This is a genomic window from Pseudomonas sp. 1121_17 (assembly GCF_052850745.1).
Genome location: NZ_VXCX01000001.1, coordinates 113,963 through 344,648, shown reverse-complemented (window position 1 = coordinate 344,648; position 230,686 = coordinate 113,963). Strand labels below are relative to the sequence as shown.

At 61.7% G+C, this 230,686-nt stretch carries 198 protein-coding genes, 16 tRNA genes and 3 pseudogenes (2 of these 217 cut by a window edge); 71 read left to right on the top strand and 146 right to left on the bottom strand.

Annotated features, from left to right (window positions below; all coding sequences use genetic code 11):
• Together FW789_RS01615 and ppsA are read right to left on the bottom strand one after the other, a co-directional pair.
• A protein-coding gene (locus FW789_RS01615) for an alpha/beta fold hydrolase (protein WP_186699631.1) crosses the window boundary here: on the bottom strand, positions 1–541 show its 5' portion. Its footprint begins 479 nt before the window's first position; the window shows 541 of its 1,020 coding nt (coding positions 1–541); it begins with the start codon at positions 539–541; the stop codon falls past the left edge of the window.
• Positions 542–637: 96 nt separating this feature from the next.
• Positions 638–3,013 carry a phosphoenolpyruvate synthase gene (gene ppsA / locus FW789_RS01610; protein WP_446430801.1) on the bottom strand — a complete coding sequence of 792 codons (2,376 nt, stop codon included), beginning with the start codon at positions 3,011–3,013 and terminating at the stop codon, positions 638–640.
• 176 nt (positions 3,014–3,189) lie between these two features.
• On the opposite strand from ppsA, the gene ppsR reads away from it, so the two are divergent.
• Complete coding sequence (gene ppsR, locus FW789_RS01605; RefSeq protein WP_103438071.1) at positions 3,190–4,008, top strand: posphoenolpyruvate synthetase regulatory kinase/phosphorylase PpsR; 819 nt, start codon at positions 3,190–3,192, stop codon at positions 4,006–4,008.
• A gap of 226 nt (positions 4,009–4,234) precedes the next feature.
• On the opposite strand, the gene FW789_RS01600 is transcribed toward ppsR, so the two are convergent.
• A complete protein-coding gene (locus tag FW789_RS01600; protein WP_446430800.1) occupies positions 4,235–9,100 on the bottom strand; it encodes an NAD-glutamate dehydrogenase in 4,866 nt (1,621 codons plus the stop codon).
• A 326-nt stretch (positions 9,101–9,426) separates the two neighbouring features.
• Here FW789_RS01600 and FW789_RS01595 point away from each other — a divergent pair, with 326 nt between their 5' ends.
• From FW789_RS01595 to FW789_RS01535, 13 genes are all read left to right on the top strand, one after another.
• Positions 9,427–9,780 carry a hypothetical protein gene (locus tag FW789_RS01595; RefSeq protein ID WP_101321337.1) on the top strand — a complete coding sequence of 118 codons (354 nt, stop codon included), beginning with the start codon at positions 9,427–9,429 and terminating at the stop codon, positions 9,778–9,780.
• Between the two features lie 82 nt (positions 9,781–9,862).
• Positions 9,863–10,573 carry a FadR/GntR family transcriptional regulator gene (locus FW789_RS01590; RefSeq protein WP_103438073.1) on the top strand — a complete coding sequence of 237 codons (711 nt, stop codon included), beginning with the start codon at positions 9,863–9,865 and terminating at the stop codon, positions 10,571–10,573.
• 100 nt (positions 10,574–10,673) lie between these two features.
• Complete coding sequence (lhgO, locus tag FW789_RS01585; protein ID WP_411562796.1) at positions 10,674–11,867, top strand: L-2-hydroxyglutarate oxidase; 1,194 nt, start codon at positions 10,674–10,676, stop codon at positions 11,865–11,867.
• A gap of 38 nt (positions 11,868–11,905) precedes the next feature.
• Positions 11,906–13,234, top strand: a complete 1,329-nt coding sequence (locus FW789_RS01580; protein ID WP_101321344.1) for an MFS transporter — start codon at positions 11,906–11,908, stop codon at positions 13,232–13,234.
• 196 nt (positions 13,235–13,430) lie between these two features.
• Positions 13,431–14,390, top strand: a complete 960-nt coding sequence (locus FW789_RS01575) for an AAA family ATPase (protein ID WP_101321346.1) — start codon at positions 13,431–13,433, stop codon at positions 14,388–14,390.
• Positions 14,391–14,394: 4 nt separating this feature from the next.
• Entirely contained in the window at positions 14,395–15,339 is a 945-nt protein-coding gene (locus FW789_RS01570) for a DUF58 domain-containing protein (protein ID WP_103438075.1), read from the top strand.
• Complete coding sequence (locus tag FW789_RS01565) at positions 15,336–15,830, top strand: DUF4381 domain-containing protein (RefSeq protein WP_103438076.1); 495 nt, start codon at positions 15,336–15,338, stop codon at positions 15,828–15,830. Before FW789_RS01570 ends, FW789_RS01565 begins: the two co-directional genes overlap by 4 nt.
• Positions 15,823–16,899 (top strand): vWA domain-containing protein, encoded by a 1,077-nt coding sequence (locus FW789_RS01560; protein WP_103438077.1) that lies wholly within the window; start codon positions 15,823–15,825, stop codon positions 16,897–16,899. The genes FW789_RS01565 and FW789_RS01560 overlap by 8 nt, the downstream gene beginning before the upstream one ends.
• Positions 16,896–18,620 (top strand): VWA domain-containing protein, encoded by a 1,725-nt coding sequence (locus FW789_RS01555; RefSeq protein WP_446430799.1) that lies wholly within the window; start codon positions 16,896–16,898, stop codon positions 18,618–18,620. Before FW789_RS01560 ends, FW789_RS01555 begins: the two co-directional genes overlap by 4 nt.
• Complete coding sequence (locus tag FW789_RS01550) at positions 18,617–20,248, top strand: BatD family protein (protein WP_207072970.1); 1,632 nt, start codon at positions 18,617–18,619, stop codon at positions 20,246–20,248. The genes FW789_RS01555 and FW789_RS01550 overlap by 4 nt, the downstream gene beginning before the upstream one ends.
• A gap of 77 nt (positions 20,249–20,325) precedes the next feature.
• Positions 20,326–21,564 carry an exonuclease SbcCD subunit D C-terminal domain-containing protein gene (locus FW789_RS01545; protein ID WP_411562793.1) on the top strand — a complete coding sequence of 413 codons (1,239 nt, stop codon included), beginning with the start codon at positions 20,326–20,328 and terminating at the stop codon, positions 21,562–21,564.
• Positions 21,561–25,205 carry an AAA family ATPase gene (locus FW789_RS01540; protein ID WP_103438081.1) on the top strand — a complete coding sequence of 1,215 codons (3,645 nt, stop codon included), beginning with the start codon at positions 21,561–21,563 and terminating at the stop codon, positions 25,203–25,205. The genes FW789_RS01545 and FW789_RS01540 overlap by 4 nt, the downstream gene beginning before the upstream one ends.
• Positions 25,202–25,795, top strand: coding sequence for a glutathione S-transferase (locus FW789_RS01535; protein ID WP_103438082.1), 594 nt, complete (start codon positions 25,202–25,204; stop codon positions 25,793–25,795). Before FW789_RS01540 ends, FW789_RS01535 begins: the two co-directional genes overlap by 4 nt.
• 1 nt (position 25,796) lies before the next feature.
• Here the strand turns inward: FW789_RS01535 and FW789_RS01530 are convergent, their stop codons facing one another.
• From FW789_RS01530 to FW789_RS01485, 10 genes are all read right to left on the bottom strand, one after another.
• Positions 25,797–26,933, bottom strand: coding sequence for a lactonase family protein (locus FW789_RS01530; protein WP_446431046.1), 1,137 nt, complete (start codon positions 26,931–26,933; stop codon positions 25,797–25,799).
• Complete coding sequence (locus FW789_RS01525; RefSeq protein ID WP_186700157.1) at positions 26,899–27,219, bottom strand: DUF5629 family protein; 321 nt, start codon at positions 27,217–27,219, stop codon at positions 26,899–26,901. Before FW789_RS01525 ends, FW789_RS01530 begins: the two co-directional genes overlap by 35 nt.
• An 86-nt stretch (positions 27,220–27,305) precedes the next feature.
• The gene (locus FW789_RS01520) at positions 27,306–29,681 is read right to left on the bottom strand and encodes an efflux RND transporter permease subunit (RefSeq protein WP_103438825.1); all 2,376 of its coding nucleotides are present in this window, start codon (positions 29,679–29,681) and stop codon (positions 27,306–27,308) included.
• A gap of 20 nt (positions 29,682–29,701) precedes the next feature.
• Positions 29,702–30,712 (bottom strand): WD40/YVTN/BNR-like repeat-containing protein, encoded by a 1,011-nt coding sequence (locus FW789_RS01515; RefSeq protein ID WP_103438085.1) that lies wholly within the window; start codon positions 30,710–30,712, stop codon positions 29,702–29,704.
• Positions 30,713–30,952: 240 nt separating this feature from the next.
• Positions 30,953–33,610: an aminopeptidase N gene (gene pepN, locus FW789_RS01510; protein ID WP_446430798.1), complete on the bottom strand. Its 2,658-nt coding sequence runs from the start codon at positions 33,608–33,610 to the stop codon at positions 30,953–30,955.
• Positions 33,611–33,622: 12 nt separating this feature from the next.
• Positions 33,623–34,453, bottom strand: coding sequence for a DUF2797 domain-containing protein (locus FW789_RS01505; RefSeq protein ID WP_103438087.1), 831 nt, complete (start codon positions 34,451–34,453; stop codon positions 33,623–33,625).
• Complete coding sequence (locus tag FW789_RS01500) at positions 34,450–34,710, bottom strand: YeaC family protein (protein ID WP_101321377.1); 261 nt, start codon at positions 34,708–34,710, stop codon at positions 34,450–34,452. Before FW789_RS01500 ends, FW789_RS01505 begins: the two co-directional genes overlap by 4 nt.
• Positions 34,711–34,723: 13 nt before the next feature.
• On the bottom strand, positions 34,724–35,596 hold the full coding sequence (locus FW789_RS01495) for a rhomboid family intramembrane serine protease (protein ID WP_103438088.1): 873 nt from the start codon (positions 35,594–35,596) through the stop codon (positions 34,724–34,726).
• Positions 35,593–36,564: a metallophosphoesterase gene (locus FW789_RS01490; protein WP_103438089.1), complete on the bottom strand. Its 972-nt coding sequence runs from the start codon at positions 36,562–36,564 to the stop codon at positions 35,593–35,595. Before FW789_RS01490 ends, FW789_RS01495 begins: the two co-directional genes overlap by 4 nt.
• Positions 36,564–37,454 carry an NAD(+) kinase gene (locus FW789_RS01485; protein ID WP_101321383.1) on the bottom strand — a complete coding sequence of 297 codons (891 nt, stop codon included), beginning with the start codon at positions 37,452–37,454 and terminating at the stop codon, positions 36,564–36,566. Before FW789_RS01485 ends, FW789_RS01490 begins: the two co-directional genes overlap by 1 nt.
• 56 nt (positions 37,455–37,510) lie before the next feature.
• Here FW789_RS01485 and FW789_RS01480 point away from each other — a divergent pair, with 56 nt between their 5' ends.
• Both FW789_RS01480 and FW789_RS01475 read left to right on the top strand, forming a co-directional pair.
• Positions 37,511–38,500: a DUF1853 family protein gene (locus FW789_RS01480; RefSeq protein ID WP_340611972.1), complete on the top strand. Its 990-nt coding sequence runs from the start codon at positions 37,511–37,513 to the stop codon at positions 38,498–38,500.
• A gap of 147 nt (positions 38,501–38,647) precedes the next feature.
• On the top strand, positions 38,648–39,193 hold the full coding sequence (locus tag FW789_RS01475) for a cytochrome b (RefSeq protein WP_103438091.1): 546 nt from the start codon (positions 38,648–38,650) through the stop codon (positions 39,191–39,193).
• Here FW789_RS01475 and FW789_RS01470 read toward each other — a convergent pair.
• A complete protein-coding gene (locus tag FW789_RS01470; RefSeq protein WP_446430797.1) occupies positions 39,184–40,083 on the bottom strand; it encodes a 1-aminocyclopropane-1-carboxylate deaminase/D-cysteine desulfhydrase in 900 nt (299 codons plus the stop codon). The genes FW789_RS01475 and FW789_RS01470 overlap by 10 nt on opposite strands.
• Before the next feature lie 54 nt (positions 40,084–40,137).
• Positions 40,138–42,165: an oxidoreductase gene (locus FW789_RS01465; protein ID WP_103438093.1), complete on the bottom strand. Its 2,028-nt coding sequence runs from the start codon at positions 42,163–42,165 to the stop codon at positions 40,138–40,140.
• A 191-nt stretch (positions 42,166–42,356) separates the two neighbouring features.
• On the opposite strand from FW789_RS01465, the gene FW789_RS01460 reads away from it, so the two are divergent.
• Positions 42,357–43,490: a nitrilase-related carbon-nitrogen hydrolase gene (locus tag FW789_RS01460; protein ID WP_446430796.1), complete on the top strand. Its 1,134-nt coding sequence runs from the start codon at positions 42,357–42,359 to the stop codon at positions 43,488–43,490.
• 4 nt (positions 43,491–43,494) lie between these two features.
• The gene (locus FW789_RS01455; protein ID WP_103438094.1) at positions 43,495–44,535 is read left to right on the top strand and encodes an AraC family transcriptional regulator; all 1,041 of its coding nucleotides are present in this window, start codon (positions 43,495–43,497) and stop codon (positions 44,533–44,535) included.
• 252 nt (positions 44,536–44,787) lie between these two features.
• Here FW789_RS01455 and FW789_RS01450 read toward each other — a convergent pair whose 3' ends face one another.
• The 20 genes from FW789_RS01450 to leuC form a co-directional block, all read right to left on the bottom strand.
• Positions 44,788–45,639 carry a DUF2242 domain-containing protein gene (locus FW789_RS01450; protein ID WP_103438827.1) on the bottom strand — a complete coding sequence of 284 codons (852 nt, stop codon included), beginning with the start codon at positions 45,637–45,639 and terminating at the stop codon, positions 44,788–44,790.
• Between the two features lie 190 nt (positions 45,640–45,829).
• A tRNA-Asp gene (locus FW789_RS01445) sits at positions 45,830–45,906 on the bottom strand.
• A 141-nt stretch (positions 45,907–46,047) separates the two neighbouring features.
• Positions 46,048–46,124: transfer RNA gene (locus FW789_RS01440), tRNA-Asp, on the bottom strand.
• A 97-nt stretch (positions 46,125–46,221) separates the two neighbouring features.
• Positions 46,222–46,298 (bottom strand) — tRNA-Asp (locus FW789_RS01435).
• A gap of 78 nt (positions 46,299–46,376) precedes the next feature.
• Positions 46,377–46,452, bottom strand: a tRNA-Val gene (locus FW789_RS01430).
• A 137-nt stretch (positions 46,453–46,589) separates the two neighbouring features.
• Positions 46,590–47,363: an SDR family oxidoreductase gene (locus FW789_RS01425; protein ID WP_340613199.1), complete on the bottom strand. Its 774-nt coding sequence runs from the start codon at positions 47,361–47,363 to the stop codon at positions 46,590–46,592.
• Positions 47,360–48,571, bottom strand: coding sequence for an O-succinylhomoserine sulfhydrylase (locus FW789_RS01420; RefSeq protein ID WP_446430795.1), 1,212 nt, complete (start codon positions 48,569–48,571; stop codon positions 47,360–47,362). Before FW789_RS01420 ends, FW789_RS01425 begins: the two co-directional genes overlap by 4 nt.
• A 14-nt stretch (positions 48,572–48,585) precedes the next feature.
• Positions 48,586–50,091 carry an amidophosphoribosyltransferase gene (gene purF / locus FW789_RS01415; RefSeq protein ID WP_101321405.1) on the bottom strand — a complete coding sequence of 502 codons (1,506 nt, stop codon included), beginning with the start codon at positions 50,089–50,091 and terminating at the stop codon, positions 48,586–48,588.
• A 42-nt stretch (positions 50,092–50,133) separates the two neighbouring features.
• Entirely contained in the window at positions 50,134–50,688 is a 555-nt protein-coding gene (locus FW789_RS01410) for a CvpA family protein (protein ID WP_101321407.1), read from the bottom strand.
• Positions 50,689–50,808: 120 nt separating this feature from the next.
• The gene (locus FW789_RS01405; RefSeq protein WP_103438097.1) at positions 50,809–51,459 is read right to left on the bottom strand and encodes an SPOR domain-containing protein; all 651 of its coding nucleotides are present in this window, start codon (positions 51,457–51,459) and stop codon (positions 50,809–50,811) included.
• Positions 51,443–52,750 carry a bifunctional tetrahydrofolate synthase/dihydrofolate synthase gene (folC, locus tag FW789_RS01400; protein WP_446430794.1) on the bottom strand — a complete coding sequence of 436 codons (1,308 nt, stop codon included), beginning with the start codon at positions 52,748–52,750 and terminating at the stop codon, positions 51,443–51,445. The genes FW789_RS01405 and folC overlap by 17 nt, the downstream gene beginning before the upstream one ends.
• Positions 52,750–53,649 (bottom strand): acetyl-CoA carboxylase, carboxyltransferase subunit beta, encoded by a 900-nt coding sequence (accD, locus tag FW789_RS01395; RefSeq protein WP_103438099.1) that lies wholly within the window; start codon positions 53,647–53,649, stop codon positions 52,750–52,752. The genes folC and accD overlap by 1 nt, the downstream gene beginning before the upstream one ends.
• Positions 53,650–53,887: 238 nt before the next feature.
• Positions 53,888–54,508 carry a phosphoribosylanthranilate isomerase gene (locus FW789_RS01390; RefSeq protein WP_103438100.1) on the bottom strand — a complete coding sequence of 207 codons (621 nt, stop codon included), beginning with the start codon at positions 54,506–54,508 and terminating at the stop codon, positions 53,888–53,890.
• A gap of 59 nt (positions 54,509–54,567) precedes the next feature.
• A complete protein-coding gene (gene truA / locus FW789_RS01385; protein ID WP_411564505.1) occupies positions 54,568–55,422 on the bottom strand; it encodes a tRNA pseudouridine(38-40) synthase TruA in 855 nt (284 codons plus the stop codon).
• Positions 55,423–55,541: 119 nt separating this feature from the next.
• On the bottom strand, positions 55,542–58,286 hold the full coding sequence (locus FW789_RS01380; protein WP_446430793.1) for a FimV/HubP family polar landmark protein: 2,745 nt from the start codon (positions 58,284–58,286) through the stop codon (positions 55,542–55,544).
• Positions 58,287–58,357: 71 nt separating this feature from the next.
• Positions 58,358–59,362: an aspartate-semialdehyde dehydrogenase gene (locus FW789_RS01375; RefSeq protein ID WP_411564503.1), complete on the bottom strand. Its 1,005-nt coding sequence runs from the start codon at positions 59,360–59,362 to the stop codon at positions 58,358–58,360.
• 139 nt (positions 59,363–59,501) lie between these two features.
• Positions 59,502–60,614 (bottom strand): aspartate-semialdehyde dehydrogenase, encoded by a 1,113-nt coding sequence (gene asd / locus FW789_RS01370; protein ID WP_446430792.1) that lies wholly within the window; start codon positions 60,612–60,614, stop codon positions 59,502–59,504.
• A 64-nt stretch (positions 60,615–60,678) separates the two neighbouring features.
• Complete coding sequence (gene leuB / locus FW789_RS01365) at positions 60,679–61,761, bottom strand: 3-isopropylmalate dehydrogenase (protein WP_150572950.1); 1,083 nt, start codon at positions 61,759–61,761, stop codon at positions 60,679–60,681.
• Positions 61,762–61,839: 78 nt separating this feature from the next.
• The gene (gene leuD, locus FW789_RS01360) at positions 61,840–62,484 is read right to left on the bottom strand and encodes a 3-isopropylmalate dehydratase small subunit (RefSeq protein WP_103438106.1); all 645 of its coding nucleotides are present in this window, start codon (positions 62,482–62,484) and stop codon (positions 61,840–61,842) included.
• Positions 62,481–63,914, bottom strand: coding sequence for a 3-isopropylmalate dehydratase large subunit (gene leuC, locus FW789_RS01355; RefSeq protein ID WP_103438107.1), 1,434 nt, complete (start codon positions 63,912–63,914; stop codon positions 62,481–62,483). Before leuC ends, leuD begins: the two co-directional genes overlap by 4 nt.
• A 130-nt stretch (positions 63,915–64,044) precedes the next feature.
• Between leuC and FW789_RS01350 the strand changes: the two genes are divergently transcribed.
• Entirely contained in the window at positions 64,045–64,923 is an 879-nt protein-coding gene (locus FW789_RS01350) for a LysR family transcriptional regulator (protein WP_103438108.1), read from the top strand.
• Between the two features lie 61 nt (positions 64,924–64,984).
• Positions 64,985–68,281 carry a PAS domain S-box protein gene (locus FW789_RS01345; RefSeq protein ID WP_446430791.1) on the top strand — a complete coding sequence of 1,099 codons (3,297 nt, stop codon included), beginning with the start codon at positions 64,985–64,987 and terminating at the stop codon, positions 68,279–68,281.
• A gap of 49 nt (positions 68,282–68,330) precedes the next feature.
• On the opposite strand, the gene FW789_RS01340 is transcribed toward FW789_RS01345, so the two are convergent.
• The 13 genes from FW789_RS01340 to uvrB all read right to left on the bottom strand — a co-directional run bounded on the left by FW789_RS01340 (position 68,331) and on the right by uvrB (position 76,595).
• Positions 68,331–68,774 (bottom strand): Hsp20 family protein, encoded by a 444-nt coding sequence (locus tag FW789_RS01340; protein WP_101321435.1) that lies wholly within the window; start codon positions 68,772–68,774, stop codon positions 68,331–68,333.
• A 127-nt stretch (positions 68,775–68,901) separates the two neighbouring features.
• Positions 68,902–69,876 carry a tRNA dihydrouridine synthase gene (locus tag FW789_RS01335; protein ID WP_101321437.1) on the bottom strand — a complete coding sequence of 325 codons (975 nt, stop codon included), beginning with the start codon at positions 69,874–69,876 and terminating at the stop codon, positions 68,902–68,904.
• A 49-nt stretch (positions 69,877–69,925) separates the two neighbouring features.
• Positions 69,926–70,360: an acyl-CoA thioesterase gene (locus tag FW789_RS01330; RefSeq protein ID WP_186700129.1), complete on the bottom strand. Its 435-nt coding sequence runs from the start codon at positions 70,358–70,360 to the stop codon at positions 69,926–69,928.
• Between the two features lie 43 nt (positions 70,361–70,403).
• Positions 70,404–71,237 carry an alpha/beta hydrolase gene (locus FW789_RS01325; protein ID WP_103438828.1) on the bottom strand — a complete coding sequence of 278 codons (834 nt, stop codon included), beginning with the start codon at positions 71,235–71,237 and terminating at the stop codon, positions 70,404–70,406.
• A gap of 22 nt (positions 71,238–71,259) precedes the next feature.
• Positions 71,260–71,799: a TetR/AcrR family transcriptional regulator gene (locus tag FW789_RS01320; RefSeq protein WP_446430790.1), complete on the bottom strand. Its 540-nt coding sequence runs from the start codon at positions 71,797–71,799 to the stop codon at positions 71,260–71,262.
• 171 nt (positions 71,800–71,970) lie between these two features.
• Positions 71,971–72,046, bottom strand: a tRNA-Glu gene (locus tag FW789_RS01315).
• Between the two features lie 45 nt (positions 72,047–72,091).
• Positions 72,092–72,167 (bottom strand) — tRNA-Ala (locus FW789_RS01310).
• Positions 72,168–72,231: 64 nt separating this feature from the next.
• A tRNA-Glu gene (locus tag FW789_RS01305) sits at positions 72,232–72,307 on the bottom strand.
• Positions 72,308–72,349: 42 nt separating this feature from the next.
• Positions 72,350–72,425 (bottom strand) — tRNA-Ala (locus tag FW789_RS01300).
• Between the two features lie 53 nt (positions 72,426–72,478).
• A tRNA-Glu gene (locus FW789_RS01295) sits at positions 72,479–72,554 on the bottom strand.
• Between the two features lie 76 nt (positions 72,555–72,630).
• Positions 72,631–72,706: transfer RNA gene (locus tag FW789_RS01290), tRNA-Ala, on the bottom strand.
• A 245-nt stretch (positions 72,707–72,951) separates the two neighbouring features.
• A complete protein-coding gene (gltX, locus tag FW789_RS01285) occupies positions 72,952–74,433 on the bottom strand; it encodes a glutamate--tRNA ligase (protein ID WP_103438112.1) in 1,482 nt (493 codons plus the stop codon).
• Positions 74,434–74,579: 146 nt separating this feature from the next.
• Positions 74,580–76,595 carry an excinuclease ABC subunit UvrB gene (gene uvrB, locus FW789_RS01280; protein ID WP_103438113.1) on the bottom strand — a complete coding sequence of 672 codons (2,016 nt, stop codon included), beginning with the start codon at positions 76,593–76,595 and terminating at the stop codon, positions 74,580–74,582.
• A gap of 279 nt (positions 76,596–76,874) precedes the next feature.
• On the opposite strand from uvrB, the gene FW789_RS01275 reads away from it, so the two are divergent.
• Complete coding sequence (locus FW789_RS01275; protein WP_207074247.1) at positions 76,875–78,071, top strand: aromatic amino acid transaminase; 1,197 nt, start codon at positions 76,875–76,877, stop codon at positions 78,069–78,071.
• Positions 78,072–78,107: 36 nt separating this feature from the next.
• On the opposite strand, the gene FW789_RS01270 is transcribed toward FW789_RS01275, so the two are convergent.
• The 16 genes from FW789_RS01270 to FW789_RS01195 all read right to left on the bottom strand — a co-directional run bounded on the left by FW789_RS01270 (position 78,108) and on the right by FW789_RS01195 (position 91,350).
• Positions 78,108–78,668 (bottom strand): DUF1285 domain-containing protein, encoded by a 561-nt coding sequence (locus tag FW789_RS01270; protein ID WP_103438115.1) that lies wholly within the window; start codon positions 78,666–78,668, stop codon positions 78,108–78,110.
• Between the two features lie 12 nt (positions 78,669–78,680).
• Positions 78,681–79,286, bottom strand: coding sequence for a DUF4823 domain-containing protein (locus tag FW789_RS01265; RefSeq protein WP_101321464.1), 606 nt, complete (start codon positions 79,284–79,286; stop codon positions 78,681–78,683).
• Between the two features lie 66 nt (positions 79,287–79,352).
• On the bottom strand, positions 79,353–80,321 hold the full coding sequence (locus FW789_RS01260) for a GTP 3',8-cyclase MoaA (RefSeq protein ID WP_103438116.1): 969 nt from the start codon (positions 80,319–80,321) through the stop codon (positions 79,353–79,355).
• Between the two features lie 108 nt (positions 80,322–80,429).
• Positions 80,430–81,065, bottom strand: coding sequence for a TetR/AcrR family transcriptional regulator (locus FW789_RS01255; RefSeq protein WP_101321468.1), 636 nt, complete (start codon positions 81,063–81,065; stop codon positions 80,430–80,432).
• 405 nt (positions 81,066–81,470) lie between these two features.
• On the bottom strand, positions 81,471–82,253 hold the full coding sequence (locus tag FW789_RS01250) for a TatD family hydrolase (protein ID WP_446430789.1): 783 nt from the start codon (positions 82,251–82,253) through the stop codon (positions 81,471–81,473).
• Positions 82,254–82,284: 31 nt separating this feature from the next.
• Positions 82,285–83,271 (bottom strand): DNA polymerase III subunit delta', encoded by a 987-nt coding sequence (locus tag FW789_RS01245; RefSeq protein WP_103438118.1) that lies wholly within the window; start codon positions 83,269–83,271, stop codon positions 82,285–82,287.
• Positions 83,264–83,896, bottom strand: a complete 633-nt coding sequence (gene tmk, locus FW789_RS01240) for a dTMP kinase (protein ID WP_446430788.1) — start codon at positions 83,894–83,896, stop codon at positions 83,264–83,266. Before tmk ends, FW789_RS01245 begins: the two co-directional genes overlap by 8 nt.
• A gap of 9 nt (positions 83,897–83,905) precedes the next feature.
• Positions 83,906–85,099, bottom strand: coding sequence for an endolytic transglycosylase MltG (mltG, locus tag FW789_RS01235; RefSeq protein WP_411562773.1), 1,194 nt, complete (start codon positions 85,097–85,099; stop codon positions 83,906–83,908).
• A 3-nt stretch (positions 85,100–85,102) separates the two neighbouring features.
• Complete coding sequence (gene pabC / locus FW789_RS01230) at positions 85,103–85,924, bottom strand: aminodeoxychorismate lyase (protein WP_207074243.1); 822 nt, start codon at positions 85,922–85,924, stop codon at positions 85,103–85,105.
• Positions 85,924–87,168, bottom strand: coding sequence for a beta-ketoacyl-ACP synthase II (gene fabF, locus FW789_RS01225; protein ID WP_103438122.1), 1,245 nt, complete (start codon positions 87,166–87,168; stop codon positions 85,924–85,926). The genes pabC and fabF overlap by 1 nt, the downstream gene beginning before the upstream one ends.
• Before the next feature lie 169 nt (positions 87,169–87,337).
• Positions 87,338–87,574: an acyl carrier protein gene (acpP, locus tag FW789_RS01220; protein ID WP_004371293.1), complete on the bottom strand. Its 237-nt coding sequence runs from the start codon at positions 87,572–87,574 to the stop codon at positions 87,338–87,340.
• A gap of 215 nt (positions 87,575–87,789) precedes the next feature.
• Complete coding sequence (gene fabG, locus FW789_RS01215; protein ID WP_103438123.1) at positions 87,790–88,530, bottom strand: 3-oxoacyl-ACP reductase FabG; 741 nt, start codon at positions 88,528–88,530, stop codon at positions 87,790–87,792.
• Positions 88,531–88,546: 16 nt separating this feature from the next.
• Positions 88,547–89,485 (bottom strand): ACP S-malonyltransferase, encoded by a 939-nt coding sequence (fabD, locus tag FW789_RS01210; protein ID WP_103438124.1) that lies wholly within the window; start codon positions 89,483–89,485, stop codon positions 88,547–88,549.
• A gap of 127 nt (positions 89,486–89,612) precedes the next feature.
• Positions 89,613–90,623, bottom strand: coding sequence for a phosphate acyltransferase PlsX (gene plsX / locus FW789_RS01205; protein ID WP_446430787.1), 1,011 nt, complete (start codon positions 90,621–90,623; stop codon positions 89,613–89,615).
• A gap of 3 nt (positions 90,624–90,626) precedes the next feature.
• Positions 90,627–90,809: a 50S ribosomal protein L32 gene (gene rpmF, locus FW789_RS01200; RefSeq protein WP_016485486.1), complete on the bottom strand. Its 183-nt coding sequence runs from the start codon at positions 90,807–90,809 to the stop codon at positions 90,627–90,629.
• Between the two features lie 13 nt (positions 90,810–90,822).
• Positions 90,823–91,350: a YceD family protein gene (locus FW789_RS01195; protein WP_446430786.1), complete on the bottom strand. Its 528-nt coding sequence runs from the start codon at positions 91,348–91,350 to the stop codon at positions 90,823–90,825.
• A gap of 94 nt (positions 91,351–91,444) precedes the next feature.
• On the opposite strand from FW789_RS01195, the gene FW789_RS01190 reads away from it, so the two are divergent.
• Positions 91,445–92,023: a Maf family protein gene (locus FW789_RS01190; RefSeq protein WP_103438126.1), complete on the top strand. Its 579-nt coding sequence runs from the start codon at positions 91,445–91,447 to the stop codon at positions 92,021–92,023.
• Between the two features lie 38 nt (positions 92,024–92,061).
• On the opposite strand, the gene sppA is transcribed toward FW789_RS01190, so the two are convergent.
• The 3 genes from sppA to rluC are packed head-to-tail and all read right to left on the bottom strand — an operon-like array spanning position 92,062 to position 94,697.
• A complete protein-coding gene (sppA, locus tag FW789_RS01185) occupies positions 92,062–93,051 on the bottom strand; it encodes a signal peptide peptidase SppA (protein WP_103438127.1) in 990 nt (329 codons plus the stop codon).
• 6 nt (positions 93,052–93,057) lie between these two features.
• Positions 93,058–93,735: an HAD family hydrolase gene (locus FW789_RS01180; protein ID WP_103438128.1), complete on the bottom strand. Its 678-nt coding sequence runs from the start codon at positions 93,733–93,735 to the stop codon at positions 93,058–93,060.
• Positions 93,732–94,697, bottom strand: a complete 966-nt coding sequence (gene rluC / locus FW789_RS01175; RefSeq protein WP_101321498.1) for a 23S rRNA pseudouridine(955/2504/2580) synthase RluC — start codon at positions 94,695–94,697, stop codon at positions 93,732–93,734. Before rluC ends, FW789_RS01180 begins: the two co-directional genes overlap by 4 nt.
• Positions 94,698–95,480: 783 nt before the next feature.
• Here rluC and rne point away from each other — a divergent pair.
• Positions 95,481–98,717, top strand: coding sequence for a ribonuclease E (gene rne, locus FW789_RS01170; RefSeq protein WP_446430785.1), 3,237 nt, complete (start codon positions 95,481–95,483; stop codon positions 98,715–98,717).
• A 99-nt stretch (positions 98,718–98,816) separates the two neighbouring features.
• Here the strand turns inward: rne and murB are convergent, their stop codons facing one another.
• The 8 genes from murB to FW789_RS01130 form a co-directional block, all read right to left on the bottom strand.
• Complete coding sequence (gene murB / locus FW789_RS01165; protein ID WP_186700109.1) at positions 98,817–99,836, bottom strand: UDP-N-acetylmuramate dehydrogenase; 1,020 nt, start codon at positions 99,834–99,836, stop codon at positions 98,817–98,819.
• Positions 99,833–100,297 (bottom strand): low molecular weight protein-tyrosine-phosphatase, encoded by a 465-nt coding sequence (locus tag FW789_RS01160; protein ID WP_103438132.1) that lies wholly within the window; start codon positions 100,295–100,297, stop codon positions 99,833–99,835. The genes murB and FW789_RS01160 overlap by 4 nt, the downstream gene beginning before the upstream one ends.
• Positions 100,297–101,061: a 3-deoxy-manno-octulosonate cytidylyltransferase gene (gene kdsB, locus FW789_RS01155; protein ID WP_103438133.1), complete on the bottom strand. Its 765-nt coding sequence runs from the start codon at positions 101,059–101,061 to the stop codon at positions 100,297–100,299. The genes FW789_RS01160 and kdsB overlap by 1 nt, the downstream gene beginning before the upstream one ends.
• Positions 101,058–101,243, bottom strand: a complete 186-nt coding sequence (locus FW789_RS01150; protein ID WP_028633616.1) for a Trm112 family protein — start codon at positions 101,241–101,243, stop codon at positions 101,058–101,060. Before FW789_RS01150 ends, kdsB begins: the two co-directional genes overlap by 4 nt.
• 42 nt (positions 101,244–101,285) lie before the next feature.
• Positions 101,286–102,293, bottom strand: a complete 1,008-nt coding sequence (gene lpxK, locus FW789_RS01145) for a tetraacyldisaccharide 4'-kinase (protein ID WP_446430784.1) — start codon at positions 102,291–102,293, stop codon at positions 101,286–101,288.
• Positions 102,293–102,727 (bottom strand): ExbD/TolR family protein, encoded by a 435-nt coding sequence (locus FW789_RS01140; RefSeq protein ID WP_060481531.1) that lies wholly within the window; start codon positions 102,725–102,727, stop codon positions 102,293–102,295. The genes lpxK and FW789_RS01140 overlap by 1 nt, the downstream gene beginning before the upstream one ends.
• Positions 102,724–103,359 carry a MotA/TolQ/ExbB proton channel family protein gene (locus tag FW789_RS01135; protein ID WP_060481604.1) on the bottom strand — a complete coding sequence of 212 codons (636 nt, stop codon included), beginning with the start codon at positions 103,357–103,359 and terminating at the stop codon, positions 102,724–102,726. Before FW789_RS01135 ends, FW789_RS01140 begins: the two co-directional genes overlap by 4 nt.
• A 90-nt stretch (positions 103,360–103,449) precedes the next feature.
• Positions 103,450–105,660, bottom strand: a complete 2,211-nt coding sequence (locus FW789_RS01130; protein ID WP_446430783.1) for a DNA internalization-related competence protein ComEC/Rec2 — start codon at positions 105,658–105,660, stop codon at positions 103,450–103,452.
• A 142-nt stretch (positions 105,661–105,802) separates the two neighbouring features.
• Here FW789_RS01130 and FW789_RS01125 point away from each other — a divergent pair, with 142 nt between their 5' ends.
• Positions 105,803–106,429 (top strand): DUF2062 domain-containing protein, encoded by a 627-nt coding sequence (locus FW789_RS01125; RefSeq protein ID WP_446430782.1) that lies wholly within the window; start codon positions 105,803–105,805, stop codon positions 106,427–106,429.
• Here the strand turns inward: FW789_RS01125 and FW789_RS01120 are convergent.
• From FW789_RS01120 to FW789_RS01110, 3 genes are all read right to left on the bottom strand, one after another.
• Positions 106,313–107,092, bottom strand: a complete 780-nt coding sequence (locus FW789_RS01120) for an ABC transporter permease (protein ID WP_101321513.1) — start codon at positions 107,090–107,092, stop codon at positions 106,313–106,315. The two genes, FW789_RS01125 and FW789_RS01120, sit on opposite strands and share 117 nt — an antisense overlap.
• On the bottom strand, positions 107,089–108,021 hold the full coding sequence (locus FW789_RS01115) for an ABC transporter ATP-binding protein (protein ID WP_060481534.1): 933 nt from the start codon (positions 108,019–108,021) through the stop codon (positions 107,089–107,091). Before FW789_RS01115 ends, FW789_RS01120 begins: the two co-directional genes overlap by 4 nt.
• A 144-nt stretch (positions 108,022–108,165) precedes the next feature.
• Positions 108,166–108,789: a glutathione S-transferase gene (locus FW789_RS01110; protein WP_103438137.1), complete on the bottom strand. Its 624-nt coding sequence runs from the start codon at positions 108,787–108,789 to the stop codon at positions 108,166–108,168.
• A gap of 222 nt (positions 108,790–109,011) precedes the next feature.
• On the opposite strand from FW789_RS01110, the gene FW789_RS01105 reads away from it, so the two are divergent.
• Both FW789_RS01105 and FW789_RS01100 read left to right on the top strand, forming a co-directional pair.
• A complete protein-coding gene (locus tag FW789_RS01105) occupies positions 109,012–111,459 on the top strand; it encodes an acyl-CoA dehydrogenase (RefSeq protein ID WP_446430781.1) in 2,448 nt (815 codons plus the stop codon).
• 108 nt (positions 111,460–111,567) lie between these two features.
• Positions 111,568–111,981 carry a PA2817 family protein gene (locus FW789_RS01100; protein ID WP_103438139.1) on the top strand — a complete coding sequence of 138 codons (414 nt, stop codon included), beginning with the start codon at positions 111,568–111,570 and terminating at the stop codon, positions 111,979–111,981.
• A gap of 262 nt (positions 111,982–112,243) precedes the next feature.
• Here FW789_RS01100 and FW789_RS01095 read toward each other — a convergent pair.
• The 5 genes from FW789_RS01095 to FW789_RS01075 all read right to left on the bottom strand — a co-directional run bounded on the left by FW789_RS01095 (position 112,244) and on the right by FW789_RS01075 (position 112,795).
• A tRNA-Gly gene (locus FW789_RS01095) sits at positions 112,244–112,319 on the bottom strand.
• A gap of 84 nt (positions 112,320–112,403) precedes the next feature.
• A tRNA-Gly gene (locus FW789_RS01090) sits at positions 112,404–112,479 on the bottom strand.
• Positions 112,480–112,482: 3 nt separating this feature from the next.
• Positions 112,483–112,558, bottom strand: a tRNA-Glu gene (locus tag FW789_RS01085).
• An 83-nt stretch (positions 112,559–112,641) separates the two neighbouring features.
• Positions 112,642–112,717, bottom strand: a tRNA-Gly gene (locus tag FW789_RS01080).
• A gap of 2 nt (positions 112,718–112,719) precedes the next feature.
• Positions 112,720–112,795: transfer RNA gene (locus FW789_RS01075), tRNA-Glu, on the bottom strand.
• Positions 112,796–113,164: 369 nt separating this feature from the next.
• Here FW789_RS01075 and FW789_RS01070 point away from each other — a divergent pair.
• Positions 113,165–113,932: a hypothetical protein gene (locus tag FW789_RS01070; RefSeq protein WP_103438140.1), complete on the top strand. Its 768-nt coding sequence runs from the start codon at positions 113,165–113,167 to the stop codon at positions 113,930–113,932.
• A 60-nt stretch (positions 113,933–113,992) separates the two neighbouring features.
• On the opposite strand, the gene FW789_RS01065 is transcribed toward FW789_RS01070, so the two are convergent.
• Together FW789_RS01065 and FW789_RS01060 are read right to left on the bottom strand one after the other, a co-directional pair.
• The gene (locus tag FW789_RS01065; protein ID WP_103438141.1) at positions 113,993–114,475 is read right to left on the bottom strand and encodes a GAF domain-containing protein; all 483 of its coding nucleotides are present in this window, start codon (positions 114,473–114,475) and stop codon (positions 113,993–113,995) included.
• Between the two features lies 1 nt (position 114,476).
• Positions 114,477–115,364: an ATP-binding protein gene (locus FW789_RS01060; RefSeq protein ID WP_103438142.1), complete on the bottom strand. Its 888-nt coding sequence runs from the start codon at positions 115,362–115,364 to the stop codon at positions 114,477–114,479.
• Between the two features lie 77 nt (positions 115,365–115,441).
• On the opposite strand from FW789_RS01060, the pseudogene FW789_RS01055 reads away from it, so the two are divergent.
• Positions 115,442–117,798 (top strand): annotated as a pseudogene (locus tag FW789_RS01055) (response regulator).
• Here the strand turns inward: FW789_RS01055 and FW789_RS01050 are convergent.
• Together FW789_RS01050 and msrB are read right to left on the bottom strand one after the other, a co-directional pair.
• Positions 117,788–118,276, bottom strand: a complete 489-nt coding sequence (locus FW789_RS01050) for a glutathione peroxidase (RefSeq protein WP_103438144.1) — start codon at positions 118,274–118,276, stop codon at positions 117,788–117,790. The pseudogene FW789_RS01055 and the gene FW789_RS01050 overlap by 11 nt on opposite strands.
• A 13-nt stretch (positions 118,277–118,289) precedes the next feature.
• Entirely contained in the window at positions 118,290–118,685 is a 396-nt protein-coding gene (msrB, locus tag FW789_RS01045) for a peptide-methionine (R)-S-oxide reductase MsrB (protein ID WP_101321551.1), read from the bottom strand.
• Positions 118,686–118,854: 169 nt separating this feature from the next.
• Between msrB and FW789_RS01040 the strand changes: the two genes are divergently transcribed.
• Together FW789_RS01040 and htpX are read left to right on the top strand one after the other, a co-directional pair.
• Positions 118,855–120,066: a pyridoxal phosphate-dependent aminotransferase gene (locus tag FW789_RS01040; protein ID WP_101321553.1), complete on the top strand. Its 1,212-nt coding sequence runs from the start codon at positions 118,855–118,857 to the stop codon at positions 120,064–120,066.
• 218 nt (positions 120,067–120,284) lie between these two features.
• Positions 120,285–121,172 carry a protease HtpX gene (htpX, locus tag FW789_RS01035; RefSeq protein ID WP_101321555.1) on the top strand — a complete coding sequence of 296 codons (888 nt, stop codon included), beginning with the start codon at positions 120,285–120,287 and terminating at the stop codon, positions 121,170–121,172.
• A 57-nt stretch (positions 121,173–121,229) separates the two neighbouring features.
• On the opposite strand, the gene FW789_RS01030 is transcribed toward htpX, so the two are convergent.
• Positions 121,230–121,880 (bottom strand): thiopurine S-methyltransferase, encoded by a 651-nt coding sequence (locus FW789_RS01030; protein ID WP_446430780.1) that lies wholly within the window; start codon positions 121,878–121,880, stop codon positions 121,230–121,232.
• A gap of 102 nt (positions 121,881–121,982) precedes the next feature.
• Here FW789_RS01030 and FW789_RS01025 point away from each other — a divergent pair, with 102 nt between their 5' ends.
• The gene (locus tag FW789_RS01025) at positions 121,983–122,750 is read left to right on the top strand and encodes a DODA-type extradiol aromatic ring-opening family dioxygenase (RefSeq protein ID WP_186700082.1); all 768 of its coding nucleotides are present in this window, start codon (positions 121,983–121,985) and stop codon (positions 122,748–122,750) included.
• Positions 122,751–122,816: 66 nt separating this feature from the next.
• On the opposite strand, the pseudogene FW789_RS01020 reads toward FW789_RS01025, so the two are convergent.
• Positions 122,817–124,545: pseudogene (locus FW789_RS01020) on the bottom strand (DEAD/DEAH box helicase).
• A gap of 337 nt (positions 124,546–124,882) precedes the next feature.
• Positions 124,883–125,638 (bottom strand): spermidine synthase, encoded by a 756-nt coding sequence (locus FW789_RS01015; protein WP_101321561.1) that lies wholly within the window; start codon positions 125,636–125,638, stop codon positions 124,883–124,885.
• Positions 125,639–125,758: 120 nt separating this feature from the next.
• Here FW789_RS01015 and FW789_RS01010 point away from each other — a divergent pair, with 120 nt between their 5' ends.
• Positions 125,759–127,105 (top strand): class II 3-deoxy-7-phosphoheptulonate synthase, encoded by a 1,347-nt coding sequence (locus FW789_RS01010; RefSeq protein WP_101321563.1) that lies wholly within the window; start codon positions 125,759–125,761, stop codon positions 127,103–127,105.
• A gap of 45 nt (positions 127,106–127,150) precedes the next feature.
• On the opposite strand, the gene FW789_RS01005 is transcribed toward FW789_RS01010, so the two are convergent.
• A complete protein-coding gene (locus FW789_RS01005) occupies positions 127,151–127,900 on the bottom strand; it encodes a sulfite exporter TauE/SafE family protein (protein ID WP_103438148.1) in 750 nt (249 codons plus the stop codon).
• A gap of 112 nt (positions 127,901–128,012) precedes the next feature.
• On the opposite strand from FW789_RS01005, the gene FW789_RS01000 reads away from it, so the two are divergent.
• The 3 genes from FW789_RS01000 to FW789_RS00990 all read left to right on the top strand — a co-directional run bounded on the left by FW789_RS01000 (position 128,013) and on the right by FW789_RS00990 (position 130,036).
• On the top strand, positions 128,013–128,966 hold the full coding sequence (locus tag FW789_RS01000) for a LysR substrate-binding domain-containing protein (protein WP_446430779.1): 954 nt from the start codon (positions 128,013–128,015) through the stop codon (positions 128,964–128,966).
• A gap of 57 nt (positions 128,967–129,023) precedes the next feature.
• On the top strand, positions 129,024–129,479 hold the full coding sequence (locus FW789_RS00995; RefSeq protein WP_103438150.1) for a MarR family winged helix-turn-helix transcriptional regulator: 456 nt from the start codon (positions 129,024–129,026) through the stop codon (positions 129,477–129,479).
• A gap of 128 nt (positions 129,480–129,607) precedes the next feature.
• Positions 129,608–130,036, top strand: coding sequence for an organic hydroperoxide resistance protein (locus FW789_RS00990; protein WP_446430778.1), 429 nt, complete (start codon positions 129,608–129,610; stop codon positions 130,034–130,036).
• 62 nt (positions 130,037–130,098) lie between these two features.
• On the opposite strand, the gene efp is transcribed toward FW789_RS00990, so the two are convergent.
• Both efp and earP read right to left on the bottom strand, forming a co-directional pair.
• Positions 130,099–130,668: an elongation factor P gene (gene efp / locus FW789_RS00985; protein WP_103438152.1), complete on the bottom strand. Its 570-nt coding sequence runs from the start codon at positions 130,666–130,668 to the stop codon at positions 130,099–130,101.
• A gap of 48 nt (positions 130,669–130,716) precedes the next feature.
• On the bottom strand, positions 130,717–131,850 hold the full coding sequence (gene earP, locus FW789_RS00980) for an elongation factor P maturation arginine rhamnosyltransferase EarP (RefSeq protein ID WP_446430777.1): 1,134 nt from the start codon (positions 131,848–131,850) through the stop codon (positions 130,717–130,719).
• 130 nt (positions 131,851–131,980) lie between these two features.
• Here earP and FW789_RS00975 point away from each other — a divergent pair, with 130 nt between their 5' ends.
• On the top strand, positions 131,981–132,367 hold the full coding sequence (locus FW789_RS00975; RefSeq protein ID WP_103438154.1) for a hypothetical protein: 387 nt from the start codon (positions 131,981–131,983) through the stop codon (positions 132,365–132,367).
• Entirely contained in the window at positions 132,367–132,852 is a 486-nt protein-coding gene (locus tag FW789_RS00970) for a GreA/GreB family elongation factor (RefSeq protein ID WP_431606915.1), read from the top strand. The genes FW789_RS00975 and FW789_RS00970 overlap by 1 nt, the downstream gene beginning before the upstream one ends.
• Here the strand turns inward: FW789_RS00970 and FW789_RS00965 are convergent.
• Positions 132,849–133,787 carry a LysR family transcriptional regulator gene (locus tag FW789_RS00965; protein ID WP_446430776.1) on the bottom strand — a complete coding sequence of 313 codons (939 nt, stop codon included), beginning with the start codon at positions 133,785–133,787 and terminating at the stop codon, positions 132,849–132,851. The genes FW789_RS00970 and FW789_RS00965 overlap by 4 nt on opposite strands.
• A gap of 120 nt (positions 133,788–133,907) precedes the next feature.
• Between FW789_RS00965 and FW789_RS00960 the strand changes: the two genes are divergently transcribed.
• The 3 genes from FW789_RS00960 (at position 133,908) to FW789_RS00950 (ending at position 138,320) form a co-directional block, all read left to right on the top strand.
• Positions 133,908–134,657: a 3-oxoacyl-ACP reductase family protein gene (locus tag FW789_RS00960; RefSeq protein WP_186700068.1), complete on the top strand. Its 750-nt coding sequence runs from the start codon at positions 133,908–133,910 to the stop codon at positions 134,655–134,657.
• 134 nt (positions 134,658–134,791) lie between these two features.
• Complete coding sequence (locus FW789_RS00955; RefSeq protein ID WP_446430775.1) at positions 134,792–135,994, top strand: MFS transporter; 1,203 nt, start codon at positions 134,792–134,794, stop codon at positions 135,992–135,994.
• Between the two features lie 193 nt (positions 135,995–136,187).
• A complete protein-coding gene (locus tag FW789_RS00950) occupies positions 136,188–138,320 on the top strand; it encodes a TonB-dependent siderophore receptor (protein WP_446430774.1) in 2,133 nt (710 codons plus the stop codon).
• A gap of 183 nt (positions 138,321–138,503) precedes the next feature.
• On the opposite strand, the gene FW789_RS00945 is transcribed toward FW789_RS00950, so the two are convergent.
• Positions 138,504–138,593, bottom strand: a tRNA-Ser gene (locus FW789_RS00945).
• 288 nt (positions 138,594–138,881) lie between these two features.
• Here FW789_RS00945 and FW789_RS00940 point away from each other — a divergent pair.
• Both FW789_RS00940 and FW789_RS00935 read left to right on the top strand, forming a co-directional pair.
• Positions 138,882–139,571, top strand: coding sequence for a crotonase/enoyl-CoA hydratase family protein (locus FW789_RS00940; RefSeq protein ID WP_186700062.1), 690 nt, complete (start codon positions 138,882–138,884; stop codon positions 139,569–139,571).
• 75 nt (positions 139,572–139,646) lie between these two features.
• A complete protein-coding gene (locus FW789_RS00935; RefSeq protein WP_103438160.1) occupies positions 139,647–140,618 on the top strand; it encodes a magnesium and cobalt transport protein CorA in 972 nt (323 codons plus the stop codon).
• Positions 140,619–140,660: 42 nt separating this feature from the next.
• On the opposite strand, the gene FW789_RS00930 is transcribed toward FW789_RS00935, so the two are convergent.
• Complete coding sequence (locus FW789_RS00930) at positions 140,661–141,398, bottom strand: amidotransferase (protein WP_103438161.1); 738 nt, start codon at positions 141,396–141,398, stop codon at positions 140,661–140,663.
• A gap of 527 nt (positions 141,399–141,925) precedes the next feature.
• Here FW789_RS00930 and FW789_RS00925 point away from each other — a divergent pair.
• Complete coding sequence (locus FW789_RS00925; RefSeq protein ID WP_340613085.1) at positions 141,926–142,726, top strand: c-type cytochrome; 801 nt, start codon at positions 141,926–141,928, stop codon at positions 142,724–142,726.
• Between the two features lie 48 nt (positions 142,727–142,774).
• On the opposite strand, the gene FW789_RS00920 is transcribed toward FW789_RS00925, so the two are convergent.
• From FW789_RS00920 to FW789_RS00905, 4 genes are all read right to left on the bottom strand, one after another.
• A complete protein-coding gene (locus FW789_RS00920) occupies positions 142,775–143,107 on the bottom strand; it encodes a ribonuclease E inhibitor RraB (protein ID WP_101321585.1) in 333 nt (110 codons plus the stop codon).
• 193 nt (positions 143,108–143,300) lie between these two features.
• Positions 143,301–143,537: a hypothetical protein gene (locus FW789_RS00915; RefSeq protein ID WP_186700058.1), complete on the bottom strand. Its 237-nt coding sequence runs from the start codon at positions 143,535–143,537 to the stop codon at positions 143,301–143,303.
• A 147-nt stretch (positions 143,538–143,684) separates the two neighbouring features.
• Positions 143,685–145,760 carry an LTA synthase family protein gene (locus FW789_RS00910; RefSeq protein ID WP_186700056.1) on the bottom strand — a complete coding sequence of 692 codons (2,076 nt, stop codon included), beginning with the start codon at positions 145,758–145,760 and terminating at the stop codon, positions 143,685–143,687.
• Positions 145,761–145,950: 190 nt separating this feature from the next.
• Positions 145,951–146,142 (bottom strand): PLDc N-terminal domain-containing protein, encoded by a 192-nt coding sequence (locus FW789_RS00905; RefSeq protein ID WP_103438165.1) that lies wholly within the window; start codon positions 146,140–146,142, stop codon positions 145,951–145,953.
• A 124-nt stretch (positions 146,143–146,266) separates the two neighbouring features.
• On the opposite strand from FW789_RS00905, the gene FW789_RS00900 reads away from it, so the two are divergent.
• Positions 146,267–147,217: a ZIP family metal transporter gene (locus tag FW789_RS00900; protein WP_186700054.1), complete on the top strand. Its 951-nt coding sequence runs from the start codon at positions 146,267–146,269 to the stop codon at positions 147,215–147,217.
• A 21-nt stretch (positions 147,218–147,238) separates the two neighbouring features.
• On the opposite strand, the gene FW789_RS00895 is transcribed toward FW789_RS00900, so the two are convergent.
• Both FW789_RS00895 and FW789_RS00890 read right to left on the bottom strand, forming a co-directional pair.
• Positions 147,239–147,769 carry a hypothetical protein gene (locus FW789_RS00895; protein WP_446430773.1) on the bottom strand — a complete coding sequence of 177 codons (531 nt, stop codon included), beginning with the start codon at positions 147,767–147,769 and terminating at the stop codon, positions 147,239–147,241.
• Positions 147,770–147,828: 59 nt separating this feature from the next.
• Positions 147,829–148,350, bottom strand: a complete 522-nt coding sequence (locus tag FW789_RS00890; protein WP_101321591.1) for an ankyrin repeat domain-containing protein — start codon at positions 148,348–148,350, stop codon at positions 147,829–147,831.
• 270 nt (positions 148,351–148,620) lie between these two features.
• On the opposite strand from FW789_RS00890, the gene FW789_RS00885 reads away from it, so the two are divergent.
• Positions 148,621–148,893, top strand: a complete 273-nt coding sequence (locus tag FW789_RS00885; RefSeq protein WP_103438169.1) for a DUF3509 domain-containing protein — start codon at positions 148,621–148,623, stop codon at positions 148,891–148,893.
• A gap of 103 nt (positions 148,894–148,996) precedes the next feature.
• Here FW789_RS00885 and FW789_RS00880 read toward each other — a convergent pair whose 3' ends face one another.
• The 3 genes from FW789_RS00880 to aroC form a co-directional block, all read right to left on the bottom strand.
• Positions 148,997–149,533 (bottom strand): oxidase, encoded by a 537-nt coding sequence (locus FW789_RS00880; RefSeq protein ID WP_186700050.1) that lies wholly within the window; start codon positions 149,531–149,533, stop codon positions 148,997–148,999.
• Positions 149,533–150,687, bottom strand: coding sequence for an MFS transporter (locus tag FW789_RS00875; protein WP_101321594.1), 1,155 nt, complete (start codon positions 150,685–150,687; stop codon positions 149,533–149,535). Before FW789_RS00875 ends, FW789_RS00880 begins: the two co-directional genes overlap by 1 nt.
• A 63-nt stretch (positions 150,688–150,750) precedes the next feature.
• Positions 150,751–151,842, bottom strand: a complete 1,092-nt coding sequence (gene aroC / locus FW789_RS00870) for a chorismate synthase (protein ID WP_103438171.1) — start codon at positions 151,840–151,842, stop codon at positions 150,751–150,753.
• A gap of 157 nt (positions 151,843–151,999) precedes the next feature.
• Here aroC and FW789_RS00865 point away from each other — a divergent pair, with 157 nt between their 5' ends.
• Complete coding sequence (locus tag FW789_RS00865) at positions 152,000–152,959, top strand: alpha/beta hydrolase (RefSeq protein ID WP_446430772.1); 960 nt, start codon at positions 152,000–152,002, stop codon at positions 152,957–152,959.
• A 90-nt stretch (positions 152,960–153,049) separates the two neighbouring features.
• Positions 153,050–153,835: a hypothetical protein gene (locus tag FW789_RS00860; protein WP_186700044.1), complete on the top strand. Its 786-nt coding sequence runs from the start codon at positions 153,050–153,052 to the stop codon at positions 153,833–153,835.
• Positions 153,836–153,883: 48 nt separating this feature from the next.
• Here the strand turns inward: FW789_RS00860 and prmB are convergent, their stop codons facing one another.
• A complete protein-coding gene (gene prmB, locus FW789_RS00855) occupies positions 153,884–154,792 on the bottom strand; it encodes a 50S ribosomal protein L3 N(5)-glutamine methyltransferase (RefSeq protein ID WP_101321598.1) in 909 nt (302 codons plus the stop codon).
• A gap of 179 nt (positions 154,793–154,971) precedes the next feature.
• Between prmB and FW789_RS00850 the strand changes: the two genes are divergently transcribed.
• From FW789_RS00850 to FW789_RS00830, 5 genes are all read left to right on the top strand, one after another.
• Positions 154,972–155,562, top strand: coding sequence for a cysteine hydrolase family protein (locus FW789_RS00850; protein WP_101321599.1), 591 nt, complete (start codon positions 154,972–154,974; stop codon positions 155,560–155,562).
• 82 nt (positions 155,563–155,644) lie between these two features.
• Positions 155,645–155,965 (top strand): hypothetical protein, encoded by a 321-nt coding sequence (locus FW789_RS00845; protein ID WP_103438175.1) that lies wholly within the window; start codon positions 155,645–155,647, stop codon positions 155,963–155,965.
• Positions 155,966–156,049: 84 nt separating this feature from the next.
• Complete coding sequence (locus tag FW789_RS00840; protein ID WP_101321601.1) at positions 156,050–156,610, top strand: Smr/MutS family protein; 561 nt, start codon at positions 156,050–156,052, stop codon at positions 156,608–156,610.
• Positions 156,611–156,680: 70 nt separating this feature from the next.
• Positions 156,681–157,226: a GTP cyclohydrolase I FolE gene (folE, locus tag FW789_RS00835; RefSeq protein WP_101321602.1), complete on the top strand. Its 546-nt coding sequence runs from the start codon at positions 156,681–156,683 to the stop codon at positions 157,224–157,226.
• Positions 157,227–157,287: 61 nt separating this feature from the next.
• The gene (locus FW789_RS00830) at positions 157,288–157,659 is read left to right on the top strand and encodes a glutaredoxin family protein (protein ID WP_103438176.1); all 372 of its coding nucleotides are present in this window, start codon (positions 157,288–157,290) and stop codon (positions 157,657–157,659) included.
• 39 nt (positions 157,660–157,698) lie between these two features.
• Here FW789_RS00830 and FW789_RS00825 read toward each other — a convergent pair whose 3' ends face one another.
• Positions 157,699–158,301 carry a glutathione S-transferase family protein gene (locus tag FW789_RS00825; RefSeq protein ID WP_207073721.1) on the bottom strand — a complete coding sequence of 201 codons (603 nt, stop codon included), beginning with the start codon at positions 158,299–158,301 and terminating at the stop codon, positions 157,699–157,701.
• A 142-nt stretch (positions 158,302–158,443) separates the two neighbouring features.
• Between FW789_RS00825 and FW789_RS00820 the strand changes: the two genes are divergently transcribed.
• Positions 158,444–159,634 carry a benzoate/H(+) symporter BenE family transporter gene (locus tag FW789_RS00820; RefSeq protein ID WP_446430771.1) on the top strand — a complete coding sequence of 397 codons (1,191 nt, stop codon included), beginning with the start codon at positions 158,444–158,446 and terminating at the stop codon, positions 159,632–159,634.
• Between the two features lie 6 nt (positions 159,635–159,640).
• Here FW789_RS00820 and FW789_RS00815 read toward each other — a convergent pair whose 3' ends face one another.
• The 3 genes and pseudogenes from FW789_RS00815 to FW789_RS00805 form a co-directional block, all read right to left on the bottom strand.
• Positions 159,641–160,504, bottom strand: coding sequence for a methyl-accepting chemotaxis protein (locus tag FW789_RS00815; protein ID WP_375140281.1), 864 nt, complete (start codon positions 160,502–160,504; stop codon positions 159,641–159,643).
• A pseudogene (locus FW789_RS00810) lies at positions 160,502–160,726 on the bottom strand (HAMP domain-containing protein); the annotation flags it as partial. The pseudogene FW789_RS00810 and the gene FW789_RS00815, both read right to left, overlap by 3 nt.
• Positions 160,727–161,663: 937 nt before the next feature.
• Positions 161,664–163,088: an aminotransferase-like domain-containing protein gene (locus FW789_RS00805; RefSeq protein ID WP_446430770.1), complete on the bottom strand. Its 1,425-nt coding sequence runs from the start codon at positions 163,086–163,088 to the stop codon at positions 161,664–161,666.
• A 124-nt stretch (positions 163,089–163,212) separates the two neighbouring features.
• On the opposite strand from FW789_RS00805, the gene FW789_RS00800 reads away from it, so the two are divergent.
• From FW789_RS00800 to FW789_RS00785, 4 genes are all read left to right on the top strand, one after another.
• Positions 163,213–164,406 carry an MFS transporter gene (locus FW789_RS00800; RefSeq protein WP_207073717.1) on the top strand — a complete coding sequence of 398 codons (1,194 nt, stop codon included), beginning with the start codon at positions 163,213–163,215 and terminating at the stop codon, positions 164,404–164,406.
• A gap of 49 nt (positions 164,407–164,455) precedes the next feature.
• The gene (locus FW789_RS00795; protein ID WP_207073716.1) at positions 164,456–165,304 is read left to right on the top strand and encodes a lipopolysaccharide kinase InaA family protein; all 849 of its coding nucleotides are present in this window, start codon (positions 164,456–164,458) and stop codon (positions 165,302–165,304) included.
• Positions 165,305–165,338: 34 nt separating this feature from the next.
• On the top strand, positions 165,339–166,202 hold the full coding sequence (locus FW789_RS00790; protein ID WP_207073715.1) for a lipopolysaccharide kinase InaA family protein: 864 nt from the start codon (positions 165,339–165,341) through the stop codon (positions 166,200–166,202).
• Positions 166,203–166,342: 140 nt separating this feature from the next.
• Positions 166,343–167,344: an NADP-dependent oxidoreductase gene (locus FW789_RS00785; protein ID WP_446430769.1), complete on the top strand. Its 1,002-nt coding sequence runs from the start codon at positions 166,343–166,345 to the stop codon at positions 167,342–167,344.
• 40 nt (positions 167,345–167,384) lie between these two features.
• Here the strand turns inward: FW789_RS00785 and FW789_RS00780 are convergent, their stop codons facing one another.
• Together FW789_RS00780 and pyrF are read right to left on the bottom strand one after the other, a co-directional pair.
• The gene (locus tag FW789_RS00780) at positions 167,385–168,146 is read right to left on the bottom strand and encodes a lipopolysaccharide biosynthesis protein (RefSeq protein WP_446431045.1); all 762 of its coding nucleotides are present in this window, start codon (positions 168,144–168,146) and stop codon (positions 167,385–167,387) included.
• Positions 168,147–168,369: 223 nt separating this feature from the next.
• Positions 168,370–169,071 (bottom strand): orotidine-5'-phosphate decarboxylase, encoded by a 702-nt coding sequence (gene pyrF / locus FW789_RS00775; RefSeq protein WP_103438183.1) that lies wholly within the window; start codon positions 169,069–169,071, stop codon positions 168,370–168,372.
• Positions 169,072–169,250: 179 nt separating this feature from the next.
• Here pyrF and FW789_RS00770 point away from each other — a divergent pair, with 179 nt between their 5' ends.
• On the top strand, positions 169,251–169,418 hold the full coding sequence (locus FW789_RS00770; protein WP_411562748.1) for a DUF2897 family protein: 168 nt from the start codon (positions 169,251–169,253) through the stop codon (positions 169,416–169,418).
• A gap of 53 nt (positions 169,419–169,471) precedes the next feature.
• On the opposite strand, the gene FW789_RS00765 is transcribed toward FW789_RS00770, so the two are convergent.
• A complete protein-coding gene (locus FW789_RS00765; RefSeq protein WP_411562746.1) occupies positions 169,472–169,807 on the bottom strand; it encodes a ComEA family DNA-binding protein in 336 nt (111 codons plus the stop codon).
• Positions 169,808–170,410: 603 nt separating this feature from the next.
• On the opposite strand from FW789_RS00765, the gene wecB (FW789_RS00760) reads away from it, so the two are divergent.
• From wecB (FW789_RS00760) to FW789_RS00700, 13 genes are all read left to right on the top strand, one after another.
• Entirely contained in the window at positions 170,411–171,553 is a 1,143-nt protein-coding gene (gene wecB / locus FW789_RS00760; protein WP_411562745.1) for a non-hydrolyzing UDP-N-acetylglucosamine 2-epimerase, read from the top strand.
• Positions 171,550–172,812, top strand: coding sequence for a UDP-N-acetyl-D-mannosamine dehydrogenase (gene wecC / locus FW789_RS00755; RefSeq protein WP_446430768.1), 1,263 nt, complete (start codon positions 171,550–171,552; stop codon positions 172,810–172,812). Before wecB (FW789_RS00760) ends, wecC begins: the two co-directional genes overlap by 4 nt.
• A gap of 13 nt (positions 172,813–172,825) precedes the next feature.
• Positions 172,826–178,303, top strand: a complete 5,478-nt coding sequence (locus FW789_RS00750; RefSeq protein WP_446430767.1) for a glycosyltransferase family protein — start codon at positions 172,826–172,828, stop codon at positions 178,301–178,303.
• 94 nt (positions 178,304–178,397) lie between these two features.
• Positions 178,398–182,078: a DUF6270 domain-containing protein gene (locus FW789_RS00745; protein ID WP_446430766.1), complete on the top strand. Its 3,681-nt coding sequence runs from the start codon at positions 178,398–178,400 to the stop codon at positions 182,076–182,078.
• The gene (locus FW789_RS00740; RefSeq protein WP_101321618.1) at positions 182,075–183,697 is read left to right on the top strand and encodes an aldolase catalytic domain-containing protein; all 1,623 of its coding nucleotides are present in this window, start codon (positions 182,075–182,077) and stop codon (positions 183,695–183,697) included. The genes FW789_RS00745 and FW789_RS00740 overlap by 4 nt, the downstream gene beginning before the upstream one ends.
• Entirely contained in the window at positions 183,694–184,380 is a 687-nt protein-coding gene (locus tag FW789_RS00735) for an acylneuraminate cytidylyltransferase family protein (RefSeq protein ID WP_446430765.1), read from the top strand. The genes FW789_RS00740 and FW789_RS00735 overlap by 4 nt, the downstream gene beginning before the upstream one ends.
• Positions 184,377–185,042, top strand: coding sequence for an HAD family hydrolase (locus tag FW789_RS00730; RefSeq protein ID WP_446430764.1), 666 nt, complete (start codon positions 184,377–184,379; stop codon positions 185,040–185,042). The genes FW789_RS00735 and FW789_RS00730 overlap by 4 nt, the downstream gene beginning before the upstream one ends.
• Before the next feature lie 10 nt (positions 185,043–185,052).
• Positions 185,053–185,481 (top strand): hypothetical protein, encoded by a 429-nt coding sequence (locus tag FW789_RS00725; protein ID WP_446430763.1) that lies wholly within the window; start codon positions 185,053–185,055, stop codon positions 185,479–185,481.
• A gap of 44 nt (positions 185,482–185,525) precedes the next feature.
• Entirely contained in the window at positions 185,526–187,262 is a 1,737-nt protein-coding gene (locus tag FW789_RS00720) for a hypothetical protein (RefSeq protein WP_446430762.1), read from the top strand.
• 7 nt (positions 187,263–187,269) lie between these two features.
• Entirely contained in the window at positions 187,270–188,592 is a 1,323-nt protein-coding gene (locus FW789_RS00715; protein ID WP_446430761.1) for a glycosyltransferase family 4 protein, read from the top strand.
• Complete coding sequence (locus tag FW789_RS00710) at positions 188,592–189,782, top strand: glycosyltransferase family 4 protein (protein WP_446430760.1); 1,191 nt, start codon at positions 188,592–188,594, stop codon at positions 189,780–189,782. Before FW789_RS00715 ends, FW789_RS00710 begins: the two co-directional genes overlap by 1 nt.
• A 208-nt stretch (positions 189,783–189,990) precedes the next feature.
• Positions 189,991–190,728: a metallophosphoesterase gene (locus FW789_RS00705; protein ID WP_446430759.1), complete on the top strand. Its 738-nt coding sequence runs from the start codon at positions 189,991–189,993 to the stop codon at positions 190,726–190,728.
• A gap of 49 nt (positions 190,729–190,777) precedes the next feature.
• Positions 190,778–191,818, top strand: coding sequence for an acyltransferase family protein (locus FW789_RS00700; RefSeq protein ID WP_446430758.1), 1,041 nt, complete (start codon positions 190,778–190,780; stop codon positions 191,816–191,818).
• A gap of 169 nt (positions 191,819–191,987) precedes the next feature.
• Here the strand turns inward: FW789_RS00700 and FW789_RS00695 are convergent, their stop codons facing one another.
• The 33 genes from FW789_RS00695 to mtnA form a co-directional block, all read right to left on the bottom strand.
• On the bottom strand, positions 191,988–193,982 hold the full coding sequence (locus FW789_RS00695) for a polysaccharide biosynthesis protein (RefSeq protein ID WP_446430757.1): 1,995 nt from the start codon (positions 193,980–193,982) through the stop codon (positions 191,988–191,990).
• A gap of 70 nt (positions 193,983–194,052) precedes the next feature.
• Positions 194,053–195,078, bottom strand: coding sequence for an MraY family glycosyltransferase (locus FW789_RS00690; protein WP_446430756.1), 1,026 nt, complete (start codon positions 195,076–195,078; stop codon positions 194,053–194,055).
• A complete protein-coding gene (locus FW789_RS00685) occupies positions 195,075–196,040 on the bottom strand; it encodes a UDP-glucose 4-epimerase family protein (RefSeq protein ID WP_446430755.1) in 966 nt (321 codons plus the stop codon). The genes FW789_RS00690 and FW789_RS00685 overlap by 4 nt, the downstream gene beginning before the upstream one ends.
• Positions 196,040–197,290 carry a glycosyltransferase family 4 protein gene (locus FW789_RS00680; RefSeq protein ID WP_446430754.1) on the bottom strand — a complete coding sequence of 417 codons (1,251 nt, stop codon included), beginning with the start codon at positions 197,288–197,290 and terminating at the stop codon, positions 196,040–196,042. The genes FW789_RS00685 and FW789_RS00680 overlap by 1 nt, the downstream gene beginning before the upstream one ends.
• Positions 197,291–197,303: 13 nt before the next feature.
• Entirely contained in the window at positions 197,304–198,434 is a 1,131-nt protein-coding gene (gene wecB, locus FW789_RS00675) for a non-hydrolyzing UDP-N-acetylglucosamine 2-epimerase (protein ID WP_446430753.1), read from the bottom strand.
• Between the two features lie 35 nt (positions 198,435–198,469).
• Positions 198,470–199,570 (bottom strand): UDP-2-acetamido-2,6-beta-L-arabino-hexul-4-ose reductase, encoded by a 1,101-nt coding sequence (gene wbjC, locus FW789_RS00670; RefSeq protein WP_446430752.1) that lies wholly within the window; start codon positions 199,568–199,570, stop codon positions 198,470–198,472.
• 2 nt (positions 199,571–199,572) lie between these two features.
• The gene (locus FW789_RS00665; RefSeq protein ID WP_446430751.1) at positions 199,573–200,607 is read right to left on the bottom strand and encodes a polysaccharide biosynthesis protein; all 1,035 of its coding nucleotides are present in this window, start codon (positions 200,605–200,607) and stop codon (positions 199,573–199,575) included.
• 34 nt (positions 200,608–200,641) lie between these two features.
• Entirely contained in the window at positions 200,642–201,424 is a 783-nt protein-coding gene (locus FW789_RS00660; RefSeq protein WP_446430750.1) for an AglZ/HisF2 family acetamidino modification protein, read from the bottom strand.
• Between the two features lies 1 nt (position 201,425).
• The gene (gene hisH, locus FW789_RS00655; protein WP_446430749.1) at positions 201,426–202,040 is read right to left on the bottom strand and encodes an imidazole glycerol phosphate synthase subunit HisH; all 615 of its coding nucleotides are present in this window, start codon (positions 202,038–202,040) and stop codon (positions 201,426–201,428) included.
• Complete coding sequence (locus FW789_RS00650; RefSeq protein WP_446430748.1) at positions 202,037–203,170, bottom strand: N-acetyl sugar amidotransferase; 1,134 nt, start codon at positions 203,168–203,170, stop codon at positions 202,037–202,039. Before FW789_RS00650 ends, hisH begins: the two co-directional genes overlap by 4 nt.
• A gap of 23 nt (positions 203,171–203,193) precedes the next feature.
• Complete coding sequence (locus tag FW789_RS00645) at positions 203,194–204,474, bottom strand: hypothetical protein (RefSeq protein WP_446430747.1); 1,281 nt, start codon at positions 204,472–204,474, stop codon at positions 203,194–203,196.
• Positions 204,475–204,526: 52 nt separating this feature from the next.
• Positions 204,527–205,753 (bottom strand): lipopolysaccharide biosynthesis protein, encoded by a 1,227-nt coding sequence (locus tag FW789_RS00640; RefSeq protein WP_446430746.1) that lies wholly within the window; start codon positions 205,751–205,753, stop codon positions 204,527–204,529.
• Complete coding sequence (locus FW789_RS00635) at positions 205,750–207,054, bottom strand: hypothetical protein (protein ID WP_446430745.1); 1,305 nt, start codon at positions 207,052–207,054, stop codon at positions 205,750–205,752. Before FW789_RS00635 ends, FW789_RS00640 begins: the two co-directional genes overlap by 4 nt.
• A 79-nt stretch (positions 207,055–207,133) precedes the next feature.
• On the bottom strand, positions 207,134–207,892 hold the full coding sequence (locus tag FW789_RS00630; RefSeq protein ID WP_446430744.1) for an oxidoreductase: 759 nt from the start codon (positions 207,890–207,892) through the stop codon (positions 207,134–207,136).
• On the bottom strand, positions 207,879–208,583 hold the full coding sequence (locus FW789_RS00625; protein WP_446430743.1) for an acylneuraminate cytidylyltransferase family protein: 705 nt from the start codon (positions 208,581–208,583) through the stop codon (positions 207,879–207,881). Before FW789_RS00625 ends, FW789_RS00630 begins: the two co-directional genes overlap by 14 nt.
• A complete protein-coding gene (locus tag FW789_RS00620) occupies positions 208,584–209,594 on the bottom strand; it encodes a Gfo/Idh/MocA family protein (RefSeq protein ID WP_446430742.1) in 1,011 nt (336 codons plus the stop codon).
• Entirely contained in the window at positions 209,591–210,637 is a 1,047-nt protein-coding gene (locus FW789_RS00615; RefSeq protein WP_446430741.1) for a nucleotidyltransferase family protein, read from the bottom strand. Before FW789_RS00615 ends, FW789_RS00620 begins: the two co-directional genes overlap by 4 nt.
• Positions 210,638–210,659: 22 nt before the next feature.
• Positions 210,660–211,304, bottom strand: coding sequence for an acetyltransferase (locus tag FW789_RS00610; protein ID WP_446430740.1), 645 nt, complete (start codon positions 211,302–211,304; stop codon positions 210,660–210,662).
• Between the two features lie 20 nt (positions 211,305–211,324).
• Positions 211,325–212,410: an N-acetylneuraminate synthase gene (gene neuB / locus FW789_RS00605; protein ID WP_446430739.1), complete on the bottom strand. Its 1,086-nt coding sequence runs from the start codon at positions 212,408–212,410 to the stop codon at positions 211,325–211,327.
• A gap of 3 nt (positions 212,411–212,413) precedes the next feature.
• The gene (gene neuC / locus FW789_RS00600; RefSeq protein ID WP_446430738.1) at positions 212,414–213,568 is read right to left on the bottom strand and encodes a UDP-N-acetylglucosamine 2-epimerase; all 1,155 of its coding nucleotides are present in this window, start codon (positions 213,566–213,568) and stop codon (positions 212,414–212,416) included.
• Entirely contained in the window at positions 213,565–214,644 is a 1,080-nt protein-coding gene (locus FW789_RS00595) for a LegC family aminotransferase (RefSeq protein ID WP_446430737.1), read from the bottom strand. The genes neuC and FW789_RS00595 overlap by 4 nt, the downstream gene beginning before the upstream one ends.
• 81 nt (positions 214,645–214,725) lie before the next feature.
• Positions 214,726–215,706, bottom strand: coding sequence for an NAD-dependent 4,6-dehydratase LegB (locus FW789_RS00590; protein ID WP_446430736.1), 981 nt, complete (start codon positions 215,704–215,706; stop codon positions 214,726–214,728).
• Positions 215,707–216,070: 364 nt separating this feature from the next.
• Positions 216,071–217,147 carry an LPS O-antigen chain length determinant protein WzzB gene (locus FW789_RS00585; RefSeq protein WP_446430735.1) on the bottom strand — a complete coding sequence of 359 codons (1,077 nt, stop codon included), beginning with the start codon at positions 217,145–217,147 and terminating at the stop codon, positions 216,071–216,073.
• A 213-nt stretch (positions 217,148–217,360) separates the two neighbouring features.
• Positions 217,361–218,791 (bottom strand): MBL fold metallo-hydrolase RNA specificity domain-containing protein, encoded by a 1,431-nt coding sequence (locus FW789_RS00580; RefSeq protein ID WP_446430734.1) that lies wholly within the window; start codon positions 218,789–218,791, stop codon positions 217,361–217,363.
• A gap of 104 nt (positions 218,792–218,895) precedes the next feature.
• Positions 218,896–219,159, bottom strand: a complete 264-nt coding sequence (locus FW789_RS00575; RefSeq protein ID WP_150571398.1) for a LapA family protein — start codon at positions 219,157–219,159, stop codon at positions 218,896–218,898.
• Positions 219,160–219,181: 22 nt separating this feature from the next.
• Positions 219,182–219,481, bottom strand: a complete 300-nt coding sequence (gene ihfB, locus FW789_RS00570) for an integration host factor subunit beta (RefSeq protein ID WP_101321649.1) — start codon at positions 219,479–219,481, stop codon at positions 219,182–219,184.
• A gap of 399 nt (positions 219,482–219,880) precedes the next feature.
• Positions 219,881–221,560, bottom strand: coding sequence for a 30S ribosomal protein S1 (gene rpsA, locus FW789_RS00565; protein ID WP_101321650.1), 1,680 nt, complete (start codon positions 221,558–221,560; stop codon positions 219,881–219,883).
• A gap of 123 nt (positions 221,561–221,683) precedes the next feature.
• Positions 221,684–222,370 carry a (d)CMP kinase gene (gene cmk, locus FW789_RS00560; protein WP_101321651.1) on the bottom strand — a complete coding sequence of 229 codons (687 nt, stop codon included), beginning with the start codon at positions 222,368–222,370 and terminating at the stop codon, positions 221,684–221,686.
• The gene (locus FW789_RS00555) at positions 222,367–224,607 is read right to left on the bottom strand and encodes a bifunctional prephenate dehydrogenase/3-phosphoshikimate 1-carboxyvinyltransferase (protein ID WP_446430733.1); all 2,241 of its coding nucleotides are present in this window, start codon (positions 224,605–224,607) and stop codon (positions 222,367–222,369) included. Before FW789_RS00555 ends, cmk begins: the two co-directional genes overlap by 4 nt.
• A gap of 77 nt (positions 224,608–224,684) precedes the next feature.
• Positions 224,685–225,779, bottom strand: a complete 1,095-nt coding sequence (gene pheA / locus FW789_RS00550; protein WP_101321653.1) for a prephenate dehydratase — start codon at positions 225,777–225,779, stop codon at positions 224,685–224,687.
• Complete coding sequence (gene serC / locus FW789_RS00545) at positions 225,779–226,864, bottom strand: 3-phosphoserine/phosphohydroxythreonine transaminase (RefSeq protein ID WP_207073681.1); 1,086 nt, start codon at positions 226,862–226,864, stop codon at positions 225,779–225,781. Before serC ends, pheA begins: the two co-directional genes overlap by 1 nt.
• Positions 226,865–226,934: 70 nt before the next feature.
• The gene (gyrA, locus tag FW789_RS00540; protein ID WP_207073680.1) at positions 226,935–229,709 is read right to left on the bottom strand and encodes a DNA gyrase subunit A; all 2,775 of its coding nucleotides are present in this window, start codon (positions 229,707–229,709) and stop codon (positions 226,935–226,937) included.
• A 281-nt stretch (positions 229,710–229,990) separates the two neighbouring features.
• Positions 229,991–230,686 carry the 3' portion of an S-methyl-5-thioribose-1-phosphate isomerase gene (mtnA, locus tag FW789_RS00535; protein WP_103438212.1) on the bottom strand. Its footprint extends 381 nt past the window's final position, so only the last 696 of its 1,077 coding nucleotides appear in the window; its start codon lies beyond the right edge, outside the window; its stop codon occupies positions 229,991–229,993.

Below are 230,686 nucleotides of genomic sequence, written 5' to 3'. Positions count from 1 at the left end.
GCACCTTCAACGGCCAGTACACGCGGCTGATCTGGGTGCCAAACAGGGCCACGCTGGCCACCTGTTCAGATGGCAGGTAAGCGCCACCCAGCGCTGCCGTAAGCGTGGTCCCGCCCAGCGAATGGCCGATCCAGTGCGCAGCCCGGCCGGCTTGTTCGTGGACAAATGCAGCAATCACTGGCAAATCGTAGCGCGCGTAGTCGGCTACGCGGTTTTGCCGCCACTGGCGATTACGCGGTGACAGGCCATGACCGCGCATCTCCGGGATCCACACATCAAAACCGGCCCGCGCCAGAAACGCGCCCAAGCCGATGCCTTTGGGCGAAAACCAGAACCGTCGATTGGAGAAGCTACCGTGCAGCAGAATCACCGGTATGCCATGAACGCCGCCGTGATCGGCAAGGCCAAGACGCGTGACCGCCAGCTCGACGCTGGGGTCGGGGCTGTTGCCAGCCTTGATCCGGTACACGTCTTCACTGAGGTCACCGCGGCGTTCGGCACTTTGCAAGGCCACGGGGAAGAGAGCGCTACTGCTTTGCATAGAATACTTGTATGAAAAAGGGCGGGAACCATCGCTGGAACTCGCCCCGAAGAATACGCGCGCAGGCACGTTGGACGTGCCTGCGCAGTGGTTGGATCAGGCCGGGGCTTGACCTTCGGCCAGGAAGAACCAGGTCTCGAGTACCGAATCCGGGTTCAACGACACGCTCTCGATACCCTGTTCCATCAGCCACTTGGCCAGGTCTGGGTGGTCGGAAGGGCCCTGACCACAGATGCCGATGTACTTGCCGGCCTTGTTACAGGCCTGGATGGCGTTGGCCAGCAGCTTTTTCACCGCAGGATTACGCTCATCGAACAGGTGCGCGATGATACCCGAATCGCGATCCAGGCCCAGGGTAAGCTGAGTCAGGTCGTTGGAGCCGATCGAGAAGCCGTCGAAGTACTCGAGGAACTCTTCAGCCAGAATCGCGTTGGACGGCAGCTCGCACATCATGATCACACGCAGGCCGTTGTCACCACGAGCCAGGCCGTTTTCGGCAAGCAGGTCGACAACCTGGCTGGCCTCACCCAGGGTACGCACGAACGGCACCATGATCTCGACGTTGGTCAGGCCCATCTCGTTGCGCACGCGCTTGAGCGCACGGCACTCGAGCTCGAAGCAGTCACGGAACGACTCGCTGATGTAGCGCGAAGCACCGCGGAAGCCCAGCATCGGGTTTTCTTCTTCCGGCTCGTACAGCTTGCCGCCGATCAGGTTGGCGTATTCGTTGGACTTGAAGTCCGACAGACGCACGATGACCTTTTTCGGGTAGAACGCCGCAGCCAGGGTGCTGATGCCTTCGACCAGTTTCTCGACATAGAAGCCGACCGGATCGGAATAACCGGCGATACGCTTGTCGACACTGTCCTTGAGCTCAGGTGGCAACCCGGCGTAGTTGAGCAGCGCCTTGGGGTGCACACCGATCATGCGGTTGATGATGAACTCCAGACGCGCCAGGCCGACACCGGCGTTGGGCAACTGGGCAAAATCAAAGGCGCGATCCGGGTTGCCGACGTTCATCATGATTTTGAACGGCAGGTCGGGCATGGCATCGACCGAATTCTGCTTGATGTCGAAGCCCAGCTCACCTTCGAAGATGAAGCCGGTATCGCCCTCAGCGCAGGACACGGTCACGCCCTGGCCGTCCTTGAGCAGCTGGGTGGCGTTGCCACAACCGACTACGGCCGGAATGCCCAGCTCACGAGCGATGATCGCCGCGTGGCAGGTACGCCCGCCACGGTTGGTGACGATGGCGCTGGCGCGTTTCATGACCGGTTCCCAATCCGGGTCGGTCATGTCCGAGACCAGCACGTCGCCCGGCTGGACGCGGTCCATTTCCGACACGTCGTTGATGATCCGCACCTTACCGGCGCCGATGCGCTGGCCAATGGCGCGGCCTTCGGCCAGTACCGTGCCCTTCTCTTTGAGCAGGTAGCGTTCCATGACATTGGCGCTGGCGCGGCTTTTTACCGTTTCTGGGCGGGCCTGAACGATGTACAGCTTGCCGTCGTCACCGTCCTTGGCCCACTCGATGTCCATCGGCCGCTGGTAATGCTGCTCGATGATCATGGCCTGCTTGGCCAGCTCGTTGACTTCGTCATCGCTCAGGCAGAAGCGCGCACGTTCGGCACGGTCGACTTCGACGGTCTTGACCGAACGACCGGCCTTGGCTTCGTCGCCGTAGATCATCTTCAGCGCCTTGCTGCCCAGGTTGCGGCGCAAGATCGCCGGGCGGCCGGCTTGCAGGGTGTGCTTGTGGACATAGAATTCGTCAGGGTTGACCGCGCCCTGAACCACGGTTTCGCCCAGGCCGTAGGCGCCGGTAATGAACACCACGTCGCGGAAGCCCGATTCGGTGTCGAGGGTGAACATCACCCCGGCAGTGCCGGTTTCGGAACGGACCATGCGCTGCACGCCAGCCGACAGGGCGACCAGTTTGTGGTCAAAGCCCTGGTGCACGCGGTAGGAAATGGCGCGATCGTTGAACAGCGAAGCGAATACTTCCTTGGCCGCGCGGATCACGTTTTCGACGCCACGGATATTGAGGAAGGTCTCTTGCTGGCCAGCAAAGGAGGCGTCTGGCAGGTCTTCGGCGGTGGCCGAAGAGCGCACGGCCACGGCCATGTTGTCGTTGCCCTGGGCCATTTCGGCGAAGGCAGCGCGGATTTCGGCATTCAGGCGCTCGGGGAACTCGGCTTCCATGATCCACTGACGGATCTGCGCGCCGGTCTTGGCCAGGGCGTTGACGTCATCCACGTCCAGTGCGTCGAGCGCGGCATGGATCTGCGCGTTCAGCCCGCTCTGCTCGAGAAAGTCACGGTACGCCTGAGCCGTAGTGGCAAAGCCGCCCGGCACCGAGACGCCGGCACCTGCGAGGTTACTGATCATCTCGCCGAGGGATGCGTTCTTGCCCCCCACATGCTCTACATCATGGACGCCGAGCTTATCGAGGGAAACTACGTACTCTACCAAGGTGATCTCTCCACTAACGGTGTTGGAAAAGCTCAGAGCGCCCGCCTGACGGTTCAGACTGGGCCGGGCGCTTATGGCCGGGACCTGGAAAATAAGTGAGAATGCCAAAAGCCGCATTCGGCAAAGCGAACTTATCATATCCAAGAAACGTCATCAGCTTAAGGCCTAGGGTGCAAATGAAACGAACCGCGTTTTTCATCTCCGACGGCACCGGCATCACTGCCGAGACCCTGGGTCAAAGCCTGCTTGCACAATTCGAGAGCATTCCGTTCAATAAATTCACCCGCCCGTACATCGACAGCCCGGACAAGGCGCGCACGATGGTGCTGCAGATCAACGCAGCGGCGGAGCGTGACGGGATGCGGCCGATCATCTTCGACACCATCGTCAACCAGGACATTCGCGAGATTCTGGCGACTTCCAACGGGTTCATGATCGATATCTTTTCGTCGTTCCTGTCGCCCTTGGAGCAGGAGCTGACCGCGCATTCGTCGTATTCGGTGGGCAAGTCGCACTCGATTGGCGGCAACTCCAACTACATGGAGCGGATCGAGGCGGTGAACTTTGCGCTGGACAACGATGATGGTGCGCGCACGCATTACTACGACAAGGCCGACCTGATTCTGGTGGGGGTGTCGCGCTGCGGCAAGACGCCGACCTGTCTGTACATGGCGATGCAGTTCGGGATTCGTGCGGCAAACTATCCGTTGACTGAGGATGACATGGAGCGGCTGCAGTTGCCGGCAGTGCTGAAGAAGCATCACAGCAAGCTGTTTGGCTTGACCATCGACCCGGACCGGTTGACGGCTATTCGCCATGAGCGCAAGCCTAATAGCCGGTATTCGAGCTTTGCGCAGTGTGAATTCGAGGTACGTGAGGTGGAGAACCTGTTCCGCCGGGAGAATATTCCGAATATTGATTCGACGCATTTTTCGGTTGAGGAGATTTCGGCGAAGATCTTGGTTGAGAAGGGGGTTGAGCGGCGGTTCAAGTAGGTTGGCATTATTGGATGTGGGCTTATCCGTTTGATTTAGTGGCAGTTTTGGCCCCTTTCGCCCTTACGGCGAGTCACTTTTTTGGCATTCGCCCAAAAAAGTGACTCGCCGTAAGGGCGAAAGGGGCCCGCAAACCCACCACAAAATCCGGATAAGCCCCAAAAGCAAAAAACCCCAGCACCAAAGGCACCAGGGTCTCTCACTCACAAACCAACCAAATCAGCTATCAGGAAGGCACAACCACAGCCTGCCCACTCATAGCCAGATCAACCAACTCTCGGTTAGCCACCGCATACATCGCATAGTCATGCCCCGAAGCACTGCGCAGATCATCCAGCATCGCGCGCCAGCGCTCCACCATCACCCGCCGCTGCTCAGACCACAACGCCACCCGCGCATCCATGTCCTGCGGCGCATCGGCCATCTGCAGCACAGAAATGGTGATCGCCCGCTGCTGCAGGTCGATGTCATCACGGAACGCCTCCCGCGCCAGCGCCTGCCAGTTGTTCTCCACCGGCAAGTTGCTGATCTCCTGCAGATACCAGGTCAGATCCAACGCACTGCCCACCGCGAAGAACGCCTTGGCCACCTGCGCTGGGTCATGCCCGGTCACATCCGAAGCCTCGATGATCGGCAGCAGCGTGTACAAATGCGTTGTCCCGGCAACCATCCGCGCCAGCAACTCGGGCACACCAGCCTCGACGAAGCCCTGATAACGCACCTGCCAGCGCTCACGGGTTGGCCCTTCCAGCAGCTCGTCCAGTTTCAGCCCAAGCTGGGCGATCTTCGGCCCGAAGTGGGCGACATCACGGCCTGCATCCTGCTCGTTGCGACGGCTACGCAGGAACCAGCGCGTGGCGCGGCGGCCCAGACGCATCAGCTCATCCATCAGGGTCAGCTGAATCTCGGCCGGAACCTGATAGTCCAACGCCTCGATCTGGCGGAACCAATGCGGCAGATGGAAGATATCGCGCACGATCACATAGGCCCCGGCGACGTTGGCCGGGCTCATGCCAGTCGACTCCTTGAGCCGCTGGACAAAGGTGATGCCCATGTTGTTGACCAGGTCGTTGGCGATCTGGGTGCTGACGATCTCGCGCTTCAGACGGTGACGGCGCATGGACTCGCCGAACTGGTTGAGCAGTGACGGCGGGAAGGCCGTCTCCATGTCGCGGGTCAGATAGTCGTCATCCGGCACCTGCGATTTCAGCAGTTGCTCTTTGAGGTCGATCTTGCTGTACGAAATCAGCACCGACAGCTCGGCCCGGGTCAGGCCCTGGCCTGCGGCCAGACGCTCGGCCAGTTGCTCTTCGGACGGCAGGAATTCGATCGCCCGATCGAGCTTGCCGCGCGCTTCAAGGTCGGCCATCAGGCGCTTGTACTCGGCAATCCGCTCGCGTACGCGACGGGCCGCCAGCGACAGCGCCTGGGTCTGCTTGTAGTTGTTGCCCAATACCAGCGCGCCAACTTCCTCGGTCATGCTGCCGAGCAGCTGGTTGCGCTGCTTCTCGGTCATGTCGCCACCCTGCACCACTTCGTTGAGCAGGATCTTGATATTGACTTCGTGGTCGGAGCAGTCGACGCCACCGGCGTTGTCGATGAAGTCGGTGTTGGTCGCGCCGCCGTTGAGGCCGTACTCGACCCGGCCAAGCTGGGTCATGCCCAGGTTGCCGCCCTCGCCCACTACCTTGCAGCGCAGCTCGTTGCCGTTGACGCGCAAGGCGTCGTTGGCCTTGTCGCCGACGTCGGCGTGGCTTTCGGTGCTGGCTTTGACGTAGGTACCGATACCGCCGTTCCAGAGCAGATCGACCGGCGCCTGCAGCAGCGCGTGCAGCAGCTCGGTCGGCGTCAGACGGTCGGCTTCGATGGCGAAGCGTTCCTTCATCTGCGGGCTGATGCTGATGCTCTTGGCGCTACGCGGGAAGATCCCGCCGCCTGCGGACATGATGCTGGTATCGTAATCGGTCCATGCCGAACGTGGCAGGTCGAACAAGCGCTGGCGCTCGGCGAAGCTGCTGGCCGGGTCCGGATTAGGGTCGATGAAGATGTGCAGGTGGTTGAAGGCAGCCACCAGCTGCAGCTTGTCGGACATCAGCAAGCCGTTACCGAAGACGTCACCGGCCATGTCGCCGACGCCAACCACCGTGATCGGATCTTGCTGGACGTTGATGCCGCGCTCACGGAAGTGGCGCTGCACGCCCACCCAGGCGCCGCGGGCAGTGATACCCATCTTCTTGTGGTCGTAACCAGCCGAGCCGCCCGAGGCGAACGCGTCTCCGAGCCAGAAGCCGTAGTCGATGGCAATGCCGTTGGCGATGTCGGAGAAGGTCGCGGTGCCTTTGTCGGCCGCCACCACCAGGTAAGGGTCGTCATCGTCATGCCGCACCACGTTGGCCGGTGGCACGACGCCGCCGTCCTTGAGGTTGTCGGTGATGTCGAGCAGGCCCGAGATGAAGATGCGGTAGCAGGCGATACCTTCAGCGGCGATGTCGTCACGGCTGCCGCCCAGCGGCAGGCGCCGTGGCAGGAAACCGCCCTTGGCGCCGACCGGCACGATCACCGAGTTCTTCACCTGCTGCGCCTTGACCAGACCGAGCACTTCGGTGCGGTAGTCTTCTTCACGGTCCGACCAGCGCAGGCCGCCACGGGCAACGTTGCCGAAGCGCAGGTGGACGCCTTCGACACGCGGCGAGTAGACGAATATCTCGAACTTGGGCACCGGCTTGGGCAGTTCGGGGATCAGCTTGGGGTTGAACTTGAAGCTGAAGTACGACTTGGCCTGGCCGCTGCTGTCCGGCTGGTAGAAGTTGGTACGCAGGGTGGCTTTGATCAGGTCCAGGTAGCGACGCAGGATGCGGTCTTCGTTGAGCACCTGAACGTCATCCAGGGCGCTGTTGATGGCCTGCTCCAGACGCAGCTGCTTGTCTTCCAGATCATCCTGGGTGAGCTTGCGTGCCAGGTAGAAGCGGGTCTTGAACAGCCGGGTCAGCTCCCGCGCGATGTCGGTGTGGTTGTTCAGGGTGCTGGCGATGTAGCCCAGATCGAAGCCCAGACGAATCTGCTTCATGTAGCGGGCGTAGGCGCGCAGCAGCGCCACATCACGCCATGGCAGGCCGGCGGTCAGTACCAGGCGGTTGAAGGCGTCGTTTTCAGCGTCGCCCTTGACGATATGGATGAAGGCATCCTGCAGAGTGTCGTTGAGCTGCTGGATATCCAGACTCAGGTCTTCGCTGTAGGTGAAGGCAAAGTCGTGAATCCAGTACTCGCGGCCATTCGCGTGGCGCAGGCGGTACGGGAACTCACCCAGCACACGCAGGCCAAGGTTTTCCAGGATCGGCAGCACGTCCGACAGCGCCAGCGGGGTATCGGCGTGGTACAGCTTGCAATGCAGCTGGCGCTCGCCGTACTGGCCCAGGGGCTGATAGAAGCTCATCGCCAGCGGCTTGGCTTCGTTCAGGGCCAGCACATGTTGTAGGTCGACAACCGCCGAATGGGCGCCAAAGCGCTCGCGGTAGCCCGCCGGGAAGCCCTTGGGGAAGTCCGCCAGGATATTGGTGCCCTGAGCTTCGCCGAAGTTTTCCACGACCAGGGCGGAGTAATCGTCCTGCCACGAACGGCAGGCCTGGATCACTTCGTTTTCCAGCTGCTGCGGGTCGATGTCGATGCGGTTCTTCGGGTCTACCCGCAGAATCAGTTGCACGCGCGCCAGCACCGACTCGGAGAAGAACGTCCAGAATTCGCAATCGCTGGCCTTCAGGCGCTCCATCAGCACTTGCTGGATTTTCTGGCGCACTTCGGTCGAATAGACCTCGCGTGGCACATAGGCCAGGCAGTAGCAGAAGCGGCCGTAAGGGTCTTTGCGCAGGAACACGCGGATCTTGTTGCGCTCCTGGATCTGCACGATCGACATGACAGTGCTGGACAGCTCGTCGATCGGGGTCTGGAACAGGTCGTCGCGCGGCAGCACTTCGAGCACCTGCGCCAGCTCCTTGCCCAGGTGGGCCTTGGCATCGAAGCCGGAGCGGCGCTCGACTTCGGCTACCTTGCCGCGGATGTACGGAATGGCATGCACGCTCTCGCCATACACCGACGAGGTGTACAGGCCCATGAAACGGCATTCCTTGATGACCTTGCCGTCGGCATCCAGCTGGCGGATCGACACATAGTCCGGGTAGGCCGGGCGGTGCACACGGCTCGGGAGTGCAGCCTTGGCGAAGGACAGCAGCAGCGGCTCGTTGAGGTAGGCCACAGCGTAGTCTTCGATGCGCAGCTCTTCGGCAGTCAGGCCGATGCGCAGGCGACGTGGCAGGCCGAGGAAGGACTGCTCGTCGTAGTTCATGCGCCCGCCATCGGCGCCGCCCTCGACGGTGAATTCTTCATAGCCGAGGAAGGTGAAGTGGTTATCCAGTAACCATTCGAGGAACGCCTTGACCTCGGCCTTCTCGTGCTGGGCTTGCGGGTACGGGGTCTGCTCAACCAGCGCCGCCACTTCGCGCAGCTTGGCTTTCATCGGTTCGAAGTCGGCAACCGCAACGCGTACTTCAGCCAGGACCTGTTCGATTTCCCGGGCCAGCGAGCTCAGCTCGGCTGCGTTGGCACAACGGTCGATTTCCAGGTACATCAGCGATTCATGTTGAACGCCGTCACCGTGGGTGCCTTTGGGCAGCAGCTCGAGCAGTTCGCCCTTGGCGCCGCGGCGCACACTGAGCACGGTGGTCTGCAGGGTGTGGATGCTGTAGCCGCGGCGGTTCAGCTCGGTGCGTACCGAGTCGACAAGGAACGGCAGGTCCTGGTGCAGGACTTCGACCACACTGTGGGTCGACTGCCAGCCATTGCGCTCGTAGTCGGGGTTGTACACCCGCACCAGCGGGGTTTCAGGGTCGAAGCGCTCGATGATGCGCCAGGCAGACAGGGTGCAGCCAGCCAGGTCGGAAAGCCGCCGCTGGGTAAGTTCGTCCAGAGAGATGATGCCGAAGAACTGTTCGGCGAACAGTGCCACTTGTGGCAGTGACTGTTCGCTGATGTGCTGCGCCAGGGCCGCTTGCAGTTGGTGCTGGAAGTCGGCTTTGCTGGCTGCGGTGAAAAACGCCATCTGTGGTACTCCGCTTGGGCTTTGTTTTGTAGTGAAGCGTCGTGCATGTGCGTGTTGCCTGGGATCAACAATAGCAACCCGGGGCAAAACAGGCCGATGAAACCAGGCGCTGAGCGTGTTTGCCACGCTCATCTGTTGGGTACCTGCAAAAGCGACTGCCTGTGGCTGTGCCTTTACGGGGACCCATCGACTGCGCAGCTTAACGACTGAGCGGTCACCGCGGCTTGCAGCGCTGCGACATATTCGGTCAAGGCCCGGTAACATTCGTTTATGGAACGGCCCAAGACTGGCAGAATTCCATTTCATTTCGTCAATTCGAGCCGACCATGCAACTGACCACCCCCCTGCTGTTCGCCACCCCTTGCGATGATGAAGAAGACAACATGGCGACCCTGTGCTGCCACAGCGACCAGGGCCAGATGTTTCTGCTGACCCGCTACCCGGACGAAGACACCGTCGACCTGACCCTGGACGATGAGCCGTCGACCCTGGACGGCATCAAAATCACCTTCAGCGCCAAGCGCCTGCTGCTGGAAGTTGCCGCTGGTGACACCGACGCCCTCAAGGGCGATGAGACCCTGGAGATCGTATTGACCAGTGACGGCAATGACCTGGCCGAAATCGACGAGACCTTGCGGATCATTCTTAACGGCACCGGCACTTACGTCAGCGAGCTGTAATCTGGCTGAGCTGGAGAAATAATTGACAGACACAGCGGGTAACGGGCATTGTCTGACAACCTGATCAATAGGCAATCCGTCCATGCTAGAGCTACAGCGCCCAGACACCCTGGTAGAAAGGGTTGTCGGCGCCATCCGTGCGGAAATCGACAGCGGCCGTCTGGCTGCCGAAGCGCGCCTGCCCACCGAACAGCAACTGGCCGAGCAACTCAACGTCAGCCGCTCGGTGGTGCGCGAGGCAGTGGCTCAGCTCAAGGCCGATGGGGTGCTGATCGCCCGTCGTGGCCTGGGCTCGTATATCTCGCAGACCCCCCATGGCACGGTGTTTCGCTTCCCCGGCAGCAACGGGCGCAAGCCTGATCTGGTGCAGATGTTCGAAATGCGCCTGTGGATCGAAACCCAAGCGGCCGCCATCGCTGCCCGTCGCCGCGATGCCGGCGACCTGAGCAACATCGCTGCAGCGCTGGAGCAGATGCTCGACCCGCGCAATGACCTGGCCGCCGCCGCGGCCGCCGACGTGGCCTTTCACCGGGCCATCGCCGAGGCGAGCAAGAACGACTACTTCGTCGCCTTTCATGACTTTCTCGGCAGCCAGTTGGCCGCCGCTCGGCAGCGTGCCTGGGAAAACTCGGCGTCGCCTGCAGTGGGCGGCCCGGCAGACGCCAACCGGGAACATCAGGCGTTGTACCAGGCCATCGCCGATGGCGACCGTCACGCCGCTGCGAGCTGTGCCGAAGCGCATCTGCGGGCCTCGGCCAAACGCCTGAAAATCGAGCTTCCTGAACTGAACTGAGCAAACCGACCCTGCCCAATCAAGGCAGGGTTTTTAACGCACCACTTAGTCTGACAACCTGATAAGCAGATCCACTGACAAGAATGCCAAGGTACCCTGCATGACTTACGACTACTTGATCATCGGCGGCGGCATCGTCGGCCTGGCCACAGCGATGGCACTGCTCGAGCAGCGCCCCGGCGCTTCGTTGCTGATCGTGGAAAAAGAGGCCAGCCTCGGTCGCCACCAGACCGGGCACAACAGCGGCGTGATCCATGCCGGGATTTACTATGCGCCTGGCAGTCTCAAGGCCGAGCTGTGCAAACGCGGCGCGCAAGCGACCAAAGACTTCTGCAGCGAACACGGCATCCATTTCCAGGTCTGCGGCAAACTGCTGGTTGCCTCCAATGAACTGGAGATGCAGCGCATGCAGGCGCTGTATCAGCGCTCGCAGGAAAACGGGTTGAAGGTCGAGCAGCTCGACGCCGCTGAGCTCAACCGCCGCGAACCCAACATCGCCGGGCTGGGCGCGCTGTTCGTCGATGCCACCGGGATCGTCGATTACCGCCAGGTGTGCCAGGCCATGGCCAAGGTAATCGAACGCGCTGGCGGCGAGCTGCGCTTGTCGACCAGCGTCCGCTCGATCAAGGAATACCCCGAGCATGTCGAAGTATGCAGCGACGAGCACCGCTGGCAGGCGCGCCAGTTGGTGGCCTGCGCGGGTTTGCAGTCCGACCGCCTGGCACGCCTGGCCGGCGTGCGCATCAATCACCAGATCATCCCGTTCCGTGGCGAGTACTACCGCTTGCCTGCGAGCAAAAGCCAGATCGTCAACCACCTGATCTATCCGATTCCGGATCCGCAACTGCCGTTTCTGGGGGTCCACCTGACCCGCATGATCGACGGCAGTGTCACCGTCGGACCAAACGCGGTACTCGGCTTTGCCCGCGAGGATTACCGCAAGTTCGCCCGCAACTGGGCCGATATCGGCGAATTCGCGCGCTTCCCTGGCTTCTGGAAAACCCTCTGGAACAACCTCGGCTCGGGCACCGCCGAGATGAAGAACTCGCTGTTCAAACGCGGCTATCTGCAGCAGTGCCGCAAATACTGCCCGTCGCTCGAGGTCGACGACCTGCTGCCCTACGAAGCCGGCATCCGTGCCCAGGCAGTGATGCGTGACGGCAGCCTGGTACATGACTTTCTGTTCGCCGAGACACCGCGCATGGTGCATGTCTGCAATGCGCCCTCGCCCGCTGCCACCTCGGCCATCCCCATCGGTCAGATGATCGCCGAAAAGATCCTCAACGCCCGCTGAGCTGCACCCCTAACTACAAAGACAATAAGGACCATCAGATGTCGGTACATCAAGCAGCAGTGACCGCAAGTGAAACGCCAGAACAGACACGCAAACGCCTGCGCAAGGTGGCCGCGGCGACCATTTTCGGCTCAATGCTGGAGTGGTACGACTTTTACCTGTACGCCACCATGGCCGCGATCGTCTTCTCGAAGATCTTCTTCGATGCCAGCAACCCTGCCGTAGCATCGCTGCTGGCGTTCTCGACATTCGCCATCGGCTTCATCGCCCGGCCCTTCGGCGGCGTCCTGTTCGGCTACCTGGGCGACCGGTTCGGACGCAAACACGTACTGGTGATCACCTTTTGCATGATGGGCGTATGCACCGCGCTGATCGGCTTGATTCCAAGCTATGCAACGATCGGCGTGTGGGCGCCGATCCTGCTGGTGGTGATCCGGATCATTCAAGGCCTGGGTGCGGGCGCAGAGCTGTCGGGGGCGGCCGTTACCTCCTATGAACATGCCAGCGAAGGCAAGCGCGGCAGCCAAGGCGCCTGGCCGGCACTGGGCTTGAATCTGGGCCTGCTGCTGTCGTCGCTGACCGTCTACCTGTTGACCATGAATGGCAATGACTTCCTGCTCGCCGGTGGCTGGCGCATACCGTTCATTGCCAGCATCGTGCTGGTGGCCGTGGGCCTGTGGGTGCGCAAGAGCATTCCGGAAACCCCAGACTTCAAGGAACTCGATCGCTCCGACGCCAAGCCGCAGATATCACCGCTGAAACTGCTGTTCAAAAATGACCTGAAAGGCCTCGCCGTGGTGTTCTTCGTCGCCATCGGCTACAACGCCCTGAGCTACATCTTCAAGACGTTCTCGCTGGCCTACCTGACCCAGTTCAAGGGTGTAGAGGCGCACGTCACGTCGCTGTCGGTGACCATCGCCAGCCTGGTTGCGATCTTTGCCGTGCCGTTCTTCGGTTGGCTGTGCGACCGTTGGAGCAGCAAGACCGTGCTGATGCTGGGTGGCGTGCTGTCTGCCCTGTTCGCCTACCCATTCCTGCAGTTGCTGAGCACCGGCGAGCCGAGCATGATCTACCTGGCGATCGGGATCGGCACCGGGATTCTGGCTCCGATGATGTTTGCCCCGCAGGGCTCGTTCCTCAGCCGCCAGTTCCCGACCCAGACCCGCTCATCCGGGTTTGGCACGGGCCGCGAAGTCGGTACCGCCGTGGCCGGCGGGCTGGCGCCGTTGGGCGGGCTGGCCCTGGTGGCCAGCTCGGCGACGCATTCCACCGACGGCGTCGCGCTGATGCTGACCATTGCCGGGATACTGGTAGTGGTGTTTGCATTCTTTGATCAAGGCCGCAAGCACTCCAGCTCGAAAAACTGACGGCCGCCCAGCGCCACCGCCCTGTTGGCGACTTCACCGCAAACAGGGCAGTGGCCCGTGACGCCCAACAGCCTGTGCCAGCGATAAATTTCGCCTCTGCCATTGGTCGTCACCACCCCGGATGGATTAAAGTAGCAGGCCCTGCCCGGGCTGCCTGCTGGCAACATCCCCGGCCCCTCTCCAGGAACCGTCGCCGATGGAACACCGTGAAGCGCTGAACGCGCTACGCACCTTTCTTTCCTCCCAGATCCTGGGCCAGGAAAAACTGGTCGAACGCCTGCTGATCGTCCTCCTGGCCGACGGCCACATGCTGGTCGAAGGCGCCCCGGGGCTGGCCAAGACCAAGGCGATCAAGGAGCTGGCCGAGGGCGTCGAGGCGCAGTTCCACCGCATCCAGTTCACCCCCGACCTACTCCCTGCCGACATCACCGGCACCGAAATCTACCGCCCGGAAACCGGCAGCTTCGTCTTCCAGCAAGGGCCGATCTTCCACAACCTGGTACTGGCCGACGAAATCAACCGTGCCCCGGCCAAGGTCCAGTCAGCGCTGCTCGAAGCCATGGCCGAGCGCCAGGTCAGTGTCGGCCGCAGCACCTACGACCTGTCGCCGCTGTTTCTGGTGATGGCCACGCAGAACCCGATCGAGCAGGAAGGCACCTACCCGCTGCCCGAAGCTCAGCTCGACCGCTTCCTGATGCACGTCAAGATGGGCTTCCCCGACGCGGCAGTCGAACGGCGCATTCTGCAGCAGGCCCGCGGCGAGGCGCTGAACGGCGAGACCAAGCCCGAGCGGCGGGTCAGCCAGCAGGCGATTTTTGCTGCGCGCAAGGAAATCCTCGGCCTGTACATGGCCGATGCAGTGGAGGAATACCTGGTGCAACTGGTGATGGCCACGCGCACCCCGGCCAAGTTCGACAGCGACCTGGCCGACTGGATCGCCTACGGCGCCAGCCCGCGTGGATCGATCGCGCTTGACCGTTGCGCCCGCGCGCACGCCTGGCTGGCCGGGCGCGACTTCGTCAGCCCCGAGGATATCCAGGCAGTGCTGTTCGATGTGCTGCGCCACAGGGTGATCCTGTCGTTCGAGGCGGAAGCGGCCGGGGTCGATCAGGACCGCGTGGTCCAGCGTATCCTCGACGTCGTCGCAGTCGCCTGAAGCCATGCCTGCCGCCCCGTTGGCCGAACCCGGTATCCGTACCAGTCTCAGCGAGCTGATCGACATGCGCCACCGCGTGCGTGAGATTCAGCTGTTCTCGCGGCCCGGCCAGCGCAGCCCGCTGGTGGGCCTGCACCTGTCGAAGCTGCGCGGGCGTGGAGTCGATTTCGACCAGGTGCGGGTCTACCAGGCCGGCGACGACGTGCGCAACATCGACTGGCGGGTGACCGCGCGCACCCAGGAGCCGCACACCAAGCTGTTCCATGAAGAGCGCGAGCGGCCGATCTTCATCATGGTCGAGCAGAGCCAGCGCTTGTTCTTCAGCTCCGGGCTGACCTTCAAATCGGTGCTGGCCGCTCAGGCGGCGGCGCTGTTCGGTTGGGCGGCACTGGGCCACAACGACCGCATCGGCGGGCTGGTGTTCGGCGATAACGAGCACTATGAAGTCAAGCCTAGGCGCAGCAAGCAAAGCCTGTTGCAGCTGCTCAACCGCCTGGCCAAGGTCAATCAGTCACTGCACCCCGAGGCCGTGCCTCAGGCCGACAGCCTGTCGCTGGCCCTGCGCCGGGCGCGCGAAGTGCTGCGCCCGGGTAGCCTGGCCATCGTCATCTGCGATGAGCGCGCCCTCAGCGAAGGCATCGAGCAGCACCTGTCGATGCTCTCACGCCATTGCGATGTGCTGCTGATGCCGGTTTCCGACCCACTCGATCATGCCCTGCCTGCCGCCGGCCTGCTGCGCTTCGGCCAACGCGGCGCGCAGTTGGAGCTGGATACCCTCGACAGCAATCTGCGCCAGGCCTACCGCCAGCAAGCCGAAGCGCGGATCGAGCGTTGGGAGCTGCTGGCGCAGAAGCTGCGTGTGGTGCTGATGCCGCTGAGCACCCAGAGCGAGATGGTCGAGCAACTGCGTGAATACCTCAACGCGCAGCGCCCGGGGCACCGCAAGTGAACCCGCTGGACGAGCTGCAGCCGTTGCTGGCGCCGCCAGCGATCAGCCTATGGCCACCGGCGCCCGGCTGGTGGCTGCTGCTGGCACTGCTGCCGGTGCTCGCCTGGGGCCTGTGGCGACAGCGCCACTGGCGCCCGGGCAAGCGCCGCGTAGTGCGCGCCGAACTGCCGCTTGACCCGGTCCGCGAAGCAGCCCTGGCCGAACTCGCGCGCCTGCCGCGCCCCTACGACGGCGCGCCGGCCGGTGCCTGGCTGCAGCAGATCAACGCGCTGCTCAAACGCCTGTGCCGCAACCATTATCCGGGCGCTAACAGCCATACCCTGAGTGGCCGGCAGTGGCTGGCGTTTCTCGACAACCGCTGCCCGGCGGCAGGCTTGACCCGCTGGATGGTGCTGGTCGAAGGCACCTACAAGCCCGAGTGCAAGCTCGACGACAAAGCCATCGTCGGCCTCAGCCAGGCGGTCGAAACCTGGATTCGCAAGCATGTTTGAACTGGCCTGGCCGTGGATCTTCGTGCTGCTGCCGCTGCCGTGGCTGGCGCGGCTGGTGCTGCCGGCTGCCGACAGCGGCGAGCCGGTGCTCAAGGTCGGCTTCATGAACGAACTCGAAGGCCTGGCCGGGCGCCGTGCCCGTCTCAATCTGCCCACTTGGCGCCAGCAGGCGCCGTTCGTGCTGATCTGGCTGCTGCTGCTGTTGGCAGCGGCGCGGCCGCAGTGGCTGGGCGAACCGGTACCGGTGGAAGCCAGCGGTCGCGACCTGCTGGTGGCCGTTGATGTGTCCGGCTCGATGGACTTCCCCGACATGCAGTGGCAGAACGACGAAATCAGCCGGCTGGACCTGGTCAAGGCGCTGATGGGCGACTTTCTCCAGAATCGCCAGGGCGACCGGGTCGGCTTGATCCTGTTCGGCAGCGAGGCCTACCTGCAAGCGCCGCTGACCTTCGACCGACGTACCGTGCGCACCTTCCTCGACGAAGCGCAGATCGGCATCGCCGGCAAAAATACCGCCATCGGCGACGCCATTGGCCTGGCCGTCAAGCGCCTGCGCCAACGCCCGGCGCAGAGCCGGGTGCTGGTGCTGATCACCGACGGCGCCAACAACGGCGGGCAGATTCATCCGCTGACCGCGGCCCGCCTGGCGGCCCAGGAGAACGTGCGCATCTATACCATCGGCATTGGTGCCAACCCCGAAGCCAGCGGCACCCCCGGTTTACTCGGCCTCAACCCAAGCCTGGACCTGGACGAAGCGTCGCTGCGCGAAATCGCCGACATCACCCACGGCAAATACTTCCGCGCCCATGATGGTGCTGAACTGGATGCCATCGGCGACAGCCTCGATCAGCTTGAACCGGTCGCTCAGCAACCGACCCAGACCCGCACCGCGAAAGAACTCTACGCCTGGCCGCTGGCTCTGGTGCTGCTGCTCAGCGTGTTGTTGGTGATTACCACGCTGTGGCCAGACAACCTGCTGCAGCGCGCCCTGCGCCGGCCACGTTTTCTGCAACCGCACCCCGAATGGCGCCAGCGCCTCAAGCGTCTGCGCCTGCGGAGGCGGCGATGATCGATCTGTGGCCCCAATGGCTGCGCCCGCTGTGGTTGCTGGCCGTGCCGCTGCTCGTCTGGCTGCTGTTCAAGCTGTGGCATCGGCGCAAGCGCGCGGGCCGCTGGCAGATGATTCTGCCGGCGCAGTTTCATGCGGTATTGCTCGGTGGCGGCAGTGGCAGCAACAGCAAGCTGCCATGGATCGCCCTCGGCGGCGCCTGGCTACTGATCGTACTGGCCCTGCTCGGCAGCAGCTGGCAACGCGTCGAGGAAACCCGCCAGCGCCCGGCCGACCCGCTGGTGATCATGCTCGAGCTGACCCCGCAGATGCTCGCCGAGGACAGCACGCCGAATCGCCTCGAACAGGCCCGACGCAAGATCCTCGATCTGCTCGAGCACCGCCGCGACAGCCAGACCGCGCTGGTGGTTTACGCCGGCAGTGCGCACACGCTGGTGCCGCTGTCGGATGACCTTGGCACCACGCGTAACCTGCTGGAAGCGATTGATCCGTCGATCATGCCGCAACCCGGCCAACGCGCCGACCTCGCCGTGCAAAAGGGGCTGGCCCTGCTCGCCCAGAGCGGCCTCGGCCAAGGCCGCCTGCTATTGATCGGCTCATCCCTGAGCAACAGTGAACGCGATGGCATTCTGCGTGCCCTGGGCCGGCAAGGACCAAACCTGTTGATGCTCGGCATCGGCAGCAGCGAAGGCGCGCCGGTCCGCCAGGCCAACGGTGAGTTCCTCAAGGATGAGCAAGGCGCAATCCTCTTGCCACGACTGGACAGCGCCAGCCTCAAGGCTTTCATCAGCAGCACCGGTGGCCGCTACCGCCACGCCCGCATCGACGACCTCGACCTGCGCGGCCTGGGCCTGTACGACAATCCACGCGCCCTGCGCAGCGACGGTCAGACCGTGCAACTGGACAGCTGGGCTGATCAGGGTTACTGGTTGCTGCTGCCGCTGCTGCTGTTGGCCGCCTGCGCCGGGCGGCGTGGCTGGCTGTTCTGCCTGCCGCTGCTGTTCTCCCTGCCGCAGCCCAGCCAAGCCTTTGAATTCAACGACCTGTGGCTGCGCCCCGACCAGCAAGGCCAGCGCCTGCTGGAACAGCAGCGCCCCGCCGCTGCCGCGCGCCACTTCGAAGACCCGCAATGGCGCGGCATGGCCCTGTACCAGGCCGGCGACTACGAAGGCGCGGCCAAGGCCTTCGCCCAAGGCAGTTCCGCCGCCGCGCACTACAATCGAGGCAACGCACTGGCTCGCGCCGATCAGCTGGAAGCCGCCCTGGACGCCTACGAGCAGGCCCTGGAACGGCGCCCGGATCTGCAAGCGGCGCTGGATAACCAGGCGCTGGTCCAGCAATTGCTGCTGCAGCGCCAGGCCAAGGCCAAAGCCGAGGAGCAGCAAGCCAAGGAAAATGCACAGAGCGCCCCGGGCAAGGACACCGACGGCAACAGCAGCTCGGCCAGCGATCAGGCCCCCGGCGATGCCGACCAGCCGCAAGCCAAGGCCGGCCAGGAGCAAGGCGACAAGGCCAGCAACACCCCGCCCCCCGCCGGCAATCAGGCAGGTGACGACGACAACCTAACCCAACCACCGCAACGCCCGGTTTCCACCAGCCTCGATGGCGAACAACGCCAGGCCCTGGAACAGTGGCTGCGGGAGATCCCGGACAACCCTGCGCAGCTGCTGCGGCGCAAATTCTGGTATGAACAGCAATTGCATCAGGAAACCCCACGATGAGTCGCTGCGGCGTCTTGCTTGTCAGTCTGTTCTGGATGCTTCAGGTCCAGGCCCAACCGCCGCTGCTGGCCAGCGTCGATCGCACCCGCCTGGAAGCCGGCGAAACCTTGGAGCTGATCCTCGAAAGCGAGGACGTCACCCAGTTCGGCAAGCCCGACCTGCGTGCGCTGGAAGGCGACTTCGATGTGCGTGGCACGCGCCAGCTCAACAGCCTGCACACGCTGGATGGCGAGACCCGCGCCAGCACCCGCTGGATCATCACCCTGCTGCCAAGGCGCAGCGGCAGCCTGAGCATTCCTGCGCTGCAACTGGGCCGGTCGTTCAGCCAGCCGATCGAGGTGCAAGTGCTGCAGGCCGGCGACAACCGGCCGGAAAGCGCCTCCCAGGTGTTTGTCGAAGCAACCCTGGACAGCAACGATGTCTACGTTCAGGCCCAGGCCGTGCTGACCCTGCGCATCTATCATTCAGTGTCGCTGTATGACGACAGCAGCCTCAGCCCATTGCAACTGGACAACGCCAAGGTCGAGCCGCTGGGTGAGTCGCGCACCTATGAGAAAGAGATCAACGGCGTGCGCCATGGCGTGATCGAAACGCGCTATGCGCTGTATCCGCAGCAAAGCGGCACGCTCGATATTCCACCGATGACCTTTACCGCCACCGCTGCTGCCGCTGATACCGGCGAGCAGCCATCTGCTGCCCCGCGCGCAGGCCGCCAGGTCCAGGTCAGCTCGTTGCCGCTGCGCCTGAACGTGCGGCCGATACCGGCCAATTACCCAGCCGGCGCCGCCTGGCTGCCGGCGCGCAGCCTGACCCTGGAAGAACACTGGAACCCGGACCCGAGCAAACAGACCGTGCAGATCGGCGACTCGCTGACGCGCAGTATTACCCTGCGCGCCGACGGCCTCTCCAGCACCCAGCTGGCGCCGCTGCCGGCCACCGAAATCATTGGCCTGCGCCGCTACCCGGACCAGCCACTGCTGCGCAACGAGGTCACCGAGCGCGGCCTGACCGCCAACCGCGAAGAGCGCGAAGCGCTGGTGCCTACCCACAGCGGCGAGTTGACTCTGCCGGCGCTGGAAGTCACCTGGTGGAACACCCGCGAAGACCATCTGGAAAACACCAGCCTGCCGGCGCGCAGCCTAAGCGTGCAGGACAACCCAGCCCTGAGCGCCGAGACGCCGGTGGGTGACAGCAGTTCATCCAGTCGCCTGCTCTGGCCGTGGCAACTGGCAACCCTGCTGCTGGCCCTGAGCACCGTGCTCGGTTTCACCCTGTGGTGGCGAGCCCGCTCGCAGCCGGCGGTGCTGCGTGCGGCGCAGACCGGCCCGAGCCCGCGGACCTTGCTCGATGACCTTAAACGCGCGTGCCAGGCCAACGACCCGCAGGCGACCCGCCAGGCCCTGGATGCCTGGGCGCGCCAGCATCCGGAGACGCTGGCCGAGATGGCGGCGCGCTTCGTGCCGCTGTCGGACGCGCTGGATGGCTTGAACGGCGCGCTGTACAGCGAGAGCGGCCAGCACTGGCAGGGCGACGACCTGTGGCGCGCGATCAATGCCATTCCGCCGGCCGAGCAGTTGCTCGACCCGGTCGGCGATGGCGGCAGCTTGCCGCCGCTCTATCCGAAGTAGCCCGGCGCGACTGACCCGTTGAGTTACCATACGCCGCGACCACTGCTTCCCTCGAATTCACTTCAAACAGGTTATTCATGCGTCTGTTCCACACCTCCGACTGGCACCTTGGCCAAAGCCTGCATGGCCAGGAACGCGACTTCGAACACGCCTGCTTTCTCACCTGGCTGCTGGGCCAGCTGCACTTGCGCCAACCCGATGCGCTGCTGATCGCCGGCGATATCTTCGACACGGTCAACCCGCCGGTCAAAGCCCAGGAGCGGCTCTACCAGTTCATCGTCGAGGCCCACGAGCAACAGCCCAAGCTGGACATCGTGATGATCGCCGGCAACCACGACTCCGGCTCGCGCATCGAGCTGCCCGGCCTGCTCATGCGCCGCCTGCGCACCCACGCCCTGGGCCGGGTGCACTGGCTCGATGAGGGCCAGCTCGACGCTGAGCGCTTGCTGATCCCGCTGACCAACAGCCGTGGCAAGGTCGCCGCCTGGTGCCTGGCCCTGCCGTTCCTGCGCCCGGCCGAAGTCACCGGCCCGCAGCTGGGCGACGACTACGTGCAGGGCATCACCCAGGTGCACCAGCAACTGATCAAAGCCGCCATGGCCAAGCGCAAGAAAGACCAGGCGCTGGTCGCCATCAGCCATGCGCACATGGCCGGTGGCTCGATCTCGGAAGATTCCGAACGCAGCCTGATCATCGGCAACGCTGAAGCGCTGCCGGCCAAGCTGTTCGATCCCGCCATCAGCTACGTTGCCCTGGGCCATCTGCACAAGCCGCAGAAGGTCAACCGCGAGGAGCGCATCCGCTACAGCGGCTCGCCGATTCCGTTGTCGTTTGCCGAGATCGGCTATCCGCACCAAGTGCTGGAGATCGAGCTTGAAGGCAGCCAACTGGTCAGCGTCGAGCCGCGCCTGGTCCCACGGGCCGTGGCGTTGCAGCGGATCGGCCCGGCGCCGCTGGCCGAGCTGCTCGAGCAACTGGCCGAGCTGCCGGTGATCGACCTGCTGGAAGACCCCAACCGCCAACCCTGGCTGGAGGTGCGCGTGCGCCTCGACGAACCGCAGCCCGACCTGCGCCAGCAGATCGAGAGCGCCCTGCAAGGCAAAGCGGTGCGGCTGGTGCGGATCAGCGCCGAGTACGCCGGCCGCAGCGCGCTGGACGAGGACCAATTGCAGTTCGTCGAACTCAGTCAGATGACTCCGCAAGACCTGTTCAGCCGCGTCTGGGAGCAGGCCTACGGCAACCCGGTCGATGAGCAGACCCTGAGCGACTTTGCCCTGCTCCTGCAGGATGTACAGCTCGAGGAGCAGCAGCCATGAAAATTCTGGCCATACGCCTGAAAAACCTCGCCTCGCTGGCAGGCCCGATCGACATCGACTTCACCGCCGAACCCTTGGCCAGTGCCGGCCTGTTCGCGATTACCGGCCCCACCGGCGCCGGCAAGAGCACCCTTCTCGACGCCCTGTGCCTGGCACTGTTCGGCAGCGTGCCGCGGCTCAATGACATCGGCCGTGAGGCCAAGGTGCCGGACGCCGATGGCGACATCCCCACCTATGACCCGCGCAACCTGCTGCGGCGCGGCACCGGCAGCGGCTATGCCGAAGTTGACTTCGTCGGTATCGACGGCAAGCGTTACCGCGCCCGCTGGGAGGCCAACCGCGCCCGCGACAAGGCCAATGGCAAGTTGCAGATGAGTCGCCAGAGCCTCTACGACCTGGATGGCGAGCAACTGCTGGGCAGCGGCAAAAACGAATACAAGCAACTGGTCGAGGCACGCCTGGGCCTGAACTTCGAGCAGTTCACCCGCGCCGTGATGCTCGCCCAGAGCGAGTTCAGCGCGTTTCTCAAGGCCGATGACCGCGAGCGCAGCGACTTGCTGGAAAAGCTCACCAACACCGCCATCTACACCCGCCTCGGCCAACGGGCGTTTGCCAAGGCCAAGCAGGCCGGCGAGATCTATCAGGGCTTGCAAGAGCGCGCCAGCCACCTGTTGCCGATGGTCGAGACCGAGCGTACCGAGCTTGACCAGCGCCTGGAGCAGGCGCAACAGCTGCTCAAGGCCGAGCAGGCGCGCGAACGCGAACTGGACCAGCAACGCGCCTGGCTGCGCGACCAGGTGCAGCTGCAGCAGCAACTCAGCGCGGCTCGCGAGGCCTTGCACAGTGCCGAACACGACTGGCAGCAACTGGCCGGACAGCGCCTGGACCTGCAACACCTCGAGCGCCTGGCGCCGCAGCGTCATCAGTTCCAGCGGCAACTGGCGCTGGCCGGCGAGCTTACCCCGCTGGCCGCAGCGGTCGCGGCGCAACTGGTTGAGCAGCACAACCTGCACAGCCATAGCGAGCAGTTGCAGCAGGCCCTGCAAGCCGCCCGCGAGGCGCTGGCACAAGCGCAGGCTAAACACACCGACAGCGCCGCGAACCTGCGCCAGGCGTTTGCTGCTCAGGACAACCTGGCCCGCCTCGACACAGAGCTGGCGCAGTTGGGCATTGTCGGTGCCCAAGCCGATCAGGCCGTCAGCGAAGGCCAGTCGCAGCTGCAGCAGCTTGAGCAACAACAGCAGCACAGCCAGCAGCAGCTCGCCGCCATCGACGCCGCGCTGGCCGACAGCGCCGCACTGGCTGCTATCAGCAGCGCCTGGCAGGCCTACCGCGGCCAGTTGCAGCAACTGCTGCAGATCGGCAACCGCCTCAGCCAAGGCCGCGACGAGTTGCCAAGCCTGCAAGCCCAGGCCAGCCAGGCCAATGCCCTGCTGCAGGAGCAACGCGCCGCCATCGAGCTGCTGTTCCACGAAGCCGGCGCCGAACCGCACGCCCTGGCCGAACAGCTGGACCTGCTCGGCACCTTGCTCCAGGAGCAGCGCAAGCAGCAGCGCGCGGTCGAGCAATTGTCCCGCCTGCACGCTCGCGAGCAGGAACTGCAGCACACCCTGCACAGCGTGCGCGAACGTCAGCAGCAAGGCTTGCAGCAGCGTCAGCAACTGATCAGCGAAGGCCAGGCGACCAAGGCCGAACTGGACACCGCCGAGCAGGCTCTGACATTGACCCGGCAACTGCTTGAACGCCAACGCCTGGCGCGCAACACCAGTGTCGAGGAGCTGCGCGGGCAACTGCGTGATGGCGAGCCGTGCCCGGTGTGCGGCAGCGCCGAGCACCCGTTCCATCAGCCTGAAGCCCTGCTGCAAAGCCTGGGCCGGCATGACCAGGTCGAAGAGGCTGCAGCGCTGGCTCAGGTCGAGGCGCTCAATGCCCGCGTGGTCGAGTTGCGCACCCAGGTCGGCATGCTCAACACTCAGGGCAAGGAGTACCAGCAGCAACAGCTACAACTGAGCGAACAACTGCAACCGCTGCAGCAGGAGCTGCAAGCGCACGCCTTGTGGCCATCGCTCAGCACCCAAACCGACAGCACCCGCAGTGCCTGGCTGGACGGCCAGCTGCGCCGCCTCGAAGAAGAAATCAACCGCGACGAGCAGCGCCAGAGCGCCCTGCTCACCCTGCAGAAAGACGCCGCCCGACTGACCCAGCAAGTGCAGGCCGCCAGCGACGCGCAGCAGCAAGCACAGCAGCGCCTGGATCAGCAGCACCAGGCCATGGCCGCCGATCAGCAACGCCTGGAGCAGACCCTGGCCGATTTTGCCGAGATCCTTCCCGGCGATATCCTCAAGGCCCTGCGCGACGAGCCAGCCCATGCGTTTCTCGCCCTCGATCAACAGGTGGCCCAGCGCCTGCAACAGCTGGAGCAGCAAAAGGACGAGCAAAACCAGCAGCAACAACGCCTGCAAAAGCAGCAGCGTCTGGCCGACCAGCAGCAGAGCCGGCTGCAACGCCAGAGCGAGCTGCACAGACAACTCGCAAGCCTTGCCGAGCAGCAGCAACAGGCGCGCAGCGTGCTCGCCGAACTGCTTGGCGAACACGCCAATGCCGGTGCCTGGCAGCAGCACCTTGAGCAGCAGGTCGAGCACGCGCGCGGCTTTGAGGCCAGCACCGCGCAGGCGCTGCAGGACGCTCACAGCCAAAGCGTGCAACTGGCTGCTGAACTCAAGGCCAATCAGCAACGCCAGCAGGCCTTGGAGCAGGAACAGCAGACGCTGCAGGGCCAGATCAGCCAATGGCGAGCGGCCCATCCAGAACTCGATGATGCGGGCCTTGAGCGCTTGCTCAGTGTCGATGAAGCCACGCTGGACGCGCTGCGCCAGCAACTGCATAGCGTCGACAAGGCCATCGAGCAAGGCCGGGTACTGCTGCAGGAGCGCGAGCAGCGCCTGCAACAGCACAACCAACAGGCTCGGACCGAGCTGTCCAGCGAGCAAATCGAGCAGCACCTCGCCGACTTGCAGCAACAGCTGGTCGGGCACGAGCAACAATGCGCCGAGCTGCGCGCGCAGCAGGCCGACGACCAACGCCGGCAACACGCGCACAGCGCCCTTGCCGCTGAGATCGAGCAGGCCCAGCAACAGTGGCAACGCTGGGCGCGCCTGAACGGCTTGATCGGCTCGGCCTCGGGCGATGTGTTCCGCAAGATCGCTCAGGGCTACAACCTCGACCTGCTGCTGCACCATGCCAACAGCCAACTGCGTCAGTTGGCCAAGCGCTACCGCCTCAAGCGTGGCGGCAGCGCACTGGGCCTCTTGGTGCTGGATACCGAGATGGGCGACGAACTGCGCTCGGTGCACTCGTTGTCCGGCGGCGAGACCTTCCTGGTGTCGCTGGCCTTGGCCCTGGGCCTGGCCTCGATGGCCTCGAGCACCCTGCGCATCGAATCGCTGTTCATTGACGAAGGTTTCGGCAGCCTTGACCCCGAGTCACTGCAACTGGCGATGGATGCGCTGGACGGCCTGCAGGCGCAAGGGCGCAAGGTGGCAGTGATCTCCCACGTCCAGGAGATGCACGAGCGCATCCCGGTGCAGATCCAGGTCCGGCGCCAGGGCAATGGCCTGAGCGAGGTGGAGGTCTGCGGATGATCCTCTACTCGTTTCGCCGCTGCCCCTGGGCCATGCGCGCGCGGCTGGCGCTGGCGTATGCCGGCTGCACCGTCGAGGTGTGTGAAGTGTCGATGAAGCACAAGCCGGCCGAGCTGCTGGCGTTGTCGCCCAAAGGCACGGTGCCGGTGCTGGACACCGGCGCCGGGGTGCTGGAAGAGAGCCTGGATATCATGCGCTGGGCCTTGCTTCAGCATGACCCGCAGGACTGGCTACTGCGCGCTGATCCAGCGGCAGCTGTACAGGCGCACGCCCTGATTGCTCGCAATGACAGCACCTTCAAGGCGCAGGTCAACCTGTACAAGTATGCCGAGCGTTACCCCGAGCACACTCGCGAGGAGTACCGCCTGCAGGCCGAATCATGGCTTGAGGAGCTGGAAGCGCTGCTGCAAGGCAGGCCGTACCTGCTGGCCCAGCACCCAAGCCTGGCCGACGCCGCGTTGTTGCCGTTGCTGCGTCAGTTCGCCGGGGTCGAGCCTTTATGGTTCGCCCAGGCGCCCTACCCCCAACTGCGTGACTGGTTGCAGGGCTGGCTTGCGTCAGACCTGTTCAAGGCCGTGATGGCGCGCTGACTCAGTCGAGAAACTTCAGGTGCGACGGGGCCGGCTGGTCGAACTTCTGCAGCGTTTCACCCAGTTGGCCGGTGCGTGGGTCGCGGTGCATGACCACGATCTGGTTGCTCTTCTGATTCGCCACCAATAAATATTTGCCGCTTGGATCGATAGCGAATTCACGTGGGTGGTCGCCCTCAACCGAACGCCGCTGCAACAGGCTCAACTGGCCATCTTGCTTGCCGATCGCAAACACCACGATCTGATTGGCCGTGCCGCGATTGCTGACATAGAGGAAACGCCCATCGGCCGACAGGTGCAAGCCGCCGCCGGCCTTGGCGGCAGGGTCTTGGCTGTCGGTCAGCAGCAGACGCTGGCGCTCGATCAGGGCATCGTCACGCACATCGAACATCACCACTTCAGCGCTCATCTCGAGGGTCAGATAGGCGTGCTTGCCCAGCGCGTCAAACAACAGATGCCGCGGGCCGCTGCCCGGCGGCAGGCTCACCGAAGCCGGCGTTGCCGGGCTCAGCGGCTGCGTCGGGCTGGCGCCGTCGTAGGCGTAGACAAACACCCGGTCGGCGCCCAGATCGCTGGCGTACAGACGCAGGCCTTCGGCCGAAGGCACGACCGAATGCACATGGGCGCCGGCCTGGCGCTCCGGGTTGACCTTGCTTGGCGTGTGCACCAACTGCTGCACCTTGTCGCCGAGCTTGCCGTCCTTGGCCACTGGTAGCACCACCAGGCTGCCACCTGGGTCGGGCGTGACCGCGTAGTTGGCGACGAACAGGTAGCGCTGGTCCTGGCTGAGGCTGGCGTGGGTCGGCTCATCGCCGGCGCTGGACACTTGGTTCAGTGGCGTGATCACGCCCTTGCTGCTCAGCGCAAAACTGCTGACATGGCCCTGCGGGGTTTCATTGACGGCGAACAGTAGGCGCTGATCAGCCGACAGCACCAGCCAGGACGGGCTGACCGTCTTCACCACCTGCAGCGGGGTCGGCTCGATACGGCCGTTGGCTGTGTCGAACTGATATCGATAGATACCCTCGCTGGCGGTGCCTTCGGTGTAGCTGCCAACCAGCAGGGTGGCGGCCTGCGCAGTGCCGAGCACCGCGCTCAGGGCACTAGCGCTCAACAGGGTTTTCCAGGTGCGGCTGATCGTCTTCTTGGTCGTCATCGTCTTGCTCGTCATCGTCTTCGTCCGAGCCGTACACGGCACTCATGCAGACTAGCTCATGCTCGCCCTGGTCATCGTTGAGGCGCCACTCTTCGCCCGCGCCAACCGCGGCCGCGACCTGTTCGGCAGTGAATTTCCAGCGTTTGAGGTTGCGCCCGTCCATGCATTCGATCACCAGGCCGCTGGCGTCGAAGGTGAAACCGAAGGCGTGCAGGCCATCGATCAGGAGCATGTCGCTGGTGGCGAGGGCAGTGGCGAGGGTGGTCATGGGGCTACCTTGATGCGCAAAGCGTCCAGTATAACCAAACCTGGGCCAGGCCCGCTGCTCACCGCAGCGGCCTGACCGCACAAGCGTCAATGGGCGAAGATCGAGCCGCCCTGCTTGCCTGCCAGTTTTTCTGGCTTGATCAGGAAGCGCGCCAGTGCCGGCAGCAGCCAGAGTGCACCGAACATGTTCCAGAGCAGCATGAAGGTCAGCATCAGACCCATATCGGCCTGGAACTTGATCGCCGAGAAGATCCAGGTGCACACGCCGATTGCCAGGCACAAGCCGGTGAACAGCACCGCCTTGCCGGTCGAGCGCAGGGTCTGGTAGTAGGCCTCCTGCAACGGCAGACCAGCACGCAGGAAGCTCTCCAGACGGCTGTAGATATAGATACCGTAGTCGACCCCGATACCCACGCCAAGCGCTACCACCGGCAAGGTCGCGACCTTGACGCCGATGCCCATGAACGCCATCAGCGCGTTGCCCAGCACCGAGGTCAGCACCAGCGGCAGGACGATGCACAGCATCGCGGCAAACGAACGGAAGGTAATCAGGCACATGATCGCCACGCATAGGTAGACCAGAATCAGAATGGTCAGCTCGGCCGACTTGATCACCTCGTTGGTGGCCGCCTCGATGCCGGCATTGCCGGCCGCCAGAAGGAACTGCAAGCCGTCACGGTTGTGCGTATCGGCAAAGGCCTTGGCTGCGGCGGTGACGCGCTCAAGGGTTTCTGCCTTGTGGTCGTTGAGGAACACCAGCACCGGCGCCAGCGAACAGTCAGCGTTGTACAGGCCGTCGGCGCGGGCCACCGAGCTGTTGAGCACATCCGGGTTGCGCGAGAGGGTTTCCCATTTCAGGTTGCCCTCGTTCATGCCGCGGATCATCTGCTTGGACACACTCACCAGGGAGATTGCCGACTGCACCCCGGGGGTGTTCTGCATAGTCCACATCAGCTCGTCGATGGGGGCCAGGGTCGAGTGGATCGAGCAGCTCTCAGAGGGCGTCTTGACCATGATCACCAGCACATCGGAACTGGTCGAGTAGTTGCTGATGATGAAGTGGTTGTCCTGGTTGTAGCGCGAGTCCGGGCGCAGCTCCGGGGCACCCGGGTCGAGGTCGCCGATCTTCAGGTTCTGGCTGTACCAGAGGCCGCCGCCAAAGGCCACCAGCGCCAGCGCAACCGACACCGGTGCCACTTTAGGGCTGGCAAAGTTGGCCAGCAGGCGCCAGAACGGGTGCTCGCGGGTGGCGTCACGCTTGGAGCGCTCGACGGCCTTTTTGCTGATGCCGACATAGGAGATCGCCACCGGCAGCAGGATCAGGTTGGTGAAGACAATCACCGCCACGCCGATCGAGGCGCCGATGGCCAGCTCGCGGATCACGCCAATGTCGATGATCAGCAGAGTGATGAAGCCCACCGCGTCGGCCAGAATCGCGATCATCCCCGGCAGGAACAGCTGGCGGAAGGTCCGCCGCGCAGCGGTCAGGGCATTGTCGGCGCCACTGGACTGCAGGGCGATGCCGTTGATCTTCTGCACCCCGTGGGAAATACCGATGGCAAAGATCAGGAACGGCACCAGCATCGAGTAAGGGTCGAGGCCAAAGCCCACCGCGTGCATCAGGCCCAACTGCCAGACCACCGCCACCAGGGTGGTGATCAACACGGCAATGGTGCTGCGGATACACCAGGTGAACCAGTACAGCAGGACCCAGGTGATCGCCAGCGCCACGCCGAAGAACAGCACCACCATCACCAGGCCGTCGATCAGGTCACCGACTTTTTTCGCAAAGCCGACGATGTGGATCTTCACATTGGGGTTCTGCGCCTGGAACTTGTCGCGGATCTTCTCTTCCAGCTGGTGCGAGAACTGCTGGTAGTCGAGCTTGACCTGCTTGCCCGGGTCCTGCGGATCGGGGTAGCTCTCCAGCAGCGGCACGTCGACGATGCTCGACTTGAAGTTGTTCGCCACCAGGCGCCCGACCTGGCCGGACTTGAGCACGTTGTCGCGCAGCTGATCGAGGCTTTGTGCGGTGCCATCGTAGGTGTTGGGGATCACCTCGCCACCGGCGAAGCCTTCTTCGGTGACCTCGGTCCAGCGCACGCTGGGGCTCCACAGCGACTTCAAGCCGGCGCGGTCGACACCCGGGATATAGAACACCTCGTCATGGATCTGGCGCAGGGTCTCCATGTAATCCTTGTCGAAGATGTCGCCGTTGACCGCCTCGACCGAGATGCGCACGGTGTTGCCGAGGTTGGCCAGGTCATTGCGGTGCTCGAGCATCTGTTCGATGAACGGGTGCTGCAGCGGGATCATCTTCTCGAAACTGGTCGAGGGACGAATCTGCGTGGCCTGCCAGAACAGCAGGATGCTCACCAGCAGGCAGAGGCCGATCACTACCGGGCGGTTGTTGAAGATCATCCGCTCGAGCAGGGTGGGTTTGTCCTGATGATGCTGGGGCATGTCGAAGCGCTCCGGGCCGGTCATGGTTGCTGCTCCTCGGCGCCTTGGCCGTTGGCCAGGTGGATGCCGCCCTGCCCGACCAGCAGCAAGCCGCCGTCGGCCAGGCTGGTGACGCCGGCCAGAGCGATGCGGTCGGCGCGGTTGAATACGCTGAAGGTCAAGCCATCGTCACGGCTGCGCAGCACACTGCCGCCGTTGCCGACCAGGACGATACTGCCGTCCTCGAGCAGCGCCGCGCTGGCCAGGCCGAACTGCAGCGAGCCGCGACTGGCGGTCAGGGCGATCTGCTGCCAGCTGTCGCCGAAGTCACTGGAGCGGTAGAGGTTGCCCCGCAGTCCGTAGGCCAACAAGGTGTGCGCCTGGGCAGTGCCGAGTACGCCGAACAACGAGCCCTGGTATGGGCCCTCGACGCGCGACCAAGTGGCACCGTTATCGCCGGAGCGGAACATGCTGCCCTGCTCGCCGACGATGAACAGGCCGGAGTCCTTGATCGCGGCGATGCCATTTAGGTGCAGTTGATCGGGGTTGTCGAGGCGCTCGGCGACGTCCTGCCAATGCTGGCCGCCGTCGGTGGTCTCGAGCAGCGCGCCGTAGGCACCGACGACAAAGCCATGCTGGGCATCGACAAAGCTGACGTCGAGCAATGGCGCTTCGCGGGCGAGGTCTTCGAACTGCTTGCTCCAGGTGGCGCCGCCATCGCTGCTGGCGAGGATCTGCGCGTCGTGACCGACTGCCCAGCCGCGCTTGTCATCGATGAAGAACACCGCAGTGAGCAGTTGCCGGGTCGGCACGCGCGCCTGGCTCCAGGTCTTGCCCTGGTCGTCGGAGAACAGGATATGGCCACGATCACCAACCACCACCAGGCGCTTGCCGGCGTGCGCGGCGTCGATCAGCAGGTTGTCGACTGCCTTGGCCGATTCGGTCGAGTACTCCTCGGCGGCGGCAGCGACAACAGTGCCGCTCCAGATACCCAGCAGCAACAGTGCGCCCGCGGCCAGTGGCCTGGCGTGCGCCATCACCCGTTCCCTCATGCCCTTCCCCTATTGTATTTTTCTTGGTGGGTCATCCAGTGCAGGCACTGCAAGAAGCCTGATTCAAAGGCCTGCAACAGCTTTGAGCCATCCTAGCGGGGAGTTCTGCGGCAATACAATTGGCGGGACGTTATGTTTTGTTAACGGCCATAAACGGCACGGGGCAAGCCTGCTGCCACGCTACCTTGGGTCAAGGTAACGTCGCAGCAGACTTGCCCCGCGCTGAGTTAAGTCTGAGCTTTATGCCAGGCTCTTGCTGACCACCTCATAGACGTCGCTGGACAAGGTGCCCGACGCCAGAATCCGCTCCAGCTCGGCCTTCATCAGCGCCTGACGCGCGCTATCGTACTTGCGCCAGCGGGTCAGCGGCGCGAGCTGGCGCGAGGCGATCTGCGGGTTGAGCGCATTAAGCTCGATGACCAGATCCGCCAGGAAGCGATAGCCGGAACCGTCGGCCGCGTGGAAGTTGACCAGGTTCTGCCCGGCAAACGCGCCGATCAGTGCGCGCACCTTGTTCGGGTTCTTCAAGGTGAATGCCGGGTGCTGCATCAGCGCCTTGACCCGCGCCAGGCCGCCCGGCAACGAGCTGGCTGCCTGCACGCTGAACCACTGGTCCATGACCAGCGGGTTGTCCTTGAAGTGCTCGGCGAAGGCTTGCAGCACTTCGGCGCGCTCGGCCTCGAACGGCGAGTTGACCAACACCGCCAGCGCGGTCAGGCGCTCGGTCATGTTGTCGCTGTCCTTGAACTGCTCAAGGGTCGCCGCCAGCACCTGCGGCTTGCCGCTGAGCATCAGGTACGACAGGGCGATGTTCTGCAGGCTGCGCCGGGCGAAGTGCTCGGCAGCCGCCACATATGGCGTGCGCCGCGACACTTCACGGTTGGCCTGATAGCGCGACCACAAGGCGTCGAACAGCTGCTCGGCGATCTGCTTGCGGGCAAATTCGCGGGCCGCGTGGATCGCGTCGACGTCGGCCACCTGGCTGATCTCGGTCAGGTAGGCCTCACCTGGCAGCGAGAGCATTTCTGCGACCATGGCCGGGTCCAGCGCGTCATTGCCGATGACCGTGGCCAGGGCCGTGATCAAACGCGGATCGAGGCTCAACGGCTGGCCAGCCTGATGCTGGCCGATCAGCTCCTGCAGCACTTGCACCGACAATTGCTGGCCGGCTTCCCAGCGATTGAAACCGTCGCTGTCGTGCTGCATGAGGAACATCAGCTGGTCGCGGTTGTACGGGAAGCTCAACTTGACCGGCGCACTGAAGCCGCGCAGCAGCGACGGCAATGGCTTGGCGGCGATATCGAGGAAGATGAAGGTCTGCTCAGCCTCGGTCAGCGACAGCACGCGGCTGCTGCCCGGGGCGCTGGCTTCGCCGTCCAGGCGCAGCGGCAGGTCGTTGCCGTCGGCGTCGAGCAGGCCCAGCGCGACCGGAATCACGAACGGCAGTTTCTCGCGCTTGTCCGGCGTCTGCGGGCAGCTCTGGCGGAAGGTCAGGCTGTAGCGCTGCGCTGTGCTGTCATAGTCTTCGCTGACCTCGAGGCGCGGCGTGCCGGCCTGGCTGTACCAGCGTTTGAACTGGGTCAGGTCAACGCCGTTGGCGTCTTCCATGGCCTTGATGAAGTCATCGCAGGTAACGGCCTGGCCGTCGTGCCGCTCGAAGTACAGGTCACTGCCCTTGCGGAAGCCCTCGGCGCCGAGCAGGGTGCGGACCATGCCGACCACTTCTGCGCCCTTCTCGTAGATGGTCAGGGTGTAAAAGTTGGAGATTTCAATGAAGCTGTCCGGGCGCACCGGGTGGGCCATAGGGCCTGCGTCTTCGGCAAACTGATGGGTGCGCAGGTAGGCCACGTCCTCAATGCGCTTGACCGTGCGCGAGTTCATGTCGGCGCTGAACTCGGCATCGCGGAACACCGTGAAGCCTTCCTTGAGCGACAGCTGGAACCAGTCGCGGCAGGTGATGCGGTTGCCGGTCCAGTTGTGGAAGTACTCGTGGGCGACCACCCCTTCGACGCGCTGGTGAGCGGCGTCGGTGGCCGTTTCGGCACGCGCCAGCACACAGCTGGAGTTGAAGATGTTGAGGCCTTTGTTTTCCATGGCGCCCATGTTGAAGTCGTTGACCGCGACGATCATGAAGATGTCCAGGTCGTACTCGCGGCCGTAGACTTCTTCGTCCCAACGCATCGACTTCTTCAGGCTGACCATCGCGTGCTGGCACTTGTCGATGTTTTCTGGCTCGACATAGATGCGCAGCGCCACGTCACGGCCGGACTGGCGAGTGAAGGTGTCTTCGACGCACCAGAGGTCGCCCGCCACCAGCGCGAACAGGTAGGCCGGCTTCTTGAACGGGTCTTCCCAGGTTGCCCAGTGGCGGCCGTCGTCAGCCGGGCCGCTGCCGATTGGGTTGCCGTTGGATAACAGGATCGGATAGCGATGCTGCTCGGCGATCACCGTGGTGGTGAACGTGCTCATCACATCCGGGCGGTCGAGGTAGTAGGTGATCTTGCGAAAGCCCTCGGCCTCGCACTGGGTGCAGTACATCGAGCCCGACTTGTACAGGCCCTCCAGAGCCGTGTTGCTCTCGGGGTGGATCTGCACCGTGGTGTCGAGGGTGAACGTCTGCGCTTTCGGATGCAGGGTCAGGCTGTCGTCATCTAGCTGGTAATCGCCCTCGCTCAGGGCCTGGTCATCCAGTTGCACACTGACCAGCTGCAGCTGTTGACCGTTCAGCACCAGCGGCGGCAAGCCTTCGCCACGCGCCGGGTTGCGGCGCATCAGCAGTTGCGCATGGACCAGGCTGTGGTCCTCGAACAACTCGAAGGTCAGGTGCGTCTCGTCGATCAGGTACTCGGGCGCCTGGTAATCCTTGAGGTAGATCACTTGCGGTTGTTCGGTGCGCATGTGGCTGTCCTTTTACTGATGCACGGCCAACTGGTAGGCCGTGTACTTGCGAATATTGATCACGCCGGTATCGAAGATCAGGTACTGGCCCTTGATCCCGAGCAGAGTGCCTTCGATGACCGGGGTCTTGTCCAGGTTGAGGCTGACGATCTTTTTCGGATAGGCCTCGACCGGGTAACGGATCTCGACCACTTCGGCATCGGGCAGCGGCTGGATTGCCTGAAGGCCAAATCGTTCGTGCAGGGTGCGGATACCGTTAGCGCAGGCGTCGAAGATCTGCTCGCGAATCGCCGCCAGGTCGAGCACCTCGGCATCGCCCTTGAGCAGGTTGCGCCAGTTGGTGCGGTCTGGCACCTGGCTGCGCAGTACATCCTCGACCAGGCCCGACTGCTGCCGAGTGGAAACGCGCATGATCGGCAGGGCCTGGATGGCGCCCTGATCGAGCCAGCGGGTTGGCAGTTGGGTAGCGCGGGTGATACCGACCTTGACCCCCGACGAGTTGGCCAGGTAGACCACGTGATCGGTCATGCAGAACTGCTCGCCCCAGGACGGCTCGCGGCAGGTGCCGGCGTCGTAGTGGCAACGTTCCGGGGCCATGATGCACAGGTCGCACTGGGCCAGCTTGGTCATGCATGGGTAGCAGTAGCCCTGGCTGTAACTGGTCTTGGTGCGCTTGCCGCAGTGGCTACAGTGGATGGCGCCGAGGTATTCAAGGCGCAGGGTCTTGCCGATCATCGGGTTGACCGGCACCAGCGAATCACCCAGGCGAAAGCTGTATTGCACAACCGGTGCCTGCAATTGCACCGACATCTTGCTCAAAGAGCCACGAGCGAGTTCGATCAATGTACCGAGTCCGACTTGAACAGAATATTGGCGATGGGCGCCGACTTCGAGGCGCACTCTTGCGGGCCCATGTAACCGGTACGCTGGTCTTCCGGCAGGTTCTGCAGCTCCCAGGCGATGACCGCCTGCAGCGACAGCTCTTTCTGCTCGACGGTGAGCTTGCGCCCGTCGGACCATTTGCCCAGCTCGACCGCAAGCTTGAGGCTCTGGTAGATCTCGGGGGTGATGTTTTCAATCATTTGGGCGAACGTGGACATTGTCTCTCCTCAATCAAGCCGACAGTTTACGCCGCGCCAGCGCTCCACCCAAGAGCCCAGTCAGGCATCCGATGAGCAGGCCACCGACATGCGCGGCATTGGCGATCTGGCCGAAGCCGAGCTGGCCGACCACGCCGGTCAGGCACACCACCAGCCAGATCAGCATCATCACCAGTACGCCTTTGGGCAGGCGGTAATGCGGGTTGGGTGCCAGCCACTGGTACAGCCAGACGTAGCCGAGCAAGCCGTACAACACGCCGGACAGCCCGCCGAACAGGCTCGGGCCGCCGACCAGGTGCTGGGCCAGGTTGGAGATCAAGCTGAACAACAGCGTCAGCAACAGCAGCAACCATGGCCCCTGGCGCAGCTCGATGCGCTTGCCCAGCTCCCAGTACCACATGCCATTCATGGCCAGGTGGAGGAAGCCGAAGTGCAGCAGCATTGGCGATATCAGGCGCCACCACTGACCGTCGCTCAGGCCTTGCGCCAGCGAGGTGAAGTACAGATATTCACCCTGCACGCGAAAATCGAGAAAGGTGAACCAGCTTAGGGTCGACAGGTTGTCGCCCAGCCCGGTGATTGCCGCGACCACCACGCACAGCAGCAGTACGCCAGCCGTGACCTTGCACGCGCTGGCCTGCTGGGCCAGGGACGGTTGCCTGGGCAGGCTGGCCTGGGCAGCCGCCGGCAGTTCGATCTGGTCGTTGCCTTCGGGGTAGCGCTCATACAGCTGGCGGACATCCTCGAGCAAGGCCTGCGGCGCCCACAGCACCTGCTCTTCGCCCTCCTCGCTGACCCGGTGCGGCACCTGCAGGCGGCGCAGCAGGCTGACAAAACCACTGAGGTCGACGGTCAACGGCAGGCGCAGCACTTCGATCACATTCATTGAGTGTCCTGTGGGCGCTCGACATCGACCCAGACGAACTTGTGCGGGTCGATGCCGGTTTCGTCATCCAGGCGATAGGCCGCCAGTTTGCCGTAGAGCACGGCGCTGTAATCCAGGCAGGCCAGATTTGGCCGGATCGGCGCCGGGCGACCGCTGCGCCAGTAATGGCCGACGAACAGCATCGGTTGCGCTTCGTCATAGCGCAGCAAGGCGTTTTTCTGCGTGTGGCTGAGCGGCGCGCTGGCTACCTCGTCCGGTAAGGCATCGGGCTGGAACACGATGTCGCCGTAGGTCTGCGGGTCTTCTTCCCAGAACTTGGTGCGGAAGAACGCCCGCGTCAGGCCATCGCCACCGGTCAGGGTGAGGCCATCCGGCAGGCGCATGTCGGTGCCGCGCAGGAGCCGATTACACACGGTCGAGGCAAAGCTGCCGGACACACCCGAGGCCTGAATGAAGTGCTCGTCGATGCAGCCGCTTGGGTACTGCGGGCGCAACTGCTCGATCAGGCTCGGGTCCCAGCAGGCGTGCACCAGCCGGAAGCGCCCGGCATCGACAAACAGCGGCAGCTCGTAGAACCAGGCCAGGAAGTCGTGCCAGTCGCCCGGGTGCTGGGCGAACTGGGTCAGGGTTTCGTCGATCAGACGCGCGTTACGCGGCGTGTGCTCACGGACAAATGCCTTGCCACTGCCGGGCAGCGCCGGCGTGACCCAGGCCAAGGCGTTGTACTCATGGTTACCCATGATGCAGAACGCCTGACCGGCCACGACCATGTCGTGGACGATATGCAGCGCCTCGCGAATACGCGGGCCGCGATCGACGATATCGCCGAGGAACAGTGCCTGGCGCCGTGGATGCCGCCAGACCCCGCCCACGCGCTTGTAGCCGAGGGTATCGAGCAGGCGTTCGAGGGTATGTGCACAACCGTGCACGTCGCCGATGATATCGAAACTGCGCGCCGGATCGAGCATCAGTCGCCCCCACCCCCCAGGCGGCTGCCCCAGCCGAGCTTGGTGCGGCAGACTTCGTAATAGTTGTGATCGAGCGGGTGGATCAGGCGCAGTTTCTGCGGCTTTTTGCTCACCGTGATGGTATCGCCGGGGGCGCAGGTGAAGTGGTTCTGGCCGTCACAGGACACTTGCGGATAGATCTGCAGGTCCTGCGAGACGACGATCTTCAGCTCGCTGTTGCCATCGACCACGATCGGCCGGCCCGACAGGGTGTGCGGGTACATCGGCACGATGACGATGGCGTCGAGCTTGGGATGCATGATCGGCCCGCCGGCCGACAGCGCATAGGCGGTCGAGCCGGTGGGGGTGGCGACGATCAGGCCGTCGGCCTTCTGGCTGCAGACGAACTGGCCATCGATGTAGATTTCGAACTCGATCATCCGCGTCGACTTGCCCGGGTGCAGGACCACGTCGTTGAGCGCGTCGCCCTGGCCAATGGCTTCACCGTGACGGCGCACTTCGGCCTGCAGCAAGAAGCGGTTTTCGACCAGGTAGTGGCCGTCGAGCACTTCGGCGACCTTGACCTCGAGCTCATCCGGGCGGATGTCGGTGAGAAAGCCCAGGTTGCCGCGGTTGATACCGAGCACCGGTACATTGTGCCGGGCCAGTGCGCGTGCGGCGCCGAGCAGGCTGCCATCGCCGCCGACCACGATGACCAGGTCACAGACCTCGCCGAGCAGCTTGCGGGTCGAGGTCTGCAGGCCATGCCCTGGCAGCACTTCGGCAATCGTGTCCTCGAGGATCACGTGCATATGGCGATCGAGGAGGAACGTTTTCAGTCGGCGAATGGTGTCGAGCACCTGTGAGCTGCCCAGGCGGCCGATGATACCGATATTGCGAAATTGCTCCATGGTGCTCCTGCAAGGCCGTACGGCGGGTAACGATAGCGGGTAACGATAGACGGATTATGGTCGAAACGACCGTCCAGCGGCAAACCGGCTATGCTCGCAGGATGACGCCCTTCACCGAGCTGCGCGACCTGCCCCGCCGTTTGCGCCGCCCTGCGGTGCGCGATCTGGCCTGGGCGCTGCTGTCACCACCGCTGATGCGCGACTTGCCCGCACCACAGCGCCACCCGTTGACCGCCAGTGACTGGGCTGCCGACCCACAGCAGCTGCAGGACTGGTTACTGGCGCTGGATGGCGATGATCAACCGTTGCGCGATTGGCTGGCGAAGATGACCAGCCGGCGCCTGGGCCTGTATTACGAGGCCCTCTGGCAGTTCGCCTTGAACCACGCCAGCGGGGTCGAACTACTCGGCGCCAATCTGCCGATCCGCGAAGGCGGCCGCACGCTGGGCGAGCTGGATATCCTCCTGCGCGACCGCGACGGTGTGCATCATCTGGAACTGGCGATCAAGCTCTACCTCGGCCCGGCCAATGGCGCTGGCCCAGGCTCCATGCACTGGCTGGGGCCTGGTTGCCATGATCGGCTCGACCTGAAACTGGCACACCTTGTCGGTCATCAGCTGCCGATATCTGCTCGCCCAGAGAGCCAGGCGCTGCTTGCGGAGCTTGGCCTGGATCAGCCCCAGGCGCACCTGTGGCTGGGCGGCTATCTGTTCTACCCAGGCATGCTTGCAGTCCATCCTCCAGCCGGCGCAGAACCTGCGCACTTACGCGGTGACTGGCTGCATCGGCGCGACTGGCTCGGCTACCGCTGCAGCGCAGCAGAGGGCCGCTGGCAGATACTGGCGCGCCAGCAATGGCTAGCACCCGCGCGTATTGCAGACAGCGAATGCTGGACGCCAGCGCAGTTCGAGCAATGGCTGATGCAGCTGGACCCGTTGGCACCCGCGCAATTGCTGGTCAGGTTGACGCAGGCCGAAGACGGCGGCTGGGAGGAACAGCAGCGGTTGTTTCTGGTGGCGGACAGCTGGCCACACTTGCCGACCTGAGCAACAGGCCGCCAGGGTTTTCGACAGATTCACGCAAATATCCGCGCAGCCTTCGACCTGTAGCAAAGAAATCTGTCAGCCATTGATTAGAGTTAGCGATACGCGCCAGCAAGAGCGCCTTTTCGACCTGATAAGTGAGGAGTGACCATGGTTCCAACCAACCCGCCGGCGCATTACGCGCGGATCTCGATTGCCCTGCACTGGCTGATGCTGGTGTTGCTGGCAAGCGTCTACGCCCTGATCGAACTGCGCGGCCTGTTCCCCAAGGACAGCGCCGAACGCAACCTGATGAAAGACCTGCACTTCATGTTCGGCCTGACCGTGTTCGTACTGGTGTGGCTGCGCCTGGCCATGCGCCTGATCAACCCGACGCCGCCGATCACGCCCAAGCCGCCGGCCTGGCAGACTGGCCTGGCGCACCTGGTGCACCTGCTGCTGTACCTGCTGATGATCGGCATGCCGCTGGCAGGCTGGCTGATCCTCAGCGCTGCCGACAAGCCGATCCCGTTCTACGGCCTCGAGCTGCCCGCGCTGGTCGGGCCTGATTCGGACTTTGCCAAGTTCATCAAAGGCTGGCATGAGCGGGTTGGCGGCTGGGGCTACTGGCTGATTGGCCTGCATGCACTGGCCGGGCTTTACCATCACTACATCAAGCGCGATAACACCCTGGTGCGCATGCTGCCCTACAAGTAACCGCGTCGGCCCTGCAGCCCGCCTGTGTGCACGAACAGCAGGCGGCTGCCGGGCCTGAAGCGCCCCGCCTCGACCTCATCGCGCAGCGCCAGCAGGGCCTTGCCGGTGTACACCGCCTCCAGCGGCAGGCCACTGTGCTGTTCGCTGTCGGCGATAAACGCCAGCAGCTCATCATCCAGGCGCGCAAAGCCGCCACGGCAAGCGTCATGCAATTGGTAGCCCTGCTCTCCTGCCAACTCTGCAACCGTCGCCGCTACGCCGTGGTCTGCTGGAACTGCAAGAGCGCCATGCACCGGGCGCGCACCAGCTTCAGCGAGCACCAGCCCCGCCAGGGTGGTGCCGGTACCGACGGCCAGCCACCAGCTATCGTAGTCATCCCAACCCAGCTGCGGCAGCTGCTCGCGTGCCTGCTCGACGATCAATCGGCAACCCAGGGCGCCGGCAACGCCGCCACCGCCCTCGGCGATGCACTGCCAGCCGGGGTAGCGGGCTTGCCACTCAGCCCAGAACTGCGGCTCATGTCGCGCCCGGTAGCCGCCATAGCCGAGCCAGTGCAGTTGCATGCCCAAGGCTTGCAGGTCGCGCACAGTCGGGGTGTCCTGCGCATGGCCACGCAGCAGGCCGGCGGTGGCAAAGCCAAACCGTTTGCCGGCAGCGGCCAGCGCGTGCAAATGGTTGGAGTGGTTGCCGCCCAGGCTGATCAAGCCGGGCGCGTTGCACCGCCAGGCTTCGACCAGATGGTCGCGCAGCTTGAACCACTTGTTGCCGCTGATCAGCGGGTCGATCAGGTCCAGGCGCAACACTGCGAGCTGGACCTCAGCGCGCTGAGTCCAGGGCAAGCACAGCGGTTGTAGAGGTGCCTGAGGCAGGCAGGAGAGTTCGGCAGACATCGGCCGAGTCTACCAGCTTGGGCCGGGGCCGCGCTGCAGCCCCAACCCATGCCGTTACAGCTCGGCGGCCAAGCGCGAACCTTGGTTGATGGCGCGCTTGGCATCCAGCTCGGCGGCCACATCGGCGCCGCCGATCAGGTGCACCGACTGCCCCGCTGCGATCAGCCCGTCCTGCAGTTCGCGCAGTGGATCCTGGCCTGCACAGATCACCACGTTGTCCACCGCCAGCAACTGTGGCTCGCCATCAGCGATGCGTACATGCAAACCAGCGTCGTCGATCTGCAGGTATTCGACGCTGTTGAGCATCTGTACCTGCTTGTTTTTCAGGCCAGTGCGGTGAATCCAGCCGGTAGTCTTGCCCAGACCGTCGCCGACCTTGGTCTTCTTGCGCTGCAAAAGGTACACCTGCCGCGCCGGCGCATGCGGCTCGGGCTTGATCCCGGCCACGCCACCACGCGCTTCGAGCGCAGTGTCGATGCCCCACTCTTTCCAGAACGCATCGCGATCCAGGCTGGTAGCGACGCCCTGGTGCACCAGGTACTCGGACACATCGAAACCGATGCCGCCCGCGCCGATCACCGCAACCCGCTGGCCGACCGGCTTGCGCTGCAACAGTACATCCAGATAATTCAGCACCTTGGCGTGCTCGATGCCGGGGATAGCCGGGTTGCGCGGGACAATACCGGTGGCCAGGATGATCTCGTCATAACCGCCGGCAATGAGCTGCTCGGCGCTGACTCGGCTATTCAGGCGCACGTCCACGCCCGTGAGCTGCAGCTTGTTACGGAAATAGCGTAGGGTTTCGGAGAACTCTTCCTTGCCCGGCACGCGCTTGGCCACGTTGAACTGGCCACCGATCTCGCCAGCGGCGTCAAACAAGGTTACCTGATGGCCGCGCTCGCCGGCCACGGTCGCCGCAGCCAGGCCAGCCGGGCCAGCACCCACCACCGCGATACGCTTGGCCTGGGTCACCGGCAGATAATTCAGTTCGGTTTCATGGCAGGCGCGCGGATTGACCAGGCAACTGGTCAACTTGCCGCCAAAGGTGTGATCAAGGCAGGCCTGGTTGCAGCCGATGCAGGTATTGATCTGCTCAGCCTGATCGGCTGCGGCCTTGTTGACGAACTCTGGATCGGCCAGAAATGGCCGGGCCATCGACACCATGTCGGCATCGCCGGCAGCCAGCACGGCCTCGGCAACTTCGGGTGTGTTGATGCGGTTGGTGGTGATCAATGGGATGTTGACGTGCCCACGCAGCTTGGCCGTGACCTTGCTGAAGGCCGCCCGCGGTACTTTGGTGGCGATGGTCGGGATGCGCGCTTCGTGCCAGCCGATGCCGGTATTGATCAGCGTTGCCCCGGCCTGCTCAATGGCCTTGGCCAGTTGCAGGATCTCTTGCCAATCGCTGCCCCCTTCGATCAGGTCGAGCATCGACAGGCGGAAGATGATGATGAAGTTCGGCCCCACCGCCGCACGCACGCGGGTGACGATTTCGACCGCCAGGCGCATGCGATTGGCGTAGCTCCCACCCCAGCGATCGGTGCGGTGGTTGGTGTGAGCGGCGAGGAACTGGTTGATGAAGTAGCCTTCCGATCCCATGATCTCGACGCCGTCATATCCCGCGCGCTGGGCCAGTTCGGCACAGTTGACGAAGTCGGCGATCTGCTTCTCGATGCCGGCTTCGTCCAGCTCCTTGGGCTTGAACGGGTTGATCGGCGCCTGAATCGCGCTCGGCGCCACCTGGCGTGGGCTGTAGGCGTAACGGCCGGCGTGGAGGATCTGCAGGCAGATCTTGCCCCCAGCGGCGTGCACCGCCTCGGTGACGATACGGTGCTGGTCGGCTTCTTCAGCGGTGCTCAGCTTGGCAGCGCCGGAGTACACGCCACCCTCATCGTTTGGCGCAATGCCACCCGTGACCATCAGGCCAACACCACCGCGTGCTCGCTCGGCGAAGTACACTGCCATGCGCTCGAAGCCGCCTGGGCGCTCTTCCAGGCCGGTGTGCATGGAGCCCATAAGGGTGCGGTTGCGCAAAGTGGTGAAGCCAAGATCAAGCGGGGCCAGCAGGTTCGGGTAAGCCATGGAGCAACTCCACATGGGCAAAATCACGGGATGCGGGCGCCTCGCTGCGAGGCGGGGCCCGTCGGTTATCTGCCATCGACATTAAACAGCCGTTTGAACCGGCTCAATGATCGAAACTGACAACTTATTGATCCTGCTGCACAGCAGGTCTACCCTAAGGCTCCTTACATTCGATGGTGCCGCAGCGGTTCATGCGTAAACTTCTCGCAAGCGCCCTGGCGCTGGTAATGATCGCCGCGTTGTGTGGCTATGGTTTCTGGACGCAACAGCGCCCTGAAGGCCACTACCTGTCTGACCTGCGTATCGAGCTGGCGCTCAATCAGGGTAGCCCTGGCGAGCGCGGCAACCTGCTCGGCATCGAGCCGCTGCTCTACCCCAGCGACTATCAAAACCTGCAACGGCTGCGCCTCAAGCTTGCCGCCTACCTGCAGCAGGCCCGCGAGCAGGGGCTGGTGAATCCGCGCACGGTAGTGGTATTGCCTGAGCACATCGGTACCTGGCTGTGGGCGCGCGGTGAAAAAAACGAGCTGTATCAAGTGACCCAGCGGCGCGAGGCCGAGCAATGGCTTGAGCTGAGTAACCCGCTGCGCTACGGCCTGGCAATGCTCTGGGCGACCGGCGACGACCGCCGCGCAGATGCGCATCTGCGCATGAAGGCGGCGCAGATGGCCGCCGACTATCAGGCCCTGTTCAGCGGCCTGGCGAAGGAATTTGGCGTGACTCTGGTGGCCGGCTCGATTGTCCTGCCCGCGCCCTATGTGGAGAACGGCGTGCTGCACGCCGGCAGCGGCCCACTGTTCAACAGCAGCCTGGTATTCGCCGGCGACGGCAGTGTGCTGGGGCAGCCGCAACGCCAGCAGTTTGCCGACAGCGAAGTACGCCGGTACATTCAGGACGGTCGCGGGCAGGACGGTCGCGAGCAGCCCCTGCACGTCGTTTCGACCCCCGCTGGACGTCTTGGCGTGTTGATCGGCAGTGACAGCTGGTACCCGGAAAATTATCAGCAGCTGGCGCAGCAGTCCGCACAGCTGATCGCCAACCCGGTATTTCTCAGTGGCAAGCACAGCTGGGAGGCACCCTGGCGCGGTAATCGCCATCAGGATGCCGCCGCCGAGCTGCCACTGCAGCGTGGTCAAGTCAGCGAACAACAGGCCTGGCGGCAACTGACCCTGGCCGCCAATCCCGGCCTGACCAGCATCAGCGTGTTCATGCGTGGCCAATTCTGGGAACTTGGCGCTGACGGTCAAGGCTTTGCCAACCACGCTGGCGGCCAGTTGGCCGGCACCTCGCAGCATGGCGCCCGCCTGCTCAACGTGTGGTTGTAAGGCCATGCCCAGGCCGCGTGTGCGCCTCGGTGAATTGACTGTAGGGTTCGTCCAGTCTCTGGCTGAGGCCCTGCAACAGCTGGGGCATGATCCTACGCCGTTGCTCGAGCGTTACGGCCTGACCAGCAGCCGCCTGGCCCAGCCCGGCGCGCGCTTGTCGATACCGCGCTACATGCACCTAGGCCATGCAGCAATCAAGCTCAGCGGCGAGCCGGCGTTGGGCCTGCGCATGGGCAGCTTGAGCCGGCTGGCACAGACAGGTTTGGCCGGAGTCACCGCAGCTCAAGCACCGACGCTCGGCGAAGCTGCCCGCACCTTGCTGCGCTTCGAGCCGCTGTATGCGGCCAACTACCGTGGCAGCTCGGTGTTTGTCGAAGACACACAAGGCGCCTGGCTGCGCTTCTATTCGATCAGCCCCTACAACGACTACAACCGCTTCGTGGTCGACTCGCTGCTGTCGGGCTGGCTTGCGCAGTTAGGCCAGCTTGCGGGGCGGCCGGTGCAGGCAGAGCGAATGGAGATCGAATTTGCAGCGCCAAGCTACGCAGCGGGCTATCAGGCACTTTGTGCCACGCCGATACACTTCGCGGCCGAAGGTAATCAGCTGCGCCTGAGCCGGGCCACGCTTGAGCAGGCCAACCCGCAGCACTGCCCCAGCACCTGGCAGCATCTACTCCAGCTATGTGAAGTGGAGCTCGCCCAGCACACCCGTGTACGCAGCCTTGGCGAGCGCATCACACATCTGCTCGGACCGTTGCTTAACGGCGGGCGCGAGCCTGACCTGGAGGAAATCGCCCGCCATTTGCAATTGCCGACCTGGACCCTGCGCCGCAAGCTTGCCGAAGAAGGCACGCGCTTTCGCAGCCTGCTCAACGACACCCGCCAGGATCTGGCCGAGACCTACATCCGCGACACGGAGCTGGCCTTCGGCGAGATTGCCTATCTGTTGGGGTTTGCTTCAGCAGAAGCTTTTCAACGGGCGTTCAAGCGCTGGACCGGGCTTACACCGGGGGAGTTCCGGCGTAATCAACGGCGCACCGGTTAGAGCTCGGTGGCGTCGTCTGGCTCGGGGGCGTCCAGTTCATAGGCCTGATATTCGAGCAGCTCTTCCTGATAGTCGTCCATCGCCCTGCTTCCTCTTCACTCATGATGTTGGCTCATGTCGCCACGCTAAAGCGGGCGCATGACGCATTGATGACAAGCTTATGAGTGATAAACGTAGCAGGGGTTCGAATGATTACCCTGGGCAAGCTGTAACAACAAACTGCAAGGCCAATCGAGGCCTTGCAGAGGCCGTTTACATCGAGGCTGGAGCAGCCTCGCTGGCCGGAGCCTCCTGCTGCACCTGGATCGGCGAAGCCTCGTTGGGTGGCGCGATCGGCTGCGAGCTGCGGCTGTCGTCTACCACCGGCGCGGCAGGTGCCTCGCTGACGGGAGCAACGGCCGCTGGGGCGACTACAGGTGCTTCGGGAGCCGCTGGGGCCGCTGCAGGCGCCACCGCTGCAGCCGGAGCCAATGCGGCCGGCGCTGGCGCTTGCTCTGGCAGGCCCAGATCTGGCGCTGGCTGCTCAGCCTTCGGCGCCTCGACCTTGGCTTCAGCCTTTTTCGCCTTCTTCGGTTTGGGCTTGGGCAGGAAGCTCTCGACCAGCGCGAAGTAGCGCTCATAGAACTGCGGCGCCGTGACGGTTTCGCTGGCCACCTTGACCATCGAATCATCGCTCGAACCGATTGGCATCGACACCGAACCGAGAATCCCTACACCAAGGCTGGCCGAGGTATTGGACTTTTTCAGTGCGTAGCGATCCTGCAGGGCGTTGGCGAACATCGTCGAACGCTGGTCATCGCTGCTGTCGGGCGCACAGGTGACGCTGAAGCTGATCTGCAAATGGTTGTCGCTGTTCTGCTGAAAGCTCTTGTTGCCGGCGATCTGGTTCTCGCCCGTGCTGGTGATGATATAGCCCTGGCTGAGCAACGCACGCCGGGCCGCTTCGCAGGAGCCGGCGTCACTGACCGGGAAGCTGCGCGAGTAGGTACCCGAGTCATCGAAGTTCTCGTGCTCGTAGACCGCAGGTTTTTTCGAGGAGCAACCGGATACGCCCGCCAGCACAAGGGCCAGCCCGAGCGCACCGAAGACGGATGATCTGGACATCATGAATACCGGATTGGTCGAATGGCGCCTATTGTGCAACACATGCCCGCTGACTTAAACCGTTGATCTGTGAAGAAGGTGTCCTGCAAGGATTCTGTAGGAGCGGTTTCTACCGCAGAAACAAAAAAAGCGACCCGAAGGTCGCTTTCTCTGTGTGCTTCAAGGCGTTCAAGGGGCCTCGAAGCGAAGATGGCGCAGCGGACGGGACTCGAACCCGCGACCCCCGGCGTGACAGGCCGGTATTCTAACCGACTGAACTACCGCTGCGTATCATTCAGGCTTACGCCTGTTTGAAACTGGGATCTGACCTACAGCAACCTGTGCTGGCGGTTCAGGCACAAAAAAAGCGATAACGTGATCGCTTCTTTTGCGTTGCTTCGAGGCGTTCAAAGGGCCTCGAGGCGAAGATGGCGCAGCGGACGGGACTCGAACCCGCGACCCCCGGCGTGACAGGCCGGTATTCTAACCGACTGAACTACCGCTGCGTATCGTTCAGGCTTGCGCCCGATTGAAACTGGGATCTGGCACAAAGGCTTGGCCTTTGAACCTCAGACCGGTGACAAGCACCCATCTGGAGAAAAGTGGCGCAGCGGACGGGACTCGAACCCGCGACCCCCGGCGTGACAGGCCGGTATTCTAACCGACTGAACTACCGCTGCGCATAGTGGACTTGCGTCCTGTTCCTCTCTACCGATTTGCTTCTTGCGAAGCTGACCAGTCAGGAACATCTCAGAAAGTGGTGGGTGATGACGGGATCGAACCGCCGACCCTCTGCTTGTAAGGCAGATGCTCTCCCGGCTGAGCTAATCACCCATATTCGCTTCAAGTGTTGCCTAGTTTTACCTAGCCTTGCTTGTTACGTTTACTTCGCTGAGGCCGCGAAATTTACGCAGGTACCGATGCTAAGTCAATACCCCCATTGAATTTTTTTTCAAAAAGGGCAAAACGGATCAGGTATAGATCATCTTGCGGCTCATGCCGCCGTCCACTACAAATTCCTGACCGGTAACGAACCCGGCCTGACGCGACAGTAACCATGCCACCAGCGCCGCGACGTCTTCCACTGTCCCTACCCTGCCGGTCGGATGCTGGGCGTGGTCGGCATCGGTCAACGGCTCAGCCCTGCGCTGGACCGGGTCACGTGCGTCGATCCAGCCCGGGCTCACCGCATTGACGCGAATCTCCGGGCCCAGGCTCATGGCCAAGGCATGGGTCAGCGCCAGCAGCCCGCCCTTGCTCGCCGCATAAGCCTCGGTATCAGGCTCGGATTGGCGTGCACGGGTCGAGGTCAAGTTGACGATGGCGCCGCCATGGGCACGCAGATACGGCGCACAGTGCTTGGCCAGCAGCATCGGGCCATTCAGATTGACCGCCAGCACCCGGTTCCACTGGCTCAGGCTCAGGCTTTCGAGGGTATGGTTGTGCGGGTTGGCGATGGCGGCGTTGCACACCAGCGCATCGAGGCGGCCAAATTGGCCAAGCACCTCGGACACCCCGGCACTGACCTGGGCTTCATCGGCAACGTCCATGGTGATGAACCAGGCATTGTCGCCAAGTGCTTTGGCCACCTTGGCACCACGCGGGCGGTCAAGGTCGCTGAGGACCACTTGCCAGCCCTCGCAGATCAGCCAGGCGGCAATGCCCAGGCCGATGCCGCGGGCGGCACCGGTAACCAGGGCGACCCGACCGTTATGATCGGGCTCGCCGCCCTTCCAGTCGATCACAGCGCTGCCAGCCCACGCGCCAGGTCGGCTTGCAGGTCAGCAACGTCTTCCAGGCCAACCGCAATGCGGATCAGGCTGTCACGGATACCCGCCGCCTCACGCTCCTGCGGCGACAGACGGCCGTGGGAAGTGGTCGCCGGGTGGGTGATGGTGGTCTTGCTGTCACCCAGGTTGGCCGTGATCGAGAGCAAACGGGTGGCATCAATGAAGCGCCAGGCGCCGTCTTTGCCGCCTTTGACCTCAAAGCTCACCACCGCACCGAAGTCACTCATCTGCCGTTTGGCCAGTTCGTGCTGCGGGTGGCTGGCGAGGCCAGCGTAGTGGACTTTCTCTACCCCATCCTGCTGCTCAAGCCACTGCGCCAGCGCCTTGGCACTCTCGCAATGGGCGCGCATACGCAGCTTCAGCGTCTCCAGGCCTTTGAGGAAGACCCAGGCGTTGAACGGGCTGAGGGTAGGCCCTGCGGTACGCAGAAAGCCCACCACTTCCTTCATCTGCTCGCTACGCCCGGCCACCGCACCGCCCATGCAACGGCCTTGGCCATCGATGAACTTGGTTGCCGAATGCACGACGATGTCGGCACCCAGCTTCAGCGGTTGCTGCAGCGCTGGAGTGCTGAAGCAGTTATCGACCACCAGCAGCGCGCCGCGGGCATGGGCGATCTCGGCCAGCGCGGCGATATCGACCAGTTCGGCCAGCGGGTTGGACGGCGACTCGACGAACAGCAGTTTGGTGTTGGCCTTGATGCCCTGCTGCCAACCGCTGAGTTCGGCCAGTGGCACGTAGTCCACCTCGACGCCAAAGCGCTTGAAGTACTTCTCGAACAGGCTGATGGTCGAGCCGAACACGCTTTGCGAGACCAGCACATGATCACCGGCGCTGCACAGCGCCATCACCGTCGACAGGATCGCCGACATGCCGGTAGAGGTGCCAACTGCCTGTTCGGCGCCTTCCAGGGCCGCCAGGCGCTCTTCAAAGGCGCGTACGGTCGGGTTGGTATAGCGCGAATAGACGTTGCCCGGTGTTTCACCGGCAAACCGCGCAGCTGCATCGGCAGCCGTGCGGAACACGTAGCTGGAGGTGAAGAACAGCGCGTCGCTGTGCTCAGCCTCCGGCGTGCGGTGTTGACCGGCGCGCACCGCCAGTGTGTCGAAAGCGACACCCTCGAGGTCGCTGTCCAGTCGCCCGGCATCCCATTGATCCGTCATGCCATCACTCCCAATCAGTTGTTGTAGAGGTCGATGATCGCGCTGACAGCCTGAGTCTTGACCTTCGCCGCATCGTTGCGATTTTGCTCGATACGGTCCAGGTAGGCGTCGTCGATGTCGCCGGTGACGTATTCACCGTCGAACACTGCGCAGTCGAAATGCTCGATCTTGATCTTGCCGCCACCGACCGAATCGATCAGGTCTGGCAAGTCCTGATAGATCAGCCAGTCGGCGCCGATCAACTCGGCCACCTGATCGGTGGTACGGTTGTGGGCGATCAGTTCGTGGACACTCGGCATGTCGATGCCGTAGACGTTGGGGTAACGCACTGCCGGGGCAGCGGAACAGAAGTAGACGTTTTTTGCGCCGGCCTCGCGGGCCATCTGGATGATCTGCTTGCAGGTGGTGCCGCGCACGATCGAGTCGTCGACGAGCATCACGTTCTTGCCGCGGAATTCCAGCTCGATGGCGTTGAGCTTCTGGCGCACCGACTTCTTGCGGGCGGCCTGGCCGGGCATGATGAAGGTACGGCCGATGTAGCGGTTCTTGACGAAGCCTTCGCGGAACTTCACGCCCAGACGGTTGGCCAGCTCCAGCGCCGCGGTACGGCTGGTGTCCGGAATCGGGATAACCACGTCGATGTCATGCTCAGGACGCTCGCGCATGATCTTGTCGGCGAGTTTCTCGCCCATGCGCAGCCGCGCCTTGTACACCGAGACGCCATCCATGATCGAGTCAGGACGCGCCAGGTAGACGTGCTCGAAGATGCACGGCTTGAGCATTGGGTTATGCGCGCACTGCTTGGTGTGCAGCTGGCCTTCCTCGGTGATGTACACCGCTTCGCCCGGTGCCAGGTCACGGATCAGGGTAAAGCCGAGCACATCGAGAGCGACGCTTTCGGAGGCGATCATGTACTCCACGCCCTCGTCGGTGTGACGCTGGCCGAACACCACCGGGCGAATACCGTTGGGGTCACGGAAGCCGACGATGCCATAGCCGGTGATCATCGCTACTACCGCGTAACCACCAACACAACGGCTGTGCACGTGGGAGACCGCCGCGAACACGTCTTCTTCGGTAGGCTGCAGCTTGCCGCGCACGGCCAGCTCGTGGGCGAATACGTTGAGCAGCACTTCCGAATCGGAGTTGGTGTTGACGTGGCGCAGATCGGACTCGTAGATCTCCTTGGCCAGCTGCTCGACATTGGTCAAGTTGCCGTTGTGGGCCAAGGTGATGCCGTACGGCGAGTTGACGTAGAACGGCTGGGCCTCGGCCGAGGTCGAGCTGCCCGCAGTCGGGTAGCGCACGTGGCCAATCCCCATGTGGCCGACCAGGCGCTGCATGTGCCGCTGCTGGAACACGTCGCGCACCAGGCCATTGTCCTTGCGCAGAAATAACCGGCCGTCATGGCTGGTGACGATACCGGCAGCATCCTGGCCGCGGTGCTGGAGGACCGTAAGCGCATCATACAGCGCCTGATTGACGTTCGACTTACCGACAATACCGGTGATGCCACACATGCGACGCAACCCCTACTTTGATGAAACTTGAGTGAATAGCGCTCAAGGCCGCGATGGCCCCAGCAACTGTTCCTTGAACGGAAGATCAGCAGGTGCGCTGATCCCACTGGACATCCACTGGCTGGTGAAACCCAGGATAAGGTTTTTCGACCAGTCAGCGACCAATAGAAATTGAGGTATCAGGCGCGACTCTTGCCACCATGGGTCCTGTTGTACAGGGCCAAGGCTGAGCAGACCGACTGCCACGACAACCAAAAGGGCTCCACGGGCGGCGCCGAAGGCCATGCCCAGAAAGCGATCGGTGCCGGACAGCCCGGTCACGCGGATCAGCTCGCCTATCAGGAAATTGAGCATCGCCCCGACAATCAGCGTGGCGACAAAAAGAATGGTACAGCCGGCGATGACCCGTGCCGAAGGCGTCTGGATGTAGCTTTCCAGGTACTGCGCCAACGAGCCGCCGAACATCCAGGCAACCGCACCTGCGGTAATCCAGATGACCAGCGACAGGGCCTCCTTGACGAAGCCGCGTGTCAAACTGATCAATGTGGAGACGGCGATAACAGCGATGATCGCCCAATCAACCCAGGTAAATGCCACGGTGCCGCCTGCATACGTTTGAGGCGGCGCATTTTACCAGAGCAACGGGCTGGGAGTAAGCGGAATGTCAGGGTGTTGCTTCACCAGCGCTGGCGACGCTGGCAAAGCGACATTCCGGACTCAGTTGCGCTCGGGCTGGAAGCGGGTGACAAAGCCCTTGAGCTTCTGCTGGCGGTTGATCACATCACGCAGGCGCTCGGCCTCGGCGCGCTCGATCAACGGCCCCACGTAGACTCGGTTCATGCCATCGGCTGAGCGGATGTAGGCGTTGTAACCCTGGCTGCGCAGGGTCTTTTGCAAGTTGTCGGCACCGGCCCGGTTGGACAGACTGGCCAACTGGATCGACCAACTGACTGGCAGACCGTTGGTGTCGATCTTGGAGGCGGCGGCAGGCTTGGTGGCGGCGACGCTGGCGGTGGCTGGCGCGGTGACCGGCGCACGATTCTCGACCTTCGGCGCAGGCGCTGGCGCAGTTACCGGCGCTGGCGACGGTGCAGCACTGATCGGCTGACTCGGCGTGGACGGTGGCGCGGTCGACTCATCGACCACCACCGGTGGCTGCTCGACAATCGGCTGCTGCTCGGGCACCTGGATCGTCTCGACCTGCACCTGCGGCAAGCTCGGCATAGCCGGGGCCTCGGGCGCATCGACCCGGACCTGGCGCATCTCGTCTTCGCGGGTGAACAGCATCGGCAAGAAGATCACCGCCAGTGCAACCAGCACCAACGCACCGACCATGCGCTGTTTCATTCCCTTATCCAGCACTGCCATTTACTCCGCCCTCAGGAGCCTGCTGCGCAAGCCATTGCAAGGCCTGGGCAACACAGAAAAACGAACCGAACAGCACGATCTGATCATCGCCGGTCGCGTGTGCGCACTGGCCCTGCAAAGCGGCCTCGACGCTGGGGTAAGACTTCACCGACTGGCCAAGGTTCGTCAAGGCCTGCGCGAGCTCGCCAGCCGGGCGACTGCGCGGGGTGTCGAGCGGCGCCACGGCCCAGCTGTCGAACAGCCCCTGCAGCGGCGCGAGCACGCCGTCGAGGTCCTTGTCTGCGAGCAGGCCGAACACCGCCAGGCGTTTGCCCAGTGGTGGCCTGGCAGCCAGCCGTCGTGCCAGGTACTCGGCCGCATGCGGGTTGTGGCCGACATCCAGCAGGACCTCGACAGCTGTACCCTGCCAGGTCAGCGAACGCCGGTCGAGGCGACCGCTCATGCGCGTGTCCAGCAGTGCCTGACGTACCTGCGCCGCGTCCCACTCCAGCCCCATCAGCAGATAGGCCTGCAACGCGAGCGCGGCGTTTTCCATAGGCAGATCGAGCAACGGCAGGTCATGCAGCTCGACCGCCGCGCCATCCAGGGTCCGACCCCGCCAGTGCCAGCTATCGGCACCCAGGCTCAGGTCAAAATCGCGGCTGCGCAGGAACAACGGGCAGCCCAGCTCGCGGGCTTTATCCAGCAACGGCTGCGGCGGCTCGAGATCACCACACAGGGCCGGTTTGCCCGGACGGAAGATACCCGCCTTCTCGAACGCCACCGCCTCACGCGTGTCGCCCAGGTATTCGACGTGATCGACGCCGATACTGGTGACCAGCGCCAGATCGGCATCGACAAGATTGACGGTATCCAGCCGTCCACCGAGGCCGACTTCGAGCACCACGGCATCCAGCGCCGACTGCTCGAACAGCCAGAACGCCGCCAGGGTGCCCATCTCGAAATAGGTCAATGAGGTGTCACCGCGTGCAGCCTCGACGGCGACAAACGCCTCGCACAGGCGCTCATCGCTGGCATCGACGCCATCGATGCGCACCCGCTCGTTGTAGCGCAGCAGGTGCGGCGAGCTGTACACGCCAACGCGCAGGCCCTGGGCCTTGAGCAACGCTGCGACAAAGGCACAGGTCGAGCCCTTGCCGTTGGTGCCGGTAACCGTCACTACCCGCGGCGCCAGCTTGCCCAGCCCGAGCCGCTGCGCCACCTGTTGCGAACGCTCCAGGCCCATGTCGATGGCTGAAGGGTGCAACTGCTCGAGATAGGCGAGCCATTCGCCGAGGGTACGCTGGCTCATCAGGCGACGGCCGCCACTTCCTGCACCAGGGCCTGGGCAGGCGTTGGCTGACCGGTCATCTGCGCCAGCAGACGGGCCAGACGTGGACGCAGATCAGGACGCGAGATGATCAGGTCGATGGCACCGTGCTCCAGCAGGAACTCGCTGCGCTGGAAGCCTTCTGGCAGCTTCTCGCGAACGGTCTGCTCGATTACGCGCGGACCGGCGAAGCCGATCAGCGCCTTGGGCTCGCCAACGATCACGTCGCCGAGCATAGCCAGCGAAGCAGAAACGCCGCCATAAACCGGGTCGGTCAGCACCGAAATGAACGGGATGCCTTCTTCACGCAGACGCGCCAGCACTGCCGAGGTCTTGGCCATCTGCATCAGCGAGATCAGCGCTTCCTGCATGCGCGCACCGCCGGAAGCGGAGAAGCAGATCATCGGGCAGCGATGTTCCAGGGCATAGTTGGCAGCACGCACGAAGCGCTCACCGACCACGGCCCCCATCGAGCCACCCATGAACGAGAATTCGAAGGCGCTGACCACGACCGGCATGCCCATCAGGGTGCCGCTCATGGAGATCAGGGCGTCTTTCTCGCCGGTCTGCTTCTGCGCGCCGACCAGACGGTCCTTGTACTTCTTGCCATCGCGGAACTTGAGGCGGTCGACCGGTTCCAGATCGGCACCCAGCTCGGCACGGCCTTCGGCGTCGAGGAAGATGTCGATGCGCGCACGGGCACCGATACGCATGTGGTGGTTGCACTTGGGGCAGACGTCGAGAGTCTTTTCCAGCTCCGGGCGATACAGCACGTTCTCGCAGGCCGGGCACTTGTGCCAAAGGCCTTCAGGCACCGAGCTTTTCTTCACCTCGGAACGCATGATCGAAGGGATCAGTTTGTCGACTAACCAGTTGCTCATGCTTCGTCTCTCCAGTATTTGACGGACGGGGACCGGTCACGCCGGCCAAGCCCTGCCCTTGAGCTCAATTTTTTCAAATGATTCGCTACCAGCTCGGTTCCGTGGCCCGCGGTAGTGCGGTGCCGGCCGGACGACCGGGCCGTGTTCAATATGTTCGACTGCGCCACAGCGCGCGCCGGGCAGCACCAGGCTGCGAAAGCTATGGACGATGGCGCGCGGCCAGCCGTCACATCTGCACTCATGCCTGGCGCACTGCGCGCATGAACGCTTCGATCCTGGCCGCGTCCTTGATGCCCTTGGCCTGCTCGACGCCGCCGCTGACATCCACCGCATACGGCTGCACCTGGGCGATCGCCTGGGCGACGTTGTCTGCGCTCAGGCCGCCGGCAAGGATGATCGGCTTGCTTAACCGCGCCGGCACCAACGACCAGTCGAACGCCTCACCGGTGCCACCAGGCACGCCGGCGACGAACGTATCCAGCAGAATTCCGCTGGCGCCCGCGTAGTGCTGGCAAGCCGCCTCCAGATCATCCCCAGGGCGCACCCTCAGGGCCTTGATATATGGCCGGTTGAAGCCCACACAGTCGCTCGGGGTTTCGTCGCCGTGGAACTGTAGCAGGTCCAACGGCACCGCCTCGAGGATCTCGTTGAGTTCGCAGCGTGAGGCATTGACGAACAAGCCGACCGTGGTCACGAACGGCGGCAGCGCGGCGATGATCGCCCGCGCCTGGTGCACGTCGACCGCGCGCGGGCTCTTGGCGTAGAACACCAGACCAATGGCATCGGCGCCTGCGTCGGCGGCAGCCAGGGCATCCTCGATGCGGGTAATCCCGCAGATTTTGCTGCGCACGCTGCTCATGGACGGCGAACCCTCTGTAATCGGTAAGGGGCGGATGGTAGCAAACGCTGGATGCCGCGTCAGTCCGCCAACGTATCGAAACCGCTGAGAAAGTGTGGGCCGATGTAACGCTGAGGCAGCACGAAAGGCTCGGGATATTCGACCTGGACCAGGTACAGCCCATACGGATGCGCGGTAACTCCGGCTTCGCGCCGGTCGCGGCTTTCCAGCACTTCACGAGCCCAGGCCACTGGCCGATCACCGCTGCCGATGCTCATCAACACACCAGCGATGTTACGCACCATGTGGTGCAGAAAGGCGCTGGCGCGGATGTCGAGCACGATCATCTGGCCGTGCCGGGTCACGCGCAGGTGGTACATCTCCTTGACCGGCGACTTGGCCTGACACTGGCTGGCGCGAAAGGCGCTGAAGTCGTGGGTACCGAGCAGGTATCGAGCGGCCTCGGCCATGCGCTCGACGTCGAGTGTGCGGTGATTCCAGGTGACTTCCTCGGCCAGGTGCGCCGGGCGGATCGGGTCGTTGTAGATGACGTAGCGATAACGCCGGGCGTTGGCTTTGAAGCGGGCATGAAAATCCGCCGGCATGACCGTCGCCCAGGTCACGCTGATGTCGTGGGGCAGATTGAAATTGGTACCCATGGTCCAGGCACGCTCGTCGCGCAGCGCATTGGTATCGAAATGCACAACTTGACCACTGGCATGCACACCGGCATCAGTGCGCCCGGCGCAAGACACGGTAATGGGGGCATTGGCCACCTTCGACAGGGCCTGCTCAAGCGCCTGCTGAACACTCGGTACGCCACTGGTCTGGCGCTGCCAGCCACGGTAGCGGGCGCCCTTGTATTCCACGCCCAGGGCAATCCGGGAGAAGCCTTCGGCCGCCGATTCGGCCCGGTCGATGTCGATGATGTCCAAGTAACTGAAACCTGTGGATGGAACAAAAGGCGGCAGTATAACGACAACGGCAGCCGATAGGGCTGCCGTTGCCGGGCAGGCGCCATGCCGGCCCTGCCCCGTTCTGCTGAACTGGCTGACTAGACCAGACGCGAGAGCATGTCCTCAGCTTCGCTGCGCTGAGTGTCGTCGCCGTCCTTGACCACTTCATCAAGGATATCCCGCGCGCCTTGATGGTCACCCATGTCGATGTAGGCACGCGCCAGGTCAAGCTTGGTCGCGACCTCATCGGCGCCGGAGAAGAAGTCGAAGTCCAAATCGTCCAGCGGCTCCAGCTCCTGATCGGCATCGGCGGCCGTGAACTGCGGCTCGAGCGGCGGGGTTTCCAGGCTCTGCGACAGCTTGTCGAGTTCGGCGTTGACGTCGTCCAGCTCGGAGGCGAAGTTCTGCGCTGCCGGCGAGTCGTCATCCAGCGACAGCGACAGGTCGAAGTCGTCCGGCAGCTCCAGCTCGGAGATCGGATCGAACTCGGGGATTTCGTCGAATGCGGCCAGTTCCGCCGCGACATCTACCGGTGGCTCTGCTGGCGGCGGCTCGACTGCTACGTCGCCGACGTCAAGGTCGAAGTCAGCCAGGTCATCAACGGCCTGCGGCTCGGCCTGGGCTTGTGCCTGTGCCAGCAGCGCTTCGAAATCATCGTCCGCGTCGGTAGCGGCAGCGACAGCGACAGGTTCAACCGGCTCGCTCAGCTCGGTTTGCGGATTATCGTCAAGCGTTACCGTGAGGTCGTCCTGGGGCTGCGCCTGCAGTGGCTCATCCAGCAACAGGTCATCGTCCAGACTGAGGTCGAAGGCAGTGTCCAGATCGTCTTCGGCAACCGGTTCGATATCGGCCAGTGCGGCCGGCTCGGGCTCAGGCTCTGCTGCAGGTGCGGGCTCGGTGATTACCGGCTCGGGCTCGAAAGACAGATCGTCAAGCACCGGCTCCGGCTCGACAGCGGCCGGGATGTCCTGTTCGTCCTGCAGCAGCTCCTGTACGTACTGCTCGTCCAGCTCAGCGGCCAGCGCCGCAGCACCGAGGCCGGCAGCTGCCACTGCAACCATGGCCGGGAAGCGCTCGCGCAGCGATTCGACTTCGGTTTGATTGGCTGGGTTGGCGGGCAACTGGCGTTCCTGCTCGACAAAGGCGTTTTGATCACCCTGGCGCGCGTAGACTTCCATCAGTTTGAGGCGCAGATCGCTGCGTTCCGGCTCGGCTGCAACCGCAGGTTCGAGCAGGTCGGCGGCGTGATTCAGGCGACCACGAGCCAGGCTCAGGTCGACTTGAGCGAGCAGTGGATCAGTCGTATCGGCTTGAGCTGCGGGCTCAGCCTCCACCACTGGCACCACCGGAGCAACCGGCACCACCGGCTTCTCGGCCGCTGTCGCCGCTGCTGCCGACGCTGCTACCACCGCTGGTGCAAGGGTCACGCTCGGCGCCGACATGTCCAGACCGTCGAAGCTGCCAGGTGGCAGATCCAGATCAGGGTTGCGCTCGCCCTCCTCCGACAAGGCACGGGCCATGCGCAGGTGTTTTTCGGCCTCTTGGTCGGCTTTGCGCTTACGCGCCAGCAAGAGCAGGAGCAACAGCAGCACGAGCAGCGCGGAACCGGCGATCAGCGCCAGCAACAGCGGGTTGCCTAGCAACTGGTCCAGAGCGCTCTGCTCCGGCTTGACCTCGTCTGCAGGAGCGACTTGCGGAGCAGTATCCACAGCAGCTGGCGCAGGTGTAACCACCGGCTCGGCCGGGGCCAGTTGCGCATCGACAGCAGGTACAGCAGGCTGAGCAGGCGTCTCTGCACCAGGCAGCGCAGCTGCAGCGGCCGGGTCTGGCTCGGCCGCGCCTTGGGCTTCAAGGCGGGCCAGCTGGTCGTTCTTCATCTGGATCAGACGCTGCAGCTTGTCCAGCTGGCTCTGCAGGTCGGTCATGCGGCTTTTCAATTCGTCGTTGTCACGACGGCTGGTGTCCAGGCTTTCCTGGGCCACGGCCAGCTTGTCACTGACCGCCTTGGCATCGTTCCTGGCGGTCTTGCCGCCAGGGGTCACCAGACGCAGGTTGTCGCCTTGAGCGATCTGCGCGGGCGTGGCTTCAGCGGCACCGCGGCGAGTGGCATCGAGCTGGCGGGCGCGCGGCCCGAGCCTGCGTCCTTCGCGCCAGGCGGCATATTGCTCGGCCACATCGCGATTGGCCTCACCCTGCGGGATGCTCTGGATCTGTTGCTGATCAGGCAGGCGCAGCACCTGACCGGCCTTGAGCTGGTTGATATTGTTGCCGATGAACGCGTCCGGGTTGAGCGCCTGGATCGCCAGCATGGTCTGCTGCACCGAGCCACCCTGGCTGTTGCGCGCAGCAATCTGCCAGAGGGTGTCGCGGCGCTTGGTGGTGTAGTTGGCGGCACCACTCACGGCCGGGTTGATATTGGCTGCATCAGGCTGCGCGCCTTGGGCCTGGGCCTGGTCGAGGAGGACGCTGTAGTCACGCAGCAAACGCCCCTGCGGCCACATTACCTGCACCAGGAACTTGACCACCGGCTCCGGCAACGGCCGGCTGGAAGTAACCCTTAACACGCTCTTGCCGTTGGGGCTGAGCACCGTGGTGAAGGTCAGGTCCTCGACGTAGGATGGATAGGCCACCCCGGCCTTGGCGAACTCTTCACGCGAAGCGAGGCTAGGTGCCACCTCGGCAGCGGTGAGGTCGCGAACGTCGAGCAGTTCGATCTCAGCGTCCAGCGGTTGGTTTTGCGCCGACTTCAGTGTCAGCTCACCCAACCCCAGAGCATTGGCCATGCCAGACGACAGCGCCGAAGCTGCCGCCATGGCCAGAACCAGTTTGCGAATTCGAAGCATGACCTCTTCCCTTGTATGAATCGTCCCGAAACCTGCATGCGGTGCAGGACAAAAGTGCTCAGCAGTATCTTTTACAGCCTGTGTTTAAGCAACAATTGGCCGACCTGCACGGCGTTGAGTGCCGCACCCTTGCGCAGGTTGTCGGTGGTCAGCCAAAGGTTGAGCTGCTCTGGTTCATCAATTCCGTGCCGTACACGACCAACATAGACCACGTCTTGGCCGACTGCGTCACCCACCGGTGTCGGATAATCATCCGCTTCGACCAATTCGATGCTCGCCGCCGCCTCCAGCGCCTGGTTCACCGCACCCAGATCCACCGGGCGCCGGCTTTGCACGGCCACACTCAAGCTATCGCCGAAAAACACCGGGACTTGAACGCAGCTCACAGAAATCTTCAGCGCTGGCATATCCAGCAGCGCGCGCAGCTCCTTGACCAGGCGCCGCTCTACCGCGCTGTGGCCGTGCGCATCAACGGCGCCGACCTGGGCCAATACGTTGAACGCGATCTGCCGATCGAAGAAGCGCGGCTCCAATGGCCGCGCATTGAGCAGCTCGGCGGTCTGCCGGGCCAGCTCGCCCACCGCTTCCTTGCCTTGGGCCGACACCGCCAGGCTGGCCATGACCTGCACCCGCTCGATATCGAGCAGGCCCTTGAGCGGCGCCAACGCCACCGCCAGGGCCACGGCACTGGCACTTGGGCTGGTGATCAGCGCGGGCAGGCTCAGGCCGGCCACCTGCTCGGGATTGGCTTCTGGTACCAGAGCAACGGCGTGCTCAAGCTCGCCGGACAGGTCGATCACGCTGCAACCGGCAGCATGGGCCTTGCTGGCGAAGCTGCGGCTGACCGCCGGGCCCGCAGCAAAGAAGGCCAGCTTGACCTGGCTGAAGTCGAAGCTGTCGACCTCACGCACGCGCACCTTTTTGCCGGCGAACATCACACTGCTGCCAGCCGATTCCATGCTGGCCAGCAGATGCAGGGTGCCCACCGGGAATTCGAGCTCTTCGAGGATCTGCACGAGAGTTTCACCGACACTGCCGGTGGCGCCGATCACGGCGATATCTAGGGGTTGGCTCATGGGGAGTCCTCTGCTGAAACGGCGGGAGCGGCACTTTACTTGGATTCTCAGCCTGGGGGTACCTTGGCCGCGCCATCTACCGCCCATAAAAAAACCCGCGCTGGGCAACAGCGCGGGTTTTTCTTCAGTGCAAACGCAATCAGCGCTCCAGCAGAATCCGCAGCATGCGGCGCAGCGGCTCGGCAGCACCCCACAGCAGCTGGTCACCGACGGTGAACGCGCCCAGGTACTGGCTGCCCATGTTCAGCTTGCGCAGACGACCAACCGGCACGTTGAGGGTACCGGTGACGTTGGTCGGGCTCAGCTCTTGCATGCTGATTTCACGCTGGTTCGGCACCAGTTTCACCCATGGGTTGTGCTGGCTGATCATGCCTTCGATATCGGCCAGCGGCACATCCTTGTTGAGCTTGATGGTCAGCGCCTGGCTGTGGCAACGCATGGCACCGATGCGCACGCAGATGCCGTCGACCGGGATCGGGCTCTTGAAGCGGCCGAGGATCTTGTTGGTCTCGGCCTGGGCTTTCCATTCCTCACGGCTCTGGCCGTTGGGCAGCTCTTTGTCGATCCACGGGATCAGGCTACCGGCCAGCGGCACACCGAAGTTCTCGGTAGGGAAGGCTTCGCTGCGCATGGCCTCGGCAACCTTGCGGTCGATGTCGAGGATGGCGCTGGCCGGGTTGGCCAGGTCTTCGCTGACGGAAGCGTTGATGCCGCCCATCTGCTTGATCAGCTCGCGCATGTTCTGCGCGCCAGCACCGGAAGCGGCCTGGTAGGTCATGGCGCTCATCCACTCGACCAGACCCGCTTCGAACAGGCCACCCAGGCCCATCAGCATCAGGCTGACGGTGCAGTTGCCGCCGATGTAGTTCTTGGTACCGGCATCGAGCTGCTGGTCGATCACCTTGCGGTTCACCGGATCGAGGACGATCACCGCGTCATCCTGCATACGCAGCGAAGAAGCAGCGTCAATCCAGTAACCCTGCCAGCCAGCTTCGCGCAGCTTGGGGAAGACCTCGTTGGTGTAGTCGCCGCCCTGGCAAGTCAGAATGACGTCGAGGGTCTTCAGCTCTTCAATGCTGTAGGCGTCCTTCAGCGGAGAGATATCCTTGCCCACGTTCGGACCCTGGCCACCGACATTGGAGGTGGTGAAGAACACCGGCTCGATCAGGTCGAAGTCCTGCTCTTCCAGCATGCGCTGCATGAGCACGGAACCGACCATTCCACGCCAACCGATCAGACCTACACGTTTCATCGCAACTACACCTTTGCTAAAAAGTGGGCCGCCACCGAGAGATATTGGCAGCGGGCCAGAGAGATTACAGATTCCGCAGCGCCGCGACTACTGCATCGCCCATTTCCTTGGTGCCAACCTTGTTGCAGCCGGTCGACCAGATATCACCCGTGCGCAGGCCTTGATCGAGCACCTGGCTGACCGCCTGCTCGATGGCCTCGGCAGCAGCGTGCTGATTGAAGCTGTAACGCAGCATCATCGACACCGACAGGATGGTCGCCAACGGGTTGGCTACGCCCTGGCCGGCGATGTCTGGCGCCGAGCCGTGGCATGGCTCGTACATGCCCTTGTTGTTGGCATCCAGCGAGGCCGAAGGCAGCATGCCGATGGAACCGGTGAGCATCGACGCTTCATCCGAAAGAATGTCACCAAACATGTTGTCGGTAACCATTACATCGAACTGCTTGGGTGCCCGCACCAGCTGCATGGCGGCGTTGTCGACGTACATGTGGCTGAGTTCGACGTCTGGGTAATCCTTGGCAACCTCTTCAACCACTTCACGCCACAGCTGGCTGGACGCAAGTACGTTGGCCTTGTCGACCGAGCACAGCTTCTTGCCACGCACGCGGGCCATGTCGAAGCCGACCCGGGCAATCCGGCGCACTTCGCTTTCGCTGTATGGCAGGGTGTCGTAGGCCTGACGCTCGCCGCCTTCCAGCTCGCGCTGGCCACGCGGGGCGCCGAAGTAGATGCCGCCGGTGAGTTCACGGACGATGAGGATGTCCAGGCCCGAGACGATTTCCGGCTTCAGCGAAGAGGCGTCGGCCAGTTGCGGGTAGAGAATCGCAGGACGCAGGTTGGCGAACAGGCCCAGTTGCGCACGAATCTTCAGCAGGCCGCGCTCTGGACGAATGTCCCGCTCGATCTTGTCCCACTTCGGCCCGCCGACGGCGCCCAACAGCACCGCATCAGCGTTGCGCGCACGCTCAAGGGTGGCATCCGCCAATGGCACGCCATGTGCGTCGATGGCAGCGCCACCGATCAGATCGTGCTCCAGGGCGAAACCGAGCTGGAACTTGTCGTTGGCCAGCTCCAGCACCTTGACCGCTTCGGCCATGATTTCCGGGCCGATACCGTCACCTGGGAGAATCAGAATCTGCTTGCTCATGCTTTTCTTTATCCGTTCAAACGGCGTGGCCGCCATGGCCGCGCCGAACAAAAATTAATACCCGACCTGCGCGCTGCTTCAGGCTTCGCGGAAGAGCCATGGCTGGCTGGCGCGGTGCCTGGCTTCGAACGCCTGGATCGACTCGCTATCCTGCAAGGTCAAGCCAATGTCGTCGAGACCATTGAGCAGGCAATGCTTGCGGAAGGCGTCGATCTCGAAGTGCAGGACCTTGCCATCAGGACGGGTAACGGCCTGCGCCTGCAGGTCGACGGTCAGCTGATAGCCTGGAATGGCTTCGACCTGCTTGAACAACTCGTCGACTTCTTCGTCGCTGAGGATGATCGGCAGCAAGCCGTTCTTGAAGCTGTTGTTGAAGAAGATATCTGCAAAGCTTGGCGCGATGACGCTGCGAAAGCCATATTCGTCGAGGGCCCATGGGGCGTGCTCACGGCTCGAGCCGCAACCGAAATTTTCCCGGGCGAGCAACACACTGGCACCTTGGTAACGTTCGTGGTTGAGCACGAAGTCCTTGTTCAACGGGCGCTTGCTGTTGTCCTGGTATGGCTGGCCAACGTCCAGGTAGCGCCATTCATCGAACAGGTTCGGACCGAAGCCGGTGCGCTTGATCGACTTGAGAAACTGCTTGGGGATGATCTGGTCGGTATCGACGTTGGCGCGATCCAATGGCGCAACCAGGCCGGTGTGTTGGGTAAAGGCTTTCATGCTGCGCTCCCTTGAATCAACTCGCGGACATCGATGAAGTGGCCAGTCACCGCGGCAGCGGCGGCCATTGCCGGGCTGACCAGATGGGTACGACCACCGGCGCCCTGCCGACCTTCGAAGTTACGGTTGGAGGTCGATGCGCAATGCTCGCCGCTTTCCAGCCGATCCGGGTTCATCGCCAGGCACATCGAACAGCCCGGTTCACGCCATTCAAAGCCGGCTTCGATGAAGATCTTGTCCAGCCCTTCCTTCTCGGCCTGAGCCTTGACCAGGCCCGAGCCCGGTACCACCATCGCCTGCTTGACGGTAGCGGCGACCTTGCGGCCCTTGGCGATTTGGGCGGCAGCGCGCAGGTCTTCGATGCGCGAGTTAGTGCACGAGCCGATGAACACCCGATCGAGACGAATATCGGTGATCGCCTGGTTGGCACTCAGGCCCATGTACTTGAGCGCGCGCTCGATCGAGCCACGCTTGACCAGATCCGGCTCGGCAGCTGGATCCGGTACACGCTGGTCAACGGCCAGGACCATCTCCGGCGAGGTGCCCCAGCTGACCTGTGGCTTGATCTGTGCGGCGTCGAGCTCGACCACGGTATCGAATACCGCATCGGCATCGGATACCAGCCCTCTCCAGGCGGCAACCGCTTGCGGCCACTGGCCGACAGTCGGCGCGTAGGGACGGCCTTCGACGTAATCGATGGTGGTCTGGTCGACAGCGACCAGGCCAACTCGGGCGCCGGCCTCGATGGACATGTTGCAGATGGTCATGCGGCCTTCCATCGACAAGTCGCGGATGGCGCTGCCAGCAAATTCCATGGCATGGCCGTTACCGCCGGCGGTGCCGATCTTGCCGATCACGGCAAGGACGATGTCCTTGGCGGTCACGCCTTCGCCCAACCGGCCCTCGACACGGACCAGCATGTTCTTCATTTTTTTCGCGACCAGGCACTGGGTGGCGAGCACGTGCTCGACCTCGGAAGTGCCGATGCCGTGGGCCAGTGCGCCGAAAGCGCCGTGAGTCGAGGTGTGCGAGTCGCCACAGACCACGGTCATGCCCGGCAAGGTGGCGCCCTGCTCTGGGCTGATGACGTGAACGATGCCCTGGCGAATGTCGTTCATCTTGAATTCGACGATGCCGTATTCGTCACAGTTTTCATCGAGGGTCTGCACTTGCAGACGCGACACCTGGTCAGCGATGGCCTCGATGCCGCCCTTGCGCTCAGGGGTAGTGGGCACGTTGTGATCGGGCGTAGCGATGTTGGCGTCGATCCGCCACGGCTGCCGCTTGGCCAGACGCAGGCCTTCGAATGCCTGGGGCGACGTCACTTCGTGAATGATGTGGCGATCGATGTAGATCAACGACGAACCATCGTCGCGTCGCTTGACCTCATGCGCATCCCAGAGCTTGTCGTAAAGCGTTTTGCCGGCCATCAGACTGTTCCTCATCAGCGTCTTTCTATGCCAATAACCCCTTGGCTTGTACGGGCGATGCTATGGGTTTAGATTGAATAACTCAAATTGATAATTTTTATGCTTTGGATAACCAAAAGGAATACCAGCAGTGGACCTGGCCAACCTCAGTGCGTTTATCGCCATCGCCGAGACCGGTAGTTTTTCTGGCGCAGGTGAGCGCCTGCATTTGACCCAGCCTGCCATCAGCAAACGCATCGCTGGCCTTGAGCAGCAACTGGACGTTCGCCTGTTCGATCGACTGGGCCGCGAAGTGACCCTGACCGAGGCTGGCCGCGCTCTGCTCCCGCGTGCCTACCAGATACTCAATGTACTCGACGATACACGGCGCGCCCTGAGCAATTTGACCGGTGAAGTCACGGGGAGGCTGACCCTGGCGACCAGCCACCATATCGGCCTGCACCGCCTGCCACCGTTATTGCGGGCTTTCACCCGTCAGTACCCGCTGGTTGCGCTGGATATTCAGTTCCTCGATTCGGAAGCGGCCTACGATGAAATACTCCACGGCCGGGCTGAAATCGCGGTAATTACCCTGGCCCCCGAACCGCACAACCTGGTGCGCGCGGTGCCGGTCTGGGACGATCCGCTGGATCTGGTGGCTGCCCCCGAGCACCCGCTGGCCAGCAGCGAGACAGTAAGCCTGGCTGACGTCGCCCGCCATCCGGCAGTGTTTCCCGGCGGCAATACCTTTACCCACCACATTGTCCAGCGCCTGTTCGAAAGCCAGGGCCTGACACCCAACATCGCCATGAGCACCAACTACCTGGAAACCATCAAGATGATGGTCTCGATCGGCCTGGCCTGGAGCGTGCTGCCGCGGACCATGCTCGATGATCAGGTGGCGCCCATCGTTTTGCCCGGCGTAAAGCTGAGGCGGCAGCTAGGCTACATTCTGCACACCGAGCGCACCCTTTCGAATGCCGCCAAGGCATTCATGGCCCTGCTCGACAGTCACGCCGGCAGCGCCTGACGGTTCGTCGGGGCGGCACACCACTCTCAGGGACAGGTCACTCGCCAAAGGTCTGGTATCGATGCCCAAATCAGCTAACCGTTTTCCGCGCTTGCCGCGTATTCCTGCTGTCGACCCGCAGGACTCGGAGTTGGCCTGGCAGAACGCCCCGCAGTTGTTGGCGGCGCTCAATGGCGCGCAATTGGGCGCTTGGCTGTGGGATATCGACAGTGGCCGAATCAGTTGGTCGCGAGGTACCCAGGCGCTGTTCGGCTTCGATCCGCAGCAGCCTTTGCCCAGTGATATTGACTACCTTGAACTGCTCCCGGAGGAAGACCGCGCGCGTACCCGCCTGGCGTTTCAGGCGGTGGTCAATGGCGAGCCCATCGAGCAGGCCATGCGTCATCGGATTCGCTGGCCCGACGGCAGCCTGCACTGGCTGGAAGTCAGCGGCAGCCTGACCCACGACCGTAATGGCCGCCGGCAGATGATCGGCGTGATCCGCGAAATCACCCGCCAGCGCGACCGCGAAACGGCCTTGATCAACTCGGAAAAACGCTTTGCCAGCCTGTTTCACATGAGCCCCAATGCGATTCTGCTCAGCCGGCGTAAAGACGGCATGCTATTCGAGGTCAACCAGCATTTTGAAGACATGTTCGGCTGGCCCGGGGCGCAGATCGTCGGTAAGACCAGTATCGAACTGGGCCTGTGGGTGCATCCGGAACAGCGCCAGCAGGTACTGGAGGCGACCCGCTACAGCACCGGCCCGATCACCATGGAAGTGCAGTTTCGCGGCAGCGGCGGCAAGGTCCACGACGGCATCCTGTGCACCCAGAGCATCGAGCTGGAAGGCGTGACGTTTCTGCTCACCACTTTTGTCGACACCAGCGAGCGCAAGCGCGCCGAGCTTGCCCTCAAGGACAGCCAGGAACGCCTCGACCTGGCACTGGACTCTGCCCAGCTGGGCACCTGGGACTGGCATATCCCCAGTGGCATGCTCTACGGCTCGGCGCGCGCCGCGCAGCTGCATGGGCTGGAGCCGGTGCCGTTTCATGAATCCTTCGAAGCGTTTTTCGAAGGTGTGCCTGAACATGAGCGGGAGGCCATGCGCGAGTCTTATCGCAGCTTGCGCGAAGGCCCGGCGGGCAGTTACCAGATCACCTACCGGGTGCAGCTGGAAAATGGCGCAGCGCGCTATATAGAAAGCCGCGCCCGTCTCTACCGTGACGAGCAGGGCGATCCGTTGCGCATGGCTGGCACCCTGCTCGACATCACCGATCAGGTCGAGCGCGAGCAGCGCCTGAGCGCCTCTGAAGAAAAGTTCGCCAGCCTGTTCCAGGTCAGCCCCGACCCAATTTGCGTAACCCGTCAGGACAACGGCCAGTTCATCGAGATCAACCCGGCCTTCAGCCAGACCTTTGGCTGGAGCGCGCAACAGGTGCTCGGCCGCACCGCCGAGCAGATCGGCCTGTGGGCAGAAACCGCAGAGCGCGCCCAGCGTATCGAACACGTGATCCGCGAACGGGCGCTGAGCAACGTCGCAGTGGTGGTCAACCATCGTAGTGGCGCGCCCATGACCTGTGTCATTTCCAGCCGCCTGATCATGGTCGACAACCAGACCTGCAGCGTGACCTCACTGCGTGACATCACCCAGCAGCAGCGCGCCGAAGCGGCAATCAAGGCCAGTGAAGAGAAATTCGCCAAGGCGTTTCACTCCAGCCCCGACGCCATCACCATAACCGTGCGCGCCAGCGGCCTGTACCTGGAAGTCAACGACGGCTTCTGCCGCCTGACGGGCTACAGCATTGACGAAGTGATCGGGCGTACCGTGCACGAGCTCGGCATCTGGGCCGACGACACGCAACGGGCGACCTTGCTCAGCGAGATCAAACTGCGCGGGCGGGTGCACCACCGCGAGATGCTCGGACGCAACAAACGCGGCGAGCTGCTGACGGTGGAAGTGTCGGTCGAGCCGATTACCCTGAATGCCACCGAATGCCTGCTGCTGACCGCGCGCGACGTCAGCCAGCTGAAAAACGCCCAGGCGCAGATTCGCCACCTCGCTTACCACGACCCCCTTACCAACCTGCCCAACCGCGCCCTGCTGATGGACCGCCTGAGCCAGCAGATCGCCCTGCTCAAGCGGCACAACCTGCGCGGCGCGCTGCTGTTTCTCGACCTCGATCACTTCAAGCACATCAATGACTCACTCGGTCACCCGGTCGGCGACATCGTGCTCAAGGTCATCACCGCCCGGCTCGAGGCTAGCGTGCGCCTGGAAGACACGGTGGCGCGCCTGGGCGGTGACGAGTTCGTGGTCTTGCTCAGCGGTCTGGAAGGCAGCCGCGAGGCGGTTGAAGGCAAAGTCCGCGAACTGGCCGATACCCTGCGCGAACTGCTCGCCGAGCCGATGTCTCTGGACGGCCAGCGCCTGCAAGTCACCCCCAGCATTGGCGTTGCCTTGATCCCCGATCATGGGACAACGCCCGCCGACTTGCTCAAGCGCGCCGACATTGCCCTGTACCGGGCGAAGGACTCTGGGCGCAACACCACCCAGCTGTACCACACCACCATGCAAAAAGCCGCCAGTGAACGCCTGCGCATGGAGAATGACCTGCGCCAGGCGTTGGCCCGCGGCGAACTGGCACTGCACTTTCAGCCGCAGGTGGATGCCCGCGACAATCGCATTGTCGGCGCTGAAGTACTGCTGCGCTGGCATCACCCGCAACTGGGGCAGCAACCGCCCTCGCAGTTCATCCAGGTGCTGGAAGAAAGCGGGCTGATTCTGGAGGTGGGTAGCTGGATTCTCGACGAGGCCTGTGATGCCTGCGCCGGGATGCTCAGCGACGGCCTGATCAAGGCGGACGAATTCAGCCTGTGCGTGAATATCAGCCCGCGGCAGTTCCGCCAGAACGACTTTGTTGGCAGAGTGCTGCGCACCCTGGACGACTATCGCCTGCCCCGACACATGCTCAAGCTGGAGATTACCGAGGGCATCGTGATCCAGAATCTGGAGGACACCATCGCCAAGATGCGTGAACTCAAAGTCTACGGCGTGAGTTTTGCCATGGATGACTTCGGCACCGGTTACTCATCGCTGACCTATCTCAAGCGGCTGCCGGTGGATACCTTGAAGATCGACCAGTCATTCGTGCGCGATGCGCCGATAGATCCAAACGATGCCGAGATCGTCCGCGCCATCGTCGCCATGGCCCGCAGCCTTGAGTTGACGATCATTGCCGAGGGCGTCGAGCTGAGCGAGCAGTTGGCGTTTCTGGAGCGGCTGGGTTGCCATTTGTATCAGGGGTATTTGCATAGCCGACCGTTGCCGCTGAGCGAGTTCAGGCAAATGTTGCTTGAGGCACCGGCGGATTATTGATCAGGCGGGGGATAGAGGAATGGGGCCGCGAGGCGGCCCCAGCCAATCGTCAGTTCAACGCTGGCTTGTCAGCACTGATCGGGATCCGCTTGGCTTTGGCTTCTTCCGGCACGACGCGCAGCAGTTCGACGCTGAGCAGTCCGTTGGCCAGGCCTGCGGATTTCACTTCGATGTGGTCGGCCAGGCGGAACGACAACTTGAAGGCACGCTGAGCGATGCCCTGGTGCAGGTAGGTCACTGCGTCGTTGCTGGCGTCGCGTTTGCCGCCAGTAACTGTCAGCACACCCTTCTCAACCTGCAGTTCAAGGTCTGATTCCTGGAAGCCTGCTGCTGCAACCACGATGCGATAGTGATCATCGCCATGTTTTTCCACGTTGTAGGGCGGGTAGCTGCTACCGGCCTCATTACGCGCCGCGGATTCGAACAGGTCGTTGAAACGGTCGAAACCAACGGAATGGCGGAACAGTGGTGCAAGGGAGAAAGCGGTAGTCATGGTCATAAACTCCTGAAAATCAGCAAGTGAGTCAATCCGCGACCCGAATTCGGCATCGCGTACTAAATAGATATGGCCCGACCAACCGCTTTCAAGAGCTCAACCAAAAAAATTTCTTAAAATTTGCTCAGGCTACTGCTTCACATGGCAGCTGGCTGATGTCGGCACCCAGCAAATGGGTGATCCGCTGACAATCATCGACCCGGCGCAGTTCGGCAAACAACAGCACCGCTTCCGGATAGCTGCGAGTCAGCATTGCCACCCACTGCTTCATCCGCCCCGGCGCATAGCGCGGCGACAGCTTGGCCTGGGCCTGACGCCAAAACTCGCGCAGCAACGGCAACAGCGCCTGCCAGGCAAGCGGCTGATACTCGAGCCCCGCCCGTGCAGCAGCAATCTGCAGGCCCAGATCAGGCCGCGACACCAGGCCACGGCCGAGCATGATGTCTTCAGCGCCGCTGACCTCGCGGCACCGTCGCCAGTCGTCAACGGTCCAGATCTCGCCATTGGCGAACACCGGCACCTTGACCACATCCTGCACCCGCGCCACCCACTCCCAGTGCGCCGGCGGCTTGTAGCCCTCGACCTTGGTCCGTGCATGTACCACCAGGTGCGCCGAGCCACCTTCGGCCAACGCGGTAGCGCAATCGAGAGCGCCATCCGGGGTATCGAAGCCCAGACGCATCTTGGCCGTGACCGGGATGTGGGCAGGCACCGCCCGGCGCACTTCCCGCACGATCGCGTGGAGCAACTCCGGCTCCTTCAGTAACACCGCACCGCCGCGGGATTTGTTCACCGTCTTGGCCGGGCAGCCGAAATTCAGGTCGATCACCGGCGCGCCCAGCTCGCAGGCCAATGCAGCGTTTTCAGCCAGGCACACCGGATCGGAGCCAAGCAACTGCACGCGCATGGGCACACCTGCCGCAGTACGCGCGCCGTGGCGCAGCTCAGGGGCAAGCTTGTCGAACTGGGAAGGTGGCAGCAGGCGGTCGCAGACGCGAATGAACTCGGTCACGCACCAGTCGACACCGCCGACCCGCGTGAGCACGTCGCGCAGGATGTTGTCGACCAGCCCCTCCATGGGGGCCAGGGCAATTTGCATGGATGGCTCTCGCGAAAAAGGCGGCAGTCTAGCAAACAATCATGCGGGCTCAGACACCGATCAGCGCCTGCCCATAACCTTCAATGAATTCGCCCGGCATACGCTTGGGCTTGCCGGTCGACAGTTCGATACAGACAAAGGTGGTTTGCGCGCGCAGCAGGGTCACGCCGTCGCTCGGGCGCTTGAGCTGAAACCGGCGGGTCATGCGCAGGCGCTGGTCCCAGTCGACGATCCAGGTGGCCAGTTGCAGCTCGTCATCTTCGTAGCCGGCAGCCAGGTAATCGATTTCGTGGCGAACAACGGCCATGGCCCGGTCAAGACGGCGGTATTCGGCCAGGTCCAGACCCAGACGCTGCGAGTGGCGCCAGGCGCAGCGCTCCAGCCAGGTGACGTAGACCGCGTTGTTGGCGTGGCCGAGGCCGTCGATGTCGTCACCGCCAACGCGTAGGTCGATGATGAATGGCGATGCCAGATCCCAGCTCATGCGCGCTCCGAAGGTCATTGAACGCGTTGAGTGTACCGGATGCTCACGCGCTTTGGCGTGCTGGTGTGGCAGCGCGCGCCAGCAACTCAAGCACGCCTTCGACCAGGAGCGGGTCTGCCAGCACACGCTGGTGGCCGCCGTCTTCGAGCATCAGCAAGCGGCTGTCGAACCAAGCCTTGTGGATCAATTGCGCTTCGCTGGCAGCGACCAGAGGATCATCACTGGCGTGCGCTATCAGGCCCGGCAGCTCGAGTTGATAGCCGTTGACGTCAAGCCGGGCGACTTGCAGGCCGACATCCTGCTCGACCTGGCGAATAAACGCCGCCTGCGCCCGCGCCGGCATGCCCAGCCTCTGGGCAAAACCGCGCAATACCCCGAGCAGTTGCGCCGGCGCGGCAATGCTGACCGCAGCCTCGGTGCGCAAGCCCCATTGCAGCGCCAGCAAGACACTGGCGCCACCCATGGAATGGCCAATCACGGCGCGCAGCGGTGGTAGTTCGGCAGCGGCTTCGAGTAGCGCCCGGGCAAACAGCGCCACATGCGCCTGGCGCCCCGGAGAACGTCCGTGGGCCGGCCCTTCCAGAGACACCACGGTATGCCCGGCCGCCACCAGCGCTTCAATCAACGCGGCAAACTGGGTTGGGCGCCCTTCCCAACCGTGCATCATCAGCACTGTCGGCCCCTGGCCCCAGCGCAGCGCTGACAGGCCGAAGCGCAAGGTGATGCGTTCAGCTGTCGCCAGCAAGGGCAACTCCCATTGCCGCGGCGGCAGGTTGCGTGGGGTCATGAAGGCGCGGCGCATCCTGCCCGCTATATGCTCAGGGGCCAGCCGGCCCAGGGTACCGTTGACGCCGCGAATCCAGCTCAGGGTAGTCATCATCAATACTCCAGTCAGGCCCCTAGATGACCGCCGACTTGGCGGCGCGCAGGATTCGGTCGGACAGCTCACTGGTGCCCAGCGCCCGGGCCAGCGCCAGGCCGCCGATCATCAGCGCCAGGTCGGCCAACGCCTTGTCGGCGTCTTCAGGGCGGTCGACCATCTGCGCGATCATCAGCTCCAGGTGCTCGGCCAGCGCCTCGCGAAACGCCTCCGGCAGGCGCTGCATCTCGCTCAGCGAGGTGGGCAACGGGCATGCCTGCTCGAGCGCGTCGCGATGCTTGCGTGACAGGTAGAAAGCAGCAGCGAGGGCACGGCGGCCGGCGCCGTCCAGGGCGGGATCGATCTGGATGAATAAACCGCGGCGCTCGCTCAGCAGTTGGCTGAACGCCTCGAGCATGAGCTCGTCCTTGCTGTCGAAGTGCGCGTAGAAACCGCCGACTGTCAACCCGGCGGCGCCCATCACCTGACTGACACTGGGCTCGGCCGGTCCGTGCTGGATCAGCGCGCTGCGGGCTGAATCGAGAATGCGTTGGCGGGTCTTGCTCTTCTTGTCGTTCATAAGCCACCGTATAAATATTATGATTGAAATATGATGTACATAATATTTATTGGCAAGCGAAAAATTCGAGCTCAGGCCGCTTCATTGAAAAAGTCAGGAAGGCAGAAAAAACAAAAGGCCCATTCAATAATCGAATGAGCCTTATAAGCCCCGCAAAACGCGAGAAAAAATTGGCGTCCCCTAGGGGACTCGAACCCCTGTTACCGCCGTGAAAGGGCGGTGTCCTAGGCCACTAGACGAAGGGGACTTGTAACCTTCGTGCAGGCACGCTTTCACGAACCCTGGCAAATATTGGTGGAGCTAAGCGGGATCGAACCGCTGACCTCCTGCATGCCATGCAGGCGCTCTCCCAGCTGAGCTATAGCCCCTAAAACAAAAGGCCCATCCAATATGCGAATGAGCCTTTAAAGCCCCGCAAAACGCGGGTAAAACTGGCGTCCCCTAGGGGACTCGAACCCCTGTTACCGCCGTGAAAGGGCGGTGTCCTAGGCCACTAGACGAAGGGGACATAACCTTCGTGCCGGTTCGTTTGCACAAACCGCGGCAAAATTGGTGGAGCTAAGCGGGATCGAACCGCTGACCTCCTGCATGCCATGCAGGCGCTCTCCCAGCTGAGCTATAGCCCCGGATTTCTAGCCTCGCGGCCCAGCGACATGGTTAGACATCGCTTGTGTAAAACTGGCGTCCCCTAGGGGACTCGAACCCCTGTTACCGCCGTGAAAGGGCGGTGTCCTAGGCCACTAGACGAAGGGGACGAACCTTCTACCGTGAAACCTGGCACTGCAGCCGGGTTTCATTCTCCGCCAGCAGTGCTGGCCAAGAATCGGAATTTGGTGGAGCTAAGCGGGATCGAACCGCTGACCTCCTGCATGCCATGCAGGCGCTCTCCCAGCTGAGCTATAGCCCCACAATGTCGCTTTGAACTGAATTGCCGGCTGGGTTGCTGACAGTTCTTTACGTTCATCGCTGTGGACGGGGCGCATATTAAGATCGGATGGCTATGCTGTCAAACAAATTTTTGAAATTAACCAAAAGATTTTTCACAGATAACAATCACTTACCGCCCTGCCCCGGCAACTGACGATTTTGCCTGCGGCAGCCGGCCCGCCCAGCATCAGCTGGGGCAGGCAAGCACGCTTGGGTAACTGGCTGTCAGGCAATGTTGGCCAGCAGTTTTTCCCATTCCTTGTTTTCTTTCTTCGACACACCACCGAGCAGATCCAGCGCCTGGCGCAGGCGGTAGCGAGTCAGGTCAGGGCCAAGGATTTCCATCGCATCCAGCACCGACACCGAACTGGCCTGGCCGGAGATAGCAGCAAACATCAGCGGCATGGCGTCACGCAGCTTCAGCTCAAGCGATTCGACCACGGCCTGGATGCAACCGGTGATGCGGTCTTTCTCCCACTGGCGCAAGCTCTCCAGCTTCCACAGAATCAGCTGGATGACCTGGCGGACTTGATCGGGCGAGAGCTTTTTGTGCTCGAACAGCTTTGCATCAAGCTTCAACGCACCCTCGAAGAAGAAGCCACCCAATGGGGCGATCTGGCTGAAGGTCTCTACGCGGCCCTGCACATGCGGCGCGATTTTCATCATGTAATCGCTGTTGAACGCCCACTTCTGTACCCGTGCAGCGAACTCCTCGACCGGCAACTCACGCAGCCACTGGCCGTTGAGCCAGGACAGCTTTTCGATATCGAAGATCGGCCCACCCAGGGAAACCCGCGACAGGTCGAAGTGCTCGACCATCTCGGCCAGGGAGAACTTCTCGCGCTCGTCCGGCATCGACCAGCCCATGCGGCCGAGGTAATTGAGCATGGCTTCGGGCATGAAGCCCATGCGCTCGTAGAAGGTGACCGAGGTCGGATTCTTGCGCTTGGACAGCTTGCTCTTGTCCGGGTTACGCAGCAGCGGCATGTAGCACAGCTGCGGCTGCTCCCAGCCGAAGTACTCATACAGTTTGATCAGCTTGGGCGCCGACGGCAGCCACTCTTCGCCACGCAGGACGTGAGTGATGCCCATCAGGTGGTCATCGACCACGTTGGCGAGGAAGTAGGTCGGCAGGCCGTCGTTTTTCATCAGGACCTGCATGTCCATGCGATCCCACGGGATCTCGACATCGCCACGGAGCATGTCCGGGACCACGCAGACGCCTTCGCTTGGCACCTTCATGCGGATCACATGGGGCTCACCAGCGGCCAGGCGACGCTGCACTTCCTCAGCGCTGAGCAACAGCGCGCGGCCGTCGTAACGCGGCGTCTCGCCCCGGGCCATCTGTTCGGCGCGCATCTGGTCGAGTTCTTCTGCGGTGCAGAAGCAGTAGAACGCATGCCCGGCGTCAACCAATTGCTTGGCGTACTTCGCGTAGATCTCGCCACGCTCGCTCTGCCGGTAAGGGCCGTGCGGACCGCCCACGTCCGGGCCTTCGTTCCACTCGATGCCCAGCCAGCGCAGGGCGTCGAAGATCTGCTGTTCCGACTCACGGGTCGAGCGCAGCTGATCGGTGTCCTCGATGCGCAGGATGAATTCGCCGCCGTGCTGCTTGGCAAAGCAGTAGTTGAACAGGGCAATGTAGGCGGTGCCAACATGGGGGTCGCCGGTGGGCGATGGCGCGATACGCGTGCGAACGGTGGTCATGGAGGGTCTCGAACGAAGTTGAAACAAAGGCGCGATGTTAGCAGGGAGCGGGCATCAGGCTCCAGCGGTGGCGCAATCGCCTCGCCGTCAGACCGGGCGTGCCGGTGATCGGCAGGCTATGCCGATCACCGAACCCGTCGGGCAACCTAGCTGGTGATCAGCCGCTCACGTAGCTTGGTGATCTCGTCGCGCATCTGCGCGGCGGCCTCGAACTCGAGATCGCGCGCCAGCTGGAACATCTTCTCTTCCATCTGTTTGATGCGTTTGGTGATCTCGCCTGGGGTGCGCAACTCGGCTTCGTAGCGAGCGCTCTCCTCCGCCGCCTTGGCCATGCCTTTGCGCTTCTTGCTGCGCCCGCCGGGGATGTTGGCGCCTTCCATGATGTCGGTGATGTCCTTGACCACCCCTTTGGGCACGATGCCATTGGCCTCGTTGAAGGCGATCTGCTTGGCCCGCCGGCGCTCGGTCTCGTCGATGGCGCGCTGCATCGAGCCGGTCATGCGGTCGGCATACAGGATGGCCTTGCCGTTGAGGTTACGCGCTGCGCGGCCGATGGTCTGGATCAGCGAGCGGTCCGAGCGCAGGAAACCCTCCTTGTCGGCGTCCAGAATCGCCACCAGCGACACTTCGGGCATGTCCAGGCCTTCACGCAGCAGGTTGATCCCCACAAGCACATCGAAGGTACCCAGACGCAGGTCGCGAATGATCTCTACCCGCTCGACAGTGTCGATGTCCGAGTGCAGATAGCGCACGCGTACGTCGTGGTCGGCCAGGTAGTCACTGAGGTCTTCGGCCATGCGCTTGGTCAGAGTGGTGGCCAGCACGCGCTCGCCAACGGCCACGCGCTTGCCGATCTCCGATAGCAGGTCGTCGACCTGGGTCAGCGCCGGGCGGATTTCTACCAACGGATCAACCAAGCCGGTCGGCCGCACCACCTGCTCGACGACACGCCCGGCATGCTCCGCCTCGTACTGACCGGGGGTGGCCGAAACGAAGATGGTCTGCGGGCTGACCGACTCCCATTCATCGAAGCGCATGGGCCGGTTGTCCAGCGCCGATGGCAGACGGAAACCGTACTCGACCAGAGTCTCCTTGCGTGAACGGTCACCTTTGTACATGGCGCCGACCTGCGGAACGCTCACGTGCGACTCGTCGATCACCAGCAGGGCGTCGGCAGGCAGGTAGTCGTACAGGGTGGGCGGCGGCGCACCGGAAGGCCGGCCAGACAGGTAGCGCGAGTAGTTTTCGATACCGTTGCAATAGCCCAGCTCGAGGATCATTTCCAGGTCGAAGCGGGTGCGCTGCTCGAGGCGCTGCGCCTCGACCAGCTTGTTGTTCTTGTGCAGGTACTCAAGGCGGTCCTTGAGCTCTTCCTTGATGCCCTCGATTGCCCCAAGCAGGGTTTCACGCGGGGTTACATAGTGGCTCTTCGGATAGAAGGTAAAACGTGGCAGCTTGCGCAGCACCTCGCCGGTCAACGGGTCGAAGGCGGCGATGTTCTCCACTTCGTCATCGAACAATTCGATGCGGATCGCCTCGAGGTCTGACTCGGCCGGGTACACGTCGATGACATCACCGCGCACGCGGAAGGTGGCGCGGGCGAAGTCCATTTCGTTGCGGGTGTACTGCAGATCGGCCAGGCGCCGCAGCAACGCACGCTGGTCGAACTTGTCGCCGCGATCGATGTGCAGGACCATCTTGAGGTACGTTTCAGGGCTGCCCAGACCGTAGATGCACGACACCGTGGTGACAATGATGGCGTCGCGTCGCTCGAGCAGGGCCTTGGTAGCCGACAGGCGCATCTGCTCGATATGGTCGTTGATCGATGCATCCTTCTCGATGAAGGTGTCCGAAGACGGCACATAGGCTTCCGGCTGATAGTAGTCGTAGTAGGAAACGAAATACTCGACCGCGTTGTTCGGGAAAAACGCCTTGAACTCGCCATACAACTGGGCCGCCAGGGTCTTGTTCGGCGCCAGCACCAGGGTTGGCCGCTGCACCTGCTGAATCACGTTGGCGATACTGAAGGTCTTGCCCGAGCCGGTTACCCCGAGCAGGGTCTGGTGCGAAAGCCCGGCGTCGATACCCTCGACCAACTGGCGAATCGCCTCAGGCTGGTCGCCGGCCGGCTGAAAACGGGTGACAAGCTGAAACTCGGACATGGCAGACCTCGAGCAACTGTAAATATAGCCAGTAGTCTACACCGAAACGGGCCTTTCCATTGCCCGCTTCGCGGCTGGCGATGTGAACGTGTGTTTCTGTGGACCGGGCAATTAGACCAATGGTCCAAAAAAATTGCGAAAAAACGCCGGAAAACCCGCGCCCGATGGTCGCAGCGGTCGGCGCGTATCTCTATACTGACTCCCCGTTTGTGCACCGCTTCAGTGCATTCGGCTGGAGCGTGCAAGCCCTATCACACTCCATTCAGAGCCAAGGTAACAATGAGCCTGTTTTCCGCTGTCGAGCTGGCACCCCGCGACCCTATCCTGGGCCTCAACGAAGCTTTCAACACCGACCCGCGCACCGACAAGGTGAACCTGGGCGTCGGCGTTTACTGCAATGAGGAAGGCCGTATCCCGCTGCTGCGCGCAGTGATCGAAGCCGAGACCCAGCGTGCCGCACAGCATGCCTCGCGCGGCTATCTGCCGATCGATGGGATTGCCACCTACGACCAGGCTGTACAGAAGCTGCTGTTCGGCGCCGAATCGCCACTGCTGGCCGCTGGCCGCGTGGTCACCGTGCAGGCCGTAGGCGGCACTGGCGCACTGAAGATCGGCGCAGACTTCCTCAAGCGCCTGTCGCCTGATGCCGTCGTCGCCATCAGCGACCCGAGCTGGGAGAACCACCGCGCGCTTTTCGAGACGGCCGGTTTCCCGGTACAGAACTACCGCTACTACGATGCTGCCAGCCACGACGTCAACCGCGCCGGCATGCTCGAAGACCTCAACCAGCTGCCGTCGGGCTCGATCATCGTCCTGCATGCCTGCTGCCATAACCCGACCGGTGTCGACCTGACCCTGGACGACTGGAAAAACGTCCTGGAAGTGGTCAAGGCCAAAGGCCATGTGCCGTTCCTCGACATGGCCTATCAGGGCTTTGGCGCCGGCATCGCCGAAGACGCCTTCGCCGTACGCCTGTTCGCCGAGTCGGGCCTGGACTTCTTTGTCTCCAGCTCGTTCTCCAAGTCGTTCTCGCTGTATGGCGAGCGCGTCGGCGCGCTGTCGATCGTCACTGCCTCCAACGACGAAAGCACCCGCGTGCTGTCGCAGGTCAAGCGGGTTATCCGCACCACCTACTCCAACCCGCCGACCCACGGCGCAAGCATCGTCGCTGCCGTACTGAACAGCCCTGAGCTGCGCCAGATGTGGGAAGACGAGCTGGGCGAAATGCGTAATCGCATTCACGGCATGCGCAAGCAGATGGTCGAGTTGCTGGCTACCTATGGTGCCAAGCGCGACTTCAGCTTTGTCGGTCGCCAGTGCGGGATGTTCTCCTACTCGGGCCTGACTGCCGAGCAGGTCAATCGCCTGAAGGATGAGTTCGGCATCTATGCGCTGGATACTGGCCGTATCTGTGTTGCTGCGCTGAACCAGAGCAACATCCACGTAGTGACCAAAGCTATCGTCGCGGTGCTTTGATGCAGTTGGGGGCTGCTCTGCAGCCCCCAACTGTTTTCAGCCAGCACGCCCAATCGGGTAAAACTGGCCATGGCTCCACACCCCGAGCCATTCCTCGCCGTCCAGCAAGCGCGGCACCGCCAGCTCCACCAACTGATAGAACACATTGCGATGCAACAGCGCCTCAAGGTTGCTGCGCATCAGGATGTACGGCGCAGGCTCCTGCGTGACCGGATCAACCTCGACTCGCAACGGATGCGCATTGCTAGCCTCAATCACATCCTCAACATTGTTGGTGAAACGCAAAACCTGCGTCTCCCCCGCACCGATCACCTCCAGCAACACCGCCACAAACGGCGCGTCATCGACTTGGATGCCGACCTTCTCGACCGGCGTCACCAAAAAGTAATCATCACCATCACGGCGCAGGATATTGGAAAACAGTCGCACCATCGGTTTACGGCCAATTGGCGTGCCCTGGTAAAACCAGGTGCCATCACGGGCGATGCGCATGTCGATGTCGCCGCAAAAATCCGGGTTCCACAGGTGAACCGGCGCCGGGCCCCTCCCCTTGGGGATTTGCGCCAACAGATCATTGGTCTCGACAGACTCGGTCATCACCCTCTCCTATCAGCGGCTCATACCCAACAGGCTACGAGCGTACTCGCGCATGGGCGCTGCGAGCAAATCCTGCGGGCTATTGTCGTGAAACGTCAACAAACCGCCACGGCTCTTGATCCGCGCTGTATCGATCAGGTAGCGAGTGCTGGTTTCGATGAGCATCATCTGCACCACGCCGGTGTCCCAACCGAGCCGGTCGACTGCCTGTTCGTCGTACCACTCATCACCATTGCCGATGCGGTCGTCGGTACGAGCGAAGCGGGTATACAGCACGTAATGGGCACCGACCGAGCGGGCTTCGGCGATGGCATCTTCCAGGCCCAGCGGGCCTTGCGCACGACGCACCAGCGGGAAGTACTCGACAAAAGCCTTGAACGCCTCTTCGGCGACGATATTCTGCTGCGGCAGCGGGCCTTTGCCCGGCGGCACGAACGCACCCTGGCCAATATAGATGAACGAATCCGGTTGCAGGCGCACCGACAGGCTACGCTGGGTATCGCTATGATCGAGCAGACCGGCATCGCTCATGTGATAGCGAACACCTTCGCCCATATCGCTGACATTCATGCAGCCACCAAGCGCCATCAGCGCCAGCAGCAAGACCAGGCTACGCATCTTTCCTCCAGAGACCGGTGACGAAAAACCGGCGAATAACCGCCAGATGCAGCTTTTGCGCCAGAGTCAGCCGCCGATCACCTTCATTACCATTACCCCACCGGCGAACGCCAGCTCCTGCTTGTCAGCCAAGGCTTTTACCAGTAACCGTTGCAGCGCTGGCAAGGCCTGGTGACGGGGGCGATCAAGCAAGTCGCCGATGTAGTGCCGATTGCTGCTCGACAGGCAGCCATGCAGCCAGCCGGTTGAGGACAAGCGCAGCCGCGAACAGGCGCGGCAGAACGGTACGCTCTCGTTGGCGATAACGCCAAAATAGCCTTTGCCGGGGATCTGGTAGCGCAATGCGGTGGCATCAACAGCAGCGCTGGCCTGCTCAAAGGCATGGTGCTGGCCGATCAGCGTCAGCAGCTCAGGCATGCTGACCAACTGCTGGCGAAAGGCATTGCCGTCGCGCGCCAGGTGGCCCATGCGCATCAGCTCGATGAAACGCAGCTCGTAGCCACGCGCCAGGCAGTAGTCCAGCAGCGGCGCGACCTGATCCAGATTCTGTCCGCGCATCGGCACCATGTTGACCTTGATGCGCATGCCAGCCGCACTGGCCTCTTGCATGCCAAGCAACACCGTGGCCAGGTCACCGCCGCGAGCAATGCTGCGAAATGCAGCGGCGTCGAGGGTATCCAGCGACACGTTCAAGCGGCGGACACCCGCGGCCTGTAGCAGCGGCAGGCGCCGCGACAGCAACTGGCCGTTGGTCGTCAGGCTGATGTCGTGCAGGTCGAGGCCGGCGATGGCGGTGAGAAACCCTTCGAGCCTGGGACTGATCAGTGGCTCGCCGCCGGTGATGCGTAGACGCTCGATGCCGGCCGCCTCGATCAGGTAAGCCACCCCTCGTGCCAGGTCCTCGCCAGAGAGCTCATCCTGCGCCGCCACCAAACGCTTGCCGTCGGGTACGCAGTAGGTACAAGCGTAGTTACAGGCCGCCGTCAGGCTGACCCGCAGGTTGCGAAAACGCCTGCCTTGACGATCGACGATCATGGATGACTCCGACATGGAAGAATAAACCGTGCAAAACCTGACTCATAAATCAGGTTTTTGCAAGCTCGCATGTCGGACAGCCCCGCAAAGGGTGACGGGGCGTTGCTGTCAGGCGTTCGGTTCGGGGTCGCGCTTGCGCTTGTTACCCATGCGCACACCGATGTCCATCAGGAACTGGAAGAAGCCTTCCTGATCTTCCAGCACATTGCTCCAGAACGGCGAGTGGTACAGCGCCACTGCGCCATGCACCAGCGCCCAGGCGGCGCAGTAGTGGAAGTACGGCGGCACGTCTTCAAGCTTGCCTTCGCTGATGCGACCCTTGATCAGTTGAGTCAGGCGATCGAAATTGGAGGCACGAATGCTGTGCAGCTCCTCGACCATCTCTGGTACCTGATTACCCTTGACTACCTTCTCTTCAAGGCGATCGAACAGCCGGTAGCGCTGCGGGTCACGCATGCGAAATTCGAAGTAGGCACGCGACAGTGCTTCTTTGTCGCGGTCGACATCGGCCGAGTGCAGCAAGGTGTTCAAATCGCGCTCGTAGTCGAGCATCAGGCGCAGGTAGATCTCTGCCTTGGACTTGAAGTGCTTGTAGATCGTACCCTTGCCGATGCCAACGGCGTCGGCGATCATCTCGACAGTGACGCTGTCTTCACCCTGTTCGAGGAACAGTCTGAGGGCGGTATCAAGGATCTCTTGTTCGCGACGGCGAAACTCACGGACCTTACGCGGTTCTTTCTGCATGGGAGGCTGCATGGGGGAGGACTGGCTGACAATCGAAGCGGATTATTATGCCTATCTTGCAAGAAATTGCACGGATCATCGGCGCATGTCTGTGTTTCACGATAAGTTCGCAAGCGGTGGGATTGATTGGGCAAGCTGCAGATTGGCCAATCGAAGTGACTCGCATGCAGGGAATGCACTGTGCATCCCGCGACGTATTCCAAATCTGTTTAAAAAACGACCAGTTGTCGCTGGCACTGTGCCAAAGCTGACCAATACTTGAAGTGTTGACGCGCCACATCCCCCCAAGTGGCGTGCCGATAAAGGCGCTCAGGGACCGCGTGCCTTTGTTTACTCCTAATGGTCTTAACCCGGTTTCCTCCCCCAGAATCCGGGTTTTTTTTGCCCGCCAATCAGACTGCCAGATCAGCGTACTCGCGCAAGCGGGAACAAGCGCTTGAAGTTGGCCGTGGTCTGCTCGGCCAAATGTGCATAACTGACGCCACGCAGCGACGCGACGTATTCGGCGACTTCGCGCACGTACTGAGGCAAGTTGGGCTTGCCTCGGTAAGGGATCGGCGCCAGGTACGGTGAGTCTGTCTCGACCAGCAGACGATCGCTGGGGACCTGGCGGGCCACGTCGCGCAGGGCCTCGGCATTGCGAAAGGTGACAATGCCGGACAACGAGATGTAGTAGCCCAGATCCAGCGCCGCCTTGGCCATCGGCCAGTCTTCAGTGAAGCAGTGCAACACCCCGGCCTGCTCCAGGCTGGCTTCGCGCAACAGCGCCAGGGTATCGGCCCTGGCCGCACGGGTATGCACGATCACCGGCTTGCCGGTCTGCCGCGAGGCCTCCAGGTGCAGGCGGAAAGACGCCTGCTGAAGGCTCGCCGCCTCAGGCTCGTAATGATAATCCAGGCCGGTCTCACCAATCGCCACGACGTGCGGATGCGCAAGCTCGCTGAGCAGCCAGTCCAGCGCCGGGGTTTCTCCTGGCCCCAGGTCCAGCGGATGGATACCCACCGAGCAGTCTACATCTGCGTACTGTTCACTCAACGCCTTTACCGCGGCGGCATTGTCGGCACTCACGCCGATGCACAGAAAGTGCCCTACCCCGCGCTCGCGCGCTGCCTGCAGGGCAGCGTCGAGCGAGCCACCATGGGCACTCAGGTCTAGACGGTCGAGGTGGCAGTGGGAATCTACGAGCATGGCAGCAGGACACATATATAGAAGAAGGGAGTCAGCGTGAGCCTGGCAGCTGGACCCAGTGGGCCAACAAGGCTTCCAGCAGCAACACGCGGTTGAGGTTGGCCTTGCCCAGCACCTTCTGGCGCTGTTCAAGGATCCACGCCTGGGTTTCCAGCACCTTGCCCTGGCGGCTTTTCTGCGCAAGATACTGCAGTACCTTGCGCATGTCTGCCAGGCCCAGGCCTCTTTCGTCCTGGGTCATCTGATAGCGCAGGATCAGGTGCGACCACTCGAAGAACCAGTCAAACAGCAGCAGCAGCGGCACGCTGTTCCACGACTCGGCCAGTTGCGTCGGTGACTGTTGCTGCTTGAGCAGTTTTTTCACGCCCTCGGTGACCTGCGCACGTTGCTCGAGGACACCTTGCGCGTGCAGCTTGGCCGCCATCAGTGGCGATCCTGCCGCCAGGGTCAGCAGCTCCTCGCGTTCTCCCGGTTCACTGTCTGGCAACGCATTGGCGAGCCAGGCCTGGCTTTGGGCAAGGTTTGGTTGCGGACATACAACTTGCTGGCAACGGCTCTTGATGGTCGGCAACAGTCGGCTCGGCTGATGGCTGACCAGCAGCAGCACCGTATTGCCGGACGGCTCTTCCAGACTCTTGAGCAAGGCGTTGGAGGCATTGATGTTCATGGCCTCGACCGGTTCGATCAGGATCACCTTGCGCCCGCCCAACTGCGCGGTCTGAACAACAAACGACACCAGATCGCGAACCTGGTCGATCTTGATCGGCTTGTCGACGTCTTCCGGCTCCAGCACGTAGTTGTCCGGATGGCTGCCAGCGCGCAGCAACAAGCATGACTTACACTGCCCGCAGGCATCAGCGCCTTGCGGCTGCTGGCACAACAAACGCGCCATCAGGCGCTCGGCCAGGGCCCGCTTGCCAATCCCCTGCGGACCGTGCAGCAGGTACGCATGGGCATGCTGGCTGCGCCCGGCCAATTGCTGCCAGAGCGCATCCTGCCAGGCGAAGGCCTCAGCCACGGGCGCGTTCCAGCATGGCCGGCAACAAACTGTCGATGTCGCGCTGCACCGCCTCCAGCGATTGGCCGGCATCGAGGATGCTGTAGCGCTGCGGGTCAGCTTGGGCCCGTGCCAGATAGGCATGGCGCACGGCCTCGAAGAAGGCCGTGCCTTCTTGTTCGAAGCGGTCCAAACGGCCCCTGGCAGCCGCGCGCGACAGGCCGATCTCGATCGGCAGGTCGAACACCAGCGTCAGGTCAGGGCGCAGATCGCCTTGGACAAATGTTTCCAGCATAGCAATGCGCTCGACCGGCAACCCGCGGCCGCCGCCTTGGTAGGCGTAGGTGGCATCGGTGAAGCGATCGCACAACACCACCGCACCGCGCGCCAGCGCCGGGCGGATGACCTTGGCCAGGTGCTGGGCACGCGCCGCAAACATCAACAGCAATTCAGTATCCGCTGCCATGCTTTCGTCGCTTGGTGCCAGTAGCAGCTCACGAATCTGTTCAGCAACCGGCGTGCCGCCCGGCTCGCGGGTCAGCACTAAGTCCAGGCCCTGCTCGCGCAAGCGCTGCGCCAGATATTCGCGGTTGGTGCTCTTGCCCGCGCCTTCGGGGCCTTCCAGGGTAATAAACAAGCCGCTCACGCGCAGTCCTTAGGGTTTGTCATCGGGTGTCGGCGCCGCTGCGGGGGCAGCGTCGGTCGCCGGTACGGTTGGCGGGGTCGACGCAGGTGCGTCTGCCGGTGCATCCGCAGCAGGTGTCGGCTGGTCTCCCGCTGCCGGTTCTGGCTGGTCAATCGCACCCGGCTGCGCCTGCGGCGCGGGGCTGGAGCGGTAGTCGCTGCGGCGCTTGAGTTGATACTCGCGCACTGCCGAGTTGTGGTTGTCGAGGTCGTCGGAAAACACGTGACTGCCGTCGCCCCGCGCAACGAAGTACAGACTGGTGCCGTTGGCCGGGTTCAGCGCGGCATGAATCGCCTCGCGGCCGACGATAGCGATCGGTGTCGGCGGCAGGCCACTGATGGTATAGGTATTGTAGGGTGTCGGTTCGCGCAGGTCGGCCCGGGTGATCTTGCCGTTATAGCGCTCGCCCATGCCATAGATCACGGTCGGGTCGGTCTGCAGCATCATGCCCAGCCGCAGGCGCCGCACGAACACCCCAGCAATCTGCGCGCGCTCTTGCGGGATACCGGTTTCCTTCTCGACCAGCGAAGCCATGATCAGCGCCTGGTACGGGTCGCGGTAAGGCAGATCGGTGGCCCGCTCGGCCCATTCCTTGGCCAACACTTGCTCAAGACGCATGTACGCCTGCTGCAGGAACTCGACATCGCTCATGCCACGCACGAAGCGGTAGGTATCCGGAAAGAAGCGCCCCTCAGGGAACACGCCACTATGGCCGAGTTTGTCCATCACCTCGGCATCGGACAGGCCGTCCAAGGTCTGGGTGATTTTCTCGTGCTTGGCCACTGCCGCGCGCACCTGGCGGAAGGTCCAGCCCTCGACCAGAGTCAGGTTGTACTGCACAACATCGCCACGGCGCCAGGCATCGAACAGCTGGTTGACGGTCATGCCAGGTGTCAGCCGGTATTCACCGGTATGCAGTGGCGTGCCGGCCATGTTGAAGCGCCAGTAAAGGCGCAGCCAGACGGCATCGTCGAGCAAGCCGTCAGTCTGCATGCGGTAGAACATGCGATTGGGTGTGGTGCCGTTGGGCACCTCGAGCATCCGCTCCTGCTCGACGTGCAGGGGCTGCTCAAGGGCCGAATGGACTTTCCAGGCCGACCAGCCCAACGCCAGACCGGCTAGGATCAGGCCTATTTCCAGCAGCAGGAGAAATTTGCGTCTCACGAATCAGGTATCCAGTAACGTCCGGGCAACGGCCTGCAGTTTACGGGTGAGCGGCCCCGCCGGCCAGTTCAGCTTGAGCGCAGAGCACTCCAGTACCGGCCAGATTCCATACACGCTGTTGCAGAGAAAGACTTCCTCGGCCTGTTCCAGGTCAGCCAGGGCCAGATCACTCACCTGCACGCTGATACCCAGTGCCGGCGCTTGCGCCAGCAAGGCGCCGCGCATTACCCCGGCTACACCGCAGCGACTCAGCTCAGGCGTTTGCAGCACCCCGCCACGAACCATGAACAGATTGCTGTAAACGCCCTCGATGACCCGCCCGTGGCTGTCACAGACCAGCCCTTCGGCGTGCTCGGCATCCTGCCATTCGGCGCGGGCAAGCACTTGCTCAAGGCGATTGAGGTGTTTGAGGCCGGCCAGCAGGGGTTGTTCCGCGAGGCGCGTCTGGCAGGCGAACAAACGCACGCCTTGCTCGGCATTGACTGCGGGATACTGTGGCAGCGGGCTACCCTGAAGGATGCGCCGAGCCGCGACGCCAACGCCTGGAGCGTAGCCGCGCTGGCTATCGCCACGGGTAACGATCAGCTTGGCGACGCCGTCGCCGAGCTGGCTGGCAAAGCGCAGCAGTTCGTCGCGCACCAACGGCAGGTCGATGCTGATAGCCAGTCGCTGGCAGCCCAGTGCCAGGCGCTGCAAGTGCAGCTCCAGCAAGCTGGGCTTGCCGGCACGCACGGCGATGGTTTCGAACAGACCATCGCCGTAGGCCAGCCCGCGGTTGTGCAGGTTGACTGCAGTCGCGGGTTGGCCGTCGATCCAGCTGTGCATCAGTCGGCGAACCGGCGGAACACCAGCGAGCCGTTGGTACCACCAAAGCCGAACGAGTTGGACAGCACCACGTCGATCGGCATGCTGCGGGCGTGATGGGCAACGAAGTCGAGATCGCAGCCCTCGTCCGGCTCGTCCAGGTTGATGGTCGGCGGCGCCATCTGGCTGTTGATTGCCAGCACGCTGAAGATCGCTTCCACGGCACCGGCAGCACCAAGCAGGTGACCCGTCATCGACTTGGTCGAGCTGACTGCCACCTTGTACGCATGCTCACCGAACACACGCTTGATCGCGGCCACTTCGGCGATATCGCCGGCCGGGGTCGAGGTGCCATGTGCATTGATGTAGCTGACTTCTTCCGGGGCGATGCCGGCATCGCGCAGGGCGTTGGTCATGCAGCGCGCCGCACCCTCACCGGAATCCGGTGGCGAGGTCATGTGATAGGCATCACCGCTCATACCAAAGCCAACCAGCTCGGCATAGATGGTGGCGCCGCGCGCCTTGGCGTGCTCGAGCTCTTCGAGCACCAGTGCACCGGCACCGTCGGACAGCACGAAACCATCACGGCCCTTGTCCCACGGCCGACTGGCCCGGGTTGGCTCGTCATTGCGCGTCGACAGCGCACGCGAAGCACCGAAACCGCCCATGCCCAGGCCACACGCAGCCATTTCAGCGCCGCCGGCGATCATCACATCGGCTTCACCGTAGGCAATGTTGCGCGCTGCCATGCCGATGCAATGGGTGCCGGTGGTGCAGGCAGTGGCGATGGCATAGTTCGGACCCTGCAGACCCAAATGGATCGACAGGAAGCCGGAGATCATGTTGATGATCGAACCAGGCACAAAGAACGGCGAGATGCGCCGCGGGCCTTGCTCGTGCAGGGTCCGGCTGGTCTCTTCGATATTGGTCAGGCCGCCGATGCCGGAGCCCATGGCCACGCCGATCCGCTCACGGTTGCTGTCGTTGATTTCCAGCCCGGCGTTACGGAACGCCTGGAAACCTGCGGCCAGGCCGTATTGAATGAACAGGTCGAGCTTGCGGGCCTCTTTGACCGACAGGTACTGCTCGACTTCAAAGCCTTTCACCGAGCCGCCAAAACGGGTGGAGTAGGCCGTCAGATCGGAGTGTTCGATCAGACCGATGCCACTGCGGCCAGCCAGAATGCCCTGCCAGGTACTCGGTACATCGGTACCCAGCGGCGACAGCATGCCCATACCAGTGACCACGACGCGTCTACGCGACACAGTACTCTCCTCATTGTCCAATAACAGAGTCTCTTGCCGTTGCATTTTGCAGCAAAAGGCAATGGCAAAAGGCTCTTGGTGCCTGCTTCACACATCTCGCAAAGAAAAAACCGCACGCCAGTGACGGCAGTGCGGTTTTCCCCGACAAGAAGCGTCGACTACAGACGTCTTAAGCCTGGTGGCTGGTGACGTAGTCGATAGCAGCTTGAACGGTAGTGATTTTTTCGGCTTCTTCGTCAGGGATTTCGGTCTCGAATTCCTCTTCCAGAGCCATCACCAGCTCAACGGTGTCAAGCGAATCGGCACCCAGGTCTTCTACGAAAGAAGCACTGTTAGTTACTTCTTCTTCCTTGACGCCCAGTTGCTCGGCGACGATTTTCTTGACGCGCTCTTCGATGGTGCTCATACCTAATTTTCACTCCTAATAGACATATGTCAGGCAGCTGGCCGGTGACCGAGTTTATAGCAAGACGCCTGCTTTTCAAGCGTAACGCGCCCCGCCATCAACTGGCTAAGTGGTCACTCGACCCTCTGCCCGGAATCTGGTTGCAGCTTTATAACGGATTTTAAGCTCGGAGTATGACTCTTTTTTGAAGCAATCCGTCACATTGAGTTGCGATGTTACATGTACATCCCGCCGTTCACAGGCACTGTAGCACCTGTGACATAGGCTGCGCCGTCGGACGCCAGGAAAGCAACTACCTTGGCGATTTCGTCGGCTTGACCCAGACGGCCCAGCGGAATCTGGGTCTGCAACGCTTCACGTTGAGCCTCTGGCAGTTCACGGGTCATATCGGTGTCGATAAAACCTGGAGTTACCGAGTTGACAGTGATGTTGCGCGACCCGACTTCACGTGCCAGAGCACGGCTGAAACCTTCCAGACCGGCTTTGGCGGCGGCATAGTTTACCTGACCGGCGTTGCCCATGGCACCCACAACCGAGCCGATGCTGATAATGCGGCCCCAACGCGCCTTGGTCATGCCGCGCAGCACGCCCTTGGACAGGCGGTAGAGGCTGTTGAGGTTGGTGTCGATCACGTCGAACCACTCGTCGTCTTTCATCCGCAGCATCAGGTTGTCGCGGGTGATGCCGGCGTTGTTGATCAGGATCGAGGTAGTGCCGAACTGTTCCTGGATCGCGGCCAGAACGCCGTTGACCGACGCTTCATCAGTCACGTTCAGCTCCATGCCGGTGCCGGTGATGCCATGCTCCTTGAGCGTGGCAGCAATGCGCTCGGCGCCCGAGGCCGAGGTCGCGGTACCGATGACGGTAGCGCCCTGACGGCCCAGCTCGAGGGCGATGGCCTGGCCGATACCACGGCTGGCGCCGGTGACCAGTGCAACTTTACCTTGCAGGCTCATGCAAGCTTCTCCAGTTTCAGGCCAGCGCCGCACGGGTGGCGGCGATGGCATCAGGGGTATTGAGGTTGTAGGTGGTCACGCCATCAGCGCAACGCTTGTTCAGGCCGGCCAGGACCTTGCCCGGGCCGCACTCGACCAGATTGACCGCGCCATTGGCCGCCAGGGTCTGCACGCATTCAACCCAGCGCACGGGCTGGTACAACTGGGCCAGCAGGTCTTGCTTGAGCACGCTCAGGTCAGCTGGGATGGCTGCAGAAACGTTCTGCACCACCGGGATCTGCGGCGCCTGCCATTCGATGGCGTTGACCGACTCGGCAAAGCGCTCGGCAGCAGGCTGCATCAGGGCGCAGTGCGACGGCACGCTGACCGCCAGCGGCAAGGCGCGTTTGGCGCCCTTGGCCTTGCACAGCTCCATGGCGCGATCTACCGCTGCCTTGTTGCCAGCAATGACCACCTGCCCTGGCGAGTTGAAGTTGACCGCGCTGACCACTTGGTCTTCTGCTGCTTCAGCGCAGATGGCGACCACGACCTCGTCGTCCAGACCGAGAATCGCGGCCATGCCGCCATGGCCTGCCGGGACTGCTTCCTGCATCAGCTGGCCACGGCGCTCGACCAGGCGCACCGCGTCTTTCAGGCTGAGGCTACCGGCCGCTACCAAAGCACTGTACTCGCCAAGGCTATGCCCGGCGACGAACGCAGGCTTTGCGCCGCCTTGGGCCAGCCACAGGCGCCACAACGCAATGGAGGCGGTGAGGATGGCCGGCTGAGTCTTGTCGGTTTGATTGAGTTGCTCTTCCGGACCTTGCTGAACCAGTGCCCACAGGTCGTAGCCCAGAGCGTCGGAAGCTTCCTTGAAGGTTTCGACGATCACCGGCTCTACTGCGCCGATTTCGGCGAGCATGCCCAGCGATTGGGAACCTTGACCCGGAAAGACAAATGCGAGGGATGCAGACATTGAACAAGCCCTTATGATCTTGTCGTCGGAGAGGATGCGCCCAGCCCATGGCTGTACGCAGAATCTGGAAACTTGGATGAATACGAAAACCCAGCGGTCACATTTAACCACCTCATGGCGATTATGCCTAAGGCAGCAGGTCTTCGAGGCGGCTGTGCAGGCGCCCTGGCAGGTTCTCCTCGATCTCGATCAGCGCCCGCTGGATAGCGCTCTGCAGGCCTTCGACCCCTGCCGAACCGTGACTCTTGATGACGATGCCCTGCAGACCGAGAAAACTCGCACCGTTGTGCCGTGCAGGCGCCAGGTCAGCCTGCAGGCGTTTGAGCAGCGGCATGGCCAGCACGCCGACGGCGCGCGCCAGCACCCCCCTCTTGAACAGCGCCTCGATTCTGGTACTGATCATGGTTGCCAGACCCTCGCTGGACTTGAGCAGGATATTGCCGACAAAGCCGTCACACACCACTACATCGGCTTCACCGCGATACAGGCCATCACCCTCGACAAAGCCGACGTAGTTGATACCGCGAGCATTCTGCAGCAGCGTTGCCGCCAGCTTGACCTGCTGATTACCCTTGATGTCTTCGGTGCCGATGTTGAGCAACGCAACGCGTGGGCGCTGAATGCCCAAGGCCTGCGCCGCCACCGAGCCCATCAACGCGAACTGGTAGAGATGCTCGGCACTGCAGTCAACGTTGGCGCCCAGATCGAGCAACTGGCAAAAGCCTGACTGGGTCGGGATCGCCGCGACCATGGCCGGCCGATCAATGCCTGGCACGGTCTTGAGGACAAAGCGCGACAGCGCCATCAGTGCACCGGTATTGCCGGCGCTGACGCAGGCCTGGGCCTTGCCGTCCCGCACCAGTTCAAGGGCAATGCGCATCGACGAATCAGGCTTGCTGCGCAACGCTTGCGAGGGCCGCTCATCCATCTCCACCACTTCACTGGCCGCGACAATTTGCAGGCGCGCGCGATCGGCAGCTGCTAGGCCGCTGACGAGTGGTTCAAGAAGGGAGGGTTGACCGACGAGGGTCAGGTGCAGCGAGGGCGTAACCGAGAGGCAAGCGATACTTGCCTGAACAATGTTGCGGGGACCGAAGTCCCCGCCCATTGCGTCGATCGCGATGATCTGAGCGGACAAGATTTACTCGTCAGCGCCCTTGTCGATCACTTTGCGGCCACGGTAAACGCCTTCTGGCGAAACGTGGTGACGCAGGTGAATTTCACCGGTGGTTTTTTCTACCGACAGCGCGTTTTCCGACAGGGCATCGTGCGAACGACGCATGTCACGGGCAGAGCGGGATTTTTTGTTCTGCTGAACAGCCATAATTGATTAACTCCTAAACGTTTGGGTCACGCTTTAACTGCGCCAGGACGCTGAACGGGTTGGACCGCGATACCTCGTCCTCGCTCGATTCGGGCTCATCGAGGCCCGCCGGCTGCTGGCATTCTTCCGGATGATGAGCAGGCACGATGGGCAAGGCGAGCAAAAGCTCTTCCTCGATCAGCGCCTGCAGATCCAAAGGATCTTCGCCCAGTTCCAGCACGTCATAGCCTTTCGGCAACGACTGGGTATTCGCACCCTCCTTCACCACCGCGTACGAACACTCGCTGTGGATCGGCAGGGTGACCAGCTCAAGACAACGCTGGCAAACCATTTTGACTTCGACGTCGAGCTCACTGTGGATAACCACGGCATGCTGTTCATCTCGTTCAAAATCGAACTTCGCCTGCACCGTACCGACATTGTCGGAAAGCGGGTCGCAGAGTCTTTCCAAATCAGCGAGTTGCAACGAACCTTGAAGGGTTACGCCACGATCGGCTAATTTGCGCGGGTCAACGTGAGGTGGAATCGGGTCATTCAACATAGGCGCAGCATTCTAGGGATGGCCCCCGCCCCTGTCAAAGGAAATTCGGTGGCAAGTGGATGATAGAATCGGTTGATCTGCCAAGGAGTCTACCATGCTGCCCCTGTTACTGGCTTCCAGCTCTGCCTACCGCCGCGAATTGCTCACCCGCCTGCGCCTGCCCTTCACCTCGGCAAGCCCCGACCTAGACGAACAGCGCCTGCCGGACGAACCCGCCATCGCGCTGGTCAAGCGCCTGGCGCAGCAAAAGGCCGAGGCATTGGCCGCAGCCCACCCCGGCCATCTGATCATCGGCTCTGACCAGGTCGCGGTGCTGGGCGAACAGATCCTCGGCAAGCCACATACGTTCGAGCGCGCCCGCGAGCAGCTGCTTGCCGCCAGTGGCCAACAGGTCACCTTTCTGACCGGCCTGGCGCTGCTCAACAGCAGCAGCGGCCATTGTCAGGTCGACTGCGTGCCGTTCACGGTGGTCATGCGCGAGTTGAGCCAGGCCAGTATCGAGCGCTATCTGCGCGCAGAGCAGCCTTACGACTGCGCCGGCAGTTTCAAAGCCGAGGGATTGGGGGCGAGCCTGTTCCAGAGCACCCATGGCAGCGACGCGACCAGCCTGATCGGGCTGCCGCTTATTCGCCTGGTGGATATGCTGCTGGAAGAAGGCGTACAGGTGCCCTGAAGGGAAACTGCTGGCCTGCACGCACAGGCCAGCAGCGCTTAGCGCAGGGTCGGTCCCTGGAAGCCCATCCACATTGCCAGGTGCTCAGCTACGCTGGCGCCGATGCGTTTGGAGAAACGGTCGAACGGCGACTCCTGGACTGTGAAATCGACCAGATTCTTCTCGCCAACGATGTCTCTGGCGACATAGCTGGCACTGCCCAGACCATCTACCAGACCTAGCGCCTTGGCCTGCTCACCGGACCAGATCAGGCCACTGAACAGCTCAGGGTGCTCTTTGTCCTTGAGCCGATCACCACGCCCCTGTTTGACCATGGCAATGAACTGCTGGTGAGTGGTGTTGAGCACGCCCTGCCAGAACTCGGTTTCTTCAGGTTTTTGCGGCGAGAATGGATCAAGGAACGCCTTGTGCTCACCCGCCGTATAGGTGCGCCGCTCGATGCCCAGCTTGTCCATGGCACCGACAAAGCCATAGCCCGCTGCGGTAACGCCGATCGAGCCGACCAGGCTGGCCTTGTCGGCATAGATCTCATCGGCAGCACTGGCGATGTAATAGGCACCCGAGGCACCAAGATCGGTGATCACTGCGTACAGCTTGATCTGCGGGTATTCGGCGCGCAGGCGGCGAATCTCGTCATAGACGTAACCGGACTGCACCGGGCTGCCGCCTGGGCTGTTGATACGCATCACCACTGCCTTGGTATTGGCATCCTTGAATGCCTCGCGCAGGCTCTTGATCAGGTTGTCGGCACTGGCCGCCTCCTGATCAGCAATAACCCCACGCACCTCGACCAGTGCGGTATGGCTACCACTGCGCGAAGCAGCGCCGTCCATACTCATCAGCGGCGAGAACAGGAACAGGATGCCGAACAGGTAAAGGAACGTCAGCAGCTTGAAGAAGATCCCCCAGCGTCGCGCTCGACGCTGCTCCTGCACACCAGCAAGGAGGGTTTTCTCCAGCAGCTTCCAGCTCTTGCGATCCTCACTCTCGACCACTTCGGTCTCGGGCGCTTTCCACTCGTCAGCCATGCTCACCTACCTTGGAATTGATAATTGCGCCGAACCTGCCAACCACTCGCGCAGCTGGGAAAAGTGATCGATGCACACCTGCGGCCCGAACTCTGCCAGCGCCTGCAGCGACATAGCCCCGTAACCGACAGCCACCGAGTGCATGCCGGCGTTGTTGGCCATTTGCAGGTCGAACGCAGAATCTCCGACCATCAGCGCCTGGCCGGGTTCGGCGCGGCAATGGGCAAGAATTTCTTCAAGCATCAATGGGTGCGGCTTGCCGCGGGTTTCATCAGCCGCCCGAGTGATATCGAAAAAGTCTTCCCAGCCATTGGCCTTGAGCACCCGATCGAGCCCGCGACGGGCCTTGCCAGTAGCTACTGCCAGGCGATAGCCGTGGGCGCGAAACGCATCCAGCGACTCGACCACGCCGTCAAACAACGGTGACGGCTGCTGATCCAGCGCCATGTACACATCAGCATAGTGCTGACGGAAGCGTTCGACCTGCAGCGGCTCAAGGTGCGGATACAGGGTCCAGATCGCCTCGCCCAGGGCCAGGCCGATAATGCCCTTGATTGCATCCTCGGCACTGGGCGCCTCACCGGCGCGCTCAGCGGCCTGATTCATCGCCAGAACGATGCGCCCGACAGAGTCAGCCAGGGTGCCATCCCAGTCAAAAATCAGCAGCTCGTAGGGTTTGCTCATGTGAAGTCAGGCCGCGCCAGGCGCTCTACAGTCTTGGCCCACATTTCGTCGACCGGTGCTTCAACCTTGAGCTCGCCGCCATCGGGCAGCGGCACGGTCAGGGCATAGGCATGCAGGAACAGGCGTTTGCCGCCGAGATCACGAATCTCGCGGGAGAATTCTTCATCGCCGTATTTGTTGTCGCCGGCAATCATGTGCCCGGCATGCAGGGCGTGCACGCGGATCTGATGGGTGCGACCGGTGATCGGACGCGCTTCGATCATGGTGGCGAAGTCGCCGAAACGGCGCAGCACCTTGAACAAGGTCAGCGCTTCCTTGCCCTCTTCGTTGACCTCGACCATACGCTCGCCAGAACGCAGGTTGCTCTTCTGCAATGGGGCATTGACCTGTTTCTTCGCGGTTGGCCAGTTGCCACGCACCAGCGCCATGTAGCGCTTGTCGACGCCATCACCGCGCAGGGCAGCGTGCAGATGGCGCAACATGCTGCGCTTCTTGGCGATCATCAGCAGGCCGGAAGTGTCGCGGTCGAGCCGGTGCACCAGCTCCAGTTCCTTGGCGTCCGGGCGCAACTGGCGAAACGCTTCGATCACGCCAAAGCTCAGGCCGCTGCCGCCATGCACGGCGATGCCGGCCGGTTTGTTGAGCACGATGAGCGCCTTGTCTTCATAGACAATGGCCGCCTCCAGGCGCTGCAACAGCGATTGTGCCACCGGCACCGGCTCGTCACGCTCGGGCAGACGCACCGGTGGCACGCGCACGATGTCGCCGGCCTGGATCTTGTATTCAGGCTTGACCCGACCCTTGTTGACCCGCACTTCACCCTTGCGCAGGATGCGGTAGACCAGGGTGCGAGGCACGCCCTTGAGCGCCGTGATCAGGAAATTGTCGATTCGTTGGCCGGCAAGCTCCGGCGCGACTTCGATCAGCTGAACGCCGGAAGTCGGAGGGGTATTGGTAGTCATGGCGCCGATAATAACAATTTTTTAGGGAATTGAAGCACTTAATCATTGCTGCTATAGTCGCGAACGCCGCCAAAAGCGGTGGGCCAGCGGTACACGGCGCTTTGCCAGCCCCTGACCAACGCAATTCTCGAGGACGCGAGGCCGTCCTACGGGGCTTTCGCCAGTTTATCGAAACACCTGGAAGCGCCACTCGCGCCGGGTAGAGAAGACCGAAAAGAATCATAAGTGTGGTAGTTCATCTGCTTAACTGGCTTTTTTCGCCGTGTCTCTGCACCGCCATCGTCACTTCCTCCTACACCCGGCGAATGCTTCGGAAATACCTGCCTTGGACATGAATGGCGCCAGCTTCCCTTATGAAGATGGCGAAAAATGCAACCCGTTGCGGATTCAGCGCGCGGCAGCACCCGAATTATCAGGGATACGTGCAGGGTGGAGATGCACAGCCCTCGGACCGTGTAGCACCGCGTCCGGCCACCGCCCCACTGTAATGGGCGGCGAGCGGATAAGGTCCTTACAGATGCCACGTAGGCGTCCACGGCTGACGGTTGATTCCTCCTCCTGACTGAGTGCACCAGGCCTGCCAGGTTGATCCCGATACCACAGGCCCACAGCACCGCAGCAACAGGACGCGTCGTCGCGACAACGGCAGGCTGGGCAACCGGCTGGTGCCGAACGTCGCCGACACGGGGGTGGTTCGCCACCCTTTGCGCACCTTGACACCGACCATGAGAAGTCGTGTGTGCCGAACGCCGTTTCCGGCAGCCCGGAAACCGACGGTACAACATGAAAAGAATGCTGATTAACGCAACTCAACCCGAAGAGTTGCGTGTAGCCCTGGTGGATGGCCAACGCCTCTACGACCTGGATATCGAATCCGGCGCCCGTGAGCAGAAAAAGGCCAACATCTACAAAGGCAAGATCACCCGGATCGAGCCCAGCCTCGAAGCCGCCTTCGTCGACTTCGGCTCCGACCGTCACGGCTTCCTGCCGCTGAAAGAAATCTCCCGCGAGTACTTCAAGAAGGCCCCAGAAGGCCGCGTCAACATCAAGGAAGTACTCACCGAAGGCCAGGAAGTCATCGTCCAGGTCGAGAAGGAAGAGCGCGGCAACAAAGGCGCCGCCCTGACCACCTTCATCAGCCTGGCTGGCCGTTACCTGGTGCTGATGCCAAACAACCCACGTGCTGGCGGCATCTCCCGCCGTATCGAAGGCGAAGAGCGCAACGAGCTGCGTGAAGCCCTCAACGGGCTGACCGTACCAGGCGACATGGGCCTGATCGTGCGCACTGCCGGCCTTGGCCGCAGCAGCGAAGAAATGCAGTGGGACCTCGACTACCTGCTGCAGCTGTGGACCGCCATCAAGGAAGCCTCGCTGGACCGCACCGCGCCGTTCCTGATCTACCAGGAAAGCAACGTCATCATCCGCGCCATCCGCGACTACCTGCGCCAGGATATCGGCGAAGTTCTGATCGACAGCATCGAAGCCCAGGAAGAAGCTCTGACCTTCATCCGCCAGGTGATGCCGCAGTACGCCAGCAAGGTCAAGCTGTACGAAGACAGCGTGCCACTGTTTAACCGCTTCCAGATCGAAAGCCAGATCGAGACCGCCTTCCAGCGCGTCGTCGAGCTGCCCTCGGGCGGTTCGATCGTGATCGACCCAACCGAGGCGCTGGTGTCGATCGACATCAACTCGGCGCGTGCCACCAAAGGCAGCGACATCGAAGAAACCGCCCTGCAGACCAACCTGGAAGCGGCTGAAGAAATTGCCCGCCAACTGCGTCTGCGTGATATCGGCGGCCTGATCGTCATCGACTTCATCGACATGACCCCGGCAAAAAACCAGCGTGCGGTCGAAGAGCGTGTGCGTGAATGCCTCGAGGCCGACCGTGCTCGCGTCCAGGTTGGCCGCATCTCGCGCTTCGGCCTGCTGGAAATGTCGCGCCAACGCCTGCGTCCATCGCTGGGTGAAAGCAGCGGCATCGTCTGCCCACGCTGCTCGGGCACCGGCATCATCCGTGACGTCGAGTCGCTGTCGCTGGCGATCCTGCGCCTGATCGAAGAAGAAGCCCTGAAAGACCGCACTGCCGAAGTGCGCGCGCAGGTGCCAATCCCGGTTGCCGCGTTCCTGCTCAACGAGAAACGCAACTCGATCACCAAGATCGAGATGCGCACCCGTGCTCGCATCATCATTCTGCCGAATGACCACCTGGAAACCCCGCACTTCGAAGTCCAGCGCCTGCGCGACGACAACCCGGAAGTGCTGACCAACCAGTCCAGCTACGAAATCGCCACCACCGAAACCGAGGAAGCGCCACAGCAGGCCGCGACCCGCACCCTGGTTCGCCAGGAAGCTGCGGTCAAGACCGCTCCACCGCGTACCAACGCTCCGGTACCGGCTGCTGTCGAAGAGGCTGCTCCGGTTGCTGCTGCGCCAGTACCAAGCATGCCTGAGCCAAGCCTGTTCAAAGGCCTGGTCAAATCGCTGGTGAGCCTGTTTGCCGCCAAGGAAGAACCGGTCGCTGCACCGGCTGCCACCGAGAAGCCTGTTACCGAGCGCCCACAGCGCAACGAAGAGCGCCGCAACGGTCGTCAGCAGAGCCGCAACCGTAACGGTCGTCGCGACGAAGAGCGCAAGCCGCGCGAAGAGCGTGCACCGCGTGAAGAACGCGCTCCACGTGAAGAGCGTGCACCGCGTGAAGAGCGTGCACCACGTGAAGAGCGTGCGCCGCGTGAAGAACGCGCTCCACGCGAGGAACGTGCTCCACGTGAAGAGCGCCCACGTCGCGGCAACCGTGACGAGCGCCCTGTGCGTGAGCTGCGTGAGCCACTTGACGCTACCCCTGCATCGACTGAAGAGCGCGCTCCACGTGAAGAACGTGCACCACGCGAAGAACGTGCTCCACGTGAAGAACGCGCCCCTCGCGAAGAACGTGCTCCACGTGAAGAACGCGCCCCTCGCGAAGAACGTGCTCCACGTGAAGAGCGCGCCCCTCGCGAAGAACGTGCTCCACGTGAAGAGCGCGCCCCTCGCGAAGAACGCGCTCCACGTGAAGAGCGTGTGCCGCAGGAAGAGCGTCAACTGCGCCCAGCCGCCCAGGCTGACGAGCAGGCCGCAGAGATCGCCGATGAGCAACTGCCGAACGACGAACTGCAGCAGGACGAACAAGAAGGCACTGATGGCGAACGCCCACGTCGTCGCTCGCGCGGCCAGCGTCGTCGCAGCAACCGTCGTGAACGTCAGCGCAATGCCAATGGCGATCTGATCGATGGCGACGAAGAAGGCAGCGAAGGCAACGAAAACGGTGAAGAACAGCAACCACGTCAGGCGACTGATCTGGGTGCCGACCTGGCCGCTGGCCTGGCCGTAACTGCCGCTGTTGCCACCAGCAACATCAGCGCTGCAGCCGAAGCACAAGCCAATCAGCAGGCTGAAATCGCTTCTACCCAAACGCCTGAAGCGGCTAGCGGTGAAGTTATCGCCCTGCCAGCCGAGCCTGCACAGCAAGCTGATGACGTTGCGATCGCCCCTGTGGTCGAGCAGCCTGTCAGCGAGCCGGTTGCAGTGGTCGAGCCGAGCATCGAGCCGGTTGTCGAGGTTGCGCCGCAGCCCGTAGTCGAAGCACCTGCCGTTGAAGCAACCCCGGTTGCTGCAGCAGAAGTGGAAACTGCAGCGCCAGTTGCTGAAGCGCCAGTGATCGAGGCACCAGCCGCCGAAGCTCCAGTGGTTGAAGCCGCCGTGGTCGAGTCGGGTGAAGCCGAGAAGCCAGTGCACGTTGCCGAGGCCCCAGCGGCCGCGCCAGTCGAAGCACCGGTGGTCGAGCAGGCTGCACCGGTTGAAGCCAAGCCAGAAGTTGTCGAGGCAGCGCCTGTAGCGGCTGAACCGGCGCCTGTAATGCTGGCCAACGGTCGCGCACCGAACGACCCACGTGAAGTGCGTCGCCGCAAGCGTGAAGCCGAGGCCGCTGCTGCCGCAGCTCAGGCCCAGGCATCGACCGATGAGCACAAGCCTCATCACGGTTGATAACCACGGCTGAATGAAAAAGCCCCGCCAGTGCGAACTGGCGGGGCTTTTTTTTGCGTTGCATTCAGCGCTGCACTGGCATATCCATGTGCCACCTACTCAGTACAGATTCGGCTCCATCTCCAGCTCCACGCCAAACCTGGCGAAGATATCAGCCTGAATTTTCTGCGCCAGCGCATGCAACTGCGCCCCCGAGGCCTGGCCATAATTGACCAGTACCAACGACTGCAACCGATGCACGCCGGCATCGCCATCGCGATAGCCTTTCCACCCTGCCTGCTCGATCAACCAGCCCGCCGCCAGCTTGAGCTGACCATCGGCCTGCGGATAAGCCACCACACCCGGATAGCGAGCGCGAAGCTGCTCGCCGAGCGCGGCGCTGACCAGCGGATTCTTGAAGAAGCTACCAGCATTACCCAGTTCGAGCGGGTCAGGCAGTTTCTCGCGACGAATGCTGCAGATCGCATCGCTGATTGCCTGCGCGGTCGGCTCGACGACCCCCTGCTCGTGCAGGCGCTGACGCACTGGGCCGTAGTCCAGGTGCGCATGCAAGCTGCGGCTCAGGGCAAAGCGCACGCGCAGGATCAACCAGCGGCCGGGATTGCGCTTGAACAGGCTGTCGCGGTAACCAAACCCGCACTCCTCAAGGGAAAAATCCTTGAGCTCACCTGTTTCACGGTCGAGTGCGGTCAAGCCGGCAAACACGTCTTTGATCTCGACGCCATACGCGCCGACGTTCTGCATCGGCGCGGCACCGACGGTGCCGGGAATCAGGCTGAGGTTTTCCAACCCGCTGCAACCCTGCGCCAGGCTCCACTGCACAAACTCATGCCAAGGTTCACCGGCTTCAGCCTCGACTACCACGCGATCGCCCTCCTCACTCAGCAGCCGCCGGCCACGGCTGGCCATATGCAGCACCAGCGCGCTGATGTCACCGGTCAACAGCAGGTTGCTGCCACCGCCGATGACCAGCACCGGAAGCTCAAGGCGGGCTGCTTCGAGCAATGCCGCCCGCACCTCGGCGTCGCTGTGCGCCTGGGCGAAATAGCGGGCCTTGACGTCAATACCAAAGGTGTTGAAAGGCTTGAGCGATACCTGCTGTTGCCAGGTGGCAGTCATAGCCGACCCCTGATTTCATCGACCAACTGCTCGCACGCCAGCTCTATCAGGTCCAACACCTGCTCGAATCCGGCCGCGCCGCCGTAATACGGGTCGGGGACTTCATCCAACGCGCCGTCATAGCGACGCAGGAACAAATCCAGCTCGCCCTTGGACGCCGGCGGGCGTATGGCCTTGAGGTCGGCGAGGTTGCTGGCATCCATGGCCAGCACCAGATCGTTCTCGGCAAAATGGCCGGCCTTGACCTGCTGGGCACGTTGCGCCGACAGGTCATAGCCGCGCGCCAGCGCTGCCTTGCAGGTGCGCGCGTCCGGCGCCTTGCCCACGTGCCAGTCGCCCGTACCGGCCGATGCCACTTCTACCTGGTCGGCCAGCCCGGCGCGTTGCAACTGATGGCGCAACACCCCTTCTGCGGTGGGCGAGCGGCAAATATTGCCCAGGCACACAAACAAGACGCGCATCAGGCCTCCAACAAGCGCCGAACGCGCTCCAGATCTTCTGGGGTATCAACGCCCACGGCGGGAGCCTCGAGCGCATCTTCAACGTGGATACGCACGCCATGCCACAGCGCTCGCAGCTGCTCCAGCGCTTCGGTCTGCTCGAGCCAGCACGGCCCCCAGTTGACGAAGTCCTGAAGAAAACCGACGCGGTAGGCATACATGCCGATATGGCGGCGATAAGGCACTGCCGGCGGCAACTGCTCGCGGTTCACGGCAAACGCATCGCGGGCCCACGGCAACGGTGCACGGCTGAAGCTCAGGGCCAGGCCATTCTTGTCGCTGACTACCTTGACCGCATTGGGATTGAACACCGTCTGCGGCTCATGGATCGGCTCAGCCAGGGTGGCGATGCCAGCTTCCGGGTGCGCAGCGAGGTTGGCCGCGACCTGGTCGATGATCACCGGCGGGATCAAAGGCTCGTCGCCCTGCACGTTGACGACGATGGCATCACTGGCCAAACCCAGCTGGGCGGCAACTTCGGCCAAGCGATCGGTGCCCGATTCGTGCTCAGCGCAGGTCAGCAATACCTCGGCACCAAATGCCTGGCAGGCGGCAACGATGCTGGCGTCATCGGTGGCGATCACCACCCGGCTTGCGCTGCTTTTGCGCGCCTGTTCCCAGACGTGCTGGACCATCGGCTTGCCAGCGATCAACAGCAGCGGCTTGCCCGGCAGGCGCGTGGAGCGCAGCCGGGCGGGGATGACCACAGTGAAGTCCAGGCTCATTTGTCCAGACGCTCGTCGTCGGTCAAGGTGCGTGCTTCGCTTTCCAGCATGACCGGGATGCCATCGCGCACCGGGTAGGCCAGGCCTGCGCCTTTGCTGATCAGCTCGGTCTTGTCGGCGCTGAGCTTGAGCGGGCCTTTGGTGATCGGGCAAGCCAGGATATCAAGCAGTTTGGTGTCCATGAGTGCGTCCTTGGGGCCAAGCGGCCGGAAAATTGAACAGGGTCAGGGCTGCTGCGCAGGCAGCAGACGCTCAAGCTGGGCGTCGAACCAGGTAATGAAGGCCGGTGACGGTTGCGCCTCGACTGTCAGATACCACCAGTCGTCAGCGGCAAAGGCACGGCATTTCACCGCATCTTTTTCGGTCATCACCAGCGGCAGCGTCGGGCTGAACGTCAGCGCTTCGGCGCTGAACTGCGCATGGTCGGCAAACGGGTGCGGCACCGGCTGCCAGTTTAGCTGCAGCAGGGTGTTGAAGAAACGTTGTGGATTACCGATGCCAGCCACCGCATGCACGGCCTGGCCAGGGCTGAAATGGTCAAGCCCACGGCGTTGGTCACTGCGCAGGTTGACCAACGCCGAAGGCTTGAGTTGAAAGGCGAAGCCGTCTTCGCGGTCGCTGCTGGCACCGTTGTAGAGCAGCGCGTCGACCTCATCGAGGCGCTCGACCGGCTCGCGCAGTGGCCCTGCGGGCAGGCATCGGCGATTGCCCAAGCCCCGTGCGGCATCGATCAGCACCAGCTCAAGGTCACGCGCCAGGCGGTAATGCTGCATGCCGTCGTCGCAAAGGATCAGGTCGAGGGGTTCGCTGGCAAGCAGCCCGCGTACGGCCGCCGAACGGTCGGGATCGATCATCAGCGGCACACCGGTGCGCTGAACGATCAACAACGGCTCGTCGCCGGCATGCTCGGCGCTGTGCTCCGCCGCCACCCGCCAGGGCAGCGAAGGCGGCTTGGCACCGTAACCGCGGCTGACCACACCGACGCGCAAGCCCCGCTTGCGGCAGTGTTCGATCAGCCAGAGGATCATCGGCGTCTTGCCGGTGCCGCCAACGGTAATATTGCCGACCACAATGACCGGCACCGGCGCGCGGTAAGCGGCGCTTGCACCACTGACGAAGCGCGTACGCTTGCGCAGCACGACGCGACGGTACAACAGCTCCAGCGGCCGCAACAAGGCCAGCGCCGGGTGGCCGTTGTACCAGGCAGCGAGCAAGCGCTCGGTGAAAGCCATCAGGGCGTCCCCGCTGCGGCCTCGACCGTGGTCATGCGCAGCTGGCTGAAACCGAGCTTGCCCGCCGCGTCCATGGCCGTCACCACCGACTGATGCGGGGTCTTGCCATCTGCGCTGATCGACAACGGCAGCTTGGTATCACCGCCAGATTCCTGCTGCAGCGCTTCGACCAGAGTGGCCAGGTCGCTTTTCGGCAGCAGATGATTGTTCACCGAGTACACCCCGTCGGCACTGATGGTGATATCCACCCGCTTGCCCTCGTCGGCCTCGGCCGGCGCGCCTGTAGAGGCCTCCGGCAGTTCGACCCGCAGTTGGTTTTCGCGGGTGAAGGTGGTGGTGACGACGAAGAACAGCAGCAGCACGAACACCACGTCGATCAACGACGCCAGGTTGATGTCGACGTTCTCCCGCGCACGGTTGCGCCGAAACTTCACGCCTTGACTCCCGCCACTTCCACTTCGCGATCACCTTGCACGACTTCGACCAGCTTGATCGCCTCTTGCTCCATACCGACCACCAACTCGTCGATGCGACGCAGCAGGAAGCGGTGGAAGAACACCGCCGGGATACCGACCATCAGGCCTGCAGCCGTGGTCACCAGGGCTTTGGAGATGCCACCGGCGAGCACCGAAGCGTTGGCGGTCATCTGCGACCCCATGAACGCGCTGAAGATGTCGATCATGCCCAGCACGGTACCGAGCAGACCCAGCAGCGGTGCCATCGCAGCGATGGTGCCGAGCGTGCTGATATAGCGTTCGAGCTCGTGAATAACCCGCGAGGCGGCTTCTTCAATGCACTCTTTCATGATTTCGCGGCCATGGCGCGAATTGGCCAGGCCGGCAGCAAGGATCTCGCCCAGCGGCGAGTCAGCGCGCAGGCTCTTGAGCTTGTCACTGGTGAGCTGCTTGTCCTTGATCCACATCCACACCTGACCCAGCAGGTGCGGCGGGGTTACGCGACTGGCACGCAGGGTCCACAGGCGTTCGACGACGATAGCCATGGCAACGATGGAGCTCAGAATGATCGGCAGCATCATCCAACCACCGGACTTTACCAATTCCCACACAGTAATCATCCCCTCGAAAAAGGCCGCCACTCTACCATAGGATCGCCCTCGGCTGAGTTGCCGGAGGTCGCAACAATGCGCGTGCCGGGGTCATTCTTTGTCACGCCAGAACCTGCGCTGGGCACGCTGCCCGGCAACCTGGGATTGAGCGCCCAGGCGCAAGCTCAAGGCGCCCTCTATGGCGGTGTCGTGAATCGCCAGCCCATGGCGCTGGTAGCGTTCCAGCACCTGCACATGCGGGTGGCCGAAACCGTTGTGCGCACCGCGGGAAATCAATACGCCGCGCGGCCTGGTGGCAGCAATGAACGCCTCGGTGGAGGAACTGCGACTGCCGTGGTGCGGTGACTGCAGCCAGTCGATGCGTTTGCCTTCATGCGCCGCCAGCCAGGCGCGTTCGGCGCTGGCTTCAATGTCACCGGCCAACAGCAGACGCTCGCCCTGCGCCTCGACCAGCAATACGCAGGAGCGGTCATTGCTCGAGCGCCCCTGCGGCCAATGCCAGAGTGAAAAGTCGACACCGTCCCACTGCCAGCCCTGCCCCGTCTCGCAGCTTTGTGCCTGGAAGGCCTGCTCCGACTCACCGACCACAACGCGCTCGACCGACAGGCCGCGCTGCACGGCCGCTGCGCCGCCGGCATGGTCGGCATGGGCATGGCTGATCAGCAGCACATCCAGTCGATCGACGCCCAGTTTACGCAAAGTGGGCAGCACTACACTTTCGCCCAGATCGCTCTCGCCGCGCGCTGGGCCAGCATCGTAGAGCAGGCTGTGGTTCCGCGTGCGCAAAAGGATCGCCAGGCCTTGGCCGACGTCCAGCTGCAGCACCTCGATCTGCCCCTGCGGCAACGACTTGCCAGGCACCCACAGCGCCAGCAGCATCAGCGCGCCCAGGCCACGCATGGGTACGCCACGGGGCAGCAACACGATCAACGCGCCACTGAGCACCAGCAACCAGGCCAGTAGCGGCAACTGCCGGGCAATCCATGCCGGTTGCCACTGAGCCACCACCGTCAGCACGTCGAACAACCCAGCCAGCGCTGCGCCGGCCAGCCATAGCAGCAGTTCGCCAAACCCCGCCAGCGGCAGCAACAAGGTGCCCAGCAACGCCAAGGGCAGCACCACGAAGCTGATCCAGGGCACCGCGAGCAGATTAGCCAACGGCGCGCTCAGACTGATCGGCAGGCCCAGCGCCAGCATCGCCGGCAACAAGCCGATGGCGATCACCCACTGCGCACGTGTCCACGCTTGCCAAGGCCGCCAACCGCCAAGGCGCTGGGCAAAGCAGTAGATCAGCACTGCCACCGCGCCAAACGACAACCAGAATCCGGGCAGCAAACTGGCCAACGGCTCAACCAGCAACACACCGCACAGCGCCATCAACAGTGGTACAAAGGCGCTCAATTGGCGAAAACGCAGGCGCCAGAGCAGCACCACCGCCAGCATCAGACAGGCCCGCTGCACCGGCACGCCAAACCCCGCCAGCCAGCCGTAGCCCAGCGCGGCCGTCATGGCCAGCCCGCACGCCCACGGCAGCCATGGCCAGCGCCGCGGCCAACCTCCGTAACGTGCCAGCCCCGCCACCAGGCCGTAGACCAACCCTGCGACCAACCCGATGTGTTGGCCCGAGATGACCAACAAGTGCACCGTGCCGGTCGCCTGCAGCGCTTGCCAGTCTTGCCTGGCCAGCCCCGAGCCATCGCCCAGAACCAGCGCCGCCAACGCCGCTTCGCGGCCCCAGGCATCCACTGCCAGCAGGCGCTGGCGCAGACTGTCGCGCCAGCCGCCGGCCACCGGCTCCAGCAACTCTCCCGCCTTGACCGTGCCAGTGGCGCCGATGCGCCGGGCCAACAGCGTCGCCTCGCGGTCCGGCCCATGTGGATTGATCAGGCCGCGCGGGCGTTTCAGGGTCACGGCCAGGCGCCAGCGCTCTCCGGCACGAATCTCTGGGCCGTCGAACCAGCTCAGTTGCAAGCGCCTGGGTAATTCGGCGCGGCGCGAAGCGGGTTCCTCCAGCTCGAAGCGCACACCGTGGGCCGATACCGCTGGCAGGCCGACCACGCGCCCCTCAAGCCATAGCGTGCGGCCATCGAGCGAATGCGCCAGACGATCATCCAGCGCCTGCTGCGCCGACCAGCACGCCCAGCAAAAGCCCAGCAGCAAGCAGCCCAGCGGCCAGACTCGCGTAGCCAGGCAGCCAAGCGCAGCGAGCAGCATCAAGACTAGCCAGCCGACCGTCGGCAGAACGGGTAGAAAGCCCAGGCACAACAGCCCGAGCGCAAGCGCCAACATCCCTGTGCGCATAAGGTAGAGCTCCGCAAGCAAGACAGCCTGCAGAGGAATAGCGTATTTAAGGGTCAGTCTTGCTCAACAATTGTCACAAACTCTGAACAAGCCATTCCGGGAATCAAGGCATACTTGCCCGATCACTGCCCCGGGAGCCCCCATGCCGCGCCGCCTGTTCAAACGGTACATGCCGGATCCGACCAGCATTCGGGAACACAAGTCCTTACGCTTTTTCGGCAAGCTGCTGCACGACCCCAACCTCTGGCACCTGAACCGTCATTCAGTGGCACGGGCCATGGGCGTGGGCCTGTTTGCCGCATTGATCCCGATGCCGATGCAGATGCTGCTGGCCGCCAGTCTGGCGATCCCGCTGCGGGGCAACCTGCCGATTGCGGTCAGCCTGGTCTGGCTAACCAATCCGCTGACCATGCCGCCGGTGTTCTTCGTCACCTACATGACAGGCGCCTGGCTGCTGCAGACGCCACCACGCAGCCTGCCCGACGACCTCACCTTCGAGTGGATCACCGACCAGCTGGCTACCGTGTGGCAGCCATTTATGCTCGGCTCAGTGGTGTGCGGCGTGGTGCTGGGCATCGCCGCCTACTTCATCACCATGAGCTACTGGCGCTGGTGGGTCGGCCGCCAGTGGCGGCGCCGCAAGCAACGTATGTCATGCACGCATGCCGCGGCCGCTGACCAGCAGGCGAATGCACAGGGCATACAGCACAGCCGTGGCCACCAGCATGAAGGTGATCGCAGTACCGATACTGATATCCGAAACCCCTAGGATGCCGTAGCGGAACGAGTTGACCATGTGCAGCACCGGGTTCGCCAGCGACACCACCTGCCAGAACGGCGGCAGCAGGCTGATCGAGTAGAACACCCCGCCCAGGTAGGTCAGCGGGGTCAGCACGAAGGTCGGGATGATCGAAATATCATCGAAGTTGCGCGCAAACACTGCGTTGACGAAGCCCAGCAGCGAGAAGATGGTTGCGGTCAACAGCACTACCACCACGGTCACGCCCAGGTGATGCACCTGCAGGTGGGTGAAGAACATCGACAGGATGGTCACGATCACCCCTACCGCCAACCCACGCAGCACGCCGCCGAGCACATAGCCGATAAGAATGGTGTGCGGCGACACCGGCGACACCATCAGCTCCTCGATCGAGCGTTGGAATTTGCTGCCGAAGAAGCTCGAGACCACATTGCCATAGGAGTTGGTGATCACCGACATCATGATCAGCCCAGGCACGATGTACTCCATGTAGGTGAAGCCACCCATGTCGCCAATCTGCCGACCGATCAGGTTGCCGAAGATGACGAAGTACAACACCATGGTGATGGCCGGCGGCAGCAGCGTCTGCGGCCAGATCCGCAGGAAGCGACGCACTTCGCGGTAGACGATGGTATTCAGAGCGACCCAGTTGGTGCGCAGTTCCACACTCATACGGCCACCTTCGACAGGTTTTTCTCTACCAGTGACACGAACAACTCCTCAAGCCGGTTGGTCTTGTTGCGCAGGCTCTGCACCTCGATGTTCTGCAAGGCCAGCTGGCCGAACAGCGCGGTGATGCCGATATCCTTGTCGACCTGCACTTCCAGCGTGTGCGGGGTGATCAGCCGGCACGGGTAGCCGTGCAGGGTTGGCACCGTGGTCAGGTCCTGCTTCAAGTCCAGCACAAAAGTCTCGACATGCAGCGTGCCGAGCAGTTTGCGCATGCTGGTGTTTTCGACAATGGTGCCGTGGTCGATGATGCCGATGTTGCGGCACAGCTGCTCGGCCTCTTCCAGGTAATGCGTGGTCAGGATGATGGTGATGCCTTTCTCGTTGAGCTCGGTGAGAAAGCTCCACATCGACCGACGCAGCTCGATATCGACGCCCGCGGTTGGCTCGTCGAGGATCAACAGGCGTGGCTCGTGAATCAGTGCACGGGCGATCATCAGCCGACGCTTCATGCCGCCAGACAATGAGCGTGATGGCACGTCGCGCTTGTCCCACAGGCCCAACTGGGTCAAGTACTGCTCGGCGCGTTCCTTGGCCAGCTTGGGCGGGATGCCGTAGTAGCCGGCCTGGGTGACGACGATATCGAAGGTCTTTTCAAACTGGTTAAAGTTGAATTCCTGCGGCACCACGCCCAGGCAACGCTTCAGCGCGGCTGGCTCGCGGTCCAGATCATGGCCAAAGACATTGACGCTGCCGCTGGTCTTGTTGACCAGGGTCGAGAGAATGCCGATGGTGGTGGATTTGCCGGCGCCGTTGGGGCCGAGCAAGGCGAAGAAGTCACCTTCGGCGACATCCAGATCAATACCCTTGAGGGCCTGGAAGCCGTTGCCGTAGGTTTTGGTCAGCTGTCGGATGGACAGAGCAGAACTCATAGCGGGTCACGTACCATTCTAGGAGGTTCAGGACACGCCAGATCAGGTCACTGGCGCAGTGAGTGCGGCCATGGTGCAAGCCAGGGCCACACAAGTACAGTCATGTGCATTGATAGTGACTATCGAAAGCGCACAGGTGTTCGATCAGGTCAGCGCGGTCATTACCGCCGCTTGATAGGCCGGCCGCGCCTTGAGGCGCTCATACCAGGCCTGCAGATGGGGCAACTCAGGGCGCTCGATGGGCATCTCGAACCAGGCGTAGGCGAAACAGCCCAGGGGAATGTCACCCATGCCGATCTGCTCGCCGGACAAGTACGGTTGCCTGGCCAAGGTCTCATCGGCGATCGTCAGCAGATTGCCACAGGACTTTAGCGCGGCGTTGATCGCCACCCAGTCGCGTTGCTCCTCGGGCGTGCGCAGGATGCCCCAGAACAGCGGCCGGAACGGCGTGGCCAGGGCTGACGTGGTCCAGTCCATCCATTTATCCGCCAGCGCTCGCTGGCGCGGGTCTTCCAGATACCAGCCCTGCTCGCGGCCGTACTCGGCGCACAGGTAGCGGACGATGGTGTTGGACTCCCACAGCACCAGGTCGTCATCTTCGAGCATCGGCACCAGGCCGTTAGGGTTGCGCGCGCGATATTCAGGGTCGTTGACCACACCAAAGGCGCCGCCAGCATCGATGGCCTGGAACTCCAGCCCGAGCTCGTGGGCAATCCACAGTGCCTTGCGCACATTGCTCGAATTTTTACGGCCCCAGATCTTCAGCATGGCAAGCTCCCTGTGTATGCAATAGACGCATCAGTCTACTCCAGCCGAGCACGCTTATGGGCGGGTGTTGTCGTATCACAGTCGTTCACGACACATGCGTTGACATCAACCTGGCGAACTCCCAAGGTCATGTCCTGTCACTGAACAGACGAGGCCGTTCGGCAGATGCCGGCTAAGCTCTGTGGGGTCGGCCCAAGCCCAAGCTTCCAAGGAGGAAGACCTATGTTGCTGTTGTGGTTGGTGGTGCTGCTGATTGGTGCGGCATATCTCACGCACCGGCGCTTGCCGCCTTTGCAGATCATCGGCATCGTTGCCGCCTATACCTTGCTGATGGGAATCTTCAGCAGTGCACCGGGCTGGTTACTGGTGCTGATCTGGCTGCCGCTGGCGGCGATCACCGCCCTGCTGGTGCTGCCTGACTGGCGGCGCAAGGTGTTTACCGGGCGCGTGTTCAGCTGGTTCCAGAAAACCCTGCCGCCGATGTCGCAGACCGAGCGCGAAGCGATCGACGCCGGCACGGTGTGGTGGGACGGCCAGCTGTTCAGCGGGCAACCGAACTGGAACACCCTGCTCGACTACCCCGCACCGAAGCTCACAGAAGAAGAACAGGCGTTCATCGACGGCCCGACCAACGAGCTGTGCGCGCTGGTCAGCGACTGGCAGATCGGCCAGGACCTCGACCTGCCGCCTGCGGCCTGGGCGCATATCAAGGCGCATGGCTTCTTCGCCCTGATCATCCCCAAGGAATACGGCGGCAAAGGCTTCTCGGCCTATGCCCATTCCCAGGTCGCGATGAAACTGGCCACCCGCAGCGGCGACCTGGCCTCAACGGTGATGGTGCCCAACTCGCTCGGCCCGGCCGAACTGCTGCTGCACTACGGCACCGACGAACAACGCAACCATTACCTGCCGCGGCTGGCGCGCGGTGACGAGATCCCCTGCTTCGCCCTGACCGGCCCACTGGCTGGCTCCGATGCCGGCGCCATGCCCGACACCGGCATCATCTGCAAGGGTGACTGGCAAGGCGAACAAGTGCTCGGCCTGCGCTTGAACTGGGAAAAGCGCTACATCACCCTCGGCCCCGTCGCCACCCTGCTCGGCCTGGCCTTCAAGGCCTATGACCCGGAGCATTTGCTCGGCGACCGGGAAGAACTGGGCATCAGCCTGGCCCTGATCCCGACCGACACCCCCGGCGTCGATATCGGCAAACGCCACCTGCCACTGGGCGCCGCCTTCATGAACGGCCCCAACAGCGGCAAGGACGTCTTTATCCCCTTGAGCTACCTGATCGGTGGCCAGGAAATGCTCGGCAAGGGCTGGATGATGCTGATGAACTGCCTGTCGGTAGGCCGCTCGATTTCGCTGCCTGCGGTCGGCACTGGCGCCGCCAAGTACACCAGTCTGGTGACTGGCCAGTACGCTCGCGTACGCGAACAGTTCAACGTGCCGCTGGCGGCGTTTGAAGGCATTCAGGAATCGCTGGCACGCATTGGCGGCAACGCCTGGCTGATGGACAGCGCCCGCCTGCTGACGGCCAAGGCTGTCGACCTCGGCGAGAAACCCTCGGTATTGTCGGCGATCCTCAAGTACCACCTCACCGAACGTGGCCGCGAGTGCATCCAGCACGCCATGGACGTGCATGGTGGCAAAGGCATCATCATGGGCCCGAACAACTACCTGGGCCGCAACTGGCAAGGCGCGCCGATCTTCATCACCGTCGAAGGCGCCAACATCCTTTCGCGCAACCTGATGATCTTTGGCCAGGGCGCGATCCGCTGTCATCCGTTCGTGCTCAAGGAAATGGCCCTGGCCGGCCGCGAAGACCGCGACCAGGCGCTCAAAGAGTTCGATGCGCTGCTGCTCAAACACATCGGCTTCGCCGTCGGCAACGCCGCCAGCACGCTGGTACTTGGGCTTGGTCTGGGCCGCTTCGAGCGCGTCCCCGGCGATGCCCTCAGCCAAGGCTACTTCCGCGCCCTCAACCGCCAGGCCGCAGCCTTTGCCCTGCTTGCCGACCTGTCGATGATGCTGCTGGGCGGCGCGCTGAAACGCCGTGAACGGCTCAGTGCACGCCTGGGCGATGTGCTCAGCTACCTCTACCTCGCCTCCGCCGCACTCAAGCGCTACCACGATCAAGGCTCGCCTGAATACCTGCAGCCGCTGCTGCGCTGGGCCATGGAAGAAAGCCTGGGCAAGGCCGAGCACGCACTGGACAGCCTGCTCGACAACTTCCCCAACCGCTTCGTCGGCTGCGCCCTGCGCGTGCTGGTGTTCCCCTTCGGCCGCCAGCACACCGGGCCGAGTGATGCCCTCGACGCCGAAGTTGCCGAGTTGATCGGCCGCGGCAAAGGCGATCCGGCACTGGAAGAGCTGCTCGCCGGTTGCTACCGCCCGGATAGCCAAGGTGATCCGGTCGCTGCCCTGCAGCACGCCTGTGACCTGCTCGACGACGCAGCACCGCTGCACAAAACCCTGCATCAAGCGATCAAGCAGGGCAAGGTCGCACCAGCGCCTGGTCAGTCAGTGATCGATGCAGCGGTCACTGCCGGCGTGTTGCAGCCTGACGAAGGTCAACGCCTGCACGCCGCTGAAGCAGCGCGACGGGTGGTGATCGACGTTGACGCCTTCGACAAAGAGCAACTGCTGCCAACTGCCGAAAAAGTGCGTTAAGGGCAACGGGGCCCAGCGTCGTGCTTCGGCACGGCGTTGGGTCGCCTGAGGCGGCATTCAGGCGTATACTCCGCGCCCCGTTTCAGCCAACCCCCGAGGAATCTGCTCATGGCCAACACCCACCTGGAGTATCACCTGCAACTGCTCCAACATCTGCGCACCATCCTGGTGGCCCTGGGCGAAGCCGAGCAAGTGCCGGATGAAAGCCACGCGCTGTTTCTCGAGCGCTTCGACGAGCTGCTGACCCTGCTGCCGCAAGATCCACTGGAAAGCCAGTACCTGGGCCAGGACCTGCTCTGCCAGGTTATCCAACGCTACCCGCAGATCGCCCACTTGGTCCCCCGTGACCTGCTGTGGTTCTTCGGCGGTGACTGCCTGCATTTCATGCCTGATGACGAGCTGGATTTGTATCAGACACTGGAAGAGCGCCGCTTCGAGGCAGAAGAGAACGATGAGCCGTTTGATTGGCACATGGAGAAGCGCCTGCTTAGCCAGGCGGCGCCGGGGGATACGCAGCACTGATAGCCCCACGTGCGGCTTGCTGACTCCAGTCTCATACAAATAGAGCAGTGATTTCTCACTGCTCTACTCCCCTTGCTACTAATACTTTCTTACCGTATCAACGGCACCCTTGTCGCACTCGATGGCATGAAGACTGCCTGCGGTGCCAGCCTGATTGCCAGTGCCAGACACGGCTCCGTGCATCGTTGAAGTACCGTTCACGCAACAGGCCTAAATCGCAGCCAAAAAAAACGCCACTTCAAACGAAGTGGCGTTTTCAAATTGGAGCGGGAAACGAGACTCGAACTCGCGACCCCGACCTTGGCAAGGTCGTGCTCTACCAACTGAGCTATTCCCGCGGGGTGAAGCAAACTGCTGATGGTGTGAAGCAGCACGAAACCCTTCACTACCCTGTACCGTCATGAACGCCACAGCTTTTAAACTGGAGCGGGAAACGAGACTCGAACTCGCGACCCCGACCTTGGCAAGGTCGTGCTCTACCAACTGAGCTATTCCCGCAAATGGCGTCCCCTAGGGGACTCGAACCCCTGTTACCGCCGTGAAAGGGCGATGTCCTAGGCCACTAGACGAAGGGGACAATGCCGACGCTTTGCAGCGCACCAGGTACAAGCCCTGGATTTCTTTTTTTCGAGCCCTGCCGTGAGGCAAAACCCTGAAAACTGGAGCGGGAAACGAGACTCGAACTCGCGACCCCGACCTTGGCAAGGTCGTGCTCTACCAACTGAGCTATTCCCGCAATGGCGTCCCCTAGGGGACTCGAACCCCTGTTACCGCCGTGAAAGGGCGGTGTCCTAGGCCACTAGACGAAGGGGACACGCTACATCTTCACTATTTATTACTGACTTGCTGCATCTAGCGGTTAGCTTTCCGCTGCAAGTGGCGCGCATTCTAGGGATGCCTTCGAAAGCCGTCAACCCCTTTGTATAAATTTATTGAAATCAATGACTTCGCCGCTGGCTGCGCAGCTATATAGGTAGCGTCCGGGGATTGGCGTTGATTTTTTGACAGCAGCCCGGCAAGCTCGCAGCAAAGTGCCACTAGCGATCAGCCGCGCTGCAGTTTTTGCCGTGCAGGCCGACACAGGATACAGGCATCGTGCCTGGCGTCCGCCAAGCTGCACTGTTCGCCCTCCAGCGAACTCACTACACTCATTGCAGCAAAACTTATTCATGAGGCGTTAACGGTGACACCACTTCTGATCACTCTGCTCATCGTTGCCGGCATTGCCCTGCTGATCGTCATCGGCTACCTCAACAATGTGGTCGAGAACAGCAAGCTCGAACGCGCACGGCTGAAAATCGAGCTGGCCGAGCGCGCACGCCGCTGCGGCGAAATCAACGAGACGTTCCCCGGGCAGCTGATGAGCCCGGCGCTGAAGCTGTTGATGACGCGCCTGGAACACAACGTCACGCAGCGCCAGCTGGCGGTGGACAAGAACAGCGCCCCCCTGAAAGCACGCCTGGCCGAGCTGGAAGGTTTGATTGCGCTGGGCGACAAGCTGCCGGTGAACAACCCACCGAGCCCGATCCAGACCGAAGTCAAAGCCAAGGATGTGCGTTTCCTGCTGGAAGCACTGCACAACCAGATCGTGCGTGCCACCCAGGAAGGCTTCCTGGCCAGCAACGAGGGCAAGTACTGGGTCAAGGAAATCCGCCATATCCTGGTGCTGCTGCACATCGAGTTCTTCAACAACCTCGGCCAGCAGGCACTCCAGCAAAATCAGCCTGGTCAGGCGCGGTTGGCCTTCGAGCGCGGCGTGCAGTACCTGCGCAAGCAGCAGGAGCCCAAGCAGTATGAAGAGCAGTTGACCTACTTGGAGAAGCTGCTGGCCCGCGCCAACGCTATGGTGCTGGACCAGATGGAGCCTGCCGAGAGCGACAACAATGAGTTGACCGAAGGCCTCAAGACCGACGAGGAAGAGACCTGGAAGAAAAAGGTCATCTACGACTGATTGGCATGCTGCATCGGTTGCAACACAGCACAAGGGGCCTGATCAGGCCCCTTGTCGTTTTCAGCAGTCGGTCAATTCCAGAAAGATCGCCGCCAATCGCTCCAGCCCCATCTGATCGGCCTCACTGAAACGCGCAAGCCTGGGACTGTCGAGGTCGAGCACGCCAATCAGCCTGCCCTCCTTCACCAGCGGAATCACCAGTTCGCTCTGCGATGCACTGTCACAGGCGATATGCCCGGGAAACGCGTGCACGTCTTCCACCCGCTGGGTCTGCCGGCTAGCTGCAGCCGCACCGCACACGCCCTTGCCGAAGGGAATGCGCACGCAGGCCACTTGCCCCTGGAATGGGCCAAGTACCAGCTCTTCGTCACGGTTGATATAGAAGCCGGCCCAGTTCAGGTCATCCAGCTGGCTGTACAGGAATGCCGAGAACTGCGCGGCATTGGCGATGAAGTCGCGCTCGTCGGCAAACAGCGCCTGCGCTTGCGCGGCCAGCAGGTGGTAGCCGTCCAGGCCTGCGCCACTGGCATTGAGGTCGATCATTTCAGTTTTGCTCCAGCAATTGCAGGCCGACCCAATAACGGGCGAACTGATAGGCACAGCGGCCGTTACGATTACCGCGTCCGGTGGCCCAGCGCACGGCGAGAATTTCCAGTGCTTCGTCGCGCTGCCATTGCAACCCGGCGGTACTGGCCAGTTGGCCGATCCAGTGCTCGACCACATCGAGGAAGTGCTCCTGGGTGAACGGGTAGAACGACAGCCACAGGCCGAAGCGGTCAGACAAGGCGATCTTGTCCTCCACCGCCTCGTTGGGGTGCAGCTCGCCGTCAACCATCTTCCAGTTTTCGTTGTCGCTCTGTTTCTCTGGCACTAGGTGGCGGCGGTTGGAGGTGGCGTACAGCAGGACGTTGTCCGGCGCCTGCTCCAGCGAGCCATCGAGCACGCTCTTGAGCACGCGGTAGTCGCCCTCGCCTGCTTCAAACGAGAGGTCATCGCAAAACAGCACGAAACGCTGCTTGAGCTTGCTCAACTGCTCGACCACCCGCGGCAAGTCGGCCAGGTGATCGCGCTCGATCTCGATCAAGCGCAGACCGGCGCCGGCGTGCTCGGCGAGCAAGGCGCGCACCAGCGACGACTTGCCGGTGCCACGCGAGCCCCACAGCAGAGCGTGGTTGGCAGGCAGGCCGTTGATGAATTGATGGGTGTTGCGGCCGAGTTGATCGCGCTGCTTGTCGACCCCGATCAGGTCGGACAGACGCATGTCCAGGCTGACTTCCAGCGGCATCAGGTAGCCGCTGCGGCCATCGCGCTGCCAACGGGCAGCCAGGGTGGTGTCCCAGTCGATCTGCGGGCGCAGCGCGGGCAGCAGCGGCTCGAGCCGGGCGAGCACCGATTCGGCGCGCTCGAGAAAGGCGGTGAGGCGGGGGTCCATGGTGACTCCTGGTTAAAACGGATTCAGGGAAAGGCTGAATGTTTGACAGACCCACCAGCTGCCGAGATTGATCGGCTATGCTTGCGCAGCGCAGGAGCGCGAAACCGGCTTGGGATCCATGGATATAAAGTTCACCAATCGTCTGTCTTACAAGCAAGCCCGGCTGACTGTCCTGGTCGGCTTCATACTGGGAACATTGCTCAGTCTCATCCAGATCGGTATCGATTATGCCAGCGAAGACGCGTCTATCAACCGCGAAGTGCAGGCATTGCTGCAAATCAGCCACAATCCCGCCTCGCGCATCGCCTACAACATCGACACCGAGCTTGCCCAGGAACTGACCGGCGGCCTGCTGCAATCGCCGGCGGTGATCCGCGCGCGCCTGATCGACAACAACGACACGGTGCTGGCCGATGTCCAGCGCCCGCGCCTGGAAGACCGCTACCGGCTCCTGAGCGACTTTCTGTTCGGCGAGCAACGCCAGTTTCAGGAGCGCCTGCACCTGGCGCAGATGCCCAAGGACTACCTCGGCACGCTGTACCTGGACGTCGACACCTACACCTTTGGTGGGCGCTTTCTCGAGCGCGCATGGGTGACCTTGCTCAACGGCTTTACCCGCAGCCTGGTGCTGACCGGCATCCTCCTCGGGCTGTTCTACATGATGCTGACCAAGCCACTGGTGACGGTGATTGCCGCGTTGAGCAACAGCGACCCGCGCCAGCCCCAGCAGACCCGTGTGGAGTGTCCTCCTGGGCACGAGTCGGACGAAATCGGCGTACTGGTCAAGGTGGCCAATCGGCAGTTCGTCAGCATGGCCACCGAGATCCAGCAGCGTCGCGCCGCGGAAAACCGCCTGACCGACTACCTCAACGAACTGGAGGACCGCGTCTCGGCCCGCACCAACGAGCTCAAGGCAAGCAACGATCGCCTCAGCCAGACCAACCAGGACCTTGAAGAAGCACGCCGCCGCGCCCTGGAAATGGCCCAGGCCCGTGCGGCGTTCCTGGCCAACATGAGCCACGAGATCCGCACCCCGCTGAACGGCATGCTGGGCATGATCTCGCTGGCCCTGGACAGCGGCCTGCCGGCCGAGCAGCGCCAACAGCTATCGATCGCCCATGATTCGGGCAAGGTGCTGGTCGAGCTGCTCAACGATATCCTCGACCTGTCCAAATTCGACGCCGGCCAGCTGGAGCTGGAGCGCATCCCGTTCGACCTCGGCGCGATGGTCGAAGACACCGCCAACCTGCTGTCGCAGAACGCCGCGGCCAACGTCGAGCTGACCTGCCTGATAGCCAGCCAGTTTCCCAGTACCGTGCTCGGCGACCCCACGCGGGTGCGCCAGATCGTCAGCAATCTGCTGTCCAATGCGCTCAAGTTCACCCGCTTTGGCCGTGTCGATGTGCGCCTGTCGCCAATTGTCGGCGGCGTACGCCTGGAAGTCTGCGACACCGGCATCGGCATCCCCGAAGAGGCCCAGGCACGGATCTTTCAACCGTTCACCCAGGCCGGTGCCGGCATCACCCGCCAGTACGGCGGCACCGGCCTGGGCCTGGCCCTGACGCGCAACCTGTGCAAAGCCATGCAAGGCCACCTGCATATCCAGTCAGCCGCAGGCTTTGGCAGCCGTTTCAGCGCCGACCTGCCGCTGCTGACCCACACCGAAGCGATTCCCGCCGCGCCGCTGCGTGGACGCGTGGTGGCCCTGAGCAAGGCCGGCAGTGGCCTGGCCGAGCTGCTGAGCAGCAACTTGCCTGGCTGGGGCATGGACTATCAACAGCACGAAAGCGCTAGCACGCTGCAGCCAGGCGCCTTCGAGCTGTTGATCACCGATGACCTCGAGCAAGTGCTCGCGCTGCGCCCGCAATTCGCTGCGCCGATTCTGCTGGTCACAGCCTACGGCAACTTCCTCCCCTCCGAGCGCGCCGGCGAGCTGGCTCCGCTGGTGCAGCTGGCTCGGCCGTTGGCACGCAACGCGCTCTACCAGGCGCTGCGGCGGATGCTCCAGGGCGAACAGGCCAACACCGCCCCCGTGCAGGCTTCGCCCAACGCCCTCCAGCACCGCGCACGAGTGCTGCTGGTCGAAGACAATCCAGTCAATCAACTAGTGGCCAAGGGCATGCTGGGCAAGCTCGGCTGCCAGGTGCTGGTCGCCAGCCAAGGTGCCGAGGCACTGGAAATGCTCGACCGGGAAACCGTCGACATGGTCCTGATGGACTGCAACATGCCGGTCATGGACGGTTACGAAGCCAGCCGGCGGATTCGCCAGAGCGGACGTTGGCAACAATTACCCATCGTCGCCCTGACCGCCAACGCCATGCCGGAAGAGCGCGAGCGCTGCCGCGCCGCCGGCATGGATGACTACCTGGCCAAGCCGTTTCGCCGCGAAGACCTGCTCGCCCTGATCGAACACTGGGTGCCGCTCAACGGTTGAGCAGTTTCTCCACCGCAGCCTGCAACGCTTGCGGTTTGGTGGTCGGAGCAAAGCGGGTGACCTTGCCGCTGACCGGGTCGAGCAGGAACTTGGTGAAGTTCCACTTGACCTTCTCGGTGCCAAGCAGGCCCGGCGCGCGTTTTTTCAGCTCGACGAACAGCGGATGAGTGCCTGGGCCGTTGACGTCGATCTTACGCATCAACGGGAAGCTGACGCCAAAGCGTGCTTCGCAGAACGAGGCGATTTCGCGGGCATCGCCGGGCTCCTGCTTGCCGAACTGATTGCAGGGAAAGCCCAGCACCACCAGGCCCTGCCCGCGATAGTCGCGCCATAGCTGTTCCAGGCCCTGATACTGCGGGGTGAAGCCGCACTGGCTGGCGGTGTTCACCACCAGCAGCGCCTTGCCGGCGAAGTCGCCGAGCAGCTTGTGCTCGCCGCTCAAGGTCACGCAGGGGATGTTCAGCAAAGAATCGTCCATGGTCGCTCTCCGGTCAGTCACGCGGCTTGAAGTCCAGGCACACCGAGTTGATGCAGTAGCGCAGCCCAGTCGGTGGCGGGCCGTCAGGGAACACATGGCCCAAGTGCGCATCGCACTGGGCGCAGGTGACTTCGGTACGGATCATGCCGTGGGTCGTGTCACGGATTTCGATCATCGCGCTGTCGGCAATCGGCGCATAGAAGCTTGGCCAGCCACAGCCGGAATCGAACTTGGTGGTCGAGTCGAACAGGTCAGCGTTGCAACAGATGCAGGTGTACACACCGTCGGCCTTGTGGCTGTTGTACTTGCCGCTGAACGGGCGCTCGGTGCCTTTCAGGCGACACACCTGATACTGCTCGGGGTCGAGCATGGCGCGCCATTCATCCAGGGTTTTGTCGATCTTTTGCATGTTGTCACCTCGGCAGGCTGAATTTCACCTCGCACCGGCTTTTCCACGGCGCGGGTGGCACGTATATTAGTTGGCTTCGTGCGCAAGGCTCCAAGTCTGGCACCCGCGCCGCGCCCTTACAAACCTTTCGACGGCGACGCGTCCGCGACTTCTCAATCGGGATCACATCATGCAGTTCAGCAAATCGAACAAGCTCGCCAATGTCTGCTACGACATTCGCGGCCCTGTGCTCAAGCACGCCAAACGCCTGGAAGAGGAAGGCCACCGCATCCTCAAGCTGAACATCGGCAACCCGGCGCCGTTTGGCTTCGAGGCGCCGGATGAAATCCTTCAGGACGTGATCCGCAATCTGCCGACCGCCCAGGGCTACAGCGACTCCAAAGGCCTGTTCAGCGCGCGCAAGGCAGTCATGCAGTACTGCCAGCAAAAAGAAATCGAAGGCGTCACCATCGAGGACATCTACCTTGGCAACGGCGTCTCCGAGCTGATCGTGATGTCGATGCAGGCGTTGCTCAACAATGGCGACGAAGTGCTCATCCCGGCACCGGACTACCCGCTGTGGACCGCCGCAGTAAGCCTGGCCGGCGGCAATCCGGTGCATTACCTGTGCGACGAGCAGGCCGACTGGTTCCCGGACCTGGCCGACATCAAGGCCAAGATCACCCCCAATACCAAGGCGCTGGTGATCATCAACCCGAACAACCCCACCGGCGCGGTGTACTCCAAAGAGATGCTGCTGGGCATGCTCGAACTGGCTCGCCAGCACAACCTGGTGGTGTTCTCCGATGAGATCTACGACAAGATCCTCTACGACGAAGCCGTGCACATAAGCACCGCCGCGCTCGCCCCGGACCTGCTCTGCCTGACCTTCAACGGCCTGTCCAAGTCGTACCGAGTGGCGGGCTTCCGCTCCGGCTGGCTGATCATCTCCGGGCCCAAGCACAACGCCCAGAGCTACATCGAAGGCATCGACATGCTGGCCAACATGCGCCTGTGCGCCAACGTGCCGGCCCAGCATGCGATCCAGACCGCCCTGGGTGGTTACCAGAGCATCAATGACTTGATCCTGCCGCCAGGCCGCCTGCTCGAGCAGCGCAACCGGACCTACGAGCTGCTCAACGACATCCCGGGTGTCAGCTGCGTCAAGCCGATGGGCGCGCTGTATGCGTTCCCGCGGATCGACCCGAAGGTCTGCCCTATCCTCAACGACGAGAAGTTTGCCCTCGACCTGCTGCTCTCCGAGAAGCTGCTGATCGTCCAGGGCACTGCGTTCAACTGGCCGTGGCCGGACCACTTCCGGGTGGTTACGCTGCCGCGCGTGGATGACCTGGAGCAGGCCATCGGCCGCATCGGCAACTTCCTGCGCACCTACCAGCAGTGATCCAGCCTTGAGCATGACGGGGCCGCGCTGCGGTCCCGTCTACGGGTGCGGAATTCCCCTTACATCCTGCAACGCTCTCGCCTACAGCTGGGCGAAATTCCTCTGCCATACTCCGCGCTACACAGTTTGAAATAGTCGCCCGGTTGAATCAGCGCGACAGCCCCCTTATATACCCCGCAGTCAGCAAAATTTTCATCCGTCAGGAGAACGTAACAACCATGATGCGCATTCTGTTGTTTGTAGCCACCAACCTTGCGGTGGTGCTGGTTGCAAGCATTACCCTGAGCCTGTTCGGCTTCAATGGGTTCATGGCCGCCAATGGGGTTGACCTCGACCTCGGCCAGTTGCTGGTCTTCTGCGCCGTGTTCGGCTTCGCCGGCTCGCTGATCTCGCTGTTCATCTCCAAGTGGATGGCGAAGATGAGCACCGGCACGCAGATCATCACCCAGCCCCGCACCCGCCATGAGCAATGGCTGTTGCAGACGGTCGAAGAGCTGTCCCGCGAAGCCGGCATCAAGATGCCCGAGGTGGGTATCTTCCCGGCTTACGAGGCCAATGCCTTTGCTACCGGCTGGAACCGCAACGACGCCTTGGTCGCCGTGTCGCAAGGCTTGCTCGAGCGCTTCTCACCCGATGAAGTCCGCGCGGTCCTGGCCCACGAAATCGGCCACGTCGCCAACGGTGACATGGTCACCCTGGCGCTGGTGCAGGGCGTGGTCAACACCTTTGTCATGTTCTTTGCGCGGATCATCGGCAACTTTGTCGACAAGGTGATCTTCAAGAACGAAGAAGGCCGCGGTATCGCCTACTACGTCGCGACCATCGTTGCCGAGCTGATCCTGGGTATTCTGGCGAGCATGATCGTCATGTGGTTCTCGCGCCGCCGCGAGTACCGCGCCGACGAAGCCGGCGCCCGCCTGGCCGGCACCGGCGCCATGATCGCAGCCCTGCAGCGCCTGCGCGTCGAGCAAGGCATGCCGGTGCATATGCCCGACACGCTGAAGGCCTTCGGCATCAATGGCGGCCTCAAGCAGGGCCTGGCTGGCCTGCTGATGAGCCACCCGCCGCTGGAAGAGCGTATCGAAGCGCTGCGCCAACGCGGTTGATAACCCGCCGGGCCGCTGCCAACTGCAGCGGCCCGGCACGTTACATCTCGGACCGCTTCAGCGGTGCAAGTGATACACCCTCTCCAACAAGCTGCTCAGGCCGGCCTGACTGTACTTAGGGCTTTCGGCAATGATCTGCTGAGTCTCCAGCGCATCGACCTGCCAACCTGCATAGCCTTCCCGCACTTCACGCTCAGCCACTGAAAACGGCGGACCGTCGATGCGTGTCTGATCGTACTCAAGGGTCACCAGCAAGCCCTGGGCGCCAGCTGGCAAGCCGTTGCCAAGCAACTGCAGATAGCTGCTACGCATTTCCTGCGGCAAGGCAATCAGCGCCGCACGGTCATACAGCCCGGCGCACTCGGCCAGGTCAGCCGCCTGCAAGTCGAAGATATCGCCACACCAAAGCTCGATTTCCCCGCTGCGCCAGACCTCGAACTGGCCCTGGCGAGACACCTCAGGCTGCAGCCCATTGCCGGCAAAAAACGCCTCGATTGCCTGAGCGGACAGCTCTACCCCACGCACCTGATGGCCCTGCCCGGCGAGCCAGAGCAGATCCAGGCTCTTGCCACACAGCGGCACCAATACCCGGCTACCAGGCGCCAGTTGCAGGGCCGGCCAGTGCGCCTGCAAATAGGGATTTACCTGGCTCTGGTGAAAACCGATCTGATTGTCTGCCCACTTCTTGTGCCAAAACGCAGCCTGCATGCTTCCTCCTGGTTTTTCGATCAGTCACTGCAAAAACTTATATTGGAAGACGATCTGAATCTACTCGAAGATGGCCTCATCTTAGCCTTCAGGACCACCGCCATGTTGCCCAGCCTGTTTATTTCCCACGGCTCTCCAATGTTGGCCCTGCAACCTGGCGCCAGCGGGCCGGCCCTGGCCAGACTGGCCCGCGAGCTGCCTCGACCTAAAGCCATCGTACTGGTCTCGGCCCATTGGGAGAGCCGCGAGCTTCTGATCATGAGCAACCCGCAGCCAGCGACCTGGCACGACTTCGGTGGCTTCCCGCCAGCGCTGTATGCCGTTGAATATCCCGCACCGGGTGCGCCCGAGCTGGCCAGTCAGATCAGCCAGCAACTGAGCGCTGCCGGCCTGCCGGCGCGGCTTGATGACCAGCGCCCGCTCGACCATGGAGCTTGGGTACCGCTGTCGCTGATGTACCGCGAGGCCGATATTCCCGTAGTACAGGTGTCGCTGCCCAGCCACGCCGGGCCTGAGCTGCAACTGCGCGTCGGTCAGGCACTTGCCGCGTTGCGCGCAGACGGCATCCTGCTGATCGGCTCAGGCAGCATCACCCATAACCTCGGCGAGCTGGACTGGCACGCTGGGCCAGATGCTGTAGAGCCCTGGGCGCTGGCGTTTCGCGACTGGGTCGTGGCCAGGCTGGAGGCGGATGACCGCCCTGCCTTGCTCGACTACCGGCGCCAGGCACCGCACGCGGTGCGTAACCACCCGAGCGACGAGCATCTGCTGCCGTTGTTTTTTGCGATGGGTGCAGGGGCGCGCCTTGGCGTGGTCCATCAAGGCTTCACCCACGGCGCGCTGGGCATGGACATCTATCGCTTCGATTGAGCCTGGGCGTTTGTCAGGCAAAAAAAATCCCCGAATCAATCGGGGATTTTTTTTAGTGCGCCAGGATCAATCCTCGCGATAGCGGCGCAGCTTGAGCTGCTTACCGGCTACGCGGGTGTCCTTGAGCTTGGTCAGCAGACGCTCCAGACCATCTTCCGGCAGCTCGACCAGGCTGAAGCTGTCGCGTACCTGGATACGGCCGATAGCATCGCGGGCCAGGCCGCCTTCGTTGAGGATCGCGCCGAGCAGGTTCTTGGCGGCGATGCCGTCACGAGCACCCAGAGCGGTACGGCAACGCACACGGCCTTCGGCCAGTGGCATTGGCGCACGGCGCTCACGGTCGCCACGGTCGCTGCTGCTGCGCTCGCCACGATCAGGGCGGTCGCTACGCTCGGTACGCTCGCCACGCGGGGCACCAGTTGGTACCAGCGGCTGCTCGCGCTCAACCGAAGCCAGGTCCAGCGGCTGACCGTTGGTGGCTTTGCTCAGCAGGGCCGAAGCCAGGGCACGCGGGGTGCATTCCAGCGAAGCGGTCAGGCGGTCGAACAGGTCGCCGTGGGTGGTTTCTGCTTCGGCTACCAGTGGCGCCAGGCTTGCGGTCAGCTTCTTGATGCGCGCATCGAGCACAGCTTGTGGGCCAGGCAGACGGGCTTCAGCAACTTTCTGACCGGTCACACGCTCGATAACCTGCAGCATGCGGCGCTCACGTGGAGTCACCAGCAGCAGTGCACGGCCTTCGCGACCGGCACGGCCAGTACGGCCGATACGGTGCACGTAGGACTCTGGGTCGTACGGCATGTCCACGTTGAATACGTGGGTGATGCGCGGTACGTCCAGACCACGGGCAGCGACGTCGGTAGCGACAACGATGTCCAGACGGCCATCCTTGAGCGACTCGATCACGCGCTCACGCTGGTTCTGGGCGATGTCGCCGTTCAGCGCGGCAGCCTTGTAGCCTTTGGCTTCAAGGGCAGCGGCCAGATCCAGAGTGGCTTGCTTGGTACGCACGAAGGCGATCAGGGCATCGAACTCTTCGACTTCCAGCAGACGCAGGACAGCAGCGATCTTCTGGTCAGCGTGAACCATCAGGTGAGCCTGATCGATCGCGGTTACAGTCTGAGTCTTGCTCTGGATCTTGACGTGCTTCGGGTCACGCAGGTGACGTTCGGCAATGCTGCGGATCGACGACGGCAGGGTCGCAGAGAACAGCACGGTCTGGCGAGTCGGCGGCAGGGCCTCGAAGATGACTTCGAGGTCGTCCATGAAGCCCAGCTTGAGCATCTCGTCGGCTTCGTCCAGCACCAGGTGCTGAACAGTCGACAGGACTTTCTCGTCGCGACGCAGGTGGTCGCACAGACGGCCTGGGGTCGCTACGACGATCTGAGCACCATTGCGAATGGCACGCAGCTGTGGGCCCATCGGGGCGCCACCGTACACAGCCACTACATTGATACCCGGCGTTTGTTTGGCGTAGGTTTCGAATGCGGTAGCAACTTGCAGCGCCAACTCACGGGTTGGCGCCAGGATCAGGGCTTGCGGTTCGCGCTTGCTCACATCGATGCGATTCAGGATCGGCAGAGCGAAGGCAGCGGTTTTACCGGTGCCGGTCTGCGCCTGGCCGATCATGTCATGACCGTCGAGGATGATCGGGATCGACTGATGCTGAATGGCGGACGGCTCTTCGTAGCCGGTGGCCATTACAGCAGCAACAATGTTCGGGTTAAGTCCGAGAGCGGCGAATCCGCCGGTTTCCTGGGTCATGGGTCTGCCTCTATGTGCATCCGCAAAGACCCATGCTCCAAAACTGCACATGCCTTGAAAGACCCAAAGGTCACCCAGGCAGTTTTGGCGGCGGGGATTTGCGAAAACGATTGAAAAAGAAATACTTGAGAAGGTCCGACTAGCGGACGTGCAGCCGAAGCTGGACTCGGAGGATTTGCACCACCTGATTTTGCGGCCCGCTAAAAGACCGGCGCGTACTATACCCGAAATCCTTGATTGCGGTGAGATTTTTTTCTGGGGCGTGGTGATGTGGGGGGTTGAGGCTGAATCGGTTGGGCTTTAGCTCTCGGCAGGGATGCGTGATTTGCAGTGGAGCGGCGATTTTTGGGGGCGCTTTGCGCCCCACGGCCTCAGGTCGCCGGGCGAATCGCCTTGATCAGGTACTCAAGGCTATACCCCAACTGCGGCGCCAGCGCCTCGGCCCGCGCGCGCAACTCGTCGATCTGCAATTCCTGATCGAATTCGGCTGGCACCAGCACCACGACATTGCCCTCCTTCACCGGCAGCTCCCAATAATGCCGGTGGTAGAGCCCACGCAGCAGCGCCGCACCCAGCGGCTTGCCGTCATCGCCGGCCCACTGGTTGATCACCAGCCAACCGCCTGGGTTTAGCTGCTGCTGACACTGCTCGAGGAAATTCCAGGCCAGATGCGCCACTCCCGGCCCATGGTCGGTATACAGGTCGACAAAGATCAGGTCAGCCTTCTCGGCCGTCGGCAGCAACTCGACCGCATCACCAATGCGCACATACAGCCGCGGGTCATCGTCCAGACCGAGGTATTCCATGGCCAGCCGCGGTACATCCGGGCGTAGCTCAATGGCTTCGACGTCATCCAACGGCAGGAACTTCAGGCACGCCTGGGTCAGCGTACCGGCCCCCAGGCCGAGAAACAGCGCGCTCTCGGGCAGCTCATGGCACAGCGCGCCGATCAGCATCGCCCGGGTGTAGTCGTATTCAAGCCAGCTAGGGTCAGCGGTAAACACGCAGCTTTGCTCGATGGCCTCACCGAATTCGAGAAAACGATAATCCTCGACCTCGTAAACGCTGACGATGCCATAGGCATCCTCGACCCGAGCCAGCAGCCGCTCTTCCCGCTCGTTAGTCATTACCACTCCCGCTGCACCGCGCACAAAACCGCCATTGTCCGTCAATGCCTGCGGTGCAACAAGCACGCCGCCACCTGATACCATGAGCCATTGCCCCTAACAGCCAATAACGAGCCCGTGATGAACCAACCCTGGAGCCCCGAAAGCTGGCGTGCCCTGCCCATCCAGCAGCAGCCGAGCTACCCCGATGCCGCGCATCTGGCCAAGGTCGAGCAGACCCTCGCCAGCTATCCGCCGCTGGTGTTTGCCGGTGAAGCGCGCGAGCTGCGCCGGCAATTCGCCGAGGTCACCCAGGGTCGGGCATTTCTGCTGCAGGGCGGCGATTGCGCCGAGAGCTTTGCCGAGTTTTCCGCCGCGAAGATCCGCGACACCTTCAAGGTGCTGCTGCAGATGGCCATTGTCATGACCTTTGCGGCCGGTTGCCCGGTGGTCAAGGTCGGGCGCATGGCCGGGCAGTTCGCCAAGCCGCGTTCGGCCGGTGACGAGACCATTGGCCAGGTGACCTTGCCAGCGTACCGCGGCGACATCGTCAACGGCATTGGCTTCGACGCACCCAGCCGCATCCCCGACCCCGAGCGCCTGCTGCAGGCGTACCACCAGTCCACCGCCAGCCTCAACCTGCTGCGCGCGTTTGCCCAGGGCGGTTTTGCCGACCTGCATCAGGTGCACAAGTGGAACCTCGACTTCATCGCCAACTCAGCCCTGGCCGACAAGTACCACCAGCTCGCCGACCGCATCGACGAGACCCTGGCGTTCATGCGCGCCTGTGGCCTGGACAGCGCGCCGCAGCTGCGCGAAACCAGCTTCTTTACCGCCCACGAAGCGCTGCTGCTGAACTACGAACAAGCGTTTGTGCGCAGCGACAGCCTGACCGGCGATTTCTATGACTGCTCGGCGCACATGTTGTGGATCGGCGATCGCACCCGCCAGCTCGATGGCGCGCATGTCGAATTCCTGCGCGGTGTGCACAACCCGATCGGGGTTAAGGTCGGCCCAAGCATGGACCCTGAGGAGTTGATTCGGCTGATCGATGTGCTCAACCCGAGCAACGATCCAGGCCGCCTGAACCTGATCGTGCGCATGGGCGCAGGCAAGGTCGGCACACACCTGCCGGGGCTGATCCGTACGGTAGAGCGCGAAGGCCGCCAGGTGCTGTGGAGCTGCGACCCGATGCACGCCAACACGATCAAGGCCAGCAGCGGCTACAAGACTCGCGACTTTGCGCAGATCCTCGATGAGGTGAAGCACTTCTTCCAGGTTCATCAGGCCGAAGGCTCGTACGCTGGCGGCATTCACATCGAGATGACCGGGCAGAACGTCACCGAGTGCATTGGCGGTGCGCGACCGATAACCGAAGACGGCTTGTCCGATCGCTACCACACCCACTGTGACCCACGGCTGAATGCCGACCAGTCACTGGAGCTGGCATTCCTCATCGCCGAAACCCTCAAGCAGGTCCGTCGCTGACCTGCTCGCGCGCAGTCACTGCCAGCCAGTGACTGCGCGACCGACTTACAGCTCGTAAGCCAGCAGCACGGCGCACACCACCAAAAAGCCACAGAACATCATGCGCAGCACGCGCTCGGGCAAGGCGTGCGCGAGCTTCACGCCCCAACTGATGCTGAGCAGCCCGCCCACGGCCAGGGCAGCGCCCATCTGCCAGTCAACACTGTGGTGCAGGCCGTAGGTGAGCAAAGTCACCGAGGTGCTCGGTGCCGCCAATGCCAGCGACAGGCCCTGGGCAACCACCTGAGTGGTGCCGAACACACTGGTCAGTACCGGTGTGGCAACCACCGCGCCGCCAACTCCGAACAGCCCGCCCATGGTTCCGGCAAAACAGCCGAGCACACCCAGCCACGGCCACGGATAACGCAATTGGCTGCTGGCCGGTGCGGTGCGCATGAACATCCGCGCCAGGTTCCACACCACCAACGCCAGCAAAAAGCCGACAAAGCCCAGGCGCATCGAATGGGCATCGATGCCGACCGCCCAGATCGAGCCCAGCCAGGCAAACAGCAGACTGCACAGCGACAACGGCAAGGCGTAGCGCAGTTCGATGCGATTGCGCTGGTTGTAGCGCCACAGCGCCAGCAGCACATTTGGTACCACCATCACCAGCGCGGTGCCTTGCGCGAGTTGTTGGTCCAGACCAAACAGCACGCCCAGCGCCGGGATCGCAATCAAGCCGCCACCGATGCCGAACAACCCGCCCACCGTGCCCAATGCAGCGCCCAGTACGATATACAGCAACCACTCGATCATCAGGGCCTCATCTGCCTGTTACACAATGTGTACATGCTAACCATTGCCGGCTGGTAGGGAAACGCACAGCAGCGCACAATGGCTTTGCGCATCTCGCACAAGCAGAGCCTGAATGAACCCCGATGCCCTTACCGAACAGCTGAGCCTGTTCCTCGACGTGCTCGACACCGGCAGCTTTTCCGCCGCGTCCAGGCGCCATCCCCTGACCCCATCAGCCGTGGCTCGGCGCATCGACAGTCTCGAGGCAGCAGTGGGCAGCCGGCTGTTCGTGCGCAGCACCCATGCCGTACGCGTGACACCCGCCGGCAAGGCCTTTGCCGAACGCGCCCGGCGCATCATCGAAGAGCTGCGCCTGGCCCGCGCCGAAGCGGTCTCGCTGAGCAACGCCCCTGAGGGGCTGATCCGCATCGATGCCCCGGCCGCCTTCGGCCGCCTGCACCTGGCCCCGGCGATTGCCGACTTTCTCGCGGCGTATCCCGGGCTGGACGTGCGCCTGCGCCTGATCGACAGCTTCGTCGACCTGCACGGCAGCCACCTGGGCGAGGTCGATCTGGTGTTGCGCGCCGGCCCCTTGGCCGACACCCGGCTGGTTGCTACACCACTGGCCTATATGGTCCGCGTGGCCTGCGCCAGCCCGGCGTATCTGACCAACCGTGGCCTGCCCAACTGCCCCAGCGAACTACCAGCGCACGACGGCCTCGACTGGGACGGCCTGGCGCCACCGTTTGCCTGGCGCTTCAACGTCGACGGCCAACTGCGCCTGTATCGGCCCAGCCGCATGCGCATGTCGGCCAACAACGCTGAGACCCTGCTGTGCGGCGCCCTGGCCGGTTTGGGCGTGGCGCACCTGCCGACCTGGCTGATCAGCGAGCACCTGCTGCGCGGCGACCTGGTGCCGTTATTCTGTCAAAACGGCCTGCCTGCAGCCGAGACCAGTGGTATCTATGCATTACGCCTGGAACATCAAACGAACTCTCGCAGTCGCTTGCTGCTCGAATTCCTCAAGAGCCGGTTCAGTCCGTTGCCGCCGTGGGATCTTGCCCTGCGCAGCGAATTACGCTGGTAGTGAGCGCGCCAGCTATCAGCGTGCTAGATTTTAAATCTGAAGAATTCAAGGACCTGCATGAACGCCGACACTAAAGCCCCCTGCGACGAGCTGCTGCTGAACAACCAGGTCTGTTTTGCCCTGCACTCGACCTCGTTGCTGATGACCAAGGTTTACAAGCCCTTGCTGCAGGCGCTGGGCCTGACCTATCCGCAATACCTGGCGATGCTGGTGTTGTGGGAGCAGGACGGCCTGACCGTAGGTGAAATCAGCAATCGCCTGCTGACCGACCCTGGCTCGCTGACCCCGCTGCTCAAACGCCTGGAAAGCGAGGGCCTGCTCAAGCGCACCCGCAGCCGCGAGGATGAGCGGGTGGTGCTGGTGCAACTGACCGACAAGGGCCATGCCCTGCATGAGGATGCCAAGCGCGTGCCGCAGTGCATTCTGCAGGCCAGCGGGCGCAGCCTGGAGCGGCTCCAGCAGTTGCAGTCCGAGCTGTTGGACCTGCGCGCCAGCCTGCAAAAAGCCGTATAGCGAATACGCTGGGACAGCCGTCCCGACAAACGGCTAGTAATTTATCTTGCGCGCAAACTAATTGCGCGCTAATTTAAATCCCACACCAACCAGCGCTACGGCGCGCAGCACTTTACGCGAGGCTAGTCATGCAAAAAGTCACTCCGCTGTACATTGCCCAAGCCACTTCTACCGGTGGTCGTGATGGCAAATCCCGCTCGGACGACGGCAAGCTCGAAGTCAAACTGAGCACGCCGAAAGAGCTCGGCGGCGCCGGCGGCGAAGGCAGCAATCCCGAGCAGCTGTTCGCTGCCGGCTACTCGGCCTGCTTCATCGGTGCCCTGAAGTTCGTCGCGGGCCAGGCCAAGCAGCCGTTGCCAGCAGACACCTCGATCACCGCCAAGGTCGGCATCGGCCAGATTCCCGGCGGCTTTGGCCTGGACATCGACCTGGAGATCAACCTGCCCGGCCTGGAACAAACCGCAGCGCAGGAACTGGTCGACAAGGCACACCAGGTCTGCCCGTACTCCAATGCCACCCGCGGCAACGTCGATGTACGCTTGCATGTGAACGTCTGAGTAATCTTCAGGCATAAAAAAACCCGGCCAGCGCCGGGTTTTTTTGCGTTCGGCAGAAGTGATTACTTCTTCGAACGGCCTTTGAAGCTACCGTCACGGGTGTCGATATCGATCATTTCGTCGATTTCGATGAAGTCAGCAACCTGAACTTCAGTACCGTTGGACAGCTTGGCAGGCTTCATGACCTTGCCCGAAGTGTCGCCACGTGCCGAGTTCTCGGTGTAGACAACCTTACGGCTGATGGTGGTAGGCAGTTCAACCGATACCAGACGCTCTTCGAAGAATACCGCTTCGCAGATGTCAGTCATGCCTTCTTCGATGTACGGCAGAACGGCCTCGATATCTTCGGCGTTCAGCTCGTACATGGTGTAGTCGGTGGTGTCCATGAAGGTGTAAGTATCACCATTGATGAACGACAGGGTTGCTTCTTTGCGATCAAGGATCACGTCGTCCAGCTTGTCGTCTGCACCGTATACGGTTTCAGTCTTGTAGCCGGTCAGCAGGTTTTTCAGCTTGGTCTTCATGATCGCGCTGTTACGGCCCGACTTGGTGAACTCAGCTTTCTGAACCAGCCACGGATCGTTATCGATGCGCAGAACGGTACCGGGTTTGATTTCTTTACCAGTTTTCATTGCGAAATATCCGAATCTGGATGGATTTATAAAAATCGAGGCCGCGTATCATAGCGAATTTCGGCAAAAGTGTACTAGCGCTGTGGCAAGGTCCGGCTGAGCGGCTTGCGCGACAACCCATTCGCGGGCATGGGTTTGCAGTTCGTCCCAGTGTGGCTGCAGCGCTTGCCAGGCCTGGCCCATGTCGCCGTCGATGTTCCATGCCCGCCACAATGCGGTCAGCGCCACGCTGGCCGGGTCTGACAGACCCTGGCGATAGAGCGCCAGGAACGCTTCGAGCTTTTCCCAGTGGGCATTCTCGTCCTGGACGTAGATATGCCACAGCATCGGCACACCGGCCCACTGCGCACGCACGAACGAATCTTCACCGCGCACGGCATTGAAGTCGCAGGCCCACAGCAGCTTGTCGTAATCACCCTGACTGACGAATGGCACCACCTGCACAGTCAGCGCGCCGCGCTGATGCAGCGCACCCGGCGCCAGCGTGGCAACCTCGAGCCAGGCCGCCAGGTCCGCCAGAATTCGCCCTTGTGGCACCAGCAAGTGAGTCGCTTGCGTCCCTGCCGCCAGCGCCTGCAGCCAACTGCCCAACTGGCGGTTCTCATAAGCGAACAGCGACAGCAGCCGACTGCCGGGTGCGATCTGCACGCCCAGCCCTGCCAAAAACTCTGCCCGTTGCTTTGGCGCTGACTGCAGGCTGTCGCGGCTTGCCAGCACACTGGCCTCGCGCAGCAGGCCGCCGGTCCTGGCGGTGAAACCCGGGAAGAAAAACACCTTGCGCAGGCCGTTGGGCTGGGGCGACGGCAAACCGTGGCAACCCTCGACCCAGTCTTCGGCGCTCAGGTACTCAAGGTTCAGCCACAACGGCGGCGTCGCTTGCGCGCTCATCGCTTCGATATAGGCCGGCGGCAACTGACAGGCAAAAGCACCGATCACTACCTCAGCCGGTGAAGTAGCCGACCACGCTGCCGGCCAATGGCGTACGTCTACACCCTCGTGCCACTGCTGCTCGGCGTTGGCGTCAGCGGCTGGGCACAGCGGCACGAAGGCGTTCAGGTCGTCGACCCAAAGCCGCACGGCCAAGCCATGTTCAGCCACCAGTTGCCGGGCCAGGCGCCAGGTCACGCCGATATCACCGTAGTTATCCACAACGGTGCAAAAGATATCCCAGCTGGCTTTCATCGCCGCTCCCATGCTGCGCGGTAAAACCCGCGATTTTGCGGATAAACGCCTGCCGACAAAAGCACCGCGCTGAATATTTGTCGGCGGCCATGCGACAATGCTCGCTACCCCGCCCTGCCAGGAGGCCGCCATGTACCGCCGCCGTGAACTGAAGATTACCCTCAAGCCCGTGCAACTGGTGCTGTGTATTGCCTTCGGCCTGTGGCTTGGCGCCATCGCCATTGCCGTAAGCCTGTGGCTGGCGGCGCGGTTGTGGCCCGAACAGGTGCAGCCGGTCGCTCAGGTGCTGGCACCGGCAATCGTAGCGCCGGCACCGGCCGCAGCCGGCGATGCCCAGGCGCAGATGTTCGAGCGCTACAAGGACATCCTGCACAACCAGGAAGCCGAGCAAGCCGCCGCTGCTGCCGAGGGCAACCCGCGCAATCTGAACAAGCCCAAGTGCCAGTTCTGGCTGCAGCAAAACCGCACCGCGCCGACCGACAAGAGCCAGGCCAACGTGCTCGAGTTCTGTTACTGATGTTGAACAAGAACGAGGTACTTAGCGCCATCGTCGCCGCACTCGAAACCGACGTCGAGGCACTGCGGCGAGCCGCGCAGATCGCCTATGAAGCCGCTACTGCCGAAGAGAACAAGGCCGAGAACAAGTACGACACCCTCGGCCTCGAGGCTTCTTACCTGGCAACCGGCCAGGCCCGCCGCGCTGCCGAGATTCGCCAGGCGCTGCTGACCTACCAACAGTTGGTGCTGCGTGACTATGACCCGACACGCGGCATTCAGATCAGCAGCCTGGTCACCCTCGAAGACGAACAAGGCGGCCAGCGTCGTGTGTTCATTGGCCCGGAGGGCGCCGGCCTGAAGATTGCCCACGGGCCGCAGCAGGTGACCGTGATCACCCCGCGCTCACCACTGGGACAAGTGTTGATCGGCAAGCGGCTGGACGATGAAGTGAGCCTGGTGGTGGCTGGCGTGGCCCAAGTGTCCGCCGTGGTTGCTGTCGCCTAAAGCACCTCCAGCGCATCAAAGGCACTGGCCAGGCCCTGCTCGGCAAACTGCTCGACGACAAAGTCGATGAACGCACGGGTCTTGCCCGGCAGCAGCTTGTGCCCCGCGTAATAGATACTGATGTTGCCATCATCCACGTACCAGTCCGGCAGCACCCGTTGCAGCAGGCCTGCGCGCAGATACGGCACGGCAAACGGCAGGCTGACCAAGGCAATCCCCAGGCCTTGCTGGGCCACCGCGCAGGCAGCATCGGAGTCGCTCATGGTCATGGCCTGACGCAACGGCAGCGGTCGTTGCTCACGCCAGCGACTGGTCAATGGCCAGGCGCGCACGCGGCCGGTCTGCGGCGAGCGGATGAGAATACCGGGCAACTCGAGCATATCTTCCGGCTGGTTGATCGTGGCGCGCCCTTGAATAAACCCAGGCGCCGCGACCAGCACCCGATGCGCTGGAGTCAGCCGCCGCGCCACCACCCCCGGCGGCAGCTCGAAGCCGCCGCCGATGGCCGCATCGAAGCCCTGGCCGATCAGGTCGACCTGGCGGTTGTCAAAATGCCAGTCCGGCGTGATCGCCGGGAAGCGCTGCAAAAACTCACCCAGCAGCGGCAGCACGTAAAGGCGCCCGAACACCGTGCCCATGCTCACCCGCAACAGCCCCGCCGGCTGCCCCTGGGCGCTGGCAAGGTTGGCCATGGCCGACTGGATAGTGCCGAAGCTGTCCTTGACCTCGCTTAGAAAGCGCTGACCGGCTTCGGTCAGGGTCAACTTGCGAGTGCTGCGCTGAAACAGCCGCACACCCAAGCGCGACTCCAGCTGGGCAACGTTCTTGCCCACTGCGGCTGGAGTCAGGCGCAGCCGCCGAGCCGCTTCGGCGAAGCTGCCAACCTCGGCACTACGAATAAAGCATTCCAACGTACTGAATGACTCGAGGGCCATGATTAGCAACCTAGGGTTTACTCTGCTGATCGTGATTAGCATCTTATCAGTAGCTAATCGGCAGCGGATACTGCGCCCATGCCAAGGCCTTTCGCCTTGCCCACCAGCAGGAGTTCGCCCATGTCCAGTCCCCTCACCCTCACCGGCAAAGTCGCTTTGGTCCAAGGCGGTTCGCGCGGCATCGGCGCTGCCATCGTGCGCCGCCTGGCGCTGCAAGGCGCACACGTCGCGTTCACCTACGTCAGCTCCGCCGGGCCTGCCCAGGCCCTGGCGGATGAGATCAGCGCCGCCGGCGGTAAAGCCTTGGCGCTGCGCGCAGACAGCGCCGATGCCAGCGCCGTCCAGCAAGCGGTACAGAACACCCTAGAGGCTTTCGGCCGGCTGGACATTCTGGTCAACAACGCCGGCGTGCTCGCCGTTGCACCCGTCGCCGAGTTCGATCTGGCCGAGTTCGACCGCATGCTCGCGGTCAACGTGCGCAGCGTGTTCGTCGCCAGTCAGGCTGCAGCGCCGCACCTGGGCCAGGGCGGCCGAATCATCAATATCGGCAGCACCAACGCCGAGCGCATGCCGTTTGCCGGCGGCGCCCCGTATGCCATGAGCAAGTCAGCGCTGGTTGGCCTGACCAAAGGCCTGGCACGCGACCTCGGCCCGCAGGGCGTGACCGTCAACAACGTGCAGCCAGGGCCAGTGGATACCGACATGAACCCGGCCGATGGCGACTTTGCCGACAGCCTGATTCCATTGATGGCCGTCGGCCGCTATGGCCACGCCGAAGAAATCGCCAGCTTTGTCGCCTACCTCGCCGGCCCCGAAGCGGGCTACATCACCGGCGCCAGCCTGACCGTGGACGGCGGCTTCTCGGCCTGATTACCTGCCCCGTTGCGCCAGACAGCGCGACGGGGCCGCCTGGTAATCGCTACCATGCAGCAATTGAATTGGGATGGGGCCAACGCAGCCCCAATACTCGATGTACTTTTTTTACTGCCAGCAAAGGACCTGCCATGCCCTCCCCGACCTTGAGTCGCGCCCTCATCCTGCTGATGGCGACCGCCACCGGCCTGGCCGTTGCCAGCAACTATTACGCGCAACCTTTGCTGCACAGCATCGCCGAGCAGTTTGGCCTGAGCACGACCAGCGCCGGCACCATCGTCATCGCTGCGCAGCTCAGCTACGGCGCCGGCCTGCTGCTGCTGGCGCCGCTGGGCGACATGTTCGAGCAACGGCGGCTGATCGTGAGCATGATTGCCATCGCCACGGTCGGCCTGGTCATCAGTGCCTGCGCCCCGAACCTGGCCTGGTTGCTGGTCGGCACCACGCTGACCGGGCTGTTTTCGGTGGTGGCGCAGGTTCTGGTGCCGATGGCCGCCAGCCTGACCGCCCCCGAACAACGCGGGCGCGCGGTCGGCACCTTGATGAGCGGGCTGCTGCTGGGGATCCTGCTGGCGCGCACCGCTGCGGGCTTCATGGCCGAGCTGGGCGGCTGGCGCAGCATCTATGTGCTGGCGGCAGTGTTGATGGCGATCAGCGCCATCGCGTTGTACCGCAGCCTGCCGCAGCACAAGAGCCACGCTGGCCTGAAATACCCGGCGCTGATTGGCTCGGTGTTCCGCCTGTTCGCCGAAGAGCCGGTGCTGCGCCTGCGCTCGTTGCTGGGGCTGTTGGCGTTCAGCCTGTTTGCGTTGTTCTGGACCCCACTGGCATTTTTGCTGGTGCGCGAGCCCTACCACTATGGCGAGGCGGCCATCGGCTTGTTTGGCCTGGCCGGGGCTGCCGGTGCCTTGGCAGCGAACTGGGCCGGGCGCCTGGCCGACCGCGGCAAGGGTGCCCTCGGCACTACCGTGGGCCTGAGTGCGCTGGTGCTGTCGTGGCTGCCACTGGGTTTTGCCGAACAGTCGCTGATGGCCCTGCTGATCGGTGTGTTGCTGCTTGATCTGGCGGTACAACTGGTACATGTCAGCAACCAGAACGCCGTGATCAGCCTGCGTCCCGAGGCCCGCACCCGGCTCAATGCCGGCTACATCACCTGCTACTTCATCGGCGGCGCGCTGGGCTCACTGCTCGGTACGCAGTTGTTCGAGTACAGCGGCTGGAAAGCCATCGTCGCCGCCGGGATCGTGATCGGCATGCTGGCCTTGCTGGTGTGGGTTCTGGCCGAGCGCAGGCGCAAGCTGCAGCCGCCGCGCCCGTCGGCTGCCGCGAGCTGAATTGTCTGCCAGCTCAATCGTTTCTCTGAACGGGCGCCTCTGAAATAGGGGCGCCCGGCGCTGCTCTGCCTGCTACCATGGCGCCCCTTTTTCGCCTGCCTGGCGCAACACCAGCAGGCTGCCGCTGCCGCTGCCACGCCCCGCCTGCCCTCGGCGCAGCGGTGCCGCGCGCGCGTTTTTCCAGGAGCCCTGCATGACTTCGCTTCGCCCTCGCCTGCCCCTGAGCCTGCTCAGCCTTGGCCTTGCTCTGCACAGTGGCCAGGCCCTCGCTGACGGCGTGACGCTGGCGCCGTTGCAGGTGACCGATGTTTCCGCCAGCGACGGTTATCAGGTGCGCCAGGCGCAGGTCGGCGGCTGGCAGCCAGCGGCGCTGCTCGACACCCCGGCCTCGATCAGCGTATTCAGCCAGCAACTGCTAGAAGACCGCCAGGTGCGCAAGCTCAGCGAAGTGCTGCAAAGCGATGCCTCGGTGGGCGAAAGCTACGCGCCGATTGGCTACTACGAAAACTTCAACGTGCGCGGCTTCGAGCTCAATGCTGCCAGCAGCTACAAGATCAATGGCCAGACCATCGCGGGCGAGCAGAACGTCGCGCTGGAGAACAAGCAGCAGGTGGAACTGCTCAAGGGCTTGTCGGGTTTGCAGAGTGGCGTCTCCGAGCCGGGCGGCCTGATCAATTACGTGAGCAAACGCGCCGCCGATGTGCGTAGCGTCAGCGTCTCGACCAACGAACACGGCGAGCGCTATCTGGCCACTGACGTTGGCGGCTGGTTCGGCAGCGAGCGCCAGTTCGGCCTGCGCGCCAACCTCGCCCATGAGGACATTCGCTCGTATGTCGACCACGCCGACGGCAAGCGTGATTTTGCCTCGTTGGCGTTTGATTGGCAGATCAGCAGCAACGCCACCTTGCAGCTGGACGCCGAGTATCAGCACCGCGAGCAGCGCTCAGTGCCGGGTTATCAACTGCTTGGTGGCAGCGCAGTGCCGCATGGGGTCGATCCGAGTGATCGGCTTGCTTATCAGCAATGGGCCAAGCCCGTGCAGAACGATTCGCTGAACCTTGGCGGGCGCTTCGAGTACCGGTTCAATGACGACTGGAGCGGCACGCTGAGTGCTTCGCGCAGCAAGGTGGTGATTGACGATTACAGTGCGTTTGCCTGGGGCAGTGAAAATGGCATGCAGTCGCAGTTCAGCCCAGACGGCGACTACGACATCTACGACTACCGCAGCCCGGATGACACCCGTCGTACCGATGAGGCGCAGGCAACGCTCAATGGCCGCTTCGATGCGTTGGGGTTAGGTCATGAGTTGACCGTCGGCACCAGCGCTCAACGTCGCACCGTGGACCAGCGCCCGTACTACAACATTGATGTCGGCGACGGCAACATCGAAACAGGCGCGCCAGCAGTCAACCCATCAGATTTGCCGGTTGGCGCCAGCCAACGCCGCCTGGACAGCCGCCAATACGGGCTATTTTTCAGTGACCGCATCACTTTCAACGAGCAGTGGCAAACCGTGATAGGGGCTCGTGAAGTGCGCCTGGATGAGAAGACTTGGCTCGAGACCGGCGAACTCAACCGCCATACTCAGCAATACCAGTTGCTGCCAAATGCTGCGCTGATCTACAAGCCGCAGCCTGACACCACCGTCTACGCCAGCTACTCCAAAGGCCTGTCGGCCGGGGGCACGGCACCGTGGTTCACCAGCAATCTCGGCGAAATCCTCGCCCCAACACTCTCAAGGCAACTGGAACTGGGCATCAAGCATGACTGGCAAGGCATGAGCTTCAGCGCTGCGCTGTTCCAGATCCGCCAGGCGTATCAGTACGCTCGCCCCGAGGACGGTGGTTTTACCTACGTCCAGCAAGGCCAGCAAAAAAACACCGGCCTGGAGCTCGGCGCCAGCGGTTGGGCCACCTCGAAGTTGCAACTTCAGGCTAGCGTCGCCGCGATCCGCGCGCGAGTCGAAGACAGCGGCACCGACGCTTACGAAGGCCACCAGGCGATCAACGTGCCGAAGTTGCGCACCGCGCTGCACGCCGAATACACCCTGCCGGTGCCAGGCCTGGCCCTGCTCGGCGGCGCCCGTTACAGCGCCAGCAAGTACGCCAGCCAGGCCGGTAACGTCGAAGTCGGCGGTTACACCGTGTTCGATCTCGGCAGCCGCTACCGCACCGCCATCGGCGGCTATGACACGGTACTGCGCCTGACCGTCGACAACCTGTTCGACAAACGCTACTGGCGCGACACCGGTGATTATCTGGGCGACAACTACCTGTTCCAGGGCGCCCCGCGTACGGCTCGGTTGTCGGCTTCGGTGAGTTTTTAACCACGACACAGCTGAGATGCAGCGCTCAGCGGCCACGAAATCTCAGTTTCGCCGCCGGCCTCCCCGGGGCTGCTGCGCAGCCCTTTCGCGACACAAGGCCGCTCTACAGCAAGCTGGCGAAATCGTGCGATGCAGAAACAAAAAGCCCCCGAACTTTTCAGTTCGAGGGCTTCTTGTAGAATGTGGCGGTGAAGAAGGGATTTGAACCCTTGATACGATTTCTCGTATACACACTTTCCAGGCGTGCTCCTTCGACCACTCGGACACTTCACCGTTTCTCTTCAAGCTATTCAGCCTGTCGAGGCGCGCTAATTTAGTCGAAGAGTCGGTTATTGGCAAGCGCTTTTTTCAGAATTTTCATGCGCTTAAGCAAACCCGAGGATCGCTGCAGGGGCCGATGGCAAAGCTGCCATTGTACCCGGTGCTTTTCCCAGTCAACGGCGGCCACGCCCGCAACCCGTGGCCGCGATGGCCGCAGCTGACTGGCCGGTCAGCCTTGCTGCTTTACCTGCGCAGCTGCGCTGGGTAACGTCATCGCCACGCCACTTAAAGGACTCTGCCATGAGCGAGCTGATCACTTACCACGCCGAAGACGGCATCGCCACCTTGACCCTGAACAACGGTAAGGTCAACGCCATCTCGCCAGACCTGATCACCGAATTCAACGCCGCCCTTGATCGTGCGGTAGTGGAACGCGCTGTGGTGATCATCACCGGGCAGCCCGGTATTCTCTCCGGCGGCTACGACCTCAAGGTAATGACCTCGGGCCCACAGCAGGCGGTCTCGCTGGTTACCGCAGGCTCGACCCTGGCCCGCCGCCTGCTCGCGCACCCATTCCCGGTGATCGTCGCCTGCCCCGGCCATGCCGTGGCCAAGGGGGCGTTCCTGCTGTTGTCGGCCGACTACCGCATCGGCGTCGAAGGCCCGTACAAGATCGGCCTCAACGAAGTCGCCATCGGCATGACCATGCACCACGCCGGCATCGAACTGGCTCGCGACCGCCTGCGCCGCTCGGCCTTCCACCGCTCGGTAATCAACGCCGAGATGTTCGACCCGCAGGCGGCCCGCGAAGCTGGCTTCCTCGATGCGGTAGTGCCCGCCGAGCAATTGCTTGAAGCCGCCACCAGCGCAGCCCATGCGCTGAAAAAACTGAACATGAATGCGCACAAGAAAACCAAGCTGAAAGTGCGCAAGGACCTGCTCGATGCGCTCGACGAAGCGATCATCCTCGACCAGGACTTTGCCCTCTGAGCCCGCGCCGAGGTTGCCTGCGCAGCGCAGACCGACCAAGCTGTCCGGCATAGTCAACCGAACAAGCGGACAGCCATGGGTCGAGTCGTCGCAGCGGCGGTTTACAGCGCCGGAAGAAAGGTCACCAATATCAGCATCGACGAGGGCAGCGAGTGGGCGAAAAAGCCCGGCCACTTCGTCTGGATCGGCTTGGAAGCGCCCAGCGCCGAAGAGCTGGCCAGCCTGCAGTGCCAGTTCAACCTGCATGAACTGGCCATTGAGGACGCGCTGGAGAAACACAGCCGGCCCAAGCTGGAAACCTTCGGCGATGCGCTGTTCATCGTCACCTACTCGCCGGTGCGGCAGAACGGCAAGCTGGAGTTCATCGAAACGCACATCTTTGCCGGTAATGGCTACATCATCACCTGCCGTAACGGCCACTCCAAATCCTACGCACTGGTGCGCCAGCGCTGCGAAGCCCGGCCGTTGCTGCTCGATCACGGTGAAGACTTCGTGCTGTATGCCCTGCTCGATTTCGTCACCGAGAACTACCAGCCGGTCAGCGAAGCGATCCACGGCGAGATCGAAGAGCTGGAACAAAGCGTGCTCAGCAGTTCGCTGATGGAAGACGACATCCGCCGCCTGCACAGCCTGCGCCGCGACATCCTGCGCCTGCGCCGCTACGTGGCGCCGATGGTGGAAATCAGCGAAGAGCTGCAGCGGCTGAACTTCCCCTTCATCGACAAAAACATGCGCCCGTATTTTCGCGACGTGCAAATCCACGTCACCCGACAGATGGAAGACCTGGTGAGCATTCGCGATATCGCCAGCCAGACCATCGAGATCGGCATGCTGCTGGAGTCGTCACGCCAGAGCATTACCCAGCGCAAGTTCGCCGCGTGGGCAGCGATCCTGGCGTTTCCGACGGCGATTGCCGGGATCTACGGGATGAATTTCCAGAATATGCCCGAGCTGAGCTGGCACTACGGTTACTTTGCCGTGCTGAGCGTGATCGGCCTCGGCTGCACAGGGCTGTTCGCCAGTTTCAAGCGCTCGGGGTGGTTGTAGCGGGATAAGCAGGAGCCGCGCTGGCGGCTCCTGACAACTGCCTCAGGCGGCGCTTTCCTTGGCGCTCGGTGCGTGCGCAACAAAGCGCAGCATCCACTCGCCAACCAGATCGCCTTGGTGCTCCAGCTTGAGGCTGGCAATGGCGCGCTGGTAAACCTCGTCACCCAAGTGCTCCTGGCGGGCATCGAGCAGTGCGCGCGAATAATCATGGACAAACTCAGGGTGGCCCTGGAAGCACAGCACCTGATCGCCCACATGGTAGGCAGCGTTCGGGCAGAAATCGCTTGAAGCAATCACCGTGGCGCCTTTGGGCAGCTGAGTGACCTGATCCTGGTGGCTGATCAGCAGGGTCAACTCGGTTACCTGCGGGTCCATCCATGGCGCATGCGCAGCCAGGGTGTAGCGGTGCACGCCCACGCCCCAGCCACGGTCGGCACGTTCGGCCTTGCCGCCGAGCACCAGCGCCAGCAGTTGGTGGCCAAAGCACACGCCCAGCAACTTGTCGCCACGCTCGTACAGCTTGAGCAGGTACGCCTTGAGGGTCTGGATCCACGGATCATCGCCGAATGAGTCGGCCTTGCTGCCGGTCACCAGATACGCATCGAAGCGCTCGCCCTCGGGGGGATAGTCGCCGTTCATCACGTTGTACACACGAAACTCGGCCTGGTTGACCGACTGACGCAAGAACAGCTGCTCGAACATCCTGCCGTAACCCTGGTACTGCGCCGTCAGCTCTGGCCGCAGGACGTCGGTTTCAAGGATGCAGATGCGTAACGACATAGCGATAGTCCTGAACGACACAAGGAGGGTTTGGCTGTAGAGACTGCCGCGAAAGACACGTACAAGCAAGTAGGCTGTACTGACGAACGGTAAGGGGTGTCACCCTTGGTAACCCCCATCGCGCAGCGGTCTAGCTCAGACTTATCGGGCTGGTGGCAAGTGGCCTTAAATGAAACTTGTATGTCAAGGCCTGCACTTATAACAAAGGGTTCTCAAACATGCATAACCTACACCCTACTGTTGGATGTATACCCAAAAGCAGGAAGCCAGCAGAACCGGCGTGTAGCCACGCCGCTGTGATCGACCCGACCCGGCAAAGGGAAGCCAACGGCTATTCAGGAATAACAACAAGAAGGCGGTCCGCCATGTTCAGACAATCAAAAGTACGCCAAGCCGGACTCATATTGTTCGCTACCACCTTGCTGCTGATCTTGCCGAACCTTTCTCGGCTGTTTGGCTGACAGCTTGTGTGGCTATTTCAGACATTGCATAGGTAATCTGCCGATCTCACCGGTTGGAGATTACCTATGCGCATCACCTTCGCCCTGCTGGCGCTGCTACTCAGCCTGCCCGTGGCTGCGGCGCAGCTGAACCTTGAGCTGGGTGAGCGCACACGCCATTGGCAAACTGCCGAGCTGCTTGCCCATCCGCAGGCACGTGATATCGACGTCCCGGCAGACGTCGCCTACAAGCGGCCCATGCACTACCGCGCAGTGCCCTTGGCTGTGTTGCTTGAGGGCGTGCAGCCAGGCGAACACCTGCAGGCCATTGCGCTGGATGGCTTTGCTGCCGAGATGCCCGCTGCGCCGCTGTTGGCCAATGGCCCCGCGCAGGCGTGGCTGGCGGTAGAGGACAGCGCCAAGCCATGGCCCGCACTGGGCAAAGACAAAGCGACCGCCGGGCCGTTCTATCTGGTCTGGACCAACCCTAAGGCCAGTGCCATCCGCCCAGAGCAATGGCCCTTCCAGATCGCCACCATTCGCCGCCTGGCAGCGGTCGAGCAACGCTTCCCGGCACTGTTGCCCGAGGCTAGCCTTGCCAGTGACGACCCGGTCCGCCAAGGCTTTGCCCTGTACCAACAGAACTGCATGGCTTGCCACCGCCTCAATGGCGCCGGTGATGCACAGTTCGGCCCGGACCTGAATCGCCCCTACAATCCTACCGAGTACTTCCAGCCGGCGTTTTTGCGCAAATACATCCGCGACCCACAAAGCTTGCGCCAGTGGTCGCAGGCAAAAATGCCTGGCTTTGCCGAAAGTGTATTGAGTGAAAAGGAACTGGACGCGCTGCTGGCGTATCTGGCGCACATGAGCAAGCGCAAAGGTTGAGCCGCAGGTAGAGCCATTCGCGAGCGCACTCGCGAATGGCGATGGCACTTAAGCGGTTTGCCGCTCGTGCTTGACGCCCCAGCCTTCGACTTCGCCACCGAGGGGCGAAACCACCCCCTCGAAGGCCTCTTCGAAAGCACCGATGCCGCGGTAGGTTGCATACATGATCTTGCTCAACTCAAGGTTCCAGCCGCCATCATCACGTTCTCGTACCTGAGCATTCAACGACTCGCCACGAAACCGCCCGGCCGCCTGGCGGGCGCCGCTTTCATCTGGAAATACCGCATAGAACTCGATGGGGTGGATCTGGGTGAAGTCAAAACCGCCAGCTTTCATCTGGCGCAGGACATTGCTGCTGATGTCGTCGTTCTGGCTGCTCATGAATCGTCCTCCTGAATAATGCAATGGATAGACTTTCCGTGCACTACGCACTTGCCGGCGCCGGTAAAGGCCGCAAACAAGCCGAGCTGATCGAGCTGATGCAAGACGCGAAGAAAACCGCGTCGGCCCGCAGAAGAGGCCGATGCGTGAGACTAGCGTAGTGCTTATCGCAGCACTACGCCAGAGGGGCTGCTCAAGGCATTTCGCGGATGTCGCTGATGGTTACGCCGTTCTGCTCCTTGAGCCAGCGTGCCGTCGGTGCGTCGCTACGGTCCTGGAAGTCATTCAAATCCAGTTCATTCAAAAGCGGAAAAAGCTTGGTGCGTATTGCGCGTGCCGCCTCTTCATCACTGGGACGCTGATCGCCGGTGAGCAGCAGCGTCGTCGGTTCACCTTTCTGGTCGGCAAAGATGACTTCCCACTCTTTCATCGAATAACCCTCGGTGGATACGGAATTGACTGACATCCGTTCTAGCTTGACCACTGGCTGCAGAAGTTGTTCAGCGCGCTCGCCAAGCGCACATGAAAAAGGGCCCGCCGGTTACCCGGCGAGCCCTTCACGGTGCCCCAGCGCGCCCTATTTGGGTGTGCCGTGGACCACGCCTGCGGTGTTGTCGAGCAGGCTCTTGGTAGCGGTCTGGATGTAGGCTTCGAGGTTTTTCAGCAGTTCGGGCTGATCCGGGCTTTCGATCAGTTCGGCCTTGAACTCGCTGCCCAGCTGGTAGCGGTACATGCGCGGGGTCATGTCCTTGGACTCGATCAAAATGCGGTCGCCCTTCACCAGGCCAACGATCTGCTCGCTGCCCGACGGTTTGATCATGCCCACACCCTGATCGCCTTCCGGCAGGTTGAGCAGGTCACGGCCCCAGCATTGATGACGGGTCTGACCACCCAGGCGGCCCATGATGGTCGGAACGATGTCGACCTGGGTACCGACGGTGTGGTCGACCGCACCGAATTTGTCCTGGATGCCCGGGCCGATCAGCAGAAGCGGCACGTTGAAGCGGCCTAGATCGAGCTCGGTGACCTGCTGGTGGTTACCAAAGCCGTGGTCGCCAACGATGACGAACAGGGTCTCCTTGAAGTACGGCTCTTTACGCGCCTTCTCGAAGAACTGGCCCAGCGCCCAGTCGGAGTAACGCATGGCGGTCAGGTGCTCGTCGAGACGGCCCTGGCCGGTCACAGGCTCTACCGGCAGGTCTTTTGGCAGCGCGTACGGGGTGTGGTTGGAAAGCGTCTGCAGCAAGGCGTAGAAGGGTTTCTTGCCGTAGTTTTTTGCCAGCTCCTCGGCGCCACGGTCGAACATGTCCTGGTCGGATACCCCCCAAGTCGGGTCGGAGAACACCGGATTGACGAAGTCGTTACGACCGATAAAGGTGGTCATGCCCTGGTTGCCGAAGAAACCGGACTGGTTGTCCCAGGCAAAGTCGCCGTTGTAGACGTACACATCGTCGTAGTCGCGGGCACTGAGCAGCGCCGGCAGTCCGGACAGTTTGTGGCCACCCTCAGGGGTCTGCATCAGGTATTCGAAGCCAGGCAGGTTAGGGAAACAAGCCATGGTGGCAAACATGCCCTGATGGGTATGGGTGCCGTTGGAGAAGAAGCGGTCGAACAGCAGACCCTCCTTGGCCAGCTTGTCGAAGTACGGCGTGATGTTGTTGGGGCTGCCCAGCGCGCCCACCGAATGACCGGCGAAGCTCTCCATCAGGATCACCACGACGTTCTTGATCGGCAGGGTGCGCTCGGCTGGCGGTACGAAATCACGGCGGATCGCAGCTTCGTCGGCATCGACCAGGGTGTCGTGCGGTGTCAGCAGCAGGTCACGCACAGTTTGCTGCGCCACTTGCTGATCGAGCACTGGCTTCCAGACATTGGCGCGATCCTCACCGAAGCGGCTCTTGGCAGCGTCGATCAGGGTCAGCGTGCCATTGAGGCCCAGCTGGTTGATGAAGTTGGAGTCGGTGGTGAACGCGTCGCCCCAGCGCATTGGCGGGCCTTGGCGCAGGGTGCCACGGGCGGCAATCACGGCAATCAGCAGGATCACCATGAATACAGCCAGGCGGTAATACCAGGCCACAGGCGGGCGCGGGTTGCCGTGCAGCGCGCCGCTGGCAGGCCGGGTCAGCCGATCGATGCCTTTGAACAACAGGCTCAGCAGCCAGGTGCCGATCACCCAGGCGAGCAGATAGCGCACCACCGGGAAACCGTACCAGAGCATGCTCAGGACGGTTTTCGGGTCTTCCTTGACGTACTGGAACACCAGGCCGTTGAGGCGCTGGTGGAACTCGCGATAGAAGTCCAGCTCCATCAGGCCAAGGAACATGACCACGCTCGAGGCAATCGTCAGCCACACGCGGAATACACCACGCGCTGCCATCGCGGCCGGGCTGAGGACCGCCAGCAGCAGCGGGATGCTCAGGTACACCACCACCCGCAGGTCGAAGCGCAGGCCATTGAGGAAGCCCTCGGCAACCGTGGAATACGGCGTATCGCCGATCATGTCGCTGTTGTAGACCAGCAGGCCAAGGCGTACCAGGCTGAGCATCAGCATGATGACCAGGCCGCAGAGCAAGGTGTAGGCCAGGTGCGATTGCAGGGTCGGCGCGGAACGAACCGGCACGGCCCGTTGTTTCAAGGCATCCGTGTTAGCCATGAATGGGGAGATCCTAGGAGTTTGCGGGAAGGCGACAGCGCCCATAAGCCCTGCCAGCGGTCGTGGCGATAGGGCAAACGCGGCATTGTGCGGCGCGGATTCTGGTTAATCCAGTGTGAAAATTGTGTCACGAAGCGGCGACTGCGCAGTCAGCCCCGCGCTGGCACGGGGCTGCTCCTGGTCGATCAGGTCAGACGCGCACGTTACCGCGCGGCCCAGCGATGGCCCAGATGATCAGACCCACTACCGGCAGTACCAGAATCAGCAGGATCCAGAGCAGTTTACTGCCAGTGGACCCGCCGCTTTTGACCACGTTGATGATCGCCCAGATATCCAGGGCAAGAATGATCAGGCCGATCAGGCTGTTGAATGTCGATCCCATGCAGATACTCCCCATAAAGTCATGTCCGGTGAGCATAGTCGCCTATCACGTCGATAGAAGGGAATCCTTGGCGAGCAGGCGCGGTCACTGCTTAGACTGCTTCATCCATTGCCCAGAGGTTCGCATGCCCCCCGCTCACACCGACAGCGCCGTCGACAGCCCGACCGTTTCCCGCCTGTTCAGTAGCCTGCGCCAGCATGCGCAGGCGTCGCCGTGGCTGAGCGCCGGCCTGGGGCTGGCCTTGCTGGCCATCCTCGGCTTGCTCGGCGCCAGCATGTGGAATGCGGTCAATGGCGATCACTCGGAGAACCTGCACCTGGCCGTGCTCGGTGGCCTCGCCGGCTTTGGCGCGACGGCACTGGGTGCGGTATTGGCGGTGGTGCTGCGCGATGTCAGCTCGCGTAGCCAGGATGTGATGCTCGGCTTTGCCGCCGGCATGATGCTCGCGGCCAGTTCGTTCTCGTTGATTCTGCCGGGGCTGGAAGCAGCCCGGGAGATTACCGGCAACGGCGCAGCAGCAGCGTTGACCGTGGTGGTCGGCATGGGCCTGGGCGTGTTGCTGATGCTCGGCCTGGACCGCTTCACCCCGCATGAGCACGAAACCGTCGGCCGGCAAGGGCCGGAGGCCGAGCGGATAAATCGGGTGTGGCTGTTTGTGCTGGCAATCACCCTGCACAACCTGCCCGAGGGCATGGCCATCGGCGTCAGCTTCACCAATGGCGACATGGCTGTCGGCCTGCCGCTGACCAGCGCCATTGCCATTCAGGATATCCCCGAAGGCCTGGCAGTCGCCCTGGCCCTGCGCGCGACCGGGCTGTCGAACTTCAAAGCGGCGATGGTTGCCGTGGGCTCGGGCTTGATGGAACCGCTAGGCGCGGTGATCGGCCTGGGCATCTCTACCGGCTTTGCCCTGGCCTACCCGATCAGCATGGGCTTGGCGGCTGGCGCGATGATCTTTGTGGTGTCCCACGAAGTGATCCCCGAAACCCACCGCAATGGCCACCAGACTTCGGCAACGCTGGGCTTGATGGGCGGTTTTGCGGTGATGATGTTTCTCGATACCGCGCTGGGTTAACCCCAGCGCGCGGTCCCCGGCTCAGACGTGGACGGCAACCTTCAAGGCTTCCAGGGCCGGCTCGACCCTGATATTCAATTGCTGACCCAGCTCCAGCACCCGCGCCAGGTCATGCTGGCCAACCATGACCATCTGCAGCTCCTCGTCCAGTAACTGGCTGAAGTTGAGCAGTACATAACCACCGGATTCCTTGTTCAAGGCAGCCATCTGCACCTGAATGCGGTTGAGCGCAGTCAGGGCCTCGGTCTTGGCCAATTGTTTGGGCTTGAGGTTGAGGGCGACGCTGCTGTCGAACGACTCACTGATCGCCTGGAACAGCTCCTGATAGCTGTCACCGATGAACACCACCGTCTCCGGCAAACTGCCGAGCACGATCCACTCGCCCAGCGGCATCGGGTAGCTGTCGTCGTAGTTGATGTCTGGGTTGGCAGCGAGGAATGCGGCGGGGTCGGCGTAGGCCTGAGCGGCCTCGTCGGCAATGCGCTCGATCTCGTCATCGGGCATGCAGCCGGCACCGATGAGGCTGATGAATTCGCGCAGTTGGTCTTTCATGTGGGGGCTCTGCAAGGTGAAAAATGTCACCAAGGATAGCCGCAAACGCCCCCTGAGGGTTAGCCGGCGAGCGCCTGCAAGCGTGCTGCGGTGTCGGCCGCACCCATGGTCTGCGCTGCTGCCAGGGCGTTGGCACCGCGCACATCCTGGCGTACCGGGTCTGCGCCCTTGGCCAGCAGGAACTCAAGAATTTCGCTGCGGTTGAACATTGCCGCCAGCATCAACGCCGTACGCCCATCAGCAGCGGCGGCATCCACCGGCACTCCATGCTCGATCAGCAACTCGATCATCGGCAGGTCACCCTTGAACGCCGCGCCAGCAATCGGCAACTGGCCGTTGTCGTTGGCAATCAGCGGATCGGCGCCGTGCTCGAGCAGCACGCGCACGGCCTGATGATGGCCGTGGTAGCTGGCAAGCATCAGCAGGGTATCGCCCTTGTGATTACGCAGGTTGACCGGCAAGCCGCTGTCGAGCAGGCGCCCTAACATGTCGGCGTCGCCACGGCGGGCGCGGTCGAACACCTCGTCGGCAAATGCGGCTGCTTCATCGTCATTCATGGTAGCGGGCTGTTGGTCGGACATCTGTAACCTCCTGGCAAAATGGATGGCCCAAGTGTTGGTCAGGCACTGCCAGTGGGTCAAAGGTTCAGATTCTATAGGGGCAAGAGGCTGCGGCTGTGACCTTGCAAAATGCACTGTGAAAATTGCATGACCTTGCACACTGCACGAGGCGCAAAATCAACAATAGGTTCAAGCTGCTGATTTTAAAGGGATTTTTTACATGGTAAAAGCTGGCACGGTCACTGCAACCATCAACTCAACGTCTGCACACACATTCAGCCAGGAGTTGATATGGACCTTATTCAGCAAAAATTCGCCTCGGTCTTTTCCGCCTACTCGGTCAACACTCAGCCACGCCCTGACGGCGGTATCCTGCTGACCCTGCGTGCTGCCGATGGCAAGGTTACCCGCCGTGTACTGACCTACGGTCAAATGCACAGTGCCGAGCAGCTGTCGTGGGCGATCAGCGCTATCCGCCGCGACTTGGCTGAACAGGCCAGCGAACTGCCGGTGATCAACATGCTGCAAAGCCAGCAGCGCTTTGCACTGCCGACTTATCGCTAAGCAAAAAGCACCTGCGCGAAGCTGATCCTGCACAGCCTGTTCAGGCATTACAGGAGCAGCCTTGCAGCGCTGGCGAGGCCGCAATCCTCGCCAGCACTATCCTTCAGAGTTCGTCCATCCCCAAAAATTCCCTTGCTGCCAGATCCCCGGTGAATTGTGCTTGCACGCCTTGCTGATCGCGGAACAATCGCGCCGCCAGGCAAAACGGCGAGTCACCCAGATCAATCCAGCGTCGCGTCTGTGCCGGCACGTACAACACATCGCCCTTCTCGCATACCACCGTAAAAACAAATTCGCCTAGACGCAGAGCCACTTGAGCACGTCCGCTGATAACGGCGAACAGCTCGTCGCTGCTGTGCACATGCTCGTCGCGCAGGTCTATCTGCGACTCGACGGCACCTTCCTGATTGAGCAGGCTGACCGCGCTGAAACCGTTGGCGGTCAGCAACTGATCGAGCGGCTCACGCCAGGCATCGAGCACCTGATCATCCGGCGTACCTGGACGGATACGTACATCTGCAGGTTGCCGGGCAAAATGCACGCCGTGCTCGGCCAAGGTGGCGGCGATGTCGTCGTGGTGGGTCAGAACCTTGTTCGGCTGGCCGGGGCTGGAGGGGTGGAAAACACTGAGGATGCTCATCAGGGGCTGTTCCTGCTATCGGTCATTCGAGTGGCAATGATACCGGCTGCGGCGAAGGCTGCGACGCTGGCCATACCAAAGGTGAAGTTGGGGCCCAGCAGATTCCAGCTGTAGCCCGCGTACAAGGCGCCAAGCGCGCCGCCAGTGCCGGACAGCGCCGCATACAGCGCCTGGCCCTGGCCTTGCTGGCGGGCGCCGAAGCTGGCCTGGACGAAGGCGATCGAGGCGGCATGGAAGCAGCCGAAGGTGGCCGCGTGGAGCAACTGCGAAACGATCAGCACGCCAGCATGGTCGGCCAGACTACCTAACAGCAGCCAGCGCAAGCCGGCCAGAACAAAGCTGACCAGCAGCACCTGGCGCACCGAGAAGCGCGCGAACAGCCGGCTCATGGCCATGAACATCAACACTTCCGCAACAACCCCGAGTGCCCACAGCAAACCGATGCTGCCGCGGCTGTAGCCCAGATGCTCCAGGTGCAGGGTGAGGAAGGTGTAGTACGGGCCGTGGCTGAGCTGCATCAACGCCACGCACAGGTAAAAGGCAATCACTCCCGGCGCCAGCAGCTGGCGGCCGAAGCCCCCTGCCCTGCTGCGTTCGGCGTTCTCCACCGGCTGGGCGTTAGGCACCCACAGACTGGCGCCGAAAATCCCGGCCATGATCGCCACCAGCGCCAGCGGGTAGATATCCAGGCTCAACCATTCAAACAACTGGCCCAGGCCCACCACCGCCAGGATGAAGCCGATCGAGCCCCACAGCCGCACCTGGCTGTAGCGCGAGGTCTGGCCATGCAGGTGAGCCAGCGTAATCACCTCGAACTGCGGCAGTACCGCGTGCCAGAAGAACGCATGCAGGGCCATCACCAGCGCCAGCCAGGCGTAGCTCTTGCCGAAGAAGATCAACGAGAAACTGGCCAGGGTCGCCAGCGCGCCGAGACGCACGATCAGCAATCTTTGACCGCTGCGATCACCCAGCCAACCCCACAAGTTGGGCGCCACGCAGCGCATCAGCATGGGGATCGCGACCAACTCGCCGATCCGCGCCGGAGAAAATCCCAGATGATCGAAATACAGCGCCAGAAACGGCGCAGTAGAGCCGAGCAATGCGAAGTAACAGAGGTAGAAACTGGACAGGCGCCAGTACGGGATGGGCGGCATGGGCGGGGTCGTCATGTACTGCCGTTGGCGGCCCGCACGCAGGCCGCCCGTGGCGAGCGAAATTTACAGCTGGCGCAGGATCGGCGTCGTTACCTGCACATCGGCGTTTTGCGCGCGGTGGCGCAGCAGATGGTCCATCAGCACCAGGGCCATCATCGCCTCGGCGATCGGCGTGGCGCGGATGCCGACACAAGGGTCATGGCGGCCTTTGGTGATGACTTCAACCGGATTGCCATGGATGTCGATCGACTGGCCTGGGGTGGTGATGCTCGAGGTCGGCTTCAAGGCCAGGTGGGCGACGATCGGCTGGCCCGAGGAGATCCCGCCGAGAATGCCGCCGGCATTGTTGCTGAGGAAGCCTTGCGGGGTCAGCTCGTCACGGTGCTCGGTGCCGCGCTGGGCGACGCTTGCAAAGCCGGCGCCGATTTCCACGCCTTTGACCGCGTTGATGCTCATCAGCGCGTGGGCAAGTTCGGCATCGAGGCGATCGAAGATCGGCTCGCCCAGGCCAGGCATGACGCCTTCGGCAACCACGGTGATCTTGGCCCCGACCGAGTCCTGGTCGCGGCGCAGCTGGTCCATGTAGGCCTCGAGCTCCGATACTTTGTCCGGGTCGGGGCTGAAGAAAGCGTTGTCTTCGACGCTGTCCCAGGTCTTGAACGGGATTTCAATCGGGCCGAGCTGGCTCATGTAGCCGCGCACGGTGATGCCAAGGCCGGCCAGGTATTTCTTGGCGATTGCTCCTGCCGCTACGCGCATGGCCGTTTCGCGGGCCGAGCTGCGGCCGCCGCCACGGTAGTCACGCTCACCGTATTTGTGGTGATAGGTGTAGTCGGCATGGGCCGGGCGGAACAGGTCCTTGATCGCTGAGTAGTCCTTGGACTTCTGGTCAGTGTTGCGGATCAGCAGGCCGATCGAGCAGCCGGTGGTGCGCCCTTCGAACACGCCGGAGAGGATTTCGACTTCGTCCGGCTCCTGGCGCTGGGTGGTGTGACGGCTGGTGCCAGGCTTGCGCCGGTCGAGGTCGCGCTGCAGGTCGGCCTGGGAGATTTCCAGACCTGGCGGACACCCATCGACAATGGCGACCAACGCCGGGCCATGGCTTTCGCCAGCGGTGGTAACAGTGAACAGCTTGCCGTAGGTATTGCCGGACATGGACGCTCCGCGAAATCAGCCTGAATGGGGTGCAGCGGGCAGTATACGGAAAGCAGCCGCCTTGCGACGAGTCTGCGGGCTGATTTGTTGCCTGCAGCGGCCAGAACCTTCGTCAGAGCGCTGGGTCAAACCCTCAACTCACTACGAAGCCCTGCCCATGCTGCGCCTCACCGCCCTGCTTCTGCTGCTGTGCAGCACCCTCGCCAGTGCCGCTGCCCCGACCGTTCTGCAACGCCCGATCAAACTCGATACCGGTAACGGTGTGCTGTACGGCAGCCTGCTGTTGCCACAACAGGACACCCCGCCGCCGGTGGTGCTGATCATTGCCGGCTCCGGGCCGACCGACCGCGATGGCAACAACCCGGCGGGCGGGCGCATCGACAACCTCAAGCGGCTGGCCTTGCTGCTGGCCGGCGAACACATCGCCAGCGTGCGCTTCGACAAGCGTGGCGTGGCCGCCAGCCAGCCGGCGACTCCAGACGAACGCAACCTCAGCGTCGAGGCATATGTGGCCGATACCGTGGCCTGGGCGCACAAGCTCAAGGCCGACCCGCGCTTCGGCCCGCTGATTCTGCTCGGCCATAGCGAGGGCGCGCTGATTGCCACCCTGGCCGCTGAACAAGCCGGCGCCAGCGCCGTGATCAGCCTGTCCGGTAGCGGTCGACCGGTGGCCGAGGTCATCCGTGAGCAGCTGGCCCAGCGCCTGCCGCCGGCGCAACTGGCCCAGGGCACCGCATTGCTCGACAGCCTGCAGGCCGGGCAGACTAGCCTCAACGTACCGGTGCCGCTGCGCCAGGTGTTCCGCCCGACCGTGCAGCCGTACTTGATCTCGCTGCTGCGCCAGGACCCGGCCGCAGCGTTCGCCCAACTCAAGGTGCCGGCGCTGATCATCCAGGGCCGCAACGACGTGCAGGTGGATGTGGCCGACGCCGAACTGCTCAAGGCGGCCAAGCCCGATGCGCAACTGGTGTTGATCGATGGCATGAACCACACCCTGCGCATCAGCCCGCGGGACATCAGTGGCCAGCGGGAAACCTACCAGAATCCAGAGCTGCCACTGGCGCGCGAACTTGGCCAGCGGATCGTCGCTTTTATCCGGCAATTGCCACCAGCCTGAGTAGATCGCCCTCAGGTCTTGCCTGCGCCTGCCGATAAGCAGGCATTGGCCCGCGTTTGACTGGCCGACCCCGATTCGAGGACGACCGTAATGACCGATGCCCCAGCCGCCGAAGCGACCGCAGAGCCGCAAGCCCCGGAGAGCGCCCCGCTGCCCTGGGCGGATCTGGCCGCCGAGCACTTCCAGTTGCTGCGCCTGGCGCCATTGCCCACCGACCGCCACACCGGCCCGCGGCCGCTGCGCTTCGTGCAGTTTGGTTATGCCGAGCGCCACAGCAAAGAGCACAGCCTGCTACGCATGCAGATCACCCTGCCGGGGCAAAAGGTGCGTAAAGAGCAGAATCAGCTCGACATCCGCGTCGATCACGAGCTGCAACGAGTCTCCATTGGCGCAGAAAACGGCCTGCAGATGGAGCCGCTCAACCGCGGCCTGGGCCGGTTTCTGTTCGCCCAGGCGGTGCAGTGGCTGCAGGCCAACTGGTCGCACTACCGCATCGAGGCGGTGGCGTTGCCGAACAAGGATGCCCTCAACGAAGACACCCGCCTGCGCCGCGACAATGTGCTGCGCTGCGTCGGTGTTGAAGTCGAGTACGTAGAAGGGCAGCTGCTCAAAGGGCGCACACCCGAGCTTGCCGTCAGCCAGCTCAAGGGCGGCTGGAACACCGACAAAGTCCAGCGGGTGGACATCCTCGAATCGGCCGGCATGCTGCAACAGGCCGAGCAGACCTTGCTGGAGAAAGAAGCTCAGATCCGCGAGCGGGATGAACGCGTGGCCAAGTACCGTCGCGAAGACGGCGGGCTGCGCTTCACCATCACCTGCCTGGTGGCCTTTGCGGTGTTCCAGGCAGGCCTGCTGATCTGGATCGCTACACGCTGATCGGCTAGCCAGGCGGGGCCGTTTTACAGCCGCGCCTGGCCGCTCGGATCAGACCCGGGCCTGGAACAGCTCCTGGTGCTGACGGCACTGCTCGGCAGTCAGCATGAACACGCCATGGCCGCCCCGCTCGAACTCAAGCCAGGTGAAGTCGACCTCGGGGTACAGCGCCTCGACGTGGACCTGGCTGTTGCCCACTTCGACAATCAGCAAGCCCTTGTCGGTCAGGTGCTCGGCCGCTTCGGCGAGCATGCGCCGCACCAGGTCCAAACCATCGTTGCCGCAGGCCAGGCCCAACTCCGGCTCGTGGTGATATTCGGCCGGCATGTCGGCGAAGTCTTCGGCATCGACATACGGCGGGTTGGACAGAATCAGGTCGAAGCGCTGCCCCGGCAGACCGGCGAAACCATCGCCCTGCACGGTGAACACACGCTGATCGAGGCCATGCCGCTCGATGTTCTGGTTGGCCACTTCGAGAGCGTCGAAGGACAGGTCGGCCAGCACCACCTCGGCCTCGGGGAATACATCTGCCGCGACGATACCAATGCAGCCAGAGCCGGTGCACAGGTCGAGAATGCGCGCAGGCTCCTGCGCCAGCCATGGCTCGAAGCGTTTTTCCAGCAGCTCGCCGATCGGCGAACGCGGCACCAGCACGCGCTCATCGACAATGAACGACATGCCACAGAACCACGCTTCGCCAAGCAGGTAAGCGGTCGGCACGCGGTCTTCGATGCGGCGCTTGAGCAGGTGCAGCAGGCGCACGCGCTCGTCGTCTTCCAGGCGGCAATCGAGGTAGCTGTCGGCGATTTCCCACGGCAGGTGCACCGAGCCCAGCACCAGCAGGCGGGCTTCGTCCCAGGCATTGTCGGCACCATGGCCGAAGAACAGCTCGTTCTCGTGGAAGCGGCTGACCGCCCAGCGAATATGGTCGCGCAGAGTGCGCAGGCGTGAAGTGATCACGGGGGGACTCCTTTTCAGACAGCCTGAAAGTCTAACAGGCCCACCCGCTGAAATGTTCCACCAACACCCTGACGATGGGACAGATGCCAGTATTTGCATCGCTTGCGATGTCAACCATTCCCATTGGCCGCCAAGCAGGGGACAATAGCCCGACAAAAGCCCTGCTCAAGGAGCCCTTGATGTCTGTTCCAACCACGATGTTCCGCCTCAGCGGCCGCGACTATCCGCCGGCCAAGCTGGGCAACGCCAGCCTGATCATCATCGATGCGCAGAAGGAGTACCTCAGTGGTCCCCTGCAACTGTCGGGCATGGACGAGGCCGTGGCCAACATCGCCAGGTTGCTCGACGCGGCGCGCAAGGCTGGCCGGCCGATCATCCATGTGCGCCACCTGGGCACCGTTGGCGGCCTGTTCGATCCACAAGGCCCGCGCGGCGAGTTCATCGAAGGCCTGGAGCCACGCGGTGACGAGATCGTCATCGAAAAGCGCATGCCCAATGCCTTCAAGAACACCTCGCTGCACGAAACCCTGCAGAACAAGGGCCATCTGGACCTAATCGTGTGCGGCTTCATGAGCCATTCCAGCGTCAGCACCACGGTGCGCCGCGCCAAGGACTATGGTTATCGTTGCACGCTGGTCGAGGATGCCTCCGCCACGCGCGATCTGGCGTTCAAGGACACGGTCATCCCAGCGGCACAGATTCACCAGGGCGAAATGGCCGTGATGGCCGACAACTTTGCCTGTGTTGCACCGACTGCCAGCCTGGTCTGAGCACGGTTGAGCGCCTGCCGGGCGGGCGGAACCGGGTGACTGCAGGTGGGTCGAATGGCCGATAGCGCAGAGGAAATCCGCAATGAAGCTTTCTGACAGTTTCGACGCCAAGCGCCTGCGCTCGCGGCCGCCGCGCAACTGGACGGCGCGGTTGAGCGCTGGCCTGTCTGTGCTGATCGCGACCTTGGGCATCCTGTTGATGATGGCCGGGTTTGCCGGTTTGCTGGGCAACTATGCAGCGCTGGCCGAGCTGAATGCCAACCGGCCGCTGGCGGCGACGGTGCTGGGTGGCGGCGTGTTGTTGCTGTGGCTGGGGGTTTGGTTGTGGCGGCGCAGCCGGATCAGGTTGCGCCGTGGCCGTGAGCTGAACATTGCCCCGCACTTGATGAAGAAGCATGACTGACGCCCCCTGGGGCCGCTTCGCGCCCCGCTGCCTCCCGCTGATCCGCAGACTCGCGTAAACTCCCCGGCCCACGTGGAGGCCTGCATGCAAGACGATGACTTTTCCCTGTTCCATGCCGAAGTGCGCGGCGTAAAGCCGATCAAGCACGACCGCGCCGAGGTCGGCAAAGCCAAGCCTGACCGCAAGCAGCTGGCCGGCCTGCGCCAGTCCGCCACGGTGCGCAGCGATCAGCCACTGGTGGTCGACGGCATGTCCGATCAGTTCGTCATCGATGTAGCCGCCGAAGACGAGCTGTCATGGCGCCGCGATGGCGTGCAGGAAAGCCAGCTGCGCAAGCTCAAGCTCGGCCAGATCGCCTTTGAAGGCAGCATCGACTTGCACGGCATGAGCGTCGAGAAAGCCCGCGAGATCCTCTGGGCGTTCCTCGCCGAGGCGACCAAGCTGGAAGTGCGCTGCGTGCGTGTGACCCACGGCAAGGCGGCGCGCCTGGACGGCAAGCGGCCGATGATCAAGAGTCACGTCAATACCTGGCTGCGCCAACACCCCCAGGTACTCGGTTTCACCTCATGCCAGGCGCGCCACGGCGGCACTGGCGCGGTATACGTGATTTTGAAACGAACCATGCTCGACGGCCGCGACGAATAACGCCGCGCTTGCAGCGCCGTCGTTGCCGCCGTACCCTTGCGTATTTGCGTTTACTCCCACAGGTAGATCCATGTCCCTGGAACAGAACTACACCGAGATCCTCAGCCAGATTGGCGAGGACGTCTCCCGCGAAGGCCTGCTCGACACGCCAAAGCGGGCCGCAAAGGCCATGCAGTACCTTTGCCGCGGTTATCAACAGACCCTGGAAGAGGTCACCAACGGCGCGTTGTTCACCTCCGACAACAGCGAGATGGTGTTGGTGCGGGACATCGAGCTGTATTCGATGTGTGAACACCACATGCTGCCGTTCATTGGCAAGGCGCATGTAGCCTACCTGCCCAAGGGTAAAGTGATCGGCCTGTCCAAGGTCGCGCGGATCGTCGACATGTACGCTCGCCGCCTGCAGATCCAGGAAAACCTCAGCCGCCAGATCGCCGAGGCGATCGAGAAGGTCACTGGCGCTGCCGGCGTGGCCGTGGTTATCGAGGCCAAGCACATGTGCATGATGATGCGCGGCGTCGAAAAGCAGAATTCGAGCATGATCACTTCGGTGATGCTCGGTGAGTTCCGCGCCAATGCCGCGACTCGTAGTGAGTTTCTCAGCCTGATCAAGTGATCGGCTGGTGATCCCGAACCGACCCTGACGGGTCGGTTTTTTATTTGTTCAGGAGTTGCCCATGATCGTCAAAGCCCTGCGGGTCGGCCTCGGCCAGCTTATCGTGTTCGGTGACTTGATCAGCCGCCCAGCCAAGCGCAAGCGCAATGCCGCGGCCCAGGCTGCGGTCGAGCAGCAGGCCAAGGGCCTGGCTTTGTACCAGTTTCATGCCTGCCCGTTCTGCGTGAAGACCCGGCGTAACCTGCATCGGTTGAATGTGCCGGTGGCCCTGCGTGATGCCAAGAACGACCCGCTGCATCGCCAAGCGCTGCTCGAAGGTGGCGGCCGGGTCAAAGTGCCGTGCCTGCGTATTGAAGAAGCTGGGGAAGTGACCTGGATGTATGAGTCCAAGGCGATCATTGCTTATCTGGAGCAGCGCTTCGGTACCGCCTGAGCCTGCCGGGGCTGCTTTGCAGCCCCACCCACGCCACCGTCACTCCCCCATCGGCACATGCCGTGGGTGCTCAGCCACCCGCGCCAGCCACTCGCGCACTGCAGGGTAGCCAGCCAGGTCAAAGCCGCCCTGATGCGCCACATGGGTGTAGGCATACAGCGCCACATCGGCAATTGAATACTGCTCGCCGACCAGGTATGGGGTCATCTCCAGCTGCTTGTTCATCACCTTGAGCGCCTTGTAGCCGCCCTTGTGCAAGCCTTTGTATTCTTCCAGGCGGTCATCCGGCAGGCCCAGGTAGTACTGAATGAAGCGCGCCACGGCGATGTACGGCTCATGGCTGTACTGCTCGAAAAACTGCCACTGCAACACTTGCGTGCGCAGGCGCGGCTCGGTCGGCAGGAACTCGCTGCCATCGGCGAGGAAGTTGAGAATCGCGTTCGACTCCCACAGGCAAGTGCCGTCTTCAAGCTCAAGCACCGGCACCTTGCCGTTAGGGTTCTTGGCGAGAAACTCCGGGGTTTCGGTCTCGCCTTTGAGAATGTCCACCGGGTGCCATTCAAATTCATGCCCGAGCAGGTTCAGCATCAGCTTGACCTTGTAGCAGTTGCCCGATTTGTAATCGCCGTAAACCTTGTACATCGCCCCTTCCCCTCTGCGCAGTTGTCGACCGTGGGCCAATAGTTGGCGACTGTACGGCTAAAAGCAATGGTCGCTGTATGGCAAGGATCAAGCTTGGCCGCGTTAGCCTGCAAAAATTACTTACATGTACAAGGACAGCACCATGACCGATGCCACCTCAGCGCGCCTGCGGCCCTTGGCAGACAGCTCCCCCTCGGCGGTGGTCGCCGGCTTCATCGCCATGCTTACGGGCTACACCAGCTCGCTGGTGCTGATGTTCCAGGCCGGCCAGGCGGCCGGGCTGACCACCGCGCAGATCTCATCGTGGATCTGGGCGCTGTCGATCGGCATGGCGATCTGCAGCATCGGTTTGTCGCTGCGCTACCGCACACCGATCACCGTGGCCTGGTCGACCCCGGGCGCGGCGCTGTTGATCACCAGCCTCGGCGGCGTCAGCTACGGCGAAGCCATAGGCGCCTACATCACCTGCGCGGTGCTGGTGCTGATCTGTGGCCTGACCGGCAGTTTCGAGCGCCTGGTCAAGCGCATCCCGGCATCGCTGGCCTCGGCGTTGCTGGCAGGCATCCTGTTCAAGATCGGCAGCGAGATATTCGTCGCCGCACAACACCGTAGCCTGCTGGTGCTGGGCATGTTCTTCAGCTATCTGCTGGTCAAGCGCCTGTCGCCGCGCTACTGCGTGCTGGCTGCGCTGGTGGTCGGCACGGCGTTGTCGGGGGCGTTGGGCCTGCTCGACTTCAGCCACTTCAACCTGCAGCTGGCTACACCGGTGTGGACCACTCCAAGCTTCTCGCTGGCAGCAACCATCAGCATCGGTATCCCGCTGTTTGTGGTGGCGATGACCTCGCAGAACATGCCCGGCGTGGCGGTGCTGCGCGCCGACGGATACCAGGTGCCGGCCTCGCCGCTAATCACCGCCACCGGTTTCGCCTCACTGCTGCTGGCGCCGTTCGGCTCGCATGGGGTCAATCTGGCGGCCATCAGTGCGGCAATCTGCACCGGCCCGCATGCCCATGAAGACCCGAGCAAGCGCTATACCGCGGCAGTCTGGTGCGGGATTTTCTACGGCATTGCCGGGGTGTTTGGCGCGACATTGGCCGCGCTGTTTGCCGCCCTGCCCAAGGAGCTGGTGCTGTCGATTGCGGCGCTGGCATTGTTTGGCTCGATCATGAATGGCCTGAGTGTGGCCATGAGCGAGCCACGTGAGCGCGAGGCGGCGTTGATCACCTTCATGGTTACCGCCTCCGGGTTGAGCCTGTTCTCGATCGGCTCGGCGTTCTGGGGGATTGTTGCCGGGGTGATTACTCTGCTGATCCTCAACCCGCGCAAGGTTTGATCCGGGCTACAAACGGAAATGCCCAACCATCCCCTTGAGCTCATCGCCCAGCTGGGCCAGTTCGACACTGGAACGGGCATTGCCCTGCATCGCCAGCGCGGCCTGATCGGCGCTGCCGCGGATCTGCGTGACACTGCGGCTGATCTCGTCACTGACCGAGCTCTGCTGCTCGGCGGCAGCGGCAATCTGCTGGTTCATCTGCTGGATCTGTGACACCGCCACCGCGATGCTGGCCAGGGCGCTTTCAGTCTGCAAGGTGTCGGCCACTGCCAGGCGCACCAGCTCGGTACTGCCACGGATCTGCGCCACCGACTGCTCGGCATTGCCGCGCAGGCTGGCGACCAAGCGCTCGATATGTTCGGTCGACTGCTGCGTGCGCTTGGCCAACGCCCGCACCTCATCCGCGACTACCGCAAAACCGCGGCCCTGCTCGCCCGCCCGCGCCGCCTCGATGGCGGCATTCAGCGCCAGCAGGTTGGTTTGCCCAGCAACGCTCTTGATCACTTCGAGCACATCGCCAATGGTATGAATCTCGGCACTCAAACTATCGATGCCGGCGCTGGCCGCTTCTGCCGCCACGGCCAGTTGCTCGATGCGCTGCAGGCTCTGACGCACCACCTGCTGGCCCGAGTCGACCTTGCCGTCGGCGACTTCGGCCGCCTGCGCCGCCTGCTCGGCATTGCGCGCAACATCGTGCACGGTCGCGCTCATCTGCTGCATGGCGGTGGCGACCTGCTCGGTCTCCTGCTGCTGGCTGCCAACTTCACGATTGGTCTGTTCGGTGACCGCCGACAACGACTGGGCGCTGCCGGCCAATTGCTCGATACCCTGTTGCAGGCCGCTGACAATGCCACTCAAGCCCGCCGCCATCTGCTGCATCGCCAGCAGCAGTTGGCCGACTTCATCGCGGCGCGGCGGCTCGGCCGCGCCGGCCAGGTCACCGGCGGCAATCCGCTGGGCGCGACCGATCACCCGCTGCAACGGGCCGACTATCGCCCGGGTGATCAACCAGGCCGCCAGCAAGCCGACCAGCAGCGCCAGCGCGGTGGCGATGGCAATCGCCACGCCGTTGCGCTTGAGCTCGCTGTGCATGGCCTGCTCTTGGCTGGCGTAAGCCTGGTCGACCGCGCTGGTGGCCTGGTTGGCGCGCGCCTGCAACTGCGCCTTGATGCCCTGCTCTTGCGCAAGCAGGTCGGTGTATTCATTGAGCTTGTCGGCAAAGCTGGCGATATGCCCGGCGACTTCAGCGAGCACACCTTGATAACCGCTGTCGGCAACTGCGCTTCTGAGTTGCTCGACCAGGCTGGCCGCCTCGACGGTCTGGGCGATGCGGCCACTGTTGACCTCTTCGCCTTTGCGGCTTTGCTCCAGGCGCACACGGGCCTCGTCCATCGCCTGCAGCATCAAACGCGAGACCGCTGCCACCTGCGTGGCCTGGTCGAGGAACTCGCTGCCCTGCTGGCCCTGGGATTGTTTCAGGGTGTAGGCGCCGTCATCAGCCAGGCCGGCCTGGAGCACGTCGAGGTTGTTGGCCACGCTTGAGACCGACCAACTGGCCGTGTCCAGTGCCAGCTCCTTGGCCTGCACCGCCTCGACAAAGGCGTCGAACGCCTGGCCATAGGCGCTCAGATCCGCTTCGGTGGCGCTCAACTGGGGCACGCCGCGGGCTCGCTCAAGAAGATTTTGCAGGCCGCTGCGCAGTTTGTCGGCCTCCTCGCTGTCGGAACGCAAGGCAAAACCCTGCTCATGCTGGCGCAGGCGCAGCAGGTCGCTGTTGAACTGAGTCATCTGCCGCAGGCTGTCGAAGCGCTGGCTGACGCTGTACAGCGAAGCCACGCCAATCGCCGCCACTGCCAAAGTCAACAGCAGTACCAAGGCAAAGCCCAGGCCGAGTTTGCGGGCCATGCCCAGGTTGGCCAGAACACCGTGCTTGCTCGCCGTCATTGCTCATCCCCCGGTTGCGAAGGCCAAGAGTGACAACGCCGCCAGCCCCCTCACAAGGGATTGAGGCAACAATGGTGTCAAATAGCTATGTGATGTCGCCCAGAGCATGATCGAGGTCGCCTTTGGCCTCACCCGCCGCACGCAGAAACCCCTGGGCGCGCACGTCCTGAGCATAGGCGACATTGATCCGCAGCCAGGCGCTGCTGTGCCCTTGATAATCGAACGCAGCACCCGGCGTGAGCAGCACCGAATGCGCCAGCGCCAGGCGCTCGAGGCTGGCAAAATCGTGCCCAGGTGCCCGCACCCAGACGAACATGCCGCCATTGGGCTCGGCGAACACCTGCCAGCCATACCCCTCGAGCTGGGCCAACAGCCTGGCCCTGTGCTGACCCAGCCGCACGCGCAGGCGCTGGGTGCTCTTGCGGTAACTGCCGTTGGCCAGCATCTGCGCCAGCACCTGCTCGGCAAAGCGCGAAGTGCCAATGCCGCTGACCATTTTCAACTCGGCCAGGCGCGTGATCAGCGCGGCATCGGCGACCACATAGCCGACCCGCAGCGAACTGCTCAAGGTCTTGGAAAAGCTCGCCAGGTAGATTACCCGCTGCTCACTGTCGAGGGTCGCCAGCCGTGTCGCCGGGCCCTCCTGAAAGTCGGCATAGATGTCGTCTTCGATGATCCGCAGGTCATGCTCGCGGGCCAGTTCCAGCAGGCGGTAGGCGACCTTGGGCGTGAGGCTGGTGCCGGTCGGGTTGTGATACAGGCTGTTGATGAACAGGCAGCGCGGCCGGTGCTCGACCAGCAGGCGCTGCAGCGCGTCCAGATCCGGCCCATGGACGGTGCGCGGCACGGCAAGCATGTTTACCTGGTGGGTGCGCAGCAGGTTGAACAGGTTGTAGTACCCCGGGTTTTCCACCAGCACCGTATCGCCCGGTCGCAGCAACGCGCGCACCAGCAGGTCGAGCGCCTGGCTGGCGCCGTGGGCGGTGACAATGCGCTCGGCGCCTGCGGCGATATCCAGCCGTTCCAGACGCTTGTGCAACTGCTCGCGCAGGCTGGCCAGGCCGAGCGGCGGCGCGTAGTCGAACAGGTCGGCCGGGTTGCCACGGCTGACCTGGCGAATGGCCTGGGCCAGTTCATCTGCGGCGCGCCAGGCCGATGGCAACCAGCCGCAGCCGAGCTTGAGCAGTGCCTCCTGGCCTTCATCGAACTGCCGCCACTTGCCATCGACCGTCTCGCCCCACAGCGCTGCGTCCTGCTCAGGCAGCCCGGCCTTGCGCTCGGCAACGAAAAAGCCGGTGCCGTGGCGCGCCTCCAGCCAACCGCTGGCCACCAGCCGATCGTAGGCCTCGATCACACAGGCGGCGCTGACCCCGTGGGTTTTCGCCAAGGCCCGGATCGACGGCAGCCGCGCGCCCGGACGCAGGCGTTGCTGCTCGATCCAGGCTTGCAGTTGGGTGGTGAGTTGCTGAACCAGCGACACGGCGCTGAGGCGATCAAGGGTGAAGTGCATAGATCAACTGTTCGCGATTTTTAGACGAACAGTTAAGCATAAATGGCTGCCCGCTGTGCCTTGTTGCACACCTGCAGCAAGCGCAGCCTGCAGCCAGTACCCGTTCAATCAAGGACCTGCGTCAATGCGCGACCGCCACGCCCCCGCCCTGCTCGCCTTCGCCCTGTGCATCATCACCCTTGCAGTCAACCTGCAGGCACCTCTCTACACCGCCTATGCCGACCTCTCCGGGCTGGGCGCGACGGCTACCGCCGTGGCGTTTTCCGCCTATGTGCTGGGCGTGCTGCCGGTGCTGCTGGCTCTGGGCGGGCTTGCCGACCGGATTGGCCGGCGGCCGATGATCATCGCCGCGTTGAGCTTGTCGATCATTGCCACCCTACTCGCGCTCAGCCTACCCAGCCTGTACAGCATTGGCATCGCGCGGATGCTGCTCGGTATCGGCACCGGCCTCGCCTCGGCCACCGCCACCGTATACATGAGCGAACTGTTGCCTGCCGAGCGCAGCAGCAGCGCCGCCAGTTGGGTCACTGCCAGCACCTCGCTGGGCTTTGGCCTGGGCGCTGCGCTGACCAGCCTGTGCCTGCTACGCGGGCCCAGCCTGAGCCCGGCCAGCTTTTATCTGCATCTGTTGCTGGCCGCGCTCGCGCTGATACTGGTCTGGCGCCTGCCGGAGCCACGCCAGGCAGCACGCGCGGCCATGCTGCGCCTGCCTTGCTACCCGCCCGGCAGCCTGGTGTATGGCTGCGCCATTCTGCTCGCCTGGGCCTGCGTCGGGCTGGTCACCGGGCTGCTGCCGGCAGTACTGCGTCAGCATGATTTGAGCGCCTGGTCGGGGTTTTCCACGTTCTGCGTGATCAGCTGCGGTGTGCTGTTTCAGCCGTTGGCCAAGCGCCTGCCCAGTGCCACGGCGGTGCTGCTCGGGCTGGCGATTCTGCCCTGCAGCTATGCGCTGCTGGCCTGGGGCGCAGAACGCGGCGCGCTGCTGGCGGTGCTACTCGGTGCCGTCGCGGCCAGCAGCGCCTGCTACGGCTTTATTTACCTAGGCGGGCTGGCGGCGGTCAATGAACTGGCCACCGAAGAAAAGACCCGCGCCACTGCAGGGTTCTTTTTGTTGGCGTATGTCGGCTTCAGTTTGCCGGTGATCGTTACCGGCTTGATCGGCGATTGGCTGGGCATGCGCATGGCGTTGAGGCTGTTCGGCATGGCATTGCTGGCGGGCAGTGTCGCTATCGCCGTCGCGCTGGCTCGGCAACACAGCCAACGTCTTGGATCCAAAAAAGAGCACAGTGCCTATAGGACAAATCTGAAAGAAATGTGAAAATAGTGTGAATATTGTAAAACAATGATCTATTCAGCAAGGATGCAGCGTGTCACCGGACCCAAGTGCCTGGCCAAAAGAGTACACCTACACCCTCAAGCATCGCCGGACTACGCTGCACTTCCAGGCGCCACTGGCAGAACACACCCGAGCGGCCCTCGAACGCCTGGTCGAGCGCGCTCGCGTGCCCGGCGCCAAGCGCATCAGTGCACCGCTTGACTGCGAGCGCAGCCTGCTGTTCGCCAAGCGCGAGCAGCTCGACAGCCTGAAGAAAAAGTGGCGCGTGCAGCGCGGCGCGGCGCGCAGTGATGGCACCTACGACTGGGCCGTCGAAGAAATCATCAATACCCACAAAGCCTATCAACGCGGCGCTCCGGTACCCGAGCTGGTGGGCTTTGGCTACACCCGCTCCCGGCTTGGGCTGGTGCAGGACCTGTTCGTCATCACCCGCCTGCTGCAGGGCTACAGCGACGGCCTCAGCGTGCTGCAGCAAGACCCCAGCAGCGTCTACCGCGTGCTCGACGCCTCGACCGAATTGATGTTCAGCCTGCACAAGCAAGGCATCACCCACATGGACCTGTGGGCCGGCAACGTCATGCTCTGCGACAGCCAGGCAGGCGCGCCGGTAGCAATTGATCTGGAAAACAGCTTCTTCTTGCCCAGTGCATTCGCCAGTGAAACCCTCGGCTTCCAGTTTGGTTTTCTCTACCTGCGGGAAATCTACCGTTACATCACCGAAGCCAAGTACGACGCGTGGGTGGACATTGCGCTGAACAACTTTGCCCCGGAGATTGATAAGGCCGCCTTCCGCCGGGTTTATGAATACGCCAAGCATGAGCACATCGGGCGCCTGGATCGTCGCGAGATTTTTCTTACGGGCCAGGTGGCCAGCTGCTGAGCAGCGTTTTCAGACTTGTTTGTCGGAGCACTCCATGCGTCACCTCAAGCACCTGACTGGCGCTTTCACGCGCCAGCGTATTCAGGGCAACACCTTTCATCTCGAGCCAGGCCAGAGCCAACCACTGGCCTCTGCGATCACCGCGTTTCTGGCAGCGCCCGAGCAACACCAGACGCTCGATATTCCCGAAGCCACCCGCGGCGTTTACCTGCTGCACGGCGAACGCAAATGGGTGCTCAAGCACAACCGCCTGCAGCACTGGAAAAAGCGCCTGCAAAACTACCTGGGCCTGAAAAAGAGCTACGGCCTGCACGACCTGACCAACGAGTTCATCAACCTCTCGGTGGCCGGCAGCAAGTCGCAACTGGTGCCCAGAGTTGCCGCCTTTGGTTACCAGGCGCGCTTCCCATTCCTGCGCGACGAGTACCTGCTGATCGAGTTTCTCGACGACCACAGCAACGTCGATGAGCGCCTCAGCGCCCAGCCCGAGGCGGCGGCCACACTGCTGCCGCAGGTGTTCGCGCTGTTCAGCCAGATGCTTGCCGATGGCTTCGTGCACATGGACCCGCACCCGAAGAACATCCTCATCAGCCCGAGCGGCGAACTGCGCCTGATCGATTTCGAGTGCTGCGCACACACAGTGATCGACCCGGACTTCAGCCTGGGCTTTCTGATGGGCTACTTCTATCACTTCTGGATCAAGCGGTTTGTCGCACTGGACGAATACCGCGCGTACAGCGAGGCGTACCTCGCAGCCACTCAACCGCACTTGAACAGAGCGGTATTCGAGCCCGTCTTCGAACGCTTTTTGACTGACAAGGTCTCTCGTACCACGCGCTATTCGATCCTCACCAGCGCGCCCGCGCAATTGGCATTCAAGGCCAGCCTGCGCGGTTGAGCCACGCGCCCAGGCCGCAGCGGGGCCGATACCGGCCATCACCCTGATGGATCACCGGCCATTCGCCCCGCGCACAAGCCTTGCCAGCGGCTCCCCGTACCTCTATCAAAGGCAGTGTCCATTTTTCAGTGAGAGCCCCCATGACCCAGACCAACCGCCGCTTCCTGCTCGCCAAACGCCCTGTCGGCGCCGTCACCCGCGAAGACTTCAGCTTTGAGCAAGGGCCTGCCGCCGAGCCTACCGAGGGTCAGATCCAGGTCCGCAACCTGTACCTCTCGCTCGACCCGGCCATGCGCGGCTGGATGAACGAAGGCAAGTCCTACATCCCGCCGGTGGGCCTTGGCCAGGTCATGCGCGCCCTCGGCGTCGGTGAAGTAACCGCCTCCAAACACCCCGACTTCAAGCCCGGCGACCACGTCAGCGGCGCCCTTGGCATCCAGGACTACTTCACCGGCGAGCCGCAGGGCCTGCACAAGATCGACCCCAATCTAGCACCCCTGCCCCGTTACCTGTCGGCACTGGGCATGACCGGCATGACCGCCTACTTCGCCCTGCTCGACGTCGGCCAACCGAAAGAAGGCGAAACCGTAGTCATCTCCGGCGCTGCCGGCGCAGTTGGCAGCATCGCCGGGCAGATCGCCAAGCTCAAAGGCTGCCGTGTAGTCGGCATCGCCGGTGGCAAGGACAAGTGCCAATACCTGCAGGATGAACTCGGTTTTGACGGAGTCATCGACTACAAGGCTGAAGACGTACTGGCCGGTCTCAAGCGTGAATGCCCGAAAGGTGTCGACGTGTACTTCGACAACGTCGGCGGCGACATCCTCGATGCCGTGCTCAGCCGCCTCAACTTCAAGGCCCGCGTGGTCATCTGCGGCGCTATCAGCCAGTACAACAACAAGGAAGCGGTCAAAGGCCCGGCCAACTACCTGTCGTTGCTGGTCAACCGTGCGCGGATGGAAGGCTTCGTGGTGATGGACCACGCCAAGGAGTATGGCAAGGCCGCACAAGAGATCGCCGGCTGGATGGCCAGCGGCAAGCTCAAGAGCAAAGAGCATGTGGTCGAGGGGCTGGAGACCTTCCCGGAAACGCTGCTCAAGCTGTTCAACGGCGAGAACTTCGGCAAGTTGGTGTTGAAGGTCTGATCAAGTAGCCACTGGATGGCGGGCGAAGCGCCTCTGGGCATTACCCCGCCATCAGCTGCTGCTGGGGATGCTCAGCACTGAGTGACCTTGGCCTGGCACCACCTTTGCGAGAAACCATCGAATGCGCTTGCCCGACAGTGATCTTTGGGATCACCGAAGCCGGGATGCGTGACGCTGCAGACAGGTTGAACACGGCAAAACGCTCGTCCACCACCCGCTCGGCCATCAGCTTGAGCGACGGCAAAACCCGCCCTTCATAATGCTGATCAAGCCCACAGGGCGACTTGGCAGAATCGGCTGTTTCATAGAAGCGTCCAGCGGCCTGGTTCAAGTCCACCCCGACCAGGAATACCTTGCTGAAGCCCAGATGATAAGCGAGCTGCAACGCCGCATATGCCACTGTGCGCGCATCGAAAAAGCCTTCACTGAGGTCTTTGCTGAAACCGATCGAGCGTGCACGCGCATTCCAGGCAAAACGAGGGCGCACGCACGTGGACTGGCCTTGCGACATCGACTGTTTCAAGGAAAATCCGGCGGCTTTCTGCAACGGATACAGTTTGGCAGGGCAAGTACCGGCCACTTCGGCGATCTGCTCCGACCACAAGGCTACATGCTGGCTACTGCTCAACGCCTGGGCGAATAACTCGGGCTGCTGCTTGGGGAAGCTGGTGTCGGTGCAGATATAGAAGAACGGCTTGATCGCCGTGTCGGCGAACATCGAGATGGCGCCGTTCATGGTGATTACCGGCACACCGGCGAAGCGCTCCAGCGGGAAGTCCTTGGCGGAGCTGCCCGAGGCCATGATGATGACCGAGCCCTTGGCGATGTTGCGCACATCAGCAAAGTCACCAACGACTGGCTTAGAAGTCTCAGTACCGCCCGATGTAGCCGCCAAAGTGTCTGCCCCAATCCGAATTTTCGGATAATTCTGACAGAAAAATCGGCGCAGAGTTCACGCGCTGGTCGTAGTTCCCCCGAAGACTATGAAATAAAACTCATCTACCGGGGGCTGTGCAGGGCTGTATTCAGCCGCGAATCTCGGCAACAACTGCCGCAAGTGCCTGGGCCGGATCGGCCGCTTGGCTGATCGGGCGACCAATAACCAGGTAATCAGACCCAGCATCCAGCGCCTGGCGCGGGGTGAGAATGCGGCGCTGGTCGTCTTGTGCGCTGCCGGCAGGACGAATCCCCGGGGTCACCAGTTGCAGCGACGGATGGGCCGCTTTCAGTGCAGTGGCCTCCAGCGCCGAGCAGACCAGCCCGTCCATACCGGCCTTCTCAGCCAATGCCGCCAGACGCAGCACTTGCTCCTGTGGCTCGATATCCAGACCAATACCGGCCAGGTCCTCACGTTCCATGCTGGTCAGCACGGTCACACCGATCAGCAACGGCTGCGGCCCACTACGCTTGTCCAGCACATCGCGGCACGCCGCCATCATGCGCAGGCCGCCCGAGCAGTGCACGTTGACCATCCACACGCCCATCTCGGCGGCGGCCTTGACTGCCATCGCGGTGGTATTGGGGATGTCATGGAATTTGAGATCGAGGAACACCTCGAAGCCCTTGGCGCACAACGTCTCGACGATACCCGAAGCGCTGCTGGTGAACAGTTCCTTGCCAACCTTTACCCGGCACAGTGCAGGGTCGAGCTGGTCGGCCAACTGCAGGGCAGCTTCACGGGTAGGGAAATCCAGGGCGACGATCAGGGGCGTCTGGCAAGCAGGCATTGGCAAGGTCTCATGGCGGGTCGTAAACGGCGCGCATTGTAAACCAAGTGGGGTGCGCTTTGCAGGCCGCAGGTCACGAGAATGGCAGGGTTTGCGAGGGCTATAATGGAACCAAAGGGCGTTGCGTCCGCTCGTAATTGGTACAAGCGAAGCTGTTTACTGCCCGTAGGAGAATGACGATGCCTTGGTATGCCTGGTTGATATTGGTCGTTGCCATCGGCTCGATCGTGGGTGGTTTGATGATGCTGCGTGATACGGCGAAGAAGTTGCCGTTGACAGAGGAGCAGCTGCGCAAGGTGCATGAGCGTAATGCGCAGATGGATGCCAAAGAGGCCAAGGATCGCTGATCCCGCAATTAGGTGAACAGTGACCGACGCAATCGTCGGCCACTGCGAGGCGGTTACTGCACGGCCAGCTTGTCGCGATTACGCTCGAGCAGAGCGTTACCGATGCCTTTTATCTCTAACAACTCATCAACCGAGGCGAAAGGCCCGTGCGCCTCGCGATAGGCAACGATGGCTTCTGCCTTGGCCCTGCCGATGCCGCTCAGGTGCGCTTGCAAAGAGGCGGCATCAGCCTTGTTCAGGTCCAACTGCGCAGCACCCGAAAACAGCTCACTGGATTGAACAGCAGTCTGCTCCAATACCACTGAGGCGGTAGGTGGCGCTGCATGTGCCGAAAACGTCAGGCAGGCCATCAGCGGTAGAAACAGGTAGGGCAAAACACTCTTGCGCATGATCAATACTCCTTGAGATAGGGTCGCAGCTTCCTTGGCTGCCCTTTCACCCTAGCGCCAACCCTGTGGCTGGCAAACCGCCAAATCGTTACCAGATCAGAACGCCACTATCGACATAGAACAGACTGCCGATTGCTCGAAAGGCGTAGATGAATGCGAAAAAATCTTCAGGTGAATTTCATTCAGACGAATCCACCTTGATTATATTTCTATTTGTGTCTTGGAACTGATAGACGATTGAGCGCTCACAACACCGTATAACATCAGAATGTGGACATCATGTTGCCACCGCCAATCGAATAAGATGATATATATTCATTAAAATGAAACGACTTAATCGATTTGTGATCACCTAATGCGGCCCGCCAAGGAAAAGAGCGTGCCAAACGGGATGCGATTTCTCCTACAGAATGGTAAATTCACGCACCTGAGGAAATCTGTCTGCCGGAAGGATCCGAATTGGTGAACAATTTTTCACCAAACCCTCCCAGCACGCCCTTTGCCGCGCATGCCACCTGGCTGCAACGCTGATCGGCTGCTTCTCGCTGTGCGCGATATCAGCCGCTTCCTTTTCTATTTCGCCACAAAGAGAAGAATGCTGCCGTGCCCCTCAAAACCCTTACTGTATTCGGTACCCGTCCTGAAGCGATCAAGATGGCGCCACTGGTGCTCAGTCTTGCCAACGACGAGCGGTTCGAGTCGCGAGTGTGTGTAACAGGCCAGCACCGCCACATGCTCGACCAAGTGCTTGACCTGTTCGATATCAGCCCTGACTACGACCTCAATATCATGAAGGCGGGACAGGATCTGACTGACGTCACCACCGCAATCCTACAAGGTCTGAAGCCGATTCTGGACGAGTTCAAACCCGATATCGTACTGGTGCACGGCGACACTGCGACCACTTTCGCCACCAGCCTGGCTGCGTACTACCAGCAGATTCCGATCGGCCATGTCGAAGCCGGCCTGCGCACCAACAACCTGTATTCGCCTTGGCCTGAAGAAGGCAACCGACGCCTGACCGGCACCTTGGCAGCCCTGCACTTTGCGCCGACCTCGACCTCCTGCGACAACCTGCGCAGGGAAGGCATCAGCGCCGAGCAGATTCACACCACCGGCAACACCGTGATCGATGCGCTGCTGGAAGTGGTCAGCCGCCTGGACAGCCCGCAATTGCAGGCGCAGTTCAAAGGCCAGTTCGAGTTCCTCAATGAAAACCGCCGCCTCGTGCTGGTCACTGGCCACCGTCGGGAAAACTTCGGCGGTGGCTTCGAGCGCATCTGCCAGGCGCTGGTGCGGACCGCACGACGGTTCCCGGATGTCGACCTGGTATACCCGGTGCACCTCAACCCGAATGTGCGCGAGCCGGTCAACCGCCTGCTGGCGGGCATCAGCAACATCCACCTGATCGAGCCACTGGACTACCTGCCGTTCGTCTACCTGATGAGCCGCTCGTACCTGATCCTGACCGACTCCGGCGGCATCCAGGAAGAAGCCCCGGCACTCGGCAAACCGGTGCTGGTGATGCGTGACACCACTGAGCGGCCCGAGGCAGTCGCTGCCGGCACGGTCAAGCTGGTCGGCACTGACGTCGACTCGATTACTCAACACCTGGCCACACTGCTCAGCGATGCTGAAAGCTACCGCCAGATGAGTTTTGCCCATAACCCTTACGGCGACGGAAAAGCCTGCGCGCGAATCCTTGATGCCCTTGCCACTTTCTCGACCTCCAAGGATGCCGTATGAGCTTCAACAAGATTTCCGTCATTGGCCTGGGCTATATCGGCCTGCCAACTGCCGCAGTATTTGCCGCTCGCAAGAAGCAGGTAATCGGCATCGACATCAACCAGCACGCGGTTGACACCATCAACCGCGGCGAGATCCACATCGTCGAACCCGAGCTGGATATGGTCGTGCACGCCGCCGTCACTGAAGGCTACCTGCGCGCATCGACCGTGCCCGAGCCTGCCGACGCCTTCCTGATTGCCGTGCCGACACCGTTCATGGCTGACCATGAGCCAGACCTGCGCTACATCGAGTCGGCCAGCGAAGCGATCGCGCCGGTACTGAAAAAAGGCGACCTGGTCATCCTGGAGTCCACCTCGCCAGTCGGCGCCACCGAGCAGATGGCGTTCTGGCTGGCGAAGGCACGACCGGACCTGACCTTCCCGCAGACCCACGGTGAAGCGTCCGATATCCGCATCGCTCATTGCCCTGAGCGCGTCCTGCCGGGTCATGTGTTGCGTGAGCTTGTCGAGAATGACCGGATCATCGGCGGCATGACCAAGAAGTGCTCGGAGGCGGCCGTACGGCTCTACCGCACCTTCGTCGAGGGCGAGTGCATTATCACCAATGCGCGCACCGCTGAAATGTGCAAGCTGACTGAAAACAGCTTCCGTGACGTCAACATCGCGTTCGCGAACGAACTGTCGATGATTTGCGACAAGCTGAACATCGACGTCTGGGAGCTGATCCGCCTGGCCAACCACCACCCGCGCGTCAACATTCTCCAGCCGGGCCCTGGCGTCGGCGGCCACTGCATCGCCGTCGACCCATGGTTCATCGTTAGCCAGACGCCAGAGCAAGCGCGCCTGATCCGCACCGCGCGGGTGGTCAACGACAGCAAGCCGGAATGGGTGATCAACAAGGTCAAGATGGCGCTGGCGAACTTCCTCATCAAGAACCAGAGCAAGTCGGCGCAGCAGGTTGAGATCGCCTGCTACGGCCTGGCGTTCAAGCCCGATATCGATGACCTTCGCGAAAGCCCGGCACTCAGCATCGCGCAGCGCCTGGGTAACGAGCTGGAATGCACCCTGCAGCTGGTCGAGCCGAACATCGAGCAGTTGCCAGAAACGCTGGCGCGCCATGAGCACGTGGACTTCGAGTACGCGCAGGACAGCGCGGACATTCACGTATTGCTGGTCAAGCATCGCGAGTTCCGTGGTGCATTCAACGTGCGCGATGCTGCGTTCGTCATCGACGCTGCAGGCGTCAACCAGGCTTGATGGAACAATCCGCATGAACAACCCGACGCATGAGAACCCTACCGTGAACAACGAGCTGCCATCACCCTTGGCCGACATTCATGACCGTGTGATGGAAGCCTATTACGGCGAGCTGGGTGAGCAGTTCATGCGGGAAACCCACGCCCGCATTCACTGGATCTGCGCTCAGATCAAAGGGCGTCGGGTATTGGATGTGGGCTGTTCGCAAGGGATCGTGCCGTTGCTTCTCGCACGCGAGGGTTGTCAGGTGACCGGGGTCGACACTAGCCCCCAGGCGATCGAGGAGGCCAAGAGTTACCTCGCTGCCGAGCCTGCGCATGTGCAGCAGAACATTACCTACGTCAACGCCGACTTCCTCGGCCTGGATGTGGTGGATGTAGAGCCTGACACGATCGTCATCAGCGAAGTGCTTGAGCACCTGGTGAGGCCTGAGCTGTTTGTCGAGAAGGCCGCTAGCCTGCTCAAGAGCAATGGACGTCTGGTCATCACCGTACCGTTCGGGGTGAATGACTTTATCGATCACAAACATACATTCTACTTGATGGAGCCCTTCCAACTCCTCAGCGAATACCTGCAGATCACTGAGATCAAGGTCCTGGGCAAATGGCTTGGCATCGTGGCGCAGAAAGCCGCAGTCGCTGACGCGCAGGCAATCGACTCACTGCCGGCGCAACGCGTCCGAGAGCTGGAGAAGGCTTTCGAGGCAATCGAGCGTAATCTGCGCGAGAACATCACGACGATCAGCAAGCGCCTTGAAGAGGCCAACAAGAAATATCGCAGCGCAACTGAACAGATTACCCAGCTCAAGCCGGAAGCCCAAAAAGCTGAAGCCCTGTCACGACAGTTGCAAAGCCGCGAGGCGGATGTTGCCGCCCAGCAAAAATCCAATCGTGAAATCCTCGAAGCCAAGGCGCGAATCGTCCAGGAGCTCGATGAGATCAAGCAGCGTCTGGATGAAGCGAACAGGAAGTACCGCGTCGCGACCGAACAGATCACCCTGCTGAAACCAGAAGCCCAAAAAGTGGAGGCGCTGTCCAAACAGCTGCAGGAGCAGGAGAAAGAACTTGCCACTGTGCAGCGCGCTAGCAGCGAATCACTGCAAGCCAGCGCGACCAACATCCAAGCACTGAAAGATGAGTTGGAGGCTCTCCGCCAGCAGCTCGCCGAAAGCAATGAGAAGTACCGTGCGGCAACGCAACAGTTCGGTCAACTGAAAGAACATCTCGCCGCCGTGGACGTGGCTCGCGCACACTATGAGACTGAGGCCGCACAAAAGCTGCTCTCAGTGCGGAACGACTTGAATAGCGCTCACGTTCGGGAGCAAGCCCTCGAAGAACAACTCCGTGGGTCTAACGCCGAACTACAGCGATCGTTGCAGACATCCTCCGACCAGACGCTGCAAATTGAGCAACTCAGCGCAACGCTAACTCAGCGCCAGCACGCGTTAGAGGTACTGACAGAGCAGAGCGGCGCTCTGGACGTAAGGCATTCCGCCCTCCAGGAGCAGCATGCTTCCCTCTATGAGCACGTGAGCGCCTTGACTGAGCAAGCCGGTCAGCTACAACGCGAGCACCACGCACAGGCGGATACCATCACCGCCTTGCTGGAGCAGCGTGGTGAGCTGGACCATCAGGTGCAAGTCATGGTCAAGACGAAAGCGCAGGACGACGACCAGCTTGCCCAACTATCGCAGGCAATCGCCGCACTGGAAGAAGCGCGAGACGCTCTTGAGCAACAACTGCTGCTGGAGAGCGCTAGCCGTCAAGCGGCCGAAACCATGCTCGCAGCCACCCAGGAGCAATGGCAAGGCCTGCGCCTGCAACTGGAAAATGAACTGAACGCCTCCCGTACAGGACTGGGCGTGGCAAACATGAAGTACCGCACCGTAACCGGCGAGCAGATACCGCAACTGAAAGCGAGCCTCAACCAGTTGCTGGAACGCAGTGCGGCGCAGCAACTCAAGATCGACGAACTGAACGAGCATCTACAGCGCGCGAATTCGCAGCGCCACCTTGCCGAACAGCGCCTGGTCAAGACACGCGCCAGCCTGACGTATCAGTTGGGCTATCAGATCAAGAGCAGTGCAAGCTCTCTCGGAGGACTGGTCAAGCTGCCTGTCCGGCTGCTGCGCTTGTACCGAAAAGCCAGTAATCAGCGACAGCAGAGCCAACAGAAGCTTCTGGCCAGCGACGCGCCGAAGGCTGTCCTACCCCCATCCCCACCGCTACAGGACGAAAACTACCTGAAGCTGCCGCCTGTACTTCCGAGTAGCGAAAACAGCCGTGCCAACCTACTGCGCAACGCCGACCAGCCGGCGAGCAAGCTCAAGGTGGCGTGCATCATGGACGAGTTCACCTTCGGCTCCTACCGCCACGAGTGCATCCTGCAACCGCTCACCCCGGTTAACTGGAAAGCTGAACTGGAAGGTTTTGGCCCCGAACTGCTCTTCATTGAGTCTGCCTGGCGCGGCAAGGACGACCTCTGGGGCAGCAAGGTTGGACATAACAGCCAGGAGCTGCAATGCATCCTCGCCTGGTGCCGTGAGCATGAGGTCCCAACAGTATTCTGGAACAAGGAAGACCCGGTTCACTTCGAGACCTTCCTGACCACTGCCAAACAGTTCGACCACGTATTTACGACGGATATCGACTGCATCCACCGCTACAAGGGCGCGCTGGGCCACGAGCGGGTCTACCTGCTGCCGTTTGCCTGCCAGCCAGCGCTGCACAACCCGATCGAACTCTATGAACGCAAGGACGCCTTCTGCTTTGCCGGCGCCTACTACGCACGCTACCCCGAGCGAACCCGTGACCTGGGTAACTTTGTCAGCGAGCTGGCCAAGTTCCGTCCCCTGGAGATCTTCGACCGAAACTACGGCAAGAACGATGCGAACTACCAGTTCCCGGCCGAGTACCAGCCCTACATCGTCGGCACCTTGCCATTCGAGAAAATCGACACTGCCTACAAAGGCTACCGCTACGCGATCAACCTCAACTCGATCAAGCAGTCGCAATCAATGTTCGCGCGCCGGGTATTCGAGCTGCTGGGCTGCAATACGCTCACCGTGAGTAACTTCTCACGGGGCGTACGCCTGCTGTTCGGCGACCTGGTTGTAACGACCGACAACGGTGAAGAGATGCTGCGGCGCCTCCAATTGTTGGCTGAAAACCCGCTCAACAGCGACAAACTGCGCCTGGCGGCCCTGCGCAAGGTCATGCAAGAGCATACCTACACCCAGCGGCTCGACTATGTGGTGAGCAAGGTCAGTGGCAAGACCGAAGCCCATCACCTGCCTCAGGTTGCGCTGATTGGCGAAGCCAATGATCGCGATCAATTGGCTGCACTGCGCAACCACCTGAACCGCCAGACCCACGACAACGTGCGACTGTTCATTGTCACCGATGCTTTCGATGCCAGTGCGGTGCAGGACGATGCACGCATCCAGGTAGTCAAGCGTGCGCAGTTGAAGAAGACCACCCTGGGCGAGCTGATCGGCGAAACTCCATGGGTTGCAGGGCTGTGCGCTGACGACCACTACGGCCCCAACTACCTGCTGGACCTTGCCTTGGCGACGCGTTACAGCCGCGCCAAAGTAGTCGGCAAGGTCGCGCACTTCGCTTGGGACGGCCAAGGTGCTCAGTTGCTCGCGGATGGCAAAGCCTACCGTCCTACCGAAACCTTGAGCGCACGACGCTCGATGGTCTCAGCCGACCTGGTTGCTGCCCAGCCGCTTCGCAGCTGGCTGAAAAACCTGCCGTCACTGCACTACACCTATGAGCAGAGTCTGGCCATCGACCCGTTCAACTACTGTGAGAACGGCGAAGCGCAAGCGCAAGCCATCTCTAGCCAGGTCAACGACCTGGAGATCGACTGCGGCCTCACCATAGGTCAATTGCAGGCCCGTGCTGAAGCCATTGCGCCTTTGGAGGTCAGCCACGACGCACCGGAGATCTCGGGGCGCGCCATGGCTGAACTGTTCAGCGTAACGCGTAACAAGTTTCTGGACCTGGAAGTGGATGGCGACAACTGGCGCGTCCACTCCAGGCTGGAGGACGGCAAGCATGAATACGTGTATTCCCTGCAAGACACCAACCTGGACGAGCTCAATATCGAGAGCGGCCAGTTAAAGCTGTTCCTTGACTGCACCCCAGGTCTCAACTTGCAGTTGGTGGTGATGTTCCTGGATGCCGACAAGCAACGGATCAGTCACGTCATGCAGCACGCCAACAGGAACCAGACGTCGGAGGTTCCGCCCGAAGCGGTCTTCGTCCGCTTTGGCCTGCGCGCCTACGCTGCTGGCAACACCGAGATCAAAGCGCTGGTGCTCGGCCATCGCAACCTGCAGCCATCGGAGATGTTAGCGCGGGCGGAACATCTGCTGGTAACCAATCACTATCCTGCCTATGCAGACCTCTACCGTAATGGCTTCGTTCATACACGGGTCACGGCCTATCAGGAACAGCGATTGGGCGTCGATATTTTCCGACTGCGCAAGCATGAAGCCGTGAGCTACCACGAGTTCCAGAACGTGGACGTCGTGACGGGCTGCCAATCAACGCTTGGCAAGATGCTGGAAAGCGGACAGTACAAAAGCGTGCTGGTGCACTTCCTTGATCCTGAGATGTGGGAAGTACTCAAGCACCTTAGCCCTACCGTGAAAATTGTGGTGTGGGTGCACGGTGCCGAAATCCAGCCTTGGTGGCGCCGTGAGTACAACTACGCAGACGAAAACCAGTTGGCGTCAGCGAAACTTGAGAGCGACAAGCGCATGACGTTCTGGCGCGAAACGCTGGGCAACATGCCGAAAAACCTGAAGCTGGTATTCGTCTCTCGCTACTTTGCCGAAGAGGTGATGGAAGACCTTGGATTCCGTATTCCTGAAGCGTGCTACGAGATCATTCACAATCCGATTGATACGGAGACATTCTCCTATCATGAGAAACCCCTCGAACAGCGCTTGAAGCTACTGTCCATACGTCCCTATGCATCAGCCAAATACGCCAATGACTTGAGCGTGAAGGCAATCGAACTGCTAGCCGAAAAGCCCTACTTCAATAACCTCGACATCCGTATGATTGGTGACGGGGCCTTGTTTGAGCAGACCCTTGCGCCCCTGCGCAGGTTCTCGAACGTGACCATCGAGCGCGGCTTCCTTAAACATCAGGAAATCGCTGCATTGCATAAGGAATACGGTCTCTTCCTCTGCCCTACCCGCATGGACGCGCAAGGTGTTTCCCGTGATGAGGCCATGGCCTCCGGGCTCGTGGCCGTAACCAACAACGTAACAGCCATTCCAGAGTTCGCCGATGAGGATTGCGCAATACTGGCTCCCGGGGATGATGCGCAGGCGATGGCGGCAGGGATTGCCCGTGTTGTCGAGTCACCAGAATTATTCCGCAGGTTATCCGCGGCAGCACGTGCGCGCGTGGAAAATCAAACTGCCAAGCATTCGATCATCACCCGTGAAATCGAACTGATTCAACAGGGTTGATAGTCGAAGCTACCTGCCTGGAGCGCCGAGCCGCCTGGTCACCTACCCAGTGACAGGTTGGCATCGAGCGCACGGGCCGCTTTTAGGTAATGACATGCAAGTAATCAACGTTCTTATTTTTGGCAGCTGTGTGTCGCGAGACGCGGTCGAATATGACAAAGACGGGATCATCACCCTCGTCGATTATTTTGCGCGCTCTTCACTGGCCGGTGTGGGTACCGCCGCCAGCGATCGCGAGGTCTCACTGTCGGAGATTACGTCTGCGTTCCAGCGCCGAATCGTGACGTATGAACTGGAGAAAACATTTCTTGCTAGTGTGCAGCGCGAGGCATTCGATGTCCTGCTCATCGACTTGATTGATGAGCGCTTTGCGCTGTCCCGCTCACCCGAAACCGGCGCGATTTTTTCTCTCTCCAACGAACTGTTGAAAACCGACTTCACGACTGCCTACCCCCAGCATGAGACAGTGCCTGCGGTGAGTGACGAGCATTTTGCATTGTGGGAGCGGGGTTGGCAGGTGCTGGTAGGGATACTCCTGAAAACGCAGCAGCTCGACAAAGTGTTGGTCAACCGAGTCTTGTGGGCCAAGAGGGATGTTGAGGGACGTTCGCTCGAAGACATGTACAGAGAAGGCTGGATCGAGAAGAACAACGACTTTCTCCGGAAAATGTACAAACGAATGGCACAGGATCTTCAGCCAGACCAGTTTGTGACATTTTCTGCAGACGAGCTGCATGCAGACCCTACACACAAGTGGGGAGTGAGTCCTTTTCATTACACCTCCGGCACCTACGAAAAGGTGCTGGAGGCCATGACCACTTTCAATTGCTCTAATCGTGAAAACTTACAGCCCATGATGCTAGCCAAGCAGTTATCAATGCTGGAATTTGGTCAAGACGTTGACGTCGTGACGTTGGACAGCGGCGCCACTATCGACACCCTGCCCGGTCTGAATGACTTCTACACCCAGGTCACGACCCGTAACGCCGAAGACATCGTCAATTCCAGCCTCGCAGGGAAGCCAGTATTGGTCGCATCACCTCGACATGCTGGCACCATGAGAATGTTGGGCAGCACGTACCTGGCCAGTAGAAACTTCATTTATTTCGACGACAACGGCACATTGGCCGTAATGGTGCAACATCATAAGTTCTGCCGCGCCTTGTATTACCCTGCATTGCGTTTACTCTTGAAGCTTGACACCATCGACTTGCCGAACAGCTGCCTTAATGTGCTCCACGAGTACTGCGCCTCACGCAAAGACGAATTTGAGCAGTACTTCTTATCCGCCGTGTTGGTGCAAAACCGCAGCGCTGGTCTCCTGGTTTCCTATGCTCGGCCATATCACTATTTTTATGATATGTTGCCTAGTGCAATGACCTACCGGGACAGCGTTCGCGCAGAGCACGACATTCTCAGTATTCGTGGCGGAAGCTTCTTCCCTGCTTTCAGTATGTTCGGCAAGGATCAAGGGCGTGAGTTCGAGTCTGACGCAGCACTGAGCGACTATCTACTCGCGCAAAAAAAATCAATTGTATCCTCTGGGTACCCTCAGTCTCGTCCGAGTGACTTCATCCAGTATGATGCACTGATCGTGACGGAAAGCCTGCGAAGGCTGCAGCGTGATGAGCCCATATTGATAGAAAGGCTAGAGGGCGCTGACGGGGTCTTCTGGTTCGGCTTGTGCTTGGAAAAACGAATTTGGAAAGAACAAATTCAAGCCATTCGCGAAATAATCGCCGATCTATTGCAGGCTCACAGTGCGCCGTTGTTCATCTTTGATGGCTTGACGGCGACAGATGATGAAGGACCGAATTTCAGAGCCACCGCATGTGGCGCTGAAATGAAGCTACTCAACGACGTGGTGATGGGCCTAGTACCGCAAAACACCATTGTTAACCTGATTGGTGTCAGCGCGCAGAAAAAAATTGCCTGCGCCCACTACGTTTCGCTATTCCTAACCAGCTTCCTCACCGACTCGATGTATGTTGCGCGCTTTAACCGCAGACCAGGTATAGGCTACGGCGCGCGGACTGCAATGCACACCGATCACGTTCACCCCGATACCTACTTTGTCCCTCTGTCTTGGGTAGTGGACGACCCGGCGGGCAGCCGCAATTGGTCAGAGGTCTCCTATTCGATAGATCCAGACTTGATGCGTTCGTATTACGACGCCGTGAGAAAGAAGAACACGTCGCGGCTGGACGTGAAGGGCATACAACTCAAAGCCTCGAGGGATGTGACGCTGACCGTCATCGACGACGGTATTGAACTCACCGCGGACACTGGCCAACGGCATATGTTGCTGGCGCTGGTGCCTGATCGAGCAAAAGTCATGCGCTTGCCAGGGGATCTTGAGATACCCGCCAACACCTCGATCGTTATACGGTTTCTCGGTAAGTCAGACCGTAAATTGTCGATCAGCACCGTCGTAACCATTAAAGATGACCGCCGTGGAGCCGAAAGCGAATACATCACACTCGGCAAATCCCTGCACCTGCCGGCCGTGCCTTCAACGCGCCGGTTAAGCTTTGCAGTCCGCCTGAAAGGCGAAGGGCGCGCCGCCATTCGAGCCCTCGACTGTATTTCACTGGAAGCGCCCATGCTGTCAAATGACTTAGATACCTCCGGTTACCGAGAGTTTGATGTCGCGGCTACCCCCGACAGCATTGCCAACCTCCCGCAGGTCACAGCAAACTATCGCTGCGATCTCTCAGGGACGCCGCTGTATTTCAGGTATGTGCCCAACGGCTCACAAAATCTCCTGGTATTTTTCCACTCGGCGTTGACCCGAACAGCGGACAACAAAATGCCCGCGTTTGCAGGTAACGGCGCGATTGGCCTCGTTGATGCAAATATTCTGATGATCAGTGACCCGGCAATCACCGACGACAACAACATTTCTTTGGCGTGGTATGCAGGAATGGAGGGCGTCGCCTGCCAAACTGCAATTCAGAACCTGATTGAAGGTTTTTCCCACGCGGTAGGGTCACGTCGCACAGTTTTGTACGGCGGAAGCGGCGGTGGGTTTGCAAGTTTGTATTATGGGCGAAACTTGCCAAACAGCTATTCGATAGGGGCAAACCCGCAAATCAATATCAGTTCGTACAACGAGGGATCGGTAACAGCGTATTTGAACACGTGTTTCCCATCGTCTGGTGAAGGCAGCAACGATTCCAGGCTGAAACAGACGGGTATTGACTACACGCTCAGCCGACATTTCCAACAGAATACCGTTATTTATTTGCAGAATGTGCACGACCATCACCACATCAATGTCCACCTGCCACAGTATTTCAGCGGAAAATCCCCGGACATTGCGCTTGGCGGAAACTGGGTGGATGAAAACACCCTCATATACATTTCGAACGCTTGGGGATTGGGACATGCTGCCCCCCCAAGAGCATTCGTCTTTGAAGCATTGAAGTACCTATTCTCGGCTTCCTTCTGCCGGGAAGAACTTGAACAGACGCTCCGCAGACTCGATGACAAAAATGCGTCACTGATCAATCGCGTTTCGCTACGGCGCGACGGTGAGCAGTTGGTGTGTGCAATCACCGCGAACCTGCCTTCAGGTTCTGAAGGTGATGCGCGCTATGCCTTCTACTTGCTTCAAGATGGCAAGCGCATTGCCTACATCCCTTATCAAGCAGACGCCAAGATTACATTCAAGGCCGAAAACGACGTTGCACGCTATCAAGCGGTGGGCTTCGTGCGCTTCGCTGATCGTACGAGCTCTGTGAAATCTAATAAAATCATCGGGAGTACGGAATGAAAACCCTGATCTTGGACTGCACCCTTCGAGACGGGGGTTATTACAACGCCTGGAATTTCCCGATCACGGTGATCAACGACTATCTGCAGGCCATGTCAGCCGCAAAAGTTGACATCGTTGAACTCGGGTTGCGCTCACTCAAAAACGCAGGATTCCAAGGCGCAACAGCATTTACGACAGACGAATTTATTCGCAGCCTGGTCCTGCCGAGTGATTTGACTTTTGGCGTCATGATCAATGCCTCCGAACTCATGGGCAGGGACCGGTCTCTTGAGCAAACCCTCCAGCTCCTGTTCCCAGAAGAAGCCCAAACCTCACCCGTACAGCTGGTCCGTATCGCCTGCCATGTGCATGAGTTCAAAGCGGCCCTGCCCGCCTCGTCTTGGCTGAAGGAGCGTGGATTTCTTGTCGGCTTCAACCTCATGCAGATTTCGGATAGAAGTCAGCAAGAGGTCGAGGCACTGGCGGAAGAGGCAGTACGCTGGCCGTTGGATGCGTTGTACTTCGCAGACAGCATGGGCAGCATGAACCCGACGCAAACGGCAGAAACCATCGGATGGCTACGTCGTCACTGGAAAGGGGCGATGGGTATCCACACTCATGACAACATGGGGATGGCACTACAGAATACGCTAGGCGCTCTCGCTAACGGCGTTACTTGGCTTGACGCAACCGTCACCGGGATGGGGCGCGGTCCGGGCAACGCCAAAACTGAGCAGCTTGCACTGGAAATCGCCGAACGTCGTGGTGAAGCGTGCAACATCGTCCCACTGATGGGGCTGATTCGTAAGTATTTTCAGCCGATGCAACAGTCGTGCGGATGGGGCACCAACACCTATTATTACCTGGCGGGTAAGTACGGGATCCACCCGACTTATATTCAGGAAATGCTCGGCGACTCTCGGTACAGTGAAGAAGACATCTTGGCTGTCATCGAGCATTTGCGCATCGAGGGTGGTAAAAAGTTCAGCCCAAATACACTAGAGGCTGCGCGTAATTTCTACCAAGGCCCGCCTCGGGGGAATTGGCGCCCTGCCAGCGTGCTGAAGGGCCGAGAAGTACTACTGCTGGGTACCGGTCCCGGAGTTGGTGAACATCGGGTAGCGCTGGAGCGCTATATCAAGCAGGCAAAACCTTACGTCATGGCCCTTAATACCCAGGGTCAAATCGGGGCGGAGTTCATCGATGTCCGGCTTGCCTGCCACCCTGTCAGGCTGCTTGCCGATTGCGAGGAGCATGTCACGCTCCCACAACCGCTGATCACTCCCGCCGCGATGCTGCCGCAGGACGTTCGTCAGGCGCTAGAGGGGAAAGACCTGCTGGACTTCGGTGTTGAGGTCAAGCATGGCGAGTTTGAATTCCATGAAGACTTTTGCGTCCTGCCAACGGCACTGGTCATCGCCTATGCACTCGCCGTGTCGGCAAGCGGCGGCGCCCGACGCATCCTGCTTGCGGGTTTCGACGGCTATGAGGCTGAAGATCCTCGCAATAATGAAATGAACAAATTGCTTTCGCTGTACCGTCGCAGTGCGGGTGCCGTCGATATGCTGGCGATCACGCCTACGCGTTACGAGGTTCCTGCAGCGAGTGTGTACGGCAGACTGGGAGATCACGCATGAGTGTTTCATGCTTCCTACCGTGCAGAAAGGGTAGTGAGCGCGTACCGCGCAAGAACATTAAAAAATTCGCTGGTTTCGAGTTCGGATTGATTGAAATCAAACTCAACCAACTGGATCAGTGCGAGCAAATCGATGAAGTGGTGCTCAGCACCAACGATGAAGAAATCCTTGATTTCGCCAAAGCCTTTAAATCAAAAAAACTGCAGATACACGTGCGCGAAGACGCATTGGCGAGCAGTGCTACCAGTACCGATCAACTGATCGCGCTGGCCGAACAGATCACCAATGAAGAGCACATAATCTGGACACATGTCACTTCGCCATTTTATAGCAGCCGCAGCTACGCAGAAGCGATCGACGCCTATTTCAGCGCACGCGAATCAGGCTACGACTCGCTGATGTCGGTGAAGGCCGTTCATGGTTTCCTGTGGAAAGGCCAACAGCCACTGAACTACGATAGAAACGTCGAAAAATGGCCGCGTACGCAGACACTAGCGCCTATCTATGAAATTGACAGTGCTATTTTCATCCTGGACCGCGCGGGATACCGCACCCACCAGGATCGGATTGGCGCCAAGCCTTTCTTGCATGTCTCGAACCGGCTCCAAGGCTTCGATATTGACTGGCCTGACGACTTCACCTTGGCAGAAGCCATGATCGACAGCGGCGTGGCGGCTGTATGAAGTTCAGCGATTACGCAACCGTAGTATTTGATTGCGATGGGGTCATACTCGACTCCAATCGGATCAAGACCGAGGCATTTTATCAAGCGGCCCTGCCGTATGGTGCGGAAGCGGCAAAAAACCTGGTGGAGTATCACACGCAAAACGGCGGTATCTCGCGATACAAGAAGTTCGAGTATTTTCTGTCGAATCTCGTGCCTGCCGACATGACGGGGCCCACACTGCAACAGCTGCTGGCCAAGTATGCAGCAGCAGTCAAGGCTGGGCTCGCTTCATGCGCTAGCGCCAAGGGCTTGGAAACGTTGCGCCGTGCTAATCCTTCTGCGCGCTGGTTGGTCGCCTCGGGTGGCGACCAAGTGGAGTTACGCGAGGTCTTTGCGAGTAGAGGCCTGACACCTCTATTTGACGGGGGGATATTTGGCAGCCCTGATGACAAGTTAGATATTGTGGCAAGAGAAATGACCTCAGGTAATATTTTAATGCCTGCACTGTTTCTTGGCGACAGTAAGTACGATCATGTCGTGGCACTCAGCCAGCGAATCGATTTTGTTTTCTTGTCAGCCTGGAGCGAGTTCGCTGACAGGGAAACGTATTGCAGCCATCACTCGATAAGCGTATTTGAGACTTTAGAAGATTTGATAGGGGACGTTGAAATTGCTTAAAAAGACTTGGATGTTGTGTGCACTGGCTATGCTGGCCGGCTGTGGAGAGGGCAGCGGCAGCGCTGACCAGCGCCCTGCTTCGACCCCGCAAGCTTCGCAACAGGGTGTGTTGCATAAAAATGCCATCCACCTGCCGAGTGGAGAAAATCTTGATGTTGCCGGCCGGTTGCGCAGCTATAACTTGCTGAGCAATGAGCAAGGTGACTTTGACCGTTATGTGTTTGAATCGCCTGAAGATCTGATGGCTCTCGAAGGACAGATCTACTCCACACTGGCGAAACGGGGTTATGTTCGCAAGATCAAGAGCGAAACACCTGGCTTGTTCGTCGTTCGCTACGCGAAGCGTAATGCGCCGTCCATCATGATCAGTTATGAAACCCGCCAAAATGGTACGGCAGAATTTAAGACACAGATGAAAATCAACTGGAAAAATAGCTGACAGCACATCGCCTGTCTTGAAAAGCAGGCACCCCCTTGCGGGGCGTGTCTGTTTCGGAAAACTATATGTTTGTCACGGATCTTTTGCGCTGGGCCTGGTCTGTCGGAGGTAAGATTTTCCGAGTAGTACCTGCTGCATCCATATTGGTCGTCATTTTCACACTGGCCTCCCAGGTGTCTGCTTTGTTAGCGGCACTGCTGCCACTTAAAGTCATCATCTTGCTGGGGTCCGAACGTGTCCCCGCCTACTTTCCGGCGCTGCTCCACGGTTATGAGCGTTCAACGCTTATCCTCGGCTTATGCATCACTGCAGTCGTATTTTTTACGTTTCACCTCATTGCCGAAGGACTGCTCACCCGGCTGTCGGACCACGGCGCACGTGCATTGATTGCCCGCAGTCGAAAATTGACCTTGTTTGACAATCAGGAACGAACCCTGAGCAAGGCGTACCAGCGCTTTGCGGGCACCCTGGCAGGTGGCGTCTTCATCGCGATCGCCAGTATTGCGCTGATCACCTTTTACCCCTTGCAAGCATTGGTCGTCGTAGGCTATCTGGCGATCACATGGGCGGGACTGACCCTGATCCACCATTTCACTTCAGTTTTCCATGGCCACACCGAAGATCATCTATTCAAACTGATTGGCATCCTGGGCAGTGTCGGATTTTTCATCACCTTCGGCTGCATCGTTGCAGATATTTTACTGGGCTCCGATGTTTCGGTGTTCTGGGCGCTGTTCACCCTATTACTGGTGCGTCAGGTCTTGCGGCGGTGTGCGTCGTTCGTAACAGATCTGATCAGCCTGTATGGGCAACGCTTGCAGTTGAATGCCTTGCTTTTTCAAGGGCATGTCTATTCAGGAAAGGCTAATGGCGAGGCGTCCGGTTCGCTTTGGTCTCTGGCAGACCCGCAGAAAACCCACACATGGATATCGCCACTTATTCAACGCCTGACTGGGAACATCGAGACTGAATTTGACCTGCATATCCTCCAGTCCGGCATGGCGGACCTTGTCCAATGGCGAGTTGAGGTAGCGGGAAGTGGTCAATCCTACCTGGTCAAGGTATTCGGTAAGAGCAGGGCTGCTCTGGCTCGACATGAAGCGAGTCTGTTTACAGTAATGAATGAGGGAAGCGCTCCTCTTGGCCAGCTTTGCCTGGTCGAAGAGGTGGACGGTTTCCATTGCCATGTGTTTCTGTGGCCCGTCCCCAGCGTCTTGGACCCAGCCCTGGCGAAGCGCGCATCGATGCAGGTTACCAGCGGTTTGCTCGCGCTCTCTCCATCCTCCTCGCTGGTCGACATGTTTAGCCGGTCACGGCCGATGCTGTGGCAAAGAATAGACCTTGAGGTTTTGCCACGGCTCGAACTCTTTGCCCATGACAGTCGCGATTTAGCGAAAAAATGGAATGGATCATGGGCCGTCATCAGGTCGCGTCTACAAAATATGCCGCTGACCTTGATGACGACAGACCTATCACCCGACGCCATAGGCTACGACGGGGACGGCGTAATCTGGGCGTGCCAATGGGGACGTTGGTCCTTGGAACCTGTCGGGGCGGGCTGGCCGGTATCTGAGAAAACGCTGCCGTTCCTGGAGTTTGCCCTGATCGAAGCGCAAAGGAGTCGTCCGGAGTTACGGCTTGTAGAGCTGGATGACGCCAAGCTTGCCGCGTACGCCTTTGCTTTCGAAAAAGCCTGTCAACGTCAGAATTATAGAACAGCTGTCGAGTTGCTTGACCTTATCTTCGCGCTCTCGGTCTCCTTGGATACCTGCCGCCAGTAGAGACTTTGTGTCACGCGTCATTTTTTGTTTTAGCGTACGTATGTATTTTGGAGGTTATGTGGCCAATGTCGCCATGGTGGTATGGAACGAGTTTCGCAATGACGCCCGGGTGCTTAAAGAAGCCCAAACGCTCGCTGCTGCCGGTCACCACGTCACAGTACATGCGCTGCATACACCTGGCGTCACTCACGAATACGAGCGGCTTGAGTCAGGTATAGAGGTTTCACGCGTGGCGCGCAGCCCTTTTTGGAAGTGGCGCAAGCGCCCGTCTGCGGCGCCAACGGATGCTAAAGAGGGACAGCGCCCGCAACGGACACCCCTTTCACAGTCAGGGCCTCTGCCGAAACTTAGCCCTGTGCGTCAGATAATGCGGATTGCGGCAAGGCTATGGACCCACGCAGGTCTGTTTTCGCGTATGGCACGCCTGCGTGCCGATATCATCCACGCCCACGATGTGAATACATTGCCAACTGCTTGGCTTGCGGCCAGATGCTCCGGTGCGAAACTTATCTACGATGCCCACGAAATCAGCACAAGCCGTGAAGGCTATGCGAGCTTTCGTCGACTGGTAGCACTGGTCGAGCAGATACTGATGCCCCGCGTGTCGGGCACCATCACGACGACTCAGGCTCGTGCCAAGTTCTTCGCCAGGGCGTATGGCATCCCACGGCCGATCGTGCTTCAAAATCGACCACGCATGCAGACTGCAACACGCTCATCGCGTATCCGGGATGAACTCGGATTGGACAAAGCTTGGCCCATCATCGTGTATCAAGGCGGCGTACAACAGGGTCGAGGGCTGGAGCGCCTGGCGACGATTGCTGCAGAAGTACCCAACGCATACTTCGTCTTCATCGGGGGCGGGCGCCTCAATCAAACGCTGCACGCCATCGTCGAAACCCTGGCCCTCCAGGAACGCGTGCATTTCATCCCCACAGTGCCGCTCGCAGAGCTGCCGACTTATACCGCCTCCGCGGATATAGGGGTGCAGCCCATCGAGAATACGTGCCTGAATCACTATACGACCGATTCCAACAAGTTGTTTGAGTACGTTCAAGCGGGCCTGCCTGTCGTGGCTTCTGACCTTCCGGAAATCCGCCAGGTCGTCTCCCGCCATGACCTGGGCTTACTTGTTCCGCCAGGGGACAGTGCAGCATTGGCATCTGCGCTACGCACCTTGGTAGAGGATGTTGGAAAACGCAAACACCATGCGACGCAAGCGTGCAAAGCGGCACAGGTCCTGCACTGGGAAGGGCAAGAGCACGAGCTCGTTCAGCTCTACGAATGCGTTCAAGCAAATATGCTACCCATGAGAAGCAGCGCCGAGTGATGAAAAAACGAATCCTGCTACTGACATTCTTCTACCCACCTGACTTGAGCGCCGGATCGTTTCGCGCCCATGCATTGGTTGAAGCAATGCGCTTGCAATCTTTAGGTTGCGCGCACATTGATGTGCTCACAACTCAGCCGAACCGTTATCACACCCATGCAAAAATCGCTGACAGCGTCGAAGATTCAGGACATGTACGCATTCGCCGGATTCAGTTGCCACCCCATAAGAGCGGCATGCTGGACCAGTCTCGCGCGTTCGTGCAGTTCGCGCGTATCGCGGCGCGGTTAGCGCGCGAGGAACGATATGATCTGGTGATCGCCACCTCCTCACGATTGATGACAGCAGTGTTAGGCGCATGGGTTGCATATCGACAAGGGGCAAAACTCTACCTGGACATACGCGACCTGTTTGTCAAAAACATCGACGAACTGTTTTCTGCCCCCTTGGCGACGCCGTTGTCAGCGATCTTCGGCGCGCTGGAGCGCTTCACTATCGGAAGGGCCCATCGGGTCAATCTTGTCTCGCGAGGCTTCCTCGAGTATTTCAACGCTCGTTACCCTGGCAGACCCTTTTCATTGTTCTCTAACGGTGTGGATAAAGACTTCGTAGATTTTCCAGTGAGCGCGCCGGCCCCGCAAATTGAGCAACGACCGGTGGAAGTGTTATATGCCGGCAATATCGGGGATGGGCAAGGGCTTCATTTAATCATTCCCCAGCTCGCCAAGCAGCTAGAGGGCAAAGTTCAGTTTAGGGTTGTCGGCGCAGGGGGGCGCTTGCAAATGCTGCAGCAGGCTATATATGAACAAGGGGTGACCAATGTCGAACTGCTGGGGCCCGTCGCGCGAAAAGAGCTGCTTAACATGTACCATCAGTCAGATGTGCTGTTCCTCCACCTGAATGACTTCCAGTCGTTTCACCGGGTGCTGCCTTCGAAGCTCTTTGAATACGCCGCCACCGGTAAGCCGATCTGGGCGGGAGCTAGTGGTTACACTGCAGAATTTATCGGCAAGGAAGTTACTAACGCTGGCGTCTTTGCACCTTGCAACCCTACAGATGCGCTACAGGCGTTCCAGACACTCCATTTCGAGCAGATACCACGACCGGAATTCGTATTGCGCTTTGCGCGCAATCGGATAATGAAACCTATGGCGACTGAGGTTTTGGAGTTGATGAATTCAGGCGAATGAATGTTCGCCAAGCCAACGGCGAACGCTGGTGATTCATTCTGCTTGCCGTCGCGGACAGCTCGTACGGCTAATACGCCTATCGCATAGACTTCCGCCATGGCAAGCACGGGAGTCTACCAGCATACCCCTTCCTCATAATCCAGACCTTTCTGCGCCTCACCCTTGCTGCTAAGCTCCTCCCCTTTACGACCCCACCGTCGACGCAACCGTGAACCTGCCCCCCCCAAGCCCTCCCCTGAAATCCTTCCCGGCCAATCAGCACGGCCGCGACTTCATCGTGGGCGACGTTCATGGCCATTTCGAGATGCTCCAGTCCCTGCTGAACACGGTTGACTTCACCCCAACCCACGACCGCCTTTTCGTCACAGGCGACATCGTCGACCGTGGCCCCTACTCCAACGAGGCCCTAGACTGGCTCGCCAATCCCTGGTTCCACACCGTCAGAGGCAACCATGAACAAATGGTCCTCGACTCGGTCAGCGGCCAAGGCGACCCACCCCGTCATACCCGAAACGGCGGCGCGTGGTTTTATGAAAACCCTTACGACAGGCAAGTGCGGATCGCCCAGCAACTGCAGGCACTACCGATCGCTATCGAAATAGAACTACGCACTGCCGAGAAAGTGGGCATCATCCACGCCGAACTCCCCGGCTGGGAGCAAGGGCTAACGTGGCGCGAGGGGATCGAGCTGCTGCAGGCAGCCGACCCGGCAACCCGCCAGGCGGCCCTGATGCAAGCCTTGTACGCACGCCGCCGGATCAATGACCGCGACGACTCACCGATCGCCGGCCTTGCCCGGCTGTACACGGGCCACTCGACAGTGCCGGAGGTGCTGACATTGGGGAATGTCGTGTACCTGGATACCGGCTGCTCATTCGCCGACGGCAAGCTGAGCATCATCGAAGCGGCGTCCACTGCCTGCTGGTCCTGCCTGCCACACCCTTAGAGTAAAATCCTTTGCCTACACGATGCGGACACCTGGAGCTTTGACACCCATGAGACCTTTGAGCGAAAAATGTATTACATTTTTCGATTTCCTGCGCTTCAGCCTCGCCCAGATCGTATTAGTGGGCCACGGCATCGGCTTCTTCTACGGTTACTGGGGTGGTTTTTTCCCCAACCAGGCCCCCTATCCTCAACAAATCGCTGTGGTGGGCTTCTTCCTGGTCTCTGGGTTTCTCATTTGCCGCAGCGTCATGGCCAACATCAAGTACAAGGGCGCCGACGCGGCACGCTACTTCAGCGATCGCTTTTCGCGGATCTACACCACGCTCATTCCCTCGCTGCTGTTTGTCTTCGTCATCGATAAAAGCTTTGGCCTTTTTTATCCGCAAGCCGAATTGCTCAACTACACCAGCCTGAAAATCTTCTTCCACAACTTGCTACTGATACCGTCCATGCCCTTCGGCACATTACGCCCGATCTGGAGCCTGATGTTCGAGTGGTGGATCTACATCCTCTTCGGCGGCCTGGTGTTCTTCCGCAAACACTGGATCTTCGCCACCCTGTGCATCTTCCTGGGGGCAAAATACACCTTCTGGGAGAACGCCAAGGGCGAAGCGGGCCACCTGGAGATCATCTGGTTTGCCGGCGCACTGGGGGCGTATTACTTTGATCGCCTGACCCTTCGACGCCTCCCGGCAGTGTGGACATGGCTCCTTTTTGCGGCTGCGGCGGCAATCTACCTGTATAGCAAACAGGCCTATAACCTGCTGCCCGGGCTGTTGATGGCGGCGGGCCTGGTGCTGCTGGCAGCACGGCTGAATGGCAACAGCGCTGCCGTGAGCAGCATGCGCAAAGCGCGCTGGGCCTCGTTGGCGGGGTTCAGCTTTACGCTCTTCTTGACGCACTACAGCCTACTTTATTGGATACAGCAGGCCCTGGGCAGCTCAACCGCAGGCTTCATCGTGGCAATGCTGCTGGCAAACCTCGTGGCGTTCCTGATCGCGTACGCCACCGAGCGGCATCACAAGGCTGTCTCGGAACGCATGCTCGACTGGGTACGCCGCGTTGGAGTCCGCACGACTCCGACCTGACGGCATTGCCCATGCAGGCGAGGTTCATGTCTGGAACAACGCAATCTCGGGGCAAGTCGCATCGGTGCGCCGATTCGACTTGCCCCGAGATTGGATTGATTCAGACACCGCCGTTATAGGGCAAGGGCAAGCCCCTTCTAGAGGGTAATGACCCAGGACCAACCTCTGATCAAGGCTCCAGCCGCCGCTGCTGATAGATCCAGTCGACGATCTCCCCTTCCGGCACGTAACCAGATACGGTTTCGCGCAGCAGTTGCCGCACGCGCGCGTAATCATCGATGGCAATCGCGGCCAGCAGATCATCGACACGGGTCTTGAGCAGCTCCCACGGCAGGCAATCCTCGTTGGCACTCATGATCATCGGATGACGCGTAGCGTCGACCTTGTCCCCAATCAGCAACTCTTCATACAGCTTCTCGCCTGGGCGCAAGCCGGTGAACTCGATGGCAATGTCGCCCTGCGGGTTGCGCTCGGAACGAATGCTGAAGCCGGACAGGTGAATCATCTTTTCCGCCAGCTCGACAATCCGCACTGGCTCGCCCATGTCCAGCACGAACACATCGCCGCCCTGCCCCATCGAGCCGGCCTGGATCACCAACTGTGCAGCCTCGGGGATCGTCATGAAGTAGCGGGTGATCTTCGGATGAGTGACCGTCAGCGGCCCACCCAGCTTGATCTGCTTGTGGAACAACGGAATGACAGAGCCCGACGACCCCAGCACATTGCCGAAGCGGACCATCGTGAAGCGGGTCTTGTTGACCTGCGAGACATTGCCGGTGTCGCCGAACAGGACCGGGGCAGTCTCCTGGCTCAACGCCTGCAGGGTCATCTCCGCCAGCCGTTTGGTGCTGCCCATGACATTGGTCGGGCGCACCGCCTTGTCGGTGGAAATCAGCACGAAGTTGGCGACGCCTGTCTGCAACGCCGCCTGCGCGGTGCGCAGGGTGCCCAGCACGTTGTTGATCAAGCCTTCGGCAATGTTGTGCTCGACCATAGGCACATGCTTGTAGGCTGCGGCGTGATACACCGTATTGACCCGCCAAGTGCGCATGATGTCGGTCATCTGCTGCTGATTGCGCACCGAACCGAGAATCGGCACCAGGTTGATCGACAACGCCCCGCGGTGTATGCGCTGCTCCAACTCAGAGAGGATGCTGTACAGGTTGAATTCGCTGTGCTCGAACAGCAGCAAGGTGCGCGGACGTAATTCGATTATCTGCCGGCACAGCTCCGAGCCGATCGAACCACCGGCACCGGTCACCATCACCGCTTGGTCGAGAATACAGCGCTGGAGCAGGTCGGCCTGCGCCGGCACGGCATCACGCCCCAGCAGGTCGGCGATGTCGACCTCCTGGATGTCATCGACCTTGACTCGGCCACTGGCCAGATCCATGAAACCCGGAATACTGCGGATATGCAGCGGATAGCTTTCGAGCAGGCCCAGAATCTCCCGGCGGCGAGCGCGCGTCGCCGAGGGTATCGCCAGCAGAATTTCCTGGGTCCCGGTCGCTTCGATCATGTCTTGCAGGCTCTGAGGGCTGTAGACCTGCAGGCCGGAAATCACCCGGTCGACAATGCTTTCATCATCGTCGATAAACGCCACTGGGCGCATCACTTTGCCCAGGCGCAAGGCAGCCACCAACTGATTGCCAGCCGAGCCTGCACCATAGATCGCGACCCGTGGCAGGCCGTCGTCACGGTTAGTGAACGGCACGTGCTGAACCGCGCTGAACCAGTCGCCGAGGAAGTACTGGCGCATGGCAAGGCGCAGGCCGCCGACCAGGACCATGCTCAACCACCAGTAGTTAAAAATGATCGAACGCGGCACTACGTGTTGATGATTGCTGTACCAGTACACCACTAGGCCAAGGATCAGCGCCGACAGGCTGACAGCCTTGATAATGGCGATCAGCGCGTCGTTGCCGAAGTAGCGCATCACCGCACGGTACATGCCGAAGCGGATGAACAATGGGATCGCCACCACCGGCGCCGCACCGAACAGCCACAGATGGTCCATGACCGGGTTGGCCATCTCTTCGATGCCCAGACGCACCAGGAAGGCCAGCCACAACGCCACCCATACCAGGACGATGTCGGTCGCAACCTGCAGCAGCCGCTTGTACCTTCGGGGTAGTTTCAGCAGGTATGTCCGCACACTATTCATAACCCTTTCGAACGCTCCATCCAAAACTGCATTGCCCGCAATCAGATCAACCTGACGATCGACCGAACGATCAGTTGGTGCTGGCCAACTCCAATGTACCCGCACGATAGCGTACGGCCAGGACAATCAACGGAATATATGCCAGGACCACGCCAACCGCGCCGTCCAGCCCCAACAACATGACGCACAGGGCAACTGGCAGCAGCCACAACACATTCAGCGCTAGCACAGCCAGGGTCACCGGAAGATGCCGCCCGTACAGGCGTGAGGCGAATTGATAAGCATGGCTGCGATGGGCTTCATAGACTTTGTCGCCACGGATCAGCCGTTTGATCAAGGTGAACGTCGCGTCGACAATGAATACTCCAAGCAGGATAAGCCAGCACCAGAACAAGTCGAATGACACCCAAGCGGCCTGCAACGACAGCACCCCAAGGGCAATGCCGAGGAAGCCACTACCGGCATCGCCCATGAAGATCCGCGCGGGTGGGAAGTTCCAGCACAGAAAGCCGAGCACCGCGCCCGCTAGTAGCAACGGCAGGGCGATCAATTGCTCATGCCCGCTAAGGGCATACAGCAGGCAGGCGCCCAGGCAGACACAGATCGCCTCGACGCTGGCAATCCCATCGATGCCGTCCATGAAGTTGTAGAGGTTGAGCAGCCACACCAGATAGAACGCCCCCAACACCGCGCCGAACCAGGCCAGGTGCAGCTCGACCCCCAACACTTCGATGGGGGGCACGCCACCCAACCAGAACAACGCCCAGATCGCGGCGCCGAAATGGCCAACCAAACGCCAACGTGCAGCGATGTGACCATGGTCGTCCATAAAGCCGATGACGGCGATCAAGGCAGTCGCACCACCCAGCGCCAGGAGCGCTTCGATGCTAACGGCGCCCAGCAGAGCCATGCCCGCGAGTGCTGCAAGAAACGCCAGGACAATAGCCACGCCGCCCCCGCGCGGGGTGGGCACCGCATGCGAGCTGCGTGCGTTGGGGATGTCCATGATGCTTCGCGCCAGCGCATAACGGCGCAGCAACCAAGTCATGGCGAATGACGCCAGGACCACCATCGGAACCAGCCACGACAGATTCATTTATTTGTTTTTTCCTGGTAATCACGGGCAGCCAACAACAGTGCCTCATCGATGCTCAACGGGGGCGTCCAGCCCAACAAAGAGCGGGTCTTGCCAATATCCACCTGCAGCGAGCCACACAACCGATGCGACAAGGCTTTTTTGCCCAGCGCTGTCGCCGTCCATTGCAGCAGGACACCCGGCACTGGCAGCAGGCGCGCTGGGCGGCCAAGTGCCGACGCCATGCGTTGCAACAATGCGGTGGTGGAGAGGTCTTCGCCATCACTGACCAGGAAGGTCTGGTTGGCCGCCGCCGGGTGCTCGGCGCACGTCGCCACCAGATCTGCCAGGTTGCCCAAGGCGACCAGGCTGCGGCGGTTGTCGATAGCGCCGAACGGCAGCGGGACACCCTTGTCGAGCCAGCGCATCATGGCCAGGAAGTTGGCTTTTACTCCTGGGCCGTAGACCAGCACGGGGCGAACGATCACCACTTCCAGCCCGGTTTCCCTGGCAAACTTGCGCAAGCCGTCTTCGGCTTCCTGCTTGGAAATACCGTAGGGGTCGCAAGGCGCGGGCTTGTCGTCCGCCGCATAGGGTCTGGCTTTGGCTGTGCCTTCGCCATTGACCTTGATCGAGCTGATGAACACCAAGCGGCGAACACCGGCCGCCACTGCTTGCCTGGCCAGGTTCAAGGTCGCATCGACGTTGACCCGGCGAAACGCCGCCAGTGGATCCGCTTCGGTATCGTTCATAACATGCACGCGCGCCGCCGAATGGATGACCGTGTGCACCCCCGCCAATCCTGCTTGCCAGGGGGTTTCGCCATCCAGCTGGGCGAAGTGAAAGACCTCGGCCCGCGGGTCGAGGGTTTGCGGCACCTGACGCAGGGCGGCTACGACCTGATGACCACGGTCCAGCAGGCACTGCATGACCGCCGCGCCGACAAACCCGGATGCACCGGTCAATAAAATGCGTTGCGACATCATTTGCCTCCATTACGTAGCGTCGCGCTCCGAAAGAGAGATTCCAGTCGCTCCATCAGTCTAGGCTTCGAGTAGTGTTCAAGGTAGTAACGGCGCCCGGCTGCGCCCATCTCGGCGCGTTGCGGGGCAGATGCCTCAGCCAGCTGCGCAACGATCCCGGCCAACCCCGGCGCATCGCTCGAGTCGCAGGCCAGACCCGCGCCCGACTCACGAATGACCCGCGCCGCCTCACCGTTGATCATGCCCAACAGCGGACGCCCCGACGCCAGGTACGCCTGGACCTTGCCGGGGATGGTCTTTTCGAACACATCATTGGTTTTAAGCGACACCAGCAGTGCGTCCGCCGCGGCAAACAGGGCTGGCATGGCTTCCAGCGGATGGCGCCCCAGCAGATGCACGTTGTCCAGCCCGCGCTGGCTGACCTGCGCGCCGAGCCATTCACTCATGCGCCCGTCACCGACGATGATCCAGCGCACCGCCGCCTTGCCCCGCAGCGCCTGCGCCGCATCGAGTACCGCCGGGAAGTCCTGGGCTTCGCCGAGGTTGCCGGCGAACACCACGGTAAACACCTCAGGGGCAGGCGTAACCAGCGTACTGCTGGCGACCGGTGCCGAGAATTCGTCCTCGGCCCAACTCGGGAAGTACACCAACCGCTCGGCCGCAATTGGCCGGGTGCAATAGCCTTTGACGTTGTCGATGAAGCCGTGCGACTGCAACAACAGGTAATCGGTGCGGTTGTAGATCCACGACACCATGCGCCCGACCAGCGCGAGCAACCGCGGGTGCTTGAGCACACCGACCGCACGCAGGGTCTCCGGCCACAGGTCGAGCACCCAGACGAACACCGGGGCCCGCTTGAGGCGCCCGATCACCACGGCCGGGATCGCTGCCATGATCGGCGACACCGCATACACGAACAGCGCATCGAACTGCCGCCCGCGCAGCTTGAAGGCACCGATCGACGCGGCGCTGAGAAAGAACGTCGCGTAGTTGAGCATCAGCGTCAGGCTGCGCTTGCCACGCGCGCGCATCGGTACCCGCACGACGTCGGCCCCGTGGTACGAGGCATAGGCGCTCGGATCACGCAGGTAGTCCTGGTAAACAGCGCCCTCCGGGTAGTTGGGCACACCCGAGAGTACGGTGACCTCGTGGCCTTTTTCCCTGAGGTCACGCACGAGGTCATTAATCCTCATGTTCTCCGGCCAGAAATACTGGCTCACCACCAAGATCCGCAGCTTTTTGTCAGGCATGCCTTGCATCCAGTCAGTACCGCTTCCATACCGTGCGGTTCACGTAGTCGGTGTAGCTGTGCACGATCCGCACCACCTTTTCCGACACATTGGGCATGCTGTAGTCATCGACCTGGCGCATGTCACGCACCTCGCCACGCCCCTGCCCCTGCAAAATCGCTAGGCCCTGCAGGACTCGCTCGATATCCAGCCCGACCATCATGGCGGCGGTTTCTTCCATGCCCTCTGGGCGCTCATGCGCTTCGCGGATGTTCAGCGCCGGGAAGTTCAGGATCGAGGCTTCTTCGCTGATCGTGCCGCTGTCGGACAACACCGCCTTGGCTTCGACCTGCAGCTTGTTGTAGTCCTTGAAACCCAATGGCTTGAGCAGCCGCACATTGGCGTGGAAACGCACGCCCAGCGCGTCCACGCGCTTTTGTGTGCGCGGATGGGTGGAGACGATGATCGGCAGGTTGAACTGCTCGGCGACGCTGTTCAGCACCTCAACCAGCTTGAGGAAGTTGGTGTCCGAGTCGATGTTCTCTTCACGGTGCGCGCTGACCACGAAGAAGCCTTGGGGGGTGAGGCCCAGGCGCTCGAGCACGTCCGACGCGTCGATGCCCGGACGGTAGAAGTTCAGCACTTCGAACATCGGGCTGCCGGTCTTGATGATGCGGTCTGGCGGTAAGCCTTCACGCAGCAAGTAGTCACGCGCGATGGTGCTGTAGGTGAGGTTCATGTCGGCGGTGTGGTCGACGATGCGCCGGTTGATTTCCTCGGGCACGCGCATGTCGAAGCAACGGTTACCGGCTTCCATGTGGAAGGTGGGGATCTTGCGGCGCTTGGCCGGGATGACCGCCATGCAGCTGTTGGTGTCGCCCAGTACCAGCAATGCTTCTGGCTGGATCTCGGCCAGGACACGGTCAACCGCGATGATCACGTTACCGATGGTTTCTGCACCGCTGGCCCCGGCGGCGTTGAGAAAGTGGTCGGGCTTACGGATGCCGAGGTCTTCGAAGAAGATCTCGTTCAACTCGTAGTCGTAGTTCTGCCCGGTATGCACCAGCACATGGTCGCAATATTCGTCGAGCGCGCTCATCACTCGGGACAGGCGGATGATCTCGGGACGGGTGCCGACAACGGTAACGATTTTCAGTTTTTTCATTTCAACCTCACGGCATGCGCCCTTGTTGCCCAGGGCTACAAGGGCAGCGAATAAGTGTCGGGGCGCTCACGGTCAAAGATCTCGTTCGCCCACAGCATCACGATCATCTCGTCATTGCCGATATTGGTAATATCGTGGGTCCAACCCGGTACGGTCTCCACGATCACCGGGCGCTCGCCGGAGGTCTTCAGTTCGTGGAATTCGCCCGTCATGACATGGCGGAAACGGAAATTAGCCTGCCCTTTGATGACCAGGAATTTCTCAGTCTTGGTGTGGTGGTAATGCCCGCCTCGGGTAACCCCTGGGTGGGCCGTAAAATAAGAAAACTGCCCGGCATCGGGGGTTTTCAACATTTCGACAAAGGTCCCGCGCGGGTCAGTGTAGCCAGGCACTTCATAGTCGAACGCCGCAGGCGGCAGGTAGCTGAGGTAGGTCGAGTACAGTGCCCGCACCAGGCCGGTGCCCACGCGCTCGGTGATCAGGCTGTCGCGGCTGGCCTTGAACGCACGCAGGTGGTCGGCCAGCGCCCCGACGGTGGTGCTGTACACCGGTTCGACCTGGCTGCCAGGGGCGACGCTAGTGCCGTCCATGATGGCTAGGCAGTGGCTGATCACATCGTCGATGTAGACCAGTTGCAGGGGCGCGTTGGGGTCATTGACCTGGATCGGCAGGTCGCGTGCGATGTTGTGGCAGAACGTCGCGACCGCCGAGTTGTAGTCGGGTCGCGCCCATTTGCCGAACACATTGGGCAGGCGCAACACATGCAACTCGATCGCCTGCTGCGCCGCAACCGCGCGCAAGGCGTCTTCGGCGGCGCGCTTGCTGGCGCCATAGGGGTTGCCCTGATCGGCCTGGATCGACGAGCTGTAGACCACCGGGATCTGTTTGCCGCTGCGCTCGAGCGCTGCACACAACGCCCGGGTGAAGTCGCTGTTGCCCGCGACGAACTCATCAGGATGCTCCGGACGGTTTACCCCGGCCAGATGGAAGATGCAGTCAGCCTCGGCGACGCGCGCCTGCAGCCCCGCCAGGTCGTCGCGCGCGCACTGCAAGACCTGCACATCCTTGCGCTCGCGCAATACGCTCAGCAGGTTCTGGCCGATGAAGCCGTTGATGCCGGTAATCAGGACATTCATGGTCACTCCTCGGGCGTCGCGTGCTCACCGCGCTGGATGGCGCGGATGAAGTCGAGTTTGAGCAGCAGTTGCTGCATGCCCTCGACATCCAGCCGTTGGGTGTTGTGTGAGTTGTAGTCTTCGGTGTGCGACAGCCGCTCCTCGCCCTGCTCCACATACTTGCTGTAGTTGAGGTCGCGCAGGTCTGGCGGCACGCGGTAGTAGTCGCCCATGTCTTCGGAGCAGACCAGCTCTTCACGGCTCAACAGCGCCTCGTAGAGTTTCTCACCGTGGCGGGTGCCGATCACTTGCACCGGATGCTCCGGCTTACCCAGCAGGCCACACAGTGCCTTGGCCAGGGTTTCGACGGTCGCAGCAGGCGCCTTCTGCACGAACAGGTCGCCATTGTTGCCGTGCTCGAAGGCATACAGCACCAAGTCGACGGCATCGGCCAGGGTCATCATGAAGCGCGTCATGTTCGGGTCGGTGATGGACAAGGGCTGGCCCTTGAGGATCTGCTCGACGAACAACGGGATCACCGAGCCGCGCGAAGCCATGACATTGCCATAGCGGGTGCCGCAGATGACGGTCTTGGTTTCATCGACGTTGCGCGCCTTGGCCACCATGACCTTTTCCATCATGGCCTTTGAGATACCCATGGCATTGATCGGATAGACGGCCTTGTCGGTGCTCAGGCACACGATCCGGCGCACTTCGTTCTGGATCGCCGCTTCGAGCAGGTTCTCGGTGCCAATGACGTTGGTTTTCACCGCTTCCATCGGGTGGAACTCACAGGACGGGACCTGCTTGAGGGCCGCGGCATGGAAGATATAGTCCACGCCCCGCGTAGCATTCAGCACGCTCTGGTAGTCACGCACATCGCCAATGTAGAACTTCAGCTTGCTGTTGGCGTACCGCTTGCGCATGTCGTCCTGTTTCTTCTCATCCCGGCTGAAGATGCGGATCTCGGCGATGTCCGTGTCCAGAAAACGCTTGAGCACCGCGTTGCCAAACGAACCGGTGCCACCTGAAATGAGAAGTTTTTTTCCGCTGAACATAATGATTCCTGAATTGAATGCGGGCGGCCCGGCGCTACCGGGGCTGCAAAGCTGAGAAGACCACTTCGTCCTTCTGCCTGGCGCTTGGATAACTGATCAATACAGCGCGGTAGCTGCCCTTGAAGACAAAGAAGCTACCCGCAGATATACCCACCACGCCGCAGGCCGATACCAGGCTGCGCATGTCTTCGAGTGACCCACCGCCACCCAGAATCGTCACCGGAATGCTCACGGCCTCACGCAATTGGGTGGCCAATGCAACATCGTAGCCTTTCATCCGGCCATCGTGATCAATCGAGTTGATGACGATTTCGCCCGCACCGGCGGCTTCCATCTGCCGGGCGACATCGAGCACGTTGCGCTTGGTGTTGCGGGTGCCGTTGTGGGTCCAGACGTCCTGCTGCTTGCTCAGCATGCGGTGCTTGTGGTCGAGCACCACCACCACGCTCTGGCTGCCGATTTCTTCGGCGATCCGCGTGACCAGGCTCGGGTCTTCAAGTGCAGCAGCACTGATCGCGACCTTCTCGACCCCCAGGGCAATGATCGCACGCGCCTGTTCAGGGGTACGGATACCCCCGCCGTAACACAGCGGCATGCGGCACTCGACGGCGAGGTTGGCGATCCTCTTGTAGTCCGGCTCACGGCCGTGCGCCGTGGCATCGATGTCGAGGACGATCAGTTCGTCGGCTTCTTTCTCGTTGAAGATTTTCACCGCGTTGATCGGGTCCCCGACGTACTTGGGGTCCTTGAAGCGCACGGTCTTGACGAGCCCACCATCCTGAATGAGCAGGCAGGGGATGATACGAGGTCTCAGCATCTCAGATTTCCGCGAAGTTTTTCAGGAGGCCGACGCCAAAGTGGTGGCTTTTCTCCGGGTGGAACTGCACACCGTAGACGTTGTTTGCCGCCACCGCGCAGCCAAAGTCGAGACCGTACTCGGATCGCGCGACCACGTGCTGGTCTTGCGCACATTCAAAATAGAACGAATGCAGGAAGTAAAAGCGGGCGTCGTGCTCAAAGCCCTTGAACAACGGGCAATCGCCGACAGGCGCTACGTCGTTCCAGCCCATGTGCGGCATCGCGATGGTTTCCAGGCCGGCCACGGAGCGGAATGAGCGCACCTTGCCAGGTACCCAGCCCAAGCCAGGCAACACGCCCTCGTCACTGCCATTGGCAAGCATCTGCATACCAACACAGATCCCCAGCACCGGCACACTGTCGCGGTGAACCAACTGTTCAACGGTGTCGCGCATACCCGAATCGCTGAAGCGCTGCATGGCATGATCGAAGGCGCCGACCCCGGGCAGAATCAGTTTTTCGGCACCGCTCAGGGCCTCGACGCTGCTCGCCACCCTGACCGGGATGTGCAGGCGCTTGTAGACGTTGACGAACGCCTGAAGATTGCCGAGGCCGTAATCAATAATGGTGATCATCTGAACAGCCTTCTTTCCAGGCCCAGGGCACTCATGATACGCGCGCCAATACCGATCATGAACCGCTTGTTCTTGTAGTCGCGGAAGGTCTTGTTAGTGCCTTCGAAGATCCCGCGCAACTCGTCGACAGAGAGGTCGAGCTTGTTGGCGACGTACTCGAACTCGGTAGACAGGAACTGCTCGCTCATTTCGGGCTGGGCAATACGCTGAAGCGCCTGTTCGCGGGCCATCTGTCCGGTCATGATCAGGCTGGAGAAGTGCGCACGGCGCTTTTCATAGCCGAATTTCCTGGGCATCCAGTAGTCTTCGTAGAAGCGCGTGAAGCGCGACTCATGGTGCTTGTGCTGGAACGGCAGCCAACCGTACAGGCGATTCAAGGTCTGCTCGGCGTCCTGCTTCACGAACGGCACCAGGTTCAGTGGCTTGACCACTTGCATGCCCAGTACATAACGGTAATAGAGTTTATATTTGAGAATATCGACCAGCGGGAACGACTTCAGCACGCGACGGCCGAAACGCCCGTGGATATCTTTGAACAAACGCTTGTCGATACCGGGATAACCGCCCCATTCTTCAGGCTCGCGGCAGCACTCGGTAGAAAAGTTACCACCAGTCAGTACATACTTGATCTTGTGCGCGCGGGCGAACTTGTACAGCCCGGAAAAGAATGCGGCGTCCTGCGGCAGGTCCTGGTCGGAGATTTGCGACTTGAGGAAGGCGACTTGCAAGTCCTTCATTTCTTCCCAATTAATAACCTCGGTATACAGTTCTGCGCCGAGGCCATCGACCAGTTTTTCAATGTTGCCGACTGCCTGATCGGTATTCCAACCCGCATCGACATGGAAGAGCAATGGGCGCAGGCCCATCTTTTCTTTTGCGATATAACTGACGTACGAACTGTCGAGGCCACCGCTGAGGCCGATAATGCAATCAAACTCGCGGTCTTTGCCGTCTTTCTTGATCAACTCGGCCAAGCGCATGAGTTCCGCTTCGCCGCGCGCATCGGTGTGCCAGTTGGGCACAATCACGCCGTCAAAATTCTGACAGTACTCGCACAGACCCGCCTCATTGAAGCTGATGTGCGGATCGGAGGTGTCCATGATGCAGCGTGAACAGATTTTATAGCCCATAAATAGATGCGCCCCGGCCAATCTTAATGTTTCGTGTGAACCTCTTTCTGGCGCGCGAGAAGCTCAACTGCTCGCTTGATCGATTCGATCAAATCGCCTGCGTCCGCTGGAGGCATGTTCAAAGGGTGGATGATAGCAGGTATGTTCACCCCCTCGTACTCCTTTACCAGGGTCGACGGGTAGGAAATAAGTAAGTCCACTTCGGGAAATATCGTCTTATCATGGATGACCGTCCAACTCGCTGAATTAACGCGGGCACTACTCGGATTAGCGGGGTGCGGCTTGTAATAACTAGAAATACCCTCACCCAACGCCTCTATGATATGCACATGCAATGTTTCGCAGACCGGATGTCCGACAAACAACAGCCGTAACGGATGGTTAGTTTGCATCTGCCTCAAGTGTATGACCGGACTGTAAAGCCGGACCGCATCCGGGGCCAGTCGGCACAACGGCGAAAGTACCGCGTCGCGAATAATAGCGACAGAGCCTTGATCAAACGCATACAGTGTTTCAACGCTGCGTAAACGGCAAGCCAGCTCCACAGGCAAACGTCGTGGCGGGTCCGCCCCACTGTCCCCCAATGCCTCCAGCGCACCGTGCTGCACTAGCACGATGCCCAGTGCAGTGCGCGCATCTCGCGCACGTGCCGCCCACATCACCCGATCGGCCAAAATTGCCCAGCGGTCGTAGTGTTCGGCGATCAACAGGGTTTTAGCGTGCAGCTTCTCTAACGCCAAGCGGACGCAGAACCAACGAAACGCCGTATAACTCTGCAGCCCCCAACGTGCGGTCTTGGCCGAGGTGTTGAGCTTCCGCGACGCTGCGATCGCATAGCCGAGCGCCTTCTCAAGGTCGGCCTGATCCAGCAAATCCGTGATCGCCATCGCAGGCTGATCGCCGAGCTGAACCGGGACCCAGGGCAGGGTTACCCAGCAAAACCTGTCGCCGATCAATTGCGCGGTGATCAACTGCGCAGCCCTTGCAGAAAAACCCAGCGCGAAGGCATCGAAACCGCCGCCGACGGCCCCTGCCTGGCGTGGCAGTTGCGCGCGCAGGCGCTTGCACTGCGCGCGGAACAATAGCCGTGCCCCACCCCAGCGCCAGGCCGTGCGCAGCAGCACCATGAGCATGTGCAGCAGCACGCGATAACGCGCATAAGCCACCAGTTTGCTAGGCCTAGGCGCAAAGCCAAAATCCTTAGGCGACAGCCCGCACAGCGCATACATGCTCTGATCGATCGCTATTTCATTCTGAGTAGCCAGCAGGTACTCAGCGATGATCTTGTGTTCACTTCTATTCACGCGCACACCTTTGTATCGCACCACAGCGTGCGGCATGTATCCCACCCCAGTGTCATTGCAAACCCCTCACGACATTGAAGTAAACCACGCTTTTCCAGATCAACATGGCCAGGAAGGCAGCAGCCATCGCCCAGGCAATGGCCACTGCGCCACCGACCGAACCCAGCAGATAAGCCGCGCCGATAAACACCATCAGGCCAAATACTTGCGAATACATCAGGTGGCGATCATGCCCCAGCGCATAGAGCCCCAGATGCGGGATCGTGCTTACCCCAAAAAACGCGCTGCCCAGCAATAACCAGTACAACATCGCCACATTGTCTTTATAGACCGGCGACGCCAACCAGCCAGGAATGAATAAACTGGCGACCCAGCAACCCAGCGAGAGCACCAGCACCACCGCGACCACATTTACGGTCAGCGAGCGCATGGCTTGACGAAACTCCGAACGCTGTGCGTGCTTGGCCGCCTGAATCAGCCGCGGCATGAAGAACACCACCACACCCGCATCCAGAAAGGACAGGATCGCGGTCGCCATGCCCACATACAAGGTATAGGCGCCCAGCACTTCAAGGTTGGCCAGGTGCTCGACCCAATACCGGTCGAACGTGTAGATGCCTCGAATGGCCAGGCTGGCCACCAGAAACGGCGCTGCCACCCACAGACCGCGAAGCACCCACTGCCAGTCGATGGGCTGCAACCCTCGGATATCACCCAGCTGGGCCAGATAATAGCCGGCGATGCCACACGCGAGCAGGCACGACAGCAACCAGCTGGAGACGGTGAATTGCAGGTTCCTGAACAGTGGGTCGAACCACATGCAGGCAATCACCACCAAGCACCACATCCCGCTGCGCACGAACAACACGATGCTGGCCAGCAGCTGCCGCGAGGCGGCCACCAGTATCCGGTTAGCCTCCTGAGCGACATGCTCGACAAGCAGCAGCACGATGAAAACGGGCAGGTAGGACCACGGCAGCCAACCCTGGAAGAATACCACTACGATAATCGGCAGGCACAGCAGGTACATGAATCCATAGACGACGCACTGATCACGCAGAATACCCAACCAACGCTCACGCGGTGCACCGATCATCTCGCGGTTGGCGAAGGTATAGAACTCAAAGCCGACGACATAAATGCCATAACCGATCGATGCCGCCAGCAGCCCGTACAGGCCGACTTCCTCGGCCGGCAGGAAGCGCGCCAGAAAAAAAACCAGGAGAAACTTGCTGAGCAGCGTAACACCACGCAGCCCGACGTTAATGAGTCTGATCACGCCGCACCTTGCCCATTCCCGAGCGTTTCGACAGCCTGTTCACCGGCCCTCGGCAACGGCTTGACACGCGGGAACATCAAACGCTGCCCGAGCAGCAGCATCAGATAGAACAGCACATTGAAAAGGATAATCCACTGCAGCATGCTGCCACGGAACATGCTCAGAAACATGAACAGCTCTGACATGCAGATAAACAAGAAGACCGGCCCACCCCTGAAACGCAAGGCGTACAGGGTACAGATAAAGACCGCGTACAAGGCAATGGGCACCACCCAGAACACGTACTCGCCGTAGTTCAGGTACAGCTCGGTCTCGATCGGCCATTGCTGGGTCGCCGACTCATCGAACCACTGCGAAGGAAAATACATTGCGGTCAGCCAGCGACTGATGTCGTGCAGGTAATCAGGTGAGGACACGCCAATGAAGGACAGCCATTTATTGACCGGGTAGCCCATGGTCAACAAATAGTCAGGCTGCATGTCCTGCAGAATCATGTCGTGCAGGAAGATCGTGTTGAAGTAGGTCAGAAAGTACTCCAGGAGCATTTCCGGGGTACTGTAAAACCCGTTCGAACGAACATACATCGCCCCTGAAAACAGCACCATGAACCCCAGAAACAGGCAAACACCCTGCTTCAGGCTCAAGCGCGCCAGCGCCAACCACGGCAGGCTGAAGAAGATGCCGAACATGAAGATCCGGCTCTTCACCCCTTGGACAAAGGCGCAGCAGGTCAGCACCAGCAGCACGAAGAGCAGCAGCAAGAGGCTGCGACGCTGTGCGGTGCGGCAGTAGAAGCCCACCCAGAACGCCAGGAAATTCGACCACATGATGAGGAAGAAATTGAGCAGCCCGTAGCCCTTCTTTTTCGACAGGTAGGTTTCGCTGTAATTACTTGTCCAGGCGTCTATGCCCCCCGTCACCTGGAAGAAGTACACGCAGCCCACCAACAGCAGGAGCGCGCAGACCCACAAAGCGGCGGGCCGCGCACGGTGCTCGCGGATGATGTCGGGCTGTTCGGCGCGATCAATCAGCACCTCCATCCCGCGGGTGAGGTAGAAGAACAACGTAAACACGTAGAGGTAGGCCAGGATTGCCTCCTGCGACACCCCTGCCCAGTCGTTCATCTTCCCCCAAGGCAAGACATACTCCCAGGAGATCCACTCGAGGAAATAGAACAGCGTCGCCGGAAACACCAAGTAGAGAAAGTAATTGCCGAACACCACATTGGAAGGGCAGATAATTCTCTTGTTCCTGAACGCTAGGAACGAAATCAATATCAACAGAATGACAAAAAATATCATGAAGTCTGAATGCCATCTCTTGTCAATGCGATATTGGCTTGATACCCGCCAACGTTAATTATTCTTGGACCTGTCGCACTCACAAGGTAAATCCGTCATCCACTACCAGGTTTTGCCCATTGACGTAACTCGACTGGTCAGAAAGCAGGAACACGATCGAACCCAGCACGTCATCGATGTCCAGCATCCCCTTACCCAGGCACGCTTCGCGGTAACGCTGCAAGAACGCCTCGGGCTGCCCATCCAGAATACCGCCGGGGCTCACGCAATTGGAGCGAAAACGGCTGTCGGCGACGAACGCCGCTGCGTACTTGCTCAAGTGGATGAGCGCGGACTTGATGGCCGCATATTCCACCGGCATGGTCATCGGGGTGTTCTCGTAGACCTCGAACTTGGGCGGGATCACGCCATACACCGAGGAGATGTTGACCAGTGAAAACGGCTGCTGGCTACGCTCGAAGTAGCGCGCGCATTCCTGGATGAACAGGAACGACGCTCCCAGGTGCAGCGAGACGTTCTCGTTAAAATCGCTCAGTTCGACGTCATAAAAGCTGCGACCGTACTGCTTGTTGCGCGGGTAGGCGCAATTGACAGCTCCCTCCAGCCCAGTCGTAGCCTCGAAAAACGCCGAGACCTCGGCTTTCGAGTTGAGGTCCAGTTGAGCAATCGTCAGGTTGTCGTGAGGCGTCACCTGGGCCTTTTGCAGACGCTGCTGGAGCGTGCTCTGATCGAGATCGACTGCCACCACGCAGGCACCGTCGGCCAGCAGTCGCCCCACAAGGCGGCAGCCCAATAAACCACCGGCGCCCGCAATCAGAATTTTCTTACCGCTCAGCATTGTTCGACCCCTTCTCCATCAGGAACAGCTCTGCCATCTTGAAATCGTAGATATCGTCGATATCCACCGCCCGCTCGCGCGGCACCACGACTGACCGGACCGTGCCGGCGAACAGCTTGTCGTTGTCCAGAATGAACTGCGGCCGCGCCACATAGGCGACCGTGGTCATATCGTAGACCTTGGGTGCGTCCTGACGCCGGTGAAAGGTGGTGCCGGAGCAGACCACCGAGCTGATGCCCTGCTCGTCGCGCACCAACATATTGAAATACGGGCTGCGCGCCGCCTCGGTCACCGTCACCACCACGTCCGCCTCGGCGTCGGCGCCATCGATGCAGTGCTGCACATCTTCGGCGCTGCGTAGCGGGCTGGTGGCAGGCAAGCTGACGAACAGGTCGAATTGCTCGCCCAGTGCCTGTACATGGCGGATGGCGTGCTGCCAGGCGAGCCACTCAGGGGCCTGGTCTGTGGCCAGCTCGTCTGGACGGTCGATTACCTCAGCGCCGTATTCACGCGCAACCGCGGCAATCGCCGGGCTGTCGGTGGAGACGAACACCTTCTTGATCTGCGCGACCTGCCGGGCGACTTCGATCGAGTGGGCCAGCAAGGGCTTGCCGCCAAGCGGTTTGACATTTTTGCCAGGCAGGCCTTTGGAGTTTCCGCGGGCAAAGACAAATGCATACGCAATAGACATTTAAAGATCCTTCAGGGCCACGGCCGCACCGGTGGCGGACGACTGTTTGAGCGCCTCGACCAGCTTCAGCGTTTCAAGGCTTTGCTCGAGCGTTACAAAAGGGGCGGACTGCGCCTGGTCAACGTCAACGAAATGCGTCAGCTCAGCGACATACATCTGATTGCGGTCATACCCGGGATCGTCATGCAGCAAGTTCGTACGGCCACCGCCTTCATGCAACGCCACGCGGTTGTTGAGGATGTCCCACTCCAGCGTCGCATGCTCGGCAACGACCCGACACCGGCGCACCGGCGCACGCTGCAGGAAGTCCATGTGCAGGTTGATCACCGTGCCGCGCTCGGCGGTCAATAGGGCATCCACCGTGTCCTCGACATCCAGCTCCAGGCTGCCGGTGGTGCGCGCCTGGCAGTAGACCGAGCGCATGGCGCCGAACAGCCACTGCAGGTAGTCCAGCTCGTGGCTGAGTTCGAGAAGAACGCCACCGCCGAGGGCGCGCTGCGCTGACACATTGGTGCGGTAGTCACTGGCCGGCCGCCAGTCGGGAAGGTACTGCCCCACCTCACTCGAGACCGAGTGAATCGCCCCTAGACGACCGCTTTCGATGACCTCCCGGGCAACCACTGCCGAGGGCATGAAGCGTAGGTTGTAGGCCACTACCAGCTTGTCACGGTGCTCATGCAAGGGCTGGGTATGGGCAGCCAGACGCGCCAACGAATCACTCAGGGGTTTTTCCACCAGCACCGTCAGGCCGGCAGACAAAAGCGTGGCGGCCTGCTCGGCATGTAACGGTGCCGGCGAGGCAACGATGGCAAGCCCCGGCCGGCGCGCGAGCGCCTGCGCCAACGATGCACACGCGGTCACGCCCTCAGGCAGTTCGTCGGGCCGCAGCTCACGACCCGAGGCGGAGATACAGTCGACCGCTGCCTGCGGATAAGCGGCCCGTATGTTGTTCATGTGGCGGCGGGCAATACTGCCGCTGCCCACCACCAGAAAATGCTCAGGGGCGGTCATAGGCTGGCGAACTCCTGCTGGGCGCGCTGGAAGTCTTCCATCCGCCCGATATCCAGCCAGTACTCATGCACAGGGAACATGTTGACAGTGCGCTGCTGGGCGATCTCCTGCTCCAACAGAGTTGGCATGTCGATACGGGTCTCGGCCTGGACGCTTTTCACCAGTTCAGGCGAGAGCAGGTAGATCCCGGCGTTGATGAAGAACTTGTGCACCGGTTTTTCCACCATCGAGCGGATCGTGTGCCCTTCGCTTTCCACCACGCCATACGGCACGGTGTATTCGTACTCGCGTACGCACATGGTCGCCGCGCCACCATGGGTTTCATGGAACTCGAGCAGGTTGAGGAAGTTGAGCGTGGTCAGCAGGTCGCCGTTCATCAAGAACAGCGGCGAATCGATTTCCTCGTGGGGCAACAACCCCAGCGCACCGCCGGTACCCAGCGGCACTTCTTCGTGGACATAACGAATGTCGACGCCCCAGCGGCTACCGTCGCCAAAATGCGCGCGGATCATCTCGGGCATGTAGTGCGTCGAGATGAAAAAGCGATGGAAACCGGCACTGATGAAGCGCTCGAGAATAATCTCCAGGATCGGTTTGTCACCCACTTTCAGCAACGGCTTGGGGCAATTGTGCGTCAACGGCCGAAGGCGCGTGCCGAAGCCGCCGGCCATGAGAAACACCGGGTTGTTCAGGCGTGGTCTGTTGAGCAGATCGTGCAGCGTCTGCAGGCCGATGACCGTGCCTTGGGCGTCGACTACCGGCAGCTGCAGCAGCGAGTACTTTTCCATCACCGACAGGATGCGCTCTCTGCCCCAGCTTTTTTCCGCCGTGCGCGGAGACACGCACATGACTTCACGCACCGGGGTGGCCAACGGCCGCTGCTTGAGCAGGGCCCTGCGCACATCACCGTCCGTGAGGGTGCCGAGGAGCTGGCGCTGCGTATCCACCACCATGACGATGCGCACAGCCACGCGATCCAGGGTAGCGATCGCTTCTTCCATGGTGCAGTCCGGGCTGATAAGCGTTTTTTCCCACTGCTTCATTGCATTCCTTCTCTAGGTTGAATCAGCTGTCTGTCAACGGTACTGGGCGCACTGAAAGCCCTTTCACGATGCTGTCGGGCGGCACTTCGCGCACTACCACGGTACCCGCACCGACAACTGATCGCGCGCAGATGACAACGCCTTGAATAAGAGTCGCGCCGCTGCCGATAAAAGCCCCCTGGGCCACGACAACGCCACCACAGAGCACCGCACCGGGGGCGATATGGACATGCGCGGCGATGACGCAGTCATGATCCAGGCTCGCCCGGGTATTGATCACGCTATTCACGCCAATGCGCACATCTGGCTGAACGATGGCCCCGGCCATCACTTGCACACCCTGCCCCAGCTCGACAGAGTCGTCGACCCATGCAGCCGGATGAATCAAAACGGGAAACGTAAAACCGTCAGCGCACGCCTCTTCGTAGACACGTTGGCGCAGCCCACTGCCCACCAGCTGACCAATGCCGTTGACCAAGCCCACCGTGGACGGGTCAAGCGTCTTCAGGGCGTCATCGCCCCCTAGCACAGGCACGCCTCGCCAATGACTCGCACCTGCCTTGGCCAGGCCCGGGTCACACACACCGAGCAACTCCCGGCCAGCGGCTTTGATCAGCGAAAATAGCACCTTTGCATGGCCGCCCGCGCCAAGCAGGACCAGCGGCATGCGTGCCTGCTTGCTCGGGCTCATTGTTCCAGGTTCTCACCCGCCGCGAAGGCTCGTTTGCTGGTACTCCCGACCAGCGCCCAAAGAACCGTAGGCGCCAATCCGCCCCCACTGCGAGCAGTGGTCAGGTCATCACGAGCAATAATGGCGCCGGCGGCGATGTCCCGTGCGGCCACGACCTGCTGGCGGGCAGCCTTGCGGGTGTCCCACTCGCTAGGCTGCGGCGCCTTGCAGGGGTCCCCGAGCGCTGTTTGCAGGGTGCGGATCTGGCTGACCATCAGTGCCAGCTCATCCGGCTCGAGCGACGCCTTGTGATCAGGGCCCGGCAAGCTGCAGTCGAGCGTGAAGTGTTTTTCGATGACGCTGGCCCCACGGGCCACCGCCGCAACCGGGATCAGGCACCCTTCGGTATGGTCGGAATAGCCGACCGCCAGGCCGAACGCCTTGAGGGTGTCCATGGCCAGCAGGTTCACCTCCTGCGCAGGGGTCGGATACTGCGATGTGCAATGCAGCAGGGTCACGTGGCCCTTGAGACGCAGGCGACTGGCTGGGTTGCTCCAGTTCTGCCAGACCTCATCCATGCTCGCTGGCTCAGACTCGCTGGTCAGCGCGTGGGCCACGATCGCCAGCCCTTGCTCGACTTCGCTCAGGGTCGCCATGCCCGTGGACAGCACCAGCGGCTTGCCGGTCCTAGCGAACTGCCAGAGCAACGGGCCATTGGTCAGCTCACCGGAGGGCACCTTGAACAGCGGCAGATCCATCTCGGTCAGGAACGCCAGGCTGCCGCTATCGAATGCGGTCGAGAGAAACTCCACGCCACGACTGCGGGCGTAGGCCTGCAGCTCGTAGTGCCATTCGCGCGGCAGCTCAAGCTTCTTCAGCATCGCCAGCTGACTTTCACTGGCGTCGGTGCTGTGCTTCTGATACTTGGCCTTGGGTGCGCTGGTCGACGCCAGGCGCTGGGCATCGAAGGTCTGGAACTTGACGGCATCCGCACCAGCCTGGGCAGCAGCATCGATCAACCGAAACGCCAGTTCACGCTCGCCGTTATGGTTGACGCCGGCCTCTGCAATGATGAAGACAGACGTGTCATCGGGTAATTTCATGATTCAACTCAAGTCGTGGAAAGGCTTAACGGATTCAGGCTGGAACCGCTCGAGGACATTGACGATCTGGCTGGACGCATCTCCCGCCCCATACGGGTTGTCCACTTCGGCGCACAAGCGGCTGAACGCCGGGCTCAGGGCTTGGCGCAACGCCGCCTCTATCGCTTCGATTTCTGCCGCACAATGCAGCACCGACTCAGCCGCCAGGCGGCCATCCTGACGGGCACCGATATTGACTGTCGGCACCTTGAATGACGGCACTTCGATGACCCCACTGGACGAGTTGCCCACCACAGCACTGGCAAGGTCCACCGCACTCAGGTAACGCTTGAAGCCTAGCGACGGGATTGCCAGCACGCGGCCAGGCGCTTGCTGGGCGTAGTCTTCGAGCAGAGGAATGATAGCCCGGCCACCGTTGTCGGCATTCGGATAGGTCAGAATGACGCTGTACTCAGGGAACCGGTCGAGGGCGTCGAGCAGTGCCTGGAAGCTCTCGCGGGGGCTCTCTTCACTCAGCGTCACCGGGTGATAGGTGACCAGCAGGAACGGCTTCGAGAGGTCGAAGCCAAGGCTTTGCGAAAGCTCATCGCGACTCATCAACGGGCTGCGCGCCAGGTGATCAAGGCCCACGGCACCGACATTGAAAACGCGCTGCGGCGCCTCGCCCAGTTGAATGACCCGCTGCCGATAGGGTTCGGTGGAGGTGAAGTGCAAATAGGACAACTTGCTGATCGCATGACGAATCGAGTCGTCATAGGCGCCTTCGGTGATCTCGCCGCCATGCAAGTGGGCAACCGGAATCTTCATGATCAGCGCCGACTGGACGATTGCCAACGCCTCGAAGCGATCGCCAAGCACCACCAGCACATCGGGACGCAGGCGATCGAGCGCATCGGCGAAGCCCAGCACCCCCAGCCCCATGGATTTGACGACGCCCACGTCGCTGTCGGATGACAGCAGCATCTCGACTTTGGCATCGATGGCAAAACCATCGTTTTCGATGGTTTGCCAGGTGTTGCCGAACTCTGGCGAGAGGTGCATGCCACTGACGATGACTTGCAGTTGCAGCAGGTCGCTGCTCTGAATGTCCTTCATCAGCCAGTACAACAGCCCGTACTCGGCACGCGTCCCGGTAAATACAGCAACCTTGCGTTTCACGACAGCTGCTCCGGAAGCACGCTGCTGGGCAGGTTCACCACCCGCTCTTCGAGCCACAGGGCGTTGGGCAACGGGCCGTGCAGGCAGTGCGCGAAGGCCGGCAGGTGGGTCATCAGCTTCCAGATCGGGCGGGTCATCACGCCGGCCTGATTACTGACCTCGAGCAGCGCGTCGCGCTGCTGCAGATCAGTGCACAGCACCGCATTGAGCCAGTAGTTGGAGCGGCAGCCTTCGGGCTCGACGACAAAGGTCAGTGAGCTGTCCGCCAGGAAAGCCTGATAGCGCGATGCCAACAACCGTTTCGATGCGATGAACGCCTCCAGACGCTCCAACTGTGCGCAGCCCAACGCCGCATTGAGGTTGGGCATGCGGTAGTTGAAGCCGACTTCGTCGTGCACGTACTCGAACGGATGGGGCTTCTTGGCGGTGGTGGTGATGTGCTTGGCCCGCCCCCCCAGCGCTTCGCCGGTGAGCACCATGCCGCCGCCACCGGTAGTGATGACTTTGTTGCCGTTGAAGCTGAGGGTGCCGAGCAGACCGAACGTGCCGGTATGCCGGCCCTTGTACAGGCTGCCCAGTGACTCGGCGGCATCCTCGACCAGGGCCAGGCCCCAGCGCGCACAAACGTCGACCAGTGCATCGAGTTCGACCGGATGACCAAAGGTGTGCATCGGCAGGCAGGCGCGCAGCGGACGATCACCGGACTTGGTACGGCAGGTACCGTCGCCATCAACCCGTGCGTTTTCCTCGAGCCAGGCCTCCAGGGCGACTGGAGACAAACCCAGGGTATGCCGATCTACGTCGATGAACACCGGCTCTGCACCGCAGTAGGCAATGGCGTTGCATGTCGCGACGAAGGTCAGCGGCTGGGTGAGGATCAGGTCCCCGGGCTTGACGCCGGCGAGCAGAAGCGAAACATGCAGCGCCGCCGTACCATTGACGGTCGCGATGGCCCGCGGCGAACCGGTGTAAGCGGCCATGTCCTGCTCGAATCGGTCCACGAAGGCACCGACGCTGGACACGAACGTCGAGTCTACCGTCTCGGCGACGTACTGCTTTTCATTGCCCCCGAACATAGGCGCGTGCAGCGGAATAAAGTCCTTCGTAGCGTATTGTTCACGAACAAAACCGATAAGCGCATCAAACATGGGCAGACCTCAGACGTTGTAAAGATCGGCCTTGTACTTGGCCAGGTTTTCGGGGCGAACGAACCAGTCGACCGTTTCCTGCAAACCCTGGCGAATCGAATAGGCGGGCTGGAAGCCGGTCAGCCCGTGAATCTTGCTGTTGTCGCACCACAGCCGGAACACTTCCGACTTTTCCGGGCGCAGCCGCTGGTCATCGGTCAGGAACCGAACATCGCTGCCCATCAGTTCGCGAATCAGCTCAAGGGTGTCGCCCACCGAAATCTCGAAGTTCGAACCGATATTGACGGTTTCGCCGACGGCTTTGTCACAGCGCGCCAGTTCGAGGAAGCCGCGGCAGGTATCGGCAACGTAGTTGAAGTCGCGGGTCGGCGAAACATCGCCCAGCTTGATCTCTTTTTTACCACTGGCGATCTGCGTGATGATGGTCGGAATAACCGCCCGGGCAGACTGGCGAGGGCCGTAGGTATTGAACGGACGCGCAATGGTCAGCGGCAGGTCGAAGGCGTTGAAGAAACTCATGGCCATGGCATCGGCGCCGATTTTCGACGCGCTGTAAGGCGACTGCGGCTGAATCGGGTGCTTTTCGTCGATCGGCACGTATTGCGCCGTGCCATAGACTTCACTGGTCGAGGTATGAATAACGCGCTGCACGCCGTTATCGAGGGCGGCCTGGCAAATATTCAGGGTGCCCTTGACGTTGGTATCGACGTAGCTGTCCGGCGCAACATACGAATAAGGGATCGCAATCAGTGCGGCCAGGTGGAAGACCGCGTCAACACCTTTAGTGATGTGCTTGCAATAATGCGGGTCACGCACATCTCCATTAAGCACTTCAATCTGCTTGAGGCAATCAACGTCCTCGAGCCAGCCCCAATAGTTGAAAGAGTTATATTGGGACAGTGCCTTGACCTCGTACCCCTCACGAACAAGCAACTCCGTCAGGTGCGAGCCAATAAATCCATCCGCCCCAGTAACCAATACCTTCTTCATGTGCTGACCTTAATTCGTTTTAAAGTACTGAAAACTGCCACCGCGGGACAGAGATCAGAAGAATGCAGCAGGGCCATGACGAACACGGCAATCGGCCTGTATCGACTGTCGCTCAGCGCGTGTCGAAAAGAGTTCAATCTACCGTCTTAACGACCTGGACACCAGCCCTGCCCCTCACCCACCCACAGCAGCCGCTTTACGCCACTCATCAATCGCCGCTGCCGCTAGCTGGAGCGTGCCAGCACCAGGAAACCGCGCATCCTGCCACACACATGGCAAAATACAAGCGCTTAGCCACATTGCATGCTATCAACCCTGAGGGCCGACCCCGGACCCGGAAGCCCGGAGCAGCATGACCTGACACTCAACCACGCACCTCAACCACGGCTTCCTTGCGATGACGTCGCAGGTTATCCCGCACACTGGCAAGGGTGGCAAACACAAAGCCCAGAACAACACCCAACATAAGGCCGAACACGATAATCAACAGTTTCTTCGGCTTGATCGGCAAATCGGGCGACTCCACTGCACCATCCTGGCGGTAGACCTGAACGGCCGACGGGTCGATATCAAACTTGCGCAAGAGCAACAACTGCTCTTGCCGCTGGCGCAGGTTCACAATAAAAGCGTCATCGGATGTGCGGGAACGAAGTGTCTTAATTTCGGCTTCCAGCGCCTTACTTCCCCGCATGTACGTCAGCGAGTCATCCATACCCGCCGACACTTCAGCCGACAACGAATTGGAAATGATCGGCGGCTTTTCAATATTCACCGCACGCGCAATAGTTAAGGCTTCCGTCAATTGAGCGATGCGGTCTTCGCGCTGTTTCCGGGCACTTTCACGGGCCATCGCAATTTGCTGATCCAGGTCATTGGCCATCATCAGGATGTCTGACTGCGCATCCTTGATGATTTCGCGTGTTGCCCGCTGCCCCGCCATCTCGAGGTACCGCAGACTCCAGTCAACCGCCTGCTGCGGATCGGGCAAGGTCGTCATTACAAAGAACCGGTCTGGGGACTCCTTGCTCACAGGGCCCTGGACCAGCACTTCATGGAAACGCCGATAGAGCGCATCCTGCAAACCGGCGCGCTGCTCGGCAGGCACACTCGGAAGATAGAACTCACGGAAGAAGTCCCGGCGCAGCGCCTCCGACTGAAGGTTGCGCAGATACACGCCGTAGACCTCTTTGACGGTGTACACCGGCAGGCCGGATCGCTCACCACGTCCGTAGTTGAGCTGGGCAATATCGTTTTGCCTGGGTGGCTGAACAAAAACCTTGGACTCATACAGTGGCGTAACTAGGTAGGCATACGTCACCGCCAGACCGGTCACGACCAAGGCCGTAGCAACAACCAGTAACCTGTACCTCCAGACCCCTTCCATCAACTCAAACAAGTCAATCTCGCCCGCACTGCGTAGGCGCTCACGTTCACTGTGCATTTATTGTGTTTTTCCTTAGGTCCGGATAACGTACAAAGCCACATCGGAAGATCTCGGACAGAAGCGAGTCAGACCCCACTCCGCCCCCACCCCGAAAGCGTAGCGACAATTCCAAAACCTGCACGCTAGCGACCTAGCTAAAGCATCAATTGCATAGTAGAGGGGGAAACGCTTCGCTTAGTTCCTCCCCCGAATCCGCCGAGCGGTGGGGGACTACGTCGGAACCGTTATAGCCACCTGATGCCGGGGAAATGCCTGCGCACTCAACGCCGCCGCCAACACCCGCTTCGCCCCGCTCTCCCCATGCACCAACACCACCCGCTTCGCCGGACTCTTCCCTCCCATCGCAAACCCCACCAACCCCGCCTGATCCGCATGCCCCGAATACCCACCCAAAGTCACCACCTTGGCCCGCAGCACATACTGCTCCCCCCACACATCAACCCCCACACCCCCCAGCATCCCCTCACACGCCTGTATCCGCGCCCCAGGCGTCCCCCTTACCTGATACCCGACAAACACCACCTCATGCCGCGGATCACCCAGCATGGCCTTGAGGTAGTTAACGATCCGCCCACCCGAGCACATGCCATTGCCGGCAATCACAATCGCTGGCCGGCCAGTGCTCTTCAGATAATTGACCACTTGCTGATGCTTGGCATGGCTGTCGACACACACCAACTGAGTGAAGCCAAGCGGCTTGCGCCCTTCGCTCAAGCGTAGTCGGGCTTCGTCATTCCAGTACTGATGCAGCTCCCGGTAGACCTGAGTAACGCGCTGAGCCAGCGGCGAGTCGAGGATGATCGGTAACTGCGCCCAGTCGATCTGATCGTCGCTGGCTGGCGCACCCGAGCTATCGAGCAAGCCTTTGAGGTGGAGGACCTCTTCAATTTCATAGAGCAGCTCTTGCGTACGGCCGAGGCTAAATGCGGGGATCAGGATCGTGCCCTGATCAGCGAGTGCACGATCTATCACTGCTTCCAAACGCTGGCGACGCTCTCTTCGATCAGGGTGCAGGCGATCGCCATAGGTGCTTTCGAGCACCAGCACATCAGCTCGCTCCGGCGGCTGGACCGGACGTAGCAAGGGGCTATTGGCCGCGCCGATATCGCCAGAGAACACCACACGGGTGCTGCACGATTGCGCAGGGGTACTGATGTCACATTCGACGTACGCGGAACCGAGCAGGTGGCCGGCACGCTGCAGGCGGATGCGACACTGCAGGTGCTCGTGCTCGAGCAGACTGTGCCACTGACCAAAAGCGATGGGTTCTACCAGACCTTTCAGCAGGAGCAGAAAACGCGCTACCTGCGCGGGCTCGCTACTGATGCCGAGCTTGAAGGCATCTTCAAGAATCAGCGGGAGCAGTTTGGCGGATGGCTCGCTACAGAAGATCGGGCCGCGAAAGCCAGCGGCCAGGAGCGCAGGGATGCGACCGACATGGTCGAGGTGCACGTGGGTGATCACCAGCGCCTGGATGCCGCTGATATCGAAACCCAGCGTAGGGGAATCAGGGCGGGCGTCGGCGCCTTGCTCAAGCCCGCAGTCAATGAGCAGGCTGGTGGCGGAGTCGAGGTGCAGCTGATGGCAGGAGCCCGTGACGCCGCGGGTGCCACCATGGTGCGTGATAACGGGGAAGGTCATGCTGCTGAAGCCCTGCGCAGGGGGTGAAAATGAAGCGGGCTATTACTCCATTTTCTTCGCAGGTTTCATATCAGCTACATCTGCTAACGCTGTAAGACGTTTCCTCAGCTCTCTGCCAAGGCCGCCTGACGTGCCGATGCACGAATCCTGCGCTTACTGCGCATAACGCCGTAGGCACCAAGCAATGGACCGAGGGCCAGGCCCACCACCAAGGCGGCGAGCACTGGCAGCGCTACGGGCACTGCAGGGGCAGTCCAGCCGAACAACACCAGGGCGACGGTTTGCTGGTTCTCCAGCACGAAGAACATCACCACTGCTGCCAGCAGCAGGACGAACAGCAGCGCCAGGGCGCGCTTGAGGTTACGCATCGGTCTGATCCTTTGATTGCACTCAGGCTTCGGTTTCGTGCTCTTCTTCGTTGACCCGGTCGCGCAATTCCTTGCCCGGCTTGAAGTGCGGCACGAACTTGCCTTCAAGGCTTACCGACTGGCCGGTCTTGGGGTTGCGACCTACGCGAGGTGCGCGATAGTGCAGCGAGAAGCTGCCAAAGCCGCGGATCTCGATGCGATCGCCCGTGGCCAGGCACTGGGCCATTTGCTCGAGCATGGTCTTGATGGCCAGCTCGACGTCCTTGGACGAGAGTAAACCCTGATGGGTGACAATACGTTCGATCAGCTCCGACTTCGTCATGTTTTTCCCTTCGTTATCAAGCAGCTAGATCATTGCTTAACCAGTTTGTAGCATGCTCTGGGGGATTTGAACAGGGCGGTTCTTGACTTAATAAAAAAATTCAAGATTGGTGCGCGGGGAACTTTTTCGGTGCAAGGGGTTGGGGTGGTGCTCGGCAGAGGGGTTTGTTGGGATTGGCTTGAGTAAGCGGGGGCCGCTGCGCGACCCTTTCGCGACACAAGGCCGCTCCTACAAGTACAGTGCACGGCTTTGATGCGAGGGAGTGACAGGCTACGGTGATCAGCGAGGCGTAGAGGAGAGAGCTGCGCTGCGATCTAGGTGCTCTGATGGCAAGCTCCAAATCGCAGGCAATAAAAAAGGGCGACCTAAGTCGCCCTTTTTCTACCGATCAAGCAGAACTTAGTTCTGTTTGGCCATTGCTTCGCGCAGCAGCGCAGCCATGGTGGTGTCGGCAGCAGCTGCCTCAGGAGCCTGTTTCAGGCTCTGGATAGCTTCACGCTCTTCAGCATCGTCTTTCGATTTGATCGACAGGCTGATAACGCGCGACTTACGGTCAACGCTGATGATCTTGGCTTCGATCTCTTCGCCTTCCTTCAGAACGTTACGCGCGTCTTCAACGCGGTCACGGCTGATTTCGGAAGCTTTCAGAGTAGCTTCGATGTCGTCGGCCAAGGTGATGATGGCGCCTTTGGCGTCAACTTCTTTGACGATACCCTTGACGATTGCACCCTTGTCGTTGACAGCAACGAAGTTGGAGAACGGATCGTCTTCCAGCTGTTTGATGCCCAGGGAAATGCGCTCGCGCTCTGGATCAACCGACAGGATGACAGTTTCCAGCTCGTCGCCCTTCTTGAAACGACGTACGGCTTCTTCGCCGGTTTCGTTCCAGGAGATGTCGGACAGGTGAACCAGACCGTCGATGCCGCCGTCCAGGCCGATGAAGATACCGAAGTCGGTGATCGACTTGATGGTACCGGTGATCTTGTCACCCTTGTTGAACTGGCCGGAGAAGTCTTCCCATGGGTTGGACTTGCACTGTTTGATGCCCAGGGAGATACGACGACGCTCTTCGTCGATGTCCAGAACCATAACTTCCACTTCGTCGCCAACCTGAACGACTTTCGACGGGTGGATGTTTTTGTTGGTCCAGTCCATTTCGGAAACGTGTACCAGACCTTCAACGCCTTCTTCCAGCTCAGCGAAGCAGCCGTAGTCGGTCAGGTTGGTAACGCGAGCTTGTACGCGAGTACCTTCTGGGTAACGAGCAGTGATAGCTACCCACGGATCTTCGCCCATCTGCTTCAGACCCAGCGAAACGCGGTTGCGCTCACGGTCGAACTTCAGGACGCGAACATCAACTTCGTCACCAACGTTGACGATTTCCGACGGGTGCTTGATACGCTTCCAAGCCATGTCGGTGATGTGCAGCAGGCCGTCGATGCCGCCGAGATCCACGAATGCGCCGTAGTCGGTGAGGTTCTTGACGATACCTTTGACTTGCTGGCCTTCTTGCAGAGTTTCGAGCAGAGCTTCACGCTCGGCGCTGTTCTCGGCTTCGAGGACGCTGCGACGCGAAACAACGACGTTGTTGCGCTTCTGGTCCAGCTTGATGACCTTGAATTCCAGCTCTTTGCCTTCGAGGTGGGTGGTGTCGCGCACTGGGCGGACATCAACCAACGAACCTGGCAGGAACGCACGGATACCGTTAACGTCGACAGTGAAGCCGCCTTTAACCTTACCGTTGATAACGCCCTTGACAACTTCTTCGGCAGCGAAAGCAGCTTCCAGAACAATCCAGCACTCGGCGCGCTTGGCTTTTTCACGGGACAGCTTGGTTTCGCCAAAGCCGTCTTCGACCGCGTCCAGCGCAACGTGAACTTCGTCACCGACCTTGATGGTCAGCTCGCCAGCTTCGTTGTAGAACTGCTCGAGCGGGATGACGCCCTCGGACTTCAGGCCAGCGTGTACGGTAACCCAGTCGCCGTCGATGTCGACAACGATACCGGTGATGATCGCACCCGGCTGAAGATTGAGGGTTTTCAGGCTTTCTTCAAAGAGTTCTGCAAAGCTTTCGCTCATTTTAATTCCTGTAGATTTGGGCGAAGAAGACGCCCCTAACCACACTCCAGACAATGTGGGTTTCGTTATTTAAAGGAAAACCGGCAAGACGTTGACTGGTGCCCCTGCCTGCTTTCCTGATCATCAGGCGATACCGCGCAGGGCGATTTCGCTTTTGATGCGTTGCAACACCTGCTCGATAGACAACTCGGTAGAGTCCAGCTGTATCGCGTCGGCCGCCGGTTTAAGCGGGGCCACCGCACGCTGGGTATCGCGCTCATCGCGCGCACTAATCTCATCTAGCAGACTCGCCAGCCTAACATCGTCGCCTTTCGCTTTCAACTGCAAATAACGACGACGCGCCCGTTCCTCGGCGCTGGCGGTCAAAAACACCTTCAACGGCGCGTCCGGGAACACCACAGTGCCCATGTCGCGGCCGTCTGCGATCAGCCCCGGAGCCTCCTGAAACGCGCGCTGGCGCTGCAGCAGGGCATCGCGCACCGCGGGCAGCGAGGCCACCATCGAGGCGCCGGCGCCGACTGCTTCGGTACGGATGTCGAGGCTGACGTCGTCTCCCTCGAGCATGATGCGCTGCAGCTTACCCTCCTCGGCCGGGTAGAACTGCACATCCAGATGAGCGGCCAGCTTGGTCAGCAGCTCTTCGTTGGTCAGGTCGACGCCATGGTTGCGCGCGCTGAAGGCGAGCAAACGATACAGCGCGCCGGAGTCGAGCAGGCGCCAGCCGAGCTCACGCGCCAGCAGCCCGGCTACAGTGCCTTTGCCCGAACCGCTTGGGCCGTCGATGGTGATGACGGGGGCCTGGGCGTTCACGACTTGGCCTCTTCAGCCACACGAATGCCGACTTCGGCGCACAGCGCGAGGAAGTTCGGGAACGAGGTGGCAACGTTGGCGCAGTCATGGATACGCACCGGCGCAGTGGCCCGCAGCGAGGCGATGCTGAAAGCCATGGCGATACGGTGGTCGCCGTGGCCGTGCACTTCGCCGCCGCCGATCGGGCCGCCGTCGATGATGATCCCGTCCGGGGTCGGTTCGCACTTCACGCCCAGGGTGGCCAGGCCATCGGCCATTACCTGGATACGGTCGGATTCCTTCACTCGCAGCTCTTCAGCGCCACGCAGGATGGTCCGGCCTTCGGCACAGGCCGCGGCGACGAACAGCACCGGGAACTCGTCGATAGCCAGTGGTACCAGCTCCTCGGGGATCTCGATGCCTTTGAGCTTGGCGCCGCGCACACGCAGGTCGGCTACCGGCTCGCCGCCGACTTCACGCTGGTTCTCCAGAGCGATATCGCCGCCCATCAGGCGCAGGATATCGATGACACCGGTGCGGGTCGGGTTGATGCCGACGTGCTCAAGCAGCAGGTCGGAGCCTTCGGCGATCGACGCGGCAACCAGGAAGAACGCAGCAGAGGAGATATCTGCCGGCACTTCGATACGGGTTGCGGTGAGTTTGCCACCCGCTTGCAGCGAAGCGACCGGGCCGTTGGACTCGACCGCATAGCCAAAGCCGCGCAGCATGCGCTCGGTGTGGTCGCGGGTTGGCGCAGGCTCGGTGACGGTGGTCACGCCCTCGGCATACAGGCCGGCCAGCAGCAGGCAGGATTTGACCTGGGCACTGGCCATTGGCAGCGTGTAGTTGAGTGCCTTGAGCCTTTGCCCGCCACGAATGGTCAGTGGTGGCCGGCCATCGGCGCCGGTTTCGACCACGGCGCCCATTTCCCGCAGCGGGTTGGCGACACGGCCCATCGGCCGCTTCGACAGCGAAGCATCGCCAGTCATGGTCACGTCGAACGGCTGGCCGGCGAGCAGACCCGACAGCAGGCGCATCGAGGTGCCCGAGTTGCCGACGTAGATCGGCCCGGGCGGCGCTTTCAGGCCGTGCAGGCCGACACCGTGAATAGTGACCTTGCCATGGTTGGGGCCTTCGATGACCACACCCATGTCGCGGAAGGCCTGCAAGGTCGCCAGAGCGTCCTCGCCTTCAAGGAAGCCTTCGACTTCAGTGGTGCCTTCGGCCAGCGAGCCGAGCATGATCGAGCGATGGGAAATCGACTTGTCGCCTGGAACGCGGATCCGTCCGGACACGCGGCCACCAGGTTGGGCCAGGAAAATCAGATCGTTGGCGTTCATAGCGTCCACATAGGCCCGGCGGGCCAGGATTTTACTGAAATGCTCGCGGGCAACCCGTGCGCGGGTAAATACCCCCAGCAGCTGGTGCCCATCCCCTGCATCGACCGCGTCGCGCAAGGCGTCGAGGTCGCTGCGAAATGTATCTAGCGTGCGCAGCACCGCCTCGCGGTTGGCGAGGAAGATGTCATGCCACATGATCGGGTCGCTGCCGGCGATTCTTGTGAAATCGCGAAAGCCCCCTGCAGCGTACCGGAAGATTTCGAGGTTTTCATTGCGCTTGGCCAGCGAATCGACCAAGCCGAAGGCCAGCAGGTGTGGCAGGTGACTGGTAGCGGCCAGCACTTCGTCGTGACGCTCAACCGTCATGTGTTCGACATCGGCGCCCAATGCGCGCCACAGGCGGTCGACCATGGCCAGTGCGGCAGGGTCGGTTTCAGCCAGTGGCGTAAGAATGACTTTATGCCGGCGGAACAGCGCGGCGTTGGAGGCCTCTACCCCGCTCTGCTCGGAGCCGGCAATCGGGTGGCCAGGCACGAAGCGCGGCAGATTACTGCTGAACACTTCGCGAGCAGCACGGACCACATTGCACTTGGCGCTGCCGACGTCGGTGACGATGGCATTGCCAAGGTCGAGCCCGGCCAGCACGGCGAGCAGTTTTTCCATGGCCAGAATCGGCACGGCGAGCTGGATCACGTCGGCGCCGATGCAGGCGCTGGCAAGGTCTTCTTCGCAGCGGTCGACCACGCCCAGGGCGACAGCCTGTTTGCGCGACGGGGCGTCGAGATCGACGCCGACCACTTCGCGGCACAGGCCGCTTTCGCGCAGGCCCTTGGCGAACGAGCCGCCAATCAGGCCGAGGCCGACCACCACCAGACGGTTGATGATTGGCGTGGGTTGGGGTGTTGGTGCGTTTACCACTGGTGTGAACCCTGTTGATGGATCAGGTCAGTCTGGGAGGGCCATTGGGGCTGCGTTGCAGCCCCAGAGGCCTGCGATCAAAGCACTGCCTTTGGATAAGACCCCAGCACTTTCAGCGCTACGGCTTCCTGGCTGATCTGCTCCAGCACTGCCTTGATCAACGGATCACGGTGGTGCCCGACAAAATCAATGAAGAACACATAGGTCCACTTGCCACTGCGCGACGGCCGGGTTTCGATCCGGGTCAGGTCGATGCCGTTGTCGTGGAACGGCACCAGCAGCTCGTGCAGCGCGCCCGGCTTGTTGCTCATCGACACAATGATCGAAGTCTTGTCGTCGCCGGTCGGCGGCACTTCCTGGCTGCCGATCATGAGGAAGCGCGTGGAGTTGTCCGGGCGGTCTTCGATTTTCTCGGCAATGCGCGTCAGGCCATACAGGTTGGCTGCCATATCGCCGGCAATCGCCGCCGAGTTCCATTCACCCTTGACCCGCTTGGCCGCTTCGGCGTTGCTCGACACCGCCACCCGTTCAACATTCGGGTAGTGCGCATCGAGCCACTTGCGGCACTGGGCCAGCGACTGGGCGTGGGAATAGATGCGGGTGATGCTGTCGGTCTTGGTGCTCTCGCCCACCAGCAGGTGATGGTGAATGCGCAACTCGACTTCGCCGCAGATAACCATGTCGTGCTCGAGGAAGCTGTCGAGGGTGTGGCTGACCGCACCTTCAGTGGAGTTTTCCACCGGCACTACGCCAAAGTTGACCGCACCGGCGGCCACTTCACGGAACACTTCGTCGATCGCCGCCATTGGCCGGCTGATCACCGCGTGACCGAAGTGCTTCATCGCCGCAGCCTGGGTAAAGGTACCTTCAGGGCCGAGATAGGCGACTTTCAGCGGCTGCTCAAGGGCCAGGCACGAAGACATGATTTCGCGGAACAAACGCGCCATCTCTTCGTTGCCCAGTGGGCCGCCGTTGCGCTCCATGACGCGCTTGAGCACGGCAGCTTCACGCTCGGGACGGTAGAACACCGGCGTCTCGCCTTCGGCCAGGTTGGCCATCTTGACCCGGGCCACTTCCTGGGCGCAGCGGGCGCGCTCGCTGATCAGCTCGAGGATCTTCTCGTCGAGGCTGTCGATGCGCACACGCAGGGCTTTGAGTTCGTGCTCGACCATCAGGCGTGCTCCTTCTCGAATTCAGCCATGTAGCTGACCAGCGCTTCCACGGCGTCCTGACCAAGGGCGTTGTAGATCGATGCGCGCATGCCGCCCACCGAGCGATGGCCCTTGAGGTTGAGCAGGCCGCGGGCGTCGGCACCGGCGAGGAAGGCCTTGTCCAGGCGCTCGTCGGCCAGGCGGAACGGCACGTTCATCCACGAACGGGCGTTGACGCTGATCGGGTTGCTGTAGAAATCGCTGGAGTCGATGAAGCCGTACAGGCGGTCCTTTTTCGCCCGGTTGCGCGCTTCCATGGCCTCGACACCGCCCTGCTCCTTGAGCCACTCGAAGACCAGCCCCGAGAGGTACCAGGAATAGGTTGCCGGCGTGTTGTACATCGAGCCGTTGTCGGCCGAGACCTTGTAGTCAAGCATGGTCGGGCAGCTGCTGCGGGCGCGACCGAGCAGGTCTTCACGCACGATCACTACAACCAGGCCGCTTGGGCCGATGTTCTTCTGCGCGCCGGCGTAGATCAGGCCGAACTGGGACACATCGGTCGGGCGCGAGAGGATGTCCGAAGACATGTCGACCACCAGCGGTACGTCACCGGTCTGCGGCACCCAGTCGAACTGCAGGCCGCCGATGGTTTCGTTGGACGCGTAGTGGACGTAAGCGGCGTCCTTGCTCAGGGTCCAGTCGTTCTGGCCGGGGATAGCGAGGTAATCGTAGGGCTTGGCGCTGGCAGCAATGTTGATGTTGCCAAAGCGACGCGCTTCTTCGATGGCCTTTTTCGACCAGATGCCGGTCTCGATGTAGTCTGCGGTGCCGTTTTCCGGCAGCAGGTTCAGCGGGATCTCGGCAAATTGCTGGCTGGCGCCACCTTGCAGAAACAGCACTTTGTAGTTGGAGGGGACGGACAGCAGGTCACGCAGGTCCTGCTCGGCCTTTTCGGCAATGGCCACGTAGTCATCGCTGCGATGGCTCATTTCCATCACCGACAGACCTTTGCCATTCCAGTCCAGCATTTCCGCCTGGGCGCGCTGCAGGACTGCTTCAGGAAGCGCAGCAGGGCCTGCGCAGAAGTTAAAGGCTCGTTTGCTCACATCCACTCTCGCTCTGCTCTGGTCAGTAAGCGGGGCGACCATGGCCGCCCCGCTCGGGTTGTTGCGCTGTTTATTCCTGCGGCGCCTCTTCGGCGGCGCCGGCGTCATCTTCTGCCGCCTCTACCGCATCGAGTTCGACGCCCTCTGCGCCCTCCTCGCCTTCGAGCAACTCCTCGAGGTCTTCGGATGGCTCCTGGATCCGCTCAAGGCCCACCAGGGTCTCGTCGCTGGCCAGTTTGATCAGGGTCACGCCCTGGGTGTTACGACCCAGGCTGGAGACTTCGCCAACGCGGGTGCGGACCAGCGTGCCCTGGTCGGAGATGAGCATGATCTCTTCACCTTCCTGCACCTGGATCGCGCCGATCAGCAGGCCGTTACGGCCCTTGGTGCCCATGGCGATCACGCCCTGACCACCACGACCGCGCCGTGGGAACTTGGACAGCGGGGTACGCTTGCCGAAGCCACGCTCGGAGGCGGTAAGGATCTGCGCACCGGACTCGGGGATCAGCATCGAGATGATCCGCTGGCCTTTGCCCAGCTTCATGCCGCGCACACCGCGAGCTGTACGGCCCATTTCACGCACGACGCTTTCAGCGAAGCGGATGACCTTGCCGGCGTCGGAGAACATCATGACTTCCTTGGCGCCATCGGTGATGGCGGCGGCAATCAGGGTGTCGCCTTCTTTCAGCTTCAGCGCAATCAGGCCGCTGGTACGTGGACGCGCAAACTGCGCCAACGGGGTCTTCTTGACGGTACCGGAAGCCGTCGCCATGAAGATGTAGGCACCGGTAGGCTCTGCAGCCCACTCGGCAGTGTCGCCGTCTTCTTCGTCGACTTCTTCGGCTTCGACCAGCTCACCCTCGAGCACGGTGTCGTCGCCATCCTCCAGCTCTTCATCGACATCGGCGCTCTGCTGCAGGGCTTCGAGGTCGATCTGCAGCATGGCGGTAATGCGTTCGCCGTCTTCCAGCGGTAGCAGGTTGACCAGCGGACGGCCACGGGCAGCGCGCGAGGCTTCCGGGATGTCGTAGGTTTTCAGCCAGTAGACCTTGCCCTTGCTGGAGAACAGCAACAGCGTGGCGTGGCTGTTGGCAACCAGCAGGTGTTCGATGTAGTCCTCGTCCTTGACGCCGGACGCCGACTTGCCTTTGCCGCCACGGCGCTGGGCCTGGTACGCGGTCAACGGCTGAGTCTTGGCGTAGCCGCCGTGGGAGATGGTCACCACGCGCTCTTCTTCCGGGATCATGTCGCCGTAGCTGAGGTCGTGACGGGCATCGAGGATCTCGGTGCGGCGCACGTCGCCGTATTCGGCACGGATCGCTTCGAGTTCTTCGCGGATCACTTCCATCAGGCGCTCGGCGCTGCTGAGGATGCGGATCAGCTCGCCGATCTGCTCGAGAATCTCCTGGTACTCGGCCAGCAGCTTTTCGTGCTCAAGGCCGGTCAGGCGGTGCAGACGCAGGTCAAGAATGGCCTGGGCCTGCTCTGGCGACAGGAAGTACTTGCCATCGCGCATGCCGTACTGGGCATCGAGGTTTTCCGGGCGGCACGAGTCGGCGCCTGCGCGCTCGACCATGACCTGCACCGCACTCGATTCCCACGGCATCGCAACCAGGGCTTCCTTGGCTTCGGACGGGGTCGGCGAGGCCTTGATCAGGGCGATGACCGGGTCGATGTTGGACAGTGCGACAGCCTGGCCTTCAAGGATGTGGCCACGTTCACGGGCCTTGCGCAGCTCGAATACGGTACGACGGGTCACCACTTCACGGCGGTGACGGACGAACGCTTCGAGCAGGTCCTTGAGGTTGAGCAGGCGCGGACGACCGTCGATCAAGGCGACGATGTTGATGCCGAACACGCTCTGCAGCTGAGTCTGCTGGTAGAGGTTGTTGAGCACGACCTCAGGCACCTCGCCGCGACGCAGCTCGATGACCACGCGCATACCGTCCTTGTCGGACTCGTCGCGCAGCTCGGTGATGCCTTCGAGCTTCTTCTCTTTGACCAGCTCAGCGATCTTCTCGATCAGGCGAGCCTTGTTCAGCTGGTACGGCAGCTCGGTGATGACGATCTGCTGACGGCCACCGACCTTGTCGATGTCTTCGATCTCGGAGCGGGCGCGCATATAGATGCGGCCACGACCGGTGCGATAGGCCTCGATGATGCCGGAGCGGCCGTTGATCAGGCCGGCAGTCGGGAAGTCCGGACCAGGGATGAACTGCATCAGCTCATCGATGGTGACTTCAGGATTGTCGATCAGCGCCAGACAGCCATCGATCACTTCGCCGAGGTTGTGCGGCGGGATGTTGGTCGCCATGCCCACGGCGATACCGCTGGAGCCGTTGACCAGCAGGTTGGGGATGCGCGTTGGCATTACCGCCGGGATCAGCTCGGTGCCGTCGTAGTTGGGTACCCAGTCGACGGTTTCTTTGTGCAGGTCAGCCAGCAGCTCGTGTGCCAGCTTGGACATGCGCACTTCGGTGTATCGCATTGCCGCAGCGTTGTCGCCGTCGACCGAACCGAAGTTGCCCTGGCCGTCGACCAGCAGGTAGCGCAGCGAGAATGGCTGGGCCATACGCACGATGGTGTCGTAGACCGCAGTGTCGCCGTGCGGGTGGTACTTACCGATAACGTCACCGACCACACGGGCGGACTTCTTGTACGGTTTGTTCCAGTCGTTGCCCAACTCGCTCATCGCAAACAGAACGCGGCGATGCACGGGCTTCAAGCCGTCACGCGCATCGGGCAGTGCACGCCCGACAATCACGCTCATCGCGTAGTCGAGGTAAGACTGTCTCAGTTCGTCTTCGATATTGACCGGGAGGATTTCTTTGGCCAGTTCGCCCATGAGAAGCCTGATTCCTTTTTCTGGTGAAACCTCGTCCAAGTCCCCAGAGGACGAACGAAGCTCGTCGCCGCAGCGCACAGTGGTGCGACGACTTACGACAAATCAATAGGTTGTGCCTTGGATCTGCGCAATGAAGACCGCATAAACGGGCGGCCTTGGAAACTGCCGGATGGTACCACAAAAATGCATCAGGCTTAAGCCTCAAGCTGCAACAAGAAGCAGCGCTGCCGAGCAACGGCAGCTTTGCCCTGACAGCTGCGCCCTGCACGGCGCGCAGGCGCTCAATGCAGGCGCTTGCGGCACATCAGCTGGGCGATCTTGGCGGTGTCCGGGCGCTCTACCACGCCTTTTTCGGTCACGATCACATCAACCAGGTCAGCCGGGGTCACGTCGAACACCGAATTGAACACCTCGACCTGCGCGGCAACCCGATTGCCGGCAACGTCCAGCAGCTCGTCTGCTTCGCGCTCTTCCAACGGGATATCGTCACCGGTCGCCAGGTTCAGGTCGATGCTGGTGCTTGGCGCCACCACCATGAAGCGCACGCCGTGGTGCATGGCCGCTACCGCCAGTTGGTAAGTGCCGATCTTGGCCGCGACATCGCCGTTGGCCGCGATGCAATCGGCACCCACCACGACCCAGGTGATGCCCTTGACCTTCATCAGGTGCGCCATCGCCGAGTCAGCGCAGAGGGTGACCGGCACGCCTTCCTGCGCCAGTTCCCAGGCGGTCAGGCGCGAGCCTTGCAGCCAGGGCCGGGTCTCGCCGACGTAAATCCGCTCGACCATGCCCTCAAGATAGGCTGCGCGCAGCACACCCAGCGCGGTACCGAAGCCCCCGCTACCCAGCGCACCGGCATTGCCGTGGGTCAGCATGGTCTGCTCGTTGCCTTGCTGGCGGCGGATCAGCTCGATGCCGTATTGGGCCATGGTCAGGTTGGCTTCGCGGTCGCTGTCGTGAATGGCGATGGCCTCGGC

Excerpts from the sequence above, each read along its gene's own strand:
- FW789_RS00665 (WP_446430751.1), bottom strand. The coding sequence starts at position 200,607 with ATGTTCAGCGGAAAAAAACTTCTCATTTCAGGTGGCACCGGTTCGTTT.
- FW789_RS00745 (WP_446430766.1), top strand. The coding sequence starts at position 178,398 with ATGCAAGTAATCAACGTTCTTATTTTTGGCAGCTGTGTGTCGCGAGAC.
- acpP (WP_004371293.1), bottom strand. The coding sequence starts at position 87,574 with ATGAGCACCATCGAAGAGCGCGTCAAGAAAATCGTCGCCGAGCAACTG.
- FW789_RS01340 (WP_101321435.1), bottom strand. The coding sequence starts at position 68,774 with ATGACTACCGCTTTCTCCCTTGCACCACTGTTCCGCCATTCCGTTGGT.
- FW789_RS00950 (WP_446430774.1), top strand. The coding sequence starts at position 136,188 with ATGACTTCGCTTCGCCCTCGCCTGCCCCTGAGCCTGCTCAGCCTTGGC.
- FW789_RS00615 (WP_446430741.1), bottom strand. The coding sequence starts at position 210,637 with ATGAAGCAGTGGGAAAAAACGCTTATCAGCCCGGACTGCACCATGGAA.
- accD (WP_103438099.1), bottom strand. The coding sequence starts at position 53,649 with ATGAGCAACTGGTTAGTCGACAAACTGATCCCTTCGATCATGCGTTCC.
- FW789_RS00765 (WP_411562746.1), bottom strand. The coding sequence starts at position 169,807 with ATGCGCAAGAGTGTTTTGCCCTACCTGTTTCTACCGCTGATGGCCTGC.
- FW789_RS01190 (WP_103438126.1), top strand. The coding sequence starts at position 91,445 with ATGCTGCCCCTGTTACTGGCTTCCAGCTCTGCCTACCGCCGCGAATTG.
- FW789_RS01270 (WP_103438115.1), bottom strand. The coding sequence starts at position 78,668 with ATGACCGAGTCTGTCGAGACCAATGATCTGTTGGCGCAAATCCCCAAG.
- FW789_RS00825 (WP_207073721.1), bottom strand. The coding sequence starts at position 158,301 with ATGTACAAGGTTTACGGCGATTACAAATCGGGCAACTGCTACAAGGTC.
- rpsA (WP_101321650.1), bottom strand. The coding sequence starts at position 221,560 with ATGAGCGAAAGCTTTGCAGAACTCTTTGAAGAAAGCCTGAAAACCCTC.
- FW789_RS01015 (WP_101321561.1), bottom strand. The coding sequence starts at position 125,638 with ATGACTAACGAGCGGGAAGAGCGGCTGCTGGCTCGGGTCGAGGATGCC.
- leuC (WP_103438107.1), bottom strand. The coding sequence starts at position 63,914 with ATGGCCGGCAAAACGCTTTACGACAAGCTCTGGGATGCGCATGAGGTC.
- FW789_RS01000 (WP_446430779.1), top strand. The coding sequence starts at position 128,013 with ATGAACCCCGATGCCCTTACCGAACAGCTGAGCCTGTTCCTCGACGTG.
- FW789_RS00830 (WP_103438176.1), top strand. The coding sequence starts at position 157,288 with ATGATCGTCAAAGCCCTGCGGGTCGGCCTCGGCCAGCTTATCGTGTTC.
- FW789_RS00820 (WP_446430771.1), top strand. The coding sequence starts at position 158,444 with ATGACCGATGCCACCTCAGCGCGCCTGCGGCCCTTGGCAGACAGCTCC.
- ppsR (WP_103438071.1), top strand. The coding sequence starts at position 3,190 with ATGAAACGAACCGCGTTTTTCATCTCCGACGGCACCGGCATCACTGCC.
- fabD (WP_103438124.1), bottom strand. The coding sequence starts at position 89,485 with ATGTCTGCATCCCTCGCATTTGTCTTTCCGGGTCAAGGTTCCCAATCG.
- FW789_RS00785 (WP_446430769.1), top strand. The coding sequence starts at position 166,343 with ATGACCCAGACCAACCGCCGCTTCCTGCTCGCCAAACGCCCTGTCGGC.
- FW789_RS01110 (WP_103438137.1), bottom strand. The coding sequence starts at position 108,789 with ATGCTGAAGATCTGGGGCCGTAAAAATTCGAGCAATGTGCGCAAGGCA.
- purF (WP_101321405.1), bottom strand. The coding sequence starts at position 50,091 with ATGTGTGGCATCACCGGTATTGTCGGTAAGTCGAACGTCAATCAGGCG.
- FW789_RS00635 (WP_446430745.1), bottom strand. The coding sequence starts at position 207,054 with ATGATATTTTTTGTCATTCTGTTGATATTGATTTCGTTCCTAGCGTTC.
- FW789_RS01465 (WP_103438093.1), bottom strand. The coding sequence starts at position 42,165 with ATGGCTTACCCGAACCTGCTGGCCCCGCTTGATCTTGGCTTCACCACT.
- pheA (WP_101321653.1), bottom strand. The coding sequence starts at position 225,779 with ATGGTCGAGCACGAACTCAAAGCCCTGCGTGTGCGCATCGACAGCCTC.
- FW789_RS00650 (WP_446430748.1), bottom strand. The coding sequence starts at position 203,170 with ATGGGCTATAAAATCTGTTCACGCTGCATCATGGACACCTCCGATCCG.
- FW789_RS01345 (WP_446430791.1), top strand. The coding sequence starts at position 64,985 with ATGCCCAAATCAGCTAACCGTTTTCCGCGCTTGCCGCGTATTCCTGCT.
- FW789_RS00770 (WP_411562748.1), top strand. The coding sequence starts at position 169,251 with ATGCCTTGGTATGCCTGGTTGATATTGGTCGTTGCCATCGGCTCGATC.
- lpxK (WP_446430784.1), bottom strand. The coding sequence starts at position 102,293 with ATGGCTTTCACCGAGCGCTTGCTCGCTGCCTGGTACAACGGCCACCCG.
- FW789_RS01490 (WP_103438089.1), bottom strand. The coding sequence starts at position 36,564 with ATGCTCGATCCGGCGCGCAGTTTCGATATCATCGGCGACGTGCACGGT.
- FW789_RS00895 (WP_446430773.1), bottom strand. The coding sequence starts at position 147,769 with ATGAAAGACCAACTGCGCGAATTCATCAGCCTCATCGGTGCCGGCTGC.
- msrB (WP_101321551.1), bottom strand. The coding sequence starts at position 118,685 with ATGCAAAAGATCGACAAAACCCTGGATGAATGGCGCGCCATGCTCGAC.
- FW789_RS00805 (WP_446430770.1), bottom strand. The coding sequence starts at position 163,088 with ATGCACTTCACCCTTGATCGCCTCAGCGCCGTGTCGCTGGTTCAGCAA.
- earP (WP_446430777.1), bottom strand. The coding sequence starts at position 131,850 with ATGAAAGCCAGCTGGGATATCTTTTGCACCGTTGTGGATAACTACGGT.
- FW789_RS00580 (WP_446430734.1), bottom strand. The coding sequence starts at position 218,791 with ATGACCTTCCCCGTTATCACGCACCATGGTGGCACCCGCGGCGTCACG.
- FW789_RS00700 (WP_446430758.1), top strand. The coding sequence starts at position 190,778 with ATGAGACCTTTGAGCGAAAAATGTATTACATTTTTCGATTTCCTGCGC.
- FW789_RS01100 (WP_103438139.1), top strand. The coding sequence starts at position 111,568 with ATGGCCAACACCCACCTGGAGTATCACCTGCAACTGCTCCAACATCTG.
- FW789_RS00590 (WP_446430736.1), bottom strand. The coding sequence starts at position 215,706 with ATGAAGAAGGTATTGGTTACTGGGGCGGATGGATTTATTGGCTCGCAC.
- FW789_RS01535 (WP_103438082.1), top strand. The coding sequence starts at position 25,202 with ATGATCCTCTACTCGTTTCGCCGCTGCCCCTGGGCCATGCGCGCGCGG.
- FW789_RS01460 (WP_446430796.1), top strand. The coding sequence starts at position 42,357 with ATGCGTAAACTTCTCGCAAGCGCCCTGGCGCTGGTAATGATCGCCGCG.
- FW789_RS01405 (WP_103438097.1), bottom strand. The coding sequence starts at position 51,459 with ATGGCAGTGCTGGATAAGGGAATGAAACAGCGCATGGTCGGTGCGTTG.
- aroC (WP_103438171.1), bottom strand. The coding sequence starts at position 151,842 with ATGTCCGGCAATACCTACGGCAAGCTGTTCACTGTTACCACCGCTGGC.
- FW789_RS00940 (WP_186700062.1), top strand. The coding sequence starts at position 138,882 with ATGAGCGAGCTGATCACTTACCACGCCGAAGACGGCATCGCCACCTTG.
- FW789_RS01550 (WP_207072970.1), top strand. The coding sequence starts at position 18,617 with ATGAGTCGCTGCGGCGTCTTGCTTGTCAGTCTGTTCTGGATGCTTCAG.
- FW789_RS00960 (WP_186700068.1), top strand. The coding sequence starts at position 133,908 with ATGTCCAGTCCCCTCACCCTCACCGGCAAAGTCGCTTTGGTCCAAGGC.
- fabG (WP_103438123.1), bottom strand. The coding sequence starts at position 88,530 with ATGAGCCTGCAAGGTAAAGTTGCACTGGTCACCGGCGCCAGCCGTGGT.
- FW789_RS00910 (WP_186700056.1), bottom strand. The coding sequence starts at position 145,760 with ATGGCTAACACGGATGCCTTGAAACAACGGGCCGTGCCGGTTCGTTCC.
- wbjC (WP_446430752.1), bottom strand. The coding sequence starts at position 199,570 with ATGAATGTCCTGATTACCGGCATCAACGGCTTCATCGGCCAGAACCTG.
- FW789_RS01005 (WP_103438148.1), bottom strand. The coding sequence starts at position 127,900 with ATGATCGAGTGGTTGCTGTATATCGTACTGGGCGCTGCATTGGGCACG.
- folE (WP_101321602.1), top strand. The coding sequence starts at position 156,681 with ATGTCCCTGGAACAGAACTACACCGAGATCCTCAGCCAGATTGGCGAG.
- FW789_RS00845 (WP_103438175.1), top strand. The coding sequence starts at position 155,645 with ATGAAGCTTTCTGACAGTTTCGACGCCAAGCGCCTGCGCTCGCGGCCG.
- FW789_RS00915 (WP_186700058.1), bottom strand. The coding sequence starts at position 143,537 with ATGAAAGAGTGGGAAGTCATCTTTGCCGACCAGAAAGGTGAACCGACG.
- FW789_RS01455 (WP_103438094.1), top strand. The coding sequence starts at position 43,495 with ATGCCCAGGCCGCGTGTGCGCCTCGGTGAATTGACTGTAGGGTTCGTC.
- FW789_RS01125 (WP_446430782.1), top strand. The coding sequence starts at position 105,803 with ATGCCGCGCCGCCTGTTCAAACGGTACATGCCGGATCCGACCAGCATT.
- FW789_RS01120 (WP_101321513.1), bottom strand. The coding sequence starts at position 107,092 with ATGAGTGTGGAACTGCGCACCAACTGGGTCGCTCTGAATACCATCGTC.
- FW789_RS01525 (WP_186700157.1), bottom strand. The coding sequence starts at position 27,219 with ATGACCACCCTCGCCACTGCCCTCGCCACCAGCGACATGCTCCTGATC.
- FW789_RS00865 (WP_446430772.1), top strand. The coding sequence starts at position 152,000 with ATGCTGCGCCTCACCGCCCTGCTTCTGCTGCTGTGCAGCACCCTCGCC.
- FW789_RS00690 (WP_446430756.1), bottom strand. The coding sequence starts at position 195,078 with ATGAATCTGTCGTGGCTGGTTCCGATGGTGGTCCTGGCGTCATTCGCC.
- wecC (WP_446430768.1), top strand. The coding sequence starts at position 171,550 with ATGAGCTTCAACAAGATTTCCGTCATTGGCCTGGGCTATATCGGCCTG.
- wecB (WP_446430753.1), bottom strand. The coding sequence starts at position 198,434 with ATGAAAAAACTGAAAATCGTTACCGTTGTCGGCACCCGTCCCGAGATC.
- FW789_RS01515 (WP_103438085.1), bottom strand. The coding sequence starts at position 30,712 with ATGAGGGAACGGGTGATGGCGCACGCCAGGCCACTGGCCGCGGGCGCA.
- FW789_RS00975 (WP_103438154.1), top strand. The coding sequence starts at position 131,981 with ATGTACCGCCGCCGTGAACTGAAGATTACCCTCAAGCCCGTGCAACTG.
- FW789_RS01580 (WP_101321344.1), top strand. The coding sequence starts at position 11,906 with ATGTCGGTACATCAAGCAGCAGTGACCGCAAGTGAAACGCCAGAACAG.
- FW789_RS01335 (WP_101321437.1), bottom strand. The coding sequence starts at position 69,876 with ATGCAAATTGCCCTGGCCCCCATGGAGGGGCTGGTCGACAACATCCTG.
- FW789_RS01030 (WP_446430780.1), bottom strand. The coding sequence starts at position 121,880 with ATGCAGGCTGCGTTTTGGCACAAGAAGTGGGCAGACAATCAGATCGGT.
- FW789_RS00575 (WP_150571398.1), bottom strand. The coding sequence starts at position 219,159 with ATGCGTAACCTCAAGCGCGCCCTGGCGCTGCTGTTCGTCCTGCTGCTG.
- FW789_RS01375 (WP_411564503.1), bottom strand. The coding sequence starts at position 59,362 with ATGAGCCAACCCCTAGATATCGCCGTGATCGGCGCCACCGGCAGTGTC.
- FW789_RS01265 (WP_101321464.1), bottom strand. The coding sequence starts at position 79,286 with ATGCGTAGCCTGGTCTTGCTGCTGGCGCTGATGGCGCTTGGTGGCTGC.
- FW789_RS01600 (WP_446430800.1), bottom strand. The coding sequence starts at position 9,100 with ATGGCGTTTTTCACCGCAGCCAGCAAAGCCGACTTCCAGCACCAACTG.
- FW789_RS01065 (WP_103438141.1), bottom strand. The coding sequence starts at position 114,475 with ATGATCGACCTCAATGCCAGTGGCGCAGGCCTGGACGGCTACCACCTG.
- FW789_RS00620 (WP_446430742.1), bottom strand. The coding sequence starts at position 209,594 with ATGACCGCCCCTGAGCATTTTCTGGTGGTGGGCAGCGGCAGTATTGCC.
- FW789_RS00925 (WP_340613085.1), top strand. The coding sequence starts at position 141,926 with ATGCGCATCACCTTCGCCCTGCTGGCGCTGCTACTCAGCCTGCCCGTG.
- rne (WP_446430785.1), top strand. The coding sequence starts at position 95,481 with ATGAAAAGAATGCTGATTAACGCAACTCAACCCGAAGAGTTGCGTGTA.
- FW789_RS00585 (WP_446430735.1), bottom strand. The coding sequence starts at position 217,147 with ATGCACAGTGAACGTGAGCGCCTACGCAGTGCGGGCGAGATTGACTTG.
- FW789_RS00850 (WP_101321599.1), top strand. The coding sequence starts at position 154,972 with ATGTCTGTTCCAACCACGATGTTCCGCCTCAGCGGCCGCGACTATCCG.
- FW789_RS00840 (WP_101321601.1), top strand. The coding sequence starts at position 156,050 with ATGCAAGACGATGACTTTTCCCTGTTCCATGCCGAAGTGCGCGGCGTA.
- efp (WP_103438152.1), bottom strand. The coding sequence starts at position 130,668 with ATGAAAACTGGTAAAGAAATCAAACCCGGTACCGTTCTGCGCATCGAT.
- FW789_RS01380 (WP_446430793.1), bottom strand. The coding sequence starts at position 58,286 with ATGCTTCGAATTCGCAAACTGGTTCTGGCCATGGCGGCAGCTTCGGCG.
- FW789_RS01540 (WP_103438081.1), top strand. The coding sequence starts at position 21,561 with ATGAAAATTCTGGCCATACGCCTGAAAAACCTCGCCTCGCTGGCAGGC.
- htpX (WP_101321555.1), top strand. The coding sequence starts at position 120,285 with ATGATGCGCATTCTGTTGTTTGTAGCCACCAACCTTGCGGTGGTGCTG.
- ihfB (WP_101321649.1), bottom strand. The coding sequence starts at position 219,481 with ATGACGAAGTCGGAGCTGATCGAACGTATTGTCACCCATCAGGGTTTA.
- FW789_RS00710 (WP_446430760.1), top strand. The coding sequence starts at position 188,592 with ATGAAAAAACGAATCCTGCTACTGACATTCTTCTACCCACCTGACTTG.
- kdsB (WP_103438133.1), bottom strand. The coding sequence starts at position 101,061 with ATGAGCCTGGACTTCACTGTGGTCATCCCCGCCCGGCTGCGCTCCACG.
- FW789_RS00880 (WP_186700050.1), bottom strand. The coding sequence starts at position 149,533 with ATGAGCATCCTCAGTGTTTTCCACCCCTCCAGCCCCGGCCAGCCGAAC.
- FW789_RS01590 (WP_103438073.1), top strand. The coding sequence starts at position 9,863 with ATGCTAGAGCTACAGCGCCCAGACACCCTGGTAGAAAGGGTTGTCGGC.
- sppA (WP_103438127.1), bottom strand. The coding sequence starts at position 93,051 with ATGGCTGACGAGTGGAAAGCGCCCGAGACCGAAGTGGTCGAGAGTGAG.
- FW789_RS01570 (WP_103438075.1), top strand. The coding sequence starts at position 14,395 with ATGCCTGCCGCCCCGTTGGCCGAACCCGGTATCCGTACCAGTCTCAGC.
- FW789_RS01250 (WP_446430789.1), bottom strand. The coding sequence starts at position 82,253 with ATGCTCGTAGATTCCCACTGCCACCTCGACCGTCTAGACCTGAGTGCC.
- FW789_RS01485 (WP_101321383.1), bottom strand. The coding sequence starts at position 37,454 with ATGGAGCAATTTCGCAATATCGGTATCATCGGCCGCCTGGGCAGCTCA.
- FW789_RS01050 (WP_103438144.1), bottom strand. The coding sequence starts at position 118,276 with ATGGACGATTCTTTGCTGAACATCCCCTGCGTGACCTTGAGCGGCGAG.
- FW789_RS01320 (WP_446430790.1), bottom strand. The coding sequence starts at position 71,799 with ATGAACGACAAGAAGAGCAAGACCCGCCAACGCATTCTCGATTCAGCC.
- FW789_RS01420 (WP_446430795.1), bottom strand. The coding sequence starts at position 48,571 with ATGACGGATCAATGGGATGCCGGGCGACTGGACAGCGACCTCGAGGGT.
- FW789_RS00595 (WP_446430737.1), bottom strand. The coding sequence starts at position 214,644 with ATGTTCGGGGGCAATGAAAAGCAGTACGTCGCCGAGACGGTAGACTCG.
- FW789_RS01475 (WP_103438091.1), top strand. The coding sequence starts at position 38,648 with ATGGTTCCAACCAACCCGCCGGCGCATTACGCGCGGATCTCGATTGCC.
- FW789_RS00680 (WP_446430754.1), bottom strand. The coding sequence starts at position 197,290 with ATGCCTGACAAAAAGCTGCGGATCTTGGTGGTGAGCCAGTATTTCTGG.
- FW789_RS00730 (WP_446430764.1), top strand. The coding sequence starts at position 184,377 with ATGAAGTTCAGCGATTACGCAACCGTAGTATTTGATTGCGATGGGGTC.
- FW789_RS00900 (WP_186700054.1), top strand. The coding sequence starts at position 146,267 with ATGCCCCCCGCTCACACCGACAGCGCCGTCGACAGCCCGACCGTTTCC.
- FW789_RS01130 (WP_446430783.1), bottom strand. The coding sequence starts at position 105,660 with ATGCGCACAGGGATGTTGGCGCTTGCGCTCGGGCTGTTGTGCCTGGGC.
- FW789_RS00660 (WP_446430750.1), bottom strand. The coding sequence starts at position 201,424 with ATGCTGAGACCTCGTATCATCCCCTGCCTGCTCATTCAGGATGGTGGG.
- FW789_RS01450 (WP_103438827.1), bottom strand. The coding sequence starts at position 45,639 with ATGTCCAGATCATCCGTCTTCGGTGCGCTCGGGCTGGCCCTTGTGCTG.
- FW789_RS00625 (WP_446430743.1), bottom strand. The coding sequence starts at position 208,583 with ATGTCTATTGCGTATGCATTTGTCTTTGCCCGCGGAAACTCCAAAGGC.
- neuB (WP_446430739.1), bottom strand. The coding sequence starts at position 212,410 with ATGAAATTACCCGATGACACGTCTGTCTTCATCATTGCAGAGGCCGGC.
- FW789_RS01060 (WP_103438142.1), bottom strand. The coding sequence starts at position 115,364 with ATGGACCCCCGCCTCACCGCCTTTCTCGAGCGCGCCGAATCGGTGCTC.
- FW789_RS00935 (WP_103438160.1), top strand. The coding sequence starts at position 139,647 with ATGGGTCGAGTCGTCGCAGCGGCGGTTTACAGCGCCGGAAGAAAGGTC.
- uvrB (WP_103438113.1), bottom strand. The coding sequence starts at position 76,595 with ATGTCCGAGTTTCAGCTTGTCACCCGTTTTCAGCCGGCCGGCGACCAG.
- FW789_RS01470 (WP_446430797.1), bottom strand. The coding sequence starts at position 40,083 with ATGTCTGCCGAACTCTCCTGCCTGCCTCAGGCACCTCTACAACCGCTG.
- pepN (WP_446430798.1), bottom strand. The coding sequence starts at position 33,610 with ATGCGCACCGAACAACCGCAAGTGATCTACCTCAAGGATTACCAGGCG.
- FW789_RS01255 (WP_101321468.1), bottom strand. The coding sequence starts at position 81,065 with ATGCAGAAAGAACCGCGTAAGGTCCGTGAGTTTCGCCGTCGCGAACAA.
- FW789_RS00725 (WP_446430763.1), top strand. The coding sequence starts at position 185,053 with ATGTTGTGTGCACTGGCTATGCTGGCCGGCTGTGGAGAGGGCAGCGGC.
- FW789_RS00930 (WP_103438161.1), bottom strand. The coding sequence starts at position 141,398 with ATGTCGTTACGCATCTGCATCCTTGAAACCGACGTCCTGCGGCCAGAG.
- FW789_RS00990 (WP_446430778.1), top strand. The coding sequence starts at position 129,608 with ATGCAAAAAGTCACTCCGCTGTACATTGCCCAAGCCACTTCTACCGGT.
- murB (WP_186700109.1), bottom strand. The coding sequence starts at position 99,836 with ATGACTGCCACCTGGCAACAGCAGGTATCGCTCAAGCCTTTCAACACC.
- FW789_RS01275 (WP_207074247.1), top strand. The coding sequence starts at position 76,875 with ATGAGCCTGTTTTCCGCTGTCGAGCTGGCACCCCGCGACCCTATCCTG.
- FW789_RS00740 (WP_101321618.1), top strand. The coding sequence starts at position 182,075 with ATGAAAACCCTGATCTTGGACTGCACCCTTCGAGACGGGGGTTATTAC.
- FW789_RS01115 (WP_060481534.1), bottom strand. The coding sequence starts at position 108,021 with ATGAGTTCTGCTCTGTCCATCCGACAGCTGACCAAAACCTACGGCAAC.
- FW789_RS01010 (WP_101321563.1), top strand. The coding sequence starts at position 125,759 with ATGAACCAACCCTGGAGCCCCGAAAGCTGGCGTGCCCTGCCCATCCAG.
- FW789_RS01040 (WP_101321553.1), top strand. The coding sequence starts at position 118,855 with ATGCAGTTCAGCAAATCGAACAAGCTCGCCAATGTCTGCTACGACATT.
- leuD (WP_103438106.1), bottom strand. The coding sequence starts at position 62,484 with ATGAAAGCCTTTACCCAACACACCGGCCTGGTTGCGCCATTGGATCGC.
- FW789_RS00955 (WP_446430775.1), top strand. The coding sequence starts at position 134,792 with ATGCCCTCCCCGACCTTGAGTCGCGCCCTCATCCTGCTGATGGCGACC.
- FW789_RS01330 (WP_186700129.1), bottom strand. The coding sequence starts at position 70,360 with ATGAGCTGGGATCTGGCATCGCCATTCATCATCGACCTACGCGTTGGC.
- FW789_RS00885 (WP_103438169.1), top strand. The coding sequence starts at position 148,621 with ATGGACCTTATTCAGCAAAAATTCGCCTCGGTCTTTTCCGCCTACTCG.
- FW789_RS00610 (WP_446430740.1), bottom strand. The coding sequence starts at position 211,304 with ATGCCGCTGGTCCTGCTTGGCGCGGGCGGCCATGCAAAGGTGCTATTT.
- FW789_RS00780 (WP_446431045.1), bottom strand. The coding sequence starts at position 168,146 with ATGGCCTCGGGCAGCTCCGCCAAGGACTTCCCGCTGGAGCGCTTCGCC.
- FW789_RS01575 (WP_101321346.1), top strand. The coding sequence starts at position 13,431 with ATGGAACACCGTGAAGCGCTGAACGCGCTACGCACCTTTCTTTCCTCC.
- FW789_RS01105 (WP_446430781.1), top strand. The coding sequence starts at position 109,012 with ATGTTGCTGTTGTGGTTGGTGGTGCTGCTGATTGGTGCGGCATATCTC.
- FW789_RS00995 (WP_103438150.1), top strand. The coding sequence starts at position 129,024 with ATGAACGCCGACACTAAAGCCCCCTGCGACGAGCTGCTGCTGAACAAC.
- leuB (WP_150572950.1), bottom strand. The coding sequence starts at position 61,761 with ATGAGCAAGCAGATTCTGATTCTCCCAGGTGACGGTATCGGCCCGGAA.
- FW789_RS00970 (WP_431606915.1), top strand. The coding sequence starts at position 132,367 with ATGTTGAACAAGAACGAGGTACTTAGCGCCATCGTCGCCGCACTCGAA.
- FW789_RS01560 (WP_103438077.1), top strand. The coding sequence starts at position 15,823 with ATGTTTGAACTGGCCTGGCCGTGGATCTTCGTGCTGCTGCCGCTGCCG.
- asd (WP_446430792.1), bottom strand. The coding sequence starts at position 60,614 with ATGAAACGTGTAGGTCTGATCGGTTGGCGTGGAATGGTCGGTTCCGTG.
- FW789_RS00750 (WP_446430767.1), top strand. The coding sequence starts at position 172,826 with ATGAACAACCCGACGCATGAGAACCCTACCGTGAACAACGAGCTGCCA.
- FW789_RS01520 (WP_103438825.1), bottom strand. The coding sequence starts at position 29,681 with ATGCCCCAGCATCATCAGGACAAACCCACCCTGCTCGAGCGGATGATC.
- FW789_RS00905 (WP_103438165.1), bottom strand. The coding sequence starts at position 146,142 with ATGGGATCGACATTCAACAGCCTGATCGGCCTGATCATTCTTGCCCTG.
- FW789_RS01325 (WP_103438828.1), bottom strand. The coding sequence starts at position 71,237 with ATGACTACCCTGAGCTGGATTCGCGGCGTCAACGGTACCCTGGGCCGG.
- pyrF (WP_103438183.1), bottom strand. The coding sequence starts at position 169,071 with ATGCCTGCTTGCCAGACGCCCCTGATCGTCGCCCTGGATTTCCCTACC.
- FW789_RS01180 (WP_103438128.1), bottom strand. The coding sequence starts at position 93,735 with ATGAGCAAACCCTACGAGCTGCTGATTTTTGACTGGGATGGCACCCTG.
- FW789_RS01195 (WP_446430786.1), bottom strand. The coding sequence starts at position 91,350 with ATGTTGAATGACCCGATTCCACCTCACGTTGACCCGCGCAAATTAGCC.
- FW789_RS00800 (WP_207073717.1), top strand. The coding sequence starts at position 163,213 with ATGCGCGACCGCCACGCCCCCGCCCTGCTCGCCTTCGCCCTGTGCATC.
- FW789_RS00815 (WP_375140281.1), bottom strand. The coding sequence starts at position 160,504 with ATGGCGGCGGGCTTGAGTGGCATTGTCAGCGGCCTGCAACAGGGTATC.
- FW789_RS01260 (WP_103438116.1), bottom strand. The coding sequence starts at position 80,321 with ATGATCGTCGATCGTCAAGGCAGGCGTTTTCGCAACCTGCGGGTCAGC.
- FW789_RS00735 (WP_446430765.1), top strand. The coding sequence starts at position 183,694 with ATGAGTGTTTCATGCTTCCTACCGTGCAGAAAGGGTAGTGAGCGCGTA.
- FW789_RS00860 (WP_186700044.1), top strand. The coding sequence starts at position 153,050 with ATGACCGATGCCCCAGCCGCCGAAGCGACCGCAGAGCCGCAAGCCCCG.
- gltX (WP_103438112.1), bottom strand. The coding sequence starts at position 74,433 with ATGACCACCGTTCGCACGCGTATCGCGCCATCGCCCACCGGCGACCCC.
- lhgO (WP_411562796.1), top strand. The coding sequence starts at position 10,674 with ATGACTTACGACTACTTGATCATCGGCGGCGGCATCGTCGGCCTGGCC.
- FW789_RS01150 (WP_028633616.1), bottom strand. The coding sequence starts at position 101,243 with ATGGACACCAAACTGCTTGATATCCTGGCTTGCCCGATCACCAAAGGC.
- rpmF (WP_016485486.1), bottom strand. The coding sequence starts at position 90,809 with ATGGCTGTTCAGCAGAACAAAAAATCCCGCTCTGCCCGTGACATGCGT.
- FW789_RS01545 (WP_411562793.1), top strand. The coding sequence starts at position 20,326 with ATGCGTCTGTTCCACACCTCCGACTGGCACCTTGGCCAAAGCCTGCAT.
- FW789_RS00920 (WP_101321585.1), bottom strand. The coding sequence starts at position 143,107 with ATGAGCAGCCAGAACGACGACATCAGCAGCAATGTCCTGCGCCAGATG.
- FW789_RS00890 (WP_101321591.1), bottom strand. The coding sequence starts at position 148,350 with ATGTCCGACCAACAGCCCGCTACCATGAATGACGATGAAGCAGCCGCA.
- FW789_RS01390 (WP_103438100.1), bottom strand. The coding sequence starts at position 54,508 with ATGAGCAGCGTGCGCAGCAAAATCTGCGGGATTACCCGCATCGAGGAT.
- hisH (WP_446430749.1), bottom strand. The coding sequence starts at position 202,040 with ATGATCACCATTATTGATTACGGCCTCGGCAATCTTCAGGCGTTCGTC.
- FW789_RS01480 (WP_340611972.1), top strand. The coding sequence starts at position 37,511 with ATGGTCGAAACGACCGTCCAGCGGCAAACCGGCTATGCTCGCAGGATG.
- FW789_RS01160 (WP_103438132.1), bottom strand. The coding sequence starts at position 100,297 with ATGCGCGTCTTGTTTGTGTGCCTGGGCAATATTTGCCGCTCGCCCACC.
- FW789_RS00685 (WP_446430755.1), bottom strand. The coding sequence starts at position 196,040 with ATGTCGCAACGCATTTTATTGACCGGTGCATCCGGGTTTGTCGGCGCG.
- FW789_RS00965 (WP_446430776.1), bottom strand. The coding sequence starts at position 133,787 with ATGGCCCTCGAGTCATTCAGTACGTTGGAATGCTTTATTCGTAGTGCC.
- rluC (WP_101321498.1), bottom strand. The coding sequence starts at position 94,697 with ATGACTACCAATACCCCTCCGACTTCCGGCGTTCAGCTGATCGAAGTC.
- FW789_RS01500 (WP_101321377.1), bottom strand. The coding sequence starts at position 34,710 with ATGTCCACGTTCGCCCAAATGATTGAAAACATCACCCCCGAGATCTAC.
- FW789_RS00790 (WP_207073715.1), top strand. The coding sequence starts at position 165,339 with ATGCGTCACCTCAAGCACCTGACTGGCGCTTTCACGCGCCAGCGTATT.
- pabC (WP_207074243.1), bottom strand. The coding sequence starts at position 85,924 with ATGCACAGCTGGATCGACGGCCAACCCGCGACTGCAGTCAACCTGCAC.
- gyrA (WP_207073680.1), bottom strand. The coding sequence starts at position 229,709 with ATGGGCGAACTGGCCAAAGAAATCCTCCCGGTCAATATCGAAGACGAA.
- folC (WP_446430794.1), bottom strand. The coding sequence starts at position 52,750 with ATGAGCCAGCGTACCCTCGGCGAATGGCTCGCCTATCTCGAGCAGTTG.
- FW789_RS01025 (WP_186700082.1), top strand. The coding sequence starts at position 121,983 with ATGTTGCCCAGCCTGTTTATTTCCCACGGCTCTCCAATGTTGGCCCTG.
- FW789_RS01595 (WP_101321337.1), top strand. The coding sequence starts at position 9,427 with ATGCAACTGACCACCCCCCTGCTGTTCGCCACCCCTTGCGATGATGAA.
- FW789_RS00630 (WP_446430744.1), bottom strand. The coding sequence starts at position 207,892 with ATGCTGAGCGGTAAGAAAATTCTGATTGCGGGCGCCGGTGGTTTATTG.
- FW789_RS01495 (WP_103438088.1), bottom strand. The coding sequence starts at position 35,596 with ATGAATGTGATCGAAGTGCTGCGCCTGCCGTTGACCGTCGACCTCAGT.
- FW789_RS01555 (WP_446430799.1), top strand. The coding sequence starts at position 16,896 with ATGATCGATCTGTGGCCCCAATGGCTGCGCCCGCTGTGGTTGCTGGCC.
- FW789_RS00695 (WP_446430757.1), bottom strand. The coding sequence starts at position 193,982 with ATGAATAGTGTGCGGACATACCTGCTGAAACTACCCCGAAGGTACAAG.
- FW789_RS00875 (WP_101321594.1), bottom strand. The coding sequence starts at position 150,687 with ATGCCGCCCATCCCGTACTGGCGCCTGTCCAGTTTCTACCTCTGTTAC.